Genomic DNA, 230,686 nt, shown 5'->3' on the forward strand with positions numbered 1-230,686 from the left:
AGCCAATGATAGTAAAGTAGGTTGCGAAATATCGACGCTGGCCGATTTGACACAACCGTTGTTGTCGGTCACCTGTATTGAGTAGGTTCCTGCTGATAGGCCAGAAATGGATGGTGTATTGGCACCATTGCTCCATTGGTAATTGTAGGAGGTTCCACCGCCTGACGCCGTTACAGAGGCTAACCCATCACGGTTGCTAAAGCAACGAGCTGGCGTATTCGCTGTAGTCAGCGTCAGTAACGTAGCAGGTTGATCAACTTGTATAGGGCTTGTTTGCTGGCATCCGTTGGCATCGGTGATGGTCAGTTGATACGTTCCTGTTATTAATCCTGTCAGATTAGGCGTGGTGGCACCTGTATTCCAGGTATAAGCGTAATTGCCAACACCACCGGATGCTGAGGAGGTTACCTGACCGTCGTTACCACTGAAGCATTTAACATTGCTTTTCTGTAGCGTTAGCACCAGACGAGTGGGTTGGGTAATATCAACAGACCGGGTTTGCTGACAGCCATTGGCATCGGTCACCTGCACCGAATAATTACCCGCCGTGAGGCTATTGATCGTGGACGTAGTAGCCCCCGTATTCCAAGCGTAGGTGTAGTTACCCACGCTACCACTAGCCGAAACGGTGGCACTTCCATCGTTACCACTAAAACACTTGACGGCTGTAGTAGAGGTAGCCAATGATAGTAAAGTAGGTTGCGAAATATCGACGCTGGCCGATTTGACACAACCGTTGTTGTCGGTCACCTGTACGGAATACGTCCCTGCGGCCAGTCCAGAAATGGATGGTGTATTGGCACCATTGCTCCATTGGTAATTATAGGAGGTTCCACCGCCTGACGCCGTTACAGAGGCAATCCCATCGCGGTTATTAAAACATTTTACTGCCGTAACAGACGTAGTAAGGGTTAGCAACGTAGCGGGCTGATTCACCTGTGCCGTAGCCGTTTGTCGACAACCATTGGCATCGGTAATGGTTACCTGATACGTTCCGGCCGTAATGCCAGTCAAGACAGACGATGTAGTTCCGGTATTCCAGCTAAAACTATAAGGGCCGGTACCGCCTGATACGTTAGTGGTTATCTGACCATCATTCCCGCCAAAACACTTAACCGCAGTAGGATTAGTGCTCACTATGAGTTGAGCAGGCTGATTGATTTGTACCGTTTGGGTCTGTTGACAACCATTGGCATCGGTAACGGTTACAGAATACGTTCCGGCAACAATCCCTGACAAGGTAGCCGTAGTAGCGCCGGTAGTCCAGCGATAGTTGTAAGGGCTCGTTCCTCCTGTAGCCGACGCTGTGGCACTGCCATCGTTACCACCAAAACATTTAACAGCCGTAGGCATAGCGGTTAATACCAGTTGCGTAGGCTGATTAACCGTTACGTTAGCACTGTTCGAACAGCCTGCTCCATCAGTAACCGTCACCGAATACGTCCCGGCAGAAATCCCTGATAAAGTAGACGTAGTGGCACCCGTATTCCAGCGATACGTATAATTGCCTGATCCACCACTAACCGTTACACCTGCTTGCCCATTGGCACCCTGAAAACAGGAAACCGGCGTTGTAGACATGGCTAATTGAAGCGGTGGAGAAACACTTAAAATAGATTTGTTACTAGCCTTAACACCACAGAAATTACTGACCAATATGTCATACTCGCCAGCGTCGTTACTCGTAGCATTGGCCAGCGCGAAGGAGGGATTGGTAGCGCCGGGTATTGCGGTACCATTTTTGCGCCACTGATAGCCCGTTACATCGCTTCCTGCCACGGCTACACCAAATGTAGCTGCTCCCCCTGTACAAGCTGTTTGTGACGAAGGCGTCGCAAGCACCGTGAGTCCTGACACAAACACCAACGTAGCGGGGTTACTGGTGATAGAGCCACAGGCAGTGTTCACGCGTACGTCATACTGCCCTCTGTCAGCTATGGAAGCGCTGGAAACTGTATATGTTGCATTGGTGGCCCCCGGAATATCGCTCCCGTCTTTGCGCCATTGATAGCCAATAACACTTCCTGAGACGGCTACTGAAAAAGTTGCCGAATTGCCCGCGCAAACAGTTTGCCCAGTAGGATGACTGGTAATTGTTGCCGACGACCGGACCGTTAATGTAGCTTTATTACTAGTTACAGAGCCACCAGCATTGGTTAACACGGCGTCATACTCACCCTCGTCAGCACTGCTGAGCGGGGCTATTGTATAGGCTGCTCCACTAGCCAGACCGGGTATTATCGTTCCATTTTTCCGCCACCGAATGCTCGTTATATTATTGCCTGTTGCCACAACCCTAAACGTAATCGAACCACCCGTACAGCCGGTTTGTGATGTAGGATGCTCCGTAATCGTGATCGGCGAAGATGGACCCGATCCGTTGACAACCAGATTGACTGGCATGGCAGTCTGAGCACCACAAGGAGCAAATACACGTATTGTGTAGGAACCTGCATCGCTAGTTGCGACGCTAGGAATCGTAAATATTGTAGTAGTAGCCCCCGGAATAGCCGTATCGTTTTTGAGCCATTGGTAGCCGGTAATATCGCCCGTCGCTACTGCCGAAAAAGTGACTGGACTGCCCACATTGGCCGTTTGCCCAACCGGTGGCGTTGGAATCAATGTATAGGGGCGAACAGTCAGAACAGCCGGATTACTGGTTGCCGGGCCGGTAGAACTACCTACTACTACGTCGTAACTGCCCGCATCTTCAGGCAATACGTTGGCAATAGTGTAGGTCGCAGCAGTGGCGCCAACGAGGTTCGTGTTGTTTTTACGCCATTGATACGTCAGGGCCGTACCTGTTGCCGTCACACTGAGCGTAGTGGGCTGGCCTGGGCAGACAGTTTTGCTGGTTGGATGGCCAGTAATAGTGGCTGCTGCTTTCTCAGGGGCTACTGGGCTACTAATGGATTTTTTGTCTGGTAACGTAACCCGGCCGTAACTCGCTGATGCGATTTGTAACAGGCCAACGATCAGTAGTAAGCAGCGAAAAAGAGAGTATATATTTTTCATTACAGTGATGAAATCAATCTATGGAATCAATCCCGGACGATTGCCTGAGATTTTACGCGTTTGCTCTCGCGGTTAGCCGCTTCGATGGACGTAACAGAGTATACATACTTGGTACCCCCCCGAACCTGGGTGTCCAAAAATTGGGTGTCCTTGTTACTGGCTTCGCCGATTTTGGTGAACGTAGCGGAGTTTGCTTCCCGGCGGTAAATACCGTACTTCTCGCGTTCACCATCGTCAACGCCGGGCCAGCTAACCTCGACGCCAGACGTAGTGTTGCGGACGTAGAATGTAAAGACTGGATCAGGTTCGGGTAAGGGAAGTGCTAGTTCGGTAGCCTCCGAAAAAACGGTAGTATCGCCAAAAGCGGTAACAGCCGCTACCCGGTACCATGCCGTCTGACCTTCGCGAAGCGTCGTATCAGTAAAAGAAGGCTGGTCTAGTACCGTCTGGGTTAATGGTCGGAACGTACCATTCGGTTCACTACGTCGCTGGATAATGAAGCCAGTAAGGATGTTGTCTTCCGTGCGAACGTCGTTCCAGCTAAGCCATGCTTCTTTGTCGATTAATGTGGCTTCGACGGTTTTGGGATACGTTGTTTCGATGGAACGTAGCGGGCGGATGGAAACGGCTGGAGCCATATCGCTGGTGTCCTGCGTCAGACTCATCGTCATCACGCTATAGAAATATTCCAACCGGCCACTTAATACGCTTGAGCTGTCAAGATAGGTCGTATTTTTTCCTAGCGTGCCGGTCACCCGCACTAGTTTATCCGGTGACGTCCCCCTGTATACGTAATAGCTGAACAGGCTTGGACTATCGACTCCTTCCCAAGTCAGGCGAATGTGCTTTCCCTCTCGCTGAGCCTGTAAATCGCTAACAGGTAGTGGACGCGTAAACTTTGTTGCCGTAGCGAAGGCTTCAGCCGCAACGGGTTGGGCTAATCCTTGTAACGGAATAAACAACGGACGGACCCGGTAGGTATAGGAAACGCCGGGACGGACATAGTAGTCGTAAAAAACACTGTCGGAGGGTGTAACCTGCGCGACAACAGTGAACGTACTGTCGGACCCATTATCGCGCGCTATCTCAATGCCCGTATAATATGGCTTAACTGGTAACTGGGCCCAGCTCACCCGAATGGCATCAGTGGTATCCTGTGCTTTGGCCCCGTAAATCAGACGTACTTTGTCATTGCCGATAGCTACTGTGGTAGCCGTATCAGAAGGAGTTCCCGTATTCTCCACTATATCCTGTGGTACTAGAAACACCCGAACCACTTCCTCCGGCACACATGGTTTTTGCCAGAAAAAGGTCAACGTATCGCCCGCTTCGTTTAGATTAGGAAGCAGCGTCTCTGCTTTTTTCCAGGTAGTTCCGTTGTAGAGCCAAACAGATGCTCGAACAGTTTGGGGATTCGTGAAATGAACCGTAATAGCTCGTCGGAAGGCCGGATCGTTAGGATCGAACGTATCAGGCATTGGTATCTCCGGGCGTGGCTCAAATTGCCGGATGGGCAGGGTCCACTTTACAGATACGAGACTGTCGAAACCGGTAACGCTGGCGGTCTTTATCCGAAGTTGCCGGAGTTCTTCATTTTCTGCCCCCGTCACCGTAATACCCTGTGCCCAAAGCGTCTTGTTGTTCATTTTATCGACCCGGATAGCACGGTACAAATACACCATTCCGGGTTTAGCTTCAGTATCGACGTAAACGTTGCCCAGTAGAGGCTGTAAATCGATCTCGCCACCCAATAGTCCATAGGCGCCGGGAGAAGAATGTGTTTTCAGATAGGCTACCAACTGCTCATCTGTCGATTGGTTTGTCGATCTTTTTAGTAGCTCAATAAACTCATTGCTTGCAACTCGATGTAGGTCAGTCGTACTGGTTGGTAGATGTAGCCGCCCAATCTCAGGTAGAGGCAATTCCGGGCCAGACCCCACCCGGTCAGATCGCTCTTTAATTCGTTGCATCGTTTTCTGAGTCAGCTCCACCCGCTCAATTTGGAAGTAAGCCGTATTCAGTTTCATCAACGAGTCGCTGGTAGTTGGATTCATTGAGCTAACAATCAGATAATTGCCTTTGGGGGAAGGGAGAACTACTAATGGGTTTGGTTCTAGCTCGTTCTGCGCCATTCCAATAGATAGGCCACCGGTCAGCCACACCAGTATGGATAATAGTAAATAAATCGATCTCACGGTATCGGTACGTTTAGTTATCGGGAAGTCAATTGGAAAGAGGTATCTACGTCCTTACAGATTTTAAAATTGAACCCATCGGGAAAGGGTACGCATAGCTCTTTTCGACACGATTTAAAAAGGCCACATGGATACTTGATCGTCGCACATTTGTCACGAAAGCGAACGCTGGCATCATTACAGTTCATGTTGGCATTTTGCAGATAGAAATTCAGCTTGGTTTGGCCACTTAGGTTCCATCCCTGATTATTGTTGTAGCCACCCTGAAGTTTCAGATACGCCGAAGCTCCACCGCTTAGGGAAAAGCTTACCACGCGAATGCTGGCGCCACCTTTAATGTCTAATTCGGCTCTGCCCATTACTTCGGTCTGCGTGAAACGAGTGTAGAACGTAAGCGCAGCTAAAGCACCATAGTGATAACTGAAGTCAAACGAAGCAGGCCCTATACCAAAACCGAAACTCCCTTTTTTCTCAAGTATGCCAACGCTTTGCTTCAGATTGATACCATTGAATCGTTGCCCGCCCTGATCGAGCGCTTCGGGTGAAATATTCTTCCAAATTTCTTCACCCTCTGGCATTTCCGACCGGTTCGCGTTAATGCCAACGGCAATCAGGGCATTGGCTCTCGCAAGTTTCAATACGCTGACTTCGGCATTGCAGCCGACGAATAGCATGTCAGGTTTTACATAAAGCAGGCCATTTAGTTTTATAGTCGCCAACCCTTTCAGCGGATCAATATTGGAATTGACCGCGACTATCAACCGATTTCGACAAAAGTCAACCGTAGCATCCACCCGACCCCAGTCTAATTTAAGTACGGTCAACCCCGCAGAACCTTTGATTACCGGCTTATAACCGCATTCTTCCGCATCGAACAGCACGCTCAGCGATACCGGTTTAAATACGATCAGATTCGACTCTTTGCTGTCAGTATCTTCGTCTTTCGAACCGCTGAGTTTATCCGTAGCCTTGTCCGAAAGTTTAGCCGCCTGATTTGATAGGGCGCCAACGCCAAGCTTATCGACCTGCTCCTTTGTAGAGGAAATAGCACCTGACGCTTTCTCTTTGGCCGCTGAAATTATAGATTCCTTTTTATCTTGAACAGTTTTTACAAAGTTTGTTTCGGTAACCTTAGCTTTCTGCGAATTCACAATATTATTTAAGCCCGAGTTGAGCCCAGTTGGCACTAATTCGCCTTCTAATGCAAGTAAATATTTTTCTTCTTTTAGGTTGAAGTCAACGGCTCCGCCTAACCGAATCCAGCTAACGGGGCCCATTGGAATCGGAACACCCAGAGGAACAACAAGTCTTAAGCCAAACTCAATATCCGTTTTGGCTGGGCCTGTCTTGAAGAATTTAAAATCGCATTCAATTTTTTTGGTAAGGACGGGGATTTTAATTACACCTGAAGCTCTGAATCCTTTCCGAATTTTGGAAAATTCGGCCTCGGCTAGCAGATCGGCAACAAAGCCTGGACCTTTGAGGTGGAAATAAAGCGAATCGACCTTAAACTGTAAACCTTTATCGTTAAGAACTACCAGTAAGGCCGCCCGAGTGGTTGCCTCGATTATCGGAATGTCTATTTCGGCTTTTCCCGCCAGCCCAATCCCCCAGGACATACTAGACTCCGTATAGGGAACTTCGTTTGGGTTTTCCTGATCGTCGCTCGTCACATCAGCCGCCGTTGGGGTAGCATACAGGGGATTAAACCCTTCGGTGGTGTTACTGGCCATATAGGTGCTCAAGGTTCCGAACTCAATGTTGAATCCCCGAAAGAATACCAATTTCTCAAGATTGACCGTTATTGGTCCAAGCTCTGCCTTGGCAGTTGGCTTCGTGGTGACAAACATGTCGTGGTTACTGCGATAAATGAACCGCTGTACTTCGATAGGGAAAAGACGTTCTAAGATTTCACTATCCGAACCCCCGCTATAAACCATCGACGCGTCTCCATCCATTTCATAGGCTCGCTTGTCGGCTACATAAGATAATTCAAAGCCATCAGGCTTTTTTATTCCGATCGATTTGAATTTATAGCCATCCTCCGGCAGCAGAATCTTGCCTGCAAGCCTGACGCCAGCGGTTTGCTTAACATACGCCAACTTGTCGATTGTAAAATCATTGTTGGCGTTATCGGTTGAGCTGATACGTCCGGCAAAGCCTACATTACTGAAATCACTGGAGATGATCAGATTGGTAAGTGATGCCCGCCAGCTACCCATTCGGGCTTTAAGTGGTGTCGTTTCGCTTATTTTAAAGGTCGATTGGGCCAGTTCCAGATTTCGGCCAATCATAAAATTATCAATCTCCACGTCGGCAGTGCTCAGGATGAACTTTGGCGCGTTTGGTAGATGAACTTTCCCGGCAAACTTGATTCCCTGCTCGTTGAGAACCGAGTTCGTCTTGTCGAATAAGAACGTAAGGAACGAAAGCTGAAAAGGAACGTAACGATCTTTTTGCTGATTGATACGGTTAATTTCAGTCGCAGTCAAATCTTTCAACGACGTAGTACTTTCACTAAATTCGAGTTGATACTGAGCTGTGGTTTGCGTAGCCGGATACAATTTCTGACTAGCGAAAGCCACTTTAAACGCATTTTTTGCACCCGATGGGTCGATGAAGCTAAGCGTAGTAAGTGGCAAAAGACTCAGGTTAAAATACCCTGTTTTCGGAGCGAGATCGGTGTTCAATCGGAGCTTTTCACCACCAATCAATCCGGTCGTCTTGTTTGCTACGTCCTTCTTTAAAACCAGCCCGGCCTGACTTTCGAGCATAACAGGAGCAAACTTGTATCCCTTTAAATCAAGTTCAACCTCTTTAAAAACAACGTCTTGTGCCGGAATACCATTACCGTCTTCGTCTACCTCCATCTCTACGTCGGTGAAATCTAGCGACTTAGTCGATGTAGCTTCGAAAACGCCATTGGTAGGCAATAACACTTTGCCCGATACCTTAACGGTTTTATCGCTGATCACGTCAACTTTGTCGGCGTCGATACTGTAACCCAATAGTGTTTTAAGTTCGGGTAAATCGGCCGGGAGTTCATTCAGCGAAAAATCTTCGGTGCGGCTATCACTAACTGTCATCGCGGCCGAAGCGGTACTGAATTTCCGGGCACTGGCCTTTACCTTAATCTCTTTACCGATAGGCACGTAAAGCGTATACTTTCCATTATCGTCGGTTTGTGTGGTATAAGGCAAATCCTGTACTCGGATGGTTGCCTGTTTGATGGTACCATTCGAACCTTTGTTTGATACCGTTCCTGTTAGGGCAATACCACGCTCCAGCGTTAACGATATTGATTTTTTCTCCCCTGCTTTCAGCGTTAGTTCACCCGAAACGGGCAGAAGCCCCGGCTCACCATCCACTGGTGTTGCTTTATATGTAACGACTTCGGCTGTACCTTTATAATTCCAGCCTGTTGCGCCTGTAGTTCCCGATTTACCGTTGCCCAGTTCAATTTTAACCGACACCGGGCTATTGTTGGCACTGGCAACAAACCGAATACTGCCTTCCTGATTTTGAATGACAATTGTACCGGCACTGGATACGCTGTTTAACTTTTCGCCGGGAAGAACGAGTTTAGTAAACGCCGTTATATTCGATTTGGCTAAGACCGACTGACCTAATCCTTTCAATAGGTCATACATACCTTTCGTGTTACTCAGGAAATTAGACCATTTACCTGCCTGATTACTAGCGGGATAAGTTGCCGACTTCTGTGCGAAGCCGGGGGCGGCATACTGAAGCGACACCGAATTCGATCCATACGCTTTGGCAACAAAAAAGCCGGATTCATTAGTACGTATCACCTGACCTGTTGATAGTACTTTCACCATACCACCGCTTACTGGCTTGCCAAACTGATCCTTTAGCACACCCGCTATCAACGAAATTGAGTTCTGGATGGTGAGATTTTTGGCAATTTGACTGTTGCCTGTATACGTTACTGTTTCAGTTAGCGGAACAGGTGATAATGTGTTGTCGACGGCTGTTAGTTTTAACGGCGCATTTTTCTTCAGCAGGGGAAGATCGGCTAGTGTATACTGTCCCGATTTGTCGGACGTAACGGTTTTGGTGAAATCGGCTCCGTTGGCAGGAGGGGAGGCCAGATCATTTTTGTCGATCTTGACCGTAACGCGGACACCTTCGCGGGGCGTAAAACCTGGACTACCTGTTCCAACCTTACCCGCCAGCGTTACGGTGTTTTTGTACGTAAAAAGGCCTTTAAAAACCTGTACGGCTTTTTGGCCCAACTGACCGGCTTTTTCCTTGATTTGATTCAGCGGATAATACGTTGGTGCTTTGCCCTTTGCTGCAACCTGTACCACCAGATGGTCGCCTGCTATAGTATTATAAAAGATCCGCTTGGCGGCCTGTGCTGATGTTAACGTAGCAATGCTGACATACGACTTCCCGTTGTACTTAATTTCTTCGCGGGCACCACTGCCTTCTTTGGTGAGATAGGGTAACCGTTTGACAATTTCCTTAAGCCGGAGAATCTTTAAGGTTAATTCTTCTTTCGGACTATTTGGAACTACAAGCTGCGATGAGAGCCGGAAGGTTTGCGCGACCAGCGTAGTTTGACCAAGATCATATTCTGATTGTCCGCGTTTAATGGGTACGGTATAGGTCAGTGTCGTAAAATCTTCGGTCGACTTAGCCTGTACCGTTAAAGCTGTTACACCCACCAGTACGTCAGGATTGAAGCCTTTTATCTCATACTTACCGTCTTTGTCCGTTTTGGCCGTACCAATAACCTTTCCGTTGGCCAGTATATTCACTTGTGCATTTTCGAGCGGATTGGCTACGTTACTTTTCTCGGCGGGTTCCGTTATCCGGCGGGTTTCTTCGGCCTTCGCTTGCTCTGGTGAGTTCACAACCCATGTTCCCTGATCCGTATCGGCTTCGAGTTCAGATTTCTTGAAAGACCAGATCACTTGCCCTTTCATCGTTTTAATGATGTTATCCGGTGGAGTAGGGGGAGCTAGTTTTTTCTGGAGACCCCGTACGAGTGCCAATGCATCCTGACTGGCGCCATACCCATACGAAAAGAAGCCAACTGGCGAATAGCCATCATTAGCAAATGACGTCCGACCTTCCTGCCCCGGTTTAGGGACTGCCTGTACGCGGTAACCATACAACCTGCCGGGCGTTAGCGGGGGCTGAGCAGGGCCATAAAGAAAGCTGCTTCCCGAAGTGCGGGTAACGAAGTAAGGTGGCTGCGAAAAAAACAGGTTTTGCGGATTTCCAGTAAACCCCTGTGGAACAATAATTTCGGTAAGCGTTATTTCGTATTCGACCGCACTCACCTGACTGTGGCGGGGTATCCACTGGAACACGATCTGCTGTGCTGACTGAACCGGAACGGGTTGTGTACTACTCGGCAGTACGACCAGCGGTGGGTCGCTACGTTGCAACCACGCATAGTTAGAACAGACTGTCGGCGATAACTGCTGATTGGTCTGATAATCAAAAACAGTAAAGCAGAACCGGTACATCCCCTCCGGTAGCGGGCGGGCGTACTGGGCGGGCGGAACCTGAAGATTTTCGGGACGGAAATATACCGCCAGATCGCTGCCCGTTAGCTGAATCATGGAGCCGGGCAACAAATTAACCGGTGGGGCCGGTACGTTATCCATGCCCATGATCCGTGTACCGGGGCCTTCTATGGATGTCTTTAAGCGAACCTGCCGGTTCGCTAGTTGCATATCCTTCAGCAACAACGTAACATAAAGCTGATCACTGGCTGGGCTGGATAAATCGGCCAGATACGTCGTGTACGGTGGTTTGGCAATTGCCTGTACCTGCACCGGGAAGTTCTGTCCCCAACCGGGCAGCCAGGAAACCAGAAACAGGGCAATAAATAGATACGGGGGTAGTATACGTCTCATAAAAAGTTAGGAGCGTGGAGTCACAGCCGGGCTAGCCGGTTGAATGAATGAAGCCGTTAAAAGCGGGTAGTATAGCCGAGTGTTGCCGTGGTGAAATTACCGGTAGAGGAAGACGAACCGAGATCTGGTGATGTACTGCCACCCGACTGTAACAGGTTGGCCAGCATCAACGTAAAATTGTGGCGTTCCTGAGCGATATAATTCACTGTCAGCCGGGTATTGGTTATATGATTTTTAGACAGTTCAGACGTAGCAAACAGGTATGAGGCCGTCAGAGCACCGGTTAGGGTATTTTTGAAGAATCCCTTGTTTATTCCCACCGTTGGCCCGATCGACTTGAATGTGTTGCGGCTGATGTAGCTATCCATTACGTTCAGGCCCGTTGACATGGTCAGAAATTGGCGAGGAAGACCGTAAGAATACGTAACCGTACCATTATATACTTGCGACAACTGCCCCCGACGTATCAGATCGCCCTGCTTGTTTACCGCCCCCATTACCGAACCGTTTACCATAATAGTCTGTATGACGGTTTCCGTATTTTTTAGTTGATAAATGGCATTGAGTGCTACGTTCTGCGTAATCTGGGTGAAATTCAACGTATCGAGCTGTTCGAGTGGCGACAGACGGGTTATATTCTGAATGGAGTTCCGAATAAAGGTATAGGCCTGAAAGCTGGAATAGTTGAAGCTCAGATTCAGACGTGGGGTAGGCGTAGCTATTACGTTTAGGTTGCCTACCAGTCGGCGTTGTGCGCTTGATTTTACGTTTTTCAGGTCGTCCCACTGAACACCAATCGACCCGCTTGTACTTATTTTTCCTGCCCAGAAAGGCTGGGTAAAATTCAGCGTTACGTTCTCAAAGTCATTGGTAAAGAAATAGCCGCCTAGTGTCAAATAGTTTGGATCAACCCGCTCGTAACCAACACCAATGATCGTATTCGTTCGTTTCAAATTCGCGTTGAGCGTACTTTTTATAGCATGATACGATTCGGCTGTAGCATTGGGCCGCCATAACAAAGCGGCTGGTGCATTCATTGTGCCTCGTTCGGAAATGGTTCTGTTACGTTCGAGAACACTATTCGTATACTCAACATCGAACTGAAGGAAGTTGAATAGAGTGGTTCCAAAATTGGCGCCGATAACCATGTTGGATAATGGAGTAGGCTGTTCGAAAGGCGCGGTTGAGTCGGGTCGAACAGGTATCGTAACGGAGTTTGGGTTATCGCTGGCGTAGAACGTAGTAACTCCAGCCCGAAATTTTTCATTCTGCCAGCTTGCCTGTAAACCCATTCCAGTACGTTGAAAGGCTGCGGGTGTTGCGTCAGTAGCTTCCTGCGCTTTGATGAGTCGCCCATACATCGTACTAATTTTCCATTTCCCCGGTACGAGATCGAAACCTATCCCACTAAACTGATGACCGTTCAGGGAATAGGGTGAAAACGTCATATTCGACATGCCCAGATGCGCGGTTGCCCATTTATACGTTGGATGTATACCAATCTGATTGTAGGAAAACGGCTGGCTGTAGGTAAATTTTCGGCTGGAATAGGAGAGGGTAACGGGGATAACAGTACCCAGAGCCTGAAGACTCAGATTGCCTGATACAAAATAACTCAGTGGAGCGGCACCTGTCGGATTGTAGGAGTTGTAAAGTGTATTTACTGAAAGCCCTCCCGAAAGTTTTACTTTCTTTAAATTAGTGAGGTCGACATCCTGACTCCAGGCCGACCCACTCAGCAACAGGCACAGCAGAAGCCGCACGTACCTCGACAAGTACATGTTCATCATATGGTTAAAAAAGAGTGCTAATCCGAATTGATAGAGCTACTAGTCCATACTACTTGACAGACGAACGATGGGCTCAGACAACGGACTATTCGGTGGATACTGTGTTAAAGGGATTGGTATGTGGGGCAATGTGTGGCTGAAAGTAATCCTGACCGAGGCTGAAAAGTTAGATTGCAAACGCGCCAGCATTCCATTATAGCCTTCTGCCAGTATAGACAGGTTGTTTATCCTGGCGTGCACCGGAGGAGTAGAGCGGGATGACGGGGTAATCGACCCTGACATAGCTGTCTATCGGAGATAATAGATCAGTAAATACAACTTGTTCTGGTAAAAAAGAGAGCATAAGTATTATAGGGAGTAACGATAATCAATAAGAACGTAAATCTCTACACCAGACATGCCATAACGTACTATTCTATGTCGAGTGGATAGCGGATTGTGCTCATTTTAGTAAGACAAATTTATGATTTGCCCTGTCGTCAGACTCTACCGAATCGGACAAAAACTCTACCCAAATGACCATTGTGCGCTTTTTTTGAAGTAAAAAGTATCTTCTATCGTTATTTAAGAGGCAAAAATTGAAAAGTATATACTTGACACCAGCGACGTGGTGACATAGCGAACATTGAGTGGAAAATAATAAGAGCCTATGTTTGTCTGATCAATGTTTCCGAAATTCGGACCAATTCTCTGATCCCTGACCAAGTTCTTAACCTCTTTTTTCGATGAAGTCACTAAACATCTTTGTAGTAAGCTGTTCATTTTTTATAAACCTACATTTGAGTATTGTTACCGCAAACGCCCAGCAATTTCCAGATGTGCCGGGTGTCGTGATTGACCATCTGGCGCAGTCGGCCAACAACTTTCTGGGGTCGCCGAGTATCGTGATCTTACGTAATGGAAAATACATTGCTTCCCATGATATATTTGGAAAAGGACTAACACCTCAGCATACGCATGTCTTCGAATCGGCCGATCGAGGCAAATCCTGGCAGAAAATTGCCGAACTCGACAGCCTGTGGTGGGCTACGTTGTTTGTCAACAAAGGCGAGTTGTATCTGCTAGGTACCACAAAGGAATATGGACGCATGTCGATTCGACGCTCTACCGATGGTGGTCATCAATGGAGTCAGGTTGAAGAGGGAATTTTAGGGGAGGGGCAGGGATATCACTGTGCGTCGGTACCCGTATTAATTGCGAAAGGACGTGTCTGGAAAGGGATGGAAGTGAACGTACCAACAACGAGCTGGGGCAATTTTCAGAGTTTCGTTGCGTCGGCACCGGTCGATGCGGATTTGCTGGATACAAAAAACTGGTCGTTTTCTCCCCGGCTGATATACAATCGCACCGATTGGAAACCGGGCAATGCCTGGCTGGAAGGCAACGTAGTACAAAACCCGAACGGAGAGATTTGGAACATCCTGCGCGTTAACAATACCGACGACGATCAGGCTGCTACGTATCGGGTGAGCAACGACGGCAGAACGGCTGACTCCACCACCGTCAAGTTTATCAAATTGCCAGGAGCCTGCAAAAAGTTTACGATTCGTTATGATTCTAAAACCAAACGGTACTTCACGCTGACCAACTACGCGCTTCCGAAACATCGGAGTTCTCGTCGTGAGCGGGTACGTAATGCTCAAGTGCTTATTTCTTCGCCCGATCTGGAAACATGGTCGATTCATGGAATCTTCTTGTATAACCCGGATGTAGATCATCATGGATTTCAGTATGTCGACTGGCAATTCGATGGTAACGATTTAGTAGTAGCAAGCCGAACGGCGTATGACGATGCAGATGGAGGAGCGAAAAATCAGCACGATTCCAATTTCCTGACCTTTCATCGACTATTCAATTTCCGCCAGTACCGAACCCCCGCCGAATGGCAGCCGCTGCTCGAAGGAATTACCGATTTTACCGTATTGAAGTGAGGTTTGTCATAAGATGCTACGTTCTAGCTAAACCGTAGTTTAAACGTTTGTTTTATTAACCTGCTGACTATCAATAATATCACGTATTAGTCTATCGAATATCTAAACTTCGATAGACTAATATTTTGATTTATTCGGATACATTATTTGATTTTTTTAATTTGTTGAGATATTTTCTATTTATTTTATAGATTAAGTTTGGAAATAAAAAAAAGAGAGGATTACCTTTACGACATCTTACAATTACTACCTGCAAAGTAGCTGTGGATTTATAGACGACGAGTAAAGGTCTGTTGCTTAAAACAGGCAAACGCTTGCTCGTTGGTGTAGGCATCGAAATGCCTGCTAAACTCAAAACTATAAATTTACAACCATGTCAATTCAGTTCTTCTCGTGCCCCGCTGATCAAGATCAGTTCTTACAAGCAACCATTCTGGCAAACTGTTGACTCCCGTATTGTTTAACAACGCGATTAACCTGAGCTAAATCGGTATCAGTGTGCATACGTTTAGCCATCGTTAATTGAATTGATTTAAACTATAAATTCAATAGGATAAGTATGTTTATGGCGAACGCTACGTACTCCAAAAAAGTAAACGGGATATGTACAGATACGTTGCTGTTCAAGCTCCTGACGTAGCACAACCACCCCTAGAAACATCAATCAATCACCACGTTTTATTTCCATCAATTAGCCAACAAAACCATGAAAAAGATCAGTCAACTTCTCTTCGGCCTAGCCGCTCTGTCGCTTGTTTCGTTCGCATCAACCGTAACGCCACCGACAAAAAAAGGTAAAGAAGCTGCTTATAAAGTCGATGCTCAGCAAAGTAAACTCAACTGGACAGCTAAAAAAGTAACGGGTGAACATGCCGGAACCGCGCCTATACGTAGTGGATCGTTAGTGCTGGAAAATGGTAAACTGAAAGGTGGTTCCTTTGACATTGACCTGAAAGCGCTGACAGTTACCGATATTACGGACGCGGGCAACAACGCCAAACTGGTTGGTCACCTAAAAAGTGAAGACTTCTTCTCGGTAGAGAAACACCCGACGGCCAGTTTTGTGATTTCGTCAGCCACCCCAACCGGTGACGGTAAATACGACGTAGCAGGCAAACTCACCATCAAGGGCATTACAAACGATATAAAATTCCCGACGCAACTAAAGTCCGAAAATGGTAAACTTACGGCAACGGCAAACGTAACCGTCGACCGGACCAAGTATGATATTAAATACCGTTCTAAAAACTATTTTGAAAACATAGGCGATAAAGCCATCTACGACGACTTCACGCTTGACGTTACGTTAGTTGCTACGCCCACAACCACCGTGGCCAGCCGGTAAACGACGACGACACTTCATCAACAAACATTTTTACAAAGCAAACAGACCACTTCGCTACGTTAACTGGTAGCGGTTGACCGCTTGCGTATATGCATACCGTTAGAAGCCTTCCTCTTTTTTTCTTACGTCTTTTGCCGATCCTTTTTCTGACGGTGCTACTGACTGGAGCCCGTCAGGTTCAGGACCCGGATGAACCAGTTGTGGCACAATGGAAATTTACTACGTTCCCGGCCAAGCTTAACGAGCGTATACTGGAACCCGGAGATCAGATTGATCTGGTTTTTACGGCTACGCTGGATAAAGACTGGCTCGTTTACTCATCTGATTTTAAGGCAGATATTGGGCCACAGCCTACTACGTTCGAGTTTATGCCCGATGATACGTTCGAGCTGGTTGGTTCGATTCAGCCGATTGCTCCGCAATGGAAAAATGATAAGACCTGGGACGTAAAAGTGTCTTATTTTACGCCCAAGGCCGAATTTCGTCAGCGAATCCGCGTACTTAAACCAGATTATGGCGTTCGGGGAATTATTCAGGGGCAGTATTGCAGCGAGAAGCAAGGGCTGTGTATACCCTTTCAGCAGCGGTTTGGGTTTAGTGTTCCCTGAGGTCAGTAACTAGCGTGTAGGGAAACCATTACGTCGTTGTCATTCATGAAAAGAAGTCTGTTACTGATAAGTAGCTTGAGTTTATTCGGGCTAAGCCTTGCTTTTCGTCCGGTAACGTTGGACAATGAGCCACAGACAAAGATACAGTTGGGCGAGAAGCTTTTCTTTGATCCCATCTTATCGTCTGATCGAACCATTAGCTGTGCGTCGTGTCATAAACCCGAACTGGCATTTGCCGATACCGCCCGCTTTAGCCTAGGCGTAGGCGGGAAACTAACCGACCGGAATACACCTTCGGCGATGAATCTGGCAGGTCGAATTCATTTATTTTGGGATGGGCGTGCGTCGTCCTTAGAAATGCAGGCTCTTCAGCCGATTGCCGCCCCCAATGAAATGAATCTGCCCATCGCCGAAGCTGTAGCCCGGTTAGAACAAAGTCCCGTTTACGCATCGGCTTTTCAACGGCTCTTCGGGCAAAAGCCAACGGAAAAGGCACTGGCGGAGGCATTAAGTGCCTATGAGCGAACGCTCGAAACCAGCGATACGCCCTATGATCGATTTGTCAACGGCGACGATGCCGCTTTATCAGCGTCGGCACAGCGCGGACGAATCCTGTTTATCGGCAAAGCGAATTGCGCCAATTGCCACGCCGGGGAGGATTTTACCGCCGATCGGTTCAAAAACATTGGCTTGTATGATGGGCAGAAATTACAGGATGCTGGACGGTATGTTATTACGAAAGACAGCACGCATATGGGTCATTTCAAGGTGCCCGGCTTGCGGAATGTAGCCCTGACGCCACCGTATATGCATAATGGTATGTTCAAAACCCTGCGGCAGGTACTCGATTATTATAACCAGCCCGATGCCGTTGTAAAAGGAAGCCATAACCGTGATTTATCGTTAAGCGCACCACTGAATCTGAACGAAGAAGAACTGACCGATCTGGAATCCTTTCTTCAGGCGTTAACCGATGATCGGTTTGTCAAAAATAACAAGCGATAAAAAACCTTACGTTTTGTCATGATAGGTTAGTAGTTCCCACTGCGTCAGCCGACTCTGCATCCGTAGAGTCGGTCTGCCGGAGTATGTTCCCGCATTTCCCTGAGTTTATTTTTTCGCCAAGTCCTACCACGCCAACCGGCCTACTGATCAGGGCCGGTTGGGTAGGCACAATCCTCTGAACAACCGAATGAAACACGCACTTATACTTTTATTTACTCTTCTCGTCTCGTCGGGTTACGCACAGCAACGTACAGTGTCGGGGCAGGTAACCGCTGCCAGCGATGGGGCTGTACTGCCCGGCGTATCGGTCACCGTAAAAGGAACCACGGTAGGCACATCGACCGATGCCGAAGGCCGATTTAGCATACGGCTGCCGGGCGAATCTGTTCTCGTATTTTCGTCCATCGGATTTGATACACAGGAAGTTTCGCTGGGGTCACAAATTGCCATCAATATTCAACTGATAGCCACTACCCGAACGTTGGGCGAGGTGCAGGTGGTTGGGTCACGTAATGCCAGTCGCACCCGGCTCGATTCGCCGGTACCGGTCGACGTGATTGATCTAAAACCGTTGCAGGAATCCGCTCCGCAGGTAAGCATTACCCAACTGCTTCAATACGTATCGCCTTCGTTTCACTCGGTCAATGGCAGTAACGCCGGTGACGCGGGTTCGGCCCTTAATCTGGCTCAACTGAGGGGATTAGGAGTGGATCAGGTGCTGGTGCTGGTCAACGGAAAACGTCGGCACAAAAGCAGCAACGTCAACTGGGGCGGACTGGGCAACGGCGCAACGGGCTATGACCTGAACGCTATTCCTACAGCCTCCATTGAGCGGGTCGAAATTCTGCGGGACGGTGCAGCCGCGCAGTACGGGTCTGATGCCATTGCTGGGGTAATTAACATCGTGCTTCGGAAAGACGTCGATCAGCTTACCCTTAGCGCAACAGCCAGTACACGCCGTCGGGGCGATGGAACCACCACCCGAACCAGTGCCAATTACGGGTTTGCATTAGGTAAAAACGGCGGCTATCTGAATGCTACGGCTGAATTTGCAACACAGGCGATTGCCTTACTGCCCGGCCGTGACGACGCTGGTTTATATCTGGGCCCTATTTACGGTGGAGGGGCCAATACCCGTGCCTATGACGCGATTTACACCAAAGAAATCGACGAAGCCATACTGGCCAGCCGGGGTATTGACCGCCATTTTTTCGACCGACGTGCCGGTGGTTCCAACAAAGCGAAAGACGCGCTACTGTTTTTCAATGCTGCGATTCCCCTGAAAGAGAACGCTGAGGTCTATGCCTTTGGAGGTATCAGCCACCGGAGTTCGCAGTTTACGGCGGTGTATCGACTGCCAGGCTGGACTGAACGTAATAACTCGTTTTTGTATCCTGATGGCTTTTTGCCGAACATGGAAAACACCATTACCGATAAATCGCTGGCGTTTGGCATCAAAGGGAAGATAAAAGGCTGGAACGTGGATTTATCGAATGTGTATGGCCGGAACGATTTTGGAAACGACATCACGAATTCGATCAACGCCAGTTTGGGCCTGAAAAGCCCGACCACCTTTGATGCAGGAAAATACAACGCTAGTCAGAACACGGGTAGCCTGGATTTCAGCCGCTACTTCGATAAGGCGTTGCAGGGCGTCAACGTAGCGTTTGGGGCACAGTATCGGGTTGAGACGTATCAGATTATTGCCGGAGAAGAAGCGTCTTATTCGAAAGGTGATTTGAAAACCATTTACAAAATCGACACCACTACAACCGGCGTTACGTACCTAAACAACATCGGTAGCATTGCCCTGAATGGCTTGTCGCCCGGTTCGCAGATTCATGCTGGTTTTCGGCCATCTAACGAAGTGAACGTAGCACGGTCTATTGTGGCTGGCTACGTTGATCTGGAAGCCAGTCTGACTAAAAACTGGTTGCTGTCGGGCGCTCTACGGATTGAGAATTTCTCCGACTTCGGCAACGTAACAACCTATAAATTAGCCACTCGCTACAGTATCACCGACCGGCTGGGTGTCCGCGGTTCGTATAACACCGGTTTCCGGGCTCCGGATCTGGCGCAGTTTTACTATACCGAAACCTCTACGTCGTTTCAGCAGGGGCGAGCTATCGATCAGGTGACGGCGGCCAACACCAGTGCAGCTACACGGGCATTGGGCTTTCCGAAATTAACCCCCGAACGATCAACGGGTTATGCGATTGGTGTTACGGCTCAGCCACTACGTAATCTGGAGCTGACTGTCGATGCGTATCAGGTCGACGTAGCGAACCGGGTGGGTAATACGGGCAATTTCTCAGCAACTGACCAGAATCTTCCGCTGGAAGTGCGTAATCTGTTTGTACAGACAGGCACTACGCAGGCAAAGTTCTTCTATAATTCCTTTAGCTCACGGACCAAAGGCATCGAGTTTACGGGTAGTTACCGGACGCCGTTTTATCGGGGAAATCTGTCGTTGCTGGTCGGCGGGAATTTTGTCAGGAACGAAGTAACTAGTGTAAACACGCCAAAAGGGCTGGAAGCTTACCAGTACATTATTTTCAACGAAGGCGAAAAAGCCCGCGTAACGACTCATATTCCCGGTCAGAAAATTACGATTCAGGGAATTTATACCGAAGGCAAGTTTACCTATCTGGCACGTGCGGTTTATTTTGGATCGGTGACCACGGCTTCGGCCCTGAACGCTACGTTCCCCCGACCTGATTATTTCTTCCAGACGCTACGTCCCATCTGGGTGGCCGACGTATCGGTTGGGTATAAATTCTCGTCATCCCTTCAGGCAACGGTTGGGGTAAACAACCTCCTGAACGAATTGGGCGATTATACCGACCCAAAACTCGACGCACTACGTAACCCAAGTATTATCGGAATTCAGAACGGGAGCGCTGGTATACAGCCGTTTGCTCGTTTGCTTGCCCGTTTTTAAGCCAACTTTCCACAGTCTGTTCTTATGAAACCAAAATCACATTCTTTTCTATCCCGACCCCTGTCAGCGCTTGGCGTGCTTTTGTCGGGAAGTAGTTTACTGCTATCACTAACTGGCTGCAACAAAGCGGATTATCTGGATATAAATGCCGCCGACCGTCCGCCATTAAACGCGCAGGTTCGTTTTGTCAATGCGCGTCCTGTTAACACGCCACTTCAATTCTGGACATTTACGACGCAGGTGACGACTTCGCCTGTGGCTGTCAATCAGGCATCACCGTATCTGGCTACGGTGTTTGGCAGCGTACAAATCAATTTTACGGAAGGCAGTTCAACCAGTTATAAAGCCTCGCAGCAGTTCGGCAATAGTGCTACGTTCACTGCTACCGGTCGACCCAATGGCCCAATTGCTACGTTCTATCACACGGTATTCGCGGCTCGAACTGCAAACGCAGCCAGTGATTCGCTGATTCTGTTTTACGATGATCTGAAAGCACCAGCGGCTCGTAAGGCTAAAGTACGCTTTGTCAATCTGTCGCCGGGTGTTGGCGCTTTAGATGTGCGAACATCGAGCGGTACAGCCTTATTCACCAGTGTCTCGTATGGGCGGGCGGCAAATTCAGCCTTGTCGGGCGAAACGCTCAACGCTTTTTCGCTAGGGCCGTTTGTGTCGGTAGATGCCGGAACGTTGACGCTAAATGCCAGCCGGGTTGGTGGACAGGCAGTTGGAGAGGCCAAATCCCTCACGTTTGAATCAGGAAAAATTTATACGGTCTTTACAAATGGTGTGCCGGGCAGCGCAGCATCTGTTGCGATTCAACGTATCGAACACCCGGTTCAACCGTAACTAAATCAGCGAAACTATCCCAACCATGACTCAACCTTTCCTTCACCTTTTTTGCCTTTGTTGTCGTTATGGAAATCTATTTTGATAATGCCGCAACCACAGCGCTTGACCCGCAGGTGCTGGAAGCCATGTTGCCTTATCTGTCCGGTCAGTATGGAAATCCATCTTCATTGCACCGACAGGGGCGGCAGGCTCGTCAGGCTGTGGAAGAAGCCCGGCGTACCGTTGCGGATTTACTAGGCGCTTATCCCGACGAAATCGTTTTTACGGCCTGTGCTACCGAAGCCGACAATATCGCGTTGGTGGGAAGTATTCATGCCTATAACCTTCGGCACGTTATTTCCAGTCCGGTTGAGCACAAGGCCGTTTTAAGTACGTTAAAAGAGCAGGAAAACCGGCGCAAGATTCAGGTACACTGGTTGCCTGTAGATGCTACGGGGCGGTTCGACTGGGACTATTTGGAAAGACTGTTGGAACGGTACCCCGGTGCCCTCGTCAGTTTAATGCACGGCAATAATGAACTGGGTAATCTGACGGATATTGACAGTGTGGGCTGGCTTTGTCGGGAACATAAAGCCCTCTTTCATTCCGATACGGTTCAAACAATGGGCCGATACCGATTTAATCTCAAACAGGCTCCTGTCGATTTTCTGGTTGGATCAGCGCATAAGTTTCATGGCCCCAAAGGAGTTGGGTTTTTGTATGCCCGACGAACGCATTCGTTGCCTCCGTTGTGGCAAGGGGGCGGGCAGGAGCGGGGCATCAGACCCGGAACGGAGAACGTAGCAGGCATCATTGGTTTAGCAAAAGCGCTGGAAATCAGTCTTCGTGATTTAGCGCAGAATCAGGCTCATTTATACGATTTAAAGCAGTCACTCATTCAACAACTGATTGCCTCAGATCTGGACGTTCAGTGCAACGGGCAGGGGAACTCACCCGCCGACGGCTTGCTGACGGTGTTGAGCCTTAGCTTCCCAGGTTTGCCGGATGGTGATTCGCTGGTAACCCGACTCGACAAAGCGGGAATTGCCGTTTCGGGAGGAAGCGCCTGCTCAAATCTGACCAGAGCAGGCTCGCACGTATTGTCGGCTATTGGCGCTCCAGCCGGGCGTGAACATGTCCGCATTTCGCTGAGTAAAAACAATACACTGGAAGAAATCAGTCGATTAACCGACGTAATACATCAGATTTACACAAACGTAGCCGTGCTGGCTTGAACTGTGTAAGTCGCTGATCAATAAGAAAGTTGAAGGGCCTGCGTACACTTTCACCTTTATTTTTTTACATCTATGAACGTTTCTCAAACAATTAAAGGAGTGGTTCTGGCGGGCGCTACGTTAGCCAGTGGCCTGTCGTATGGCTCAGATGGGCCGGGAGTTGGTTCCAAGGCTCCTAAACAAGGCGTCTGGCGGGGTGAATTCGTGATCAGTGAAACGAAAATCCCGTTCAACTTTGAATACAATGCGAAAGATAAAGATCATCCGGTTCTGACACTTCTGAACGGTACGCGTCGGGATGATTTTAAAGTGACCTCGCTTGGTGGAGATTCTATTTTCGTCAAAATGAACACCTACGATGCCGCACTGGTGGCGAAGGTTGAGTCGGACGGGCGGCTATCGGGTGAGTATCGCAGTCTGGTGCCCGGCTTTCGGGGAAATTCGCTGCCGTTCGTTGCGGAGCATGGCAAGGATTATCGGTTTGTCGAGAAAGGTAAAGAGCTGGCTACCAAACACAATCTGACCGGAAAATGGGATCTGAAGATTTACAGTAAAGCCAAGCTACCCGATAACGTAGCACTGCTGAAGCAGGAAGGAAATAAACTAACGGGCGTAGTGATGTCGACCGTGGGTGATAGCCGCGAACTGGAAGGAGTCGTACAGGGCGATGAGTTTGTGCTGTCGCATTTTTCGGGGCCAAACCCACGGGTGTATCGGGGGAAAATCAACGAAGACGGCTCTATTACGGGCGAAATAAGTTCGGGTATTTACAACAGCACCAAGTTCGACGGAGCAAAGAACAAAGAAGCTGAACTGCCTGATCCATACAAACTTACGTACCTGAAAGAAGGCTACAAAAAGCTGGATTTTACCCTGCCCGACCTAAACGGTAAGCCAGTTTCGCTATCGGACGATAAATATAAAGGCAAAGTTGTTATCGTTGAAATCATTGGTACCTGGTGCCCCAACTGTACCGACCAAACGGCTTTCCTCTCGCCCTGGTTCAAAGCGAACAAAAATCGGGGTGTAGAAGCCATTGCCATCGGTTTTGAGCAGAAAGACGATCTGGCCTATGCCAAATACACGCTGGGAACGCTGCAAAAGAAATACGGCATCGAGTATGACATTCTGTTTGGCGGTATTGCCGATAAAAAAGTGGCGTCTGACAAATTACCTGCCCTCAATCAGATGATGGCATTCCCCACAACAATTATAATCGATCGGAAAGGCGAAGTTCGTCAGATTCATACAGGCTATACCGGCGAAGTAACGGGCGATTATTTCAAGGACTACGTTTCCAAATGGAACAAAGATCTTGATGAACTGATTGCTGAACCCACACCTACTGCTTCGGCAACGGTAAAACCGAGCAAACAATCGGAATAAGATGTGATAACGTAGTGGTGTCGGGTTTGAGAACCCGACACCACTACGTTATCAATCATTCATTAATCTCTTTCTGCTAAACCTGCACGTATTAATACATGGTAACTGAAGCTCCTAAAATCAGGCGAACCTCCGGCTGGACAACAGCTGAAAAAATTACATTCTGGTCTTTTTTTGCGTATGCCATCCTGACGGCCATTCCGTTCAATCCCAGTTTTTATCAGCAGGATTTTGGTAAAGGTTTTTCAACAACCGATTATCCGTGGCGGTATCTGGACGTACTGAGTCAGAACAATCCGTGGTTTTTTTCAAATGCCGATGGTAAAAACTATATCGGCTGGCTGATTACGTTGGCTGGTTGTTTCGCGTTGGGCACGATTTGGACGATTCTGGATCGGAATCGGCGGGATTATCGCGTTGTAACGTATTGGTTCTATACGCTGGTACGTTACTCGCTGGCGCTACGTATGTCGTGGTTTGCCGTAGCGAAAGTGCTGCCCGTGCAGATGCCTTTCCCAACAATTAGCCAATTAAATACAAATCTGGGTAACTTCACGCCGGGGAAATTGTACTGGCTAACGACGGGTGTTTCGCCTGTTTTTGAGGTATTTGCGGGCATATTTGAACTGGTGGCTACGGTATTAGTTCTATTTCGGGCTACAACAACGCTGGGCGCGCTGATGATGGTAGCTATTCTGGTACCAATCTGGTTCGTTAATATTGGCTACGATGCCGGTGTCGAGCTTACGAGTCTGCATATTCTAATGCTGGCATTAATTCTTTTAGCGCGCGATCGGCACCGCTTCTATGATTTATTGATTCGCCATCGTCCGGCGCTCATCCCCGAAATTTCTCCTCCACATTTTCAGTATAACTGGCAACGTGTAGCACGAATTACGCTGAAAACAGGTTTTATTCTTGTGTTCCTGCTTTATCGGGGCTACGAGTATAGCCGGGTTTACGCAGCCGGAAAGACGTTTAAACTGCCGATGACTGAGGGTGTTGCTACGTTTGCGGGATATTACGACGTATCATCGTTTGCGATAAATCACCAGCAACGCCCATATTCTCCACTGGATTCGCTTCGCTGGCAGAACGTAGTGTTCGAGAAATTCAATACGATCAGTATCGAGCGGCTCCAGTCGAGGGCGCTTAATACGGAAAATAAGGCACGTACCACCGAGTATTATGGAAACGTAGGTCGCCTATATTATGGGTATGAAGCGGATACCGTTCATCAAATTCTTACCCTCAAAAACCGAGTCGATACGACCCAACGAATTACGTTATTGTATAAACAACCAACGCCCGCTACGTTTGAGCTGGCAGGTCTGAATGAATCGAACGACTCCCTGCATATTACCCTAACCAAACTCGAGAAGCACTATCCGTTGCTGGATAAAAAGGTGAGCTGGATTAAATAAACAGCGAATTTTTGATCTATGAAAAGGCATTTAACCAGTGCGATTTGTGTGTAATTTCTGGAAAAACTATTGGTTATATAGAGTAATCCCTGTTTTCGATAGATTAATAGGGTAAATGGTTGATAATCTTTTTTCTACGTTTTATTTGGATAACTTAAATTTGTCGGTAATCTTTGTACTCAATCTCTGTTCCGCAGGAAATGAAAATTAAAATAAGCCAATAAAAATGGCTTATTTATTTACTGAATAAATCTAGTTAATATATAGATTAAGGGATTTTTTCAACATACACGTTGCTTTTCTGATCAAACACAAGACTGATCGTATTATGACACTGGAAATGGTTAATGAATTAGGAGACATTCGCGGAGTGGTTGTTAAAGATCGGCAACCTGTTGAACGCGCTAATCCGTTGGTTACGGGCGAACTGGCACCTTTTTTCACGCTTATCAATACCCTCGACTCGTGGCAGGCAACCTTGTTTACGAACGATTTTTCGGACAAATCGCTTTATCTGCCCGATTTGCTGGAGGTTGGCCCAGTCGTCGTGAGTTTTTATTGCCCTTGCTGGGGAGCCTACGCACGCCCATTCTTAACGGCGTTGACCGAACTGGCTATTAAACTTCATGAAGAGGGCGGACAACTGGTTGTCTTCACAAACGAAAATCCCCGGCTTCTTGCTCGTCAAACCGATATATCAAACATGCTCATGGCACACGATGCCGGTAATGCAGTAGCTCGTCGGTTCGGGGTTTATTCGGAAACAGATCCCATCTGGGATAGAGTATCGGGCATTTCCGAAGATGTGTATATCCCGGCAATTTATGTAATTGACCGTTTTCGGAAGCTTCAATATCATTTTCTGGACGAAAATTTTGAAGGTTTTACCGATTCTGAAGAGCTGCTACGTGCACTTCCCCAATAAATTATGGGGAAGTTAAACGGGAAAGTCGCCTTTATTACCGGAGCAGCGCACGAGCCAGGTAGGTCAATAGCGACAGCATTGGGTCGCGAAGGTGCTGACATTGTAGCGTTTGACGTAGCGAAATCGTTACCCGATCTTACCTTGCTTCAGCAGGATATTGAAGCACTGGATCGCTGGTGTCTGACTGTAACGGGTGATATACGAACTGATTATGAGATTCAATATGCAGTCGAGCGAGCAATTGGTAACTTTGGTCGCATAGATATTTTAGTTAATAACGCGGATAGCTGTGTATATGCGGCTGCACACGAACTAGCTGAAAATGAGTGGGATGAAACCGTTGGCGTAAATCTGAAAGGAGGCTGGCTGGTGGCCCGGCACGTAATACCGGTTATGATTCGGCAGCACGCAGGAGTTATTATCAATAATTCGTCGGTTGGAGGCCTTCGCGGATTGAACCGATTGAGTCACTACGTAGCGTCAAAATGGGGGCTGGTTGGCCTCACCAAATCCTGGGCCATTGAGCTGGCTCCCCATAATATCCGGGTAAATTCTATTCACCCGACCTCCGAAAATATTTCTTCAAAAGAGGGATTGATTTCTGAATCTGAGCAAGTTGCCGTGTTCAACGGTTCTCCGAAAACCACGGTCAATCTTTCGGAGGTTTACTCGGTTGAGCCGGAAGACGTATCAGCAGTAGTACTTTACCTGGTTTCCGACGACGCACGCTACGTAACGGGGGGCCAATTTGTCATTGATGCGGGTTTGCTTACTCAATAACGAATAGTTGTTGGACAACTACCCATATTTTTGCTGCCATTCCTTTTTCAATTTCTGATACGTAGCATCTTCCCTCGCTTCCAGATATTTGCCGTAAAAAATTCGGGCAGACTCGGCTTTTACCGGATCTTCTTCACGCGGCAGTTGCTCCCGACCGTGCGCACCTGACTGCCCTTTTTTATCGTCGGGAACGGGACCATCGTATTTTTTGCCAGTACGGTGATTTGCATAACGTCGGGAGCGAGTATAGCCCATCTGAAGAAACTTGCGCGCCATGTCCATTCCAATAAAATCATCCTTTGCTTTGTAATCGAGAAAAAGCTGGTAGATTTTCTCGGATGATTCACGGGCAATTTCCGGCGTTTTAAATCGCCAGTAGGGGAGAATCTCATTTTTATAAGGTTGAACAAGCAGCACACCCATTTCACCTTTGCCAACCCGATAAAGCTCAGGCTGTTCGCGCAGGTTCAGGTGTCGATAGTCGAGGTCATAATTGAAAGCGCGATTGTCTGCCATACACGTATCAGTACTGTTTTATATTGACGTGTGAGTAGCAATTTTGTTTACGTAATGAAGTAGAAAAAGCCGGAAAATAGAGTTTCATTGCTTCAAACGAGAAAGGCGGTGACAGGTATTGAAAAAAAGAAAGATGCTGTTGTAAGTTTTTCGACCAGTTGGCGACTAATGGGGAAAGACAATCAGGAATGGAAACCGAATTTATCCAGCTTATCAATGCGTACCCCCGTATCCTGCACAAGGTTTGTCGATTGTATGGCAACGATGACGAAGACCGAAGAGATTTATATCAGGAAATCGTTCTGCAACTCTGGCGGGCCTTCCCAACCTTTCGGCAGGAAGCGCAACGTAGCACCTGGATGTATCGAATTGCTCTGAATACGGCCATTTCCTTGTATCGGCACAAAAACCGACGTATCGTACCAGCTTCGCTCGAAGATAATTTGCTGGCAATAGTTCCGATGCCCGACACGTCTGAAGAGGATGAACGTATCGAGCAGTTTTATGCCGCCATCGAGCATCTGACACAGATTGAAAAAGCCCTTGTTCTTCTTTACGTCGATGATCATTCTTACGACGAAATTGCCCGGATTATGGGTATTTCTGTATCGAATGTGGGGGTGAAGCTGAACCGAATTAAAGTAAAACTTAAACGTATGCTAACCATAACCAATTAACAAATACGCCAATGGAACTGGATCTGGAAAAATTTAAAGCAGTCTGGAAAACCTACGAATCAAAAATAGAATCGACGCAAGAGGCATCCCGGCATATACTGACCATCGTTCGGCGAAACCAGTCGCAGAGCACGCTCGATAAAATGATTCGGGAAATACGTTTGCCGGGAGCAATATTGTTCGGACTCGTCTGTTTTTTTACGGCTGTCGTAGCGGGTAATCCCTTCGATTATACGGAAACGATTCACTACGTTCCGGCCGGATGCTACGTGCTGATTGCGACAACTGGCTTTTATTTGCTGATGAGACACCTTGCTACGTTGCGTCGTACTACGTTGACTGCTAATAATTTGCGTAATTCGCTGGCAGAGTTAATTCGGTTACGCAGGCGGCACACCGCCCTGATGAAATGGGTTTGGTTGTTGGCTATGCTGGCAGGTTCCATGATTATGTTGCCGACAATTATTCGTCGGTTTGCCGGAAATGGCTGGTTATATACTGTGTTGATTGTTGGCATTCCACTTGCCATTACTGCCCTTTCTGTTGGGTTAGCATCGCTGGTCGGAATGTTTAAAGATCCCTATCTGGACGAGTTGCAATTGCAATTAAATGAGTTGGACGAATAACTGTAAAACCTGTAACAGGAACAGAGATTTATGGGTTTACTATATAGACCAATCGGCAATCAATTGACTTGCTTTTCTGACGTATGTGTTACCATAAATCTCTCAATGCGAAGGCTTCCGAACTTGAAGAACGTTATCAGGCTGAGCTGCCAGCGTCGGCCGATTTTCAGCCGGTTTATCATGCCAATGCGTACACGTTTCCGGTCTGGCCGATTGTAACCCGGCAGGAGCCCGAAAAACTGCAATTAATCCGCTGGGGGTTGATTCCGCACTGGACACGTAGTGACGATGCTGCCAATGAAATCCGAACGAAAACCATCAACGCCCGTGCCGAAACCATCTACGAAAAACCATCGTTTCGGGGTGCTGCTCAGTCTGGTAAACGCTGCCTTATTCCAGTAACCGGTTTTTATGAATGGCACACCGTCGGCAGTAAGAAATTCCCGTTCTACATCAGCGCAACGGATCAGAAAATTACGTCGATTGCGGGCCTGTGGGATGAATGGCCAGACCCCGAAACGGGCGAACTGGTTAAAACCTACACCTTGCTGACTACCGAAGCGAATTCACTGCTGGCAGCTATTCACAATACAAAAAAACGAATGCCCTGTTTGCTGTCGGCCAAAGCCGAAAATGCGTGGTTGCACGACGATCTGACCGAAGCGGATGCGTTGGCCATACTGAATCATCAATATCCGGTCAGTAAACTGCATAGCTACAGTATTAGCAAACGGGTCACATCGCGAACGGAACCGAGCGACGTAGCAGAAGTGCTGGAGCCGTCGACGTATTCAGAGCTATCAGGTAAGTCGCAATTGTTTGCTTAGTAAGTTGTCTCCCATCAGGCCGTGATGTAGTGGCAAGCCTTATCGTGAACGTATTGACGTAATGAGGACGTAACGAAACCACACTATTTACTGGATTCTAAAAAACGCCACTGGACTTTTAGAAAGGATGTAGTGTTCTGCAAAACGAGCGTTGATGGGACAGTTAGCCCTTGAGGTGGATTTTCGACCTGATGTTTATTCATGGTTTTGCTCATCTCAATAAAGCGATGTAGACAGTACAGTAATTTGGAGAAGTCTATCTCTGAACAAAGCATTCAGAAATAGACTTCTCCAACTAATTAATTACCGTTTAGTCGTAACCGGCTACCAGCGCTGAAGAGTAGACGGCCTGTGGCAGAGTAGCCGATGCGCAGGGCTTGCCCCTGATAACTGGGGGGCAAGCTGACGGCAGTATACAACGTCACTTGATCGGTGATTTGCGGCACTCGCCCACAAGACCATACGCTTCCATCGTTCCAATTGCCCACTTTCAGGCTGTACATACTCATACACACTCCTGGACTTTCGTAAGCTCCCATATCGATGGCCGTTTGCAGAAACCGGGGATTGCTTGCCAGATCAGTAGCGGGGCCACCTATATTCTGATAAGCCTGTGTATTCCCTGCATCAATGGCCGGTGAGCCAGCCCTTAATTGGGTATTAGTGGGTGAAGTAAAAGGAGAGGTGCTAACCGCAAGATTACCCGCCCCGTTAGTATAACCCGTAACCGAGGCATCAAAAAGGCTGTAACTGGCCGACAACGTAGCACCCGCGCTATTCGTGATGGAGTTGACTCCACCATTGCCAAATAGCGCACAGTTTACCATCGTTAGGCTAACAGTACCATTCTGCGCCTGAGAATTGTATATAGCGCCACCTTGAGAAGCGGTGTTACCCTGAAATGAGCAGTTCATCAGAATTGGATTGATTGTAGCAGCCTCTCCTGGAGACGTACTATTGTATATAGCTCCTCCCTGAGAAGCGGCATTGCTCTGAAACGAGCAGTTAATCAGGATTGGACTGCAATTACCGCCAATTGCATAGTTTACTATGGCTCCGCCGTTTGCAGCGGAGTTATTTTGAAACATGCAGTTGGTTATGGTCGGTCTACAGGTACTGGAACTCGCATAATTTAAGATAGCTCCGCCCAATCCACCTGAATTGTTATTGATAAAGAGCAGGTTGCGTAGCGTGGGACTACTGCCATTAGACGAAACATTCATCATACTACCGGCTACAAAACCTTCGTTGTTGGGGTCGGATTTGCTGCCACTGATGACAAAGCCATCCAGAACCGTCGTTGCCACCACATCTACACTCACAATGATCGTTTGAGTGTTATCCGACGCATCGCCCGGCTGACCGATATCACCACTTAGGGTGCTGCTGCTGGGCTGACCAGTTAGTGGGTTCATTGAGGGACGCTGAGAAAGGGTTGTTTCAGTGCCTATAAACCCCCCATAGATCGCCACACCCGGCATCATGACAAACGGTCGAGTGCGGTCGCCAGTCGTAGTGGGTTTATAGACTCCTCCGGCTACCCAAATTTCCTTAAGACCTTTCGGGCATTCATGGTCCAGACTGAGGGCGGATTGCAGATCGGTAAAGGCATTGGCCCAATCAAGACCCGTATTGGCTCCTGTAGCGTTGGCTTTGACGTATAAACGGGCTGGCAAACCGGGAAGAACCGATAGCGTAGCGGCTGTACTGGTCAAGCTTAACCCACCGCCGGTGATTACCACGAAATAATTGCCCACATCGGACTGACTGAACGAGGAAAGTGTGAGCGTCGCTGATGTCTGGCCCGGAATAACGGACGTATTCTTGTACCACTGATAGGCTGTGGGCCTGCCCAAAATGCCCACACTAAGAGTCATCTGACTTTCCAGACAGGCAGACTTGTTGCCAGGCTGGCTGGTTATTGCGAAAGGGGCTACGTTCATAATGTAAGGAATCCCCTGTCCTGTGCATCCATTGGCATCACGGGCCTGAATCACAGCGGTAAAACTACCCGCCTGTGTTGGCACTCCTTCCAGACGACCACGACCGGTTGGCGAAAACGTTATTAGACGCAAGCCGGCTGGTAGACTCCCGCTCACTACCGTAAAGTTGCTGTAAGGAATGACTCCATCACTGGCATTGAAAACCTCACTCACGCCCTGGTCTACCGCAAAGGACCCATTGGTCGGATTGGTAATCGTATTGCCAATCCAGTTAACGGTTGTAGTAGCCACGCTGGTGCAGCCATCCTGACTGAGTGCCACAACCGTATAGGTTCCCGGACTACTCACGAATTCGAACGTAACAGTAGAAAAACTCCGCTCTGGAATACCCGGACCGATAAATTTATAATACCGGCTATTCACGTCACCCAATGCGGTCAGCTTCGTATTGCTCTTACTACAGCTAAGTGGGCCGTCGTTGGTTAAGTAGACCACTGGCCGATGTTCAGGTGCCTGATTAACAATTGTTTCGGTCTCGTTGGTGCAACCATTAGCCCCTGTTACCAGGACTCTATACAGCCCCGGTATACTAACAATCCGGGTGCCACTGGATGGATCACCCGGTAAAACTGTGCTCCCAGTGGTGAAGGTATAGGATACAATCGGGTTCGCAGCATTCGGAAGGCCATAGGCCACCAACGTAACAGTAGGCTGATAACACGTAAGGGTGCCGCCGTTGGTTATCGACACCGATGGTGGGCTTGGTACCTGTTGCGTGACTGTTATGGTGGCTGAGTTGGTGCAGCTATTGGCACCACTCACCCGGACTACGTAGTTACCTGCACTATTCACAACCCGGATATTACTGGTGTTTGCGCCAGCCAGAATAGTACCTCCACTACTGAACGTATAGGACGTAGCATTACTCGTTGCGGTCAGTGTTACACTGGTCTGCGTACAGGTTAGGGGGCCGTTCTGGCTTAAACTCAACGTGGGTTGATTAGTTGTAAGAATAGTTCTACCCGTTAGATTGTTGCTATTGGCAATACCCCGTTGATCATGCAGTGACTGAATGGTGTAGGTCGTTGAACTGACTGGGCTTACTGGAATCGAAAAACTGGCCCCGCTGCCAGTGGCTATGGAGCCGTTGCTCAGGGTCAGTGTCCAGCTTCCCGTAGCGCTAATTGTGCCCTGCAACGTAACGGAGCTGCCTGAGCAAACAGTCTGATTGGCGGTGGTAATCGCTGCGCTAGCCGTGTTGTTGGGGAATGTAAGGGTCACCCGGCCGTTCTGATTCTGGCCAGAGCCACTGGTGCCGGGGCTTACCGTAGTGGAACTACCCGTTGGGCTTACATACGAATAGCCACCTTGGGCGGAGGTAACGCTCTGTGGTGAATTATAGGCACCTGCCCCGTTCCCACCGCCATAACCGCCCCCGCCACCACCGGCAGGCTGAGAAGGAGACGAGTCATAGCCGCCTACACCACCACCACCGCCAAAACCATTACCCCCATAGCCACTACTAACTCCAGCGCCTGCTCCTCCGGTGCTTACAGCACTTAAGCTGGCAGCCGCTCCACCGCCACCACCCGGATTAAATCCCGTAACGCCCATACCACCCGGTCCAGCCAATCCGCCACCACCACCACTACCACTGTAATTACCAGCGGATGGCCCGCCCGTACCGGCGGTAAATACCCCAAGGCCCCTACCGCCACCACCCGGATAGTTTGTTGTAGATTGAAATTGTGATTGAGAACCAACTCCGCCACCACCACCACCAGCTACTAACAGCGTACGGGTTCCGTTACGGGTCAATATTACTGCTGACCCTCCGCCACCGCCACCATTAAGCGTTGGGGTAACTTGGCCACCACTTTGTCCAACGATCACGGTTAATACGTCGCCACTCTGAACAGAGAAGGTTTCGCCAACACTGGCTCCACTGCCTCCGCCACCGTTGTTGGCACGAATACCGCCCCCGTCACCGCCCCGAGCGGTTAATCGGATTTGGTGAGGACCACCCGCTGGAATGGTGTAGGTGTACAGGCCAGGGGTGGAGTAATTGCCACCCGTTTGGGCCAGTAGAGGATAACTATGCAGCAAGAAGGTCAGCCCGACGAGCAGGAACGTGGCCGCATAAACGAGCCGCTGGATAAATGAGCGAATGATCAGGGAAAGTAGTTTCATACGACTAGTAAGGAGGACTTGATTGGGCCTAAGGCCAACCCGTTAACTCCACCGACGGCGTCGACATGAATGCATACTTCGGAAGCAAAGTCCCCTGGCTCTACCAGGTTCAAGGGCGCTGTCGTTGAAGTACGGTAAAAGAAGAAAAATCACTAGCAAATGCCTATTTTGGCATACGGACAAAAAGCGGACAAATTGTAAACGATTAATATATAGAATATTAGCTTTTAGGTGATTCCCCGTCCAGAAGATCGTTTAGGTATAATTTGCCACTAACTCCCAGTTTCTTGCGGAGTCGATACGTAGTTTTATAAATCGATTCGGGCGAAATGCCTAACATTCGGCTCATCTGAATACTGTCGATCTGGAGTTTCAAGAGGGCTAGTAGTCTAATTTCGGCTTTGGTCAAATCAGGATATCGGGTGAGAAGAGCTGAGAAAAAGCCCGGGTGAACATCTTCAAATAAATCCTTGAATTGTTGCCAGTCTTCCTCCGTTAGAATAACCCGTGCGATTAAGTTTTTGATGGGTGAACTGCTTGGCTCGTCTTGGTGAAGCTGGGCCGAAATAGTGTCAATAAGCTGATTCTTCTCCTGAATGTTAGCAATATACTGACTCAGCAGTTGTTCGGCCTGTTGCTTTTGAACGAGCAAAAGTGCTCGCTTTCGCTGGTTTTGCCGAAGTGCATAAGCCCCGGCCAGCGTCAGCAGCACCGCAGCGATAAGAATAATGTTACGGACCAGAACCGCGTTCTTGTGATCGTTTTCCAGAGTTCGAAGGTCATTCAGGTATCGCTCGGCGTTGACCTGACCTTGGCTGGCCGTGAGCAAACGGGTGTTGAACAGGGTCCGTTGAGACTCTTCTTCTCCCCGGAGCGAATCCTGATAAATCATTGCCCGACGAAATTCACCTGTTTTTTTGTAATAGGCCATCTGAGCCTGATAATATTGGAGATCGTAGGCCGACCAGGGCCGATTGGTAAAGAATTGAGTCGAGCGGTTTATGTGGGTTTTGGCTTTCAGAGTGCTATCTAAATCCAGAAGTGCCTGAGCCAGATATAAATCCGTCAGAGCGGCATTCTCTGGTACCCGATTCTCCGGAATGCGTTGCCAACTAAACTGATACCCTTTATATAGATAAGGCAACGCCAGACGGGGTTGACTACGTAGCATCAACAGGTGCCCCAGATTCGTGTTCGCAATGGCCACATAGGCCGAGTCGCTATGCTTCTCGGCCAACTTGAGAGTCTGCGTAAAGTAATTCTGCGCCTGAGCATATTGATGGAGATGTTGGTAGGCAAGGCCCACCGTATTATGTGCCGAAATCTCGGCCCGTTTTACCCAGGGTGGGTAGCGGAAGGAGGCCACTGTAAACCGAATACACGTAGCGTACTCCCCGAAAAAATAATAGCGCACACCCAAATCGCGGAGGTACTCGCTGACTTCAGGAATGTGATCGTAGCCAATTTGTTCGAAGGCTTGTTGGGCACGTAGCAGCCACCGAAATCCTTCGTCGAATTGTTTATTATCATATTCGTAGGAACCCCGGTGGTACCAGTACGAAGCCAGCACTACGGGTACCGGGCATTGATCCAGATAGGGTTGGGCCGCTGAAAGTACGGTCGAGATTTTGTTTGGGAATCTAGTTAGCGTGTGTCGGAACAGGATTTTATGCAGTTGTGCGGTCCAGAACAAACGTTCGTCGTCTTGTTCTGTGGCAAAAGCAGCCAGCCGATCTAGTTGGGCAAAAACGTGCGTGGAGTCGTTAGCAGTCAGATAGGGGGGATGATCAATGGCAAAGAAAGGAGCCTGTTGCCACAACCGGAGAATACGCTGGTCGGGACTGAGATGGAACAGGGTGTCGACTTGGGCATGAGCAGCCTGAGTCATCAGTAGCCAGCTACTAAGTACTAGGTAGATAAGCCTGAACAGGTTTAGAGAAAGCATCGTTCTGGTAACGCTGAGGATTGAAAAAGAGACGCTGAATTACTTTCCAGCAAGATTTATGGCGTCAGAATAATAAGTTCCAGTCTTAACAAACCTACTTCAGATTGGCTAAGCTGACTCAGGCAGGCTGGTTAATAGGCAAGTTTACTTTTGCAAAGTATAAACTCACAAATACTGCCCTTGAAATTGATTCATATAAATCGTACAATACCCAATTCTATATGAAAAATGTCTCCGTTTCAATAATTGACGGAACTAATGATACCAAGAATTAACCTAGCTTTAAACCAACTTGGGCAGCCAGATAACGGATTTTACGGTCGACCGAAACTGTCCGATTCAGTATAAATACTAAAGTCTGTTGTATGCCTAATTCTGTTTCGTTAGCCGAACTACTGACCATTGATTATCCTGTTATTCAGGCACCAATGTTGGGCGTTACTACGTCCGATATGGTTGCAGCCATTGCGAATGCGGGTGGACTGGGTTCTTTACCTGTAGGGGGCTTATCTCCTGAAAAAACAGCCGAATTAATCCGTGAGACAAAACGGAAAACCAGCAAGCCATTTGCCGTTAATCTTTTTGCCCATGAGATTATAGCGCAACCCGATAACGTAGTACTAGCAGAAATGCAGGATTTTCTGGCAACTGTTTATGCCGACTATCAGGTTCCTTTCGAACGTAAAGCTGAGGAGGAGTTTCGGTTTTACAGTTACCTCGATCAACTTGATGTGTTGATTGATGAGCAGATTCCAATTGTAAGCTTCACGTTTGGGATGCTCAACGCTGAAAGTGTTGACCGATTAAAAAGTTGTGGTGCTACGTTAATCGGGACGGCAACCAGTGTCCGGGAAGCGCAACTTCTAAGCGATTCTGGGGTAAATGCTATTGTGGCTCAGGGGTTTGAAGCGGGCGGTCATCGGGGCACTTTTTGCTGGGAAGGCGGACTGCCACAGGTTGGGCTGTTCTCTTTGTTGCCCCAGATGGCCGACGCTGTTTCGGTACCCGTAATTGCTGCTGGAGGTATTGTAGATGCACGAACCGTAAACGCTGCCTTTGTGCTGGGTGCAGCCGGGGTTCAATTGGGAACATTCTTCATTCCAACAGAAGAAAGCGCGGCCAGTGAGGCTTACAGGAAAGCTGTGTTGGAGGCTCGTGATACGTCGACTAAATTGACGAAAGCGTTCACCGGACGGTGGGCACGGGGTATTCGAAACGAGTTTATGGCGCGTGTCGAAACATCAGGTTTGGAGACACCATATTACACATATCAAAATAACCTGACAGCTCCGCTACGTGCCTTTGGCCAAAAAACGAACCAGTCTGATCTAGTTGCGCTATGGGCAGGTCAGTCGGCGGTAAGTGCGCAACAGGGCAAATCGAGGGATGTATTTCTGGCACTGATCGAAAAAATCAAACAGGTCGAAAATCCGCCTTTTTGACCTGATTCTATAGCTCTGCAATAAAAAATAAATCCCTGACCCTTCTCGGACGAGCTTGGGTCAGGGAGCTAAACATGGTGTGATAGAAAATTTACCGGCTTCCTAATTTTCAGTAATCCTCAATCGCCCAGTTGCACTAAATAGTAGCCGGCCGCCTGTGCCATAAAGCACCCGGAACGCTTGTCCGGTATAATTGGGAGGTATGGTTACGGCATGGTTCAGTGTGGCCAAATCCTGACTAAGTGGCACTCGTCCACACGACCAGACACTTGCATCATTCCAGTTTCCGGCTTTTACACTATGCATACTGGGGCAGGGAAGCGTGGAAGGAATAACACTCAACTGGAAAGTTGTTGAGACCGATAGTCCACCGGGGTCATACGCACGAACAGTTATCGTAAAAGGAGTGCCTGTTGTGGTCGAAAATGCGCCAGAAATTCTTGCTGGTGCTGTGAAACGAGTTCCGGTTGGTAGATTTGTTGCCAGCAGGCTCAGGCTGCTGGGTGTCTCGGCATCGGTAAACGTATTGGCGGGTAGGGTAAAACTGAAGGGCTGATTTACCGTTACGGATTGGGGTGAAATAGAGGTGACAACCGTTGGAGGTGTACTGCTACCCGAACAGGCCGCTACCCAATTGTAAGTAAATGAAGCTTCGCCAGGGTGGTCCTGTTGCATTGCTTTCAGGACTATTATTGGTGAATCGACATTTAATTCGAGCCGATACGGGCCGGAAGAATAAGTTGGAATGAATTCATTTTCAATGGAAAAACGTATCGGTTGGCCGTTTAGTCCAACATAGATCGGTGTAAGCTGAACAGCCCGGCGATTGGGAGCTACTACGGTACAACCACTTAACGTAACACCAATGATGGAAAAAGCCGGATACACAGTCAACGGGAACGTAGTACTAATGCTCAATCCACCTGTATCCGTAGCCGTAACAGTTACCGATGAGAGTAAGGGAGTCGTTAACGTAGTAGAAGGGGTTCCCGAAATTGTTGCTGGAGCCGTAAAGCTTAGCCCTGCCGGTAAACCGGATACAGACAAGGTAAGATTTCCGGGTGTTTCGCCATCCGTGAAAACATTGTCAGCAATTGTCAGGCTGAACGCCTGGCTAGCTGTGGCCGATTGCGGGGAAATCGGATTGAGCACAATTGGGTTGCAATTCTGATAGCTAACCATAACGGTAGCGGTTGACGAACAGCCACTTGCATTGGTGGCCGTAACGCTGTAGACACCTGCAGTGCTGGCCAGTGCCGTATTACCACCCGTGCCGCTCTGCTGCGTAGCCGCTGCTGAAAAAACATACTGGCTATAGCCCTCACTGGCCGTTAGGGTTACATTGCTGATCGAACAGCTTAACGGACCGCTGGCTGTCAGACTTAGCGGAGGTGCTGCGTTGCCCAGTACACTCACTGTAGCTGTTTGCGTACAACTACCACCCTGACCAACAATAACGGTAAACGTTTGCGAACCTGCCAGCGTTAAACTCGCCGATGCAGTACTGCTGTTAACGGCACTGGTAAGGGTGGCACCTGCGGGTGCTACCCAGGTAAAACTGGTACCGCCGGTTGTGCTGAGCTGAACCGTTTCGCCGGTGCAAACGGCTGAAAAGCTGGCAGTTGCCGTTGGCGAGAAAGCATCGCCACCCTGTCCGGTCGAGCAGAAACGGGTAAAGGCAACTGCACTACCACCACCTGGCAGTCCGGCATTACTGGTAAAATTCTTAGTCGATACGGCGCAAAGTGCGGTCAGGCTCGACGGATAACAACCGCTAAGGTTGTTCGTTCCCAGGTTCAGGTAGTTTAATTTGGTGAGTTTGCTTAGACCTGCCGGAATAGGGCCACTCAACTGGTTGTTGCTCAGATATAAGTAGGTCAGATTTGTAAGAGCACTCAGGCTGGCGGGTAGACTTCCGCCCAATGGGTTGAAAGCCAGATTGAGTACATCGAGACCAGTAAGGGTGCTTAAACTTTCGGGAATGCCGCCTGTCAACTGATTGAAACTTAAAACGAGTTCTTTTAAACCAGATAACCCACTGAAACTAGCGGGTATAGAACCACTTAGCTGATTGGCGCTCATGTTCATGCTTTGAAGGCTGCTCAGATTGCCCATGCTGGCCGGAATACTTCCCGTAAATTGGTTGGTGTTCAGGCGTAAATAGATCAGCCTCCAAAGATTCCCCAGCCCTGCCGGAATAGGGCCACTCAACTGGTTAAGACTTACATCCAGTGATGTCAGATCAGTAAGCGCACTAAAGCTGGAGGGTAGGCTGCCCGTAAGCTGGTTATTGGTTATACCAAAGGAGGTTAGTTTAATCAAGGCTCCCAGTTCTTCGGGTATACTACCGGCTAATCGGTTATAACCTAGAGAGAGCGTCGTCAGGTTGGTGAGCACACTCAGGCTGGCGGGTAGGCTGCCGGTCAGTTGATTCGAACTCAGGGAAAGTGTCGTTAGATTGGTGAGGGCGCTCAGGCTGGCGGGTAGACTACCGCTCAGATTATTGCTGTTTAAAAAGATCGACGTAACGCGGCCTCCTGAACAACCAATGCCCTGCCAGCCGCTACAAGGGTCGCAGTTAGTGAGCCATTTGGTTTTGTTGGTCCAGCCAGCACCGTTTGTACTGTTGTATAAATCGGTCAGTGCCATCAGATCCGGATGACTACCCACCGATACCGTAGCACTCGCCACCGAACTGCCACTGGCCGTACTTACCGTCAGGGAAAACGTCTGCACACCCGACCCCGCTGCCACTGCCGTCTGACTAAATGTACTACTGGTCGATGTTCCGGTTAAGGACGTAGCATTGGCGTTCGTTAGCGTAAAGCTGTAGCCTTCAGTTACGTTTGCTAAGGTAGCTGTAAACGTGGTAACACTACCGATACATGTAGTACCGGACGTAGGAGCAAATCCACTGATGACCGGGCCAGGTACCTGAAAATCGAGTTTGATACTGGGCGTGTTCTGGCTGTAGGCACTTTGCGACGAACTGAGTTTTACCCGGTAATACGTACTAGTGCTGACACTGGCTGTATACGTAGCAGCGGTAGCCGAGGCAACGTCTGTCCAGGTACTGTTGTCAGGCGATGACTGCCATTGATACAGCAGGTTGTTGCCCGAAATGTTTGTGCTTAGCAAACTCGTGTACGACGTAGTGCCCGTTATAACCGTTGCTTTGGTCAGTAAGCCTTTTACCGTACCGGTTAAGCTACTATTTGTGATTAACGTAGCATTCGGGTTCTGATCACTACGTAGATACAAAAGCTCGGCACCGACATTGACATTCCCCGCAACGAACGTAGCGGATTGAGACACAGTCACTACGTTATTAAATGCAGTTGTTCCCGTGACCTGATCAATGATGAGTTTATTCAGATTTGTTGCCCCCGTACCCGAAAAACTGGTTGCACCAGTGGCTTTCAACGTACCACCGGCATCGGTAAAGGTGCCATTATTAACAAACGAGCCACCACCTACTACTACGTTGGAGCTTCCCGACACCGATATGTTGGTACCGTTGCCAATCTGTAAGCTGACCTGAGCGCAGGCATGATACGGATAGCCTGCCAACAACAGTCCTATAAGAATGAGTTTGTAAAAATTAGGCATAAGTAGTAACTGAAGAATAGAATGGTCTTGAAAATGAGTCGGTTAGTTGCCATTGTGAACAAAAGCAGGCAAACCCTCGTAGTGGAATGGCTTACCTGACACGAACTATAGTCAGGTTCATAGAGCCATCGGTAGACGTATACGCCGAGACAGTAGTACTCCATGACTGGGCTCTGAGCCGGATCGTATCGCCAGCATTAAGGTAGATCAAGGCCCTGAGCGCGCTTATATTTCTTTGTTCATTAGAGGACGTGTTTGAATCCCAACTGCTAATCCACTGCGTACCTGAAAGGCTCGTACTGGTCATTGAACTATTCTTATCCAGATAACCAGTGATACCAACTGTTGAGATGCCCCCGGTGCTGCTAACCCCTTTCAGGTGTACGTCAATATCATACCAGCCAGCGCCCGAACTTCCCACCGTAAATACAGTTCCGCTCCAGGTATTCCCGCCGGTTAGCGTTGCATTGCTGTTGTTTGCCCCAGAAAATTGGAGTTCATTATTCGTGCTGGTTCCATTTAACGCCGTAATGTTTTGCGTCGCATTATTTAGTATCTGGAGTTCTACATTGGGATACGTAGCCGCTACGTTGGCCCAGCTGGCCGTGGTGCCATTGGTTTGCAGAAACTTACCGGCATTTCCGGTTTGCGAAGGCAAACTACTTCCGCCACCCAAGGCAGACCAGGTCGTTCCATTATAGAAATAAAAACCTGTCGTTGCATCAGTTTGGTAAACCAGCAGTCCTGTGGCCGGATTGCTGATCAGCCCCCGTTGCTGGGCCGTCATGCGGGGCACCAGCATTCCCTGATTGGTGCTTTTAACATCCAGCAACGCCGATGGGTCGGCCACACTACCGTCGGTATTGATACCCACCGCACCCGTTTGGGCGAACGAATCGGATAGGAAAACGCAAAAAACAAAGGCTGCAAGCCAACGCCAGGTCTGGTAGAATTTCGTCATGATACATTGTCAGTAAGGAGTATAGAAAAAAGTAGTTAGTTCAGTTTGACCACCGTAATGTTCGACGAGCCATCGCCATTTAGGAGAGCCCCAATCACTTGACTGCCACTACTCGCTCTGATCTGAAAAAACTCCCCGGCATTCAGGTACACCATTGCCGAAACAAATCCCCGGCCTTTGTAGGGGTTCTGAAAGGTTTGGGTATTTAGCAAGCCCATCCCGTAAAAACTAGTGCCGTTATTGCCGGTGCCATTCATATCAATCATGGGTGCTGCAAACGTATTTGATGAGGTGAGCTGAATCGTGATGGCATATAGGCCCGCTCCATTGGCTCCTACGGTAAATTTGTTGCCCGACCACGTATTACCCAGCGTGGGCGATGTTTTCAGGTTCGTGAAGTCGATAATATCGCCCAGCACCAAACTGCTACCAACCGGGGTCGTTATGGCCGTTGCAATGGAGGCTGCCAGTTGTAAACTCGCACCGGGAACCGTTACCCAGTTGGCGGTGCCAGCACCATTCGTGCCCAATACCTGATTGGCTGTTCCGGTAGAGGTCGGATACGTAGTGCCGCCTAACGTAGCGGCTCCTGTTGTGGTCAGGCTCGCTACGTTAGTGATTTTCTTATCATTCATGTTCAGGTCCTGCGTTGCCGTGTGGTTGCCTAGGTTGTCGCCACTACTGTTGCCATTTAGCGATGTCCACGATAGGCCGTCGTAATAATAAAAACCAGATATAGCGTCGTTCTGAAACACGAGCAAACCCTTGGCCGGATTGGCAATGTTGCTCCGTTGCTGGGCCGTCATGCGGGGCACCAGCATTCCCTGATTGGTGCTTTTAACATCCAGCAACGCCGATGGGTCGGCCACACTACCGTCGGTATTGATACCTACCGCGCCTGTTTGGGCATATAGGTTAGTTAGAAAAAGGCTGAAAATCAGGGCGATCAAAAACAGATGTATGGTTCGGTAGCTATTCTTCATGTGATGCATCCGTGAGAGCGAGTTAATTCATTTTCATCACTAGTATGTTACTTCCCGCATCGGCACTGATGGGCTGAGAAGCGGTGCTTGAGTTTGCACTGAGAGCTAAAATTTTAAAACTATCGCCTGCGCTAAAAGGAACAAATGCGACAATTTCGCCACGACCTTTTGTGCCAGTAGGTGTATAGACAGAAAGGGTTGGATAGGGGCCATATATGTTTCCTATATTGCCATAAACGGTGTTGTTTATTTGTATGACCAGGCTCACAGGTACTGTATTCGTAACCAGACTGGCATCAGGTGTATGAACACGTACCTGAATCATATAAACACCTGCTCCGTTTGGCCCCACTGTAAATGTGTTATTAGTTGTCCAGGTGTTTCCGTTACTGGGCAGCGTAAGCACATTGTTAAACGATATCGTGGGCGGTGTCGTAGTTGTGGCAACGGGTAAAATCTCACTAGAGCCTCCAACTTTGTTTGCGTTAAGTTGCAGGCTTGCTCCACCCCCATTTGCGGGAGTGATCCACTGCGTGTTGTAGTTTGTTGCGTCAACTTTAGCAAGTACCTGCCCCGTTGAGCCGCCTGCTGGGACGCCCTGCCCTGATACATTGAGCCAGGCCGTTCCATTATAAACATAAAAACCTGTCGTTGCATCGGTTTGGTAAACCAGTAGCCCTGTGGCTGGATTGCTGATCAACCCCCGTTGCTGGGCTGTCATGCGGGGCACCAGCATTCCCTGATTGGTGCTTTTAACATCCAGCAGCGCCGATGGGTCGGCCACACTACCGTCGGTATTGATACCCACCGCGCCTGTTTGAGCATAACTAACTTGCCAATGTAAGCCCAGAAAGACAAAAAAAAAGAGTAGGAAGCAACAGGAACGGGTAGAGGTGTTTTTCATAAAAATGTATTTTTGTGATTTACTGAATTGCTATTTTTTAAATAAATAATTATCATTTATGGGTTAGTTGGTATGTACAAAGCAACGTACGAATGAGACAGGCTACAACTTCACGCCGAACTTTGAGTGCGAAATGGGGGTACTTTGAGTGCGAAGCCTGGGTAGGGGCTCGAAAGACTTGTCTAGTTTTGCACTTTCGTTTTTTACTAAAAAGTTGAATGAGCTTCCCGGTACTTGTTTATCGTTGTTATGTACGCTGGTTGCTGTCTGCCGGGGTTATCCTCTGTGGGCTGACTGCCTGCAACGACAGTCAAGAGAAACGGGCCGCTGGAACTGTCAAAAAACAGGAAGACAGTCTACGTTTTTTTCGCTACCTCAACGCTGGCGATTCGGTGTATTCGACAAAAAAAGGATACACCTCGTTTGCCACCAGTTTAACGTATTACGATAGTGCACAGACCATTGCTGATCGTTCGGGCGATACGTTATTGCTGGCCGAAGCAATTTTTGCCAAAGGACGGGTTCATGATGCCTGGAATAAAGAACCTCAAAAAACAATTGCTTATTTTAAGCAGGCCACAGCGTTGTTTAAAAAGCTACCGACAGCCTATAAACGTTACCTATACGCCAAGCATCTAGTTGCCCACGCCTATGACAAAGTGCTGGATAGTACAAACGCATCACTGGTTTTAACGGAACTGTTCAACGAGTTAAAATCTAAAGACACTACGTTACTACGTTCGACTCCCTTAACGGCCGAAATGGCGCTAATTGCCACAGAAGTTCGTGCTTACCCGCTGGCTGATAGCATTTTGAACCAACTCAGTCGACGGCAATGGATACGTAACGATCCTGATACCTACGATTATCTGAATCACTATTACCTCACTCAAAGTCGACTCGATGTATTCTGGCGAAATCGTCGTCCTTCAGATTATGTTGATTCGTTACAGCAGGTTTTGCGCCAGAGTACGAACGTAATGGATAGTCTGTATTATAGCGAGAATCTGGCAAGGCTACTGGCCGTTGAAGGACGCTTTGAAGCTGCTTATCAATACAAACTACTTGAGGATGCGATCTCAAAGCGGCTAAATCAGCATGAGTCTATTGCCGATATGCAGCAGGCACTGCTACGTAGTGAATTACTGGCCGAAAAGCGTAAGCTCGAATATCGTGAAACAATTCGGGAGACTCGCCTTACTGCTCTCTGGATATTGGGCGCACTGCTGGCGGTGATAACCGGACTTAGCGTATATCTATACCGTCGGAATAAAACGTACCGGATTCAGTCGCTTCATTTATTGGCGCTGAATTCGAAACTCGATGAAAAAGTAGTGCAGGTTGAATTATTGAATAAAGAGATTCAGCACCGGATCAAAAATAACCTCCAGATTATTTACAGCCTGCTGCAAATGCAGGAACGTAAAAGTGAGCACGAAGAAACTATCGAAAATCTGCAAATGGCTCGTTTACGAGTAGAAAGCATTGCCGCCTTACATAATCAGCTTGCCAATAACGAACAGATACTGGATATTGCGGGGTATAGTAAAGCGTTAATTTCGGCGGTTGTTGCTTGTTTTTCTATTGATAAACAAGTTGTTACGCACATCGACTCCACATCGTTGAAGCTGCCCCAGAATCATTACCTACCGCTTTCGCTGATTCTGACCGAGTGGGTAATCAATTCGATAAAGCATGCTGCCACCAAAAATGGTATTTTGGAAATTAACGTAGCATTCAAACACCAGCAAGGTCAGTTTTGCCTTGATTATTCGGACAATGGACAGTGTACGAAAGAAATGCCGGTTTCATCCTGGGGGCTTGGTAACGAGATTGTTACGTTATTATGCCGGCAATTAAATGGCGTATTAACAGCCGCCGATGACAACCCTTATCACTATACCCTTTGTTTTGACAATGGCTGAAAAACTACAACTACTCATTGTTGAGGATGAAGCGTTGATAGCCGAAAATCTGAAGTTTACCCTCGAAGATTTAGGCTATACCGTATCGGGAATTGCCTACACATTTGCCCAGGCCCAACAACTTATTGCCACTACGTATTTTGATCTGATTCTGCTCGATATCAATCTCGGTAGCGCATCCCCAGCCGATACCGGGCTTGTACTGGCCGGACAGGTAAAAAAAATGGCCCGACCGTTTATCTTTCTTACCGCGTACAGCGACCGGGCTACAATCTTGGAAGCTACTCATTTGCAGCCTAATGGTTATTTAATTAAGCCCGTAAATCCGGCAGCTCTGTTTGCCGCTATTCAAACCGCCATTGAACATCACACCCAGGCGAAAGAAATCGTTCCGCCGTTTGCTACGCCCGAATCACCCGCTTTTTTCTTTGTGAAAGTTGGCAACCGAAACCTGAAACTTCACTGGAAAGATGTATACTGTCTGGAAGCCAGCAAGAATTATGTACAGATACGGGTCAATCATTCACCTGTAGAATACACCATTCGAGGAACCTTAAGCTTTGTGATGCAGCAGCTTATTCCAGCAGCACTTCAACAGAATTTCCGTCAGCTAAACCGCAGTACGTGCGTGAACCTGCACTACGTAACCGCCTTCGATGGCGAAGCTGTTTACTGCGGTACACAACGGATTGAAAATACCCGAATCCCTATGCGGGAATTACAGGCTCAGTTTACGTAGCATCTGCTACGTATCAGGCACCAAACCCATTTGCCTGGTTGAGAACGAATATCCGGAAGTCGCTTTAATGTGGTCATAAAGCAGTGTCTCGAATTTATAACATAGCCGCCCCAAAAATGCCCGCACTGTCGCCTAGTTTGGGTTTTAGAAATCGGGTATTCATTTCGCCACTATTAAAAACGTATTTACGCGCCCGTTCGGCCCCTTCCGTATACAGTAAATCGATGTTGCCCAGCCCGCCACCAATCACAATAGCGTCGGGATCGAAAATGTTGATAATCACAGAAATTCCTTTGCCGAACGATTCGAGCAGGCGATTCATGGTTTGGCTGGCTACCAGATCATTACCTTGCTGATATCGCTCTACGATCTCCTTCATCGGACGGGCTTCTCCGCTAAGTTGCTGGTAATAGCGCTGAAGCGACGGGCCCGAAATAACCTGCTCAACGCAGCCCTTTTTACCGCAGTAACAGATATGACCTTTCTCTTCCAGTACGTTATGTCCCCATTCGCCCCCTAATCCCTGTAAACCATTCAGCAGGAAAGGGCGCCGATTGGTTTCATCGTAATTGCTACGTACTACCATACCACCGCCCACACCCGTACCCATAATAACACCAAATACACTCTGATAATCAGGTACTACGTCGGGCACGATACCCATTGTCGCTTCAGCCAAAGCCAGGCAGTTGGCGTCGTTGGCAATTTCAACAGTTAGCCCCAGACGTTCGCTTAAATCCTGTTTCATGGGTTTGCCATTCAACACGGTCGTATTGCAGTTTTTCATGGCCTGCCGGTACGGATCGAACGTGCCGGGCGTACTAAAGCCAATACGTTCAGGCTGTTGGCCAGTTTCAGTTTTAAGCGTGTTGATCAGCCCTACAATCTGATTAAGAATATGCTCGTAGCCTTTGTTGGCTTCGGTGTCAATACGTTTACGTACGAGAACAGCATCGGGAGAGGGAGCCGACAGGACAATTCCCTCGATTTTAGTGCCGCCCAGATCAATACCCCAATAGGTCTTCATGGATAAAGTAGCGATAGATGACCGCGTAGCGGCCTCGTTAGATACGAATTGCGCAATTTTGCGAATATAACAACAACCTCGTTTACACTCCTCTGGTTATAGGGATTATCATTGGTTTTTAATTGTAAATCTACTTATTGAGCTCGTCTGCCGGAACGCCCAGTTTTTGCGCTGTTTCAAACGCAGTCCGTGACTTTTCTGGCTGATTTTGCTGTTGATAATACTGGCCAAGAGTGCGATGCGCCCAGCCATTCTGTTCGTCAAGCTGTAAGGATTCCTGAATAAGCGGAAAGGCTTCTGCTGCACGGTTCTGTTTTAGCAGAAGGTAAGCTTTGTTGTTGAGGTAATAAGGTTGGCGGGGTTGAATCTTTAATGCTTTATCAACGAACGTGAGGGCCTCTGCATAGTTTCCAGCCTGCGTTAACAATAAGCTTTGGTTATTCAAGGCAGCATCCTGTTTAGGATTAAGCTGAAGGGCACGGGTAATATCCTGCTGAGCCGGGCCATACGCCTTCTGTTGGAAATATAATGCGCCCCGGTTTGTGAGTGCATCGACATTGTTGGGTTGTAATCGAAGTGCCTGATCATAAGCGGTTTTAGCCTGCGGTAACTGACCGAGTTGTAAATAAGCATCACCCAACCGGGCCTGATAAAAGGTGGAGTCGCGATAGGTTCGGTCGATACGTTGTAAATCGGCTAAACTTCCGGCGGCATCGCCCAGTTCAAGTTGCACTTCAGCCCTATTCATATAGGCAGCGGCAAAATCAGGGTCGGCCTGAATGGCACGAGTATAGTCGGCTAGCGCACCTTCGCGGTCGTCGTTACGGAATCGGGCCAAACCCCGATTGCTGTAGGCATCGGCAAAATCTGGTTTTTTGGTAATGGCCTCGGTATAGAACCGAATCGCTTCTTTGTATTCCCGTTTCTGCAACTGCACATTTCCCCGTAGAAAAAACTGGGCTGCTTCTTCCGTATCGGATCTACAGGACGTAGTAAGGAATGAACAATGAACAATGAAAAATGAAAAATGGATAAGGAAAAATAGTTGCCGATGATGCGGATTTCGGGAGTTCGTTACCTTTGTTTCTCTGCTTTTTTTGTTCATTATCCATTTTTCATTCTTCATTACTACAATGCGTTTTGTTCAGGAGATTGCTCACCCTCAGTTTCGGATTGGTCTGTATGCATGGAATGGCAAATATATTGTCAAAATAGAAGCCGGGCCTTATGAACAGACTTATAAAGTAAATGAAATGGATTTATTAAAGCCCGATGCTGTACCATCATTGCTCGATGAGGCATTTCTAGAGCGGGTAACCCAGCGGTTTCGGGATATGGCTGCCGACTGGCAGTCGACAGGAGATCGGAACGATGTATTCTGATATGTTGCTTAACCAAACGGCACGTATGACTTAAAAGTCTACTAAGGATTGGTAACCGTCAGGCGACTGTTTTCAGTGAACGTAACGCTGGCATTCGTCTCAACAAATCACTGGAATGGTATACGTAGCACTGGCAGGGGCTGTTGCTGTGCTGGCTTTCATTTGTGACAAAAGTTGTTGAAAACCTATAAACTGGGTTCCACAAATGGTATCGGCTTTTTGTGAATAGGCTGTTCAATAGTATAACAGGCTACTAAAAAGGAGCAGATAGAGCCTTGCCATAATGTTGGATATTTTATGTGCAATTATACCATAGCAAAAAACGCTACGTCGGCCGACGTAGCGTTTTTTGTTCAGAGCGGATTCATTATTCTTAGCCGACCGTTTGTGGTGAACGTAACGCGACCGCCCGTTTGATAAACGACTCGCCGGGTTATGGCGGCATCGTCAGTAACCGAGATGTTGTGACCTGTAGCAACGGTCACTACGTCGGTTATTGTCGGTAGTCGGTTACAAGACCACACAGTCGGGTCGTTCCATTGACCTGATTTAACCGTAACCATCTGTGTACAAGGCGAAGAGATCATAATACCATAATCTTCAATTTCGCCGTAACCACTACTAGGATTTCCCGGCAGATTACAGGCCGTTGGGGGAGTCGATCCTTTATCAACAACAACACGCATCCGTAAATACGTATTCGTAACGGCCGTATTCGGAATGAGAATATTGCCCGATGATACGTCCGAAAAGGTTGATATACTGGAAACGAGTTCATTCGTTTCGTTGAAACTCCCGTCGTTATTATAATCGATGTATATCTTCCGATAGGGGCTATAAGCTGTTAGGCTAAACGGATAGCTTGTGTTGGGCAATACGGTGGTTTTACGAGCGCATGAAAAATCGCTGTAACCACCTGTAATAGCTGGGGTTGGATACTCTTCTGAGAAATTATTGATGGTATTGAACTGTATCTGGCTGATTCCATTGACGTTGTTGGTTGTTGGGGCACCAAATGTAATACTGCAACTGGCAGGCGTCACGATGTCGGCTGTTGTTGGTGTCGTGAGAAAGGAGGAGTTGGGTAACGTGGATAGCTGATCGGCCAGAAAATTACGCATCCTCGTAAGCTGTCCTTGGGTGAAGTTGCGAAAACAACTGTAATTCATCAGGTTATCGGCCAGCGTTTGGCCATACGTACTGTTCGTACAACTGTTCGGATCATTCGGGTCACAGCTGAAATGGCCATTTTTATGCGGATTGGTATCTGCTACTTGATCGCCATCTGTGGATGGATTTGCATTTGGTGGACACGAGTATTGCCCATTGACTAACGTAGACCCTTCGAAGGTATGAAAGAGGGATAAAACGTGCCCCATCTCGTGCGTTAGCAACCCATTGCCGGGATTCCCATTGGCTCCTCCACTGACCATAAAAATGTCACCCCCACCTAATCGGGCATAACCAGAAGCAAACGAGATGTCCCGAACAACCCGGATCGTGAGATAGTCGGCTGGATTGGGTTTCGTAAATGGCGGATAGGCTTTCGCCAGATTATCGCCATACGGATAGCTCGTTACTCCCTGACTGGCGTAGTTTGGATAGTTGCTGGCATCAACCCTGTAGATACCATTAAAAGCAGTGCAGTTTGGCATCCGTTTAGCTAGTTCGAACCGAATCTGGGCATCAGGACCGCTGCCCATGGTCGAGGTGCCGGCAAACTTCCGGTTCATTTCGTCCAGTGCGCCCTGAATATCGGAATCCGATACGTTTGAGCCGACGCCAACCGCTTCACCAATATGATAAACAACAACCACAACCGGTATGGTATACGTAGCACTGGCGGGGGCAGTTGCACCTTTTGCTTCTGGCAAAGTGGTGTTGGAATGTGCGTTCGGGTTAAGAAAATACCGTTGGGCTCCCATGAAATCGGTACCGCATGGGGGGGCTGTTTTTTGGGCAAAGCCCATGCTTAAATTAATCAGTAAGAAAAGAGAGAAAAATACAAGTCTTTGCATTAGAAGAAGGTTATTAACAGTTAGTGGCTTATAAATTGGAATAAGCTGGCTAATATATATATGATAATTAAGTCGTATAAGTATATATACTGAAAGGTCGTTTTACGAATTTGAGGTTAAACTGATAGGCAATACCTCTCTACTGCATAAGTGTCTGTAGATTGATCTTTATTGCTTTTGATAAGTGGAATAACAGATTAAGTTTGGCTTATCTGTATAAGCATTAGTTATCGACCATAATCAGAAGTTGGGCAATGGCTGAACTTAATCGACAGTGAATGGCTTTATATTTGTAAAAAAGTTAAGACGCCAGAACAAACTGGCGTTTACTTTTAAAATACTAGTTGATTAATCCTATAGACTATAAGAGTTATGTCTATCCAGTTGACCGACAACGTTAGCACAGCCGCCCGCCGTGATATTCTGGACTTACAACAGAAAATCAGTTCGTTCCAGCAAGGTAACATTGCCGATGAAGCATTTCGTAAATTCCGACTGACCCGTGGTGTGTATGGTCAGCGTCAGCCTGGGGTTCAGATGATTCGGATCAAACTACCCCACGGACGTATTACGGCCGATCAACTCATTCGCATTGCTGATTTGTCGGATAAATACGCAACGGGCAACCTACACGCCACCACCCGGCAGGATATTCAACTTCACTTTGTAAAGCTGGCCGATTCGCCACAACTCTGGGCCGATCTGGAAGACGCAGGTATTACGCTCAAAGAAGCCTGTGGCAACACGGTTCGGAACGTAACAGGTTCGGCCAGAGCCGGTGTTGACCCAGAAGAACCGTTTGATATTACCCCTTACGCCTATAGCATTTTCGACTATTTTCTGCGTAATCCGATTTGTCAGGATATGGGCCGGAAATTTAAAATCTCCGTTTCATCGAGTGAGAAGGATTCTGCGTATGGCTACATGCATGATGTGGGGTTAGTCGCTCGTATTCAGGACGGCAAGCGTGGGTTCAAAGTAATGCTGGGCGGAGGTCTGGGTGCTCAGCCTTTTTCCGCACAAACGGCCTTCGAATTTCTTGAAGAAGAACGGACGATTCCCTTTATCGAAGGCGTCATTCGGGTATTCGATCGTTATGGTGAACGCCAGAAACGTCACAAAGCCCGGATGAAATACCTGCTCAACGATATAGGGCTGGAAGAACTTCTCCGCCGGGTAGAAGCTGAAACGCCTGCGCTTCGGGTTAAGGAGTATGTTATTGATCGGAGAGAGGAAACGGTAATCAGACAGGCTGAACCAGAAACGGGAGCTTCAGAATCGTCTGCCCTTACTGATACTGTAGCTTACCAGACCTGGCGTAAAACCAACGTATTTGAGCAGAAACAAGCGGGTTGGTTTGCGGTTCAGTTGCGGGTATTGCTGGGCGATATGAGTTCAGACACAGCGCGTGAATTAGCTCAACTGGTTAAACAATACGCTGCGGATGATATTCGGGTCACGGTAAATCAGGGCTATCTGTTACGTTACGTTAAAGCAAGTGATTTGCCGGCTCTTTACGAAGGGCTCAACGCACTTGGTCTGGCCAATCCTGGATTTGATACAACCGCCGATATTACCACCTGTCCGGGTACCGATACGTGTAATCTGGCTATTTCGAGCAGTTATGGCATCACGCGGGCACTCGAACGGATGATGCACGACGAGTTTCCGGATCTGGTATTCAACGATGATATAAAAATCAAAATATCGGGCTGTATGAATGGCTGTGGCCAGCATTCAGTTGCGAATATTGGATATCATGGTTCGTCGCTGAAGAACGGAGCTTACGTTTTACCCGCGTTGCAGGTGCTGCTGGGTGGTGGTTTCAACGGAAAAGGCGAAGGGCTGATAGCTGATAAGGTGATTAAAATTCCGTCGAAACGCGGCCCTGATTCACTACGTTTCCTGCTACGTGATTTTGAAGCCAATGCCTTCGACGGAGAATATTATAGCGATTATTACGCCCGGCAGGGGAAAAACTATTTTTATCAACTGCTGAAGCCACTTGCCGATTTGAAAACTGTTGTTGACAGCGACTATATCGACTGGGATCACACCGAACAATACGTCACTGAAGTGGGTATTGGCGAATGCGCCAGCGTATTGATAGACCTCGTTGCTACTACGTTGACCGAAGCCGAGGAGAAGTTAACCTGGGCGCGCGAAGCGTTTGCCGAAAGCCGCTGGTCAGATGCACTCTATCATGCCTATAACGTATTTATTACAGGAGCTAAAGCTGCCCTGATGAGTCGCGACGTACCGACCAATACACAACATGGTATCGTGAGCGATTTTGATAAGCATTTTATGGGTGAATCTGGCTTTCATGAGGCTGAAGGCGACTTTAAAGCGTTGGTATTCAGTATCAATAAACAGGAGCCTTCGGAAGAATTCGCGTACCGGTTTATGGAGCAGGTCGAATCGTTTTTGCAACATGTACAGGCGTATCGTGATACTCAGATTGAAGCCGAAGGGGTCCCCGAACTTCAGGAGCTAGTACAGGCACAAGACAGTTAAATCAAAGAGTGAAAGAGCGAAGGAGTGAATTCAGAATTAATCGTTCGTCTGATAGACACACTCTTTCGCTCTTTCACTCTTTCACTCTTTGATTATGAAACTTACTCTCGTAGGGGCGGGGCCCGGAGATCCCGACCTGATAACGGTTAAAGGAATTCGTGCGTTGCAACAGGCCGATGTGGTTATGTATGATGCACTCGTACACCCTGATTTACTGGAATATTGTCGGCCTGATACGTTAAAAGTCTATGTGGGCAAACGTCGGGGAGCGTATTCCTGTATGCAGGAAGATATAAACCCCCTCATTGTTCATTATGCGCAACAATACGGACACGTAGTGCGACTGAAAGGGGGCGATTCGTTCGTATTTGGTCGGGGGTACGAAGAAATTGACTATGCTCGGCAACATGGCATCGAGACCAACGTAGTGCCCGGACTATCAAGTAGTTATGCTGTGCCAGCTTCAGCTAATATTCCGCTTACGACGCGGGGTATTTCAGAAAGTTTCTGGGTCGTAACCGGAACTACGAAAGCGGGACAGTTTTCAAATGATCTTCAATTGGCAGCTCAGTCGTCGGCTACAGTAGTGGTGTTGATGGGTATGCACAAGCTGTCCCAGATCATGGCTGTTTTTACCGATTCTGGGAAAAGCGAAACCCCGGTTGCTATTATTCAGAATGGTACGTTGCCTGAACAACGTATTATAGTAGGGCGCGTGAATTCTATTGTTGAACTGGCATCAGCACAGGGAATCGACAATCCCGCCATTATTGTCGTGGGCGACGTAGCGGCTCTGGCCGATCCGGAGCAACAAGCGGCTTTACTTGCGCTGGAAGCCAGAGCCTGATACGTAGAATAACTAAAGAGTTACATTGACGAAGGCCGGTATTTCATCGGCCTTTATTTTTTGCTGCTCACCTGTTACCATATTTTTTACCGACAGCAAACCAGTTTGCACTTCTTCGGAGCCGATCAACACCACGAACGGAATTGCCTTTGCATTGGCGTAGTCGAGCATTTTCTTGACTTTCGCCAGATCAGGGTACATTTCAGCCCTAATGGTAGCAGTCCGTAATTGACTTAACAAGGGCAACGCCACTGCGCGGGCCTCAGCGTCGAATGGGATAAGCAGTACCTGAGTTCCCTGACCAGCACCAGCCGGAAACAGATCTAACTCGTCCATGACGTCGTAAATCCGGTCGACTCCAAACGAAATACCAACGCCGGATAAACCAGGCATACCAAAGGCGCCTGTCAGGTTGTCATAGCGACCACCGCCACTGACACTGCCAATACTGACTCCATTAGCTTTCACTTCAAAAATGGCGCCGGTATAATAGGAGAGCCCCCTTGCCAGCGTTGGGTCGAATTGAACACGTGAATCAGTATCTGCGAGACCATATTGTCTAACTAATCGATACATTTCATTCAATTCTTCAATACCACGTTGGGCTGTATCTGATGAATTGAGCCACTCATTCAACTGAGCCCGACCAGTTTCTACGTCGAATAAAGGTTTTAATTTGGTAAGTGCATTTTCTGAGAAGCCACGTTCTCGTAATTCATCCAATACCTTATCTTTTCCAATCTTATCAACTTTATCAATTGCTACGCTCAGAGGTCCCTCTTGGCCTGGCATACCGATGACTTCGGCAATGCCTGCGAGAATTTTTCGATTATTGACCTTCAGCGTAAAATCCTGAATGCCCAGATTACGGAAAACTTCGTGAATCATCAACACAATTTCAGCTTCACACAATAATGAGTCGGTGCCTACTACGTCGGCATCGCACTGATAAAATTCCCGATAACGACCCTTCTGCGGTCGGTCAGCGCGCCAGACTGGTTGCATTTGGTAGCGTTTAAAAGGCATGATCAGCGCATTCCGGTTCATCACCACGTAACGGGCAAAAGGTACTGTGAGATCGTATCGGAGGCCTTTTTCAGAAATTTTAGGGGTTAGCTTTTTAGAGCCAGTAGCAAGGTCTAACTCTGTGAGGTTGGCAGCGTAATCGCCGGAGTTCAGAATTTTAAACAGAAGCTGATCGCCTTCGTCACCATACTTACCGGTTAGAGTGGTAAGGTTTTCCATCGACGGTGTTTCGAGGGGCTGGAAACCAAATCGCTGGAAGGTCTGGCGGATGGTATCGAAAATAAAGAGCCGTTTGCGCATTTGCTCTGGCCCGAAATCACGGGTGCCTTTCGGCAAACTTGGTTTTTGCATAACGCAAAATTACAAACCTGACAAGAAAAAGACGGTAATAACCTTTACTTTGTCGTAAAAAAACGATACTTTTGCGATCCAAATTCGAATCGATACGTTAAAAAGATATACTCATGGCAGTAACAGAATTAAAACGCAAAGCTCGTCGGAACCGGGCAATCGCTAACAACAAAACCGCTGCAATCAAGCAATTGCTTCGCAAACCAACCATCAAGAATGTTGATGTTGAAGCTATCAAGGCTTCGTTTTCTGAAAAGAAGGCGTAGTTGATCGCAACTTTTGAGCTATTATGTTGTTTAAGCCTCTCCTTTGGGTGAGGCTTTTCGTTTTTGGAGCATCCGCTGCCAGTTCCGCTCCCGTTTTTTTAACTCCCGACGTACAAATCGACGGTAATCCAACTGCACCCGATACCGAACTGCCTGACCAAACAACAATAAACCGCCATTTACCAGAATAAGGCTGTAAACTCCCCATAAAAACCATTGACGAAATGGAGCACCTGTATGTCGGATATAGACCGCTTCATTTAAAACCCACAAGCCCACGCTAAAAACAAGCAATCCCAATGGGGCAATAATTAACCCTTTGGTGCGGGTACTCATACGTTTTACTAATCGTTGACCGGGAGGTTTTGCAAGCTTGGCCATATGGTTTTTCGAAGGCAATGGGTTAATCTACAAACATAACGTAAACGCTGTTTATTTCGTTAACAATTCTGCCTTCCCAAGCTGCTTATGTGTAAACAGATGGTCAATAAAAATACGATATATAATGTAATTTGTTGATTATCTTATATTTGTTGTTTTTAAATTTCCATTGCCAAAAAATAAATATAGCGTAACGTTCACGATGGGTATTCGATGGATGCGCCTGTTTCCCGAAAATCTTTTGGCTCTCTAATTCGTTTCCATCCTTCCATTATAAACCCGACTCCATAGCCAGTCAATTGAACGAATGCGGCTATTACGCTTAGCAAGCCAACGTTCAGGCTTTTCTCCTTGCGGGTCGCATTGATCAGAATCAGGATTGAAAACAGAAGGAGTACCCCGATGGCTAATGCAAAAAGCATTGGATGAATCAGGGCTGCAATCGGTACGGAAAAAACGAAGAGGGTGAACAGAGCCGGGAACGTATGAACGAGTTTAAGTTCAGAAGGATAATACCGCGAAATGTTGATTCGTGCCCGGCCAAAAAAACGTAACTGCCTGAAAAACTGACCAAAATCGGTTCGGCGTTTGTGGTAAATGAAGGCGTCAGGAATAAGCCCGGTCCGGAAACCGCTTTCGATAATGCGGATGGCGAACTCAATGTCCTCACCCATGCGACTGAGTTTGTAACCGCGTGTGGCTTCCCATACCTGACGGGAAAGACCCATATTAAAACTGCGTGGATGGAACGTACCGCCCAGATTTTTTTTGCTGCCCCGAATTCCCCCCGTCGTAAATGGCGACGTCATGGAATAACTAATCGCTTTTTGTACGGGAGTAAAATCAGGATGGGCAGCATCGGGTCCACCATATGCATCTAACTTATCCACTTTCAGCCGTTCGTTAACGGCGGCAAAATAATGAGCGGGGATGAGTGCATCCGAATCGAAGATGACAAAGTAATCGCCTTTTGCTCGTTCAAAGCCGTAATTGCGGGTAAATCCCTGGCCGGAGTTTTCCTTATAAAAATACCGAATGTTCAGTTGGTTACCGAAGCTTTCCACTATGTGGTCGGATTTGTTCCGGGAGCCGTCTTCAATCACCAGCACTTCAAACTGTTTATACGTTTGATTCGTGAGGGTTTGCAGTAATTCCCGAAGTTCGTCCGGGCGATTGTAAACGGGGATTATGACCGAGAAGTACGTCATTTCAGGTGGTTGATTAACCAGTTTCGAAACGAATTTACGGATTCAAATAGCGCATCGGGTTTTAATTCGGCCAACACATCGGGTTCGGCGGTGCTGGCCCAGGCAGCGGCTGCAATGGGCACGCCGGCCTGTCGACAGGCTTTGATATCGCTAGGGGCATCGCCCACGTATAAAACTTCATCAGGACGTAATCCCCAGTCGGTCATGATTCGGTTAATGTTCCCCGTTTTGCTGTTGGTCGAAAAATCGCCATACCCGAATGCACTAAAGTAAGGAGCTAACTGGTAAAACGATAACGATAGGGTTGCACTTAGTTCACTTTTGCCGGTTACCAGTGCCAGACGAACCTTACGAGCCTGTAGTTCATCGAGTAACGAGAGAATGCCGGGGAATAAATCTGGGTACTCGCTATGATATTGCTCGTAATACGTCATATACGCGTTAACTCCCTCGTCGTAGGCATGGGGAATCAACGCTTTAATCGTACCCTGTTCGGCTGGGCCGAACGTAGCAATAATTTCCGCATCGCTAACTGAGCGACCTAAACGCGGTTCGATGGCTTCCCGAAAGGCACGGATACACAAAGGCAACGTATCGGCCAGGGTTCCATCGAAATCGAAAATGACCGCTTTTACCCTCATACTGTGGCCAGTGCTTCTACTATACTTTCTTCATTAGCCTGAATAACCTGCTCAACCAAGGAATCAGTCAGAGCGGTGGACAGGAACAGGCTTTCGAACTGAGACGGAGCCAGATAAACCCCACGTTTCAGCATAGCATGAAAATAACGCCCAAATAGCTGTAAATCACAGGTTTTTGCTTCCGAAAAATTGGTTACCGGCTGATCTGTCATGAACAGCGTATACATCGAGCCAATCTGATTGATGGTGTAAGTCAGACCAAGCTTGTCGAACGTAGCGCGGAAGCCTGCCGTCAATTTAGCTCCGGTTGTTTCTAACTGGGTATACACTTCTGGATGTGCATCCAGATAACGTAGCATAGCCATACCGGCCGACATGGCAATTGGATTTCCCGACAATGTACCGGCCTGATAAACAGGTCCTGCGGGCGATACCTGGTTCATGATATCGGCCCGACCACCGTAAGCACCAACAGGCATTCCTCCACCGATGATTTTACCCATAGTGGTCAAATCGGGCTGAATACCAAACAGTTCCTGCGCACCACCTTTTGCTAACCGGAAGCCTGTCATCACTTCGTCGAAGACCAGGACGGCACCGTTTTTATTACAGAGTGAACGGATACCCTCCAGAAAACCCGGCTCTGGTAAAACACAGCCCATGTTGCCAACCACAGGTTCGAGAATTACGGCGGCTACCTGATTGTGGTTATTATCGAACAGCAGTTCAACCGCAGCCAGGTCATTGAAGGGGGCTGTTAACGTGTCGGCAGCAGTAGCTTTGGTTACACCGGGGCTGTCGGGTACACCCATTGTAACAGCTCCACTACCGGCTGCAATTAAGAACGAATCGCCGTGGCCATGATAACAGCCCTCAAATTTGATGAGCTTGTCCCGACCTGTGAATCCACGGGCAACCCGAATCGCAGCCATTGTGGCTTCGGTACCGGAATTAACCATACGCACTTTCTCGACCGATGGCACCATCGACGTAATCAGTTCCGCCATTTCCACTTCCTTGCGGGTAGGTGCTCCAAATGAAAACGAATGTTGAATGGCATCTCGAACGGCTTTTTCAACCGGTTCGAATGCATGCCCCAGAATCATGGGCCCCCAAGAGTTAATCAGTTCGATATACTGGCGACCGTCTTCATCGTAGAGATAAGGCCCTTTTGCCGATTTAATAAAAAGGGGAGAACCTCCCACTGCCCGGAAAGCCCGCACCGGCGAATTAACGCCACCCGGAATCACGGTTTTGGCCTGTTCAAATAATTGTTCGCTCGTGGTCATGTTTTTGAAAGAGCGAAAGAATGCAAGAGCAGAAGAGTGAACCAGCTTATGCAAGCTTTTTAGTCAGTCACTCAATCACTCAATCACTCAATCACTCATTAATTTTCTCCAGCCGTCCTTCGTTGAATTTTACGATTGGGACAATCTGATTGTCGTTTGTTTGTGTATAATCGAAGCCTGAGAGCAGGTAATCGTCGGTTTCGGAACGTAGCGAACTACGATTACGTAACGAACTTCCGTTCTTGGTTAACTGACGACCGAAGAATAACATCATATCGTAACCCTGACTCGCAAAAACCGATGGGATTGTATTCCGTTTTGCTACGTATTGTTCCTGAAACGTAACGACAGGCTCTCGGGTAGTGTCGGTAAAATCAGGATAGAGTAAATAAAGGGGGCGCTTGGTGAACGTAGCACTAGTATTGCTATACAGATCAAAGGCCGTAGCTGTTGCCATAACAGGCGCATTGACTTTTCGGCGGGTGAGTGCGTCGAGTAGGCGTGGCCCATCTTCTTCATTGCTGCTGGCGAAGAAAATATGACCCAGTGAAACGGGAGCGATCTGCGAAACGCTGGCCGCTCGGGGAGTATTTCCCGTTACCAGCATCGCATCGGCCATTGTCTGAGCGGCCCCCTGGATTTTCCGGAAATCAACGACCTGATAATTCTGACGTACCAGTTCATGTTGATAAGCCAGTGCCAGAAGTGAATCTTTACGGGCTGTTCCGAAATAGACTGCTACTCGCTTCGCGATTGGGTCATTGGGCGATTTTCCTTCCGATCGCATTAGGTTTGTTACCTGTTCCACAGCTTTTAGTGCCTGTTGGTTTAGCGAGGGCTGGGCCAGAAACGCCATTGGCTGATTGACAACCAATTCGCTATTAGTCGCTATAGGATTCAGTAACAGGATGTTATTCTGATTGGCGTAAGCCGATGCAATTCGGTTCGGCTCAACGTAGAGGGGGCCAATCATCAGATCGGTCTGGGCAAAGGCTGGGCTATTGACTAGTTCCAGGGTTTTATTCGCATCATTCTCAATGTCGTAGGCGAACAGATTAATGGTAATTCCTTCTTCCTGTAACTTGGCTTTGGCCATTTTTATTCCATTGTACAGGTCGTATACGTATTGATTGGAACGATTTCGTTTGCTGGCACTAAACTCATCGAGCCGGAACGGAAGCAACAACGCTACGTTATAATAGCCTTTAGCTCGTGTAGGGCGACCCGAAGAAGGAGTAGTTGTTGCCGACGGAGTAGCTACTGCCGATGGATTGGGCCGGTTGACGGGAGGAACACCAAACCGATTGGTGAGTCGGTCGGAGAGTTCCAGATCGTCTTTATCCGTAGCGGTTTGCTGGATTACATCAATGAGTGTGAGCCCCACAGCCCGATCATCCGGATAGGATTTATTGAGTTGCTTGAGCCGTTTTAAATCGGCAATCCGAGGAATGAATGCCTGCTCAAGCCGAGTAGCTTCTATGCGAATTTTGGCGTCGGTGATGGGTTGAATGGCTGCGAGTGCATCTTCATACCGGCCTGTTTCCATATCGACTGCCGCGAGCAGGTATTGCGCATCGTCTGTTTTCGCCCAGTCGGGAAAGCGCGTCAGCAATTGTTTTAGTATTGCCTGTGCCTGCGGAAAGTTTTTCTGCCGATAAGCCGCTAGGGCGTAGTAGTAATGGGCGTATGGTACAAGAACTCCATCGCGCTGCATCAGCGTATTAAATTCGCTTTTGGCCCGGTCATAGTCTCCAGTACGTACTAATTGTACGGCGGCTTGATAGCGTTTTTGACTTTCGGGTGAAGGCTGGGCGTTGGTAATCTGTGCGCTTAATAAAGCAGGTAGAAAACCCAGAAATAGCCAACCTCGCTTACTACGGCTCATGGTTCGTTCAGTTTACTATTTTCCGTTTACAGCTTTTGCATCAGCTAACTGTAAACGGAAAACAGCAAACTGAACGTTTAACTTATTTCTTTTGCCGGGCGCGCTTCTGTGCTTCTTCAGCCTGTTTACGTGCTTCGTCGGCCGCTGCTAGTTGTTTTTGCAATAACGCCTGAAATCCGCCGGGCTTCTTGCCCTCTCCAGCGGCATTTTTGCGCCGATTTTCGTCCAGCAATGCTTTGATTTTTGTCTCGTCAACAAATCGACGGATAAGTTGCTGCTGAGCAATCGTTACTACGTTCGATACAAAATAGTAGAACGTCAGACCCGCCGGATACGAGTTTAATACAAACATAAACATCAACGGGAATACGTAGCTCAGGGCTTTCATATTCACCGGCCCCGGTTGGGTAGGGGTTGTCTGATTGTTGTAATACGCATACGCAATCGACGAGATTGTCATCAGCACCGTAAACAAGCTTAGGTGGCTACCAATAAACGGAAGCGCCGGGAACGTAATAAATGCATCGTAGGTCGAGAGGTCATTTGCCCACAGGAATGTTTTCTGCCGAAGCTCAATCAGGTTCGGAAACAACATGAAGAGGGCAAACAGAATTGGCATGGTTGCCAGTACTGGTACACAACCACTCAGCGGACTAACGCCCACTTCCTGATACAGTTTCATTTGCTCTGACTGCTGCTTGGTCATATCGTCGCCTACGCGTTCTTTGATGGCTTCTATTTCGGGAGCGAGCACCCGCATTTTCGCCATACTGATATAAGATTTGTAGGTTAACGGTGTTAACAAGAGTTTTACAAAGACAACCAGAGCAATGATGAGTAACCCGTAATTCGAAATGAATTTCTCCAGCAGACTGAAAACCGGCACAAAGAAATACTTGTTAATCGGCTTCAGAATTGAGTAACCGAGGTAAACGTTCCGATCGAATTCAGGTGCTACGTCGCCCAGCAGTTGGAAATCGTTCGGGCCATAGTAGAATTTGTATTGACCTTTTCCCGCTTTTACGTCAGCCATCGGTAGCGTTACGTCGGCCACTGCCGTTTTCACTACGTTGGTATCAGCCGGATTTACCAGCGTTTTAAAGCTTGCTTTGGTTAAAGCAGCGTTTTTCGCCACAAATCCAGACAGAAAGTATTTGTGCTTAATGGTGAACCATTGTACGGGCTCTTCTACGGTAGCTTCCTGATTGCTTTCGCCTTCGCTCAATCCTTCAAAGTTTTCGTCGGCGGTAAAGTAATTCATTGTAGCCGCCCGGCGGTTGTTGGCCAGATCATTTTCGTACTGACGCATCTGGTCTTCCCAGAAAAAACGAATATCGCCGTTGCCAACACTGGTGTTGAGGCCGTTCAGTTTCAGGTCATAATCGATTACATATCCTTCGGCAGGGAGAGTATAGGTTTGTTCGACAGACTGACCGGGAGCAATTTCGGCGCGGAATGTAATTTGTTTAGCCTGTCCGTTATCGGCTGAGCTTTGGGCGGTGGTTTGGTAATAGAGTTGGTGTAAATCAACTTTACCCCGATTGGTTGGTAATTCGAGGAGGGTTTTGCTACTCTGATTATCGATTAGTACCAGCGGTTTCTGGTTAAAGGTTTTGTATTTTTTCAATACAACCTCTGTCACGCGGCCACCCTGTGTGCTAAAGGTTACTTTCAGATCGTTGTTCTCCAGAACAATGTCGCGGGCTTCGCCTGTGGCAGCGGCTGCAAAATCGCCGAACTGGGCTTTGGCAGCGGCCGAATCGAGGGGTTGCCCGGCTTTCTGAATGGCGGCCGCAGCACCGGAGGCCGTAGTCGGTTTAGTCGTCTGTGTTTGTTGAGCCGGTTCCTTTTCGGGCGCGGGTTTCGGCACCAGTAACTGGTATCCGACCAGCATCGCCAGAATCAGGACAATGCCAATGAGTTGATTACGATCCATTTAGTTTTAAGTCGTCAGCCGTCAGTTGTCAGCCAATAGTCTCTGGTGTATCGACTAAATTCAATCGATGAAAGACTATTGACTGATTTCTGGTGACTTTTTTTGCAAAATTACGCCAATCTATTGGTTAATCAACCACGTCGGCGGTTTCTACACCGGCGGTTGTCAGATTGGATGGAGTAGCTTTTTTTTTCTGACTATAGGCAAGTGCAGCCCGAACAAAGTGAACAAAGAGCGGGTGTGGATTCATTACGGTGCTCTTTAACTCCGGGTGAAACTGCACACCGACAAACCACGGATGCTGACTCTGAGCCAGTTCGACAATTTCGACTAGTCCCGTTTCCGGGTTCGTACCAGTTGGTTTGAGTCCAGCTTTTTCAAAGGCCGACAGGTAATCGTTATTAAACTCATACCGATGCCGATGCCGTTCGCTGATCTGGGTTTTTCCATAAATCTGGTGCGCCAGCGAGTCCCGTTTCAGTTTACAGGTATACGCACCCAGTCGCATGGTTCCTCCTTTGTCGGTAATGGTTTTCTGCGCTTCCATCATGCTGATGACTGGCGTAGTGGTCTGGGGCTCCATTTCGGTAGAGTGTGCATCGGCAAGACCCACTACGTGCCGGGCGTATTCGATAACGGCCATTTGCATACCCAGACAGATGCCCAGGAATGGAATACCCTGTTCACGAGCGTAGCGTACCGCATTTATTTTCCCGTCGATACCCCGTTCGCCAAAACCGGGCGCTACCAGTACGCCATCCAACTGGCTGAGTACTTCAGCGCAGTGGTGTTCGTCGACCAGCGTTTCGGACTGAATCCACTCAAGCTGAACTTTACACTCATTCGTAGCGCCAGCATGGATAAACGATTCGGCAATAGATTTGTAGGCGTCGTGCAGCTCAACGTATTTGCCAACCAAGCCAATACGTACCGTGTCACCCGGATTTTTGAGTCGGGCCAGAAAGCTTTTCCACACATCAAGATCGGCATCCTTGTCATTGTATAAATCCATCATATACAATGCCCGCTGATCGAGTCGTTCTTTTTGCATTAGTAACGGTACGTCGTAAATAGTTTCGGCATCGATAGCCTCGATGACCGAGCTGACTTGTACGTTACAGAAGAGCGCAATTTTTCGCCGGATTTCCTGCGGTAATGGATGTTCGGTACGACAAACGATAATATCAGGCTGAACCCCATTCTCCAGCAGCATCCGAACCGAGTGCTGGGTTGGCTTGGTTTTCAGCTCCCCGGCTGACTGTAAGTAAGGCACCAGAGTGAGGTGAATAACCAACGTATCGTTTTCGCCCAGTTCAAACTTTAACTGCCGAACCGCTTCTACAAACGGCAGCGATTCGATGTCGCCCACGCAGCCACCAATCTCAGTAATTACAATATCGTATTCACCGGTTTCGCCAAGCAGACGGATATTCCGCTTGATTTCGTCGGTAATATGCGGAACTACCTGCACTGTTTTACCCAGAAAATCGCCCCGGCGTTCGCGGGTGATTACGTTATTATAAATACGTCCGGTGGTGATGTTGTTCGCCTGAGAAGTCGGGCGATTGAGGAATCGCTCGTAATGCCCGAGATCGAGATCGGTTTCGGCACCGTCGTCGGTAACGTAGCATTCGCCGTGTTCGTAAGGATTGAGCGTTCCAGGGTCGATATTAATATACGGATCGAATTTTTGAATCGTTACCGTGAGCCCTCTGGATTGGAGTAATTTGGCTAAAGAAGAAGCGATGATGCCCTTGCCAAGCGATGAAGTTACTCCGCCCGTAACAAAGATGTATTTTGCGGATTTTGGTCCCGTAGCCGCCATAGATGAAACCTGATTTGGTCGTTACGGGATGTAAAGTTACGGTATGAATTGCAGAAAAGTGTGTCCAGTTGCCGGAAAAAATTAGTAAAAAATGCTAAACACCTACTGATCAACCGTATACTGTGCGCTGAGCCAGTTGCCTATTTGCCCGGTTGCTTATTGACTTAATTTTGTTTATGCACTACGTACACAATGTTACGTAGTGCTGTTAATTTAATACCTGTTTTTTTACCATATTGGCTTTGGTAGAGTCCGGTTTTGCGGGCAACTTTGGCTGTTTAGAGCCATCGGGTGAAGCAGCCCGGTTAGGCTTAGGCTGGGGTGGTACGTACATGTAGGCACGTGAAACCCCTTCGTCGGCAATTGTCATGCTGGAGGCACTTGTTTCGGCTGGGCGGGAACCTTCGGTAAGGTAGCCCGTACCGGTCGAAGCAGTTGAGCCGCCACTACGTCCGCCAGTCGTAGACTGAGCGTTGGCAGACCTACCGACGAAAAGCAAAGCGCATATACTTGCTGTTGTGAAAATGATTTTCATGGGGATGTCCTGTAAAAGTAACTCGTGCCAGATACTGACACGAGTTGACTTAAGTATTACTTCATAGTTTTATCGATAGCCGTGATACGATCCATGTGCGTTTGCAGCGTTGGTAAGGTTTTGCTTGCAAAATCTTTAACGGCCGGATTCGTTTCGTTGTCTTCAACTGCTTTTTTGAACAAATCAATATCTTCTTTGTGGTCGTCGACCATCATTTTGACATATTTTTTATCAAACTCAGCACCTGATAATTTAGCCATTTCATTCACATGCTCCTGTTCATCCTGACCGAGAGAAGAAGGAAGAGTAATGTTATGTGTGGCTGCAATGGTTTTTAGCTCATCATTCGCTTTTGAGTGATCCTTCACCATCATAGCCCCGAAATCTTTAACAGCCTGGCTGGCCGCTTTTTCCTGCGCCAACCGACCCAATTCTACTTCAAGCATTCCGCCATTAGCCGCTTTCACCGCAAATTCGTTGGTATCGTCATCCTGACCCGTGCCGGCTTCTTCTTTTGCTTCGTTCGTAGCTTCGGCGTTTTCTACGCTATCGGTATTACTTTCTTCCTTTTTTGTGCTGCATGCCTGAAAACTTAGCGTACTGACAGCTAAAAGCAACATTAAACTTACCTTTTTCATAACGTTAGTAATTTGGTTAATTTGTCTATAGCAACAAAAAGAAGGCTCTTAGGTTTGAAGAAACGAGGGAATGGTGAACAATTGGACAAAATTCTCTGTTTGTTAGACAAAATTCCTATGTTTGCAATATGATACTCTCTAATCGAACGGCCTTGGTTTTCTCAGCTCTGAAAGGAATACCGGCCACGCGCTTTTTTGAGATTGCAGACCTTACTGGCTACAAGCGCGAACAACTTGCTGAAGTGTTTGATACGTCACTCAAGACGTTTCAGCGATATGAGCGGGAGAAGAAGAAACTGAACCCACAGGACAGTGAGAAAGTGCTTAAAATTATGGCCCTCTTTCAAGTAGGAGAGTCGGTTTTTGGTAGTGCCATGGCATTTCGTCGTTGGATGGATAAACCAGCTTATGGGCTTGGGAATCAAATTCCATTCGATCTACTGCACACATCGGGAGGGATTGACCTGGTTATTGACGAACTGATACGTATCGAATACGGTGATCTGGCTTAAAAAAGTTATACAGTGCTTTAGCATAATCAGCCACTCTCCAACCCCATATGTAACCTTAATAACCCTGAATGCTCGTTTACCGAATTACCAGAACGATATATGCTGACCGATTGGTGGCTTCTGGTGGCGCTGCCCGCTGGAATGAGCGTGGTCAGATGGTGATTTATACAGCGGCTACGCGGGCACTGGCGTGCCTGGAGAACGTAGTGCACCGAAGTGGAGAAGGCCTTTTAGCCGATTTTCGCGTAATGGTTATTGACGTACCTGATACGTTGGCTGTTGAGCAGGTTGACGTAGAAGGGATACGTCCCGACTGGTTTGATTTTCATCAGTATGATCTATGCCAGCGAATAGGAGGGGAGTGGTTGCGGATGAGCCGGACACCTGCATTAAAAGTGCCATCAGCTATAATTCCGAATGAATGGAATTACCTGCTCAACCCCGCACATCCTGATTTTCAGCAAATTCAGTTACTACGTACTGAGCCGTTTACGTTCGATCCGAGAATTAAAGAATAAGCCTGAATCTCCAGATTCAAAACTATTGAAAGTGGCAGATGATTCTGCAAAATTGCGTATACGTTTTAGTTGAAATAGAATTGTATTTCATTTAGATGATATAGCAACTAGCAAGACGCGATTTTGGCGACTGAGGGTGAAAAAATCGTCTGTATTTTAAGCCATTTTACAGCCGATTTGCGGGATTATTTCGGTATTCTCCTGAAAAATTTGTATATTTGTCTATAAAGCGTGCTACGAAGTCGATACGCGCTTTAAATAGTAATTTTTTGCGAAACTCCTTCTAACAAATGGCGGAAGAAAATCCCGACCTCGAATCTCCCAGTAACATCATTCCCATCAACATTGAGGACGAAATGCGTGGTGCCTATATCGATTATTCGATGTCGGTCATTATTTCGCGTGCGTTACCCGATGTTCGTGATGGACTGAAACCCGTTCATCGGCGGGTGTTATTCGGTATGGCCGAACTGGGCGTTAGTTACAATAAACCTCACAAGAAATCGGCCCGTATTGTGGGGGAAGTTCTGGGTAAATACCACCCGCACGGCGACTCATCGGTATACGACACCATGGTGCGTATGGCTCAGGATTGGTCGTTGCGTTACCCATTAGTTGATGGCCAGGGAAACTTTGGTTCTATTGACGGGGATTCTCCGGCTGCGATGCGGTATACCGAAGCTCGATTAAAGCGTATTGCGGAGGAATTACTGAACGATATTTATAAGGAGACGGTTGATTTTCAGCCTAACTTCGACGATTCACTCGAAGAGCCGACTGTAATGCCGGCTAAACTCCCGAACCTGTTACTGAACGGGTCATCGGGTATTGCTGTGGGAATGGCTACCAATATGGCTCCCCACAACCTGACCGAAGTGGTTAACGGAATCATCGCCTATCTCGACAACAACGATATCACGGTTGAGGAGTTGATGCAGTATGTTAAAGCGCCTGACTTCCCAACGGGTGCAACTATCTATGGGATGGAAGGGGTGAAGTCAGCTTTTGCTACTGGTCGTGGTCGTGTGGTAATGCGCGCTAACGCAACCATCGAAGAAAACCGGGGCAAAACGCAGATCATCGTGACCGACGTACCGTATATGGTTAACAAAGCGGTGATGTTGGAGAAAACTGCCGACCTGATCAATGAAAAGAAAATCGAAGGAATTACAGCTTTTCGGGATGAATCAGATCGGGATGGATTGCGCGTCGTATATGACCTCCGTAAGGATGCCATTGCGAACGTAGTACTCAACAACCTTTATAAGCACACCGCTCTGCAGTCGTCTTTTAGTATAAACAACGTAGCGCTGGTGAAAGGGCGTCCGATGTTGTTGAATCTGAAAGATATGATGAAGTACTACGTCGAACACCGTTTCGAAGTAGTTACCCGTCGGACGCAGTATGAGTTGCGGGAAGCGGAAAAACGGGCGCATATTCTGGAAGGTCTGCTGATTGCGCTCGACAATATCGACGCGGTGATTAACCTGATTCGTTCTTCTCGTGACCCTGAGGTGGCACGAACCGGCCTGATGGAGCAGTTTGCGCTGAGCGACCTGCAGGCAAAAGCGATTCTGGAAATGCGTCTGCAACGGCTGACGGGCCTGGAACGGGATAAACTTCAGGCTGAATATGACGAACTGATGCAGGAAATTGCTGGTTTGAAAGAGATTCTGGCAAGCGAAGAACGGAAGCGGCAGGTCATTAAAGAAGAGCTTATCGATGTCCGCGCCCGCTATGGTGATGAGCGTCGGACAGCAATCAATGCCGTAGGTGATGGTAATATCAGTGATCTGTCATTGATTGCTGATGAAGATATGGTGATTACCATTTCGCATGAAGGATACATTAAACGTACGCCAACCACGGAGTATCGTTCGCAGGGACGGGGAGGAGTAGGGGCGAAAGCTGCTGGCAGCAAAGAAGAAGATTTTACAGAACATCTCTTCACGGCTACCATGCACAATACGTTACTGGCCTTTACTCAAAAAGGACGCCTGTATTGGTTACCTGTTTATGAATTACCCGAAGGGTCGCGGACTGCGAAAGGGCGACCATTAGCAAACTTTATCAATATTGAGTCCGATGATAAAGTGCGGGCGGTTATCAATGTAAAAGATCTGAAGAATGAGGACTACATCAAGAACAATTACATTGTGATGTGTACGCGGCAGGGAACGATCAAAAAGACCATGCTGGAAGCATTCTCCCGTCCGCGTCAGAATGGTATTATTGCCATTACGATCGATGAGGGTGATCAGTTGATCGGTGTCTGTATGACCAACGGTAATAATGAAATTGTGATTGCATCAAGTGCTGGTAAGGCTGTTCGCTTCAACGAAAGTCGTGTACGACCGATGGGACGTACGGCGGCTGGTGTTCGGGGAATTTCGCTGGATGAAGAAGATACAACCGACCACGTAGTAGGCATGGTTTGCATCGATTCTTCTGAAGCCCAATTATTAGTAGTTTCTGAAAAGGGGTATGGCAAACGTACCGAAATAGAAGGTTATCGGATAACGAACCGTGGCGCGAAGGGTGTTGGTACGTTGAAAGTGACCGATAAGGTAGGACGACTGGTTGCTATTCTCGACGTAGCGGATAACGATGATCTGATGATTATCAATAAATCAGGGATTGCGATCCGGACGCCGGTTAGTGAAATCAGCGTTATTGGACGTAACACACAGGGCGTTCGGCTGATAACGCTGCGCGATGGCGATGCGATATCGTCAGTGACTAAAATCCGCCAGGAAGAAGAAACCGAAACTGAGAGCCCGGCTGAACCAGAAGTTTCTATAGAGGAATAACAAAAACGTAATTCATTCTAACTAAGCTAATTGAGCCACTTGACCTGGATGGAAATTCGGGCGAGTGGCTCAAACAATTTACGGGTTATCATGCTTATACAGACAGAATCCGTAATTTCGTTTCTGATAAAGGAAAACACAACCCCATTTTACACATGAAACCAGTTTTTTTGATTCTCGTCGCATCCTGCCTGTCAGCAGGAGTGTACGCGCAACAAGGTGGTGCCACAGGAGCTGTAGATCAGGCTGCTATGGATGCCGTAAAGAAGGAAAAAGAAAAGAGTGATAAGGATATTACTGATGCAAAGGCAGGAGCCAAAGCCAGTACCTGGATGGCTCGCGCTAAAACGTATGAAAATATTGCCTCAGGTGGAAATATCAAACTAGACTCGGCGGCTGCTACTACGGCTTATGAAGCTTATAAAAAAGTAGTGGAGCTTGACAAAGATAAAAAAGGTGGCCCTGGTAAATTGGCAAAAGAAGCCGAAGAGGCATTGAAAAGTCCAACGCTTTACAATGCATTTATGCAGCAGGGGGTAGCCAAATTTCAGAATAAGAACTATGGAGATGCCTTGAAATCGCTATCGATGGCAGGCGACATTAATCCGAAAGATACACTGGCTCCGCTTTATAGTGCCATTGCTGCTCAGCAGGTAAAAGACAATGTGACTGCAAAAGCGCAATTGGAGAAATACGTAGCAGGGGGTGGTAAAGATGCAACGATTTATGGTTCTCTAGCAACGCTATACCGTGCAGACAATGAAGTGGATAAAGCATTGGCGATGCTTGATAAAGGTATTGCACTGGCACCAGGTAATAAAGATCTGTCGAACGAGAAGATCAACATCTGGCTGGCATCGAATCGGATGGATGATGCTATTGCTGGCATGAAGCAGATGGTTGAGAAAGACCCGAATAACGTACAGAATCTGGTTAACCTCTCGATCATTTATAATAACATGGCGCAGAAGTCATCGGAAGAACTTCGTAAGCTGGAAGGTGAGACGAAAAAGGGGCCTTCAGCTGATAAACAGCTTGCTGATGCGAAAGCATTACTGGAAACGTATAATGGTGAGGTAACTCGTTTGTCGGCTGCTATTAAGAAACAACCGAAGAATGTGGACTTGAAGCGTCAGCTGGCTGATGTTCAGAAAAAAGGAACAGAGCAGAAAGCAGCGATCACGAAGTTAGAAGCGGATGCAAAAGCGGCCGCTGCGAATGCATCTGCTTCTACCGATGCAACTCAAAAAGTGGCTAGTCTGAAGCAAAAAGTTGCTGAAGACAAAAAACAGGAAAAAGTCTATCTGGACAAAGCAATTGCTGTGGATGCCAATAACTATGATGCTAATTACCAGTTGGGCGTGTTTTACTATAATGAAGGCGCTGAGTTGAACAAAGAATTAGCAAGTATGGATATGAAAGAATATCAGGCAAAGGGTAAGGATGTTGAAGGTAAAGTTTGTGGTAAGTTCAAGCAAGCGTTGCCTTATTTCACAAAAGCCAAGTCGATCAAAGAAGAGGCTGAAGTGACCGAGAACCTGACAAACCTTCAAAATATTCTCAAACAGTACGAAGAGAAGAAAGTTGTTTGTGTAGAATAATATCGATAGGGTTGGCGAGAGCTAACCCTATTATTTGATTATCTTACTTAACATAATATAAATTATACAACAAATTTGAAGCTTTAAATCCGGTATAGATTTAGCGTAAAGAACAGTTATCAACATGGTTATACACACCTTATCCACGTGGAACAGTAAAGTGTTGCTTTACAGGAAGTTAGGTAGTTTTTAAGAGAAAATGGCCTTTATTTAGCCAGAAAGGCCGTTTTGTTGATTATTAAAAGTAATCCTTTAAGGAGTATATTTTGATTGTAATCTATTTGAGAGAATTTTAAAAATAGGAAAAAGTCTGAATCGATATAGTTCTTTTTATTATTGCCAACAGATAGAAACTCAGTTTTATAAGGCTCGTCAGAAATGATTAATTGTATACTTTACCTACCTGCTTCTACTGCCATTTAATTGAGAGGGTAAATTCTTGATAAGAAAGTTGAAGTCAAAAAGAACAATCATGAAAATGCCTTAAAGAAGTTAATTTTAAGGCATTTTTACAGAACAATCCTCTTAGTACGTTAAACATCATGCAGGTGAAATATTCAGAAATTACGTAGTTGGTGTATACTCGCGGAAAGAGCCATCCGTATAGAATATCAAAATACGTTCCACTCGCTTTTCTGACGTACTAAAATCCATTGAATTATTTGAAGGAACTGATTCGATTAATTGATTAGCAGGAAGCTGAGTTGGTGTTGTTGCAGGAATTTCATTACGTTGATTACGTGCTCCTGTTGATTGACTAGGAAATGAAAATGGAAATTGATTGGTAGTTCCGAATTGGTCTCTACGTTCACTTTGAGAACGATTCGGCGTTCGATTTGTGGAATAACCTTGCGTATTTTCTTCCTCCATAATCCACTCATATCCTAATTCCGGAAATCGGCGGATTATTTTCTGAATAATGTCAAAGCTGGGACGATTACGGCCCGAAAGAATATGAGAAATACTTGATCGCTGCACACCAATCTCATCTGCGAAGTAAGATGGGGTTAAATTCTTATCGATCAATATTTGTTTAATTTTGTCATTTATAGTCATGGCTACAACGATAAAATAGTAGTCACAAATATAATTATAAATCAATAAACAATATGCAATTTGTAAGTATATAATTGATGTGCAATTGATAAATGACTTCAATTACAAAATAATAAGGAAATGTTAATTTAACATTTCCTTATTATTTTGTAATTGAAGGTGCAATTTACATACTACTAATGTGTGTGGTAGAAATTAAATTGTATACATTTATACAGAAACATTATTTTCGCGTAGTGCATCATTTAGGGAAGTCTTTAGATCGGTCGAGGCTTTCCGTTGGCCAATAATAACTGCGCACGGAACATGAAATTCTCCGGCAGGAAATTGTTTAGCATAACTACCAGGAATAACAACAGAGTTAGCAGGAACGTATCCTTTATATTCTACAGGTTTAGCACCCGTTACGTCAATAATCTTAGACGAGCCGGTGATGGTCACTCCTGCTCCCAATACAGCTCGTTTCCCAATGTGAGCACCTTCTACTACAATACAGCGGGAACCAATAAAGGCTCCATCTTCAATAATTACGGGAGCGGCTTGAGGTGGTTCTAGAACTCCACCGATACCTACTCCCCCGCTAAGATGAACATCTTTGCCAATTTGTGCACAACTACCGACGGTTGCCCAAGTATCGACCATTGTTCGTTCATCAACATAGGCACCAATATTTACATAAGAAGGCATCAAGATAACACCGGGTGCTTGATACGATCCGTAGCGGGCTACTGCTGGTGGAACAGCCCGAACCTTAGCTTCTGCAAAATTCGTTTTTAATGGAATTTTGTCATTAAAAGTAAAAATCCCGACTTCATCTGTTCGCATTTGCTGGCTAACAAAATAAAGAAGGATGGCTTTTTTTACCCATTCATTTACTGTCCAAGGTTGGTCATCTTCAGTAGGTGGTGTGGCAACGCGTAACTCTCCCCTATCTAATTTTTTTATTACGTCCTGAACAAGTTGAAGTGATTCAGGCTGGGTCAACAAGTCTCTGTTAGACCATAAATGTTCGATCTCTTGGGTCATTTAGTTAAAGTAATTGTTTATATATTTTGACATAACTAACTGATATATCTATATTTATAAATTTCATCCAAATAATATTTTGGTATATATTAATATTATAGTGTGTAATAATTTTGCATACCCAAAGATAATACTTAGGCCTGTATAGTTGAAATATAAAGGTTGGAAATTAATTTTTTTCCTGAAACAACTTCTGTTGATATGGAATACTGGAAGCAACTAGGTTATACAGTGCAAAAAATATGCCGTAGCGGATAGGTGTAGCTTGCCTACGATTGGATTGAGGGAAAATATGAAAAGCTATCAATAGTGCTGGTTTGAAATTAGACTTAGAGAATTTTAAGCTGCCAGACCAAAATAAAGATATATTATGAATGGGGTCACTTACAGTTACTATGGAAAAAGCAAATTTAGATTAACTGTCGACGGATTATATTCTCTTGTTTAGAAGAGTTTGTTTAGCTGTATAACTGAAAGTATAGGACACAGTATGAAAGAGCTGGTTATAGAAATGAACGATGAATAGTGAAGGTAATGAAGTGGGATTAATAAGATTGATATAAGATTTCTTGTTTTTAAATTACTTCATTGCAGAAAAGCTTTTTCAATTTATCTAAACGAAATTGATTGAGAAAGAAGCGCTAGAGAATGATTTGCTATGGTATGAAACACACAAGGATTGATACTAAAAAGTAACGCCTACCCTTCTATGTAAATAATTGACTATAGAATCAAGTAGAGTATTTTTAGTAAACTAAAATAAAGTATATTAGTATTTAGCAATATCATTAGATTTTTACATAATATTTTAGTAACATCATAGCAAAACACTAATAAATTGGTATTTATAACGAATATCTACTAAAATTAATAGTAAAATGACAATAATATACTAAAATATTCTTCTAATTGCTAAATTAGCTACTTAATCATTTCATTTTACTAAAAAATTCGATACTATTACTGTTCTCCCTATTCCCTATATTAATCTGTATATTTGCATCGAAAACAAACCATTTTCTCTGTTCATGAAAAAAACACGCGTTGCCATTAACGGCTTCGGCCGTATCGGACGCCTGTCGTTCCGCCGACTACTAGAAAAAGAAAACGTAGAAGTAGTTGCAATTAATGATCTTACAGACAATGCAACTCTTGCACACTTACTAAAGTATGATTCAGTTCATGGAAAGTTCTCAGGACAAATATCATCTGATAACGAAAGTTTAACAGTAAACGGAAATCGCATTCACGCTTATGCAGAACGCGATCCTAAAAATCTTCCTTGGAAAGAATTGGAAATCGACGTAGTACTTGAATCAACTGGTCGCTTCGTTGATGAAGCTGGTGCAGGTATGCATTTACTAGCAGGTGCCAAAAAAGTCGTGATTTCTGCTCCTGCTAAAGGAAATATTCCCACAGTTGTATTGGGTGTTAATGAAGATACGCTAACTGGAGACGAAACAATAATCTCCAACGCTTCATGTACAACCAATTGCTTAGCTCCCATGGCTAAAGTTTTAGATGACGTATTCGGTATTGAAAAAGGTTACATGACAACCATTCACGCCTATACTGCTGACCAAAACTTACAAGATGCTCCACACTCCGACTTACGTCGCGCACGTGCTGCAGCTCTATCAATTGTTCCAACCTCAACCGGCGCTGCAAAAGCCGTTGGTCTTGTTCTTCCTCAACTAAAAGGAAAACTGGATGGTAATGCGCTACGTGTTCCTACCCCAGATGGATCACTTACCGATCTAACGGTTATCCTAAAAAAAGAAGCGTCAATTGACGAAATTAACAACGCTCTCAAAGAAGCATCAGAAACATCGTTGAAGGGAATTCTGGAATACAACACGGATGAAATTGTTTCAATTGATATCGTTGGCAATCCTCATTCTTGCATCTTCGATTCGAAGCTCACTACGGTAAATGGTAACCTGGCTAAAGTAGTTGGCTGGTATGATAACGAGTATGGCTACTCTAGCCGTGCTGCCGATTTAATTGCAAAACTGTTCTAGCATACAGTAACGAAATTGAGATTACTTTCCGTTTAAGCTTTTAGAATCTCAGTTTACAATATTAAATATAAAGTTAAATACTGGATAGGCGCGACATTGTTAAATCGCGCCTATTTTACATTGTAAATAGTTAATTGTAAATCCTTTATCAAAAAACAATTGTTCGTATTTAGTCTTTATACCGATGTGAATTGCATTCAAATGTGAATTATAAAGATCAGTTGTAAATTGTAAATCGACAAACTGTCCATCATTTATCTGTTGTAAACTATAGTTAAATAGCTCTGGACTGTCTGTTTTCAAATGTAACGTACCATTCGCCTTTATCACTTTTTTATACAGCTCCAGAAACCGTGGATGTGTGAGACGGTGCTTCTCCTGTTTGGGACGTGGCATTGGATCTGGAAATGTAATCCATATTTCGTCGACCTCCTGTTGCGCAAAAAACTCCTCAAGAAAATTAATATCCGTACGAAGAAACGCTACGTTCGATAAACCAAGCCGCTGAGCAATCTGTGAACCTCTGGCAATTCGATCCCCTTTGATATCGACACCAATAAAATTGGTTTGAGGAAATGCCTGCCCCAACCCTATTGTATACTCTCCTTTCCCACAGGCTAATTCAAGAACAATCGGATTATCATTTTTGAAATAATCGGCCCGCCAACAGCCACGAATTGTCTTATAAAGAGGTTTACCAACTTCAATAACATTAGAACTCTCTGCATTCTGCAAAAAACGATGGGTTTTTCTTCTTGTCACAGCTGTAAATTAATTGCGGTAACCCTAAGGATTACCGCAACGGTTAAAATGTATAATGTAAACAATTAATTCGTTGATAATCAAAATACTGCGCTAATATTTACCTTTCTTAATCAAGGTAATTTCGCTTCCGGATAAACCTTTTTGTGTTGAGTTACCAACAGGTTATATTGCTCTGGGGTAAGTATTGGTTTGTACCCACGTAATTTATCCGTTTCCACAGCAATTGCCAATGTTCGTAACTTTTGTTGGTTCATTCCCGTCTTTTTCAGGGCTTTTACCCCATCATTGTATTGCACAACTGCCTGACTAATAACGGTTCTGGCTTTAGGAACCTGTTGTTCAGTTAACTTAAGCCGTTTTGTATCAGCTTTTAGAACCGATTTAATAATCATGCCAACGGTGGTTCCGTTGTTAAGAAACACAAATTTTTCCTGTTCAATTTTATCCTGCGATGGAGCCGGCGTTTGCCCCCATACAGCCATAGTTAGAAACATAAACACCACACAGGTAATGAATCGTTGTATCATGGGCAAACATATTTAAGTGTGTAGTTGGGTTAATTCCGCAATTGTGTAATTACTGCCTGTGATCAAAATTAAATCTGAAGCAGAAGCCTCTTCAATCGCTTTTGCCACTGCCAGATTCACATCAGCAAAAGCGTCGCCCAACCGCCCCAGCCGGGCTGCTTCTTCTTTCAGGTCATTTACGGGCAGTGCTCTGGGCGTTTGTGCCTGACAGAAATAGTAAACCGCCGTTGCCGGTAAAACCGATAAAACCTTTGTCCGATCTTTATCCGCAACCAGACCCAGCACAATCCGTAACGTAGCAAACGACAACGTAGCAATCGTTTCAAATAATGCCTCCAGACCGGGCTGGTTATGGGCCGTATCTGCAATTATTCGGGGTTGCTCCGCCAGCAGTTGAAACCGTCCTTTTAACCCAGTCAGTTTAGTAACGGCAGAAAGGCCCAGACCTTCATCGGTGACAGAAACAGGTAGTTGATTCTGTAATACGGTAACGGTTGCCAGAGCAGTCGGAAGATTATGAAGTTGATAGCTGCCGAGAAGATCTAAACAAATTTCCTTCGAAACTCCTCCCTCCTTTTGGGAAATTGCTACATGTCGTACTCCATTTCTGACGCCCTTATCCGTAACCTGATACGTTTGATCGGCAAACGTAATCGGCGACTTTAGCAACGTAGCGGTTTTGCTAAAAACACCAACCGTTTCGGGATGGGTTTCGCCAATGACAACCGGAATCCCCGGTTTTATGATTCCCGCTTTTTCGGTAGCAATTAACGGCAACGTATCACCTAATATATCCGTATGGTCGTAGCCAATGTTGGTAATAACCGACGCTAACGGGGTAATGACATTCGTCGAATCCAGGCGTCCTCCCAAACCTACTTCAATAATGGCAACGTCGACCTGTTGACGGGCAAAATAATCGAACGCCATGGCAACTGTCACCTCAAAAAATGACGGCTCAATCCGTTCGATCAATGTCCGATAGGTTCTTACAAATTGAGCTACGTCTTCCTCTGCAATGGGCTCTCCATTGATACGAATACGTTCCGTAAAGGAGTACAGATGGGGAGACGTGTATAAACCGGTTCGATAGCCTGCCGATTGATAAATAGCCGCCAGCATGTGCGACGTACTGCCTTTGCCGTTAGTACCACCAACGTGAATACTCCGAAACTGATGCTGTGGATTACCCAGAGCTTCGCACAGAGCGAGGGTATTACCTAAACCCGGTTTGATGGCTTTAGCCCCAATCCGGTGAAAAACAGGGAGCCGACTGTATAAATAGTCGAGCGCTTCTGTATACTCCATTAATCTTTAGCCTTAATAATAAATGTAATGGTTCCTGTAGCAGTGGGGGGCGTAGCTCCGCCCTTCGGACGTAGTCGAAGCCGCTGAACAGCCTTCCGGTAAACTTCGCTCACCGATGGGCTTACTGTACTCTGCATCTGGCGAACATTGATGATTTCACCACTACCGTCTACTTTTATCTGGAATACAATTTTACCGGTTTCATCCGAATCGTCATTGACACTCGGCCGACTGGCCAGCGACCAGCCCGATACGTCGAAAGCAACCCCGGACGAAGCCCCACCGGGGGTTCCGTAAAATTCTTTCGCGTCAATTTTTCCTTTCGGGTTCCCTTTATCTCCAACGCCGTCGGCGTCATCGCCGTTGTTATTGCCCCCCGTTCCCGATGCTTTACCAACGGTTCCATTGGAACCACCTCCACCCGACGATTTTTTGAAAAGCGCGTCACTATTTACCGTTTCCACTTTTTTCGGTGGCGCGGGAGGAGCAGGTCGCTCGGCCGGAGCCGTATTTTTCGGTGCTTCAACCCGTTTTGGTTCCGGACGCTCGGGAGCCGTTACGGGGCTTTCGGTCTTACTGGCTATAATTGGTTTTTCAGTAGCTGTTTTGGCGGGCTTGGCTTCTTCCACCTTCGGACTGGGAGTAACCCGCGTTTTTTCGAGCCGGGGTGTGGTATTCACCTTCGGATTCGGGCGTTTCTCGGCCGCTTTCACATCTTCCGGATTTGGCGAATCCGACGCTTTATTATAGGTCTGAATACGCCCACTCCCTCGATCATCCGTACCGAAGTTAACCTCAACAAACTGAATCGGAGGTGGATCCGGAATCGTCTGTGACCAGTGGACGAGCAATAATAAAGCCACAAGCAGACAATTGATAATCAGGGCTCCTGCAAGTGACTTTACCCGAATTTCGCTTTCGTTCTCAAATGTAATCCGATTCATAAGGCTATGGTTTTCAAAGACTATAACGTTTCCATGACTAACTTCGTTTACCCCAAAAGTTGAGCCCGTTACGTCCCTTTAACAAAATAACGTAAAATTAGCTAACAGGTTGAGGCAAACGTATCGTTTTCTCATACCTCCGAAACAACCTTTTTTGTCAGGGATGACAAATCGCTACGTTCCGGTTATGTTTGCACACTTAATTCCTGTTGCTTACTACGTATACGATGCCGGTTCTTCAGCCCATAGTCGACCTTGCCGAATTACTTTATCAGAAAGGTATTTCTGACGTTATTATCTCTCCCGGTTCTCGCTCGGCTCCATTAACATTGGCGGTAGCCCGACATCCGAAATTACGGGTACGTGCTATTGCCGATGAGCGTTCCGCCGGTTTTATCGCCCTCGGTATCGCCCAGCAATCGAAGAAAACTGTTGCGCTTATCTGCACATCAGGCAGTGCGGTCTATAATCTGGCGCCAGCCGTTTCTGAGGCTTTTTTTCAACATGTTCCGCTTATTCTGCTCACCGCCGACCGACCACACGAATGGCTCCACCAGCAGGATGGGCAAACCATCGACCAGCCGAATATTTACGGCTCACACGTAAAACGGAGTTATGACTTACCCGCCGATTATAGCCATCCCGATGCCCATTGGTTTATCGAGCGTTCGGTCAACGAAGCGGTTTCGCTGAGCCAGCTTTATCCGGCAGGACCAGTACATATGAACGTACCGTTACGGGAACCATTTTACCCATCTTCCGACGATACGTTTCACTATGGGCGAGTTCGGACAATTGAGGTGTGCCCAACACAGCCAAGCCTGTTGCCCGAAACCTGGCATCGCCTGCTTAATGAATGGGACCGTAGCACACGGATTACGATTGCCGTTGGGCAATTTCCGTATCATGATAGACTACGTAGCGTATTAACCAAACTCAGCCATGAATTTGGTATTCCGGTTATCGGCGAAATTACGAGTAATGTTCCCCAAACAGATTCCATCATAAGCCATACCGATACAATTCTGGCGGGTCTGGATGCAAATACTGCCAATGTGCTACGTCCCGATTTGCTCATTACCCTCGGCAATTCATTTCTTACGCGAAACCTGAAAACGTTTTTCCGTCAGTATCCAGCTCACAGGCACTGGCACATCCAACCCTCTGCCGATCGGATTACCGATTCATTCCAGAGTCTGACTACTCTGATTCCTGCCGAACCGGTTGTTTTTCTGGAGAAGCTATTCGCCGATATCGACTATCAACGTTTCTTACAAGGGGCAGATGATGACGCGGATCCGGAAACGGAAGCTTTTCTAAAAGGCTGGCAAACTGCCGATCGTCAGGCAGCCCGGCTGATTGACAAAACACTGGCCGAACCAAGTCAGCCTTTCACCGACTGGTCGGCAGTTCAACTCATGCTTGATCAGTTACCAGCCAATACGCTTCTCCATCTGGCCAACAGTATGCCGGTTCGCTACGCCAATCTGGTCGGTCTACGTCCGCAAACCAACATTGCAGTGTCGGCAAACCGGGGCGTTAGTGGCATCGATGGCTGTCTGAGTACGGCTGTTGGCGCAGCGTTGGCTACCGATCAGCTCGTTACGTTGCTAATTGGCGATGTTGCTTTTTTTTATGACCGGAATGCACTCTGGTCGGCACAGGTCCCTCCTAACCTACGGATTGTGTTACTCAATAATGATGGTGGGCATATTTTTCGAATGATCGATGGGCCGAGTCGGCAGCCCGAGCTTGAACCCTTTTTCGAAACTCCTCACGGCTATACTGCCCGACGCACGGCCGAAGACGCTAATCTTATCTATGCGGTTTGTGATTCACTGGAAACGCTACGTTCACTCCTGCCCGACTTCTTTAAACCCGATCATCAGGCAAAACTGCTGGAAATTACGACCGATAAAAAAGCGAATCAACACCAGTTTCAACAGTATAAGTTAGCTATCAGCAACAAACTAAAACTATAGTTATAGTTATAACTTATTGAATAGACCGCTTGAGTAAGTGTCGCAAATCACCTCTTAGATTGCCGCAAATGCCCATGGATTAGAGAAACTACTCCCTTTATCTTTGTTCAACACAACTTTACTAACGAACAATCATGAGCCGTATCAAGAAGGATGTGCTATTTATTCAGGGAGGAGGAAGTGACGAAGACTATGAGGCCGATAAAAGCCTCGTTGATTCCTTGCAGCAATGTTTAGGAGAAAAGTATGCTGTACATTATCCCCGCTTACCAAATGAATCCGTTCCGGATTTAGGACGATTGAATCAGATCGGTAACCAGATTTCCAGCATTGAGGGCGAACTGATTGTGATTGGGCACTCTCTTGGGGCTTCAATGCTGTTGAAATACATTTCTCAAACCGAAGTCAATGTAAAGATTTCAGCCATTTTTCTCCTCTCTACTCCGTTTTGGAGCGGAGAGGAAGACTGGAAAGAAGGGTTTAAGCTGCCAGAGCATTTTGCGGACACAATAGATAGAACAACTCCCATTTTTCTTTACCACAGTCAGGATGATAAAGAGGTGCCATTCTCCCATCTGGCCCTCTATCGACAAAAACTTCCGTGGGCAACTATCCGCGAACTACCCAGCGGAGGCCATCAACTGAATAATGATCTCACGATTGTCGCCAACGATATCAAATCCTTATAAAATGCGAACGGTAACCTTCGGAATGAACATCAGCCTCGATGGCTATTGTGATCACACTACTTTCAATCCCAGTGAAGATGTACACGATTATTTCACCACCCTGATGAACGATGTCGACCTGATCGTTTACGGGCGCATCATGTATCAGCTCATGTTTCCCTATTGGTCCGATGTGGCAAAAAATCAATCCGGCTCAGCCGATGAAATCCGATTTGCCGAGCGACTGACGGCTATTGATAAAGTGGTTATTTCCCGAACAATAGACGACGTAGAAGAGCATACCCGAATTATACGTAACAATCCGGTAGAAGAACTCCTGAAATTGAAGCAGCAACCCGGCAAAAAAATTTCGGTAGACAGTGTCAGTCTGCTCCCGGAATTGATTAAGGCAGGTATTATCGATGAATTTAATCTGGTTGTCCATCCGGTGCTGGTGGGAACAGGCAGACAATTACTCGCTGGAGGCAGCCTTCAGGAAAACCTCGAGTTGAAACTGGTGGATACGAAAGTTTTCAAATCCGGCTGTGTGGCACTCCACTACGTGAAACAATAACTCCTGCCCTTTTCGGTAAACCAATCAAAGCCGGGAACGTAGTATCGTACGATACTACGTTCCCGGCTTTGATTGTCTGGAATTTACTGGCTGATTGTAAACGAATACTCTCCCGAGCCAAGCGGTAAAAGAACCTGCCCATCCTTTTGCGTCAGCCCTTTCCACTGAGTAACTGATTTACCGTTTTCACGAATCTGATCGATCCTTTTGGCGGGCAAATACAACGTAGCGCTGGTATTGGCGGGTACACTCGTTTTATACCGCAATGTAGTGCCCTCCCATTTCCACTCGCTACGTATGCGTCCATATACCGAATCATAATAGCCTTTGGCATACGTCATTTTTTTCGTAGCGTCAGGGGTTGGCATTAATACAAACTCTTTAAATCCGGGTGTTTGTGGATGCCTTTGAATGCCAAGCGAGAACATGTTCATCCAGGCGGCTACTGCACCAAACGAATAGTGATTAAACGAGTTCATGCTGTTATTACCACCGAAACCATTTTCTACCGTGTAGGAATTCAGCCGTTCCCAGATCGACGTAGCGCCGTTGACTACCGAATACAGCCAGGACGGATACTCTTTCTGTTGCAACAACCGGTACGCAATCTCCGAATGGCCATTTTCCGATAACGCTTCGGCAATCGAAGCCGTACCGATAAATCCGGTCATAAGCGAATAATCCGGCCGTAAAACTCCGCCATCATCTTTGTTTTTCCGCTGACTCGACGCCACCAGGTGCTCCACCACAAACGGCTTATGCTCCTCGGCTACAATGCCGGTTGCCAGCGGAATCGCATAGGAAGCCTGTGTATCGATAACCTGCCCTTTGTCTGAAACCGGGTTGCCCTGTTGCTGGCTGGGCGGTCCCATAAAGGCGGTTTTTAAACCCGATTTGATGGTTTTGTGGGTGGTTTTATCCAGATAAATGGCATTCCAGGCCGTTTTGATATCATTCTGGCGTTTCTGGAATTGTGCGGCCTCGTCGGGTTTGCCCAATAACGTAGCAATCTTTTCCATCAGCCCAAGGTCGTAGGCAAAGTACGCCATCCAAAACAACGTATTGTCGTTTTTATTCCCTTCCGGGCTTAACCAATCGCCCAGCGGTCCTTCGTTCAGAATTCCGGTGGTCTTGTCTAGTTTGGTTTCCAGAAACTGAACGTAGCGTTTCATGGATTCATAATGCTCACGTAACAGTTGTACATCACCATACTGACGGTACGTTTCCCAGGCGACTACGATCCCTGCGCTGCCCCACAGCGTACCACCAAAGCCGCCCCCCATTGGTGCTACGTCGGTAAACCGGCCATTGTCGGCCTGCACATCGCGCATGGCCAGCAAATGCCTGCGTAGGAATAAATCCGCATTAGTCAGGTACGTAGCACTTTTCGAGAATACCGAAATATCCCCACTCCACCCCATACGTTCGTTACGAGCGGGGGTATCAGTCGGAATCGACAGGAAGTTACTACGTAGTGACCAGGTTATATTCTGCCAGAGTTTGTTCACCAGTGGATTCGACGATTCATAAGCCGACGCTAACGTTGATACGGAACTGAGAACATTCCCGGTTACAGCCGCCAGCGGAAGCGCTTCCGAAACGCCGGTCAGTTCAAGATATCGATACCCATGAAAGGTGAACCGGGGTTGAATCACTTCCTCCCCTCCTTTCAGAATAAACTGATCCTGCGCCAAAGCCGCCCGGATGTTCTCAATCATAATCATTCCGGTATTCTCTTTATGTTCGCTCAGATTCGGATATTTTACCTCGGCGTAACGCAGGGTAACGAGTTGTCCTTTCTTACCATTTTTTATCCGTATCGTCGGAAAACCAACCATGTTCTGCCCCATATCATAAATAAATACATGAGGTCTAACTTCCGTAACGGTTTGAGCAGGCAGTGTTTTAACGATTCGAACATTATCGCCCATCTGACCAACCAATTTCATATCGGCATAGTCGATGGTGGTTCGGGCACCCATAAACCCAACCTCTGTTCCCTGAAACGCGGTGCCGTCTAATGGTACGTTCACGGCCTGTTTCCAGTTGGAGTCATCGTAGTTAACCGAAGACCAGTTTTTCACTAATGTTTCCTTTCGGGCATCATATACTTCGCCCTGAAAAAACGAACCGTAACGAACCGGCCCATCGGTAAACAGCTTCCACTCGCTGGGCGTCGACGTAATCACCTGCTGCGTGCCATCCGTATACGTAATCACCAGCTTACTCAACAGCGATTGGCGGTCCCCGAAATAATTCCAGTTTTCACCGCTATAGGTGATGTTACCGCTCCACCAGCCTTCACTGAGCCACGCCCCCAGTACGTTCGATTTACCGGATTGCAGGGCGCGCGTTACGTCGTAGGTCTGGTACATCTGATGTTTGTTGTATTGGGTCAGGCCGGGATTGAAATAGTCATTGCTGATCCGGTTACTATTCAGATACAATTCGTAAATACCCCGCGCCGTTACGTACACTCTGGCTTTGGCAATGGTTTTGGGCTGGGTCGTAAACGTCCGCCGAAGCATGGGAGCCGCGTTTCGGCTGGGGTCGGCCAGTACCAGCGTTTCTCCATCTAGCCTGTATCGCCCTTGCTCAACGGTTAAGCCCGGTGCCCGAAAAATGCCTTTATACGGCTGGCTGGTCAGTTTTTCGGTAAACAGTACGTTACCCGGCGACCGGAAATTCCGGATTTCAACATCCGAGAAATAGGCTTTCTGATTTTTCCCGACTTTAAACCCAATATCAGCTACCATGGGGAAACTGATGAAATTATTCCCACTACCGATTGGGTTGAGATTGATGCCCCGTGGCCCGAAACGCGATGGCGCTTCTGTCGTTTTTTCCACGATTTTATTAGCGTCCTGTCGGGTATTCAACCAAAACTCGAACAGACCGAAATTGCATTCCATCAGAAGGGTGTGCCTGTTGTATTTATTGGCTTCATTGAGCACAGACCGGGGAATCGGAATTCGTTTAAACGGCGTATCGGACTTATCGGTCTGACTGTAGCCAACCCGGTAAATAGTAAGTGTAGCGGTACTCTCCGCGGCATCACCAAGGGTCGAAATATCCAGCTCGAAAGCCATGTACGCCGTGTTACGTGCCTGCTGAACCCCCATCAGGTTCAAATCCTTATTCATCAACCGTTTATCGTTACCCCCCAGCACAAACGCAGCTTTGGTCGACTGGCTTTCTTTGTCGAGCTGAAGGGTAAACTGTGCCTTGAACACCGACAGATAATGCGAGTACAACACCAGATCGTCATTCCCTCCGCCAATCCACGTAGCACCGGACCAGGCCGACAGGCTCGGATTCATCAATCCGGTTTCAAACCAGGAACGCTGGGTCGTTACGTTGCCCCGATTATCCCAGACCGTAACCGCCCAGACGTAGCGGGTTGTAGGCGCCAAAGCCCGACCCTTATATTCGACACCATGCGCAAGACCCGATTGAATTTTCTGCGAATCCCAGACGGGTTGATTACGTTCGTCGGTAACAACAATCCGGTAAGCCTGCTGCATGTACCCCCGCTGGGCATCCGAAGCTTTCATCTGCCAGGAAAAATGGGGATTCGGCTGATCGATCCCCAGGGGCGTAGGTTGATAATCGACGGCCATATTGACCAGTGAAATATGGGCCAGAACCCGCTGGAAAAGCAATAACAACAGCATGGCTGTTGTAAACGTAAACGATTTCATGAATTACGGCGTAAACAATACAACGAAACAAACTAACGTAACGCACTAAAAACCAATTGAATGCAACGATTTTCGTCGATCAGTTCCAGTACGTTACGTCAATAAGTACGAATCACGTGTCGTTTACCCAATCCTCCAGACACAACAGACTAAACTCCTATTAATCAGGCATCGACGAGTTGCGTTTTCACCGTGGCGCCATCAGCAATATCCTCACTGGCAGTTTTTAGAATAACATCACCCGGTTTTAATTCGCCGAATACCTGCGTTTGCCCAATGGCATCATCTCCCTTCTGCACCGGAACCCGTACCACTTTCCCCTGAACCACTTTCACTACGTATGTCCGATCCATTCCGCTCACGATCGCCGATTTAGGTACGTAGATACTGCCTTCGCCGGTTGAACTGACAGGTAATCGGGCCGACGCGAACATGCCCGGTTTCAGTTTTCCGCCTTTATTCTGAAAATCAATCTCCACCAGTTCGGAACGAGTCTCGGGCCGAACGCTGTTCGAAATCCGGTTGATACGTCCGGTAAAGATTTGATTCGGAAAACTACGCACCGAGAACTTGACCGGGTTTCCCTGCTCAATATCACCCAGATACGCTTCGGGAACGGCGATACGTAAGCGAAGCCGGTCGAGTTGTTTGATTTTTAGCAGGGGAACGCCATTCTGACCGCCGGGCCCCACAAACGCCCCCGGCGAAAGTCGACGGTCGGTGATTACTCCGGCAAAAGGGGCCGTAATTTTCAGGTAACTAACCAACTGTTCCACCGATTTATAATGCGCGTTGGCCGCAACCACACCGAGACTGTCGGAAATCGCTTTCGTCCGCGACGCTTCCAGATCGACCGGCGAAATGGCTCCCAATGTGCGGCTGGTACGTAACACCCGCTGAAAAGTGCCTTTGCTGGCGTTGAAAACTGCTTCGGCCGCTTTTACCTTTGAAAACGCTTCGGTCAGGTTTGCCGTCAATTCGGGAGCTTCCAGCTCGGCCAGCACCTGCCCCTTCCCTACCCGATCACCAATATCGGCGTGCAATGCCTTTACGTAGCTGCTGACACGCGGGTACAGATCAGTTTCGTAATAGCTTTCCAGCTCTCCGGGCAAATTCAGTTCACGAGCCGGACGCGATGCCGATACCCGAATGGCTTCGTATCGTATTTCTTCCTCCATTGCTGCCGCATTCATCTCATTTTTTGCCGAGGATGAATCACTGCATCGGCTCATCAGAAAACCTATACCTATGAGCAACAGGAAACGGAGTTTAGGCTGTATTTTATGCTTCGTAGTCGTCATAATGAAAACGGGTTCAGTGGGTTAAAGTAGGCTGAAGAGAATCGGTGGATACCTTTGTTCCACCATCATAGACAGTACTTTCAGGATCATCGGGATCGAGCGATGGCGAATCGAATGTCGTTTTTCGCTGAATGGCCGAAAATACAACCGGAAGAATAAGAAGGGCCGCTGCCGTTGAAAACACAAGCCCACCGATAACCGCCCGTCCTAACGGTGCCGTTTGTTCGCCCGATTCACCCAACCCGCTGGCCATCGGAATCATCCCGGCCACCATAGCCAGGGCCGTCATCAGAATCGGGCGCAACCGGGCAGCACCAGCTACCCGGGCAGCCGCTTTGGCATCACGATACCGGAGTCGTAACGATTCAGCATTGGTAACTAGCAACAGCGCATTGGCAACCGACACCCCCACCGACATGATAATCCCCATGTACGATTGCAGGTTCAGGGTTTGCCCGCTCACCAGCAACAGCGTCAGGGAACCCGCCAGCACTGCCGGCACACTTACCAGCACCACCCCGGCTACTTTAAACGACTGATAATTAGCCGCCAGTAATAGAAAGATAACCACTATAGCCAACCCAAGACCAACTTGAAGACTACTCAGGGTTTCCTGTAAAAGCTGCGCCATTCCGCGCAGTTCAACTACCGATCCTTTGGGCGGATCGCCAGCGGCTGCAATGGCTGTCTGTACGTCACGCGTGGCCGTTCCCAGATCCTGATTGTTAATATTGGCCGATACCGTAATGATACGTCGGGGACCAATCCGGTCGTATTGCCCCGGTACGTTAACCGGTCGAATGGTCGCTACGTCGCCCAATGTTGGCCGTAGCTGGCCTTTCATGAGCGGAATACTCTGAATATCGGCCACTGACTTCATGTGTTCCTGCTCCAGTTCAATCTGTACCTGATACGCAAACCCTTTCGACTGATCGAGCCAGAGATTTTTGGCCGTAAACCGACTGGACGACGTAGCAGCCACCAGTGACTTCGCAATTTCGTCGGTGCTCAGCCCCAGTTGGGCTGCCCGTTCGCGGTCTACCTCAATCTTTATAGTCGGATAACTCAGTGGCTGGTTGATACGTAGGTCTCGCAGGTAGGGAATTTCCCGAAGCCGCGTCAACAGCCGATTGGCGTAATGTTGTCCTTCGCTCAGGTCTTTTCCGCCCACCAGAATTTCAATCGGTGTTTGGGCACCCTGACTCATGATTTTATCGGTCAGATCAATGGGTTCGAACGACAGCCGAACGTTTGGCAGTTTTTGCCGGACCCGTTTTCGAATCTGTTCTTTTAATGCATCCAGAGAACGCACCTCATAGTCATCGGACAGGTTAACCTGTAATACCGCTTCGTGCGGCCCGGCGTTAAATACGTAGAGGGCGCTGGTACCATAGCTGGAGGGGGTCATGCCGACAAACGCGGATGAAATCGCTACGTGGCTGGCCCCGACAATAGCACCGATTTGCCGGATTACCTCTTTGGTGAGTTCTTCAGTACGTTCGATACGTAGTCCCTGCGGCCCCACAATTCGTACCTGAAACTGACGGGCATGATTTTGCCGGGGCATCATATCCTGACCAATCTGGGTAAAACCAATCCCAATCAGCAGGGCGCAAATCAACCCATACCCCACCATGACGAGTCCCCGATGTTTCATCAATTTGTCAAGCAACCGCAAATAGCCTAACTTAAACCGTTCGAAACCAGTCACTTTTTGCGGATTCTGCTTTTCATACGCTTCCTGGTTCGTTTCCGCTGTCTGCTCAAGATCAGGCAAAATACTCAGTTCGTGCGGTGCAGGATGGTTATGATTTTTCAGCCACCAGTTCGATACAACCGGTACGAAGGTTTGTGATAGTATGTACGACACCACAATCGAAAACCCAACCGATAGCGACAGGGGCAAAAACATACCGCGCGGAACCCCATTCATCAGAAACGCTGGCGCGAATACGGCCAGAATACACAACGTAATGAGCAGCAATGGAAACGCAACTTCCTGACAGGCATCCAGTATGGCTCGGGCTTTGGGTTTGCCCATTTCCAGATGCTGGTGAATATTTTCAATAACCACCGTTGCCTGATCGACCAGAATACCGATGGCCAGTGCCAGTCCGGAGAGCGTCATGATATTGATGGTTTGGCCCGCCAGATTGAGCAGCAGAATGGCCGCCAGGATCGAAACCGGAATCGTGAGAATCACAATCAGCGAACTGCGCCAGTCGCCCAGAAAAAGCAACACCATCAACCCCGTCAGCACGGCACCAAGCCCTCCTTCGACGCCCAGACTGTGCACGGCCTGCGTTACGTATTTCGACTGGTCGAATTCGTAGGTAAGCTGCACATCATCAGGCAAGAGAGCCTTCATTTCGGGCAATCGTTCTTTTAGCGCATTCACGACGCTCATCGTCGATGCATCGGCGGTTTTCGTTACGGGAATATATACCGACCGTTTGCCGTTGACCAGTGCGTAACCAACCGGCACATCGGTCGCGTCCTCAACCTTTGCCACATCCCGCAGAAAAACCGTTGGTCCCACGCCTTTCCGCAGGGGAATATTCATAAACTCATCGACCTTATCCAGTACGGTATTGCTGGGGGTCATCACCGTGTAGTCGCCGATACGTACGCTCCCCGCGGGGGAAATCTGGTTGTTTCGCACGACAGCCGATACAATTTCATCGGGCGTCAGTTCATAACTCCGCATCCGTTCGGGTGATACCCGTACGACCACCGTTCGTTCATTTCCGCCAAACGGTGGTGGAGCCGATGCGCCGGGAATCTGCGAAAACAACGGTCGAATTCGGGTAGACGCCAGATCCTGCATGTCGCCCAGCGAAGCCCGGCGGCTGCTAAACACGAGCTGACCAACTGGCAAACTGGACGCATCGAACCGAACGACGGTTGGTGGTACTGTACCGGGCGGCATATAACTCATGACCCGACTCACCTGATTGGCCACTTCGCCGGATACCTGCGCCATGTTCACGTCTTCGTAGAACGTGCATTTGACCAGACAAAGCCCCTGAATATTTTTTACTTCTACGTTTTTAATCCCCGATACGTAGAGCATCTGGTTCTGATACCGGGTGGCGATAAAGCCTTCCATCTGGGCGGGAGTCATACCGCCGTAGGGCTGGGCAATGTAGATGGTGGGCAAATTCAGCCGGGGAAAAATATCGACCGGGATTTTTAAAAGTGCCAGCACCGCGAACACCACTACGCCCAGCAAGGCGACAATGATGGTGATTGGTTTGGCTAAAGCAGCTTTAATCATATCGGTTGGCGTTAGCGGGTTAGTCGTTGTAAGAAAGAATCCAGATCGCCAGCGGTGGCCGCGCGTAACAGCAACGCCCGCCAGAGGCCATTGGTCGTCAGTGCCTGATCCACTTCAGCCCGATTGAGCAGTGCCGTTGTCTGGGTCAGTGTCAGGCTATTGTCCAGTCCGGATTCGTAGCGGGCCTGCGCCTGTGTGTAAGCCTGTCGGGCGGCATCCAGTTGTAACGGAGCCTGTTCTGCCCGCGATTGAGCCAGTTGCAATTGCAAGTGTGCATTCTGGTCGGCCGTACGTAACGCCAGTGTCTGCTGATCGTAATTCTGCTGAATGGCATTGATTCGTTCGTGCTGAGCGGCCAGTACATATTTTGTCCGAAAAAATTCGGTCGGTCGCCAGATAGCCGTTACCCCTACAATATAGTTGAACGCGCGCGGGGGAAGCCCGGCACCCAGCGACGGATCGATACGAAACGTACCATCGGCATTGGGTGCTTCGCTGATCCCCGACCCGCGACCCTGCAAGGAGCCAAGCAGGGACACCGATGGTAGCGCGGCCGATTTCAGCAGGGTTTCGTTGGCTCGTCCCAACTCTACTCCTTTCTGAAAAACCCGCAATTGCGGATGCAGGCCAACAGAAGCCGGAGCCATCGACAAAAGCGGTCGTTCATCGTAAAACACCATCGAATCTAACTGAGCGGTCGGGTTGGGTTCGCCCGTCAATTCAGTTAGTCGCAATACCTGCTGCTGGGCAATCTGCTGGCTTTCCAGCACCTGCAATCGAGCCCGAGCCACTTCGGTATTTGCAACGGAACTATCGATACCCGGACGTAGCCCGCCTTCGGTACTGGCGCGGATAATGATTTGCAGCCCCTGAGCCCGCTGGAGATTATTTTGTTGGAGTGCAACGGATTTCTGCGCGTTAAGTGCCAGTAAGTAGGCATCACATACCCGTACCTGATGGGTAAACAATTCAGCTTCGTAATCAGCCTGCGCCTGTTCGGTGGTCAGCCGGGCCAGATCACGACGAGCCTGACGGCGACCAAACGTAACGGCTTCCCAATCGACCACCAGTGAGCCAAAACTGGAAAATGAAGGCTGACTATTAAACCCATCCGTTCGAACTCCGGCAATGGGCAGCGCCAGCCCGCCATTGGAAACGTAAGCGCCCCGTACCTGATTAGACGTAGCATTCAGCACTTGCGCCTGTAGACCCGCCTGCGGCAACAAAGCCAGCCGCAACACCTGTGCATCGGCTTCGGTAGCCCGAATCGTAGCCAGTTTATTCCGTATACTGGGGTAATTGCTGCGAGCCAGTTCCAGCGCCTTTACCAGCGTCAGCTTATTTGTGAGATTCGACTGGGCATTGATCGTACCCGACCAGCAACCGATCAGGGCCGCCAGCACCCCAACGTATCGTTTTTTATTTCGGATAGGCATGTCGATTTGGAAATGTTCCCAAACCTACCGGCACCAGATTAGAGCCAAATTAGAGGCATATTAGAAGAGATTAGAGAAGGTTGTGATCCAGCCCCTATAACACCAACTTTCTGTTCAGGCTGATTGTACCAGAAAAATAATTTCAGCCGTGGTACCGCCACCGGGTCTTGGAAGCAACCGAAGCTGTCCCTGGTGAAGGGCAATAATGCGTTGAGCCAGCGTCAGGCCGATTCCGAAACCATCTACCGTCTGCACGTTGCCACCCCGAACCAACGGCATGAACACCTGTTCTTCTTCGCCAGATGGTACACCAATTCCCTGATCATCAATACGTATCCGCACCCGTTCGTCGGTATCCATATCGACTGATAACGTAATGGGTTGCCCGTTTGAGTACTTTACGGCATTATCCAGCAAATTCAGCAGTGCCGTTTTGAGTAGATACGCATTTCCGACAATGGTAATCGAGGTCGGCTGTTCGAGAACTCCATCACTGACGGTTACGCTCAGCGACTGCCCCAACCGTTGTTGGCCAAGTGTATCGGCCGCGTCAAGCACTACGTCCAGCAATTCGAGCGGTTGTCGGTCAATACGGGCTTCATCGCTGTCGATACGTGCCAGTTGAAGCAATCCGTTGGCCAGCGCCGTTAATTTATCGAGTTCAGTAACGGCCTGCGTCATTCCTTTCTTAAGACTTGCTACGTCCGAATCATAGGTCATGGAGGTTTCCAGCCATCCTTTAATCGTGGTCAGTGGTGTTCGTAATTCGTGCGACGCCTGCGCAATAAACGACCGCTGATTGTCGACCAGCCGCTCCTGTCGTGTCAACAAATCGTTGAATGCCTGCGCCAATACGCCTATTTCGTCCTGTGGATTATCGGGCTTTAGTCGAAACGAGGCTACGCTGGCGTCTGGCGAATTGATCTGCCCGATTAATTGAACCAGTGGGTGAAGTGCCTGTCGGGAAAACAAATACCCGGCCAGAATCACCAGCCCAATGGCTACTACGTTGCCCAGTAAAAATAAATCCCGCAATTCCTGTTGTCGCTGGTAGCCATCCTGATCGTAGGCCGTAACAACCGCTACGTATTCGCGCCCGTCGGGCGAAGGGGTTTGTCCGGCATAGGTAAGCGCCACCCCGTTTTTGAGCTGAACATGACCGGGGCTCTGGTATGAAAAACGAACCAGTCGCTGTTGCCGAACCTGATTCCGAAACGCTTTATCCGGCATGAAATCGTTGGTATCCCGACTGGCATAAATCAGGCTGTCGGTGGGCGAATAAACAAACTCGACCTGTTCGGGCATCGACGTAATAACACTGCCCGCTACGGTCCCCCGCAAGGTCAGCAGTTGTTCGGTGACGCGGGCTTTCCGTTCCAGCCGGTCTTCAATCGAGCGCAGCCGGAACGTAGCGTAGGTACTATAGACGTACACCGAAAAAACCAGCAGAATCAGGGCTACCAGCGACGAGAACCAAAGAATCAGTTTATGCTTAATCTGCATGACTAGTACCGCAATACGTAACCCATTCCAACTACAGTATGCAGGAGTTTAGGCTCGAATCCTTTGTCGATTTTTTTACGCAGGTAATTGATATAGACGTCAATAACGTTGGTGTTGGTATCGAAATGCAAATCCCAGACTTTCTCGGCAATATCGACCCGACTGACTATTTTTCGCTGATTGATCATCAGGTATTCGAGTAGCGCATATTCGCGGGCTGTCAGTTCAATCGATTGACCAGCGCGGGTAACGGCATGGGCTTCGGTATCCAGTTCGAGGTCGGCGATACGTAGCACCGTTTTCATCCCTGCAAACGCACTGCTTCGACGGGCCAGCGCATTGATACGTAGCACCAGTTCCCGAAACACAAACGGCTTTACCAGATAATCATCGGCTCCAGCCCCGAAACCACTTTCTTTATCAGGCAGCCCATCCAAAGCCGTCAGTAACAACACCGCCTGCTGGGGCGAATGCTGTTTGATATGCCGACAAAGATCGAACCCGTTGATATGGGGTAGATTCACATCCAGAACAATCACATCATATATATTCCGTTCGGCAAGCCGCTGACCCATTAGCCCATCGTAAGCTACTTCGATTTCATATCCCTCACTTTCAATTCCTTTACGTATAAACGACGCTACACTCAGCTCATCCTCAACCAATAATAATTTCATGCCTACTTTTTAATCAAACACTAAAGTAATCAGGCTTTGGCAATCGACATTGCCAAAAGCAATAATACTGTTTTTAAAATTCCTGCTTTCCAGAACCGTCTATTAAAGCCAACCCATCCTGTATACATTTGTTTGTAAATATTATTTAAAAGAAATTAATTATCGTTTTACAATAATTAAATATACCTTTACAGAAATTACCAACTACATGAAAAAGGTACGTATCATTGCTACCGGCCTGCTGTATCTGTCGAGGGCTGCGGCCATTCCTTATCTGGCTACCGCCTTATATTGCATTGTCTGTTTTATGTTTCAGAAATCGCTTGTCCATCCGTTCGATGGGGGTCAACGGTTTGTTATCAATTACCCGTTTACGCAGAAGCGGTTTCTAATTGGCGATGAATACAGCTTTCCCTATATCTTTGAAATGATTGCCTTTATTGGGTTGTACGGGCTGTTTTTCTGGTTGCTGGGCAATATTTTTAAGACCTTCCGGGAAAAACGGCTATTCACCGAAAAAGGCGTATCGCGCTTAACCATTTTCTACCTGCTCAACTTTCTGGTTCCCCTGCCCTTTCTGATTCTTCATATTGCCTATGCCTATGAAGTAGAAACGCTGGTCATCCTGACCATGCTTCACACCGTATTAGGGGTATTTGCGTATTTTATGGCGGTCATTTTCAGCCGTGGTCTGCATCTTCAGCAGGAACAGGATTTAATTTTTTAACTATGCCAATCGTCGTCAACCTTGATGTTATGCTTGCTAAACGAAAGATGCAGTCGAAAGAATTGGCTGAAATTCTGGATGTTACCCCAGCTAATCTGTCCATTCTGAAAACAGGGAAAGCCAAAGGCATCCGGTTCGATTCGCTCGAAGCCATCTGCAAGGCACTGAACTGTCAGCCGGGGGATATTCTGGAATACGTAGCCGACTAAATTCTCCATTTTATCGACGAAAAAAATGGCGACAAACCTGTCGCCTGGTATTGTATTGCCTTCACTTGAACATAAACAATGAACACACTTACCATTGAAAATCTAAACAAAACCTATCCGAACGGCGTAACAGCGATCAATAACGTATCGCTGACCTTGTCGAACGGCATGTTTGGGCTGCTGGGACCAAATGGAGCGGGTAAATCGTCGCTCATGCGCACCATCGTCGGACTACAACGACCTGATTCTGGGCGTATTACATGGAATGGGGTCGACGTAGTGGCCGATCCGGTGCATCTCAAAAAACAACTGGGGTATCTGCCGCAGGATTTTGGCGTCTATCCGAAACTATCGGCTTATACCTTGCTGGAGCATCTGGCGGTATTAAAAGGGGTTGGAAATGCCACCGAACGGAAGGACCAGATTCTGGCACTACTCGCAAAAACTAACCTGTATCCGCATCGGCATAAGGCTGTTAGTACGTTTTCCGGCGGTATGCGGCAACGGTTTGGGGTAGCGCAGGCGCTGCTGGGCAATCCACAACTGATCATTGTGGATGAACCCACCGCCGGACTGGACCCCGAAGAACGCAACCGATTCAATCAACTTCTGCTCGAAATCGGTCAGCAGGTTATCATCATTTTATCAACGCATCTGGTCGAGGATGTGCGAAACCTCTGCACCCAGATGGCCATCATCCAATCCGGTACGTTGATTGCCCATGGACGGCCCGACGATTTTGTCGCCAGTTTTTCCGGCAAACTCTGGTCAAAACCGATTTCGACCAGCGAACTTCCTCATTATCAACAATCGTATCAGGTTATCTCGTCGCATTTTCAGACCGGGCAACTCCATATCACTACGTATGCTTCGCAACATCCCGGCAATGGTTTTACAGCGAAAGTACCAGATCTGGCTGATGTTTATTTCGCAAAGGTATCAACTCGTTAACCTATGTTTATTCAGTTACTGGCCTTTGAATGGCGATTTATCTATCGAAAACTGGCCTTCTACGTTCTGTTAACAGGATTTCTGGTATTGGGCGGATTGATGGGCACAGCAGCCCGGTTTCCGTTTCCGAATACGTATCAGAATGGTACGTATGTTCTCAATTACGTAATTGGCCTCACCTCGCTGCTGGCGATTTTCTCCACTACGTTACTGGCGGCACAAACCCTATTCCGGGAAAAAGACGCTCAGTTCGACGCCATTCTTTACGCTACCCCTTTACGTAAAATGCCTTACGTACTTAGCCGGTTTGCGATCATTTTTGCCGTTAGTACGATCGGATATTTCCTCTTCAGTAGCGGGTTACTGGCGGGGCATTTGCTCAAAGCAACGCATAGTGAGGAATTTGGGGCCTTTAACCTGATAAATTACCTCAACCCCTTCTTTCTATTACTCCTGCCGAATATTTTGCTCTGCACGGCGGTAGCCTGCTGTATCGGACTGGTTGCCAACAATAAACTACTGGTCTACGTAGCAGGGGTATTTCTGTACTTTTTATACTGGGGCGTTTCGTTTTTTACCAACTCTCCCCTCATCGCCAACAGCACCCCCGTTTCGGTCGATTCCATGCGCTGGGCCGCCCTGCTCGATCCGTTTGGGCTGGCCGCTTTTTTCGAACAAACGTATTACTGGACTACTATCCAGCGAAATAATCAGCTTTTGCAACCGGGTGGCTCGCTACTACTCAATCGGTTGCTCTATGGCGTACTTTCGATCAGTCTATTAGCCATCGCCTACCGGAAATTTTCATTTAGCACGAACGAATCAGGTCGAAAACGAGCTACCCAGCAAATCGACAAGCCGGACATTGACGAACGAGTTTACCAACCTGTTCAACCCTATTTTACGCGTTTGGGTTATCCGCTACGTTGTTTATGGAATCTGGTATCAATTGATTTTCGGCTGGTTATCACCGGGATTCCGCTTTGGATAGTTTGTCTGGGCTGGGTCGGTTTTTTAAGTATCGAAACCCTAAGCGACATCGGCGGCAACACCCGTCTTCCCGAACAATTCGCCACCACCGGAATCATGATTGACGGAATTCTGACAGGGTTGCCGCTAATTGTGTTGATGGTACTGGTGTTTTTCGGCAACGAACTTTACTGGAACAGCCGAACGTATCAGGTCGATGGGCTGGAAAAAACCACAGCAGTTGATTCGGGTATCTGGCTCGTAGCCAAATGGTTATCGTTACTCCCAATTATTCTGATACTGATCGTAAGCAGTATCGTTATGTGTGTGGGTATTCAGTTTCTAAAAGGATATGTATGGATCGACTGGCAGCTCTACGCCCAGCTCTTCTACCTGATTGGCTTTCCCCTCGCACTCAATGCCGGACTGATCATCTGTCTACAGGCACTGGTCCAAAACCGCTACGTTGGTATAGCACTGGCGGGCATTGTTGTCCTGGCGACCAATACGTCGGCGGGGGGACTGCTGAGGCTCCGGCATCCACTGGTCAAGTTTGCCAATACGTTTCAGGGCGATTATAGCGAAATGGCTGGCTTTGGCCGAACGTTGGTCGGCTTTGACTATCAAATGGTTTACTGGTTTTGTGTTACGGTTATTCTGTTCCTGTTGGCCGTTTGGTTCAGTAATCGTGCTACGTCCCCCCGTTTTTCGCTACGTTCGGGACGTACGGTCGTGCTGGTCGTAGCCTTATTGGGCGCAAGTTGTACGGGATATACGATTTTCAGCGAGACCGATACCCGCAGCCGGGAAGACATCGCCGACTGGCAGCAACAGTACGAAACAACGTATGCTTTCCTGAAAAACAAACCTCAACCGACCATAACGGCTGTTGAGACTACAATTGATTTATTCCCCTCCGAAGTGCGGTATCAGGTTAATGGACAATACACCTTAGTGAATAGGTCGGCAGCGGCTATCGATACACTCTATATATATGGAGATAATGAAATGAATTGGGGGAACTGGACTTTACCCAACGGTAAACTGGTGCATACCGACAATTCGATTGGCTACTACGTATTCAGGCTTAACCATCCGTTACAGATGGGAGATTCGACTCGTATTAGTTTTCAATTTGGGTATTCAGGTTCGCCATTTCGAAAGGCCGCTTCGTTTAACACCATCCTTAAAAACGGGACTTTTATACGTATCAGCAAGTATTTTCCCCGACTGGGCTACGTAGTCGACAACGAGATCGAAAATGAGCGGGAACGAAAAAAACGGAAATTACCCCCCGCTAACAATCTGCTGGCCCTACAGGCACCGAGACGTAACACAGTTGATTTTATCCGGTTCGACGCCATTGTATCAACCGATACGAATCAGACAGCGATCAGCATCGGTGAATTAAAAAAACAGTGGACAAAATTCAATCGGGCTTATTATCACTACGTTAACCCTTCGCCCATGCCGTTTCGGTTTGCAGTGGCCTCCGCCCGATACGCCGTCAAAACGATAAAACATGGTCCTATTACCGTAGAGGCTTATTTTCATCCACAGCATGGACAGAATATCGAACGACTCATCAAAACCGCTACGTCAACGCTGGACTATTGCCAATCGCAGTTCGGGAAGTACCCCTACCAAACGGTTCGATTTGCCGAAATCTCAGCCTTTACCAAAGGTTTTGCCGGAACGGCTTATCCGGGCAGTCTATTTATCAACGAATCATTTGGGTATCAGCGGAAACTGGATAATCAGCCCGAGCGGGATATTCTGACCGAAATGGTTAGCCATGAACTATCCCATAACTGGTGGGGAAATAGTAAGATTGCTCCCGACTATCGGGAAGGCAGTCTTCTCCTGACCGAAACGCTGGCTATGTATACCGAATTAATGATCCACAAAAAAACGTATGGCGAAAAATACCTGCCCGACCGGGTCAATGTGCATAAAGAGATTTACCTGAGTAACCGCAGCTCAGCCGATGAAGAACCACTCTATCGGTTAAATCCAGCAAAAGCGTATCTGGCGTATGATAAAGGGATGGTTGTGATGTACCAGATTTACAAATTATTGGGCGAAGAAAAAATTAATCGGGCCTTGCAGCGATTTTACGTAAAATTCGCCTATCCCGGTCCGCCCCCCATTTCCTGCGATTTACTGGCGGAACTACATGCTGTAGCTTCTCCCTCTGAATCAGTCAAAATTGACGAGTTGTTTACCCAAATCACTACGTATGCCATTCGGATAGATAAAACCAACGTAGTGAAACGGGTTGATGGTACGTATGCCTTAGATTTACAGGCAACTATCGACAAATATATTGAAGACGGGAAAGGGAATTTCAACTTAAAGCCTGTTGATGAGCTGGTTGACGTAGCAATAAAGTTCAGTGACAATTCGGCTCAACGCGTTCGGATTAGACTTGAGGGGAATAATATTCATGAGATTTTAACCTATCCTCTAAAACCAGTCACTATCACAATTGATCCAGATGGCAAATTGCTCACAAGAACAGACGAATCGAAAGAACGCCGAATTTCGGAGTAAATTCTATTGAAAATCAATGAGCCTCTGGATAAGTATTGCAACAGTACGCGTCAGTCTTCGAACTGCTTTTGCAGTGATAAGTTATTATTTGGGAATAGTAGTGTTATTTTTACGCGTATATTCAGTATTGTCTGACCTAGCAGTTATCCACTCGATCGGTTATACCCATTTTGGGCTTGACGTCGGACATATTGAACAACTAATTCGTCATAATGGAAAAAAGCAACAATTGCTTAATCTGTAACGCTCCAGCAGAACCCTATTGTAAAGCGCTTGTTTTAGGGACTTACGATGTACAATATTTTCGATGCACGCAATGCGGGTTTATTCAAACCGAAACACCCTATTGGTTAGATCATGCATATGACTCAGCCATTACAAAATTAGACATTGGTCTTGTGTTGCGGAATGAATTGACGGCCCCTGTCGTGCAGGCTGTCATTAACCGATGGTTTAACCAAAAAGGAAAATTTATTGATTACGGTGGTGGCTATGGAATGCTGGTTCGGATGTTGCGCGATCGGGGATTCGATTATTATCGGCAGGACATTCATTGCGAAAATCTGTTTGCCAAATCATTCGATATTACAGACACGCAACCCTTCAAAGCCGAGTTATTAACTGCATTTGAAGTGTTTGAACATCTGACCGACCCGGTTGCCGAACTAACTAAAATGCTTACGCTAAGCGATAGTATTCTTTTTTCAACTAATGTGCAGCCCCACAGCAATGTAAAACCAGAAAACTGGTGGTATTTCACCCCAGAGACTGGCCAGCACATTGCTTTATATAGTCGGGAGTCATTGCAAAAGCTAGCCGATAAATTTCAGTTACATTACAACTGGAACAATCATGATATTCACCTGTTTAGCCGGAAGAAAATTTCCAACTGGGAATTTAGATTAATCGCTGATTTCCGTTTAAGCAAATGGTATAATAAGCTGGCACACAAAAATCAACCACTGCTCCAAAGCGATTTTAGTGTGATCCGCCAGAAGCTAAATGAAACATTAGCCAATAACAAAGAAAGCTAGCCGCTACCCAAAACAAGGGATGACCAATTGATCATCCCTTGTAAACACTAGTAAACAAAACAAATGCGTTCAATTTTCTCGATCTACTCCATTACCATTTCGGTATGAGCAGGAGCGGCTATTTTCTTACCAATAAATAATAGTAGCAGTGGGACGCAGACCAGAAAAAACGCGCCGATAATCAGAAACGTATCGGCATAGGTCATTACCAGCGCCTGCTTCATCACAGCCCCCTGCATCACGCCGTACGCTTTGCCCGTTGCCGTAACCAGTGCATCCCCTTTCGACAAAAACAGATTGGTGTATTGTCGGAGACGTTCGGCTGAAAGCGGGTTATACAACGATACGTTGTCGGCCAGCCGCGACGAATGAAATACCGTTCGGGTAGAAATATAGGTCGTCATAATTGCCGTCCCGAACGTACCGCCCAACTGGCGAATCATACCTGTCAACGCCGAGCCCTGTGGAATTTCAATGTTTTTCAGATCGGCCAACGTAATGGTTGTCAGCGGAATAAAGATCATTCCCATACCAACACCACGAATAATCAGCGGCCAGAAAAAGTAATCAGGGCCCGCAGCAAGGCTGATGGCCGACAAATCGAAGCAAAAGCCAAAAAAGAGCAGGAATCCGATGGCTGCATACCAGACGGGCGATATGTAATTTTTCCCCATCAGCCCGCCTACGACCGGCATCATTAATCCGGTCATTATCGAACCGGGCATGAGCAACAATCCAGTCTGGCTGGCGGTGAAACCAAGAATGGTCTGACAGAAAACGGGAATGATAAACACCGATGCAAACAGCCCGAAACCCAGAATAAAGTTAAACAACGTACCAACCGCAAACCGCCGTTCACGTAGCAGGCTCAAATCCAGAATGGGTTGTTTTGCCGTCAGTTGCCGCCAGATAAACCCAATCAGTCCTACCCCGGCCAGAATCGACATGATGACAATAAATTCGGAGGTAAACCAGTCTTCTTCGTGGCCCTTTTCCAGAACAATCTGTAGGCCACCGATGCCCATCGTCAGCATGATAAGGGCAAGCCAGTCCATTTTACCGGCCTCCACTTTTTCGGCGGGTTCCCTGATAAACATATAGGTCAACGCCGTGGCCGCAATCCCAAACGGAATGTTGATATAAAATACCCAGTTCCACGAAAGATTATCGGTGATATAGCCGCCAAGGGTTGGGCCTATAGATGGACCAATGATAACTCCCATCCCGAAAATAGCGTTGGCGATACCGAGTTGCTCTTTTGGAAATGTCTGAATCAGAATAGATTGTGCCGTGGTGAGCAGTCCTCCCCCGCCAATTCCCTGCACAACCCGGAAGAAAACCAACTCCCAGACGTTGGTAGACGTACCGCAGAAAATGGATGCAATCGTAAACAGGATAATCGATGCGGCAAAGTAATTCCGGCGGCCCAGTTTCGAGGTCAGCCAGCCCGACATAGTAATCATGATGGCACTGGCCGCTGCATATCCCGTAACCACCCAGCTAATATCGCCAAGCGAAGCCCCGAGATTACCCATCATCTGGTTGAGCGTTACGTTCACAATCGACGAATCGATGGTTTGTAACAACGCGGCTGTCGTCACCGTCAGAACGACAACCCACTTATCGAAGCCTAATTTCATAATCGTTTCAATTAATGGATAATGAAAAATGCAGAATGAATAATTTCAAATAACTAATTCATAATCAATAATTTATAATAGCACTATTCTCTATTCTCCATTTTTCAATATCCATTGTACATTATTCATTACGTTATTTGCCTTGTAAATCCACGGCTACGGTAGCACTCATGCCGGGGCGCAGTTTGGCGTAGAGCGGACTGTTTTTATCCAGCTCGATACGTACCGGAATCCGTTGTACGACTTTTACGTAGTTACCCGTAGCATTGTCGGGAGGCAAAAGCGAGAATTTAGCACCGGTTGCCCCTGCAAACGAACCAACGTGCCCAACCAGTTTTTCGTCGCCAAACGCATCTACGTCAATCGCCACTGTCTGGCCTTGCTGCATCTGTTTCAACTGGGTTTCTTTAAAGTTGGCGGTAACCCAGAGATTCGAATTACCTACGACCGAGCAAACCGCCTGACCAGCCTGCACCAGTTGGCCAAGTTGCACCGCCCGTTTCGAAACAACGCCAGAAATCGGAGCCCGCACCACGGTGTACGAAAGCTGTAGTTTCGCCATGTCTAAATCGGCCTGCCGTTGTTTGATAGTCGCCTGTGCCACAGTGATCTGACCTTCGGTAGCGCGACGTTGAGAATTCGTTACGCCGGTTTGCGTTCCCGCAGCGCTAACCTGCGATTGAGCCGTTTGTAGCTGAGCCTGAGCAGCCTGCAGTTGTGCCTGAGCAGCATCACGCTCGGCCTGTATGGCATCAAATTGCTGTTGCGGAACAGTTTTCTCAGCCAGTAAACGACCGTATCGCTCAAAATCCTGATTGGCTTTACGCGCCCGAGCCTGAGCCGCTGCTACGTTGGCCTGAGCCGTTGCGACCTGATTCCGTGCCGTTTGCACACTCGCCTGTGAACTTTGAATAGTTGCCGACGCTACGTTCACCTGCGAACGGGATACGCCTACAGCCGCCATCGCCGATTGCAATGCGGCTTCGGCCTGCTCTACCCGTATCCGATAATCGGCATCATCGAGTACAATCAACGTATCGCCTTCTTTCACGTATTGATTATCGTTAAACCGAATAGCTTTGACATACCCGCCCGCTTTCGGAATAACCGGGTTTACGTCGCCGTCAATCTGGGCATCGTCGGTAGTTTCGTGACGTTGTAGGTAGCGAAATTCGCTGTACCCAAAAAAGAGGGCTATGGCTAGTATAATGACGCCCCCGACCCGAAAAAGTGTTTTCTTATCCATGATTTAAAAAGAAATGAATAATGTAAAATGGGTAATGAGTAATGAACAATTGAAATTGAGTGCTTCAGGAATTATTCATTCTTCATTGTTCATTATGCATTGACTAAAGATTATGTCCCGTAGCTTTCAATAGACGCTGGTAGGCCAGTTGCGCATCTACAGTTGCATTTATTATATTAAGTTGTGCCTGTAGCAGAAAACTATTCGCTTCCAGCAGATCGGTTGAGCCAACCAGCCCATTGCGGAAACGGGATTCGGTGAGCCGATAATTTTCCTGCGCCTGCCCTACAGCCGTACCAATAACCTTCTGTTGCTCCAGCGCCAACTGGTAGTTGTTATAAGCCGTCACCACTTCCGAGCGAATTTGATCGGTTTGTTGCCGACCTTGCAGATTCGCCTGATCGATAGCCGTTTGCGCGCTGTGCAGTTTGCCTTTCATGTTATAGAGCGAACCAATGTTGTAGGAAAGCCCCGCCCCTACGTTCCAGGCACTGATAAAGGAACTGGCTTCTGGAATCAGATGTGCCGTTGGATTTATGTAATTATAGCCCAACGATACGCCCAGATGCGGATACAGACTACTCTTTGTGTTACGTAGCAGGGCCGTTGCCGACTGTACCCGTAGGGCATTCGCCTGCACCTCCGGCCGAGTTTGCACTGCCTGCGCCAGAAAATCAGACAATGGCTCGGCAACCGTTGCCGGATTCGCTAACGTAGTATCAACCACAATAGTCTGGTTGTCGGGCAATCCTAAGAGCAGGCTAAAATTGTACAAGGCTGTCTGGCGGGCTTTTTCCACCTGCAGGCGACTTAGTTGCAGGTTGTTTTTCTGTAATTGAATTTTGAGCACTTCATTGGCGGTTACGACGCCTTCTTTCAACAGGTTCTGCGCTTCCCGTTCTTTTTCGTCAAACTGTTTGATATTCTGCTCGATAACACTGACAGAACGTAGCAGCTTGACGATATTGTAATAGGCGTCGGTGACGGTATAAACCAGCTCTGAACGATTATGCTGGGCATCCAGATGACTTGCCTTCGCCAGTAAATCGACCGACAGCTCAGCAGAACGTTCGGCAAAACCACCGAACACTTCTTTACTGATGGTCACTCCGCCCATCGTTGCATTAAAAGCCCCCGCCGGAATACTCAATGCCGATTTGCCATCGCCCCCAGCCCCCAGCGAGAATGGCCCCGTCAGGCTATAGCGCGAATAGGCCAGCGATGCGTTTGCTGTGGGCAAACTCCGGTCTTTTGTTTCCTGCCGGCGAGCCTCCGCTGCCTGCGTACGCGAATCGGCCAGCTTAATACCTGTATTGTTTTGCAATGCCTGCTGAACAGCTTGATTCAGCGACATGGGTGTTGATGTCGACTGAGCGATTGACTGGCTCAAGCCCGCCATCACAAACCCAACACCGAGTATGTACGTTTTCATATTAGTGATTTCTGATTTTTTCCAGAAGTTTATTCATTACGCTTACTTCCTCGTCGGTGAGATGACTGACGATGGATTCGAAATTCTTGAACTCGGTGGCCACTTTCTGCACATATTGATTGGCTTCGCTGGTCAGTCGCAGATTGACCCGACGGCGATTCTGTGCATCAACTTCACGTACGACCAGATTTTTGGCCACCAATCGATCAATCAGCCGGGTCATATCCGAGTTCATATCGGTCATCTGCTCTTTCAGTTCTCCCGCTGTCAGATTTTCTGGAAAAGCGTCGGAAAGTAACCGCAATGCTTTGTATTGCTGTACGGATAAATCGAACGGAGCCAGTTGTTGCTGGAAGTGGTTAAAAATATATCCGTCCGTTTTGTGGAGGTTGATGATTAACCGATGGTATTCGTTTCGGAATTGATTCCCCATGTTTCCTAAGTGGCTGACAAATGTATAACCAATATTTGTTTGAACAAATTTCGTTTAAACATCAATAAATTAATACGATTGTGGAATTAGAAAAGTGCTACGTTAACTATCTTTGATTAATACAATAAGTTCGTCTTATTAAAATAATACAATCATAAAATTGGCACTAACGCTACGTTCGAACTTCACCAAAGCTCAGGTTGCCCTAAAAACTTTAAGTATATTTTAATGCGCTACAATCTGCTCCCCTCTACGCATCAATGCCCGTTACGTTCAGGACGTAGCGGGCATTGATGACTCTGTAGCCTAAACAGCTTGGCTTAGTCTCACTCCTATACTATATTTTATCCATTCACTGAACTTGTGGAGCGGGTGCGTTATAGTCCTGCATAAATTTGAATATCTGCAACGCTACGTCACGCACCTCAGCCGCTACTTCAGTTTTTAAGTACTCTTCCGAATTTAAGGTCAAGGCTTTAATCGCTTCATAAAAAGGCCGAAAGATTCGGTCGTGCCCCGTTTCCCGGAATACGGTTTGTAATTGTTCACCGTAGCCTAACCGGACGGTGACAGCAGCGGAGCGGTGCCAATCCATTTTCTCTTTTTCAATAATAATATCTTTAGATCTAGTTAATAAGATACTCCAATCTTGCATTGCCTTAGCCCAATCTTGATCGTATGCAGCGAAACTTGCTCTATGTAAAAACGATACATTGTCACCAGAAAATTTTTCAATCATTATTTCAAATTCTTTTTGAGCTTTTATCCTATCATTTAATGTGTCTCTATATAGGTATATATTATTTGATAAATTTTCCATAATAATACCTTCTAATTCATTCACTCTTCCATAAGCATCTATAGCTTTTGAATAGTTACGCAAAAAGTAATGATTTAGCTCACCTAAACGTCTCCAATATAATGCATTTTGGTCATCAAGTTTTACTGCTTTACTAAGCATCGGTTCAGCTTCGCTATATCGGCTCATTTTCAATAAATGATTTCCTAATACAAAAAAGGCAAGTGAGCTCTCTTTTTTTAAACTAATTGCTTTATAGAGGACAGATTCAGCCTCAGTATATCTTTCTCTAAAAATTAAGAAAAAAGCATATTTCACTCTAGGAAATGGCAATCGAACATTTGCTTTAATAGCTTCTAAATAATACTTCTCTGCCTCATCATATTGCTGTAATCCGTAATGGAATACATCAGCTAAACTAGTAAGATCACTAGGGTTTTTTGGATATAATCCTAATGATCTTCTATAGGCTAATACTGAATTATGATAATCGCCTTTTGTATCATATAGGAAGTCTCCATATGATGACCATATCCACCAATATAATTTAGTGTTTAAATTATCATTAATTACTTCAAAATAAATATTTTCTGCTTCATTTATTCTATCCTTTTGTGAACTTATGAATCTAGCCAAATCTATTCTATTATGTATATTACTAGGGTCAATTTCTACTGCCTTCCTATAAGCGAATTCAGCCTTATCTAAATTACCCTTCTTTTGATAAATTGAACCTAAGTCTCCCCAAGCACTATCGTTATTTACATTTAATTCAATAGCTTGTCTTAATAACATTTCTGTTTCTTCTAAACTAACTTTATCATCTTTAAGCCAAGCATCTAAGTAAATTTGATAACTCTTATCAGCATTATATTTCTGTATTATCTCTTCACTCACTTCTTCCATATTTACTCCTACTAACTCCTCTAACTTAGCCACATCACCATCAACCAATTGTAATAAACGTTGATAGATTCTTTCTTTCAACTTTTCCCCAGTTTGGTTTGGTAATGCTCGTGCCAAGGCTAGACCGTAAGCTAGCTCATACACTTTCTCTCGCTCGTGAACATTCCGCATAAATGCTTTTGCCTGTTGAACCAATTCTGGTCGGGTAAACCAGGCTTGCAGGAATCGGGTAAGCCAGAGTAAATCACGCCGTTGCCGACGGGTGGCTCGGCGCATTAGGTACCACACATTGAAAAAACGTTCGCTGATTTCGTAGTTTGCAGCTTTACGTCTACCTAACTTACTGATCCATCCAGCTTTAGCCAGTCTATCAAGTTGTGCTGATAACTGGCTGTTTTCCAGAGAAGTCCGCTCACGTAGCGTTTCCAATTTACAGGGGTCCCAGTTTAGCGCGACCGCATCGACCACAACCTGCGCCTGAGGAGCAAGTTCTTCAAAACGCGATTTGTATAAAGGCGTCATTTGGTCAATTAAGGCTTCTAAATCTTGAAATACGTCGGCAGAAAAACCTTGTGCCACCAGAGAAAACAAAATCACTACGGTACGCACGTTACCTCCTGTGAGTGCGTGTAGCGTTTCGAGCCGGGGCAGGTTGTCGGCTGTTAGTTGTGATAAAAGCGTAGTCTGATTCGTAATTTCGGCAAGATGTCGGAGCATCGTGAGTGTCTGCCGAAAGTCTAGCTTATACAGGAAATGAACAGCAAATGCATCATAAAAAGGAGCATCATACTGAAGATCTTCGTCGAATGCTTCGGGGCTGGCACCGACAAAGATGGGGGCTCCCGGCTCCGTAATCAGTTTGCGTAATTTCGATTGTTCAACTTCGCCTAATCGGTCGAAAATCAGATTCAGATTGTCTAATAAAAAAACCGGCCTGCGACTCAGCGTTTTCGTAATGCTACGTAGCGATTCATACGCTTTTTGGCTCAATTCCTGTTCGTTACGTATCGCACTCAACGTAGCGATCTGCTCGTCAAGTTGAAAAGCCATTTTTTCATCCCCTTCCGTTTGTAACGTATCAGCTAACGCATCTAGACTATTCAACCAGAATTTCGACAATCGGTCAATATTATATTGCTCTTCTGGAAATGTAAACGGAATGAACTTTTTACTGAGCGCGGAATTGCGTAATTCCACATCCAATCGCTTCAGTAACGTAGTTTTTCCCATTCCCCGTTGCCCAATAATCAGGTGATGCTGGGGAATACTTGTCGCTTTTTCGGATTTGATTGAATCCAGCAATGTATGAAACACATCCTGACGCATGATGAACAATCGCTCGATTTCATCATCGCGCAGCCGTTGTGGCATAAATACGCTGATACGTTGCAACTGAAGCGGTTCCTGTTTTTTCATTGGATGCGGGCATTAAACCAATACGTACGTAAAAGCGGAGAACGGAAGGCATAAATACCGCTTTCGGATAGTAGGTAACCATCCCGTTCCAGCATTTTCAGGAGTTGAGTCGCTTTATCCTTGATCGTTTCCGGTGCTACGTGTAATGTCCCTAAATGCTGCTCTAATAAAGTACGTTTGCGCCCTTTCTCCTGCCGGGAAAGTAAGTCCAGAATCCCTTTGGCTAATCGAGCATCATCGGTAGTGAGCTGCTCATCAAGCCGTTCCATCCAGGTTCCTAAATTTGACTGTACAGCAGCCTGCGAAAAAGCGGGCGCTACGTCTTCAACTTCAACTATACCAGAAGCACCTTTAAGTCGGTTTGCCGCTTTTAGTTTTGAGAACAACAGTTGAAGGTAATACGGCAATGGCCAGCCGGTTAGTTTGATAATTTCCTGACGGACAGCCGTAGATAAACGTAAATTGTTATCATGTCCTAAGCGTTCTAAGAATCGATCAGCTACTTCGGGGGTGAACGCGCCTAGGGAAAACCCATATAAATCATTGATAGTCTTGACAACACCCATCCGTTCAGTAAACGAATCCAAACCAATTGATCCACAAAACACCCATCTAATATGTATACCGGGCAATTGACGAAACGAGCGCAACCAGTGTAAAAACGATTCAGCCCGCTGTTTACCATTTTCAGATTTAGCGATACGGTTCAACAGGATTGGCAATTCATCGATCACAATCAGGCCATCATCCATCGTACGTAGCAGCTCAACAAGTTGCGTTTTTAAATCAGCGGTCTTTGCCTGATTCCACTTCACCGTCATACTTCCTATGTCATCAGCTTTCACCTCAAGTTCAAGCGATTGTAATAAATCGCCCAGCTTTTTGAACGTAGCATCTTTGGCTTTCTTAAACCAATCAGCCTGTTCTTTTAATGCCTCAACAAACAATCGGACAAAACCAATCTCATTCTCTTCTCCCTCTACATTGACAAACAAGGCTTTCCAACCTGATCCATGTGCATCTTTCACCAATCGCCTAACCAGAGATGTTTTTCCAACACGACGCGGTGCAGATATTAGTAAATGGTTACCGCTCTCAAGTAAATCCCAAGCCTCAGCCAATTCTATTGTTCTGTCAAAGAAATCATCATCTTCCACAGGTGAGCCTACTTTATTCGTCATTGCTTTATCAAAAGGTTACGGCACAAACCTAAATACAATTTTGTATATATACAAAATTGTATAAAAAAGAAGGTCGCATAAATAAGCGACCTTCTTAATAGAGATATTATTAGCTAATCTATTTAAGCTCCCCTACCATATCTTCGGGTTTCACCCACTCGGCAAATTCCTCTTCGGTCAGGTAGCCTAGTTTAAGTGCCGTTTCTTTTAAGGTAGAACCGGTTTTATGCGCGGTTTGAGCAATTTCGGCAGCTTTATAGTAGCCAATTTTTGTGTTGAGTGCTGTTACCAGCATCAGCGACGAATCGACGTGTTTTTTGATATTCGCTTCGATTGGTTCGATACCTTCAGCACATTTGTCGTTGAACGATACGCAAACATCCCCAATCAGGCGGGCCGAGTGCAGGAAGTTGTAAATCATGACAGGCTTGAATACGTTCAGTTCGAAATGGCCCAATGCACCACCGAAGTTGATTGCTACGTCGTTGCCCATCACCTGAGCCGCTACCATCGTCATAGCTTCACACTGCGTCGGGTTCACTTTACCCGGCATAATCGACGAACCCGGCTCATTATCAGGAATATGCAATTCCCCGATTCCCGCCCGTGGTCCCGACGACAGCATCCGAATATCGTTACCAATTTTCATAAGGCTGGCGGCAACGGTTTTCAGTGCACCGTGGGCTTCTACAATAGCATCGTGTGCAGCCAGGGCTTCAAACTTATTTTCGGCCGTAACAAATGGCAATCCGGTCAACGTAGCGATATGCTTTGCTACGTTCTCCGAATAATTGGGGGGCGTATTGATACCCGTTCCAACAGCCGTACCACCCAACGCCAGTTCACTCAAATGCGCCAGTGTGTTATTGATAGCCCGTAGTCCGTGGTCAAGCTGCGATACGTATCCAGAGAACTCCTGCCCTACCGTCAACGGCGTAGCATCCATAAAGTGCGTCCGACCGATTTTTACAACGTGCATGAACTGCTTCGCTTTGGCTGCCAGCGTATCACGTAGCTTGGTAATACCCGGAATCGTTACGTCGAGCAGGATTTTATAGGCGGCAATGTGCATAGCCGTTGGGAACGTATCGTTCGACGATTGCGACTTATTTACATCATCGTTGGGGTGCAGAAATTTCTTTTCGTCAGTTAGTTGACCACCGTGCAATACGTGTCCGCGATAGGCAACCACCTCGTTGACATTCATATTCGACTGTGTACCCGAACCGGTTTGCCAGACCACCAGCGGAAACTGATCATCCAGTTTTCCGTCCAGAATTTCGTCGCAAGCCTGGCCGATCAGATCGCTTTTTTCCTGTGACAATACACCTGCATCCAGATTGGTAAGTGCGGCTGCTTTTTTCAGATAGGCAAAAGCACGGATAATTTCACGCGGCATCTTGTTGATATCCTGCGCAATTTTAAAATTTTCAATTGAGCGCTGGGTTTGTGCGCCCCAATACACGTTGGCCGGTACCTGCACCTGTCCCATCGTGTCTTTTTCAATACGAAATTCCATTGGGTAAAGAGCGAAAGAGTGATTGAGCGAAAGAGCGAATGGCTTCAGTGTCGTTCTCACTCTTTCGCTCATTCACTCTTTTACTCTTTTATTTTCGTTGCAAAGGTATACTTCGATGCCAATGACGTGAAATGAATTTTGGTAAATCTGAAAAAAGAGGTGTGGTCGGACGTCGATCAGCGAAAACGAACGCAGCAAATACAGTTTCTTTTTGTCCGACTATAAAGAATTCTTGTCTACAAGTAGGCATTAATCATTAGCTCTGGCTGTCGAAATAGTAATTTATTCGCATCCGACGGCCATGATCTGTCTTAGCTTTAATTCGCGATCTACGTCAGATCGCGAAAGCGTAATGTACAAAAGAAGCGATAAAGAATAACGTAGCACCACTACGTTCGCTCACTGCTACGTAGCACGAAAAAGCCAGCCCGTTGCTGAGCTGGCTTTCGCTTAATTTATTTTCAGAACGGCCATAAACGCTTCCTGTGGTATCTCTACGTTTCCCACCTGACGCATCCGTTTCTTTCCTTTTTTCTGTTTTTCAAGCAGTTTACGCTTCCGCGAAATATCACCCCCATAACACTTGGCTAATACGTCTTTACGTAAAGCACTTAGGGTTTCGCGCGCAATAATTTTCTGGCCAATAGCTGCCTGAATTGCAATTTCAAATTGCTGCCGGGGAATTAACTCACGGAGTTTTTCACACAGTTTTTTGCCCCATTCATAGGACTTCGAGCGGTGAACGATAGCCGAGAGTGCATCGACCTTATCGCCGTTGAGCATTATGTCAAGCTTCACCATGTCCGACTCGCGGTTGTCCATAAACTCATAGTCGAGGGAGGCATAACCGCGTGAGATCGTCTTGAGTTTATCGAAAAAGTCGAATACAACTTCGGCCAACGGCATTTCGAACTGAAGTTCAACACGATCGGCGGTCAGGTATACCTGATTTTTAAGTATGCTCCGCTTATCCATGCAGAGCCCCATAATACCACCCACATACTCAGCCTTTGAGATAATCTGTGCCCGGATAAAGGGTTCCTCAATATAGTCGATCAGGTTTGGTTCGGGCATTTCAGCAGGAGCCGATACCTGAAGTTCTTCGCCTTTGGTAGTCATCACCTCAAAACGCACCGATGGCACCGTAGTGATCACAGTCATGTCGAATTCGCGTTCCAGGCGTTCCTGTACAATTTCCATATGAAGCATGCCGAGGAAGCCGCATCGGAAACCAAAGCCCAAAGCCGCTGATGTTTCAGGCTCCCACACAAGGGCCGCATCATTGAGCTGAAGCTTTTCCATGGCATCGCGAAGGTCTTCGAATTCGCTGGTTTCTACTGGGTAAATACCCGCAAATACCATCGGCTTTACTTCCGAAAAACCCTGAATAGCTTCCAGAGAAGGATTATCGAACGTAGTAATTGTATCTCCTACTTTTACCTCTTTGGCCACCTTTATTCCCGAAATGAGATAACCCACGTCACCACATTCAATGACATTTTTTGGCACCTGTTCCAGTCCTAAAGTGCCCACCTCATCGGCAAAATACTCTTTACCGGTATTCATGAATTTAACCTTATCGCCTTTGCGAATACGGCCATTCTTAACCCGGAAAATAACCTCGATACCCCGGTAAGAGTTAAAGTGCGAATCGAAAATCAGTGCTTGTAACGCGCCAGCAGGATCACCCTGGGGAGCCGGAATCCGTTCAACAATTGCCGCCAGAATTTCAGGTACACCAATACCTTCTTTACCACTGGCCGGAATAATATCATCACGGTCACAGCCGAGCAGGTCTACCATTTCATCCTTCACTTCCTCAGGCATGGCGCCCGGCAGGTCGATTTTATTCAACACGGGAATAATAACCAGGTCATTATTCAACGCCAGATACAGGTTTGAAATGGTTTGCGCTTCAGTACCCTGCGCGGCATCGACCAGCAACAACGCCCCTTCACAGGCAGCAATGGAGCGGGATACTTCGTACGAAAAATCAACGTGGCCCGGAGTATCAATCAGGTTAAGGGTGTAGGTCTCGCCTTTATGTGTATAATTCATCTGGATGGCGTGGCTCTTGATGGTAATGCCACGTTCCCGCTCCAGATCCATATCGTCGAGAAGCTGGGCCTGCATGTCGCGGGCGCCTACTGTTTGGGTAAATTCTAATAACCGATCGGCCAAAGTACTTTTGCCGTGGTCAATATGAGCAATGATGCAAAAATTACGAATATGTTTCACGCAGGTGACAAACGATTTACGACGTACGGATTTAATTTAAGATCCAGCAGAAAGTTAGTTGGGGCAATACGTATTGAATCATCTTTCCCCTTTTCACTGCCCTTCCACTAAAGAGCGATAGCGTATTAAAAGGCAAAAATACGCATAAAAAACAAACGCCGGACTCATCGGGGAGCCGGCGTGTTTAATTACACTTCATCAACAAACTAAAAAGTTAAGTCGAATAATACGACTAAGCTGTAGGAGGGGGACTCGAACCGCCCACGGTGCAGTTAGCCACAGTACAACTCTGGTGGTCAACCCCAGTCGCCTTGAAGGCGGCATTATGCTGTGTTTATCCTTTATCACCACCCCCGAGACAGGAGGGCACGTCTGCCAATTTCGACATCCTACAGTGTTAGGAAAAAACGTCAAGAAGACCGCCGTGTGACCCCGAACGATCAACTTGACAATGCAAATATACAGCCCGCTTCACATTCTTTGCAAATTTTACATAGAAAAATCTAAAAATTTACAATACACTCAAAAAAAATGTATTTTTGTTAGCACTTATCAAAAATCAACAAGCGATGACCGAGAAAAATTTAGAAATTGACAATACCGATCTAAAAATTCTCAATTTATTAATGCAGGATGCCAATATGGCTTATACCGAAATTGGTAAACGCATCTTCGTTTCGGGCGGAACCGTTCACGTTCGGATGAACAAACTCAAACAGATGGGTATTGTGCGTGGTTCTCAACTGGTCATCGATCATGCCAAACTTGGCTGGGACATCAGCGCCTTTCTGGGCATTTATCTCGACAAAAGTTCACTCTATGAAGAAGTATCCAAACAACTGGAGAAAATTCCTGAGGTTGTCAATGTTCATTATACAACAGGGATATACAGCATTTTTGCCAAAATTGTTTGTCGGGATACCCAGCATCTACGCGAAGTACTGCACGATAAGATCCAGAAAGTATCTGGCATTCAACGTACTGAAACGTTTATATCCCTTGAAGAAAGCGTAAACCGCCCAATTCCGTTTGCTGAAGAGTAGGATGATTTAAATCTATGGTTGGCTATATACAAACCAGCTAAAGGAACGTAGCTATTCCTTGCATACCCTACAACTCCCTCCATGCCTCGCCCTGTTAATAATTGAACCCAAAACCGCTTCGGTTACGTTATACCCACCAACAAATTCTATTTCATGCAACCCAAGATTCACGCAACCACAGTGGTAGGTATTCGGCACAATGGTCAGGTAGCCCTCGGTGCCGATGGCCAAGCCACCATGGGCAACACCGTTGCCAAGAGTAATGTCCGTAAAGTACGTGTCCTGATGGGCGGAAAAGTGCTGGCTGGTTTTGCCGGTTCAACCGCCGATGCCTTTACATTAATTGAGCGATTCGAAGAAAAACTGAATGCCTATGGGGGCAATCTTAAACGGGCTGCTATTGAACTGGCAAAAGACTGGCGAACTGACCGTTATTTACGCAAACTCGAAGCCATGCTTATTGTTGCATCGAAAGAAGATCTGCTTCTGGTTTCAGGAACTGGCGATGTGATTGAGCCCGACAATGAAATTGCAGCAATTGGTTCAGGCGGAGTATATGCCCAATCGGCAGCGATTGCCCTAAAAAAACACGCCAGCAGCTTATCGGCAGAAGAAATGGTACGTGAGAGTCTGCATATCGCAGCCGACGTTTGTATCTACACGAACCATAATCTGGTCGTCGAAACGTTATAGTTAAAGAATTACGTTGAGCAGCTTTCTGATGAATCCTGAAAATAACGTATTGTAAATTAAAACGTATCATAATAACGCTCTTTTACAGGATTCGTTTAGGTAGGTCATTAATTTATGGTGCAATTAACTTTATTAATAGGATGTAAGTTCGGCTTCTACTGTAATTCCGCCCGATTACCCGCTAGTGCAGCAAAAACTGTTGAGGTACTTTCTCTATATTTGCCCAGCAAGCCCGACGCTATGAAAAACGTAAACCAGATTGGCTCCAGACTCATGAACCGACGTATTGCTATGGGGTTCATTGTAGCAATGGTGCTCATCGCATCTGGCTTTGCTTTATCGTTTTATAGCTATAATCAATACGGCGAGGACACCAAACGGGTACGACATACCTACGAGGTCATCAGTGCGCTGGAAAATATCCTGTCATTAACGAAAGATGTAGAAGTTGGAGCCCGGGGCTACATCATCATGCATGATTCGGTTTATCTAGAGCCTTATTTAAGTGCAGCCCGTCAGTTACCCCAACAACTTATTCTGCTACGTGAATTAACCAACGACAATAAAGTACAGATTCACCGGCGGCAGGTTCTTGAAGGATTAATTCAGGAGAAACTTACAATTACCGGCGCGCGATTAAGTGCTCCACTTTCGGCTAGCAACGTATTGGAAACGAGCAGGCTGGGCAAAAAACAATTAGATGTTATCCGGCGGCACGTAACGCTGATGATCGATACCGAAAAGACCTTGATGGGTGCCCGAAACCGGCAAGCGGAACGATCATTCCGGAATACGCTTGTCATTATATTCGTTCTTTCATTACTTACGTTTATTGCACTGGCACTTTCGTACTGGCTTCTGGAGCAGGAGCTCGCACGTCGACAAACCACTGAGGATCAGCTTCGCGATTACGAAGCCCAGCTCAAAAGTCAGATTCGCCAGTTGGAAACATCCAACGAAGAACTGGAACGATTTGCGTTCGTAGCCAGTCACGATTTGCAGGAGCCACTACGTAAGATACAGTCGTTTGCTAACCTGATTACCGACCGTTACGCCAATCTGTTCGATGCCGACAGTTCGATGTTTATGGGCAAAATTTCGCATTCGGCAGAGCGCATGTCGAAGTTGATTAAAGACTTGCTCAATTTTTCACGGATTTCCAGTCATCAGGAAGAATTTAAACCCGTTGATCTGAACAACATCGTTCAGCGCATTCTTGATGATCAGGAGTTACGTATCAAAGGGCTCGATGTGCAGGTCGAAGTAAGTAATCTACCAACAATACAGGCGGTGGCCAGTCAAATGGACCATCTGTTTAACAACCTGATTTCGAATGCACTGAAGTTTACCCGCGAGGGCGTTCGCCCACGACTGCGCATTTACGCACGACTGGTCAACGGTGAAACGTTTACCGGATTAACCGCCGGACAATCGTACGCCGAAATTACAGTTGAAGACAATGGTATTGGCTTTGACGAAAAATATTTGGAACACATTTTCAAGGTTTTCCAACGATTGCACGGAAAAAGCTCATTTGAAGGTACAGGTATTGGGCTAGCAATCTGTAAACGAGTGGTGATGTATCATCACGGATACATCACTGCTTACAGCCAGCCTGACCACGGTGCCGCGTTTGTTGTTGTGCTTCCGGAAAACCAATCATTACATTATTATGACAGATCAACCTCAGTCGAGACCCATACACATCCTCTTAGTTGATGACGACGAAGACGACCGCTACCTTACCCGTGAGGCTTTTCAGCAACACTATCCGGCAAGCCGTATCTCCATTGCTGAAGATGGTGAGGATCTGATGGATTTTCTAACGTATCGGGGACGATACATTGACGCTACGCATACCCTACCCGAATTAATTCTGCTAGATTTGAATATGCCTCGCAAAGATGGTCGGGAAGCCCTTCGCGAAATTAAAGCGACATCCGAATTTCGCCATATTCCGATTGTGGTGCTGACGACCTCCGACGCCAGAGACGATGTGGAAACTTCTTATTTTAATGGTGCCAACAGCTTCATTACCAAGCCTCCAACGTTCCAGCGGCTTAGTGAAGTTACCCGTTCTATTGTACAGTATTGGTTTAATGTGGTTACGGTCTGCGAAAACCCTGACGAAGAGGATACTAACGCCCAATAACCCTTCTTTATCATTTGCCGCTTAGCTCAACCAGGCTAACAAAAATTTTAGCTAATGCTGCCGTTACGTCCCGGTTCTGGCCGGGCGTAAACTTATTTACTAATACACAAAAGCTCATCCGTTCGCCATCTTTTGCCGTAAAATACCCGGCATACGCACGGACACCCTCAATCGAGCCGCTTTTTGCCCGAATATTCCCCGCTGCAACCGTACCACGAGCAAGAGTTCTCACCGTACCAGTCTGTCCAACCACGGGAATACTCTCGTAAAAGATCGGGAAGTTTTTATCCTTTCCCACCTCGCTCAGTATCGAGGTCATATTATCGGCTGTGAGTGCGCCCAAGGTCGATAAACCACTGCCATCCCGAATTCGAAATCCATTCATAGTCAGGCCTTTATTTTTCCAGTACGTTGTCAACGCGTCAACGCTGGCCTCAGTCGAACGCACCGTTTTATTGAGTGACAAGGCCGTAGTACGTAGCAAGGCTTCGGCATACAGGTTGATACTCTGAAAGTTAGTTTGCTGAATCAATTCGGACAACGTAGGTGATTTATGCTGGTTGAGAACAGTACGTTTCCCTGTTTGGTTGACCGTATTCATAAGTCCCCCACCTATTGAAATTGGTGCCCCACTTACAGTTATATTATCCTGTGTCAACTGATTCTGAAGAGCATGAGCCGCAAAATAGGCCGGGTCGGGCAAGGCACCTTTCACACTAAATTCATTCGCGGGCTCCCCCATCGGCACTTTTCCCGTGAGCCATTGCTGATTCATCAGGGGTGCTCCATAAATATTAACCTGATCGCCAGTATTGGCCGCATCGGTAGTTACCGTATTCCGAAAATTCACAAACGGAACCGCAGGATCAGTACGTAGCACGGAAGCCGATGCACCTACACTTTTACCCGGTCGAAAGAATACGCGATACAGATTTTCATTGATATTCAGCGCTCCCAGACTAGCCCCATAGTAATTGCCTAGATCCCCATAAGGCCACGTATCAGGGGTTGTTAGGTCATTATAAAGACTTCCATCCCCAACAATTGCGCCTTTGATACGTCGGATACCCGCTGTCCGAACAGCCGTTGACCAGCTATCGAGCAACGCTGCAAGGTCGTAATAACCCGTAAACCGCCAGCTTCCCAGCGAAGGATCGCCCGTTCCCCGGATATACAGGTTACCGGTCAACGTACTATCCTGAATCGTTCCGTCGTATTCAAGCGTGGTGGTGTAGGTGTAATTTGGCCCAAGTACCTGTAGCGCTGTGGCTGTTGTAATGAGCTTTAATGTCGAAGCCGAGGGCAGACTTTGATGTGCGTGATAACCAATGAGTTCCGCTCCATCCCGTATGCGTTTGACCGACAGCGCCACCGAGCCAAATCGAACCGCTGAACTGCTCTGTAACGCATCAACCTGCTGTAATAAATGCTGCGTAGCTAACGTATCGGCAGACTGTATAGCTTGAGCAGATACCGTTGAGTGTGTTGCGAAAAATCCGGCAAAAAAGATAAAAAATAAGCGTAGACAGGGCGCAAAACCAGTAAAAAAGCGCATTGGGAAAGGGTTAGGCGATTCGGGTCGTATTTTGTACTTTTGCAAACTTACGCAATAAACGCCACCCAACTTGTACCACAACCAGGTTACGAACCAACAAACAAACGACACTGATTAGTTAACGCTGTACGCATGAAATTATCATTTCTGGGGGCGGCACGGCAGGTGACAGGTAGCATGTATCTGCTGGAACTTGAGGATGACTATCGCATCCTGATAGACTGTGGGTCCGATCTGGAACGTTCTGCTTCCAATGGGCAAACAGCCCCCGTTAGTACTCATCCGGGCTTTTTCCCGTTTGAGGCTTCGAGTATCAATCTGGTTTTACTGACACACGCGCATGTAGACCATTCGGGAAATCTGCCAAATCTGTTCCGTGAAGGATACGAAGGGCAGATTTTATGCACAGAACCGACCTTTGCCCTGACCAACGTATTGTTGAAGGATGCTGCATCCCTCAATCAGAAACGGATCAATGAGCTGAATGTCAGCAAGAAAAAACGGGTGAAGGATCGCCAGGTGCAACTCCAGAAAGATCTGTTTCTGGATCGACAGGTGCGGGAATCGATGGAGAACGTAGTACCCATTGCGTTTAACCGTAAATTTCGGGTTGCTGAGGGTGTCGACGTAACGTTTATTCCGGCCGGGCATCTGCTGGGGGCGGCCCATATCGTTATTAATGTCGTAGAAAACGGCGAGCGGAAAAGCATCTGTTTTTCAGGCGATATCGGGCGTAAAAATTACCCGCTTCTGGTCGATCCCGCTCCGGTTCCAGCCGTCGATTATCTGGTATGCGAAAGTACCTATGGCAACCGATTGCACGAAAACCGGCGTTCGCCCGAAGACGTATTGGCCGAAGTTATTCAGCGAACCTGCATCGACACACCCGGTCGGCTCATTATTCCGTCGTTTAGCGTTGGCCGAACACAAGCCTTATTGTATACACTAAATCGGCTTTATACCGAACGGAACTTCCCTCCTATTCGTGTTTTCTCAGATAGCCCGATGGCCTTCGAAAGCTCGAAGATTTATCTTCAGTACGTTCGAATGCTCAATAAGGAAGCCAAGGAATTTTATGAGGATAACGAAGCTTTGTTCGACTTTGAGAATTTCCAGTTCCTTGAATCGTCTAAAGCCAGTAAAGCCGTTTCGGATTACAATGAACCCTGTATTATCATTTCATCATCGGGAATGGTGCAGGGTGGTCGGGTAGAATATCACATTGCAGAAAATATTAGTAACCCCTACGCCACCATTCTGATTATTGGTTACTGCGCCGAAGGCACATTGGGCTGGCGGTTACTCAATGGGCAACCAACACTTACCATTAAAGGGAAAGAACATCAGGTAAACGCTACCGTCGAGAAAGTTGATGTGTTTAGTGGACACGGCGACCGTAACGACCTGATCGAATTTGTCAGTATGCAATCGCCCGAAACCCTGAAATCTATTTTTCTGGTACACGGTGAATATGGAAGTATGGAATCGTTCCGCGATACGTTAGCCGAAACCGGTTATCCGCAGGTTATTATTCCAAAAAAAGGAGAACGATTTGAGTTGTAAAATTTAGTGTTATAAAGTTATATGGTTGTAAAGTTATAGAGTGGAAAAATCCGTTTTGCTCAACTATAAATTTATAACCTCACAACGCTGCAACCCTATAACGCTTCAACTTTACAACCTTATAACTTAGCCAAATGAGGACCTATCTCGATTTTGAACGCCCCATTGCCGACCTTGAAGCGCGGCTGGAAGAAACCAAAAAACTGGCCCAGACCAGCAATGTCGACGTTAAAGAAGCGGTTAGTATACTGGAACTAAGTATCGACAAATTGCGTCGGGAGATTTTCCAGAATCTTACCCGCTGGCAACGGGTTCAATTGTCGCGTCACCCCGACCGGCCTTACACGCTTGATTACATTTCGCTGATGTGCGATCAGTTTATCGAACTTCACGGCGACCGTACAGTGCGCGACGATCCGGCGATGGTCGGTGGCTTTTGCGAACTGGGTGGACAAACTGTTATGATTATCGGGCAACAGAAAGGACGTAACACCAAGCAACGCCAGTACCGGAACTTCGGTATGCCGAACCCAGAGGGGTATCGGAAAGCGCTACGTCTGATGAAATTGGCCGAAAAATTCAATAAGCCGATCATCACCATGATCGATACACCGGGTGCTTTTCCGGGGCTGGAAGCTGAAGAACGTGGTCAGGGTGAAGCCATTGCCCGAAATTTGAAAGAAATGTTCATGCTTACCGTACCAGTTATCTGCATCGTTATCGGTGAAGGGGCATCGGGCGGTGCCTTGGGCATTGCCATCGGCGACCGTGTACTGATGCTTGAAAATACCTGGTATTCAGTCATTTCGCCCGAAAACTGCTCTACAATTCTCTGGCGTAGTTGGGACTTTAAAGAACAGGCTGCCGAAGCAATGAAGCTGACCGCCCGCGACATGAAGTCGAACAAGCTGGTCGATGAAATTGTGGAAGAACCTACTGGCGGTGCACATAACGACCATCAGGCAATGGCGAATCATCTGAAAGAGGTGATTCTCAAAGCACTGGACGAATTAAATGCGCTTTCTTCCGAAGAACGTATCAATCAACGTATCGAAAAATTCTGCGACATGGGCGTCGTGGTAGAATAGATAGGCTATGTTGGCTCAGATTACAGGTTCGTTTCGAAGAATCGAATCTGTAATCTGAAGCGGCAAGTCTGAAACCTGCAACCAATGAAAAACCTGATTTTCGACCTTGGGGATGTTATCATCCCAATTGACCTAACGGCTCCCATCCGAAATTTTGCTACGTTGGCAAACCTGCCCGAGGATGAAGTTCGCGCCCTCTGGAAAAAACATCATTTCCTGAATGAATACGAAACAGGACTAATTGATGATCAGGCTTTTCGAGCACACGTTCGGCAGTTGTTAAAAAACGACGAATGGGCCGATGAGGTCATTGACACTGCCTGGAACAGCGTTCTGCTTGATATGCCTGTCGAACGTATCGAACGTATTAAGTCGTTAAAGTCGAAATACCGGCTCTTTTTATTGAGCAATACCAGTCCGATTCACATCCGGCGCGTCAATCATGTACTGACAAATTTGCAACAGCCAACGCTGGAGGAACTCTTCGAGCGGGTTTTTTATTCATACGATGTGCAACTGATGAAACCATCAGCGGCTATTTATCAACACGTACTGACCGAGGCAGGTCTAGAAGCTTCAGAAACGGCCTTCTTCGACGACAACGTAGCGAATATTCAGACCGCTGCGGAGTTAGGTATTCAGGCTGTACATGTGCAACCGCCCAAAACAATTCTGGATTATTTAGCGAATTTTTAATGAGAATGAGTAATGGATAATGTACAATGGACAGACCATAGACCATACTGCTACTAGTTTTCATTATTCATTGTACATTATCCATTATTCATTATACACATCTCAATGAATCAACGGCTTAAAACGTACCTCCTTCATGGAGGTCTTTTTGTTATTACGCTAATTACGACCACGATGGCGGGTGCCGAATGGATGTATGGACGCTTATTTATTCCGATCGGTAAGGAAAAAACCTTAGGCTGGGATGAGTTTCTGGCAGGGTTTCAGTTTTCAATTCCGTTTCTAGCTATACTCACCGTACACGAGTTCGGACATTATTTCACCGCAAAAGCGAATCGGGTGCGGGTGTCACTCCCCTACTATATTCCGGTGTGGCTGGGCATTGGGCAAAGTATCGGTACGTTAGGAGCCTTCATTCGTATCCGCGACTACATCGACAGCCGCCGGAAATACTTCGATATTGGCATTGCTGGCCCACTCGCTGGTTTTGTGCTGGCGTTGGTTGTGCTCTGGTATGGCTTTAGTCATTTACCTCCTCCAGAGTTTATCTTCACCATCCATCCTGAATATCAAAAATGGGGTTTGGATTATGGAAAGTATGCCTTTCAGAATATCCCGCCGGGTGGAGCGGTGGGTCTAGGCGATAATCTGCTCTTTTCGTTTTTTAAAACCTTTGTTGCCGACCCTGCCCGATTGCCCCACCCCTATGAAATGATTCATTATCCGTATATCATGGCGGGCTATCTGGCTTTATTTTTTACGTCGCTCAACCTGATTCCGATTGGGCAGTTGGATGGCGGACATATTTTATATGCGCTGATTGGCCGTCGCCGGTTTCAGTGGGTCGCCCCTACGTTGTTCATAATTTTTGCTTTCTATGCCGGGCTCGGCTTGTTTACCCCCGTAGATTTTGCCATTCCATCAGACGACGCGTTTCTGTCGGAGCTTGGTTATTTCCTGCTTTACGTTGGGTTTCTGTTTCTGGCATTTTCACGCATCAGCGAAAACCGGACTACTTCACTCATCATTACGTTGAGCGTAGTGGCTGGTCAGTTAATCCTGTCCTGGATACGCCCCGACTGGCAGGGCTACCAAAGTTTTCTGGTATTTGTGTTTGTACTGGGCCGTTTTCTGGGAATTTACCATCCAGAAACCCATCACGACGAACCACTCGACGGGAAACGTAGAGTTCTGGGCTGGTTGGCACTGCTTATTTTTGTGCTGTGTTTTAGCCCTCGTCCTTTCCTGCTTCCCTGATACGTAGCAAAATCGGGAAATGTTTAAGCAAGTCGCATGTTGTCGCTCAGCTTAAATACTTCCCGAAGGCATTGCGCTGTTAGCACGGCATCTTCCAGCGCATTGTGAAAGCCATCTTCCCGAGCAAATCCGAAATAACTGGCAATAGCAGTCAGGCTTAACCGGTCGGGGGTTTTACGTCCGTTGGCACGTAGTACGCGGAACGTAAAATAAGCCAGTGTGTGCAAGTCTAGCAATACCCGCGAATACGGCCATTTCATTTTCTCATACCGATACGCTTCTTTCAGAAAATTAATGTCGTTGATCACACTCTGTCCGCAAATCACGACATCGCGCAGATAAGGCGTTCGATCCGATTGCCCCTGCGGTACCCGGATACCTAACTGCTTACAAATCCATTCTTCCAGTTCAGGCAACACATCATACATCATTGGCGCATCATCCAGATCAGCCAGCGACAGATTATGAATTTTCTCTGATGACGAAGAAAATGCTTCGTGATTTTCAGGATATACATTGGTTAGATAACGGCCTTTTTCAATCCACTGGTCATCGAACAGAACAGCGCCAATCTGTATAATTTCATTATAATCGGGTTCAGGGCCCGTCATCTCAAGATCTAATACTAAATAATGCATTTTAGAGGTAGTAACCGAAAAAATGAGTAAGTAACAAATGGTACTTTTTGCGCATTTTGTGAAAAATTATTAAACCAATTTTCATCCACTAGCGGCAAGTGTTACTACGTTACTTTATCTGATAACGTATCGTACACTCTATCCTGATTGTTGGTATTTTTTCGAGATCTAACCCGTTCAACCAGCTTACTGATATCGCTACTCACTTGCTGAATAAACTGTAAGTGTTCGTTCAGGAACGTATCGTCGGGTGATTGTTGACTAGGAGCCGATTCGACTACGTCGGCGGTCGATGCAGTCGGTTGTCGGCCTAACCGATTCAGGCTTTCGTTTAGCGCAAACAGTGCCCGCTTGATTGGTCGTAACCGGGCGGTTGCCACTGAATGATCATCGCCTGCAAGCCGTGCCGACATAATAGTTGCTACGTTGGCCGATAGAATATGATTCAGAACCACAAATTCATACACGATTTTCTCATTTCGTTGTTTGTGTTTGGGTTCAGATACCATCCGTTCGAATGCCGCAGACAGGTTTGCCGACGTAACGTACACCTCTTTACGCACGAGTTTATACTCAACTAGCTCTACATTTCGCCCGGAGAGACTATCCAGCAGGAGCTGAACGTAGCGAATATTTGCTTTCAATACGTCCTGCATGGGTTTGATAAGCTGCTCCGACTCCCACTGCGGGAAGAGCAGATAACCCGCAATCAGGGCAATACCCCCACCCATAAGTGTATCCAGAAATCGTTCTTCAGCTACACCTAAGTAGTTCACCCCCAGAAAACTAAATAGAATGAGTACAAAAGGAGTTACGCAGATAACCATCACAATATAATTGATTCGCTGGGAGCTATACGTACCAAGCATAAACGCAACCAGAAACCCGAAGTGCACCATCTTATTCGGAATAAAAGCCAGAATCAGCACACCCATTATCCCACCAGCCAGCGTACCAATAATCCGTTCGAGGTTGCGCTGACGAGTCAGGCTAAACGCAGGCTTGAGAATCACGGAAATGGTGAGCAATACCCAGTAACTATAATGCCCATACGGCAATAATTTGGTCAGAATAAACCCTAGCAGCATGGCTAAAGCGACACGAGCCGAATGGCGAAACGCCGAAGATTCGGTTGCGAGGTTGTTCCGAAATGATTTCAGGTCGATAATAACGTGTGATACAAACCGGCCATATTCCCGGTCAGGCCGGTCAATCGGCCCATTGTTAGGCTGGATGATGTTTTTCTGGATGGTATTGAGCCGCTGGCTAACCGTTCGCAGGCTTACCAGTACTTTCCGCAGCACTAACGTACTTCCCTCCTGCTCGCCCAATGCATCGATACGTCGCTTTAGCACTTCCAGCGATGTATTGACATCCACGGGTTTATGAAAAGGCACAGGTGCTTGTACTGCCAAACCAATATGGTCAAGTTCTGCCGATAGTCGTCGAATCAGCCGAGAAATTCGGTCAAGTACACCTGTTTTGCCAAATCGCTCGCGAATGGCCGCATAATCATAATACATGGCGATAATCTGCTCGTACAGATCAACCATATCGATAAATGTAAGCAATAAAACCCGGCCGGGTCGGGTCGATTCGGCAACGATACGTCGGCTTTTGAACAAAACCTCCCGAACCGCATCCTGCTTTTCACTCACCACAACCTGCTGGGCAATCAAGCGACGATACGCATCGTCCAATGGCGACGACACCTGGTAAAAATCGGCTTTGATGGCCATCAGTTTAGCAATTTCATGGATACATTGCCCCAGTGCCTGTTGCGCCAGTCGGTAAGGTTGAAGTTGTGATGCCAACAAGCTGATTCCCGTATACCAAAGCCCACCAGCCGTAACCAGTCCGGCTTCAATCAAAACTTCCGTACCACTAAGGGGTCGATCCAGCATCAAAATCATGATGAGCAAAGCCGCCGATCCTACCGACGTAGCGCGGTTTCCATACATCGAAAGCATGGAGAAAAAGAAACTAAAAACCAGAATTTCGAGACCCATAACGTATGGATTCAGGCGAGCGTAACCCGTGGCGAGCGTAACCAGAAATCCAAAAAAGACCGTAGCCAACATACCGTTACGTCGGTGCATGACCGGACCAGGCGCATCACTGATACTGACGTTCAGCGCACCGAGCGACAATGCCATACCAGTTTGAAGCTGCCCGAGTTGCATGAAAAATAGCGAAGGCAGCAGAATAGACAACGTAGTACGTACCCCATCCGAAAAATATTGGCTGGATAAAAAATAACCAATTTGCCGGGCACGTCTGTTCATTAGCGAAAGCTTCGGTTAAGCGATTGTCGTAATTTCTGTTTTCCGTTCTCCAATCTGCTGCCGCCACATGGCGTAATAAAGCCCTTTCTGGGCAAGCAACACCTCGTGAGTACCCGTCTCCACAATTTTGCCTTTTTCAAGCACAAAAATCGTGGTTGCGTGCATAATGGTCGAAAGACGGTGAGCGATTAAAATGGTAATCTGCGAGTTTAGCGCCGATACGCTACGTACCGTATCCGTAATTTCTTCTTCTGTCAGCGAGTCCAGTGCCGATGTAGCTTCGTCAAAAATCAGCAGGCGTGGTTGGCGAACCAACGCTCTGGCAATCGACAACCGTTGTTTTTCGCCCCCCGACATTTTCAACCCACCCTCACCGATCTGCGTATCGAGTCCGTTTTCAGACCGAGCCAGCAAATAATCGCAGGCAGCCTGATCGAGCGCTTTGAGCATGTCGGCTTCGGTAGCGTCGGGTTTTACAAAAAGCAGGTTCTCCCGAATGGTGCCCGAAAACAGGTGCGTGTCCTGCGTAACAAACCCGATCTGCCGACGCATGGGATTGAACCGCAGGTCTTTAGTTGAAATATCGTTGTAATAAATCTCGCCCGCTACAGGTCGGTATAAGCCAACCAGCAATTTCACCATTGTCGATTTACCCGATCCTGACGGGCCTACAAACGCAATGGTATCACCCAGCGACGCTTCGAATGAAACCCCATCAATGGCATTTTGGCTGGCTCCTTTATGCCGAAACACTACGTCGGTAAATCGCAGGTGTTCAATTGGTCCTACTTCGACCGGCGATTCGGGATTTCGTTCGATTGGTTTCGCCATTAACGTACCGAAACTGTTCAGACCGGCTTCCGCTTCCCGATACGCCAGAATGATATTTCCCAGATCCTGCAAGGGATTGAAGATCGATACCGAAATAAACTGCATCGAAATCAATTCTCCGGGACTTAGTACGTTCCGAAAAATGAGCCACAGCAATGTAAACAGAACGGATTGTTTCAATAGGTTCAGGGTAGTACTTTGCCAGAACGTGAGCAAACGTACCCGACGAACTTTCAGCATTTCCAGCTCAAAAATCCGTCCGGTCAACTCTTTCATCCGACGGATCTCTGGAAACGTAAGTCCCAGACTTTTAATCAGTTCGATATTACGTAGTGATTCAGTAATCACGCCCGACAACAACGCCGTTTCGCGATTGATCGACCGTTGGGTTGTTTTGATTTCACGGCTAAGTAATCCAGTCAGGCCTCCAAGCACTAATACGCCAATCAGAAATACCGGAATCAACGCCCAATGTTTAGTGATGGCGTACCAGATCAGAAACCCCATACCCACCAGCGACGAAAACAGTACGTTGACAAAGGAATTGATAAACTTCTCCGTATCGGTACGTACTTTCTGCAATATCGACAACGTAGCACCGCTGCTCTGGTCGCCAAATTCCTGATACGACAATCGTAGGGTTTGTTTTAGCCCATCGTTAAAAATGTCGGTCCCAAACCGTTGCACAACCCGTCGGGTGATATATTCCTGAAACGCTTTTATCAGGTTTGAAAGAATAGCTACGCTCACTGCAATTGCCAGCAATTTCAGCACGCCCGATACGCGCTCATCTTCCGTTTTCGTACCGGGATTGGTGGCGTATTCGTCGATGATTTTACCGAAAATAATTGGATCGATCAGCGCAAGTACCTGAGCCATACCAGCCAGCACCAAAGCCAGTAAGGCAAGCCAGCGATAAGGCTTCAGGTATTGCCAGAGAATGTGCATAAAAAGTGATGAGCGATGATCGATGAGTGATAAACGATTAAAAATGAATAGTGCGCCAGCCTACTGCACTGGAGAACTGTTTATCGCTTATCACTCATCACTTTTAATACGTATCCAGTTGCTTAATACGGGTCAGATGGCGGCCACCTTCAAACGGTGTTTCGAGCCAGATCTGAACCAGTTTCAACGCCGTTTCTTCCGACATCATCCGCTCACCCAGCGAAATTACGTTAGCGTCGTTATGCGACCGACAGAGACGGGCCGATTCTTCGTTCCAGCACAAGCCGCACCGAACGCCCCGAACCCGGTTGGCAGCAATGGCTTCACCATTGCCCGAACCACCCAACACAATTCCCCGTTCAACGTCGCCTGCGGCAACAGCCTCTGCCACCGGACGGATATAAACTGGATAATCGACAGACGGCGTAGCGGCATAGGTACCTTTATCAATTACCTCATGACCGAGGTCGATAAGCATTTTCTTAATGGCTTCTTTGTACTGGAAACCGGCATGATCGGAGCCAATGGCAATTTTCATAGTAGCAGAAATCAAATAAAATAACGCTCAAAAGTACTAGAATCGAGGCTTAACCGGAAACTTAACAGCCTAAACTTGTTCAGGAAATCATCGGTCGGTAATTTGCAGCCGTCAATACAACAACTCATGATTCCAGCTACCAATCAGCGTCCGTCGGCTACCATTCTATTTATATTTGGTGGTAGTGGCGATCTGAATCTTCGCAAGCTCACGCCCGCGTTGTATAACCTGTTCCTCGATAACTACCTGCCCGAACGCTTAGCGGTTGTTGGGTTAGGACGTAGTAATTATACGGATGAGTCGTTTCGGGAGCGGTTATCCGAAGGAATTCAATCGTTTTCACGACGTAAAAACGACCTTAACAACTCCTGGGAAGCCTTTGCACCTTCGATTACGTATTTATCGATGGATGCCGGTGATGAATCGGCCTATTCGAAGCTTTCCGACTTTGTTGGCGAAAAACATAAGGAATGGGGAGAACAGCCATCGGTAATTTTTTATCTGGCAGTGGCTCCGCAGCTCGTCCCTGATATTGCCACAAATCTGGGCAAATTACCGCTCTGTGGCGACAAATCCCGCGTTCGGATTGTGGTTGAAAAACCATTCGGGCATGATCTTAAAACGGCACAGGAGTTAAATCTGCTGTTGGGAGGCTTGTTTGCCGAAGAGCAGATTTACCGAATTGACCATTATCTGGGTAAGGAAACCGTTCAGAATATTCTCGCACTACGTTTCGCCAACTCTCTTTTTGAACCCATCTGGAACCGACGCTACGTTGAATACGTGCAGATTACGGCGGCTGAAACGGTAGGTCTCGAAGGACGTGGTGGGTATTACGAAGGCTCAGGCGCCCTTCGTGACATGATCCAGAATCACCTGCTTCAGGTGTTGTGCATGGTGGCTACTGAAGCGCCTATTTCATTTGATGCCAACGAGGTACGTAACAAAAAAGTAGACGTACTGCACGCCATCCGCCGAATCAAACCCGAACAGGTAAAAGACGTAGCGGTTCGTGGGCAATACGGCCCCGGCAAAACCAAAGGAAAACAGGTCGGCGGTGAAGATATCCCTGGTTATCGGGAAGAAGAAGGCGTTAAACCGGATTCAGCTACCGAAACGTTTGCAGCAGTCAAATTATATGTCGATAACTGGCGCTGGGAGAACGTACCGTTTTACCTACGTACTGGAAAATCATTACCGGAGAAAGCAACGGTCATTACGGTTCAGTTCAAGCCAGCCCCCGACTACGCTTTCCCTGACGAAGCCACACAAAACTGGCATTCGAACCGACTGACTATTGGTATTCAGCCAGCAATGGATATTCGCGTGAGTTTTCAGGCCAAACGACCGGGACAAACGCTGGCGATAGATCCCGTCGATATGGTGTTTAGCTATAAAGATACGTATGCAGGTCAGGAACCGGAAGCCTACGAAACGCTGCTGCTCGACGTAATGACGGGCGATGCTACGTTGTTTATGCGTGCCGATCAGGTTGAAGCCGCCTGGAAAGTTGTAACACCTATTCTAGATGCCTGGGAGGCCGAAACACCTGATTTCCCAAACTATACACCCGGCACCTGGGGCCCCGAAGCCGCCGATCAACTGGTTCAGAAAGATGGTTTTCAATGGATGATGAAATAATATGCCTACTCAATTTCAAACCCTTTTTGTTGACGATCCAGCGTTACCCTGGGAATCGGTAGCGGAAGGAGTAAAACGAAAAATTATGACGTATGACGCCAACCTGATGATGGTCAAGGTAGCGTTTGAAGCGGGAGGTGTTGGTACGCCCCACAGTCATTATCACACCCAGATGAGCTACATTGCCAGTGGTGCGTTTGATATCACGATTGGCGAAGAAACCCGCCGGGTGCGTGAAGGAGATGCTTATTACATTCCGCCTAATGTTCGGCATGGGGCGGTTTGTATAGAAGCAGGTGTTCTGGTCGATTTATTTACACCCATGCGGGAAGACTTCATTCAATAAGTTTTCTGAGTTAAAAAACTTTATTACCCTGTGGAACTCATCGTTACCAAAAACCCGAACGATCTGGCAAAAACGGCAGCCAATCTCATTGCCAAACGCATCAAGGACGTATTAAAAACGAAGGATCGGTTTACTATTGCGTTGTCGGGAGGCAGTACGCCCAAGGCATTGCATGAGCTGCTGGCCAAATCGCCCTATGCTGAGCAGATTCCCTGGGTTGATCTTCATTTTTTCTGGGGCGATGAACGTTACGTACCCATCGATGACCCACAGAATAATGCGGGAATGGCTTACGATACGTTATTAGGGCATGTTTACACGCCGGAAGATCAAATTCACGTCTGGCGAACCGATCTCGAGCCTGAAGCAGCAGCCGCTGATTACGACCAGATTCTACATTCGTATTTTGGCAACAGTGGTCCTACGTTCGATTTGGTTCTGCTGGGTATGGGCGATGATGGGCATACCCTCTCTCTTTTTCCGGGAACGGAAGTTGTTCATGAAGATACAGCCTGGACCAAAGCCTTTTATCTGGAACAGCAAAGTATGTTTCGACTAACCCTTACGGCCCCGCTAGTCAATCGGTCTAATTGCATTGTTTTTCTGGTAGCAGGGCCTAAAAAAGCGGCACCACTTAAAGCAATACTTGAAGGTCCCTATATGCCAAACCAATACCCGGCCCAGGTAATCAAACCGGTAGATGGTGATCTGATTTGGCTAATCGATGAAAAAGCGGCAAGTGACTTGACGGCCCGCTAACCTATTAATTTCCTATACAATAGACTTTCACTAACGAGAACGGCCCGCTATTTGGCGGGCCGTTCTCGTTAATACGCAGAAAAATCGACTATTTGATCGAATCTTTCTTGGTTGTATCAGTCGACATGGTCGAAGCCGAATCACTAGTTGTAGTAGAATCTGTGCTCATGGTTGCAGTCGAATCCGTTACCGTAGTAGTTGTTTCGGTTGTTTCAGTTTTAGTGCTCGAGCAAGCTGTTGCTAAAGCCATCATTGCGAGAAGGAAGAACGCAGATTTTGCCATTATTATAAAAATTTAGTTAGATGGATGTTTTAGAGCCACACATTAATTCTACATATCAAAAAAAGTAACCCATGTTTATTTATAAATTTTCCGATTTATTCATTTTTAGGCTCTTTTGCACCAACAAGCCCATACTCAAAATATGGGCTTGTTGGTAGTATATTATTTTTCTGTCTTATAGGTGCACAAATTGCCCAACCATTTGATTGTTTAATGCAAATATTGGTACTGTTGCGTATAGACTGTCTGCACTTTCTGCCGAGCCCGTTTAAGCCTCATCTTTATTGCACTTTCAGACACTTCGTATTTCAAGGCTAATTCTTCAATACTTACCCCTTCCTCATATTTTAAACGTAGCAAAGCCTGTTCACGATCCGACAATGACAGCATAAGCCGGTTTACCAACTGAATTGACTCTTCATGAACTTGCGATTCGTCTGTTTCGGTCGAAGCGTAGGGTAAATTCTCATCCATTGTACTCAGTTGAAAACGCTTAGCCTGACGTAATTGATCAGAACAATAGTTGTAAGCTATTGAATAAAGCCAGGTGGAAAACGCTGAACGTTCCTGAAACCGATCCAATTTATCAAACACTTTCAGGAAGATGTCATGTGTGAAATCCTGCGCTTTAGCCGAATCTTTGGTCATTGAGAGGCAACGCCGATATACTTTTTTTACATACCGATTGTAAATTACTTTAAAGCACTCATCGGGTTGACTCGATAAATATTGACGAATCATCTGTTCGTCTGTTAATGAAGTAAGCATAACCATAGTCTTATTCACTACAACTAGGTAAGTTGGTAGCAACAAATTCGTCTTTGCGTACAACGACGTAGCTGATTCAGATTAACGATATTAATTAACTAATTAATTATCAATGTATACTGAATACACTTCTTCGCTTACGCAACTTTCCGCATCTGTGTTGTTTACTACCATCAAAATACTAATTGTATTAAAATCATTAATAATTTAAATATTCTCCGCAAATGTATCCAATGTGTTTATTAACTTGTACCATAAATCGCTAAATGATTACAACAAATAGTTAATTTTACCCACCCTGCTGAAATTTTCAGCTTAATTTATCCACTTTCAGTAGCATAAAAGTTACTTTATACATTAAAAATGCATGTGCAATAGATTTTCGATTCATATGCCAACGGTTACTAGCTGGTTTCTGATGTTTTGCTTACTGGCAATTCCTAAGTCACTAATGGCGCAGATTGAAACCGGTTTCGACCACATTTCAGGCTCACAGGGATTGTCGCAAAATGGTATTCTAGATATATGTCAGGACAGAAGAGGGTATCTATGGTTCGCTACATACGATGGCCTGAATCGCTATAATGGCTATTCGTTTGAAGTATTTCGGCCGAAAAAAAATGATAATCAAACTATTACTGGCACAACAATACGCTCAATTAGCGAAGCTCCCGACGGATCGCTCTGGATTGGTACTAGTGATGGGCTAAGTCGATTTAACCAATCGACCAAAACCTTTACGAATTATCGACATGTTCCTACAGATGCATCCAGTCTCGCCAATGATTTTATTCTGTCGGTTCTAGCCGATCGTGAAGGGCGTATTTGGGTAGTTAGCGAAGCCGGTCTGGATGTAATTACGCTCAATCTAAATAACAATCAGCCCAAAATTCGTCACGTTATAGCTCTGCCACAGAAGCGCGGTGGCAAATGGGCTGACCGCATCCATGCATTGTGGGAAGATACAGATGGAAGTATACTAATTGGTAAAGGCAACCATGGTTTATATAAGATTCAGGAAAACCAACGTAACGCTACGTTCGCACTTCACTATATTGGACTGAATGGCTTTCTGGTAAAAACACTAGCCCGCGACAAATCCAATAACTTGCTGGCTGGTACAGACAAAGGACTGTTTACCAGTTATATATCAACTTCCAGTACGCAAAAAGACATACCATTTACCCGTGTGCTAAATGAAAACGTTACGACAATTTGTGTTGCACCTTCTGGAGATGTCTGGGCAGGCCACACCAACGGCCTCTCGGTTCTTAAACAGACAACAGGTCAGCTTACGCTTCAGCAAACCGAATTATACACATCGAACGTACTTGACCCCAATAGCCTTCGGACTAACATGATTAATTCACTACTGATCGACAAAACGAATGTGCTGTGGGTGGGCACTTTGGGCTGTGGAATCAGTAAAATAGACCTTAATCGCAAAAAATTTTATCACATAAGACGTAATGCTCAGCAGGGAAGCTTAAGCCATAATAACGTCCGGGTTATTTTTGAAGATAGTAACGGAACAACCTGGATGGGTACCTACGGCGGTGGGCTCAATTATCTCTCTAAAGAAACAAATACCGGTACGTATGCTTCATTTCGACATATTCCTCAAATCGAAACACCTGTTTCGATAGCCGAAGTACATATCCATGGGCGCAAATACATTCATGTTGGTATGTCGCACAAGGAAGGCATTTATGAAATCGACATAACCCAAAAACAGACAACGTATCAGGCTCATTACAACAAGAAACTACCCAGCGTTATCTATGCTATCATGCAGGATAGTCAGGGGCAAATCTGGTACGGTGCCCACTCCGAAGGTGTTTATAAACGAATAACTACTGGACAAGACACTGTATTCCACTACACAGCGAATAGCTCAAGCCATTTACCGATTAACACCATTCGAAAAGTTTTTCAGGATCGTCGGGGAAATTTGTGGATCGGTACAACAAATGGGCTATGTTATTTGCCTTTTGCACAATTGGGCAATCCTTCTCCCCAATTCATCACGTATCAAAGTGAACCAAATAATCTGACAAGCCTACCACATGATCACATTCTGCCAATTTTCGAAGATTCGAAAGGTAGATTGTGGATCGGTACCTATGGAGGTGGCCTTTGTCAATATCTGGGTAATGGGCAATTTAAGTCTTATACAACCGAAAATGGCTTACCTAATAACGTAATAAAAGCAATTCTGGAAGACAAGACTGGTAATTTATGGATTTCGACTAATGGGGGGCTGGCTAGTTTTAAACCAGAACATGGATTGTTTAAAACCTATAATGCCTATGACGGACTTCAGGCAAATGAATTTCAGGACTTAGCCTATCTCCAACGTAGCGATGGCTATATGTTATTTGGCGGCATAAACGGTGTCAGTCTATTTCATCCAAGCCAAATTCAGGAGAATCGCATTTTGCCACGTGTTGTATTAAGCAAATTCTGGGTTTGGAATAAAATCGTTAACCCAGGAGACGTATTTTATGGTCGTGTTATCCTCCCAAAAGACGTTTCTGTAACCGATGATATTCAACTAAAACACTGGGAAAATAGCTTTTCGTTTGAATTCGACGCTCTCCACTTTAATGCTCCGCAAAAAAACCAATTTTCGTATCGTCTGTTGGGGTACGATAAGCGTTGGATTTACACTACCGCCGACAAACGCTATGCTGATTTTACCAATCTTTCTCCTGGCAAGTACGTATTTGAAGTCAGAGCGGCCAATAATGATGGATATTGGTCTGCCAACCCTACACGTATTAAAATTACGGTTGCTCCTCCTTTCTGGAAAACATGGTATGCCTATATTTTCTACATGCTACTCGTTGGTAGCCTGATCTATGCCTATCTGAAATTTAGCCTCGTCCGGGCTAATGAAAAACATCGGTTAGCGGTCGAAAATCTGGAGAAGAAAAAAACGGAAGAAGTGTATCAGATGAAAATGCAATTCTTCACCAACATTTCGCATGAATTTCGAACTCCACTTAGCTTAATTACAGGGCCGCTGCATTATTTAGCGCAACATGATACAAAACTTCGTTCTGACGAACGACAGGAACAGTATACGCTCATGGAAAAAAGTTCAGGTTTTCTAATGCGGTTAGTAACTCAATTACTGGATTTTAGAAGTCTTGAGCAGGGGAAAGCCGTATTAGAGGTCTTAGAAAGCGATCTGGTAACATTCGTTCGAGAAGCAGCTAATCCATTTCAATTTCTGGCACAAAAACGGCATATTAATCTCTCAATCGAGGCCTATCCAGAAACCATTCAGACTATTTTTAGCCCAGATGCCATTGAAAAGATTATTAATAACTTACTGTCAAATGCCCTGAAGTTTACACCCGAACATGGGCAGATACATATTCAGTTGAGCTTAGAAAACGATCCGGCAGGGCTCAAAAACCAACAGCATAATACTGCCCCGCTCGTTCGTATGAAGGTAACCGACAATGGACCCGGTATACCAGACGAAAAAATTCAACAGATTTTCGAAGAATTCTTTAAAGGCCAGTCAGGAAATGTCCGAAATCAACAAGGGGCAGGTATTGGGTTAGCTTTAAGCAGGAGTTTAGCAGAACTTCACCACGGGCATTTATACGTCGACCAATCGAACTCCGTGGGTGCTACGTTCATCGTTGATATTCCCACCGACCGTGCTACGTATGCAAACGATCATTGGCTTCCTGCAACTGCATTGGCTGACGAGCCAGAGTCTTTGCCGATGACCTGGTCGGCGAGCCAAACCGAAGAATTCGAAGAGCAGAAAGAACCTTTCGACGTAACGCCGATACTTCCAAATCTAAATAAACCGCTTTTATTACTGGTAGAAGACAATGCCGACATGCGCATATTTATCCGTCAAGGGCTTAGTCATGAATTTACCATCATCGAAGCAATCAACGGAAAAGATGCGCTCGACAAGCTGGAAGAGCAAATGCCCGTAGTTATTGTGAGCGATATTATGATGCCCGTAATGGACGGCTTTGAGTTTACCCAGCGGCTTAAATCGAGCAAGGCATTCAATCACATACCTATCGTTTTTCTGACAGCAAAAGCCGATGAAACCAGTCGGATAAAGGCTCTGAAAACTGGGGCCGATGCCTATATTACAAAACCGTTTACGATCGAACTGCTAGCCGCGAAACTAACTAATATTCTGACGTATCGGCGCAGGCTTCAGCAGCATTTCCGGAAAGAATTAACGATTGAGCCCAAAGATGTGGAAGTTACTTCGGCCGATGAAACATTTCTCAACGAAGCAATGACAGTTATTGAAGCCCACATCATGGACACGGAGTTCAATATCGACGTAATGGTGAAGGAATTGGGAATGAGCCGTAGTAACCTCTACCTTAAATTTAAAGATCTGACGGGCCTATCGACTAATGAATTTATTCGGAGCATTAGGCTGAAACGAGCGCATAAATTACTGGAAACCACCGACCTTAGTGTAAAAGAAATTATGTTTATTGCTGGTTTCAATACAGCTTCGTATTTCTCGAAATGTTTCAAAAACCAATATGGAATTCTTCCCAGCGACTATAGGCAAGCCGCTGGTTATACTAGAAAGCCAATTCTCACTGACAACTAAATTTAGGGGGTATCTCTCCCCCTTTTTTTAATATTCGAGCATCCGTGGCAAGTTCTTGGCCTGCTCAATAAAATCGCCAATCTGCTCCACAGAAGGTGGCCGTTGTGTAAACTGCCGAACACTATTTATTTCGATCAGTTTCGCGTGCAGATTCGCAGCTACTCGTTGTGCCAGTTCTTTAACCGTATCGACACCTGCTTCTTCCATCAGATCACTATATACCCTACCAATTCCTTTTATACGGGCAAGGTCGGCCCGGTTAGCCAAATCCAGAATAACTTTACTATCAACACCACTCATCGATGAAAGTGATTTACGATCAGATGGTGTTTTAGTGGCTTCCAGTAGCATGTCGGCATCACTAATACCTTGCGCTTTCAGGGCATTTAGCACAGAGTCGTTCATGCCACGTAATTCCCCCAATGTGAGACCCATTTATAATAGTATCTTTTTAATTTTTTTTTGGACCCGATCTGGCCTTCAGACCGTTTAATATATTTTTCAACGGACAAGATACTTCCTTCGGGTATCATTCAAAAGAAATTTCTTCTGAACGGTGAAGCTTTCGGGATGCATCTGCTCAAATTCACGTTGCCACTCCATATATCGGTCTGGTTCTTCATTTCGAAACCGTACCGCATCAATTTTTTTCTGTATCAGATACTCTTCGAACATCATGCGTTAAACTGCCATTTTAACCGAAATTAAATTCTTCCGTCTTTTTGTAACGTAATGCGAAAGTACATAACGGTTTAAAAATGACAAAATGGCGTAAAACGTAAACATAAAAGTACCTAACACTGGCTGGAACGAATCATGTGGTAACTCATTTTCACAAAAATTGTTCACAAATACTATGTATACGCAATTCACCACCTTTTCGGATTTCTCAGAACAGTCAGAAAATTCAAATTTTTCGGATGCTACGTTGCTTGATGCATATTCAAACACCGTAGTCAACGTTGCCAAACGGGTTAGTTCGTCAGTTGTGCGAATTAAAACGAGTGGTCGTGTACCCCAGTCAAGTCAAAATATACCCCCTCGTCAACTTCCTGGAAAGGGTGAATCTGCTGGAGGTACTGGCTCCGGGTTTATTATATCGACCGACGGCTACATTATTACCAATAACCACGTAGTGGCTGGCGCGTCAAAAATCCTCGTTTCGTTACCCGATTCGCGAGAATTTGACGCTACATTGATCGGCCGTGATCCCGCTACTGATATTGCAGTTCTCAAAATATATGCCGATGGTCTGAAAGCCATTCGCTTTGCCGATTCGAAACAGCTTCAGGTTGGGCAGATAGCTATTGCTATTGGCAATCCCTACGGTTTTCAATATTCGCTAACTGCTGGCGTCGTGAGTGCACTTGGCCGGACACTACGTTCTGAATCCGGTCGACTGATCGATGATGTTATTCAAACCGATGCTTCATTAAATCCGGGCAATTCGGGAGGGCCACTGGTCAATTCCAATGGCGATGTTATTGGGGTTAATACAGCCGTTATTTTACCCGCACAGGGTATCTGTTTCGCTGTTTCGTCAAATCTTACGGCTTTGGTTGCTGGTAAATTAATTATACACGGGCGAGTGCGTCGTGGCTATTTGGGCATTGCTGGTCAGTTAATTAACCTGACCGAACGTATTAAACAGTATAATCATCTTTCGGTAAATACAGGTGTCATGGTGGCCAGTGTGGAACCTGATGGTGTAGCGGATAACAGCGAACTCCAGCAAGGGGATATCATTGTCGGTTTTAACGATCACCCGGTTGCTACCGTAGACGACTTGCACCGACTTCTTACCGACGATACGATTGGTCGGTCAGTTCAACTTACTGTACTACGTGACAATCGGCAAAAAGGAATTATGGTCATTCCTGGCGAAATCAAATAACTATTATCAAACTAAAAAGGCCATTAAATCGCAATAAAGGATACAAATTGATTGACCTAGGAAAATAGCGTACGTTTGTGCCTGATTCACGGTGAATCTTTTTTCTATTATCATTTTTATGAAAAACTTACTCCTGCCATTATTAATACTGGTGGCATTATCAGCATCAGCTCAGGAATTTAAGCCGTTTAAAGTCAACGTATCGCTTGGCATAGCAAAACCGCTTGCATCGGGCGTATCAGGTGGTGTCTTATTTGCTGTCGAACCTAAATACGGTGTCTCCGACAATCTTGATTTAGGTCTGCGGTTAGAGTGGGCAGTTGTGGCCCGTGCTATTGTTAGCAGTGGCAATACTGCCCGTGGTGAAGTAGGCGCCTTTGGTTCGTATTTAGTAACGGGCAATTACCTGTTTGGCTCCGGCAACGCACGTCCATTTATAGGATTGGGAGCTGGATTATTCAGTGTGGCTTCCGGTGGGGTTATCACCGTTGTGGATGGACAAGGCCCACAAGACGTTACGTTGGTCGGCGAAAATAAATTTGGCGGAATGGTTCGGGCAGGTCTGAAAGCAGGGCACTTCGTTATTGCGGCTGAATATAATGCTGTACCAACGAGTACAAGCAAAATTTCGAATACGACTATCGAAAGTAAAAATGCTTACCTAGGTATTAAACTTGGCTTCGATATTGGTGGAGGACGTCTGTAATACAGAAGTTTAGGAAACCATAAAAACCGAACGTAGTAATTTAAGCTACGTTCGGTTTTTATTCTTTGGGAAGTATAAGTGGGTGAAATCGTAACCCATTTACGGGGTTAAGCTCCAGCGAAGGAGCTGGTATTTTAAAAAACTGAACCGTACCAATAAACCGCTGTAATGATGGAGAGAACGTATTGATACGTGATAAATCGGCATCGGGCGACAGAAAAAACTGACGGTATCGTCTAAACGTTACGTCTTTCCCATCCTTATCTTGCACACGCGGATTTTCATGCCCGCCAATCATACCCGATCCGCTGTAGCCTATATCCAGATTGAGCCAGTGCGGAAACGACGGCCCAACCGGCAACACTGACGCCAGATTGACCGATAGCCAATACTGTTGCCCATTATAATCTTTAAGCATCTGCTGGCCTGTGGTTTTCCCCAAAAGATTTGGACGATAGGGCGGGAAAATCGTTTTTCGAAATCCATACTTCAGATTGACAACCTGCTGCCCAGCGCCATATTGCTGCCCAACAAAAAGTGCCGTCCCTGCTACGTTAGCCAGCATATCACCTTTCGAAAATCCCCATCCTTCCGCATGTCCGTCATAAACTTCCAGTGTTGTTTGAAACAATAATGCCAGAAGTCCACCTGTCAGAATACTGGCCCGCTCATTCACCCCACTCCAGCGCATCAGCTCATAACCACCACGACTCATGCAATAAGCTGTTGCCGCATGGCCTACTTTGTCCATTTGTAGCCATTCGCCATTGTCGTTAAAACTGTGGAAAGGTACTCGTTTCTTATACCACTGCTTCTTGAGCATCAGCAACGTAACAATATAAAATGCGGCTGTTCCGGCCACTACGCCAATAAATCGCCCCTCCCGAATACCGGCTGGTTCCGACATTGGAGACGTAGCAGGTAAAGGCTGCGCCCAAACCGACTGGCCGAAAATCAATAAGCATAACCCCAACCAAACAACACGTAGCAGTAAGCTTTTCATGCGCCAAAAGTACCCAGAAAAATAGTTTTAGGTTAACTGTTTCCAATACAGATTCGCTTATTCAAAACGCAAAGCCCAAAATTCGACACAACCATCCCGGCAATCCTCCTCCCTTTATGCCCTTTGCCACACACCACGTACCTTTGCAGCAACCTACATTATTTTAGAATTTATGCATCTTGATCCATCTCCTCCACTTACCCGTGCTCAGGAGTCACGCGTGGCAATTGAACGTCTTTATATTACGATGCGGCATCTGTTCAATCGGGGATTTTATAAGCCGTCGGGTGTATCAGGCGAAGAAATTCGTCGGGCACTATTAACACTCCAACCCGAAATTTACGGGCTCGTTGGCGACCCGCAACGGGTTGAGCTTGATGGACTTGTCTACGTAATGGATCGACTGCCTAAAGGAATCGAGTCCAGCCGGATTATTTCGCTGGCTTCCCGCGAAGGTTTCGAGCATTCGCATTTTCCGGTATTGGTGCCCGCCAAACGTCGCCGAAATTGTTACCGCATCGACGCTGAACAGATGGTGATTGAGGTGACCAACGGACGTAGCGAAATCTACGATATTTTGACGCACCTGACCTTTATGTTTATGGAAGCCGACAAGATTCGGCGAAACGCGTTTCAGGAACGGGGCAGCCGAAGCCGTGAATGGGAAAAGCTGGAAGCCATTGTACAATCAGGCGGGAATGTATCGGAAGATGAGCGCGAATTAGCTCTTACGTATCTGAGTTCTATTCTGGGCCGTACGTTTGAAGAAACCCAGCAAGCTTACCACCGATTCGAAGAGACAGCCGGAACCAACAGTGGCTTATTTCAGATTGTATATGGTCTGGGCAGCGTGTCGATCAGTGAGTTACGCGAAGCAAAGACCGACCGCGAAATCAATTTTACGCCCATGCTACGTGAACGTATCGGTCAGCATTTGTATGGCGAACGCTGGGCCACACGTATCAAAAAATACATTCGCGAACAGAATCTTCATCAGCGGCCCATCCACATCATCAGCGCCAATCCGCACAGTGTAATGAACTGCCTTTACGCACCAGCGGCACTGGCCGAAACAACCAGTTGGGATAGTTTGTACGATCTGGCGTTGAAATTAAGTCAGCCGTCGCAAGGAGAGTTACGCAGGCAAGTTACCAGCTATGCAAAAGAACACGGCATGCACGTACTGGAAGACATTGCCGGAACCAGTTTACTCGTTCAACTATTTGATACTGCGCGTATTGACACTACGTTGTTGTCGTCTGAAATTAAACACGATGCTGACGCCATTCAGGCAACCCAACCATTGTTGCTGGTGATGGATTATGCGTTTGGCGAACAGGCATTCGAAACGATGGACGAGTTGCTGAAACCTTACGAAAACGGCACAGATACGTTTACACTGAACGTAGCATCGATTTCGGTTATCGGCAAAGCGGGTATTTTGACGGGTGACAAAGGCGATCTGATGATTCCGACTTCCCATATTTTCGAAGGTACTGCCGACAACTACCCACTCGACAATGATTTCAGCAAGGAAGATTTTGAAGGTCACGGACTTGGTGTATATGAAGGCGCCATGATAACTGTTCTTGGTACGTCGTTACAGAACAAAGACGTACTCAGCTACTTCCGTAATTCGTCGTGGGATGCCATCGGGCTGGAAATGGAAGGTACTCATTATCAGAAAGCGATTCAGGCACAGGCTAAAATTCGCGGCAGTATTTCGGCCGATGTGAAGGTACGTTACGCTTACTACGCATCTGACAACCCGTTATTAACCGGCGCTACATTGGCATCGGGCAGTCTCGGTACGTTAGGCGTTAAACCAACCTATCTGATAACAGTTAAGTGTCTGGAAAAGATACTCGGCCAACGGAAGAAGACTGGTTCCAGCAAAAAGTAAGCTGGGCAACGTAGTAACCAACTTCGGTATAACATCCAGTTAACGGATGGAACCAATCAATCTAGTACTTTTGTAGCTTAATCGAATACATACCTGCCAATCAATAATCATGGCGAAACGCAAAAAAGCTACCCAGAAAGGACCCGATGTTGTTCTGATTGGGGCTGGAATTATGAGTGCTACGTTGGGCGTGCTGCTGAAAGAACTGCAACCTGACATTACGATTGATATTTATGAACGGCTCGACAGCGCAGCCGCCGAAAGTTCGGATGCCTGGAATAACGCCGGAACGGGCCACTCGGCATTCTGCGAATTAAACTACACGCCCGAAAAAGAGGATGGTTCCATCGACGTAACGAAAGCCATCAAAATTGCCGAATCGTTTGAGCAATCGAAGCAGTTCTGGGCCTATCTGATCGAGAAGGATTTTCTGCATGATGCACCGAATTTTATCCGGTCGATTCCGCACATGAGTTTTGTCTGGGGTACCGAAAATGTGGCTTATCTGCACAAACGCTACGATACGCTTCAGCAGAATTACCTGTTTCATGGCATGCAGTATTCCGAAGATCCGGCGCAACTGACCGACTGGATGCCGCTGGTTATGGAAGACCGCGACCCGGCTCAACCCGTTGCTGCCACCCGCATGGACATTGGTACCGATGTTAATTTCGGTGCGCTGACGCGAGCCATGTTCCGTCGGTTGAGCGATATGCCGGGGGTTCGGCTGTTTTTTGCGCATGAAGTGCGGGATTTGTGGCGGTCGAAATCGCTGGGTGGCTGGAAAATCCGGCTGGAGAACGTAACGACCAATCAGGAGAAAGAAGTCCAGACCGATTTTCTGTTTATAGGCGCGGGTGGTGGTTCGCTACGTCTGCTCGAAAAGTCGGACATTCCCGAAAGCCGTGGCTTCGGAGGTTTCCCAGTGAGTGGCCAATGGCTCAAGTGTGTCAACCGGGAGGTAATTGAAAAACATCACGCTAAAGTCTACGGAAAAGCGTCGGTAGGTGCACCACCAATGTCGGTTCCTCACCTCGACACGCGCGTTATCGACGGAAAGCAGGAACTGCTCTTCGGACCGTATGCTGGTTTTTCGACTAAATTTCTCAAAAGCGGTTCGTACATGGATTTACCTAAATCCATTCAGTTGAGCAATATGGCGCCTATGCTGATGGCTGGTTTGCACAACATTCCGCTCACGCGCTATTTGATTCAGCAGGTGATGCAATCGCCCGAAGATCGGCTCAATGCGCTGCGGGAATATTATCCTGACGCCAAAATGGAGGATTGGGAACTCGAAATAGCTGGTCAGCGCGTACAGGTTATCAAGAAAGACGAGGAAGAAGGTGGCGTTCTAGAGTTTGGCACTGAGGTAGTTAGTGCGGCCGATGGTAGTATCGCAGCCTTGTTGGGTGCTTCGCCGGGAGCCTCAACCGCCGTTTCAATCATGTTCGACCTGTTAAAACGTTGTTTTCCAGAGCAATCTGCGTCAGAAGCCTGGCAACAGAAATTAAAAGAAATGATTCCAAGCTATGGACAGATTCTGGCCCTAAATCCAGAATTAGGTCAGCAGTTGCGTCGACATACCAGCGAAGTTTTGGGCTTAACAACGGTTGAGCCAACGCCTGAAGTAACGCGCTAGAACCACTGTCTTTTCTGCCATACTAGTAGTCTGTATCCGCATCCCGAAAGTTCAGAACTTTCGGGATGTTTTTGTTTTATCCTTTCGTGATGTCGGTCAATAGGAAAGCGTGATACTCAATTCACCTCTCCAGCCAACAACTCCACTACGTAGCGTTTATAGACTCGACCAATGCGTAGCTCTTTCGCCCCAATCCAAAAGGCCTCGGATTCGCGTTTGTCTACCCATGTCAAATGCACCATACACGACCGGCTAATACGAATAAACTGACGCTTTGGTAACCGTTCTTCGGTTTCTTTCATCGTCAGTCGGGTCACATATACTTTTCGCTTCGTAATGATTTTCAGGTAGTTTTCCAAGCTTTCGATATACTGAATATCGTGATAAGGAATTTCTTCACGAAACCCGTCAACCATACAAGTAAAGGCTCCAAATTCATCAGTTTGCGAGGGTATAGTTGCCAGCGGCTGCTTACTAGTTTCTGGGCCGGAATGTGGTCGTAAATACTGATAGGTGATGTACACGCCAAGCCCCGTAACGGTATAGACCCAAAAATTGACCAGATAGGGCAATGAATGGTCGATGTTAAACTCGGTATGCAACACAAAATTCATGTTGAACGAACCGAGCGTCATCAGCACAAACAGGCATCCAACATAAAGCGCTTTTTTATCCCGTTGAAATAGCCGCTCAAATAAGAACCGGTTATGAAAAACGATCCAGCCATATAGTAACAGCAAATAGAAATAAGGCGATAGTTTGGAAAATCCGGGACGTTGACCAATCGCGTATACGTCGGCGAGGTAATGTGCGATTAACAGAGCGCCTAAGCCCAATAGATTACGAATGATGATAGTATCCAGAAGTCGTGGACGTTTCATTGAGCAATTTACCTATTGAAACTGGTTCAACCATCGATTCCGTGACAAACGGCTTTCGTCACTGGTAGAATCATCTGGTCACTGTTACATATCCTGATCAATTTTTCACAATCAATTTTGAACCGGCTTCGGCAACGTACAAATCCCAAAGCCGGTTCTCATGCAAACACTTCATACGTTTAATATTGTCACGCATATAGCCTTTGGTACTATTGCGTTGTTCATTGGGTTAATTGCCCTTTTTTACCAGAATAGTTCTCAGCGCCATGTTCGCTTCGGGCGTTACTTTCTGTATTGTCTGAGCATCGTGGTCGGAACGGCACTCATTGGGATTCTTTTCTTTCGTTCAAGTCCTTTTTTATTGATGCTAACCCTGTTAGGTGGCTACGTTGGTTATTCCGGCTACCGCACTGTTCGACTCCGGGAACGCAAAAGCTCAGCACTAGATGCCTTGATTACAATAACCGTATTAATTGCTGGATGTATGTATGTCTATTCGATGCAACTGGCAGGTGGCAACTGGTCGCCATCGGTTATATATTCAACTTTATCGGCGCTAACACTTGTTGGCTGCTATGATTTACTCAAGTATTTCTGGTTATATAACCGACTCAAAAGCTGGTGGCTTTACGAACATATTTACAAAATGCTGTCGGCCTATAGTGCTATTCTTTCTGCATTTGCAGGTACAGTATTGCCTGATTATAAACCGTACAGCCAGATATTACCTTCGGTACTTTGTATCTGCGCCATTGTCTATTTTATCTGGCAACAAGCACGTAATCGACGAAAATTACCAGACAGTCTTTCTCTTTAACAGGATTGACAGGAGAAAACATATTGGTTATCTTGTGCCACAGCCTACTACGTTGTGGCATTCTACTTTTAAGCGTGATACAACCTTGCTATGATAAAAATCCTACTCTCTTCCTATTTCCTTCTCACCCTACTTGTTCCAACTTTCGGACAGGATCGAATCATTGGTAAAGCGTTCGCAACTCGTTCCGTCGTGATGGCGCAACGTGGTATGGCCTGCACCTCACATCCGTTATCGACACAGGCCGCTATCGACGTACTACGTTCGGGTGGGAATGCCATCGACGCAGCCATTGCCGCCAATGCGATGGAGGGCGTAGTGGAACCACACGTAAACGGCATCGGTGGCGATTTATTCGCGATTGTGTGGGATGCCAAAACCAAAAAACTGTATGGCTTGAACGCTTCAGGTCGGTCGCCGTATTCGTTAACGCTGGCCGAGTTCAAAAAACGTGGCTTAACCCATATACCTTCCGATGGACCGCTACCTGTTTCGACTCCGGGCTGTGTGGATGGCTGGTTTGAATTGCACAAGCGGTTTGGCAAAATCCCGATGCCCAAAATTCTCTCGCACGCCATTCATTATGCACGTAACGGCTATCCCGTTCACGATGAAGCGTCTGCTTATTGGGCTACAATGGTAAGCCGATTTAGTAAATATCCGAACGTAAAAGAAACGTATGCACCTACTGGCGCAGCACCTAAACGGGGCGAACTTTTCAAAAACCCAAATCTGGCTACTACGTTGGAGAAAATTGCCAAAGGTGGTCGCGACGTATTTTACAAAGGAGAAATTGCTCAGGCCATCGATACGTTTATGAAAAAAGTGGGCGGCTATCTGAGTGCCAAAGATTTAGCCGATCATACATCAGAGTGGGTTGAGCCTGTTTCGACCAACTATCGGGGTTACGACGTTTGGGAATTGCCGCCAAACAGTCAGGGTATTGCTACGTTGCAGATGCTGAACATTCTGGAAGGTTACGATTTCTCGAAAACACCCTGGGGAAGCCCCGAACACATCCATCTATTTGTAGAAGCCAAGAAACTGGCTTTCGAAGACCGGGCTAAGTACTATGCCGACCCGGCTTTTGCCAAGATTCCGGTTAACGAACTTATCAGCAAGGAATATGCGGCTGAACGACGGAAACTTATCGACCCAAATCGAGCTGCCAGTCGCGTTGACGCTGGTAATCCGGCCCTCAAACAAGGTGATACCATTTACCTGACTGTGGCCGATGAAGAAGGAAATATGGTATCGCTGATTCAGAGTAACTACCGGGGTTTTGGCTCGGGGATGGTGGCCGATGGGCTGGGTTTTATGTTTCAGGATCGGGGCGAACTCTATAGTCTGTACGAAGGCCAAAACAATACATATGCTCCCCATAAACGCCCTTTCCAGACTATCATTCCCGCTTTCGTAACCAAAGATGGACAGCCTTTTATGAGTTTTGGCGTGATGGGCGGTAGTTTTCAGCCGTTGGGTCATGTCGAAATCCTGATGAATATGATCGATTACGGTATGAATCCACAGGAAGCGGGCGACGCTCCACGTATCGATCATCTTGGCTCTTCAGAACCTACCGGCGAAAAAATGGTCGATTCAGGCCAGATAACGTTGGAATCCGGCTATCCTTACGAAACCATCCGCGATTTGATGCGCAAAGGGCATAAAGTTGGCTATGGACTCGGCGGATACGGTGGTTATCAAGCGATTATGTACGACGCGAAGAATAAAATCTATCACGGTGCCACCGAATCCCGAAAAGACGGACAAGCGGCTGGTTTTTAATGAATTCTATAAAATGGATACTGAACAATATGGATTCGCTCAGCTAGTCCCTTGTACATCGTCCATTTTTCAGTCTTCATTTTACATTGTCCATTATTCATTCCCCTCCTATGCCGCTCATTACGAACGACGCGATTATTCTGGGTATTTTTTTAGTATTGTTAACCTTTATTTTTCAGACCTCTCAATCGCAACACCCTGTCTGGCAGCGGATTTATACCTACGTACCGTCACTTCTGCTTTGTTATATTGTTCCGGCGAGCTTGAATAGTTTTGGCATCATTTCCGGCGAAGAGTCGAGTCTATATAAAGTATCGACGAACTATCTCTTACCGGCCGCATTGGTATTACTCACGTCTACCGCTGATTTACGGGCTATTTTGCGGCTTGGCAGTAAAGCCCTTATTACGTTTCTGTCGGGCACAGCCGGAATTATCATTGGCGCTCCGATTGCGTTCGGATTGGTGATGTGGTTGCTGCCGGATTTCCGGGAACAAGCTATCAAGCAGGAATACTGGAAAGGATTGGTTACGATTTCGGGAAGCTGGATCGGCGGCAGCAGTAGTCAGCTCGCGCTGAAAGAAATATACGGCTGCTCCGAAGAACTCTTTGCCATTATTTTGGTGGTCGACGCTGTTGTGTCGACAAGCTGGACAGCTTGCCTGATTTACGGAGCGGCTTATCGTGAGAAAATTGACGGTTGGCTGCGTGCCGATACAAGTTCTGTTGAGGAAGTTAAACAACGTATTCTAGCTTATAAAGAAGAACCCGACCGGCCTGCCAATTTACTGGATATGAGCACTATATTGGCGCTGGGTTTTGGAGGAGGAGCTTTAGCCCACGCCTTAGCCTACGTACTGTCGACAAATCTTCAACCCTACAAAGAATCACTTGCTACGTATGGTTTAGATCCATTTACGTCCAATTTTCTGTGGGTCGTTATTCTTTCTACTACGTTAGGTATCATCCTGTCGTTCAGCCGATTGCGGAAACTCGAAAAACTCGGCACCACCGATTTAGCGACCCTTTTTGTCTACTTCCTGATTATGACTATCGGCATGCGGCTGAATCTGTCAAACCTTGGTGGCAATCTGGGCTTGTTTCTGGTAGCCGTTATCTGGATGCTGATTCACATCCTGTTCATGCTCGTTACCGCCCGAATTATCCGTGCCCCTTACTTTTTTGTCGCCGTTGGTAGTCAGGCTAATATTGGCGGTGTATCGACGGCTCCGGCTGTAGCGTCTATTTTTCATCCAGCTCTTGCTCCCGTCGGTGTCTTACTAGCCGTTTTGAGCCATGTGTTAGGTACATACGGAGGTTTACTCACGGCCTGGTTAATGCGTTTAACGACAAACCTGTAATAGATCAGGCAACTTTTTCCCAGCCCAAAATAATAGTTTTGGGCTGGGGGTATTAAATCGTTTATTGCTGAAGAATTTCAGCTATTGTCTTATCTAAAATCTCATTAAACTCGTCTGGTTTTTCAATCATCGGGAAATGACTGGTACCGGATATGTGATGTACTTCGTAGCCATTCTTCGCGAGTTGTTGCAGTGGTTTTTCGTCAGTTGGCATGTAATCGACGTTAATGAGATGCAGTTTGCAGGGAAGCAAAGGCAATCTGTCGCGCTCAACGGTATAGCCGTTGGTAAACACCTCTTTCAGCATTTCATTTGCCATCGGTTGATACGCTCCCCGATAATCAGTAACAACCCGATTCGCTACGTTATCGGGTGTTTGTGGGGTGAGCAGCACCATCCGCGCATAGTCTTCATTGGTTTTGGCAAAGTCTGTTTGCAGATTTTTCAGAATTTCTGCGCTCTGCTGCTGGTATTCGTCGGGTAGAGGCTGACCGGCACTTTTAAAATTATCGACCACAATAAAACCAATAACAGGCTCCGGGTACGTAGTGGCAGCTACCAGATTTACATCGCTTCCCATTGAATGACCAATCAGAATCACCTGCTTTAGTTGCCTACTTTTGATAAACGTAGCAACGTCTTCACCCATGCCCGTCATGGACCAATGTTCCCGATTTTGGGTCGACTTCCCATGCCCCGGCAAATCAATCGCAACAACCCGAAACCGATCTTTGAAGTAGGAAATCTGGGCATCCCAGTACATTAAGTCGATATTAGAGCCGTGTACGAATAAAAGCGTAGGCTCCTGATTCCCTGTGCTGACGTAGTGAATACCCGTTTCATCATGCTTGCCTGTTTCCATACATTCAGGTTTTATTCTCATTAACCATTCCTGTCCCAAGCTGTTTGGCTTACTCCGTTTTTGGCGAAAGGCAGGCACCCAAAACTAACAGTAATGCAACGATATTCGCTACGGTCCGCACCGTATTCCAGTTGTTCCAGGGCTTCTCAAACGTAGCACGTTGCGCGCTGATTTCTTCGGCCGATGCTGTCTGAATGTTAAATGCATCCAGCGCTTCATTCATCGGTACGTTACACGCTGCCGTTACGCCAAATACACCAATCACATACACAAACGAAGCAATCAGCAATAACCAGAAACGAAGCGTCAGTGGCTGGCTAAATTGAAGCCAGGTGCTCAGTGGCAGCAACACTGGTGCACCAAGAAAACAGAGAAAGAAAACCGGATTTAGAATCGCCCGATTGATCGATTGCATAGCACTCAGATAAGCCTCATCCGAAAGGCGGTTCAGGCCGGGATTGACGGAGCAGGCATACGCGTAAAAAAGTCCAGCCATGAGCGCCGTTGTCGTGGCAGCCGCATATAACGTAATAGTCGATAAGGTTGGCATGATGCTACGTGTTAGTACGATAAACCGGGAGATTTGTGCAGATACGTATTGGAAGTCAACTGCTTGAGCATAAAGTCGGCTACATCGGCACTAGAAATTTTAAGCGTCAATCCTTTGGCCGCAGCAGAAAATCCGTGCTGGTAATTTCCAGTACGTGGGCCATCTATAAACGCAGCCGGACGTATCAGAATCCAGTCAAGCGCACTTTGCTGAACGTAGCGTTCCTGCTTTTCGTGGTCGGCGTACGCACTACGTAGCAGAAAGCCGAACATGATGTATTTCCAGAAAAAATTCAGATTCCCTTTGCTATCACCTGCGCCGAGAGTAGTTTGGCAAATTAACCGTTTTACACCATTGGCTCTCATGGCGTCGATGATGTTTCGGGTTCCTTCTGCACGAACACCGCCTTTTCGCCCACCGCCTACTGCACACAGCACTACGTCCTGACCGCACACGGCTTTTTTTACGGAAGCTAAGTCCAGTACATCACCTTGAATAGCCTGAAAATTAGCCTGTTGAATAGTATTAAGTTTAGCCGGATTACGTACTAGTGCGGTTACAGTATGGCCTTGTTCGAGAGCTTGCTCTACCAGCAAACGTCCTACGCTGCCGGTTGCCCCAATGATGAGTAGTTTCATGTCGTTCGTTTTTTTGAACAAAACTAGACGTGCCACTACCCGAAAAATAGAACAAAACCGACACGGATCTCAACGCCACTCGGCCAGATTCTCGACTACTTCGTTGGATTGGTTCCGGTATCGAAAAGGAGAGAAACCCGCAAATTCTTTAAATGTGCGGATAAAATGCGACTGGTCGGCATAGCCATTGTCAAAGGCAATGTCCGATAGCTTGTCGAAACGACTATTTTTTAACTGATGCAGTGAAGCCTGAAACCGGCAAATACGGGCGAATAAATTGGGCGAAATTCCTACCGTTTGCCGGAACCGACGCTCCAGTTGTCGCTCTGATACGTTCAATTCGGTCTGCAACGCTTTCATTGATACGTTACCAGCCGACCGAATCAATTGGTGTAATGCATAATCGGTTAACGTATCGACCGCGCTGGCGTTACGTTCAATCTGTTGAATTAGGTAGTTCGATACCAGATCAATACGTTGTTCCGTTGAGGTTGCCAGCCAGAATTGTTCTGGTAAAAACGAAGTCTGCTTTGTCAGTAAATCATTCAGATCAGTACAAGTATCGGTTAGTTCGTTGGCATCGAATCCGAAAACTGCTTTCAAGGCACCCGGCGAAAAGCAGATACCCATCACGTTGAACGGATTACTCGTCTGAATTTCGCGGTGGCGAATGGTTTGTCCGTACAGGCAGAATAACGGCAGCTCTTTCTTATCCTGATCGAACACGGTGGTGTTTTCGTTCAGTTGGAGCATCAAACCCGGACAACCGTCGGTAATTGGTCGAAACGTTCGAAGTGCATTTTCCGTGGAGTGCTGCTCCAGAACCCAGAAGTATTGTACATACTTTTGGAGGGAAGCGGGTGGCGCCAGTTTCACATACTTCATACACTCGTTCGTTTATATAGTTAACCTAAAACGCCGATAATCAGCCAACTGTTCGACACTATGGCCGCGAGATAAAGATAGTCATCATCCAATAATTGAACAAAACAAACGAATTTGGTCTACGGATTTCGCAGAATGATGACAAATAGATAACAATTTCATAACCCCCGTCACGAGTAGTTATCGTCTCTTTGCAGTCGCAAAAAACAGTCTCCATCTGCATGAGAAACATCCTACTATTTACAATCATTTTCTTTTTAGCCAACTACCTAACGATCAATACGTTAGTAGCCCAAACGACTCAGGCATCCATTGCCGGGGTCATTTCAGACAATCAAAAAAATCCGCTTCCAGGCGCTACCGTTCAGGTACGTAACGAATCGACGGGTTTTAACACTGGAACCGTTACAAACGCTCAGGGTGAATACTCATTTAAAGAGCTTCCGCTGGGAGGTCCCTACACGGTTCGTGTTACGTTCATTGGCTATGGTGAGCAAAAACGCACGGGTTACGCGCTCAATCAGGGCGATGCGATTCGGGTCAATCTGACGATGCAGGAAACCGATCAGACGCTGGAAGTGGTGCAGGTTGTGGCTTCGGGCTTGAAAAACAAAATTGAAAATCTGGGCGCGGCAACGGCCATTTCTGCGAAATCGATTCAGGCACTGCCTGTTAACGGTCGGAATTTCACGTCGTTAATGGATCTTTCGCCGTTGAGCCGGGGCGGCAATCTCTCTGGTCAGCTAGGTTCGTCGACCAACTACACCATCGACGGTATGAATGCTAAAAACCCGACCTCAGCCGGTTCAACGACCAGCCGAAGTGGTGCCCCCTACTCTATTTCTATAGAGGCCGTTCGGGAATTTAAAGTGATTACGAACCAGTATGACGTTATTTACGGACGTAGTGGCGGTGGTATTGTGAGTGCGGTGACCAAAGCGGGAACGAACAAATTGAGCGGAAGCGCTTTCAACTACACCCGCGCCGATTGGTTAGCTAGTCCGTATGACATTCGGGGAAATGTTCGGAATAACAAGTTTGCCACGAATCAGTTTGGATTTTCGCTCGGCGGCCCAATCATCAAAGACAAATTGCACTTCTTTGTTGTCTGGGATCACCAGCAGGATTCGCGCCCGTTGATTATTGCCGATGTTCAGTCGCCTGCCGATGAGAACCGTTTCAACGTAACCCGTGCTACGTTGGATCAGTTTGTTGGAATTGCCCGTAGTAAATATGGCGTTGCGAATACACCCCAGTTTGGTACGTTCGACAAAACCCGGGGTTCCGATGCTGCCTTTGCTCGTATCGACTGGCAGATAAACGACAAAAACCTGCTCACGATACGTAACAACTTCACCAGCGACCGTAATAAGCTTGGTTTGCAGGATAATACGTCGCTCAATAGTTACGAATCATATGGAAACGACTACAACTGGGATAATAGTTTTCTGGCTACGTTACGTACGTCGATCAACCCGAAGGTTACCAACGAGCTGAAACTCCAGCACCTGTTTACGTATCAGAAAAGTTCTCCCGGCGATCAGCTTCCATCGGCAAATATTCCGCGTGCCATCGTCGAAAACGTTACGTCGACGGTAGAAGGCGGTACTCGTTCAACTAACATCCAGATGGGTGGTCATCGGTTTGCGCAGGAAGGCTTCGACAACAACGTACTGCAACTGGTTAATAACCTGTATTACAATACGGACAAAATTCAGTACACCTTCGGTCTTGATCTGATGTATACGCGGGCGCACTCGCTTTATGGTAGTGAAGTAAATGGCCGTTTCCACTACACAGTCGATGCGGCAGCCAATATGACAGCACTGGATAAATTCAATGCGCTGCAACCGTACCGATATTACCGCGAAGTTCCGCTGGTCGCTGATCCAAGCGTAGTTGGTAATACGTGGAATGCAGGTGTTTACGGGCAAATGAGCACCAAACTAGCGCGGGGACTGGAAATGACGGCTGGTCTGCGTTTCGACTATGCGCATTATCCATCGGCCCCACTCAATCAGGTGGTTCTGGACGATCTGAAGCTCCGTACCGACAACAAACTAAAATCGTTCATTGCCCAGCCCCGTTTGCAACTGACCTGGGACGTGAATGAGCGGCATACCGATTACATCCGTTTTGGTGCGGGCGTTTTTGCTTCGGATATTAACAACTACGTGATCATCAACAATTTGACGTTTGACGGTAAACACCTCGCTACGGTAGATGTTCGTGCCCCGAACATTCCAACACCTGATTTTGCCGCCTATCGTACCAACTATTCCAGCATTCCGTCGTTGGCCGCATTTCAATTACCAACAATTAACATGACCGGTGCCGACGCCCGTGTGCCGGTTCTGTATAAGGCGAACCTGTCGTATAGCCGTTATTTGACCGATAAATTGAAAGTGGGTATCGCCGGTTATGCTTCGCTTGGACGTAACAACTACATGTACGTTGACCGGAATATGGCAACAGAACCGTATTTCCGTCTGGCTAACGAAGATAATCGGGGCGTTTATGTACCGCTGAGCACAATGCCCGCTAACGGTGCCGGTGACTGGTTACAGGGACGTATCAGTCAGCGACTTGGCCGTGTACTGGAGTTGAATAGTGAAGGTAAAGTGAATCAGTTTGCGCTGGTTGCCGATGCTACGTATCAATACTACAAAGACGGCGAATTTTCGGTTAGCTACACCTGGAACGACACCCGCGACAATACGTCGTTTAATGGGAACGTAGCGAACACTGCTACGTTATCACTGCCCGTAAAAGATGACCCACGTAACCTGAGCCGGATGACAGCCTCAGACAATCAGTTCCGGCATAAAGTGGTCTTCTACGGTACGTTACCAACTTTTTATGGCATAACTGTAGGTGTTCGGTACTCAGGAATTGGCGGTACACGCTACACGCTTTTGTCGGGCGCAAACAGCAATGCTGACTTCGTAGCTGGCCAGAATGACCTTGCCTTCATTTTCGACCGTAACAACGAAAATACGCCAACCAACGTACGTACGGGTTTACAGGCTATTCTCGACAACCCCAATGCCAGCCAGAGCATCAAAGATTACATCAATACGTATTCGGGCAAAATGGCGGAACGTAACGGCGGTATCAACGGATTCTACGGTGTTTTTGATGTTCGGGCCAGCAAACGCTTCAAATTATATAAAAACCACAGTATCGAAGTATCGGCAGACGTATTCAACTTCGCCAACCTACTAAACAAAAGCTGGGGCACCAACCAGTCGCTGGGTTCGCAGGCACTATATGCACTGGGCATACCAGCATCAGGCTCTACGCCAGCCGTAGCTGGTTTTGACAGAACAAATCAACGGTTCGTGTATCGGGTCAACACGGCGGGTGTGGTCACTCCTTCCGGCGATCCTTACCAGCTTCAGTTAGGAGCACGGTACAGCTTTTAATCTTATTGCCTAGTTTTTCTATCCACTTTCAACTCTTCAGAAGCTCAATCGGGATACTCCGGTTGAGCTTCTTTCTTTTGTTAGAAAAATAGGCTGAACAACCGTAAAATTTATAACTTACCAAATACCCAGCACGGTAATTGGTAAGTATAAACTGCTCTGTTATTTTAACGTGAATTTCATGAAAAGTAACCGTATATCTAAAACACAAAACTTTATTAATTCCACTACATGAACTACACTATCCATGGCCTGACTTTGTTTGTGCTACTTCTTTTACAGACCAGATCGGCATCCGCTACGATATTCCGGGTAAATAACACGTTACCGGAGAACATTCCCGGAAAGTTATTTTCCAATCTTCAGACAGCTCACAATCATAGCAGTGTTCTGAATGGTGATACGTTGATGGTTGAAGGATCGCCAACAATTTATGGTGCTTTGACTTGTACCAAACGACTTGTGATCATAGGGCCGGGCTACTTTCTGGGCGAAAACCCCAATTCGAACAGCATTGTAACCAGCGCTCGGATAGGTGGATTCTGCACCTTCAACAGTGGATCGGCGAATTCGTATATCATTGGCATGGAGGTTATTAGTGGCTACGGGTTTCGGCTATATACCAGCAATATTTACGTAATTCGCTGTAAAGGGGAGGTTTCTTTCAACGGTAGTCCGGGTAATACTATTTCGAACTGTAAAGTTGTTGGTTCTTATTGCTCCGAAATCACCTGTTTTAGCAGTCAATACAACGCAAATGCCTCTGTCACGAACTGTATTATTCTGCGTGATGCCTCCGGAATCAACTACTTAAATTATGAGCATAATGTACTGGTGGGTAGTTCGGCCTGGAACATTTCGGCGGGCACTTTCCGCAGTAATATACTAGTCGATGCCACCGTTTCGGCTAACATAACGTCTTCAACAATTCAGAATAATCTGGCGCAAAATGGCCAGTTTGGCACAACAAACGGCAATATCAACTACAATCCGGCGAATCTGTTTGTGGGAGGAGCCAGTTCTGATGGCCGGTATCAAATTAAGTCGGCCTCGCCTTATCTGAATGCGGGCCACAACGGTACTCAACCCGGCATATTTGGTGGAACAGACTCCTATCGACTGTCGGGTACACCCACAGTTCCGGTTATTTATGAACTGACTGTTCCGGGAACAGGCTCTACGTCACAAGGTTTGTCGATTAGTGTAAAGATACGTAACGCCAATTAGCATGAAAGCCCTCATTTTCAGCCTATTTTTCATTGGTGCTACGTTAACCACACTAGCCCAATCCTCGACCATACGCCAGATTGAATATGGATGGGATACTGACAACGGAACCGGCCAGAACACGTTGGTGCAGGTCAATCAAACCAGCGATAACTTCAATTTGAACGTTGCTACGCAAGGTTTAACAAACGGCTATCACCTGCTTTTTTTACGAGGGCAGGATAATGTGGGACGCTGGAGCCAAACACAAACAAAACTCGTTTACATTCAGACAGGCGCCAATCCAGCCCGAATTGTACGTATTGAGTATGCCTATTCGCAGGGCGCTACGTTGATTGGCCACTATACCTATACCCTTCCCTCACCCGCTACGTCGGTTGACCTCCAACTACGTGGAGCAACATTACCACTTTCTGATGGTCAGACATATTTACTATCCATCTGGGCTACTGACGAAAAAGGCGTTCGAAGTCAGGTTTATACCAAAAGCTTTGTCCGGTCGGCTGCTATGTGCGAAACAGCCCGAATTGGCAACTGGAGTGATATTGGTATGTGGATTTGTGGACACGTGCCCTTAGCAACTGACGATATTTTTATCAACCCGAGCCATACAGCAACTGTAGTTAACGGTACGTTCCCGGCCAAAAATATTACGTTTCGGGGTGGCAAGATATTGTTTAGTCAAGGAGGGCGTTTACAACTCAGCGGTAACTAAAGGCTTCAGGTTCTGATACAGAATTAGGCTTATTCACTTTTCGAGAGGTAGCATGCTCCAGTTTATTGATGGTTTGGGACAGACCAAATCGCTACGTTGGTTCGTACTGCGTGCCATACGCCAATAGAAAATCCAAACCTAATTACCAGTTAGAGAGTTCTTCCAAAGGAAACTTTATCCTAATAAAGGCAATACATATGGAAAAGAAAATGACCACTACGCTTGGTATAGCGCTAGGTGCCACTCTTTTGGCAGGAGCAGGATTTGGCCTATATAAATGGTTAAGCAACAAGAAAAAATCAACTGGTGTGCTGCAAAGTGCTGGTAAGCTGGCGACTGAGTTTACGCATCATTTTATCGGTAATAGCCTGATAAAAAGCAATAGTCTCTTCCCTACACAAAACGATAATGGATTAATTGGAGGAGGTTTGGTAAAATCGAACGCTAGCAACATTCTTACCGAATTAAGTTAACAGCTAGCTAAACCTATTGATATTATATAAAAAACACGTGTGAAATGGGCAAAAAATGTAACCCTTGGCATTTTTAACCGTCTAATTAACAAAGCTAACCCATAAATGACGGAATGGCCTGGCCAGGTTTTTTACATTCATTTCGTTCACTCATAGCTTTATTTCATACCCACTTTATTTGCAATACCAGTCCTGACTAACAATCGGGGCTGGTATTTTTTTTCGTATTCGGAATATCTCTTAACTTCTTCAACGGGCAATCAACTCTTTCTATAATCGTTCCTTTTTGCCTAAGAACTGATAATGAAAGCCTTCCTCATCAACAAAGGAGGTAATTATGAGTTCTTTAAAAAATTGAGTTAAAGTTGATGGCGTTACAAATCCACAGGTAGGGTCTATCCGTATATCAGGTATCGTATTCCGAAAACTGTATGGGTTTCTGGGGATAGTGAGGTTAAAACGACAGTTTTGAATAAAATCGCTGACCTCATCTTGTGCCAGCGATTCCACTTTAAACTAACCTGTAGGCTGCACTAATAGCCTACACTATAGAGAATAATAGCAATTTTCGTGCCTAAGGCATTCAACTACACGAAAAGTCCTTTCTTTAGATGGACTTTTTCTGTTTCTGGGACAATCAATAAAACCTTACAGCTTAAACACAAAAAAGCAGATAGGCAAACGCATTCGTTTATCCTACCTGCCTTATTGAGTAGCGGTTAAAACTACAAAACTGCTTAGATAAAGTATTGTTTATTAGTGTCGTTTTGACCTTGGTATTATCCTAAAAAATACCGCAAAGAACTTGAAATATAGCAAATCTACTAAATCACCGTTAGCTTTTCCTGAAGCATCTGGTTTTCTGAAGTCAGATCGGCAAACTGCTTTATCTGCTATTTCGCTCTTCTAATTGTCGCAACCGAATCCAATTGTAGAAAGTAGATTACTAATACCATCTTACACCATAGTTCGGCAAAAACTGTTTCTGAGCCAATCTGGCGGCTACTACGCAGTCTTCTACATGTTGTTGACATTTAAATATATAAGCAGAATTTTATACTATAAAATGCAATTCACTATTTACACAATTAAAAGACAATAAAATAGTTTATTCCAAGCTTTCAATGCTGCTTTCATAGAACACGAATGATTATAGCTGTACCTAATTAATAAAAAAAGGCTCAATTTTGCTATTCAACTGAAAACATATCTAATTGTATAGATTTAACAATTGCTCTATATGCCTATCTTCGAGACTTAAAGGGGGTAAATCCCATATAATACTATACCTTTCTCTAAATCAACTATATTTTTTAGCTAAAGTCTCTAAAGGCCAATTAATTATTAACTATTTAATCGACCTTGTGCTGGTTTAATTTGGTATTGATAAGTTGAGCACTCTCACGTAGTGACTCTACTAATTTAAGCTTATCCATAGCCATGTATCGGTACTCTGGCAGATAGATACTCAGACTAGCTACTACCAGATTATTTTTATATATGGGAACGGCAAGGCCAGTAACTTGACGATTTGGTATCGACTGCAAGGCAAGCTTATCCCGGTTAATAAGACCTAAAGCATCATAAAGCTCTGTTTCAGATTGTATTTCAGGCCATGAGCTTGACGTAGGTAAACCATATTTGCGCAGTATACGTTGAATTTTTTCTTTAGGAAGCATAGCCAGCAATAACCGCCCTGATGCAGAATCATAAGCTGGTTTTATATCAGCCGTCCGTACCTGCAAATCCTGTTCAGCAAAGGTACGATGAATTGTAACCCGTTGATTCTCTTTAAGTATGGCTAGAAGACAGTTCTCATTTACTGTTTTGGTAAGTCGGTCCATTTCATCCTTGGCCGCTTCGAGCAAATCTTTTTGATAAGCCTCGTTGCCTGTTAACGTATACGATTTAGCACCTAGAATGTAGCCCTTCTTTGCACCCACCTGCTCAACATACCCACGAGTAACTAATGTTTTCAGAATATTGGCACATGTACCATGATTTAGCAAGGCCCCATCAGCTAAATCACTTAAGGATTTAGGCATTTCCGGGTCTACTGCAATCTGTTCTAACAGGTCTAATGCTCGATTAACTACTTGAATCATCTTATTATATTTTATAATGCAAAATATAATTTATTACTTATAATAAAAAATCGGAGCCAGAATTGGCTCCGATTCATCGAGAAAATAAGTACTAAAATCCTGTCAACCTTTTCAAGATTACGTAGTGTTGTTTCTATAACCAATCTTCCTAACTCTTATCCATGAAAAAAGTCTTTCATTTTATCAAAAAAACCTTTTTCGTTTTTGTTTGGCTTGGGTTGGAAATTGGGAGAATTGCGCAATTTCTCCAACAAAGCACGTTCCTCTGATGAGAGCGATTTCGGCGTCCATACATTCACATGCACTAATTCATCGCCACGACCGTACCCATTCAATTCCTTAATACCTTTGCCCTTCAACCGTAAAATTCGGCCACTTTGCGTACCTGGCTCAAGCGTAATCCGTGCTTTACCATCAATGGTTGGCACTTCAACACTGGTACCAATGGCAGCATCGACAAAGTTGATGTATAAATCGAACACTACGTTATTACCATCGCGCTTGAGTTCAGCATCTTCTTCCTCCTCAATGACAATCAGTAAATCGCCGGCAACACCACCCCGTGGTGGCACATTTCCTTTACCCCCAACCGACAGTTGAATTCCTTCAGCCACTCCAGCCGGAATTTTGATTGGAATAACGTCTTCCTGTAAAACACGTCCTTCGCCAAAACAAGCATCACAACGATCGGTAACCAGTTTACCCTCACCATTACAGGTCGGACACGTGCTGGTCGATACCATCTGACCAAGCATGGTATTTACCACTTTTCGCGTTTGGCCGGTTCCGTTACAGGTCGAGCAGGTTTGTACGGCGGTACCATTTTTAGAGCCGTTGCCTCCGCAGGTATTACAAGTTACATGACGTTTAACCTTAATTTTTTTCTCTACACCATTGGCAACTTCCTGAAGGTTGAGTTTCAGCTTGATCCGCAGATCAGACCCGCGCCGAACCCGCTGACGTCCGCCACCACCGTTTGCTCCCCGAAAGAAACTCCCAAATGGCGAATCATCACCAAATACGTCGCCAAACTGACTAAAAATATCCTCCATTGATGGCCCACCGGCACCATAACCACCTGCAGCGCCACTCATCCCTGCGTGGCCAAACTGATCGTAGCGAGCTCTCTTTTGGGAGTCATTCAATACGTCATAAGCTTCGGCGGCTTCCTTAAATTTCTCTTCAGCGGTAGGGTCGTTTGGGTTTTTATCGGGGTGATACTTGATCGCCATTTTCCGATATGCCTTCTTCAGATCCTCTGCCGATACATTTTTATCAACGCCTAAAATTTCGTAGTAATCGCGCTTCGTTGCCATATCTTTGAATGATTGAATGACAGAATGATTGAATTGTTGACTGGTTGCCAGAACTCAACAATTCAATCATTCTGTCATTCAATCATTATTTTAACTTCCTACTATCACTTTTGCGAACCGAATGACTTTATCATTCAGATAATATCCTTTTTCGACTTCGTCGATCACTTTGCCTTTCAAATCGTCGCTGGGTGCCGGAAACTGTGTAACCGACTCATGCAGATCAGCATTGAACACATCGCCTTTCGAGACCATTGGCTTTAGACCTTTACTTTCAAGGGTCTTAAATAATTTGTTGTAAATCAACGAGATCCCTTCTTTAACGGCCGTTATATCGTCTGTTTTTTCAATCGACTGCATGGCCCGCTCAAAATCGTCGACAACTGGAATAAGTGTCTGTAACAACCCTTCATTGGCGTTACTAATCAAGTCCAGTTTTTCTTTGGCCGTACGGCGACGGAAGTTTTCAAAATCAGCGTATAAACGGAGATACTTATCTTTCAGTTCAGCTAATTCACTGCCAACACGGTCGCGGTCTGAGGTTTCGGCGACAAAATCTTCGGCTGTTTCTGCATCCGAAGCAGGTTGTGCATCCGTTGAAGCCGTAGCCTCCTCGTTTGTCAGGTTGTCAGGTTGTTGTGTATCGGTTGACGCTTGTTCGTCTAAAATGTCTTTATTTTCCATTGATGAGCTTCTATTACGCTTCCAGAAATTCATGCGTAAAGATGGGCAAAAGCTCGGCCAAAACCGCATTTCCTGACAAGTTGACACATTTTTCTATTTATATTTTCGATTAGAATGTCAGCTATTAACCACGATTTTCTGGATTTCATCACGTTGCTGGATTTAAAAAGTTCGAATCATGGTTCTTCTATTTTGACACACAAACTGCTCCTACTCACGCTGCCCATCTCTGTTAACAGGTCATGCATTCGCCCGCTTATCACTATACGCAACGTATCAAAACAAAGGCTATCGAACTTGGCTTTGACTTTTGTGGCATAGCAAAAGCGGATTTTCTGGAAGAAGAAGCCCCTCAACTGGAGAACTGGCTAAAAAATGGTATGCACGGCCAGATGAATTATATGGCCAATCACTTCGATAAGCGACTTGATCCACGTTTATTGGTTGATGATGCTAAATCGGTACTTACGGTACTGCTGAATTACTACCCTGAACAACTGATTGATTCTGACGACAATAATTTAAAGCTATCGAAATACGCTTACGGCACAGATTATCACTTTGTCATTAAAGACAAGCTTAAGGATTTACTCGCTTTTATTCATACCGAAATTGGCGAAGTAGGTGGTCGTGCTTTTGTCGATTCAGCACCGGTAATGGATAAAGCCTGGGCTAAACGGGCAGGGCTAGGTTGGGTTGGCAAGCATACTAATTTGATAAATCGGGAGATTGGCTCCTTCTTTTTCATCGGCGAGCTGATTCTCGACCTCGAACTGGAGCCTGATGGACCGATCACCGATTATTGCGGTACATGTACCCGGTGTATTGACGCCTGCCCTACCGACGCCATCGTGGCGCCCTATGTAGTAGATGGAAGTAAATGTATTTCGTACTTTACAATAGAGCTAAAAGAATCAATTCCGGAAGATGTTCGCGGTAAGTTCGATAACTGGATTTTCGGCTGTGATATCTGTCAGGATGTATGCCCCTGGAACCGCTTTTCACGACCTCATAAGACGCCAGCATTCGACCCACACCCTGATCTGGCTCAATTAACCAAAAGTGACTGGCTGGAAATTACCGAAGACGTATTTCGAGAAATTTTCCGCAGGTCGGCAGTAAAACGTACCAAGCTCGACGGTTTGAAACGGAACATCGACTTTGTTACCAACGCTACGTCTGATAATGCCTAGAAAACGACTGTCACTACGTTGTTTGTGTGCGACTCGCAAAAAAAGCTTGACAAATCTGTCCCAGTTGCCAAACCTCTTCGAACGTATTATAAAGCGGAGTTGGTGCCAGTCGAATACAATCCGGTTCGCGCCAGTCGCCTACTATACCCTGTTCGGTAAGGTACTGGAATAGTGCTTTTCCATTCTGCTGAACCAGTAACGACAATTGGCATCCACGCTGATTTGGATCACTAGGCGTTACTATTCGGATGGCTGAAAACGGAGTCAATATATATTCCAGAAATCCGGTTAGCAGTTCACTTTTCTGGCGAAGATTGGTAATACCCGCTTCAGACGTAATGGAAATAGCTGCCCGATGTAAAGCAAGAGCCAGAATATTGGGGGTACTAACCTGCCAGCCATCGGCACCGGGAGCTGGCACAAATCCGGGCGTCATGGCAAAACGCTCTTCCTCGCGATACCCCCACCACCCTGCCAATCGTGGCAAATTCTGGTCATGGTGCTTTTCATGTACGAAAACGCCTGATACCGCTCCGGGACCACCATTCAGGTATTTATACGAACACCACGTAGCAAAATCAACTCCCCAATCATGCAGACGTACTGGTACGTTACCAATGGCATGTGCCAGATCAAATCCAACTGGAATACAATGATATCGAGCCGTTTCGGCAATAGCAGCCATGTTATAAACCTGACCAGTATAGTAATTCACCCCACTCAGCCAGATGAGTGCCAACGAGTCGGCGTGCTCAGCTATAGCGTGCTGAATGTCGGTTACGTGAATCAGGCCCATTTCCGGTTCATCAGAACGCGGCTCTACTTCGATCAACACGTCAGCCGGATTCAAACCATGATGCCTGATGTGCGTTTCCAGCGCATACTGGTCGGAAGGAAAATCGCCCTTGATTGTTAATATCTTGTATTTTTTAGCCGTAGGACGATAAAAAGACGCTAACAGCAAATGAAGGTTGACGGTTAGCGCATTCATGGGACAAACTTCCGAAGGTTTCGCACCAACAATTTCCGACAAGGCATCTTTGCAGGTTGCGTGGTATCGCAGCCATGGTTGATCGTCGTTTTCAGACTTTTCAAACCAGCCTTCAACACCTAGCTGTTGCCACGTAGCAAACTCCTTCTCAAGAGCAGTACGGGCCGCTTTTGGCTGAAGTCCCAATGAGTTCCCGCAAAAATAAATGAGTGGTTTATCGGTACGTTGGGGAATATAAAAACGGTCGCGAAAGTGACGTAGTGGGTCCGTCAGATCGAGATGTTGAGCAAAAGCAAGTGAGTTTTCGTAAGTCATGGCCGAAAATTAGATAATCGCTACGTTATCGATGTTGTTTCAACAACCAATCATAAATACGTTTATCCTCATAGATATACTGGATTGCATGCCCGCCCTGTTCTAACCGAGTAAACATCACCTCATTCCCACATTCGGTAAGCCGCCGAACCAGTTTTTCGGTTTCTGAGATAGGAATAACAGGATCATCAACACCGTGGAATGTCCAGACGGGCATTTTCCTAAGCTGGCAAATCTTTGTCGAATCGTCGCAGCCGCCACAAAGCGGAACGATGGCCGCAAATTTATCGGGATAAGCCACCGCCGTTTGCCACGTACCGTATCCACCCATACTAATTCCGGTCAAATAGACCCGTTTGGGATCAATTCGATATTTACTTTTCAGTTCATCGAACAAAGGCTCAAACCAGTTATCCGTAGACCAGTATTTACCTTCCGGACATTGTGGCGACGCAATAATAAAATCGAACTCAAATCCTTTTTCAACCAGTTGCGGCAAACCGTATCCTTTTAATTTATTCAGATCCTGACCTTTATGCGAACTGCCATGCAGGTAAATCACCAATGGGTAACTGGTTTGCTGCTTTGCATATTCACGGGGAAGATAGAGTAAATAATTGTACTTTTCTTTGGATTTGGAAGCCGTTTGTCCAAAACTGGCTGACGAAATAATAAGGAGTAAAGTCAGACTTATGGCTGAAGAAAACCAGCAAAAGCCGCGAAAAGAACGTTTCATGAACAAAGAAACGGATTTCCAACCAATAAGTCGATTGTAGAATCTAGTATTCAGAAACACAGTTCTTTAGACTATCTCAAAATGAAGCACCTGTATTTTTGCCGGGTCAGAATGCAACGGAAAATCATTTTCCAGATTCGCTGTTTGTTAACGATACTCTTTGCCATTACTACGTCGCTGGGAGCTTTCAGTCAATCGCCAAAAATAGCAGCCCCTTTCCCAACGTATCACCAGCTCAAATCTGCCCATCAAGATTATGACTATATATCACCACGGGGCGAGTCGGCTGTAGAGAGAAGGATAAACCTAAACCTGTTCAATTATCCAGCAAACAGCGTAACGTATATACTAAACAGTCAACCCACAACGGATAAGAACTATGTTCGTGAACTACTGAAACGAAAAGATATTGAACTCGACCATATTTTGGTGGAACAGCCAGATAGTTGCGGCAAAAGACGTATCAAAATTACGTATTCGTTACATTAGATAGCTTATTAATCAGCAGCATCGCGGCACCTAATGCCAGTAATTTCGCTTATTGAATTGCTTTTTTGGCTTAAGAAGAGGCATATATAGTAACTTAGGGGCCTCTTTTCGATGAAACTATGGCATCTGTAAACGATTACGAAAAAAAACGAGATAATTTTAAACAAACTAAACTAGTTATTATAGAAGACAACTCCGATCACGTAGTGTTTATTCAACGAGCACTAAAACAGTGTCTTCCTGAAATTACACCCGTTTTTATTACGCAGGCCGATGAAGCGATTCAGCGATTCAGTGAATGGAGTCAGCAGGAATGGGAATTACCGAAGCTGATCATTCAGGACCTTTATATGCCAACGCGGGAAGATGGCTGGCAATTACTACGGCAAATTAAACAGTTGAGCGATACCTGTAGCCGTATTCCAGTGATTATGCTAAGCTGGTCAAATCAACCAAATGACATAGAGGAGGCTTATCAATATGGCGTTTCATCTTATCTGGTAAAACCTACAGATTTTACGGGCTGGCTTCACTATTTCAGCGCATTACGTAGTTATTGGTGGGAAACTGTTACGCTCCCCCCCATGCATTTTTCGGTTTAAGCTTTGCCGAAAATTTCATTTTAGTCAATCTGGCTCATGGCCGGTAACGCAACCACCCGGAGCCAGAATTGGCATATACTAGCCAGTATACCTTCTAGTTGCGGCAAACCCATCGGTATCGAAATTACCGAATTGGCCCGCTGGCTATACCCTTCAATGACCATCAAATCAGCAGGTGGTACTAGTAAGATAACTGGGATTCGATTAAAAAATGGGTCATTTTTCAGTTGGCGAAGGGTTTGCAATCGTTCGGTAGTGGCGGAGGTTGCATCTAAAAGTAACAACGTTGGATAGTCAGCTTTGGGAAGTTGCCGAATCAAATCGACTAGAAAATCACCACGTTGGGCTGTATGAACGTAATAGCCTGGCCAGCTCTTCTCGATCAGCCGTTGCATGACCGTTACCTTATCGGCATCGTCGGTAATGAGCCAGATTGAAGCCAACGTAGTAGGTTGCGTCATTTCAGGTGAAATGGGTACAACCTGAACAGCAGATTTTGATCGCCCTATTGATAGATCATCCTGACGTTGCAGCAATAATTCGACAACCTGATTCCATCGCCGTCGGCTAACGGGGAAAATTTCTCCGGTATCCAGACATACTTTTCCGGTCATTTTTCGACGTGGCGGCTGCTGTAACTCTTTGATATAAGCAGGATTAAGCAAGATGGTTTTGTGCACACGAATAAAATCGGGCAACTGAGTTTCCAGCGAGCTAATTGGCTTGGCAAGAAGTTTTTTTTCGCCGTTACGGAAGTGAAGCCAACAATAATTGTTGGCTCCCGAAAAATAGGCTATTTTTTCGGGATGCTGAATAGCAGGTTTTATTACACTCATTCGAACTGTTAATCACGTATCGACTACACTAATCGTTGATTGTATCAAAACCAGTTAGTTAGCCACTCGGTTATAGATACCCCTGTCATGACATCCGCATTGCTACATACCGTTACCATTTGTGAGGTAATGGTCCGCTATGTATTAACTTATGGTGATTATTCGGGGAAGAGAAACACTCCTTCTGGTGCGTAGTTAGCTTACTATTAGATACAGTCTAATAAAACCATTATTATTCGTACTCTGTCCGTAATAAACTCGCCCAGTCCAGCCCGAACGTGAAGTCGAAAATTTTGATTGTAGAAGATAATACAAACGAATGGTATTTGTTTCGCCAGATTCTGTCCGATCAATACCCTGAGGTTGAGCCTGTCTGGAAAACCAATCCGACCGATACGATTAGCTATCTGGAGTCCTGCCTGGGAAGTAGCCAGATTGCTCCTCAATTAATTCTGATGAATCTCTATTTGCCTGATCGTGTAGAGGGGTACCGTTTGTTAGAGACGATTAAAAGTCACCGTCGATTTCGGCTAATACCTGTAATCGTATTGAGTGTTTCACGTAACGCCGACGATGTTCGGCAGGCTTATCTGCTACGTACCAATTCCTATATCGTCAAACCTGATAACCACAACGATTGGCTCCAGTACTTTCATTTATTTCAGCAGTACTGGAACCATACCGTTACGTTACCGAAGCTTTCCTGAACGTATCGTATCAAATCAACTCAACCCCGTAATCAACCGGAAAGCGAATACGGAATATGGTTCCCGCTGGTCCGCCACCATTACTGCTACGTGTATCGACATCCATACTGGCATTGAGCAGTTCGCAAAGTTTTTTAACAACAAACAAGCCCACACTTTCGCCCGTCGATGCTAACGGTACTGGTCCAGGTTCGATTGGGGCGGGTTCCCGATCTGATCCGTACAAAACTCCTGTTGTTTCGTGAGCTGGTTTCAACGCTTCTGACAGCCAGACGGCTGCTCCGGGTGGTAAACCGCTGCTGCTATCCTGCACACTCAGCAGCCAACGGGTCTGATTGTCATGTAACCAGGTCACCGATATTGGTCCCGATCTTGTATTACGGAATGCATTACCTATTAGGTTCTGTACAATACGTTGCAACTTAACGGCATCTCCCTGTATCATAAGCGATTCCGGGCCATCAGCCTGTAGAATAATGTTACGTCCAGCAATAAGTGGCTGCGAGTTATGAACTACATTCCGAATCAGCTCTGAGGCATCGAATCGGGTTATATCGAGCATTTCTTCCCCCGCTTCCAGCCGGGCGAGATCCATTAATTCAGTGAGCAAACCAGTAGCCTGCACCGCATTCCGCTGCAACATTTCCAGCATCTGTTCGCGGTCGGAATCATCTGCGTTTTCCTGTTCCATCAGGCTAACAGCTCCTGTAATGATTCCCATATTTCCTCGTAAGTCGTGAGCCGCCCCGCGCAGGTACTCGCCCCTTTGCCGGCTCAGTTCATTTAATTCGTCGATTACCCGTTGCAGATTCGCGCTACGTTCAACAGCAGCTACCTGCTGTAATTTGTTGAACTGCAAAATACTTCCCCGTATAATATTTTGAATTAGTGAGGCAACGGTCCGATGTGCTTCGTGTATAACCCCAACCAGAGTCTGTTCCTGAAAAGAGGCAAATTTGCCGATTTCGTCATTTATGGCATTGTGTAGGTGAGCCAGTTCTGTCAGCACATCTACTAACGCATAGCCTTTGTGCCATCGATGCAACCCATGTTCTCCTGCCTTTTTAGACGCATCAGCTTCTTCGGCAACCTGCCTCATACGCTGATCCAGAATGTTCAATAGTATCGGAATCCGGTCATTAAACTCTTCACGGGTCATATTGTCGAGTACCGACAATGTTGGATCTTCGCTACAGCGGGCTCGCCAGTTGTTCAGCAATGGCTCTCGCCGATTAAATAAATATTCGGCTATTTTTTCCAGCATTCCGGCTGGTAGTGATTGATGGAACTCCATAAAAGTTTTCGGTGGTTTTTTCAACGTAGTGACTCAGAAGCTAATACTATTTTCGCCCTAATTTGTTATCTGCGCTCTTTTGGGAACCTCTTCAACTTTATCGAATGGCATCAATCCATTACGCATAGTTTAAACAAAAACGGCCCGACATCTGCAGATACCGGGCCGTTTTTGTTTAAACTATTTTGTTTATTGATGGTCCATTGAACCGCCTTTTTTGCAGCAGCTTGGCAGTTTGTTATACCCCACTTCATCAGCAACAACTTCGTCGGCATCGTATCCTGTTTTGCTGATATTTGCTTTCAATTTTGTTACGTCGGTTTTAGCTGGGTTATATTTAATTGTGACAACTTTCGATTTCACGTCTAACGTAGCTTCTTTCACTCCTTTTTCAAAGCCAAGATTCCGCTCGATACGGGCTTTGCACATACCACAGATGGCCGATGTTTTAATTTTTACTTCCTTGTCTTTATCATCGCCGGTGAGTGTACTGGCAAACGTAGTGCCCAGCAACAGCAAGGATGTCAGAACGGTTAAGAATAGGTTACGTAGCATAACGATAACTGGTTAATTGTGAATTGATAACGTAAATTAAAAAGAAATGGTGCCTGCTCGAAATTACATCCTATGCTTCCGGCCATGACCTGAACGATGCATCGATTGCATGGTCATCAGACTTGGCATCAGTCGTAGATAAATCTCACCCGATATCGGCATGGTTCCGTAAAACGATTGTAAAAAAGAATCTGGTATAGTACTGGTAATCTGTGCTCCAATGGCCAAATCTGTATTGTATGCCTGCGCAATTCGATAATTCATACCCAACGTAAGCGAATTGATCGTATAGGCCCGATGCAAAGCGGCTTCCGACATCGGAAAAGATAACGCCAGCCTTAACTCTTCCGGCGATTTACTTATGTTTTCATAGCGACCATACGCAGCCACTTTATTCCATTGCAAACTGCTTTCGGCCAGAAACGAGTTTTCGCCCTGCCCGTCATGGCTGTTACGTCCCCACACAAACGCGGATGTAACGTAGCGCTTTGGCCCTACGGCTTTACTATGCAAAATAGATGCCGTAGTCCGCGTTACGTTCTCTCCGGGGTGTAAATCTTCGGGGCTTTTTATAAATCCCTGCGAAAACTGCAATGCCAACGAAGGTGACGGATTAACGGACAACCGATATGAATAACTATCGAACCGGGGCTTATCTAAATTATATCGGTTCTCGTCGGGTTCCCGGCCAGTAAACGTCGATGCTTCCAACTTTGCCCATTTATAGCGAAGACCTGCGGTTGCTACTCCAAACAAAATATGCGTTGCATCCTGCCAATGGTGCCCTAATGGGGCATCAGGAATATTGACTGACGAAATTCGGTGCATGAAGGCGGGCGGGCCGAGGGCAGGCTCACCGGGGTAACCTACGTAACCAAACAGGTCTATGTCCTTGCTGATGGCATGGCTATAGCTCACAGACAGCTCTGAAAGCAAATCGTGCGGATGCTGTTTATCGATCAGCGGCTGTCCTTTATAACTTTCGCCCGTCTGGAATAATAATGGATAACCTCCCCTCCCTACTGTTAATGGATCGAGCGAAAGCATGGCCCGAATCTGCAAAAGACCTCGTTCCCCTACCTGCTTTTGCGCCATACCCATCACCCAGTTGGGAACTCCAAGTTGTTGACCGTATCCCCGTTTGTCGGGATTGTTGCCATTCTGGCGAGTATAACGCAGAAACAGAGCATAGTGCAGCATGTAGCTCCATCCTTTCTGATTCGGATGGCTCATGTAGGCATACATAGGCGTGTTGTCAGGATGCCACGACGTACCCGAACCGTTCCGATTCATCGGCAAATTCCGCGACAGACTGTGTGTCATACCCATGCTGGTATCCATCGTCAGACCATAGTTCAGCATAGCTCCGCTCCCATCACCACCCATCATATTGCCCATTTCATGATGCATCGAATGAGTTGATGCCTTGGTTGTATCTTTCTTCGGTTTAGGCGCTGGTGGTTTCTGGGTAGGTGTCGTAGATTCATGATGATGTTCATGCTGTGCCCAGGAAATACTGCTGAAGCCAAGCAGGAACATAAGTACGAATTTGTTCATTAGTTTGTTGTTTGATGCAGCAGGTGGCTTTCTTACTGAATAAAAAAACACCTGCAACGAATTTAGGCGCTTGCCGACATGGAGCGGCATTCTTCGGCGCAGCGACGGCAGGCTTCAGCACAGGCTTTGCAATGAGCATGATGGTCGGCGTGTTTTTCGCACTCCTTGGCACAAGCTTCACACACTTCCGCACAAAATACCATAAAGTCACGTGAGAAATCGGAGCCTCTAGCATCAAGTCGACCACAAAGTGTACAGATATCAGCACAATCGCGACAGAGTTTGATACAGGCTGTCATGTCGTGCCCTTTGCCATCTTTATCGCCCATTTCCAGGCAAGCCGTCAAACAGCGTTCGCAGGCTTCGGCGCAATTGAAACAGGTATCTACGTGATTATGAGCGTGGTCTATCGTTTCCATAAGTATGTTGAGTTATTCGTTGTTGACCACCGTTGGTCTTACAAAATAACTACCGATAGCCGATAGAGTTTTTACATAATTCCGGACCCGACTTACAAAAAACTAATCGATACTCGATATCTGCAAAAAGGTTTGGTCTAACACTTTTTCCAGATCGGCAATCGATACAAAAATATCTTCCTCTACATCATGCCGAACCTGACGCATCTGAATCACATGGTGATAGGCTGAGTAGTTAAGCCCCATTAACTGAGACAGATACAGAAAATGGTCGACAATGTAATTGGCAGAGAAAAGTTCAAAAAGATGTGTACCTGGTTCGCACCATATAATGTTGGTGAATGATGCCCCATGTGGACCAAGAATGAATGAGGCATTTTTATAGATGGCAACCTGCTCGGCTAGCGACCGGGGTTTGTCGTCAATAATCTGAAAATCATATTTATTCAGCAACTCAATCAGAGTTTCTTCATTAGCAATCTGCCGACGGCCAGACCGACGCACATAAATACGATTCCGCTCTGTCTGTTGAATGCCCAATTTACCTTCCACCTGTCGTTTCAAGGCCATAATATCGTCGGGGTGCGGGTAAAACCAATGGCCACTATTACCCATCAAACACTGCTCAAACTGAATTTCGGTCAGGCGGCTGTCGAAAACATGATCTGCTTTAAAACCGATTAATGACAGAAATTCGTTTTCATACGCCGTTTTAAAAAGTGGGTAAGCTACTACCGCTTTCGCAAAATCGGCGGATGTCATTGCATCTTTAATCCGGCATAGCTTGGCCGCAACCAGAATCACAAAATCATAATAGCCGCCGAAAATAACGCCATCTAAATGGTGTGTAAACGGCACAATCAGAATCGGACGTATCACTACGTTACGTTTGGGTGGCCTCAGGAAGTTTTTTACCAGATGATAATTATCGAAATCAGTGCAAAGTACATGTCCGTTAATCAATACACCTCCCTGCGATAACTGCCTCATACGTAACGATTTCCCTTCACAATTCCAGACATAGGCCGGAAACGATGCCGCCTTCTTCTGCTGAAACATATGCGTAGGCGTAACAGCCTGATTGAATACGTCAGGAAGAAAAACCTCAACGGATGGACTCACGCTGATTTGATACGTACTGAGAAAGGAATCGGTCTGCTCCTTGTTCAGCAACGTAATACGGAAAATCCGCATTAATCGGTAGAAGATTTTTCTTAACGACATATAAACTACCTGAATGACAGTACGTTTCTACTACGTTACTTCCCTTTTATTTCATCCAGACTCACCCGCTGCACCTTCGCCAGTTTCCGAAACTGCCCCGGTGTATGGCCGGTTACCTGCCGGAACTGATTGGATAGATGCTGTACGCTGCTATAACTCAACCGCCACGCGATTTCGCTTAACGTCAGTTCATCATAACGTAGCCACTCTTTTACCTTTTCAATTTTGAGGGCAATGATGTATTTCTCCAGCGTATGCCCCTCGCTGGCCGAAAACAACCCACTCAGATACGAATACTCATATCCCAGCTTCCGCTCCAGAAAAGTCGAATAATTCTCGGTTGACAAACGATCTCCTTTGAGATGCTGTATTTCGTTGATGAGCAGGATTTTAATATGCTCCACCAATGATTGCTTTTTATCGTCTACCAAATCGAAACCATTCGCCTGAAGCGTTTGCCTAACATCTTCTGTTGACTTATTTTCTGGCCAAACGGTCACGTCTACCTCGCCTAAATCCACTCTCTTCAAGGTAAGTCCCAATTTTTCAAGCTCTTCGCGCACAACCCGACGGCACCGGTCGCACACCATATTGCGAATAATAAGTGTTGTCATGGCGATTAATTTTGTGGTTTAAACCGAAAACCGGCGTAGATCATCTGTCCTGTAATAGGTCCCCATACCTGCGCTCCCGCATCGAATCGGGCACTAAATGGGTCGTTAGCTGCAATGATCGGATTTTGCTGACGGAATCCGGTCAGATTTTCGCCACCCAGATATACTTCCCAGCCGCTTCGAAATGCCCGGCTCACCTGCGCATTGAGGGTATAAAAACTCGGTGAAAGTTCGGTTGGCATGGCCTGATACGTTGTATGAACGTATCCTTCCCGCAAATACGGAATCCGACGAGGGCCATTCCACTGCAACGTAGCATCCACTTTCCATTTATCGTAGGGCAACGCGTAGGCAGCATTCAGCAATACCCGCTCGCGGCTGATCATCATGCGGGGAAGCAACCGTTCTTCGCCGAACGGCCCACCCATCGTCTGACGCACATCGAAAAGTCGATAAGCCGCTTTAACTTCCACCCGCTTAGCAGGTTGCACATTCAGTTCGGCCTGAAAACTATTAGCAAACGAACGAGCTCCTTTACCGGCATCGCTCAGATTATAAAAATAGAGTTCACCCGGATGTTCGATATCGACAATAAGCTGATTCTGGAAATCAGTCCGGAAATAATCGACCACAAACGAAGCCTTTTTACCCAGCAAATTGAAGTCATTGGAAAAGCTAAGTCCATAATTCCATGACGACTCGAACTGCAACACTTTACTAAAAAATACTGACCGCGCACTAACCAGATAGCCAAAATTCTCCGCAAATGGGTTGGCGCTCCGGAAACCCCGTCCGGCCGATGCCCGCAACGTAATGTTCTGGTTCAGGTTATATTTAAGATGCGCTCGTGGCGTTAGCTGCGTACCAAACAGATTATGAAAATCGATACGTCCACCCAGCACCAGCGTTAATTTTTCGGGATAGGTATAGGTATATTCCAGAAAAGCGCCCGGCACCGACTCAGTCCGGAACGTATTGAGCGAACGATAAAGCTCCTTATAGTCGTCGAGGATGTAGCTTAAACCGGCCTTGAAACTATTGTTTGTGGTGCCGATAATACTCTGATAAATCAGGTTAGCGTACAGCGTCTGCTGGCGACCCGCATACGGCACGTAGCCAAAATTTGCCGTTTGATCATGATGCACACCGTTCAGAATAAAGCCCAGACCTTTGTAGGGTTTATCAGGATACAGCTTCGCCGTTTTCGAGAAAAACTCCACCCGTTTCGTTACGTTCCCAAACTGATACCGCGAGTTTCCGAACCGGCTGAGTTGTCCGCCGTCACGATCTTCATACAACGCCTTAACGCCTACCTGTGCCATGAAGCGATCACTGCTGTATTTGTATCGGTTAACAGCGTTAACCTGCGTATATAGTGGTAAATCGCGGAATCCGTCATTGTTCTGATCCAGTTCAGTACGTAGTGTACTGGCATGGCCAAGTACCCCTACGCTCCATTTTTTGGAGATCGGTTTCGACCAGTTAACGTTCCCTTCTACCCGTCCAAAACTGTTGACATATCCGTTTAGAAATAACTTGTCTGTTGCGTCTGATTTCTGAAGTTCTACATTCATCTGACCACTCATCGACTCGTATCCGTTCACCACCGAGCCAGCTCCTTTACCTATGTCGATGCTGGTAATCCAGGTACCAGGAATATAATTCAATCCGAACGTAGTGGCCAGCCCCCGAATGGTCGGAATATTCTCTACGTTGGTTTGAACGTACTGGCCACCCAATCCTAGAAACTGAATTTGTTTGGCTCCCGTAACGGCATCACTGAACGATACGCTCACTGATGCATTGGTTTCGAAACTTTCAGATAGATTGCAACAGGCGGCTTTAGCCAGTGTTCGCTGGGAGATAAATTCGGTATGAATGGGATTGATCTGATCGATCTGTCCGGGGGCTCCGGTTACGGTCACTTCCTTCAACGTTCGTTCGCTACGTAGCGTTACAGTTACTACGTCGGCAGGATTGTTGATCGTTAACGTATCGGGTTGATAACCAACGTAGCTAATAACCAATTGCCGAACTGTTTTATGAAGCGGTACCTGAAATGCGCCATTGGCTCCTGTTAGCGTACCCGACGTAGTGCCTTTCCAAAGTACTGTAGCGCCCACCAACGGCACCCGGTTGTTATTCGCGATTTCGCTCACATTTCCCCGAATAATACGTGGACTCTGAAGTGAATCGTTGGCTTGGTTTATAGACTGATTTAAATCGGACTGCGCAAGAGCGGGTATAGATACCGCCACAGCAATCCAGAGGATAAAATAATGCATGAGTACATTGATTTAATAAAAGATAGCATAAGCCCATGAATAAATCACAAGCAAGTCTCTCAAAATCAACGTATCAAATTAGAAGGTTTTGCCCAAGCGTCAGAATCTGACGGCCAGAAAGTGAGGGAGGTGGAGGATAAACAGACGCAGAAACCGATGTTTCGTCAAAAACCCATTCGGTAACCCAGGCCAGAAAAGACACCATGCCCACAGCAACCAATTCAGTAACTGACTTAAGGCATTTTGCTACCAGTTGGCTCAGCGACGACGAAACATCGACGTTTTCATAAAACTGGCTATCCTGACAGCACTGATCCTGCTCTACCGATGTTTGTGAAGAAGGGATTGTTTTTTTATGCGTAGCACATTGTTTGGGCGGCTTCACGGTCGAAAAGACGCCCACCATTGTTTTTTTCTTTCCCCGCATCTGACATGAGTGCTCAAGAAGCCCAAAGCCCGTGCTGCTGAGCAGTACGATGCAGGCCATCAGAATATTGAACACTTGGAACAGACTACGTTTCATAATGGGACAAATATCTGTACGTAAGCTAATTCGAAGCAAGCGAATCAACCTCAAACCCCGAATTATGTAAAAATGATTAATGGATAATGCAAAAATGAGTTACGCCACAGCGTCATTTTACATTATCCATTAATCATTTTTCACTAAATCGTTTCTGGTTCGGGGCTAACCAATTCGCTCAGTGGGCGTAGGTTACGCGACGCTTCTTCTGAGTATGGGAAAATATCGAGAATCTTCGTGATGTTCACATCAGTAATTTCAAACGGGTCGAGTGCGGTTCGTAAGCTTTGTTCCACACGTTCGTAAGCCTGTAAGGGATTTTCGGCATTCACCAGCATTACACTCGGCGTTTTCTTTTGCTTGCCACTCCGTTCGTCTTCTGTAATAAACATGGCCTTCACCTTGAACCAGGTTTCGCCACCATCTTCATTGTGAAAAACATCCGCCAGTTTCATCCGATTGATGTTCGTAATTTCGAAATCAGGCGTATTGGCCGCAATTTCCTGATACAACCGGCTTTCGGCATCGGTATAACTAACGGCATCGACCAGATAGGCTTCCGTTACAGCTTTTTGCTTGATAAATTCTTCATTTCGGCTACCCACGTTCGAGTCGTCGATAGGCTGCTGATAGCGGATTTTTCCGAGAAACCAGTTTGGCATTTTTATGGATTTTGATACAACTAAAGAACAAAAATATAGTGGCAAAGGTGCCGAAAAGTGGCGTCAAAAACCAGTATATTATCGGTGTATCTATCGAAGGGACTCACTAAATTTTCGAATGTCTGTCTTGCTTGCGTTGCTCTCCCAGACCACTTATAATTCGACTCATTCATCCCGATTTAGACAATCAAAGGCTAGTAACCTCTCCAAACTTATTGTATTATTGTAAATTACCCCACATTGGTTTATCTCCCGGGTCAGCTTATCAATTCTTCATGAAAAAAGTTTCTCTTTTTCTTCTCACACTTCTAACAACCTTGTCAATTCAGGCACAGGACGTAACGGGACAGTGGTTTGGCACTTTACGTATTCCAGGCAATCAGCAGTTACGGCTTGTATTCAACGTAGCAAAAACCGACAATGGGTATTCAGCCACGATGGATAGTCCCGATCAGGGAGCCAAAGGTTTACCCGCTACGTCGGCTACGTTCGAAAATGCTACGCTTACTGTTTCGTTAAAAAATTTCGCAATCAATTATACTGGCGAACTCAAAGGCGATAGCATTGTAGGTACCTTTAAACAAGGGGCTCTCTCGCTCCCCATGACACTTTCGAAGAAAGAAATCGAGAAGAAAGTTGTCGTCAGGCCACAGGAACCTGTAAAACCTTATCCCTATTACTCAGAAGACCTTAGTTTTACCAATACAAGTGCCAATATCACATTGGCCGGTACGTTGACTCTACCAAAAAAGGACGGCGTTTTCCCGGCTGTTGTACTGATCTCAGGCAGTGGCCCTCAGAATCGTGATTCGGAATTAGTGGGGCATAAACCGTTTCTGGTGCTGGCCGATTATTTAACCCGTAATGGTATTGCCGTGCTACGGTACGATGACCGGGGAACGGCTCAATCGAAAGGCGATTTCAGAACCGCTACGTCGGCCGATTTTGCTACTGATGTAGAGGCAGCCATTACGTACCTGAAAACCCGAAAAGAAATCAACCCCAAACAGATTGGGTTAGTGGGTCATAGCGAAGGAGGAATGATTGCACCAATGGTTGCTCAACAAAATAAGGATGTTGGTTTTATTGTTTTGCTGGCTGGCCCCGGAACTCCCATCGACCAGTTGATGCTGACCCAACAGAAATTGATTGGCAAAACATCAGGCATGAGTGATAGTATGCTTCAGAAGGCTCAGGAAATCAATAAAGAAGCTTTTGCCCTCGTCAAAAAAATAACTAATACCGATTCGCTAAAACGCGATTTAATGCTGTATTTCAATACGTTGGAATCTGACACATCGTCAACGGGTAAGCAACGTACCAAAGCGCAGGTCAATCAGCTTAGCAGCCCGTGGATGACGTATTTTCTACGGTACAATCCAGCCGTGGCATTGGAGAACGTAAAATGCCCGGTTCTGGCACTAAACGGGGAAAAAGATTTGCAGGTTGAACCGAACGACAATCTTGCCGCGATACGTAACGCACTGACTAAAGCCCGTAACAAGAACGTAACAATCAAGGTATTCCCAGGCCTGAATCACTTGTTTCAGGAATCTAAAACAGGATTGCCCGCAGAATATGCTACGTTAGAGCAGACATTCTCTCCAATTGCTATGACTGAAATAACCAACTGGATTCGGCAGCAGACGAACAAGTAGCAAGTTGAACGTACTAGAATGTAAGTAAAGCATTGAAAATACAGTAGGTTATTTTTTGTCATGCTTCCGCTCCGGCGGTCGGCTGCGTCGGCATGACAAAAGTGCCACTATAGAATACTCTAAACTATTTGTGCTTGAGCACTTAACATGATCATTTTAGGCAATCCGCTTTCGGTAAGTATTACTTAGCGCATAACCTCCTATCAGATTCTGCAACCTTCATGAAACGTGACAATTTGCCAAAACTTCGGTCTAACGCAAATTAATACGAATACGTATTTTCTAAGTAGAAATACGTTGCATTTAACTCCCAATTTCATGAAGAAAGTTGTAGTATTTTTGAGTTACGTTTTATTCACATTTTCTGTAAACACGTATGGCCAATCGCCTTACAAAACAAGCTGGAAGAAAGATGGACTATTGATGGTAGGTATTGCAGGTGCCTCATTTATAGCTTCAGATATGAGCGATAAAGTTACCCCACTCAACGAAGAAGAGATCAAATCCCTGTCCCGTTCGTCGGTAAATAGTTTCGACCGGGGAGCCACCTACAATTTTTCACCTTCTATTGACAAGTCTAGCAATACAGTGGTGTTTTCAGTAATGGCAGCTCCTATCGTTCTCTCGCTGGTTGATTCAAAAGTCAGGCGAGATATTGGAAAGGTTTCGCTAATGTATCTTGAAACAACTCTGTTATCAACTTTTCTGCCTTCTTTTGGGAAAGGTGGTATGCCCCGAACGCGTCCATTTCTATACAATACGGACGTTGCCATGGCCGAAAAAATTCACCCAGATTCCCGGCGGTCTTTTTTCTCTGGACATACTACCTGGGCTTTTGCATCAGCCGTTTTTCTTTCAAAAGTATTCAGCGACTACCACCCAGAATCCCGGTTAAAACCTGTTATATGGATTGGCTCTTTGGGGGCCGCCAGTGCTGTAGGCTATATGCGCTATGCATCAGGAGCACATTTCCCGACCGACATTCTGGCCGGAGCAGCCGTTGGTACACTTATTGGCTTTGGCATTCCAGCCATCCACAAAATCAAAAGCGACCGACTTAGCATCACTCCGGGCGGGTCGTTCGAAACTCCTGTAGCTCTTCAGATACGTTACAAACTATGATTGTAATTCTCTAAAACAAAGAAGCCCTTTCGATTCGAAAGGGCTTCTTTGTTTTAGAGAATCAGACCGCTACGTCGTAGCATTGCTTTTGGCGATGGTTCGCGCCCCCGGAATTTCTTGTACAGTTCCATGGGCTTTTCGCTGCCCCCTTTTTCGAGTACATTCTTGCGGAAGCTATCGGCAGCTGCTTTGTTGTCCAGACCACCTTTTTCTTTGAAGAATTCAAAGGCATCAGCATCAAGCACTTCGCTCCATTTGTAGCTGTAATAACCAGCCGAGTAACCACCCGCAAAGATGTGCGAGAACCCCGGACTAATGGCTGTGCCCTGTACTGGCGGGAACAAGTTTGCTACGGAATCGACTTTGTTTTCAACTTCAGTTACGCTTTCGCCAGATGGTTTATTACCATGATAATACATATCAATCATCCCTAAACGTAGTTGACGCATATTTGCCAAGCCTGCCAGAAAGTTCTGACTCGCCCGGATTTTTTCAACCAGCTCGTTTGGAATCACTTCGCCGGTCTGATAGTGTTTAGCAAATAGTTTCAGTGCTTCGGGATCATAGCACCAGTTTTCCATCACCTGCGAAGGCAATTCCACAAAATCACGCGGAACGCTGGTACCACTCAGGCTTTCGTATTTACCATTGGCAAGCATGCCGTGTAAACCATGCCCAAACTCGTGGAACAACGTAGTGACTTCATAAAATGTCAGCAGCGATGGTTTCGTCTCGGTTGGACGGGTGAAGTTGCAGACATTGACAATGTGCGGACGAATGTTCTCGCCATTCTCGATTTTCTGTCCCTGCACATCGTTCATCCAGGCCCCGCTACGTTTTCCCTGACGTGGGAAATAATCGCCGTAGAACACCGCCAGAAACTTACCGTTTTTATCGAATACGTCGAACGTTTTTACTTCCGGGTTGTAAATTGGAATGTCTTTGCGCTCTTTGAACGTAATACCATATAGCTTATTAGCTACCGTAAATACACCATCCAGTACGTTCTCGAGCTTGAAGTAAGGCTTCAGCGTTTCATCGTCGAGGTCGTATTTTTCCTTTTTCAGTTTTTCGGAATAATAGCTATTGTCCCACACCTGTAGTTTATCATCCGTAAAGCCATGCGCTTTGGCATAGGTCGTTAGCTCACCAAGCTGGCGTTCAGCAGCCGGGCGTGCATACGTAACAAGTTCGTTCAGAAAGGTTTGCACTTTATCTTTCGAACCGGCCATACTTTCTTCGAGTACAAAATCGGCATGAGTTTTATAACCTAACAGATTAGCCCGTTCGTAACGTAGCGCAACGGTTTTCTGAATGATAGCCGAGTTATCGTTTTTATCGCCGTGGAAGCTCCGACTGTTGGAAGCCAGAAATAATTTCTTCCGCAGTTCCCGATTGTCGGCATACTGCATGAATGGGCCATAGCTTGGAGCCTGCAACGTAAAGGCCCAACCTTCTTTGCCTTTCTGCTTTGCTGTGGCTTTAGCCGCTTCACGGGCAAAATCGGGTAAACCAGCCAGTTCTTTTTCGTCGGTGATCACCATCAGGTAATCATTTGTTTCATTCAGTACGTTCTCGCCAAACTGCAACGAAAGTTGCGACATTTCTTTGTCAATGGCACGAAGCCGTTCTTTACCTTTCGCATCCAGGTTAGCCCCATTTCGCGAAAAACGTTTATAGGCTTTTTCAAGCAGCATGGCGCTTTCGGGGTCAAGTTTCAGGCTGGCACGCTGTTCGTAGACCGCTTTGATACGGGCAAACAGTTTTTCATTCAACGTAATATCGTTGCCATATTCGCTGAGCAAAGGCGACGCTTCTTTTACAATTTTCTGAAGCTCAGGGGTTGTTTCAGCACTGTTCAGGTTAAACAACACAGACGCAACTTTTCCGAGCAAATCACCCGACCGTTCGAGCGCAACAATCGTATTGTCGAAGGTTGGTTTGGCCGGATTATTAACAATGGCATCAACGTCTTTACGTCCCTGCGCCAGCCCTTCTGTAAGAGCAGGCATATAATCGGCATTCTTAATTTTGTCGAAAGGAGCCGTTTGGTGGGGGGTCGTGTAGGGTACTAGAAATGGATTTTGCGACATTTTAGGCTGCGAAGGCGAGGGCTGCGCAAACGCCGTTGTGGCAATTGCGGCCAGCAAAACGCCGATTTGCTTGATTCGTTGATGACTGAACATACAGTTTTGTGAAATGAGTTTCCCCGAAACATACAAAATAAAGGCATTTTATACAACCCTTTGTTGCACAGACGGTTATATAAAATGACAAATGGTATTTTGGGTAAAAAAGCGATTTATTGCCGAGAAATCAGAACGTAACGTATCAGGTTTTGCTGGTAATGAAGCAGTTAGACATAAAAAAACAGCCAGCCAACTGGCTAGCTGTTTTCACCACTCCCTTCTCTTGCTCAATAGCCATATGGGTTTCGATCATAACCACGTCCATTGTCATAACCGCGTCCATTTCCTCGTCCACGACCGGCCATACGTTCGTAGGGGCGCATCCGGTCAATAACCCGGTCGCGCTGGTCGGGACGTAGCACCGCCATCATATCGAAAAATTCCCGTTGACGAGCTTGCCGTAGAAAATCACGCTGGCGTGGGTCGCGTGGATTTACGCTCTGGGTTTGCTGGTTGAACCGATCACGCACGCGCCGGATTTCCCGTTCCTGTTTTCTCGACAGATTCAACTCGCGATCCCACCAATCGAGGTGACGATCAAATTGATAATCATCGTAATCGTAATTGTAATTCGGCTGATTATATCCCGGTTGCTGTGGGTAGTTGTTGGGATTGGGATAACCGTAGCGTTGGGCCGAAGCACCGGTCGAGAGGAGAACAACCAGCAGTGCGGTTGTCATCAGGAGTCTTTTCATGGTTGTATACTGTTTCAGGTTGTATTTGTCTCTTTGAACAGATCGCCACGAAAAGGTTTAACTTTTTATTCAAATATTTCCATAAAAATAAAATTTCCGACCTCCAGCTTTGCATAAGCTCTTCTGAAGGCCGGAATAGTTGATATATAAATCCTCGGTTTAGTACTTATAATCAGCCAGTTCGTTCTTATCCTGCTTACGTACCACCTGATTGTAACGCTCTCGGTCAAACTCGTTTTCGTTGTTGGCGATAAAAATGGTAGCTACAGTATTACCGATAATGTTGGTAATAGATCGCGCTTCGGACATGAACCGATCTACACCAAGTAATAAGGCAAGCCCTTCAACCGGAATAACTTTGATAGCCGTTAAGGTACTGGCCAGTACGATAAATCCACTTCCTGTTACGCCAGCCGCCCCTTTCGACGTAACCATCAGGATACCGATAATAGTCAGTTCCTGACCCAGCGTGAGATCGACGCCAAATACCTGCGCCAGAAAAACCGTAGCCATCACCAGATAAATGGTCGTGCCATCGAGATTGAACGAATAACCCGCTGGTACAACCAACCCAACCACCGAGCGCGAACAGCCCAAAGCCTCCAGCTTGTCCATAATTTGCGGCAGGGCCGACTCCGACGATGACGTACCAAGCACAATCAGTAATTCTTCTTTGATAAACTTCAATACAGCCCACAGACTAATTTTATAGTAACGTAGCAGCAGGCCAAGCACCACAAAAATGAATAGAATCATTGTCGCATAGACCGTGCCCATGAGTTTAGCCAGCGGCAGCAACGTACTAAGGCCATATTTGCCAATCGTGAACGCCATCCCACCAAACGCACCGAGCGGAGCCAGTATCATTACTACGTTCAGAATGTTAAAGAATACCTTTGACAATCGCTCAAAGGTCTGAATTAGCGGCCTTCCCTTCTCGCCCATACGCGTCAGGCCCACACCGAAGAGAATCGAGAAGACAAGCACCTGCAAAATATCTCCCTCGGCAAACGCTTTTACGGCATTACTGGGAACGATATGCAGAAAAAATTCTGTCCAGTCCATACCCGCGCCCTGTTCGGTAAACTTACTGATATCCCCCCCTTTTACAGCACTAGTTTGAACGCCATCGCCGGGGCGAATCAGATTTGCCAATAACAGCCCGATTGCTAAGGCGCCCGTTGTTACAATTTCGAAATACAGAAGCGCCTTCCCCCCTACGCGACCAACCTTTTTCAGATCGCCCATATTACTGATTCCCAACACAATAGTCAGGAAAATAATGGGCGCGATGACCATTTTTATCAAGTTAATAAAGAGATCGCCGAGAGGCTTTAGTTTAGCGGCAGTCTCCGGGAAGAGGTAACCCGTTAGGATACCTAACGTAATGGCAATCAGTACACGTACGGTCAGATTCTGGAAGATTTTCATGAAAGGAGTTAAGAGTGAACGAATAACGTAGCACCTAAACTTCATTATTCGTGATGTAATCGCAATTGTATATTATCCTGATTACCGGCTCGCTAATACCTGGTGTTTGATGTCGCGGATGCGGTCGTTGAAGTTGAGGTTTAGGAAATCAACATTTGGAACAAGGGTTGTCTGGAGTAGTTCGGTAACTTTTTCGTCGTGCGGAATTCGTTTGCCCGATAGTACACTGACGTATTTCGACGTTACCCAAAGCACATTTTTGAGGTGCGTTTTACCATCATCCGTCATGATATATTCCGTAACGGTGGTGTCTTCGTTGAAGTAAATAAGCCTCGAAATGATACGTACCCATTCGCTTACCAATGCCGGACGGATATAGGCAATCTGGTGCTGGTAAACCACCCAGCTTGTTTTTAACTCCCGAAACAATTGCCCCGGATTGAAGTCATATAACTTAGCTACCTGATCTTCGCGGGCATTAAAATAATAGTCGAAGTATTTTGCGTTATTAAGGTGTTGCAACGGGTCGCAGTCCTGAAAACGGATAATTACTCTTGATTCGGTTTCGGTGGGGTAGCTGCGGTTAGGGTCGCGATGAAACATAATTCAGAATCTGGATTGAGCAGATTTTCGGATGAACTTGATTTTTGTTGATATGCGCACAGGCACAGTAATGCTAGATACACAAAATCTGTGAAATCCGATGAATCTGATAAATCCCGGTTAAGAATTTTTCCGCTTTCTTTACGTTAGTACAACAAATTTGTTGAATTCTCCAAATCCTTAAACAACCATGAAAACACTTCGCTATTTTCTGCCCATTCTTACCCTTTTTGTTTCCCTCACCTCTTTTGCTCCCAAAGATGACGCAGAGGCCGTTGTTGGAACCTGGTTAAATGGTACCAAGAGAGGACACGTCCAGATTTATAAACAGGGGGGCACCTATTTCGGTAAGCTCATCTGGTTGAGTGAACCGAACGATCCAGCTACTGGCAAACCAAAGACTGACAGCAAAAATACCGATGTGTCCAAACGTTCGCGGCCGCTTCAGAATTTACAGTTGATGTACAATTTCAAATACGACGGTGGGAATGTCTGGAGCGACGGCAAAATCTATAACCCAGAAGATGGAAAAGAGTACAATTGTAAAATGACACTCGAAAACCCAAACACGCTTCTTGTCCGTGGCTACGTTGGTATTTCACTTCTAGGCAAAACCCAGACCTGGACTCGAATTAAATGAGTTGAAAAGTTATAATGTTGTAGGGTTATAAAGTTGTAGAGTCATTATTGATTGACTGCGAAAACAGCGGCCTTTCATGCAACTTTACAACCCTATAACCCACAATTCTATAATCCTATAACTTTACAACCATACAACTCCATGACGTTAATCATTGGGGCTGGCCCAGCCGGATTAGCTATCGCAGGGCATCTAGCGCATCGGGGCCTTCCATTTACAATACTGGAAGCCAGTGATTACGTTGGCTTTTCGTGGCGAAATCATTACGACCGGTTGCATTTACACACTGTTAAAGAGCACTCAGCACTGCCACACATGCCCTTTCCGGCTAACTATCCGCAATACGTATCACGGTTAGAATTTGTTGAATACCTCGAACGCTACGTTGAGCATTTCAATATAAAACCACTTTTCAACCAGAAAGTAACTAGGATTCAGCGTACTACGTCAACGAATCAGTGGCAGGTAGAGACCGAAACCGATACGTTGACAACCGATCAGGTTGTGATATCTACGGGTTATAATCGGGTGCCGAACGTAGCAGATTTACCGGGTCAACGTAATTTTCGGGGAATAATCTGGCATAGTCATGAGTACCGCAACGGTGCTCCTTTTCGCGATGAGAACGTACTGGTGGTTGGCATGGGCAATACCGGTGCCGAACTGGCGCTTGACCTTCTGGAAAATGGAGCCAATCCGTTTATCTCGGTTCGCCGAGCCATCAACTTTGTTCGGCGCGAAGCGTTTGGGCGACCTGTTCAGAAAACGGCTATTCTGTTAGGCAAACTTCCAAACTGGTTATGTGATTTATTGGCTGGTATTTCGCAGAAATTAACCGTGGGCGACGTATCGGCTTACGGGCTTGGCAAGCCGGCTCATGCACCTTCGTACTACAGCCGTCGGGGCCAAACACCCGTTATCGACATCGGCACGCTCGATCAAATTAAAGCGGGAAAAATTACCGTTCTTCCCGGCGTTGCCCAGATAAATGCAAAAACCGTTACGTTCTCCGATGGGCGGGAGCTTCCGTTCGATGCGATTGTGCTGGCAACAGGTTATCGTCCGGGATTAACTGCTTTTTTTGATGATACGTTATCGGCAAAAATTCTGAATGAGCGAGGTTTCCCTAAAAACCTGTGGTTCAACGACTTTTCGCTACATGGATTGTATTTTCTAGGCTATACAGTGCCAGTTACCGGCGTACTTTATCAGCTAAATATTGACTCAAAACGTATCATTCAACACATGGTTGAAAACAATTTCGTCCCGGCATAGTTCTATATGTGTAATCAGGATGATTACTTATTTTCTCAACGTTTTAAACACTACAGTCATGAACGAGACTACAATCAAAGGAGGCTGGAACGAACTGAAAGGTAAAATCAAACAAGCCTATGGCGACCTCACCGACGATGATCTGACTTATGCCGAAGGCAAGGAAGACGAAATGTGGGGCAAACTCCAGCAGAAAACAGGAAAAACCAAAGACGAAATAAATAAAGCAGTTGCTGACCTATAGTTCTGGTTAAAAACTGTTTATAGATTGAAAGCCGGTACTACATGTATCGGCTTTCTGTATTTATCACGAAACTGCTTCTATTGAAGCTAACGTATCAATACAACCTGCCCCGCTTTTCTATACAGTTGCATATCCTGCGTATTTCCCTGCATCGGCGTTCTAATTTCCCAAGTGTATACCCCCGTCTGGCAGGGTTCACCCCGATAATTTCCGTCCCAAAACGATTTATCAGACGCGTAAATTAATTCGCCCCATCGGTTATAAATTGACAGTGTAAAACCGGGTGTCAGCCTCCCTTTCACTTCAAATACGTCATTTACAGCATCGCCATTCGGCGTAAATGCATCGGGCACAAACACAAGCGGCTGGCACATTTCCTCCACAACTATTGTATCTCGGGTTTCGCATTGTTGGTCATTAGTCAGACGTAGTACGTATGTGCCCGGCTGTTGAATACGTACTTGTTGAGACGTTCCGACTACCGTACCATTCGCCATAGCCCATCGATACGTAACGTTTGCGCTCACTCCTGCATCAAGAACGATTGTATCGGCAGGTAAATCAGAAAAACAGCCGGTATATCGTTTCGCTGAAAGATTTGTCCTGACTATGGGGGACACAATAATTCGAACAGTATCTTTTTTTGAGCAGGCACCCAGCGTGGCCGTCACTACGTAAGAAATGCTATTAGCTGGCGTTAACTGAGGTTCCTTACTGATTGAGTTATCGAGTCCGGCTGCTGGAAACCACGAAAAATTGGTAGCATTACTGATTGTAATCAGTTTCACCGATTGCCCCTCACATACTACAGTATCGCGCAGGGTTTGCAGATTGATATCATTCGTAAATTCAACCGTAATCGATTTACTCGCTACGCAGTTAGCCGAATCTTTAACGAACACAGTATACGTTCGTGGCGTAACAGTAAAGCGAGTTGCAGATTGATACGTAACAGAATCGATTGAATACCGATACGGAGCAGTACCATTGGTGGCACTTACCGAAATAATGCCCTCACCAGTTCCTGAACACGTCCCTTTTTGCGCAGAAGCGTTCAGTAACAAACCGCCAATGGTTACAGCTTTCGTTTTGACGAATGGTGTCCCACAGGCATTATTCTTAATGGTGAGCGTTACGTTCTTAGTGCCGCTAGTGGGCCAGTTCACTACGTAGGGGCCAATTCCAGTCCCCGATACCACACGACCACCATCCCAGTTCCAGTTGATAGTATAGTCGGTTTCAGGAACTAATTTATCACCGGTATACGTAACAGTCAGATTTTGAGCGGGACTGCAACTGGGATTTGGTGTTATGGAGAAGTCGGCGGTAGTGGGTGCATTGGCAATCGTGCAAATGTCATTGTAAACAGTACTTACATTTGCCTGCGACGAATATTGATTGGTAAACGAAACGTAGGCAAAATTAGCTTCGCCCGATTCGCAGGCAACAGACCGATCATCCCGAAACAGATAAATAGGCGTTCCAGACGTACCAACGTAGCGTCGGGCATTGTCGTTATACGATACAAACAGCCTGTCGTTTACATACACATCGATTTTCCCGGTCCGACCATCACGGGTAAAGGTTAGCAAATAGTACGTCGACGTATTGAAATAAGGACATTGACCGATGATACCATTTGGATAAAAATCGATGCAACGATCCGTTGAACCAGACGTATTCTTAAAATAAATACCGCTGTCGGTGAGACCGTTAGAAAAGTCGATAATTCTGGCCCAGGTTGGTCCCCAATTTGTTGTTTTCACATACAAGTGAATGGTATACGTATCGGTAATGGTACCCGACGTATTCGGATAGCGTAATCCCCAATGCAGATTATTGTGATAAACCGTTCGTTTAACCCCACAAAACGGTAGCGAATCCGTCCGAAAATCACCCGCAGATGCCGAAGACGAACAATTGCCCAAGGCTTTTTCCTGCGTTAATTCAGGCCCGCATTCGGACGTAGCAACGGATAAATTCCCGTAAAATCGGTACGAATGCTTAACAACTTGCCCCACGGAATTAGTGACCAGACATACTAGTAGCAGAACGTAGAGCGGTAGAGCTTTCATGACCGTGATTCAACAGTAGGGGAATTTTCCGAGGCTTCAACTAATCAAATTAGCTGTTTTTAATCCGGATTATGGCCCTGTGTTTTAGTATACGGCTTAATTCCTTTCGGCAATACCAAGGTAACGGTAAAAACAAAAAGCCGAAGCAAGGCGCTCCGGCTTTTCCTAATTCACTACGTATTAACGCTTGCGTTTTACATCGGTGGCTCCCATCCTTTTTCGTATTGACGGCTCCAGAACTTCATGGCTTCGGCGTCTTTAATATGGCCATTCTTCGTATCGACAGCGAATGATTTTTTGGTACGGAACGCAATGTTGGCCAGGTGACACAGCAACGTACTTTTAGCGCCTTCGGCAATGGGCGACGCCTGTTTTTCCTTGCCCCGGATAGCTTCAAAGAAATTCACTACGTGCCGGGTGGTCATATCGCCACCACCGCCGAGCGCAGTTCCTGCCTCACTGCCTTTCGACTTGCTGTCTTTGACAACTTTTCCCTCACGCGAGTAAAGCGTATAGCCGTCACGGTCGACGTAAACGGTGCCGTTGGTTCCGTAAATGTAGGTTCCCCGGTCGCTGCCGAACGTTTTCTGTCCATTGCGGCTGTTGCCATCCCATTTGATGATTTTATCGCCGGGGAAACGGAACGTAGCGTCCATGGTATCATACATTTCCCAGCCATCTTCCACAAAATACCGTTTGGCAGCCTCTACCGATACGTACTCAGGAAACTCGACCTGCAATGCCCAGCGTGCTACGTCCAATTCGTGCGTGGCGTTGTTTCCGGCTTCGGCTGTGCCATAATTCCAGCCATACCAGTGCCAGTTATAATCCCAGGTTTCGGATGTGTATTCCCGACGGGGAGCTGGCCCCTGAAATAAATCCCAGTCTAATCCATCGGGAACGGGGGCTTTTTTCTGATGCGGCACTTCGCCACGGGCACTCGCGTAGAAAGCAACCGCCTTAAATGGTTTACCAATGACACCGTTGTGAATCTGCCCAATAATATCAATCGACTCCGCCGACGAACGCTGCTGGTTCCCCATCTGGATCACTTTTCCCGACTTCTTCTGAAGTTCGGTCAAAATTTCGCCCTCGCGTGGATTGTGGCTACAGGGTTTTTCGACGTAAACGTGTTTACCGCCCTGAACTGCCAGCCACGTACCGGGCGCGTGCCAGTGATCGGGCGTAGCGTTGAACAGTACGTCGACATTTTTATCGGCAATGACCTTACGGATATCGTTTTCCAGCTTGGGCGTATACGTAATGTGCTTCGAGAATTTCTGCACCGCAGACTCCCGCTGTTTCTTCATTACGTCGCACAGATATACCAGTTCTACGTTGCTTTCTTTCCGGCCAATGGGCTCATAATAAGCGCCTAAACGTCGACCTAAACCCGCAATGGCTACGTTCAACCGTTCGTTGGCGCCAATGATTTTAGCATAACTTTTCGCCGACATACCAAAGCCGCCGATAGTAATACCAGCCGTGCCTAAAGCGGCTTTTTTCATAAACTCTCTCCGCGAGTTTTCCATGACTTTTATAAATGATAAATATGAAAAACGATGAGTGATGAACGATAAGTGATGAACGGTCCGCCGTAGCGGTTTGCTGACTCATCACTTATCGTTCATCACTCATCACTACAATTATGCTTTCCGTTTGCCCGACCGTGTAGCGTCACAAACGCCTTTAAAATACCCAACCGATTCGGCAATGCCCGCCAGCGGATCTTTCATGTCTTTTTCGTATTCCAAACTACAACTTCCGTCGTATTTTATCTTACGTAGCATCGCTACAAATGCCGGAATATCAATCACTCCCCGGCTCAGTTCGCAGGTTTTCCCTTCTTTAGTACCTGCCGTTACGTTCTTCAGGTGAATATCAAAAATGCGTTTGGCGTATTTCTCCAGATCGGCAATCGGGTCGTCGCCAAAGCGTTTGTCGTGGCCCATATCGAAGCAAAGACCGATACGTGGGTCCAGATTTTTTACCGCATTTATCACCGACGACGCATTCGGCCACAGTTTAATATCCGGGCCGTGAATATGAATAGCATAACGCATATCATACTCCTTTACTTTTTTGTCGATCAGTGGTAACAGGTCTTCGTTTGGTACGCCGACAATTAGCTTCACGCCAACCCGCTTCGCATACTCGAACCCGTTATTGATTTCCTGTTCGGTTTTCATGTAGATCGGCCCAACTGCATAACCCGTTACGTTCGACTGCTTGAGCTTCTCGTGGAAGGCTTTTATCTGCTCATCGGTGCTGTTGAACGGCAAATGAAAATCCTTGATACACAGGTAATGTACGTCGACTTTACGCATCATTTCCAGCGATTGATCGAGATTGAAATGCACAAAGCTATAACCCGCTATACCGAGCTTAAACAAATCTTCGCCGGGTGCCGCCGATACGTTGGTTGCCGCCACCGAAGCTATTGCCGGTGACATACTGGCTAGGGCAACTGAGCCTCCAGCGTTTTTAAGAAAGGATCTTCTTGTCGTCATGAATCGAAAAGGGTACTCAATAAGGTTGTTTCTTTTAAAAAACGTAGATACCTGTTTTTTCTACTGACCATTTATATGAGCAAGCTACAGCGTTTTCTGTTTCTGAACACAGGCTGATTTACCTAAACATCGCAATCTATCAATTACGTCAACGAAACACGAAGGTCTTCATCGCTAAAATCGGCAGTTTAATAGTTGTTTTTTTCTGCTTCGTAAAAAACGGAATCATCTCATTCCTGAAAACCTGTTTCCTTTGACTTACCAATTCGCCCTGATTATGAATCGGTTTATCTTCATAGGCTTACTTTTTTGCTCATTTACGGTCGATGCACAATCCGTAGTGGCAACCGTTCAGGAAGCAATTTCGCTGGCCCGACGTAATAATCCCGACGTAGTGAACGCTCGTCAGAATCGGGATGTGCAGGCCCAGCAACAAACCGCTGTCCGCGCTACGTTACGTCCACAAGCCCGTTTTTTCACAAATTTCGATTACAATTTTGCGCTCCCAGTTCAGTTGGTCCCAGCCGAATTTCTGCCGGGTGGCAAACCGGGCGAGTTTCGAACACTTCAGTTTGGTCTTCCTTACGTACTGGCAGCAGGGGCAGAAGTGACTGTGCCAATTGTAAATCGACCGGCCCGCGCTGACATTGGTATCACCGACCAGAATCTAAAAATTACGGATAGCCAAAATCTGGTTTTGCGGGATGAGGTTTCGACCCAGACGGCTCGGATTTATCACGCTACGTTGCTGACACAGGCCGCCATCACGCTTACTCAACGTAATTTATCGGCTGCCGATACACTTACACAAATTGCACGTAGCAGACTTGATAAAGGGCAAATTGAACCGCTGGAATACAACCGCATCCGCTCAGTTCAATTGACAACTTCCGACGTATTGTATCAAAATCAACTGGCATACATGCGTAATCTGAATCAACTTAAACTGATTATCGGTCTGGCCCCTACCGATAGTTTAGTACTTTCTGAAAATCTCGCCACGCGGCCTATTGACACATCGGTTGCGGTTCGTGAACTCGCGCCTGTTGAACGTCCGCAGATTACACTTCAACAGGCGCGAATTGAACTAGCTCAATTGCAGGTAAATCGCGAGCGTTTACAACGGTGGCCCAATTTATCAGCTTATGGCCGGTATACAGAACAAGCCCAACGGAATCAGATTAACTTCCTGAATACGAGTCAACCTTGGTATCAGATTGGCGTAGCAGGTTTACAATTTAACTGGCCACTTTACACCGGTGGACTACGTACCAGTAATTTAAACCGTGCCCGTTTGCAGCTAAAAGCGGCCGAAACGGCGCTCGTTTACGAACGTAACAAACAACAAATCGATACTGAAGACATTCGTAATACCTATAATCAGGCGGTACGTTCGCTTGATTTGAATCGGCAGAACTACGAACTCAGCACCCAAAATGTGCAAATTGCTTTAGTTAAATATCGGTCGGGGTTATTCGCTTATGACCAGTATCTGAATGTATTTAACGAAGCGTTGACAGCGCAGAATCGGTATCTTAACAATCTGTCGACTGTATTTATCAATCAGGCAATTTTACAAATTCGGAACGGCCAATAAACTCGTTTACAGCTCATTACTTACGGGTTTTTGTGAATAGGGAATCTGTAAATCGTAAACAGACAACTTCACCAATTGATGAGAACTACACTTTACATAATAGCGTCGTTTATGTTATTCATTTCCTGTAAACGGACCAACGAAGGCACGACGCCCACCTATCGGGAGCTGACGGAGGCTGTTTATGCTTCGGGAAACGTGTATCCCCGTAACGAATACACGGTCACTGCCGACGCGGCTGGCGTACTGGAGAAACGGCTGGTGAATGAAGGCGACTCCATTCACCAGAATCAATTGCTATTTGTTCTCGAAAGCGCGTCGGAAGATGCGCGTCAGCAGGCGGCCGCTAATGCCTATCGTCAGGCGCGAGCCAACCTGGGGGCAAATTCGCCAGTACTGGCTGAACTCGAAGCGCAGGTACGTAACGCCCGCACCCGACTTGCCAACGATTCGATCAATTATAATCGGTTTCGTGAGTTATACGCCCAAAACGCTACGTCGAAAGCAGAACTGGAGCGGGCCGAATTGAACTTTACACTTTCCCGCAACAACCTCCGCGCCCAGCAAAACACCTTCCAACGTAGCCGCGATCAGATTCAACTCGACGTAGCGAATAATCGGAGTCAACTGGTTAGTTCGGAAGTTGCCGGACGTAACACCCGCATTCGGAGTTTTGTAACGGGCAAGGTTTATGAGGTATTTAAAGATCCGGGCGAAGTAGTACGTATCGGCGATCAACTGGCGTTGGTTGGCAGCGGGAATCAGTTGTATGCGCAATTGGCCGTTGATGAAAGTGATTTCGGGCGGTTGCGTCACGGTCAGGAAGTCGTGCTAAAAGCCGACGTTTACCCTGACAAAGTTTTTAAAGCACGGGTGAGCAAAATTTATCCAAAACTCAATCGGACTGACCAGTCGTTTCGGGTCGATGCCGAATTTGTTGGCGAACGCCCCGATTCCTACTACGGTCTAACGGTTGAGGCCAATATCATTATCAGCCAGAACAAACACGTACTGACGATTCCAAAATCGTACGTCGTCGGAACTGATAGCGTTGTGGTGGAGCAGGACGGCAAACCACATAAAGTTAAATTCCAGAAAGGTGCCGAAAACTTTGATTTCGTCGAAGTAAAATCCGGCCTGACGGAGAAGACAAAACTTATTATTAATGAGTGAAAGAGCGAAAGAGTGAACTAGCTAAGTATACTCTTTCACCATTCACTCTTTCACTCTTTCGCTCTTTATTCATGAACCTTCGTATCGCATCACAAATTGCCAAAACGCATCTGTTGGCCAAAAAGCGACAGACGCTCGTTGCGATGCTCGGCGTTACGTTCGGCATTGCCATGTTCATTACTATGATCTCATTTATGCAGGGCGTCAACCAGTTTCTGGAAGATTCGGCGCTGGATGCGAGTCCGCATATTCGGATGTATAACGAAGTAAACACGCAGCGACCGGGCCTGATCGAGCAGTTGAATCCAGGTCAGTTCAACGTGATTTACCACCAGAAACCCAAAGACGAACAGGCACGTATCAAAAACGGAATGACCATTGCCGAACGTATCGAAAAGGAATCGGGGGTGCTGGGCGTATCGCCACAGGTAGCTACCCAGGCATTTTATAACAATGGTCCTATCCAGCTTTCAGGCACCATTTCAGGTGTAGACATAGATCGGGAGAATCGGCTTTATAATTTAAAATCGAGGTTAAAATCTGGTGCTATTAACACGTTGAAAACCAACCCCGATGGATTAATTATGGGTAGCGTTTTGGCCCGTAAACTCAACGTTCGGGTGGGCGATAAAGTGAGTGTAACAACCGGTCCGACGTCTCGGCCGGCTGGCGGAACGCGAATTCTGCGCGTGGTCGGTACGTTTGGGTTTGGCGTCGGTACGGTCGACAATACGAAGAGTTACGCCAACCTATCGACGGTGCAGGAAATGCTCCAGAAAGACCCGAGTTACATTACCGACATTCATATTAAAATGGTCGACCCGTTGCAAGCCCTTCCCTTTGGCAAGAAATTACGCGCTTCATACGGCTATTATACGGAAGACTGGGCCACGGCAAACACAGCGATTCTGGCTGGGGAAAAGATACGTAACGTAATGACGTTTGTGGTTTCGATGACCCTACTGGTGGTAGCCGGTTTTGGTATTTACAACATCATGAACATGACCGTCATTAACAAAATCAAGGACATCGCTATTCTGAAAGCTACCGGTTTCGACGGGCGCGACATCGTAGCGATTTTTCTGTTTCAGGCGGTATTTATCGGTTTGTCGGGCGGTCTGCTTGGCTTGGCGATTGGATTCGGATTGAGTTATATTTTATCGATAACGCCGTTCGATGCCGGTGATTTCCTGAGTATCAAAACATTTCCGGTTATTTTCGATGTAAAATACTACGTAATGGGCATTTTGTTCGGCGTTATCACAACCGTACTGGCAGGCTTTTTCCCCTCCCGAAAAGCCGCACAGGTCGACCCGGTTTCGATATTGCGAGGATAAGTTTAGATGTATGATGTAGAATGTATTTTCCACTTCTTCCAATTTGTATTTCATACACCATATATCATACATCATACATCATACATCACATATGAATACTGTTCTTTCAGCGAATCATGTAAATAAATACTTCTACGATCCTGATAAATTTCAGGTGTTGAAGGACGTAACGTTTACGGTTCAAAAAGGTGAATTTCTGTCGATTGTTGGTAAATCGGGTTGTGGTAAATCAACGCTATTGTATTTACTGTCAACCATGGATACCGAATATGAGGGGCAGATTGAGATGGCCGGTACAAAACTCACCGGACGCAGTCAGGATTTTCTGGCACATTTCCGCAACGAGCATCTTGGCTTTGTGTTTCAATTTCACTTTCTGCTTCCTGAATTTTCGGCTTTGCAGAACGTAATGCTACCGGGCCTAAAACTTGGAAAATACCCCGAAAAAGAAGTAGAAGAACGGGCTATGGAAAAGCTACGTATCATTGGCATGGCCGATTTTGCTCGTAAACCAGCCAGCAAACTCTCTGGCGGTCAGCAACAACGCGTTGCTATTGCCCGCGCGCTAATCAACGATCCGACCATTATTATGGGCGATGAACCAACCGGCAACCTCGACAAAGCCAATACCGCCAACGTATTCGAGATTTTCCGCGATTTGGCGCAGAAAGGGCAAACCATTATTGCCGTTACGCACGACCCCGATTTTGCCGAAGGAACCGACCGCGTCATCGAAATGTCGGACGGAATGATTATCGCCAGCCATGAAAATAAAGTTCAATAAATACGTCGAAGTCGTTCTTTTGTGGCTTTCGCTGGCGGGCGTAGTAGGTCGACAATGGGTAGTTCCCAGCATCTCCTGGCAACTTCAGGTGATTCTATTTTTCGTCTCATTCATTGTCTTTAACCTAATCTGGATTTTCCATTACCGATTTAATGAATGGTTGAATCGAAAGCTTCCTTTTGAAAAAAATGTTCAATGGCGTGTCATTGTCCAATTGTTTGGTGGATGGACAATTGCCAAGACGCTTCTGTTTACAATTGGCTATATTGTTCTTACGCACGTATTTCCAGACGTATTGACGCAATTTAACCGCTCTATTCTGGTCATCATTGGCCTGCTGGTGTTTACTGTAAACACTGTTACAGGATTAGGGTTTATTGCCAGTCACTTACTTAAACAGTGGCAAAAAAATGCGTTGCGTGCAGCTCAGCTTGAGAAAGAAAAGGTTCAGGTTCAGCTCGATAGCCTGAAAAATCAGATTAGCCCGCATTTCCTGTTTAACAGTTTGTCATCGCTCGACAGTCTGATTGACGATAATCCCGCACTGGCACGCCAATTTCTGCAACAGTTGTCAAAAGTATTTCGCTACGTATTGCAACACAAAGAGAAAGCACTTGTATCGGTCGATACGGAGTTAACATTTATAAAGAACTACGTATCACTCCTGAAAACCCGCTTCGACGGTGCGTTTATTGTTAACTGTAACGTTGACGATGATGCCTTGGATAAGCAAATTGTTCCCGTTACGCTTCAGATACTTATTGAAAATGCCATCAAGCACAATACCATCAGCGAAGCACGTCCACTTACCGTTACAATCAGTGCGCATGATGGCTATTTGTCAATCACCAACCCTGTTCAACGTAAACGACAGGTGGAAACTTCGAACAAGCAGGGGTTAGAAAATATAAAGCTGTTATATAGCTATTTAAGCACGCAATCAGTTGACGTTGTTGAGGATGAAACAGAGTTTTGTGTGCGACTTCCTTTGCTTAATTAAGTATTCTGTAGAATTTCACTACGTTAAATATTTAGTATACAGAAAGTTAACCAACTAATGTTTATTAACAAATGGAAATACTAGTTGTAGTAGCACTCATTGGGTATATAATTTACTTACGCTACTATGCGGATTTACGTACTACGTCGGAACAGGATTTCGATAAACTACAGGTCGGTATTAAACTGTATACAAAAGAGCAATTCGAGGATGCATTGGCTTTTTTCAATCAATATCTGGCGAAAGATCCAAAATCAACTGTCGCGTATCTGTATCAGGCTCGGTGTTACAGAGCATTGGGCAACGTAGCATCTGCCATAACTGCCTTAAAAACAGGTGAAAGTTACGATGATACAGTGGCAGAACTTCATTTGGAAATAGGACAGATTCTCTATGAACAGGCCGATTATAACGGAGCCTTTCTTGAGTTCGACAAAGCCGTGTTTCATTCGAAAGGCGTTCAGGCCGATACGTATCAATGGCGCGGTATGGCCCGCCAGCAACGTCAGCAAATTACCGAAGCTGAGCAGGATTTCGAACGTGCAGAATCACTACGTATTGCCGGAAAAATATCGAATTCTACAAGCTACCAACGCAATTTTTTCGACCGTCAGTTTTTAATTCATACTCTTCTGATTCTGATTAATAGTCTCATTTTATTGCTTGCTATAAAAAACGCTACGGTGATTCATCTGCCTTACCTTTTAGCGGCTGTAGCAGCCGCCAGTATTGGTTTTCTTGAACCTCAAAAAGGCTGGTTACTAGCTATTTTGCAGGTTTTCATCCTCTGGCTCAGCTATACGTTTTTTACAACTATTCCACAAACCAGCGGTACCCGTGAACTGGAAGCGTTTGGATTATATGGCTCAATTATTTTAACCTTCGTCGGAAGTTTTATCGGTGGTTTGCTAAAACGTCAGCTTACTCGGTAAATCATATAGTGTTACGTCTGATAACTAATTTGCCTACTGATTGACAAACGCTACGTGCTTATGACCATCCTGCTTATTGAAGATGAACCGCTAATTGCCCGTCAGCTTCAAAAGCTGGTGCAGCAACTGGAACCCAGCGCTCAGATTGACGGGCCGCTGGGCAGCGTACAGGCAATTTGTGATTATTTCAACGCGCACCAGCAGTCGAATCAGCCCCTCCCCGACCTTGTCATTACCGATATTCAGCTTTCTGATGGGGTAAGTTTTGAAGCTTTTCAGCAAGTGAGCCTAAACGTACCGGTCATTTTCACAACGGCTTACGACGAGTACGCGATTCGGGCTTTTAAACTCAATAGTCTCGACTACCTCCTCAAACCAATTGATCCTGAAGAGCTTAAAGCGGCACTAACTAAATACCATCGGTGGGCGCAGAATGGTACGTCCGATTTTGGCGAGCAGCTTCGGCATTTTCTGCACCAGATAACCGAACAATCGCCCACACCCTTGTACAAACGTCGGTTTACGGGTCATCATCTTCGGCAAATTATCTCGATACCACAGGAACAGGTTGCCTGTTTTCTACGGAACGAGCTGATTTATCTCTATACTACCGACGGCACGAAATTAGTAACCGATTACAAAACACTCGACGAGCTGGAAGATTTGGTTGACCCAGCTTGCTTTTTCCGCGCCAATCGACAATTTCTCATTCAACTCAATGCTGTTTCGGGATATCGGCATTACGACAGTAGTAAATTACTCGCTTTTCTAAAAAGTCCGAATAATAATTTGGAAGTGTTGATTAGTAAAGAAAAATCCAGCGCATTTAAACATTGGCTCGAAAGTTAACCTACCGCTCATCAGCGTTTTCGTTAAAAATGTATAAAATCAATTGACAAAGGCTTGATTTATCCTTTTATTCGTAACTATACGACTAGTTTAACATACTCATCCTAACTATTTTTTTATGCAATCACCTTTTCATCGGCCTGGCGCAATTCATACTGGATTGAAACGCACAGGACTGATAGCTGCTACGTTGTTGGTAGGGAATCTTTCCCTCGTTACAGCGCAAAACAAGCCGGCTGCTGTTACGTTACCAGCAGGCGTCACCAAAGGCGCATCGGTAGAAGGTATTACTGAATACAATCTCAAAAACGGACTTAAAGTCCTGCTTTTCCCCGATCCATCAAAACCTACCATTACTGTTAATATTACGTATCTGGTTGGTTCGCGGCACGAAGGTCTGGGCGAAGCGGGCATGGCTCACCTGCTCGAACACATGGTGTTTAAAGGTTCGCCAAAACACCCCAACGTAGCGAAGGAACTATCTGACCATGGTGCTGATTTCAATGGAACCACTTGGCTCGACCGAACCAACTATTACGAAACGCTGGCCGCCAACGACGAAAACCTGAAATGGGCGATCGACATGGAAGCCGACCGGATGATTAACTCATTCATCAAGAAGGAAGACCTTGCCTCTGAATTTTCGGTAGTACGTAATGAGTTTGAACGGGGCGAAAACTCACCGGAACGCATTCTGAGAGAGCGCGTTATTTCGTCGGCTTACCTGTGGCACAACTATGGTAAAGCGACTATTGGTAACCGTTCCGATATTGAGAAGGTACCGATTGAGAATTTGCAGGCTTTCTACAAAAAATTCTATCAGCCTGATAATGCAGTTCTGGTGGTTGCCGGGAAGATTGACGAAGCCAAAACGCTGGCGTTGATCAGTCAGTCTTTCGGTGCTATTCAACGGCCAACGCGTGAATTAGTAACCTCGCACACCATCGAGCCTGTGCAGGACGGCGAACGTAACGTAACGCTCCAGCGCGTAGGCGATACGAAAGTAGTAGCGGCAGCCTATCATATTATGCCCGGATCGCACGCCGATTACCCAACGATGGACGTTCTGGTTGAATTGTTGACTAGCAAACCAGCTGGCCGTCTCTACAAAAAAGTGGTGGAAACCCAAAAAGCGTCGAGTCAGTATGGTTATACGTTCGCGTTGAAAGAGCCAGGTATCGTTTATTTTGCGGCTGAGTTGCTGAAAGAAAAATCGCTGGATGTGGCGAAGGCTGCACTGCTTAATACGTTGGATTCTGTCGCCATCGATGCACCAACGTCGACTGAAGTGGATCGGGCAAAGGCGAAACTGTTGAAGGATGTTGAACTCGAATTCCGCAATACAGAAAACGTTGGCGTTGCACTTAGCGAACACATTGCTTCTGGTGACTGGCGTCTTGGCTTTCTATACCGCGACCGGCTCGAAAAAGTAACTCCTGCCGACGTAGCACGTATCGCCAAATATTATTTCAAACCGTCGAACCGCACAGTTGGTCTTTTCGTTCCTGATGCTACACCCGACCGCACAGAAGTTCCTGACTCTCCCGACGTAGCGGCAATGGTTGAGGGCTACAAAGGCCGGGCTGTAGTAGCTCAGGGCGAAGCCTTTGATGCTTCTCCTGCCAATATCGACGGTCGCACCAAACGTATCGAATTGCCGAATACCATCGAACTGGCCATGTTGCCTAAATTAACCAAAGGCAACGAAGTAAATGCCCGACTGACGCTACGTTATGGCGACGAGAAAAGCCTGATGAATAAAGGGTTGATCAGTACCATGACGGCCGCTATGCTTGATAAAGGTACTTCTAATCGTACGCGCCAGCAGATTCGCGACGAACTGGATAAGCTAAAAGCGCAGGTAGGCGTATCGGGTGGTGGTAATCAGATGAACGTATCAATTAAAACCGATAAAGCAAACCTCCCCGCGGTGATACGGTTAGTTGGCGATATCCTGAAAAACCCAGTTTTCGACGCTGGCGAATTTGAAAAACTTCGTCAGGAACGAATTGCTCAGATTGAATCGCAGCGTTCGGAACCATCGGCTCAGGCAAGCAACCTGTACACCCGCACGGTTAATCCATACGCCAAAGAAGATGTACGGTACGTTCAGACTTTTGACGAGCAAATTGCGACCCTAAAAGGAATGACCATCGATCAATTAAAGGAATTCCATCGCGATTTTTACGGTACCCAGAACGCAACAATGGCCATTATAGGTGATTTTGATGAAACCCCAGTTCGCAAAACCATTATGGACGAAATTGGGGTGTGGCAGGCAAAAAAACCGTTTACCCGCATCGCCAGCGTAGTGAAACCTGTCAAGTCGGAAACCCAAGCACTGGAAACCCCGGATAAAGCGAATGCTATTTTAATATCGGGTTTCAACATGGCAATCCGCGATGATGACCCCGATTATCCAGCACTTATGATCGGCAACTACATGCTCGGCGGTGGCGCCCTTAGCTCCCGCCTGATGGCCCGTATTCGGCAGAAAGAAGGACTTAGTTACGGCGTAGGCTCACAGGTAAATGCTAGTTCGCTGGATAAATTTGGCACCTTCATGACCTATGCTATGTACAATCCTGAGAATGCCGAAAAGCTCGAAAAGGCATTCCGCGAAGAACTCGACAAGATGCGGACACAGGGTTTTAGCGCTGATGAGGTGAAAGAAGCAAAAAAAGGGTTTTTACAGGAACGTCAGGTCACTTTGGCTCAAGACCCGGCTCTGGCTTTCATGCTGAACAATAACCTGTATATAAATCGTAGTATGGCATTTGAGGCTGACCTCGATAAAAAGATCGCAGCCCTTACACCAGAGCAGATTAACGCAGCCGTGAAAAAGCACATCGATCCAGCTAAACTGGTAACTATCAAAGCTGGTGACTTCGCTAAAGCTGCGAAGAAAATGGCCGAGAAAAACGAGAAACAACCGCAGCCAGCTTCAGCAGGTGGTGGCAACAAAAACTAAAAAAAGTTGAACCGGGATTAACCGGATTTATGGAATTCGAAGTTTTTTTTCATCTCGTTTAGTAACGGGGTAAAATCTGCTTAATCCCTAAATCCGGTGAATTCCGGTTCTTTTTTATATTTTAAAACTATAAATATCGTTATTTACCTAAAAATTACGTTTCTATGAAAAGGCCCTTATTTTTTCTGGTATTTACGCTCTTTTCGCTTACGGTACAAGCTCAGGTGAACGTAGTGCTTCTGCGCGATACGGCTGCCTATCAGGTAAGTCTATCAGCACTGGACAAAAAGCACACCCCGTTGACCGAACTTCTCAAAAAGCAGCCCAAGGGAGCCTTTGATGCCATGCGCGAACGCCATAAACAATTGGAGGCTTTTATGAAAAAACGTACTGACGTACCGCAAAAAGGCTTTAGCGTAATGGTATATGAATATTATGGACCCGATGGAGTCATAAACTGGGCTTTTTTAAGTACAGATCGGCCGCTTCCGGATTCCATACTCTCACCCATGAAAACGTGTTTTCATGAATTCTATGCAACTACACCCTACCCAGCTACCGGATCTGTTGCTTTCCGGGTTATGACCATGATGCAGTACGGTAAAACGTATGCTGCTCCCCGCACCGTTCGTAAAGGAAAAGGCATCATCAGTACGATCAAAGCCGCTGAGAGCACAACCCGCCCCGACACGGTAAAGATGCTCGCCTTTAACCAATTGGATTTAACGGCTGTTCCCGAAATTGTTTATCGTTTCCCAAATCTGGAGGAACTAGATTTATCTAAAAATGCGCTCCACGAACTTCCAGCCCGTCTTACCTCCGACATTCCCACTCTGAAACGCCTAAGCGTACTGTACAACGTAATACCCAACGACAGTGTATTTATTACTCGAAATAAACACCTTCAATCGCTCAATTTGCAGGGTAACAAACTGACCAAAATCCCGGAATCTGTTCGTCAGAATCGTCGGCTAGAAAGTCTTTGGATGGGCAATAATAAACTGAAAGAGCTTGATGTCAGAACGTTACGTCGGATGAGAAGCCTAAATGATTTGAACTTATACAATGCAGAATTAACGACCATTCCTAAAACTATCAAACGGCTCAAACACGTTAAAGTCCTTGACTTATACTACAACAAATTGACTGTGCTTCCTCCTCAACTTGGGCGGATGAAACGGCTGGAACAATTGGCGGTTGCCCATAACGATCTGAAAGAATTACCCACGTCTTTATCGAAACTCCGCCGACTTCAGGTGTTATACGCTCATCATAACCGTTTAAGCCAATTACCAACCTCTTTTCAACGGCTTCAACAGTTGCGTGTTCTTGATCTGGGTTACAACTGGTATACTGTTGTACCGAACGTACTTAGCTCTCTACCATCGCTTGACGAATTATCGCTGAATAATAACAACTTACAGGAATTCCCATCGGTTGTGTTGTCGATAAAAAATCTCCGGAAACTATATATCGGTAGCAACCCGCTTTTTGGCCGTGAAGCGATGAATAGTCCTTATGCATCACAGATCAAACAACTTGAAGCCAATCAGACACAGGTAACGTATTAAACACTACGTAGTATTGAGTGGACAAGTGCTGAACGGCATAACTGCGTTAATCTTTTGTAATGCGTTGAGCCTAGTATCCACCGTAGAACTTCCGAAGACCCCACTCGACGGCGGCCAATGTGAGCACCAGAAAAAATAGCCAGCGCCAGTTAATCAGTTCATTCATTTCCTCTGTACTTGTCAGCCGTGCCGGAATTGAACGGGTGCCCAGATTACGTACTAAATCATTGATACGATTAGCCGTATAAAACTGTCCACCAGACTGTTGCGCTAGTTGACGTAGCATTCCATGATCGGCGGTAGTATTGATGGCTTCAAGTTGAAGATCACGAACCACAAACTGCCCCGACGATTGTTCGGAACGGTTATTTATGCTGGCCGTAGCTTTGAACCGATACGCTCCTTCGGGCAAACGACTGATTTCGAAACGGCGATTGGTGGCGGTTGGCGTGTAATTATACGAACGGGTAATACCTTTTTCATCAGCGATTTCCAACCGAACAGGTTTATCGAACACCTCTTCGTAAATGTCGTTATACATCTCCGTTTCAAAAATCACTTTCTCGCCTGCTACAAACTCATTCCGAATCGGATACACACGCAGCTTGCGTCGATCTTCCTTCACCGAAATCAATTGAATAACCTTCTGAAAGAGTTCGTCTACTACGTCCTGCTTATCGGTCAACGCAAACTCTTCCAGTCGCCAGCCCCAGAGTCCTTCACCTGCCAGTACCGCCGTTTTGCGCGGGCTTGTTACGTTCAGTGCCAATAGTGGCTTGGTTGTACGGACACTTCCAACCTGTTGCCAAAGCACTACCTCGCTGCCCGGCTGTAATTTGAATTCGCCATAAGGAGCCAGTAAAGGCGGAAATTTCGAGAGAATAGCTAATTTATCGGCATCCAGATTCAGTTGTTTAAATTCCGGATTAAATGCCCCTGTCACTTTATCGCTCTGATTGGCCTGAACGGCAATCTGCATCACCGAATTCGACGTATTGAATGGCCCAACTGCCGATTGGTTACCCAAAATGAACAACGTAGGTGTATTTCGAGCTAAATATTTCTGAACCAACGTATTGCCTACACTACCATTATCTGGAATCTGGTGCAGAATCAGCAGATCGTATACTTTGTCAGGTACTGGCGGAGCATCGGCAGGGGTGCCGGTCAGCATGCGAATATCAAGCTCGTAGTTCTGGTTTCGTTCCAGAATAGTTCGGATCGCTTTAATGTCTGGATGCGGAGCGAGTGCCAATAAGAGCACCTTTTCTTTTCCATCGATTACGTCCAGATACACATCCTGCTTGTTGTTACGGGTGCTGAATTCGCCGGTTTGTGGCAACACTTCTACTACGTAGTGCTGAACACCTTTTTGCGTAGCTGTCGTGTTAAACGTTACCTGATTGAACGTATCATTCTTACCAAAAGAAATCGATTGGCGGCCCAACTCTTTACCGTTTTGGCGAAGCACGACCACCGCACTACGTCCCTGAAAACCATTACTGACTATTTCGGCCTGCACCGGAAACTGATTTCCCAGATATGCAATTCGGTTAACTACTACACCCCGAAGCTGAACATCACGTTTAGCAACAGTATCGCCCAAACCAACCGCTTGTACAGCAAATGGATATTGGCCAAACGTGGGCGAAAGCCCTTTGTTGAAAATACCATCCGACACCAACACTACGTCGGTCAGATTACGGCCTTCATAATCGGAACGAATTCCAGAAAGCAATCCCGACAGGTCGGTTGTTCGTTCGGTAAATGGAATCTGAGTCAGGTCATTACTGCCCTCGGCAACGGTATCGCCAAAGGTACGTATCGCTACGTCGAGCCCTTTGTCGGTCAATTGCTGACGTAGCGTCTGCAAACCAGCCAATGCCTGATTGAGCGTCGGGCGGCCTGCAGCCGCTACCGATTCGGAGTTATCAACGGCCAGCACAACTTTCGGTTTTTCAGTGATTGTGCGTGTATTCCGAATCAGCGGATTCAGCAGTAGAAAGCACAAAAAACTGACGATTATAAACCGTAAAGCCGCCAAACCATACGTAGTGCGTTTATCAAAACCACCCACGGAGGTGCTTCCTCCGCCAGCCATCAGGCGCGGCAGAGGCTGATACATAGCAAAGGCATACGCTGCTCCTACGAGCAGGCATACAAGAATCCACCAGGGTGAGGATTGAAAAATAAAATCCATTTTTTTTAAGGAGCGAGGAGCAAGGAGTGAGAATGGCTGGCGCAAAATGTATTGCAACCGGATGGATTCTCGCTCCTCACTTCTAATACTAAGTTAACATTCCGCCATCCACTTGCAGCACCTGTCCGGTGATATAGCGGGAGAGGTCGGAAGCCAGAAAAACGGCACAATCGGCAACTTCTTCGGGTTGGCCACCACGTTTCATCGGAATCTGTTGTTTCCAGTCTTCGAGGGCTTTTTCGTTGATTTCGCCAGTCATTTCTGTTTCAATAAAACCGGGAGCAATGGCATTGGAGCGAATATTTCTCGACCCCAGCTCCAGTGCAACCGACTTGGTAAAGCCAATAATACCGGCTTTTGAAGCGGCATAATTGGCCTGACCAGCGTTGCCCCGAATACCAACCACAGATGTCAGATTGATGATCGACCCAGTTTTTGCTTTCATCATTGGTTTGATGGCGGCTTTGGTCAGGTTAAACACCGACTTTAAATTAACGGTAATAACGCTGTCCCATTGTTCTTCCGACATCCGCATTAGCAAACCATCTTTCGTGATACCAGCGTTGTTGATGAGCACATCGAGCTTCCCGAAATCGGTAATCACCTGACTAATAAGTGCTTCGGCTGCCTGAAAGTCCGACGCATCGGAACGATAACCTTTTGCCTGGCCACCAAATGCCCGAAGTTCTTCTTCCAGCGCCTGCCCTTTTTCAACGCTCGATAAATACGTGAAAGCAACCGTGGCCCCTTCCTTAGCAAATTTCAGAGCCATAGCCCGGCCAATACCACGCGATGCTCCCGTAATTAACGCAACTTTTCCCTGTAGTAAACCCATTGTAAATAGATAGTGTCATTAATCTCTATATAATGACGAAACATGACCAAAATACTTGTCGAGTATTCGTAAATATATAGTTTACTATTGCCAAAAATAGCGTATTAGGCCCAAATGGCAAGCAAAAGGAAATCTATTGGAATACGTAACGAATGGCAATGTTTCCGCTAATACCGCCTTTGACACCGGCTCCCCAATTGCTACGTTGGAGTTCTGAGCTGGTTAATTTATCCCATGCATAGGTTACGTTTGCGCTTGCGAGGGAGGTTTCGATATTAAACCGTTGCCCCGCCATATAAGCCAGACCAACATCTATGCCAGCATTAATACTACTGCCACGGCTAGCTATATTGTTCGAATAAACATAGCCGGTACTTATTCGTGTGTAAGGAGTTAATCGAGCCGCTGCCCAATAATGCTGAAAATAGGGGGTGATACCAATCTGCCACCACTCGTCGCTACGTGCCTGTTGATTTTTCGAATTATAATTGGTTGTTGAATAGGTAAATGGCAACGCAACACCTATCAAATTCCTGTTTTTAAGAAAAAAACCAATTGATGGACTAATCATATACCGCTGAGAGTTGCTTGAATAATCATACGTCCCTGCTGACGAAGTTCGGCTTTCCCGCCCGTTTCCCATTCCAAAGCTACCTTCCAAAACCCACTTTCCTGCTTGCAATTGGTTACTATTGCTCTCGTCTGATGCACGATTATTTGGGACACTTCCTGTTGAGTAAATAAGCCCGGCGCTTACACCTGCAGCATTGATAGGTAATGCATCTGCGCTGGCCACTAACTGTATTCCTAGCCGATTGGCCAAAAAATACGTTAGCCCAACTTCCAGACGCGGATTAACCGAAAATCCCGAATTCGATTGATCATCCACTGTAATCGTTCCTAAATTTCTAACAAATCCGTTAGCGGTTGCCCTATAACTGTTTAATGATAAGCCAGCTCCAGCAAAAAGGTAAACCGATTGTACAGCCCAATAGCGACGTACAAATGGAGTAACAGTAAACGCAGATTGAGACGATTTATTAGTTGATTCAAAACTACTTGACTCCTGACTCTGGTGATACGTTGAAGAAGATCCCGACAAGCTCAGCCCCATTAGCCAGTTATCTTTCCAGAAACGCCCTGCTGTAGCGCTAACTATTGGATTCCATTTTATTATTACGTTGTCGGGAATTGCATGTTTATCAAAAAGCGGCTCTTTTTGCCGATTGTAATTAAGCGAAAGTGAGCCACTAATGAGCCTATTTCCTTTTTGCGTTTGTGCACTACAATGATTTGCTAGAAAAATGACTGCAAGTATCAGTTTACAATATTCCATACAGTTAACAATAAAAATCCCCCACAAGTATATTTAAAATAAAAAATTGGCACATATTGAATTGATAACTTTTCAGTTAAAAATTTGTAAAATAATAATATATAATTTCTAAACAGTTGACCAGCAAGCCATTTGACATTATAAATTCTGCCGTTTAATTTACCGACTAAATTTGCGGAAACATCTAATCCGCTACAGACAACAGACCAAAAATCACCCTATTTTTGATCTTTCGTTTTTATTCTGATTTTAACGATATCAGGTTGCTTTAAAATAACTCGACAACAAGTACTTCTGATCCTAAAACCAATTCCATTATGCTACGTATTCCCTTTATTATACACTTACTATTCCTTGCTATAGTTTCCCAAAGCACTTTCGCTCAGAAAATCCATTCGCACAACGATTACGAAAAACCGCGTCCGTTTATCGATGCCTACGAGCAACGCGCCGATTTTATTGAGGCCGATGTCTGGCTTCAAAATGGTACGTTAGTTGTTTCACATGACCAGCCAAAACCCAATGCGCCAACGCTGGATTCCCTCTACCTGAAACCGATTGCGGCTCTATTTACCCAACATAAAGGCAAGCCCAGTGCCGACCGGGATTATACGTTCTCGCTGGTGGTCGATATTAAAGACAATCCAGCCGATGTGCTGCCCAAACTGGTGGAACTGCTTCAGCAAAATCTGCCTTCATTTAACCGAGCGGCCAATGCAAAAGCTGTTCAGGTAGTTATCAGTGGTAATCGGCCTAAAATTCCTGTTTTCTTCGATTACCCAATACTCCAGTTTGATGGGCGACCCAGCGAAGTCTATGACGAGGAAACGCTCCAGCATATAGCACTTATCAGCGATAATTTTCGGTTATATTCTCAGTGGAATGGCGAGGGCGAACTGTCAGATGTTGACCGCGAAAAGCTTAAGCGTGTGATTAAACGGGCACACGGCGATAAAAAACCGATACGTTTCTGGGCAATTCCCGATAATCCGAATGCCTGGAAACAACTGAAAAAAGTAGGCGTCGATGTTATTAATACAGATAAAGTAGCTGAGTGTGTGCAGGCCATGCGCTAATCAATTACTTTGTCGAGTACATCCGCAAACGTAACAATACAAGAAATGTCTGTTAAGAATTTTTATCAAACACTTTATCAACCCGATCAGCTTTTCCGGGTATCTGGCGAATCGTGGGGAGACGACGTAGCAGAAGTCGACGTTACGTCAATCGTTACGGATACTGACCTGCCTACTGCGCTAGAAACAATTGCATTGAACGTAACAGTCTCAGAAACAGAACTGATTGAACGTAAAATAGCCGTATCAATTCCGTCAATAGTTATTGCGCAAGCCAGCGTACCAGAACCATTGCCAGAGCCTGCACCTCGCCCTGTTGTTCCGTCTGTTCTACCTCCAATTCAGCCCAAACCGCGTATGCCGCAATTGAATCATAAGGTACTACTGCTGGCCGATGAAGAACTGGACCCAAGCAATCTGCTCTTTCTGGAAAAAATACTAAAAGCTGTAAACCTCAATGTTGATGGTGTAGATTTACTTAATCTACACGGTGTAAAGGACATAAATTTTGCGGAGTTGCTACGTGGCAAACACATCCATCATTTCATTACATTCGGCGTACCATTCGAACGGCTCAATCTGGATATTATGATGGATCGGTACTCGCCCGTTCGGTTCGAGGGTATTACGTTCCTGATGGCCGACTCCCTCCCCACTATCGAAGCCGATCAGAATCTCAAAAAGCGGCTCTGGGGCGCCTTACAGCGCGTTTTTTTACGATAAGAAGCTATTATTCCCCACAAAAAAATCAAAACCAGACGCACTTTAATCAACTTCTGATAGCTACTGGTACCTGTTACAGTTCGACATTTTTTTATCGGAACCAGAATACATAACTATCTACCAGCCTGACACATCTGGTTAACCAACTATTATTAGCAAATAAAATTTTGCTAATAATTTTCATAACCTATCTCATCCAGAACAAAAAAATGAGTGACAATAGGAGAAAAATACAATAATTTTGCGTTAGCAACAGCAATAGTTGTCAGTTGTATGCAAGCCGTTAGTTCTCCTCTCGTTCCAACGCCCAATCGTATCACACTTTGGGCAAATTTAGTTTCGGTCTATATCCTTTGGGGTTCCACTTACCTCTTTATTCATTTCATGACCGAGCGAATGCCGCCCTTATATATGGTTGGGGCTCGGTATATAGTGGCAGGTATCTTACTGTATAGCTATGCCCGCCTAACAGGTACGTCGCGCCCTACCTGGCAGGAGTGGCGTTCTGCGGGTACACTGGGAATTATACTGCTTACTATTTCCAATGGCTGCCTTTCGATAGGGATGCAATATGTACCCAGCGGAATGGCGGCTTTATTAGGGGGGTTATTACCTGTTTATCTGTTAACGCTCAACTGGTTCTCATTTGGCAAAAAACGCCCAAGCAATCTGGCACTGGCAGGATTGGCCGTTGGACTGATCGGTATTTTTCTGCTCGTCAAACCAGATAAATTGCAAGCTGCGGGGGGAATGGATGCAAAACTAATCGGGTCTGGCCTGATTGCTCTGGGTAATTTTGCCTGGGCTATCGGTACGTTGATGACGCCCCGACTTACGTTACCGTCAGCAACCGTTTCGAGTGGTATTCAAATGCTTGTGGGTGGATTTGCTACATTGCTGCTCAGTCTGGCGGTTGAACCCGTCACTCCTCTTAGTATATTGGATGCCCCAGCCAAAGCCATCGGCTCCATGATTTACCTCGTCATTTTTGGCAGCATCATTGGTTTTTCGTCGTATTCATGGCTTGCCCGAAACGCACCTCCTCAATTGGTTGCTACGTATGCCTTTGTCAATCCGGTTGTAGCCATGCTGCTAGGTTCCCTATTCGCTGGTGAAATCTTTTCTCAACAATCTTTTCTCGGTGCCCTAGTCTCACTCGGTGGCGTAATTCTTATTACGTTGGGGAGAAAATGATTGAATTTGTTGACTGATTGAATAAGCTTTTCGTCAATTTACATAGTCAATCACTCAACAATTCAATCAGTCAACGTTATTTCGGCGGGATACCTACACTTGTCCAACCGCCATCAACAACCAGACTTTGACCAGTAATGTGCCGAGATGCCGGGGCTATAAGAAATAATGCAGCATTGGTAATATCATCGACAGTAGCTGGGCGGCCCATAGGTGTAATGCGCGACCAGATGGGTATATACGTTGGGTCATCTAAGGTTCGCTCGGTGAGGGTTGCCCCCGGTGCGATGGAGTTGACATTGATGCCCAGTGGCGAAAAATCAATAACCAATTGTTTCGCCAGCATTTCCAATCCGGCTTTTGTCATGCTATAGACCGGCAAACCGGGGTGCGCCTGATGCCCCACCACCGACGACATAAACAGGACACTTCCCCCTCGCCCTTGCTCCCGCATCTGCTTACCGGCTATCTGAGCCAGAAAAAAACTGCCCCGCAGATTTAAATCAACAATTTTCTGGAAAGCCTCAGGGGTTGTGGTAAAAATATCGCCGAAAATGGTAATTCCGGCATTGGCAATAGCCAGATTGACCTCGCCAAATTGCTCAACAGCATAATCGACCAGTTGTTGAATAAACACTACGTCAGAAGCATCGCCGGGGAAAGCTTCACAACGCCCTGCCTGCTTAGCGGTGGTTTCCTGTTGAATGGTGCTAACTGCCTGTTTTGCTAACGTAGCATCGAAATCATTTACTACTACGTTAGCACCTTGCTCAACGAGTGCACGGGCAATTGCAAATCCTATACCCTGTCCGGCTCCGGTAATAATTGCCGTTAGTGAAGAAAAACCTGTCATGCAAAAACACTACAATACGTAGCAACTTATACGTAGCGGCAAGTTATTCAAAATATGGTTTTCCAGAACCGACGTAACAAGAAAAGCCCGGTTTTGGCCGAGCTTTTCCCAAAATACGCATTTATGAATTTGTTCTATCGTCTGGTTACGAACGTCGCAGTACGTCGCACTGGGCGAGCAATTACCGTTTCCATACCCAGCAGGCGGGCCCGCTCGCTACGGAGAACTGTTCGGATGTGTCTGGTTGTTTTCATATTCTTTGTTGTTCAGATTGTTTGTAATCGTTAAAATTTTGCGGTCAGCCCCAATTTTAGAGCCGATACACCATAGCCCACTTCGGCAAAGGCGCCAATTTTATCGCTAAACATAAACCGGGAACCCAGATGTACACCAAGATATAGACCACTATTGTAGCTACTGCCATAGGAATAATCATAACCATACGAATCGCTATAACCAGCGTAGCGGAACCCCAAGGTTGCCCCGATATACGGATCAAATTTATCGTTTTGTGTATTCAACGCTTCTCCGAGGTGATACGAAGCGCGAGCGCCAGCGTAAATGAAATTGTAATGGCTCGAATAATATCCGTAATTATACCGGAAGTAATCGAGAGAAGCGCCTACGGAGAAGTTCTTGTTACTTTTCAGACTGGCTTCATACGACAGCCCTATGGGTACTCCGCCCCCATAATACGTAGCCAGACCAATGCCTAAATTCAAGTACTTGGCACGCGCCCCAACAGACCGATTCGAAACGCTACGGGCAGGCTGTGCTGATGATTGACGGCGAACTGCTGCCTGTGAAGCTGACGTAGTCACGGGCTCCGTTTTTGTCTGACTTACAGCAGGCTGGACAGAAGCAGACTGTTCTGGAGCAGGTTTAGCCGGAGCAGTACTTACTGATTTAGCTGGAGTTAATGGGGCCTGACGTACTGAAGGCCGGGTTTGTGTAGTTTGTTTAGTCTGGCTGGATGGTGTTGTCCGACGGGCAGAAGATTGAGCTGAGACCAGTGTAGTAGTGCCTATTATCGCCATCATTACGTTGGCCAGGCAAAAAGTAGTTAATCGTGTCATTTGTTTTTGTTGTTTAGAAAAAGAGGAAGATTTAGCTCTCTGCAACTGTTTGTCTCGAAAGCCTATGCAAACTTATAGTTCGCTTTTACCTGTACCGACTCAGTATTGGTTCAATTGACACAAGTGATTGTTCAATCGGATAATTGGCCGTATGAAACGGTTGTTGGGAAAAGATGTATCTTCATAAGATAGTTCGTCAGGAACTCTCAACTGCGAAAAATGCAACTATCTGAATCCGATATTCTAACCCATTTAGCGCAAGATCCGGTCATGGCCCGCATCATTGCGGAAACAGCCGTGCCTAAAATTTTCACAAACTATGCCGACGATGTTTATCTCGCTCTACTCGAAAGCATTGTCTCACAACAGATTTCGGTGAAGGCGGCTGATGCCATTTTTGCCCGTTTCCGTGCCCTTTTCCCGGATAATTACCCCCATGCAGAAGCATTACTTCTGAAAACGACAGAAGAACTACGTAGCGCCGGTCTGTCTTCTCAGAAGATTAACTACCTGCAGAGTGTTGCTACGTTCTCTTTAGAAAACGCTATAGATCGGTTGTATCTGGACGGAATGACCGATGAAGAAATTGTCCAATATCTAACTCCGATAAAGGGCGTTGGTCGATGGACAGTTGAGATGTTATTGATGTTCGTACTTGGGCGGCCGGATGTATTTCCTATCGACGATTTAGTGATTCGTCAGCGTGTTATTCGGGCTTATGAAGACCAGACCCAAAATCTAACCGGTCGGGCACTTTATAAAGTTGTCAATCAGATTGCCGATAACTGGCGACCTTATCGAACTACGGCCTGTCAGTATCTTTGGCGTTGGAATCCAGCAACGTAGTACTTAAACGTAGTAACTTTCAGCGTGCTACGTTACTTCGCTACGTAGCACAGAAGCTATCTAGCTGAAATTGAATCAGTTGCACCCAAATAAAACGAATAGTCAATTTACAATTTCTTTACCTTCACCGCTATTTTCGACCGTACTTTAATCAGCAACTGAACACCGTCGGGACGTACTACAATACGCTGAGGTACAAGCCGAAACGTATCAATATCGAGGGCGGTCTTTTTGCCCGCTTTGGCATTCGAAAATGCCGTTTCTATTTTCTCCGGAATACTGGTAATCTGTTGACGTAGTGGCACTACCATAGCCGCCTGAATTGTATCACGCAAATTATCATGAAGCAACCAGTCGGCTGTTTGAAACAAACGTTCCTTCGTCTCTACGTCGAAATCAACATCTTTGATACGTAGCGTATTTGTCAGCGTATCGTAAGCTGGCATTCCGTGAAAATAAAGCGTACCATTTACGGCACCAGCCACGTCTGTTTTCAAAATTAATTTCTTGCCACTCCCGTAAATGGTTGCACTTTTAATTTTCAGATTTCCGCCTATTAGGTTCAATTTCTCCTTTTCCAGTGTGCGCGACAATACGTTATTCACATCGGTATACGGGATAAACGCCAGAACCTCCAGCCGTGCCGCTTTGGGCAGCGCATTACGATGCAATAATTTAGGAAGTCGCTCCAACGTATCGACTTTGGGTTCTGGGCCAATGCGCGTATCGACTCGAAACGCAATCTGAATCGGCACCGAAATTCGTTGTTTATTCCCATAAACTGGAGCGGCAGCAATACTGAATGGCTTTGGCAGCAACCAGATGTTTTCAGGTACCCGGCTGATACGTAGTGGCTTCTGCATATCGCGCCAGATTTTACCTACTTCCTTATCGAGCCGGAGCCCCTTATACACCGCCTTATCGATAGCATCCTCAATATCGGCCCGTCGTTTGTCCAGTATTTTTTCGGCAATTTTCTGAACGCTGATTTTAATACCCAATAGTTTAACCGACGGTTTTTCAATCCACTGATATTCTTCAAATTTCGATTGTGTCAATAATCGCCAATTGGGCCCTACTCCAACCGGACTAGTAAAATTTACAGCCAAAGCACATAGTGGGCGGCTTTTTCGCTTCTCGCTTTTTCGTAGACCAATTGGATTGGTGTACCAAACCTGAAGAGGAGCCGACATGAATACCCGTCGGTTTTCGTAACGAATTGTGATTGGGCCGGTACGTTCGACACGCAACCGCCACGACTCTCCTTTCTTACCTTCAAAGGTTTCTTCGGTAACCAACGTAGTGGGAAGTCCATTATTAATTTTCCGCTCCAGGTCGCGAATATTAAACGAAATATTTCCCGCCATGTACGACACGGGACTTAAAACAGGCGGCTCAAATGCTTCAGCGGCTGGCGCTTCTGGTCGCACACGTTTGCAGCCATCAAGTAAAGACGTGATGGTGAGGAGAATAAAAAAACCGATGATTCGTTGAGCATTCATTGCATCAACAAAACCATCGGCTTAACAAAATGTTACGTAACGTCTACGCAGTTATTCTTCGTTTAGTCGAACGAGACGCGTTAGCGTCTGTAGCACAACCACATCCTTTTCCACAACCCGCCTGTTTCTTCGAAAAATTCCGATAAATACGGTATCCCAGATAGGCTGAAGCAGCCGCAAAAACCAGTAAAATGATGAGTTCCTGCATGTCTTTTTACTGAATAATGGAAATTGAATAATGCACAATGGCAGACAACTTACCAGCCTCATTATTACTTATTATACATTTTTTCACCTCCAACCGTTCCGTTCGGCCAGGCGATAGGCGTGCTGGTAATGGTGTTCGCCGTGCCAGACATACAGTGCCACAACTTCACGTAGTGTAAATGAACGTTGACTGCCGGGGTGGAAATAAGTTTTTTCGAAGTCTCTCTCGCTCAACGATCTAAAGATAGCAACCCAGCGCACATGCATAGTTCGGAGAATGACCAGCGATGGAGTTATATCGAGCAGGCTATCAGCCAGTTTTGCCCATTCGCCTTCTTCGTAAGGCTTGATCGTGGGATTGTCTTCTGTAAGAGTCAACTTCGTGCGAACATAGGCATTCATATGACTATCGGCCACGTGATGTATGAGTTGACGTACTGTCCAGCCACCGGGGCGGTATGGCGTATCGAGTCGATCATCGCCCCATTCTCCAACCAATTCGGTCAGTTTAATGGGTAGCTCATCCAGAGCTGTAAAATGTTGTTGGGTATCCTCAGCGGAATAAGTTTTCCCATAAACAAAATCGCCGATGGGATAACGAAGCGATTCAAGATCCTGCATAATAAGTGGGATTATGTTTCAGATATCAATCAGGTATGCTGCAAATATTACGCTACGTCATCATCTATTCATCATCCGATTTTCGAAATCTGGCTAGTCCGGTTTAGCCAAAACGCTACGTAGGCCAGTACTCCTGAATCGCACGAATCAGCTCGGGATGGACGCCACAACTCGCCACTACGTCGCCCCGGAATAAAAACTCATTTCCACCCGTGAAATCGGTCACAGTACCACCCGCTTCCCGAACGAGTAACACACCGGCGGCCATATCCCAAGACTGTAAGTTGTATTCATAAAAAGCTTCGAACCGACCACACGCTACGTATGACAGATCGATAGCCGCAGACCCCATCCGGCGAAGTCCGTGCGTTTTTTGCATCAACGATTCCAGAATTTGCAGGTAATTCTGCATCTGATCGAATCGGTAATAAGGGAAACCTGTTGCAATCAGGCTTTCTCCCAACGTAGTAGCTGGCGATACTGAAATTTTAGAACCATTGCAATACGCTCCCCCACCCGACCAGGCCGAAAAACACTCGTTACGATTGGGATCATACACCACGCCAGCAATAGGCGTATTGCCTTCGGCCAGTCCTATACTAACCGAGAATACGGGAAGGCCATGAATAAAATTAGCCGTACCATCGAGCGGATCGATTATCCAGTTCAGCGCCTGTTGATCGGCTTCTTGCCCCGTTGTGCCTTCTTCGGTGATAAAGCCAGCTTCGGGCAATAATTTATTCAGTTGATCGACCAGCCGTTTTTCGGTCTCCTTATCCACATAAGAAACCAGATTATTCAAGCCTTTATATTCGATGGCATCGCGCTGAAATGAACTCCGTTCCTGAAGCAGAAATGCACCGGCATCGGTAGCTATCTGGCAGATTTCGCGCGTGATAGAAGCTAAATCCTGAGACATAATTCGTGATTTTCAACTACAATTGAAAACAAAAAAGACGCAGACTGTTGGCACGGCGCCATACATTCTACGTCTTTTTTTGGGTTTATATTATTTCATAATTTCGCCTAATGCATTGTCGTATAACGCTTTTGCTTCGGCATTGGAGAGAATCAAAGTATCGTCCACCTGCAGGCCGTCGGCTGTTACGTGTCCTAGCAGACGGAATGGCAAAATGGTATCGTTCAGATAACCCTGTACATGCTGTTGCTGTTCTGGTGAAATCGAAATAACAACCCGACTCTGGCTTTCGCCAAACAGAAACGAATCCGTGCGATGACGTGTGTCAATAGCAATCTGAAACCCTTTTCCACCGGCCATTGCCGACTCAGCCAACGTAACAAATAACCCACCGTCTGATACATCGTGTGCCGACTGCAACCAGCCATGACGAATCATCGTCTTGATACCTTCCTGCACATGCCATTCGGTGTCGAAATCAAACTCAGGTGCAGGCGATGCTTTGATACCCAGATACGAGTATAAGTATTCCGACGAAGCGATATCGTTGGTCGATGGGCCAACGAGGTAGATTAAATCGCCTTCATTTTTAAAATTCAGCGTTGTCTGATGCTCCGGATTTTCCATTAAACCAAGCATACCAATGGTTGGTGTCGGGAAAACCGGGCCATGATCGGAGCTTTGGTTGTAGAAACTCACATTACCGCCCGTAACTGGGGTGCTAAACCGACGGCAAGCCTCGCCCATACCCTGAACGGCTTCAACAAAATGCCAGTAAACTTCTGGTACGTAGGGATTTCCGAAATTCAGGTTATTTGTAACAGCCAACGGCTCACCACCCGTACAAACGATGTTCCGGCAGGCTTCGGCCACCGCAATCATAGCACCTTTACGAGGATCAGCATTCACGTATCGGCTGTTACAATCAACGGTAATGACGATTGATTTGTCAGTAGCTGGTATACCCGGACCTTTTACCCGAACAACCGCAGCATCCGAAGGAGCATTAGTGCTACGGTTTGCCGTTCCTACCATTGAATCATATTGTTCATACACCCATTTACGCGAACAGATATTCGGATGCGCAAGCAAGTGTTCAGCAATTTTCTTTACGTCGGAGAGTTCAATATCCTCGACGTCATCAGCATCGAATTTGGCAAATTCCTTGATATAAGCAGGCTCTGTGTACTCCCGATGATACTGTGGCGCCCCACCACCTAATACCAAATCGTATGCCGGTACGTCGGCCACAAGTTCGCCATAACGGTAAAAATGCAGTCGTTGTGTATCCGTTACTTCACCAATTTGCGCGCAATTCAAATCCCATTTATCGAAAATGGCCTGAATAACGTCCTCCTTTCCTTTCTCGATCACAACCAGCATCCGCTCCTGCGATTCCGACAACAAAATTTCGAACGGAGCCATATTTAACTGACGAGTCGGCACTTTGTCGAGGTCGATGATCATGCCATGTTCACCTTTAGCACTCATTTCAGACGTAGAGCAGATAATTCCAGCCGCGCCCATGTCCTGAATACCAATTACATGCCCCGTTGCAATGATTTCGAGTGTGGCTTCCAACAGCAGTTTTTCCATGAAAGGATCACCCACCTGCACAGCGGGTAATTTTTCGGTCGAAGCTGCCGTAATATCTTCCGAAGCAAACGTAGCGCCGTGAATACCATCTTTCCCAGTTGCCGATCCAACGATAAACACAGGGTTTCCTACTCCATAGCTGGTTGCTTTTGCTACGTTACCAACTTCGACAATACCCGCCGAAAAGGCATTGACCAATGGGTTGGTATTATAACACTCGTCAAAGTAAATCTCTCCTCCTACTGTTGGAATGCCAAATGCATTACCATAATCACCGATTCCTTTTACAACGCCACGTAGCAGACGCTTTGTTTTATTTAAACTCAGGTCGCCAAAACGTAATGAATTCAATTGCGCAATTGGACGTGCGCCCATCGTAAAAATATCCCGATTGATACCACCAACTCCCGTTGCCGCTCCCTGATACGGCTCAAGTGCCGAGGGGTGATTATGTGATTCAATCTTAAACGAACAAGCCAGTCCGTCGCCAATATCCACCAATCCAGCATTTTCCTCCCCAGCCTTAGCCAGCATCCGGTCAGAATCTCGTGGTAGCGTTTTGAGCCAGATGATTGAGTTTTTGTAGGAGCAATGTTCAGACCACATCACTGAGAAAATACTTAGCTCAGTAAAATTTGGCTGACGGCCCAGAATTTGCTGAATTTTATCAAATTCTTCGGGTAATAAGCCCAGCTTGCGGGCGGTCTCAACGGTTGGGATTGATTCAGTAGCGTCCATGTTATCTAATTGGGAATGAGCATCTGAGCAACTGAGCGTCTACTGAAATCATACAAGACTCACTCAATTGAGCGCATACTCATTCGCTCTTTGAATACGACAAAACTACAGTTTTTGGCCCAAATTGCCCTGTTGTATGTTGACAAATGTGAAAATGCTTGTATATTTGCACCCAGAAAGAGAGATGGCAGAGTGGTCGATTGCGTCGGTCTTGAAAACCGAAGACTGTAACAGGTCCGGGGGTTCGAATCCCTCTCTCTCTGCAAGAAGTAATTAAAGCACTCATAATCAACGATTTGAGTGCTTTTTTCTGTTATTGCCGATTATAGTTAGTCTTCTGGCGTTAAGCTATCTAGGGCTAAGTTAACGGCTTGCCCGGACACATTCTCAACATATTCCACAAAGTCATATACCCTTTTGTTTGAGTTGATTCCGGCTCATTATCTAACTCTAATTGAAATCTAATAAACATTTTTCCCCGTTATTAGTATTTTGAGAAAACGTGTCTAGATGTCAATTACTTCCCATCCAAGAAAAGCCAGATTCACCATCTTATTGCTAGAAGATGAATTGAACATCTTTGATGTGCTTCAACGAACCGCAACAACCAGTTTTCCAGAAGCAGAGTTTATTCCTGTAACAAGTTTTGATGATGCACAAACTTATCTGTTTAATCTGGCTGGGAATGGACCACGATTAGTTCTCGTCGATATATCGCTGGGCGGTTCACGGACGGGGCTGGATTTTCTGAAGGTTCTAAAAGAGCATCCTTTAGGAAGACTGGTTCCGGTTGTCGTCCTCTCGTCTATGACGGATAAGAAACATATAATACAAGCCTATACGCTCGGTGCTTCTTCCTACTTTGTTAAACCATTTTCGCTACAGGAATGGAAAAACCTACTAAGCAATCTTCGTCAGTACTGGTACGATACGTGTACACTCCCCCAAACTTATTTCGAGCGGCTCGAAGAAATCAAGAAAAAACCTTGACCAGTAGGCTATATAGTCCACCTAATCAAATAATTTGAACAAGCTAAAGATTTTGTCGATTACATCCCCCAGGGTAAAAAACGCATCCCAGAACCCACCTTTTTCCTCTTTCTTTTCTGGCTGTTTCTCTTCCATAATCAGTTAGTTGAATAGTAGTCATTTTTAGCGTAATTAATATTTCCCTTCTGGTTCAACAACCATTTTTTAAGGTTCCGGATTTCCGCAACACAACTTATAGTGACATTTAAAAACAGCCGATAACTAACTGTTTATCAACTCAATAACAGCTTTTTCTTTCATCTTACACTCAAAAACAATATCTACTTCTTTGTCATACGTATTAACTGGAGAGTATAGCCAATCGGCATGGGCTTCGCGACGAGCTTTAGGATCTTCGTACTGTTGCCGGGAATCGGAATAGTGAAAAACGGGTCGTACATCCCACGTATTATAAGCCGTCATAAAGGCTTCTTCTTCTGTCTGAATACCCGGATTTAACGAATGATGAAAATAATCGAATACAATAGGCGTACCGATTGATTCATAAAGCATCACCAGATCTTCTACTGTATACAAACTCATCCTATCGTCATTTTCGACCGTGAGCCGAGCCCGTAGATTTTCCGATAGAAGACCAAAATTTTGAGCAAACCGTTTCAACGTAGCAACTTTATCGCCATACGTACCACCAGCATGAATATTGATTTTGTTCCAGTGCGAAGGTTTGAGTCCCATTAAATCAAACAGCTCTGATTGATATTCAAGATCAACGATTGTGTTGTCGAGCACTTTCCCTTGCCCCGCCAGATGATTAAATGGTCCCGGATGGGTTGTGAGCCGGATTGGCCGGGTTCCAATTTCTTCAAGCGTAGCCCTAATATCAGGATAATCAGGCAAATCAGCGATCCGATATTCCGACGCCCAAGGAAACAGATCGGACGAAATCCGAAAGAGACGAAATCCATTTTCGAGATTCCAGTCTACTATTTTCAGTAAATCCTGTACATTTTTCAAAGCTAGTTCCGACGAATAAGCGATCCCTTTTTCAGTAAACGTCTTACGGATCATTCCTCGATTTGTTGTGATTTTGCTAGCCTGAAGACTGAGGTTTATACAGGCATATCCGACGCTGTGAGGTGTTAGAATCATAATCTATTTAACCAGATTTGCCAACTTGTAGTTTTCAAATTATAACCGTTCCATCAAAAGTAGATCGACTATTGCATTTTTGTGACGTAACTTAACCTCGGCAGTCAAAGGCATTTCAGGAACAGAGCGGCTCTGACTCTCAATGGATGTATGGAAGATTTTACACTTGAGCAAATCAACAGCATTAGCAACGGCTACCGAAATTTAGCTCGCGCGCTCAACGAATTTCAGGGGCAGCACTGGCTGGACTTGGCCGATGAGCAACACCTTGATTTGAACGCTTATCAGAACAGCTTGCTCAATAGGGCACATGACCTGCAAGCACGTATCGTGCGGCCTGCTTTTACAAATACATCCGACGTAGCAGAGCAAGTTCGTCGGGCCACCAATGAGGCTCGAACCAGTCTTCACTACGTTAACAATCTGCCTCTTGCCCTGAACATAGGGGCTATTATGGTTGCTCTGGCATCTTACGTAGCTCGTCCAAACATGCGGGGAGTTCAGACTGCACTGCGCGAACTTGATGAATTGCTTAAGCTGAAAGTAGAATAAAAAGGGGAGCAGTAAACCAATATCTTCATAGCGAAAATATTGGTTTACTGCTCCCCTTTTTTCGTTCCCAAAACGCTACTGCGCCTTGTTTAATTCGGCTTTACACCTACCAGTTCAATCTCAAACGTTAAATCCTGACCGGCCAACGGATGGTTCGCATCGAGCGTAACGCTGGTATCGGTCAGCTCCCTCACAATAACCGGAATTGGACGAGGATTCCCATCTTCGTGCATATTGAGCGTTGAGCCTATCTCAAGCGGAATATCTTCGGGAATATCCGAGCGATTCAACGTAAAAATCATTTCTTCATTTGCAGGACCATACGCATCTTCAACGGGTATATTTATTGTCTTTTTTTCGCCCTGATTCATACCTGCCACACCTTCATCAAATCCTTTGATGACCTGTCCGCTACCAACCGTGAACTCCAGTGGGGTACGGCCTTCTGATGAGTCAAAAATTGTTCCGTCGTTTAACGTCCCTGTATAATGAACCTGAACGGTATCGCCAGATTTTGCCTGTGTCATAATGCTTTCTGTTTTTATTAGATATGCAGCCGTAAAGGTACCGGAAGTTCTGGTACAGTTTAAGCTGTACGATAACTTTTACCAACTCTTAACAAGGGCCAAAAGTTCACGCTGAATAGACTGAGTCCGGTCGTCGTTATACCACCGTTGTGCTCGTTCTATGGCTTCCGTGAATGGAAGATTTTCCGTTTTCCACTCATTCATACGTAGTTGTAAATCGTCAGGGCGAGGGCCCCATGTACCAAGTTCACGTCTGACTGGATTATTCAGATCGGATTCACGGAAGCAAATCAACTTCGGAATCGACTTGCCCCCGTTGGTCAGATAAGCGTTCATTACGTCGGGGTTTTTATCACGTAGTAAAAACCGAATTTTCACTTTAGATGATAACCTTGCTACGTGATTTAGAACTGGCACCGACTGGGCAGCATCGCCACACCAGGATTCGGTCAGTACTACCCATATTAATGACTCAGTTAACTCATTCACAGCCTCTTTCAACTCATCGTTTATCACCGTCAATTTATCCAAACGGCTCATTCGGTGCAGATTCAAACGGGCATAGCCCACTATTTCGGGCGTATTATATGCAGGCGCATCAGACGTAGTATGTCCCTGAGCCAACAATTCTGCGGAAAGTGCTACGTACTGTTCATAGGTAAGCGCCGACTCAATCAAATCGGTTGTAATTACAGGTTGTTGAGCAATCATTACGTTATTAGAGTGTTGGTTTATTTCAGCAACAGGTCTTCCAGCGTGTTTCGTTCATAAATTTTACTACTAGGAAAATGTAAAAAACATATACTTTTCAGTATATATTAGAAAATTATATATCTTCACAGTAAACTCTTCAACAAATACGTCTTTATATAGTATGGAAACATCGGGTAGTGAATTTCTTCGGGGTACGCTAAAAACCATCGTATTGAAGCTACTGGCCGAAAAGAAGCCGCCCAATCGCGGACGGATGTATGGCTATGAAATTACGCAGGCCGTTAAAGAGCGTACAAATGGCGAAATCGTACTTACGTTCGGGGCTTTATATCCCGTTCTGCATAAACTGGAACAGGAAGGCTTATTGATTACAGAAACAGAAGAAGCTGAAGGGCGCTTACGAAAATATTACTCACTAACTCCCCAAGGAAACGTAACGGCTACACAAAAAATATCTGATTTTGAGCGTTTTATGGAGAATATGCGCTTACTAATGCAATTTCCAGTTAGTCTGACCACTGGCCATTAACTATCACTCACAGGTATCTATAAACGTCTGAAAGCGTCATGGAAAAACTCAGTCCGCAACAAGTTGCCATTCTGCACAACCACCTTATCCAGAATGGCTCAACCGATGTATTGGTCGATGAGCTCGTTGATCATCTTGCCTGTGAAGTAGAGTATTATATGTGGGTCGGTTTACCATTTGAGTCGGCCCTCAACACTGTACTTGATCAGGCTAACGTAACGGCTGTTCGACACCTGCGTGATACGTATCAGGTTGAACTTGCTATGACCCCTGAGCAACTGGGTGAAGCAAGTCTCGATGATATTGTTTTCGAGTTCCGAAATAAAGCCTACGGTGCTTATGACTTACGCCAGGCATATCGGCTGGCACTACGTAATGCGTTTATTATGGCCGTTGGGTTGTGTATGATGCTTATGGCTATGATGGATTTACTGAGCCGAAAAACCTGGTCTTATTTCAGTACGTGGGGCGCTATCTGGCTCATTGGTTTATGTGGCGTTACGTTTGCCGTTTCGAGCTGGTATATGGAACGAACACGTCAGCAGGAGTTGGCCGTGCGCTAGCTGAGAAAATAATTAGCGAGGTGTTTATTATCAGAACGTAACTATCCTGACAATAAACACCCCGCTAATTAACTTTTATAAACCTTTTCGCTAATAAGCCCGGGCAAATACTACCCTACCTTTAGAAGGATTACCCGAGAATACACAAATGCCTTCTTCTGGTTCCTGATCGAAGGGAATGCATCGAATAGTCGCTTTAGTGGCATCTTTTATTGCATCTTCTGTTTCCGACGTACCATCCCAGTGTGCCAACAGGAAACCACCTTTCTCGATTTGTTCTTTAAACTGCTCGAACGTATCGACACGGTATGTATTCTCTTGCCGAAACGCCTTTGCCTTCTCGTAAATCGTTTGCTGAATATCGTCTAGCAACGCCTGAATTCGTTCGGTAAGTCCATCGAACGGAACGGTTTCTTTGGTTTTCAAATCGCGCCGGGCAATCTCAACGGTTCCATTTTCCAGATCTCGGGCACCAATGGCTAGCCGAACCGGTACGCCACGTAACTCATATTCAGCAAACTTCCAGCCGGGCTTGTTGGCGTCTGAGTCGTCGAATTTCACCGAAATACCTACTTTTTTCAGCGATTGAACCAACGGTTTTACTTTAGCTGAAATCAGATCCAGTTGTTCTTCATTCCGATAAATCGGCACAATAACCACCTGAATTGGGGCCAGTTTTGGCGGCAAAACTAGTCCATCATCATCGGAGTGTGCCATGATAAGCGCCCCCATCAATCGGGTCGATACGCCCCACGAAGTTCCCCAAACGTAATCAAGCTGATTCTGTTTATTGAGGAACTGTACATCAAACGCTTTGGCGAAATTCTGACCGAGAAAATGCGACGTACCGGCCTGTAATGCTTTTCCATCCTGCATCATGGCTTCGATACAAAGCGTATCTTCAGCACCTGCAAATCGCTCATTTGCCGTTTTTGCGCCTTTAACAACCGGCACCGCCATCCATTCTTCGGCAAACTGTGCATACACATCAAGCATCTGCCGGGTTTCAGCAATTGCTTCTTCCGACGTAGCATGTGCGGTATGTCCTTCCTGCCAAAGGAATTCGGCGGTACGTAGGAAAATTCGCGTCCGCATTTCCCATCGTACTACGTTAGCCCATTGATTGATCAACAGTGGCAAATCGCGATACGACTGAATCCAGTTTTTATACGTGCTCCAGATTACAGTTTCGGATGTTGGCCGAACAATCAGTTCTTCCTCAAGCTTTGCCTCCGGGTCAACAATAACGCCCGAACCATCTTCAGCATTTTTGAGCCGATAATGCGTTACCACCGCACATTCTTTGGCGAACCCTTCAACGTGAGAGGCTTCTTTACTCAAATACGATTTCGGAATAAAGAGCGGGAAATAGGCGTTCGAATGTCCTGTTTCCTTAAACATATCATCCAGCGCACGCTGCATTTTTTCCCAGATCGAAAACCCATAGGGCTTAATGACCATACAACCGCGCACGGCTGAATTTTCGGCCAGATCGGCCTTCTTGATTAACTCGTTATACCACTCCGAATAATTTTCGCTGCGGGAAGGAATTGCTTTAGCCATACGAATTTTGGGTTGTATGGTTATAGGGTTGAAAAGTAGTAAGGTTGTGGAGTTATAGGTTTATAGAGTTATATAGTTTTTCAACCCTATAACCATACAACTTTATAACTCTGTAACCTTACTACTTTTCAACCCTATAACTTTTTAACCACAACAAAATTTAACTTTTTTTAAAACTCAATTAAACCTTACAGAACAAATGCGAATCTAATAGGTTGAGAACTTGCAAAGATAGGTTTTTACTCTATTTTTGTAATGAAACAAGGTAATCCTGTGTTATATAATAAATCGATACTCATTGATGAGTTTTCACTACGTTAATTCCCTTGCCAAATGAAAACGCAACCCTTATATCGCTATTTGACACTGGCTGCTCTGATTAGTATCTGGAGTTGTTCCTCCAGTCGTCAAACAGCCCAAAATACGTCAGAATCTGATGATCTGTATGGTATTGCCAATAACTCGGAGATATATGCAAGCAATCAGGATTCTTACAGTGATTCGCAACTGAGCCGCCGTCAACAACGGTACGAACGTCAGCAACAACGTTCACGCAACGACAATCCGGATTATAACGACGAACAGAACTATAGTGCAAATACCGATGAGTATTACACCGAACTGAGCGCTCGTAAACTTAATCGTGGCATTTCTCCTGATCCAGGTTGGGGCGACGACAATAGTTACAACTCGGGTTTCGTGAACGGATATAATGCCGCTACAGCATCGGCTTATAGCTGGAATCGCTGGGGCTTCAACAATACGGGCTTTTATAATGGACTGGGCCTTGGTTTAGGCATGAGTGCATTTAGCCCGGGCTTTGGTATTGGATTCGGTAGTCCATTTTATTCGCCTTACGGATACGGTAACGCTTTTGCGTACAACTCGTTCTACTCACCTTACGGATATGGCGGTTTCGGTGGCTGGGGCTATAATGATTTCTACAGCCCATTCTATTCACCTTATTCTTATTATGGATATGGTGGCTGGGGTGGCTGGGGCGGTCGTCCAGTATATGTTAACAATGTTTACGTAGCAGGTGCCGATCCTTATCGGAATCGCTCTTACGTACGTAGCAACGACCGTTCTGCAGGCCGTTATGCAAATGGCTTCGACAACTCGCCCCGTACGTATAATCCGAATGGAGGCCGTCGGAGTGCCGATTACAATGGCTCAACCAGTCCTGCCACAAGCGGCAGCGATGGTTACTACGCTCGTCCAAGTACCAGCAGCCGTGGTTCGAGCCGTGGCTCGTCGTACTATTACGACAACGGTAGTGGAGCTACCAGCAGCGGTGGCCGCGCAGGCAATGCCGTTTCGGCTCCTTCTTACAATAGCAATTCGGGCTCAGGCGACTATTACGCTCGCCCTCGCCAAAGCAGCCGGGGTAGCTTCTCTCCTTCCGAAAGCGGACGGAGCAGCATTACTCCCCAACGCTATCAGCAATCGCAGCCTAGCTTCCAGCAGCCATCACAAAGCAGCCGTAGTTTCCAGCAGCCTAGCTACAGTGCGCCAAGTCAGCCTAGCTTCAGTGCGCCCAGCAGTGGAGGTGGCGGCCGCTCCTTCGGTGGCGGAGGAGGTGGTGGCGGACGTGGTCCAAGATAAGCCATTAAATTATTAGTAAAAAATCCCCGTTAATTAGGACAATTAGCGGGGATTTTCGTTTTGTTTACATTGTGAGTCTGCTACGTATTTTTTCACCTTCATTAAACGTTTGATCGAGTAATCATTCTAAGGTGCATAAGACGTGACAACCTCCACCAATCGCTTTATAAATATGAAAAAACAGTTCTTTCTTTCGGCGGTCACCGCGTTAGCAGCACAACTGTCCTATGGTCAGGGGCCAACCGCTGATTATGCGGATGACGCCTTTCGGTTTTCTGATTTTAGTCAGAATGGTACGGCTCGATTTCGGGGCATAGGTGGCAATCATGCTGCTTTGGGGGGTGATGCCAGTAATATTTTTGGAAACCCAGCCGGGTTAGGGTTTTACAACCGTTCGGAGCTGAGTATCAGCCCAGCTTTTACGTCGTCAAACAATCAAACGACTTTTCTGGGTCAGCAGCTAAATGGTAGCAATGGCAAAGTGAGTGTGGGCGAACTGGGGCTTGTCATTGCCGGTAGCACAAACGGAAGCCGTCGTTGGAAACGTTCAGCGTTTGGCGTTACGTATTCACAGTCAACGAATTTCTACGACTACTCCGATGCTCGTGGGCAAAACAACAACGCAAACTCATCGTTGCTCCAAACGTATATTAATGGTGCTAACAGTGCCCGATACAGCGAAGCCGAGCTGAGCGATGGATTCAGACCCGGTGAACGGCAGGCTGATTTTACCGAAGCTGCAGCCTATGGCCTTTACCTCATTAACCCCACCGATTTAGGTCAAAATGGTTCAGGCCCTCCGTACACCCGTTACGATGCGAACACCCGTAAAGACCAACGAGCTACCCGTACGCAATCAGGCACACACTCACAGTGGACATTGGCCTATGCAGGTAACCTCGATAACAAATTCTACATAGGTGGTTCACTTGCTTTAACTCGTCTACGTTACGCTTATGAATCGGTATTTATAGAAACCCCGATCAATGGTGCGTATTTTAACAACTATGGTCAAACAACCCGTGTTGACGTAACCGGCAATGGCATCAATCTAACGCTGGGTATGATTTACAAACTGATGCCCGAATTGCAGGTGGGCGCAACCATCGTGTCACCAACATGGAGCAGTGCCAACGAAGTATTCGGCCGTACGTTAAATGCATCTGTTCGTACGCCCAATCCCGATGGAATTGTTTTGCAGACGAACTACGTAGACGTAGTAACGCCTTACGATAATTTTGAATATTCGCTGCAAACACCGTTACGTGCATCGGCAGGCGCTACGTTCTTTATGGGTAAATTCGGTTTTCTAACCGCCACAGCCGAATATGTGGGCTATCAAACCATGCGTGTTCGTACCTCTACGTTCTCGAATCAACAGGATAATACGGATTTCAAAAATGACGTAAAATCGATCATTCAGGATAGCTACGACAATGTTATTAATCTGCGTGGTGGTGCCGAAATTCGGGCCGGATTATTCCGCATTCGGGCGGGCGTAGGGTATCTGCCAAGTGCCTACAAACTTAATCTCGACCGGGTCGCTCGTGCAGATCGGACTAAACTGCTCTTTTCGGGTGGTATCGGAGTCCGGAACGACCGATTCTTTGCCGATCTATCAGGCACCTACCTGACCTACAAATCAGGCTTTTCGCCCTTTCAATTGCCTAGTGATGCCGATACCCCCACTGTTGCTGTCAGCAACCGAAATACCAATGTCATGCTATCTTTAGGCGTGTTTTTTTAAAAATATTAGGAGCGAGTGATAAGGAGGAAAAAATACCCTCATCACTCGCTCCTCACTCCTGATACTAGATTCACTCACAACCATTTCCCTAATTCTAGTAGAATTTCTTCTTCGTTTATCTCTCCCGAAAGGATTATGTTAGCCTGTCTATAAATTGGCAATCGGTTAACGTAGCGTTGCTCTAGTACTGCCTGTAAATTGGGATCGCTGGGATTATTAAGCGGACGATCTTCCTGAGCATGTGCCAGAATACGACGTAGTAACACGTCAATAGGAACATCTAGAAAAACGGATATACCCGTAGTATTTATATAGGTCATATTGTCGTGAAAACACGGCATCCCCCCTCCGGTCGACACAACAGTATTGCCCCCCGGCCGAATCGTACGTAGTATCCGACGTTCAGCTTCCCGAAAATAATCTTCGCCCGATTGCGCAAAAATATCGGCTATCGAACGCCCTTCATCCCGAACAATCAATTTATCGGTATCAACGAAACGGTAGTGCAGTGTGTCGGCAATACGTTTCCCCAACGTACTCTTACCCGACGAAGGCATTCCAATAAGGAAAATATTTTTCATCTATAGAAAGAGTAAAAGAGCGAAAGAGTGAAAGAGTGAAAACCATTGGGGCAATTCGCTCTTTCACTCTTTCACTCTTTTACTCATGTTACTCGTTCACAACTTTCTTTACCTGTTCCGCATCGGGCGTACTATTATAATGCCACTTACCACGTACTACGCCGTTATTAAGCAGCCATGTACCCGGATTTGACCGCATTATTGTTTTTAGAACCGTAGCGTCGGCTTTGTAATAAGGCACACTTTCCAGTTGAAACTCCTTCCGGAACGCCTTAATTTCGTCGTCGCTGGTTGAGGTAAGAATAAATGGCTTAATGTCGGAGCCTTCTAGCCCCTCAACCAAAGAACGTATCGCTGGCAGGCTCCCAGCATCGATATCGGCTGTATTCTTGAT

Annotated in this window: 181 protein-coding genes and 1 tRNA gene (1 of these 182 cut by a window edge); 86 read left to right on the plus strand and 96 right to left on the minus strand. The window is 46.4% G+C overall.

The genetic code is table 11. The features are described from left to right. The 4 genes from ACYVD4_RS07520 to ACYVD4_RS07535 all read right to left on the minus strand — a co-directional run. A partial coding sequence (locus ACYVD4_RS07520) for a beta strand repeat-containing protein (protein WP_460944016.1) occupies positions 1-3,015 on the minus strand: 3,015 nt, incomplete at its 3' end. A gap of 26 nt (positions 3,016-3,041) precedes the next feature. Beyond that, positions 3,042-5,210, minus strand: coding sequence for a fibronectin type III domain-containing protein (locus ACYVD4_RS07525; RefSeq protein ID WP_460944018.1), 2,169 nt, complete (start codon positions 5,208-5,210; stop codon positions 3,042-3,044). A gap of 17 nt (positions 5,211-5,227) precedes the next feature. Next, entirely contained in the window at positions 5,228-11,104 is a 5,877-nt protein-coding gene (locus tag ACYVD4_RS07530; RefSeq protein ID WP_460944020.1) for an MSCRAMM family protein, read from the minus strand. Between the two features lie 56 nt (positions 11,105-11,160). Next, positions 11,161-12,885: a hypothetical protein gene (locus tag ACYVD4_RS07535; RefSeq protein WP_460944022.1), complete on the minus strand. Its 1,725-nt coding sequence runs from the start codon at positions 12,883-12,885 to the stop codon at positions 11,161-11,163. 788 nt (positions 12,886-13,673) lie between these two features. Between ACYVD4_RS07535 and ACYVD4_RS07540 the strand changes: the two genes are divergently transcribed. The 11 genes from ACYVD4_RS07540 to ACYVD4_RS07590 all read left to right on the plus strand — a co-directional run bounded on the left by ACYVD4_RS07540 (position 13,674) and on the right by ACYVD4_RS07590 (position 27,302). Then, complete coding sequence (locus ACYVD4_RS07540; protein WP_460944024.1) at positions 13,674-14,825, plus strand: sialidase family protein; 1,152 nt, start codon at positions 13,674-13,676, stop codon at positions 14,823-14,825. 706 nt (positions 14,826-15,531) lie between these two features. Further along, the gene (locus ACYVD4_RS07545; RefSeq protein ID WP_460944026.1) at positions 15,532-16,170 is read left to right on the plus strand and encodes a YceI family protein; all 639 of its coding nucleotides are present in this window, start codon (positions 15,532-15,534) and stop codon (positions 16,168-16,170) included. An 89-nt stretch (positions 16,171-16,259) separates the two neighbouring features. Further along, on the plus strand, positions 16,260-16,778 hold the full coding sequence (locus tag ACYVD4_RS07550; RefSeq protein WP_460944028.1) for a protein-disulfide reductase DsbD domain-containing protein: 519 nt from the start codon (positions 16,260-16,262) through the stop codon (positions 16,776-16,778). Positions 16,779-16,823: 45 nt separating this feature from the next. Next, positions 16,824-17,783: a cytochrome-c peroxidase gene (locus ACYVD4_RS07555; RefSeq protein WP_460944030.1), complete on the plus strand. Its 960-nt coding sequence runs from the start codon at positions 16,824-16,826 to the stop codon at positions 17,781-17,783. A 187-nt stretch (positions 17,784-17,970) separates the two neighbouring features. Next, the gene (locus ACYVD4_RS07560; protein WP_460944032.1) at positions 17,971-20,724 is read left to right on the plus strand and encodes a TonB-dependent receptor; all 2,754 of its coding nucleotides are present in this window, start codon (positions 17,971-17,973) and stop codon (positions 20,722-20,724) included. A 24-nt stretch (positions 20,725-20,748) separates the two neighbouring features. Beyond that, positions 20,749-21,570 (plus strand): DUF4397 domain-containing protein, encoded by an 822-nt coding sequence (locus ACYVD4_RS07565; protein ID WP_460944034.1) that lies wholly within the window; start codon positions 20,749-20,751, stop codon positions 21,568-21,570. Positions 21,571-21,638: 68 nt separating this feature from the next. After that, a complete protein-coding gene (locus ACYVD4_RS07570; RefSeq protein ID WP_460944036.1) occupies positions 21,639-22,787 on the plus strand; it encodes a cysteine desulfurase family protein in 1,149 nt (382 codons plus the stop codon). 72 nt (positions 22,788-22,859) lie between these two features. Continuing rightward, positions 22,860-24,173 (plus strand): peroxiredoxin family protein, encoded by a 1,314-nt coding sequence (locus ACYVD4_RS07575; protein ID WP_460944038.1) that lies wholly within the window; start codon positions 22,860-22,862, stop codon positions 24,171-24,173. Between the two features lie 98 nt (positions 24,174-24,271). Continuing rightward, positions 24,272-25,597, plus strand: a complete 1,326-nt coding sequence (locus ACYVD4_RS07580; RefSeq protein WP_460944040.1) for a hypothetical protein — start codon at positions 24,272-24,274, stop codon at positions 25,595-25,597. Positions 25,598-25,925: 328 nt separating this feature from the next. Continuing rightward, the gene (locus ACYVD4_RS07585) at positions 25,926-26,522 is read left to right on the plus strand and encodes a redoxin domain-containing protein (RefSeq protein ID WP_460944042.1); all 597 of its coding nucleotides are present in this window, start codon (positions 25,926-25,928) and stop codon (positions 26,520-26,522) included. A 3-nt stretch (positions 26,523-26,525) separates the two neighbouring features. Then, positions 26,526-27,302, plus strand: a complete 777-nt coding sequence (locus ACYVD4_RS07590; RefSeq protein ID WP_460944044.1) for an SDR family oxidoreductase — start codon at positions 26,526-26,528, stop codon at positions 27,300-27,302. An 18-nt stretch (positions 27,303-27,320) separates the two neighbouring features. Here ACYVD4_RS07590 and ACYVD4_RS07595 read toward each other — a convergent pair whose 3' ends face one another. Next, on the minus strand, positions 27,321-27,818 hold the full coding sequence (locus tag ACYVD4_RS07595; RefSeq protein ID WP_460944046.1) for a DUF4385 domain-containing protein: 498 nt from the start codon (positions 27,816-27,818) through the stop codon (positions 27,321-27,323). 188 nt (positions 27,819-28,006) lie between these two features. Here ACYVD4_RS07595 and ACYVD4_RS07600 point away from each other — a divergent pair, with 188 nt between their 5' ends. The 3 genes from ACYVD4_RS07600 to ACYVD4_RS07610 all read left to right on the plus strand — a co-directional run bounded on the left by ACYVD4_RS07600 (position 28,007) and on the right by ACYVD4_RS07610 (position 29,948). Next, a complete protein-coding gene (locus tag ACYVD4_RS07600) occupies positions 28,007-28,495 on the plus strand; it encodes an RNA polymerase sigma factor (protein WP_460944048.1) in 489 nt (162 codons plus the stop codon). Between the two features lie 11 nt (positions 28,496-28,506). Continuing rightward, positions 28,507-29,121 carry a hypothetical protein gene (locus ACYVD4_RS07605; RefSeq protein WP_460944050.1) on the plus strand — a complete coding sequence of 205 codons (615 nt, stop codon included), beginning with the start codon at positions 28,507-28,509 and terminating at the stop codon, positions 29,119-29,121. An 83-nt stretch (positions 29,122-29,204) separates the two neighbouring features. Then, positions 29,205-29,948 carry an SOS response-associated peptidase gene (locus ACYVD4_RS07610; RefSeq protein WP_460944052.1) on the plus strand — a complete coding sequence of 248 codons (744 nt, stop codon included), beginning with the start codon at positions 29,205-29,207 and terminating at the stop codon, positions 29,946-29,948. 299 nt (positions 29,949-30,247) lie between these two features. Here the strand turns inward: ACYVD4_RS07610 and ACYVD4_RS07615 are convergent, their stop codons facing one another. Both ACYVD4_RS07615 and ACYVD4_RS07620 read right to left on the minus strand, forming a co-directional pair. Further along, on the minus strand, positions 30,248-34,081 hold the full coding sequence (locus tag ACYVD4_RS07615) for a beta strand repeat-containing protein (protein ID WP_460944054.1): 3,834 nt from the start codon (positions 34,079-34,081) through the stop codon (positions 30,248-30,250). Between the two features lie 220 nt (positions 34,082-34,301). Then, complete coding sequence (locus ACYVD4_RS07620) at positions 34,302-35,969, minus strand: hypothetical protein (protein WP_460944056.1); 1,668 nt, start codon at positions 35,967-35,969, stop codon at positions 34,302-34,304. A 422-nt stretch (positions 35,970-36,391) separates the two neighbouring features. Between ACYVD4_RS07620 and ACYVD4_RS07625 the strand changes: the two genes are divergently transcribed. After that, the gene (locus ACYVD4_RS07625) at positions 36,392-37,468 is read left to right on the plus strand and encodes an NAD(P)H-dependent flavin oxidoreductase (RefSeq protein WP_460944058.1); all 1,077 of its coding nucleotides are present in this window, start codon (positions 36,392-36,394) and stop codon (positions 37,466-37,468) included. A gap of 102 nt (positions 37,469-37,570) precedes the next feature. Here the strand turns inward: ACYVD4_RS07625 and ACYVD4_RS07630 are convergent, their stop codons facing one another. The 4 genes from ACYVD4_RS07630 to ACYVD4_RS07645 all read right to left on the minus strand — a co-directional run bounded on the left by ACYVD4_RS07630 (position 37,571) and on the right by ACYVD4_RS07645 (position 43,925). Continuing rightward, on the minus strand, positions 37,571-41,077 hold the full coding sequence (locus tag ACYVD4_RS07630) for a leucine-rich repeat domain-containing protein (protein WP_460944060.1): 3,507 nt from the start codon (positions 41,075-41,077) through the stop codon (positions 37,571-37,573). A gap of 91 nt (positions 41,078-41,168) precedes the next feature. Then, complete coding sequence (locus ACYVD4_RS07635) at positions 41,169-42,038, minus strand: hypothetical protein (RefSeq protein WP_460944062.1); 870 nt, start codon at positions 42,036-42,038, stop codon at positions 41,169-41,171. Positions 42,039-42,073: 35 nt separating this feature from the next. Continuing rightward, positions 42,074-43,021 carry a hypothetical protein gene (locus ACYVD4_RS07640; RefSeq protein ID WP_460944064.1) on the minus strand — a complete coding sequence of 316 codons (948 nt, stop codon included), beginning with the start codon at positions 43,019-43,021 and terminating at the stop codon, positions 42,074-42,076. A 22-nt stretch (positions 43,022-43,043) separates the two neighbouring features. Continuing rightward, positions 43,044-43,925, minus strand: a complete 882-nt coding sequence (locus ACYVD4_RS07645) for a hypothetical protein (RefSeq protein WP_460944066.1) — start codon at positions 43,923-43,925, stop codon at positions 43,044-43,046. Between the two features lie 218 nt (positions 43,926-44,143). Here ACYVD4_RS07645 and ACYVD4_RS07650 point away from each other — a divergent pair, with 218 nt between their 5' ends. Both ACYVD4_RS07650 and ACYVD4_RS07655 read left to right on the plus strand, forming a co-directional pair. After that, on the plus strand, positions 44,144-45,850 hold the full coding sequence (locus ACYVD4_RS07650) for a sensor histidine kinase (RefSeq protein WP_460944068.1): 1,707 nt from the start codon (positions 44,144-44,146) through the stop codon (positions 45,848-45,850). After that, positions 45,843-46,589, plus strand: coding sequence for a LytR/AlgR family response regulator transcription factor (locus ACYVD4_RS07655; RefSeq protein WP_460944070.1), 747 nt, complete (start codon positions 45,843-45,845; stop codon positions 46,587-46,589). The genes ACYVD4_RS07650 and ACYVD4_RS07655 overlap by 8 nt, the downstream gene beginning before the upstream one ends. Positions 46,590-46,683: 94 nt before the next feature. Here the strand turns inward: ACYVD4_RS07655 and ACYVD4_RS07660 are convergent, their stop codons facing one another. Both ACYVD4_RS07660 and ACYVD4_RS07665 read right to left on the minus strand, forming a co-directional pair. Next, positions 46,684-47,616: an ROK family protein gene (locus ACYVD4_RS07660; protein WP_460944072.1), complete on the minus strand. Its 933-nt coding sequence runs from the start codon at positions 47,614-47,616 to the stop codon at positions 46,684-46,686. A gap of 130 nt (positions 47,617-47,746) precedes the next feature. Beyond that, positions 47,747-48,742 (minus strand): tetratricopeptide repeat protein, encoded by a 996-nt coding sequence (locus tag ACYVD4_RS07665; protein WP_460944074.1) that lies wholly within the window; start codon positions 48,740-48,742, stop codon positions 47,747-47,749. 7 nt (positions 48,743-48,749) lie between these two features. Between ACYVD4_RS07665 and ACYVD4_RS07670 the strand changes: the two genes are divergently transcribed. Then, on the plus strand, positions 48,750-48,998 hold the full coding sequence (locus ACYVD4_RS07670) for a hypothetical protein (RefSeq protein ID WP_460944076.1): 249 nt from the start codon (positions 48,750-48,752) through the stop codon (positions 48,996-48,998). Positions 48,999-49,351: 353 nt separating this feature from the next. On the opposite strand, the gene ACYVD4_RS07675 is transcribed toward ACYVD4_RS07670, so the two are convergent. Then, complete coding sequence (locus tag ACYVD4_RS07675) at positions 49,352-51,016, minus strand: GEVED domain-containing protein (RefSeq protein ID WP_460944078.1); 1,665 nt, start codon at positions 51,014-51,016, stop codon at positions 49,352-49,354. Between the two features lie 372 nt (positions 51,017-51,388). Between ACYVD4_RS07675 and ACYVD4_RS07680 the strand changes: the two genes are divergently transcribed. Continuing rightward, the gene (locus ACYVD4_RS07680; RefSeq protein WP_460944080.1) at positions 51,389-53,533 is read left to right on the plus strand and encodes a nitrite reductase; all 2,145 of its coding nucleotides are present in this window, start codon (positions 51,389-51,391) and stop codon (positions 53,531-53,533) included. Between the two features lie 94 nt (positions 53,534-53,627). After that, positions 53,628-54,380 (plus strand): uroporphyrinogen-III C-methyltransferase, encoded by a 753-nt coding sequence (cobA, locus tag ACYVD4_RS07685; RefSeq protein ID WP_460944082.1) that lies wholly within the window; start codon positions 53,628-53,630, stop codon positions 54,378-54,380. 12 nt (positions 54,381-54,392) lie between these two features. On the opposite strand, the gene hisS is transcribed toward cobA, so the two are convergent. Continuing rightward, on the minus strand, positions 54,393-55,757 hold the full coding sequence (gene hisS, locus ACYVD4_RS07690) for a histidine--tRNA ligase (protein WP_460944084.1): 1,365 nt from the start codon (positions 55,755-55,757) through the stop codon (positions 54,393-54,395). A 113-nt stretch (positions 55,758-55,870) separates the two neighbouring features. On the opposite strand from hisS, the gene ACYVD4_RS07695 reads away from it, so the two are divergent. Continuing rightward, positions 55,871-56,023, plus strand: a complete 153-nt coding sequence (locus tag ACYVD4_RS07695; protein ID WP_460944086.1) for a hypothetical protein — start codon at positions 55,871-55,873, stop codon at positions 56,021-56,023. A gap of 30 nt (positions 56,024-56,053) precedes the next feature. On the opposite strand, the gene ACYVD4_RS07700 is transcribed toward ACYVD4_RS07695, so the two are convergent. The 9 genes from ACYVD4_RS07700 to ACYVD4_RS07740 all read right to left on the minus strand — a co-directional run bounded on the left by ACYVD4_RS07700 (position 56,054) and on the right by ACYVD4_RS07740 (position 66,361). Continuing rightward, positions 56,054-56,404: a hypothetical protein gene (locus ACYVD4_RS07700; protein ID WP_460944088.1), complete on the minus strand. Its 351-nt coding sequence runs from the start codon at positions 56,402-56,404 to the stop codon at positions 56,054-56,056. 197 nt (positions 56,405-56,601) lie between these two features. Next, on the minus strand, positions 56,602-57,612 hold the full coding sequence (locus ACYVD4_RS07705) for a glycosyltransferase family 2 protein (RefSeq protein ID WP_460944090.1): 1,011 nt from the start codon (positions 57,610-57,612) through the stop codon (positions 56,602-56,604). After that, the gene (locus ACYVD4_RS07710; protein WP_460944092.1) at positions 57,609-58,253 is read right to left on the minus strand and encodes an HAD family hydrolase; all 645 of its coding nucleotides are present in this window, start codon (positions 58,251-58,253) and stop codon (positions 57,609-57,611) included. The genes ACYVD4_RS07705 and ACYVD4_RS07710 overlap by 4 nt, the downstream gene beginning before the upstream one ends. Then, on the minus strand, positions 58,250-59,542 hold the full coding sequence (gene hemL, locus ACYVD4_RS07715) for a glutamate-1-semialdehyde 2,1-aminomutase (RefSeq protein WP_460944094.1): 1,293 nt from the start codon (positions 59,540-59,542) through the stop codon (positions 58,250-58,252). The genes ACYVD4_RS07710 and hemL overlap by 4 nt, the downstream gene beginning before the upstream one ends. A 91-nt stretch (positions 59,543-59,633) precedes the next feature. Further along, positions 59,634-61,427, minus strand: coding sequence for a tetratricopeptide repeat protein (locus ACYVD4_RS07720; RefSeq protein WP_460944096.1), 1,794 nt, complete (start codon positions 61,425-61,427; stop codon positions 59,634-59,636). 82 nt (positions 61,428-61,509) lie between these two features. Continuing rightward, positions 61,510-63,363, minus strand: coding sequence for a membrane protein insertase YidC (yidC, locus tag ACYVD4_RS07725; RefSeq protein ID WP_460944098.1), 1,854 nt, complete (start codon positions 63,361-63,363; stop codon positions 61,510-61,512). A gap of 127 nt (positions 63,364-63,490) precedes the next feature. Continuing rightward, positions 63,491-65,188: a CTP synthase gene (locus ACYVD4_RS07730; protein ID WP_460944100.1), complete on the minus strand. Its 1,698-nt coding sequence runs from the start codon at positions 65,186-65,188 to the stop codon at positions 63,491-63,493. 208 nt (positions 65,189-65,396) lie between these two features. Then, the gene (locus ACYVD4_RS07735) at positions 65,397-65,723 is read right to left on the minus strand and encodes a hypothetical protein (protein ID WP_460944102.1); all 327 of its coding nucleotides are present in this window, start codon (positions 65,721-65,723) and stop codon (positions 65,397-65,399) included. A 56-nt stretch (positions 65,724-65,779) separates the two neighbouring features. Continuing rightward, positions 65,780-66,361: a DUF4142 domain-containing protein gene (locus ACYVD4_RS07740; RefSeq protein ID WP_460944104.1), complete on the minus strand. Its 582-nt coding sequence runs from the start codon at positions 66,359-66,361 to the stop codon at positions 65,780-65,782. A 128-nt stretch (positions 66,362-66,489) separates the two neighbouring features. On the opposite strand from ACYVD4_RS07740, the gene parS reads away from it, so the two are divergent. The 4 genes from parS (at position 66,490) to ACYVD4_RS07760 (ending at position 71,802) form a co-directional block, all read left to right on the plus strand. Then, positions 66,490-66,873, plus strand: a complete 384-nt coding sequence (gene parS, locus ACYVD4_RS07745) for a type II RES/Xre toxin-antitoxin system antitoxin (protein WP_460944106.1) — start codon at positions 66,490-66,492, stop codon at positions 66,871-66,873. A 68-nt stretch (positions 66,874-66,941) separates the two neighbouring features. Further along, entirely contained in the window at positions 66,942-67,391 is a 450-nt protein-coding gene (locus ACYVD4_RS07750; protein ID WP_460944108.1) for an RES family NAD+ phosphorylase, read from the plus strand. A 290-nt stretch (positions 67,392-67,681) separates the two neighbouring features. Then, positions 67,682-70,201, plus strand: a complete 2,520-nt coding sequence (gene gyrA / locus ACYVD4_RS07755; RefSeq protein ID WP_460944110.1) for a DNA gyrase subunit A — start codon at positions 67,682-67,684, stop codon at positions 70,199-70,201. A gap of 155 nt (positions 70,202-70,356) precedes the next feature. Beyond that, positions 70,357-71,802 (plus strand): tetratricopeptide repeat protein, encoded by a 1,446-nt coding sequence (locus ACYVD4_RS07760; RefSeq protein WP_460944112.1) that lies wholly within the window; start codon positions 70,357-70,359, stop codon positions 71,800-71,802. Between the two features lie 564 nt (positions 71,803-72,366). Here the strand turns inward: ACYVD4_RS07760 and ACYVD4_RS07765 are convergent. Then, positions 72,367-72,858 (minus strand): helix-turn-helix transcriptional regulator, encoded by a 492-nt coding sequence (locus ACYVD4_RS07765; RefSeq protein ID WP_460944114.1) that lies wholly within the window; start codon positions 72,856-72,858, stop codon positions 72,367-72,369. 210 nt (positions 72,859-73,068) lie between these two features. Then, on the minus strand, positions 73,069-73,884 hold the full coding sequence (locus tag ACYVD4_RS07770; protein ID WP_460944116.1) for a 2,3,4,5-tetrahydropyridine-2,6-dicarboxylate N-succinyltransferase: 816 nt from the start codon (positions 73,882-73,884) through the stop codon (positions 73,069-73,071). A gap of 1,028 nt (positions 73,885-74,912) precedes the next feature. Here ACYVD4_RS07770 and gap point away from each other — a divergent pair. Then, positions 74,913-75,905, plus strand: coding sequence for a type I glyceraldehyde-3-phosphate dehydrogenase (gene gap / locus ACYVD4_RS07775; protein ID WP_460944118.1), 993 nt, complete (start codon positions 74,913-74,915; stop codon positions 75,903-75,905). 99 nt (positions 75,906-76,004) lie between these two features. Here the strand turns inward: gap and trmB are convergent, their stop codons facing one another. From trmB to ACYVD4_RS07795, 4 genes are all read right to left on the minus strand, one after another. Next, positions 76,005-76,667 (minus strand): tRNA (guanosine(46)-N7)-methyltransferase TrmB, encoded by a 663-nt coding sequence (trmB, locus tag ACYVD4_RS07780; protein WP_460944120.1) that lies wholly within the window; start codon positions 76,665-76,667, stop codon positions 76,005-76,007. 113 nt (positions 76,668-76,780) lie between these two features. Next, a complete protein-coding gene (locus tag ACYVD4_RS07785) occupies positions 76,781-77,197 on the minus strand; it encodes a hypothetical protein (RefSeq protein ID WP_460944122.1) in 417 nt (138 codons plus the stop codon). Between the two features lie 12 nt (positions 77,198-77,209). Beyond that, positions 77,210-78,505: a bifunctional folylpolyglutamate synthase/dihydrofolate synthase gene (locus tag ACYVD4_RS07790; protein WP_460944124.1), complete on the minus strand. Its 1,296-nt coding sequence runs from the start codon at positions 78,503-78,505 to the stop codon at positions 77,210-77,212. Further along, a complete protein-coding gene (locus ACYVD4_RS07795; protein WP_460944126.1) occupies positions 78,505-79,449 on the minus strand; it encodes a hypothetical protein in 945 nt (314 codons plus the stop codon). Before ACYVD4_RS07795 ends, ACYVD4_RS07790 begins: the two co-directional genes overlap by 1 nt. Before the next feature lie 227 nt (positions 79,450-79,676). Between ACYVD4_RS07795 and menD the strand changes: the two genes are divergently transcribed. The 3 genes from menD to ACYVD4_RS07810 all read left to right on the plus strand — a co-directional run bounded on the left by menD (position 79,677) and on the right by ACYVD4_RS07810 (position 82,673). Next, positions 79,677-81,431: a 2-succinyl-5-enolpyruvyl-6-hydroxy-3-cyclohexene-1-carboxylic-acid synthase gene (gene menD, locus ACYVD4_RS07800; protein ID WP_460944128.1), complete on the plus strand. Its 1,755-nt coding sequence runs from the start codon at positions 79,677-79,679 to the stop codon at positions 81,429-81,431. A gap of 134 nt (positions 81,432-81,565) precedes the next feature. Continuing rightward, positions 81,566-82,120 carry an alpha/beta hydrolase gene (locus tag ACYVD4_RS07805; RefSeq protein ID WP_460944130.1) on the plus strand — a complete coding sequence of 185 codons (555 nt, stop codon included), beginning with the start codon at positions 81,566-81,568 and terminating at the stop codon, positions 82,118-82,120. 1 nt (position 82,121) lies between these two features. Continuing rightward, positions 82,122-82,673, plus strand: a complete 552-nt coding sequence (locus ACYVD4_RS07810) for a dihydrofolate reductase family protein (protein ID WP_460944132.1) — start codon at positions 82,122-82,124, stop codon at positions 82,671-82,673. 83 nt (positions 82,674-82,756) lie between these two features. Here ACYVD4_RS07810 and ACYVD4_RS07815 read toward each other — a convergent pair whose 3' ends face one another. The 6 genes from ACYVD4_RS07815 to ACYVD4_RS07840 form a co-directional block, all read right to left on the minus strand. Then, positions 82,757-86,374, minus strand: coding sequence for a family 78 glycoside hydrolase catalytic domain (locus tag ACYVD4_RS07815; protein WP_460944134.1), 3,618 nt, complete (start codon positions 86,372-86,374; stop codon positions 82,757-82,759). 164 nt (positions 86,375-86,538) lie between these two features. After that, positions 86,539-87,675: an efflux RND transporter periplasmic adaptor subunit gene (locus ACYVD4_RS07820; protein ID WP_460944136.1), complete on the minus strand. Its 1,137-nt coding sequence runs from the start codon at positions 87,673-87,675 to the stop codon at positions 86,539-86,541. A gap of 13 nt (positions 87,676-87,688) precedes the next feature. Then, a complete protein-coding gene (locus ACYVD4_RS07825) occupies positions 87,689-90,952 on the minus strand; it encodes an efflux RND transporter permease subunit (RefSeq protein ID WP_460944138.1) in 3,264 nt (1,087 codons plus the stop codon). Between the two features lie 11 nt (positions 90,953-90,963). Then, complete coding sequence (locus tag ACYVD4_RS07830; RefSeq protein WP_460944140.1) at positions 90,964-92,388, minus strand: TolC family protein; 1,425 nt, start codon at positions 92,386-92,388, stop codon at positions 90,964-90,966. Positions 92,389-92,502: 114 nt separating this feature from the next. Continuing rightward, positions 92,503-93,891 (minus strand): sensor histidine kinase, encoded by a 1,389-nt coding sequence (locus tag ACYVD4_RS07835; protein WP_460944142.1) that lies wholly within the window; start codon positions 93,889-93,891, stop codon positions 92,503-92,505. A 2-nt stretch (positions 93,892-93,893) separates the two neighbouring features. Continuing rightward, positions 93,894-94,568 (minus strand): response regulator transcription factor, encoded by a 675-nt coding sequence (locus ACYVD4_RS07840; protein ID WP_460944144.1) that lies wholly within the window; start codon positions 94,566-94,568, stop codon positions 93,894-93,896. A 208-nt stretch (positions 94,569-94,776) separates the two neighbouring features. On the opposite strand from ACYVD4_RS07840, the gene ACYVD4_RS07845 reads away from it, so the two are divergent. The 5 genes from ACYVD4_RS07845 to ACYVD4_RS07865 all read left to right on the plus strand — a co-directional run bounded on the left by ACYVD4_RS07845 (position 94,777) and on the right by ACYVD4_RS07865 (position 101,011). Beyond that, complete coding sequence (locus ACYVD4_RS07845; protein ID WP_460944146.1) at positions 94,777-95,295, plus strand: DUF2975 domain-containing protein; 519 nt, start codon at positions 94,777-94,779, stop codon at positions 95,293-95,295. A 2-nt stretch (positions 95,296-95,297) separates the two neighbouring features. Further along, positions 95,298-95,504 carry a helix-turn-helix domain-containing protein gene (locus ACYVD4_RS07850; RefSeq protein WP_460944148.1) on the plus strand — a complete coding sequence of 69 codons (207 nt, stop codon included), beginning with the start codon at positions 95,298-95,300 and terminating at the stop codon, positions 95,502-95,504. A 78-nt stretch (positions 95,505-95,582) separates the two neighbouring features. Further along, the gene (locus ACYVD4_RS07855) at positions 95,583-96,455 is read left to right on the plus strand and encodes an ABC transporter ATP-binding protein (RefSeq protein ID WP_460944150.1); all 873 of its coding nucleotides are present in this window, start codon (positions 95,583-95,585) and stop codon (positions 96,453-96,455) included. A 3-nt stretch (positions 96,456-96,458) separates the two neighbouring features. After that, positions 96,459-99,977 carry a M1 family aminopeptidase gene (locus ACYVD4_RS07860; protein ID WP_460944152.1) on the plus strand — a complete coding sequence of 1,173 codons (3,519 nt, stop codon included), beginning with the start codon at positions 96,459-96,461 and terminating at the stop codon, positions 99,975-99,977. 212 nt (positions 99,978-100,189) lie between these two features. Continuing rightward, positions 100,190-101,011 carry a class I SAM-dependent methyltransferase gene (locus ACYVD4_RS07865; protein ID WP_460944154.1) on the plus strand — a complete coding sequence of 274 codons (822 nt, stop codon included), beginning with the start codon at positions 100,190-100,192 and terminating at the stop codon, positions 101,009-101,011. Between the two features lie 83 nt (positions 101,012-101,094). On the opposite strand, the gene ACYVD4_RS07870 is transcribed toward ACYVD4_RS07865, so the two are convergent. The 8 genes from ACYVD4_RS07870 to lepA all read right to left on the minus strand — a co-directional run bounded on the left by ACYVD4_RS07870 (position 101,095) and on the right by lepA (position 113,821). After that, on the minus strand, positions 101,095-102,651 hold the full coding sequence (locus tag ACYVD4_RS07870; protein ID WP_460944156.1) for a DHA2 family efflux MFS transporter permease subunit: 1,557 nt from the start codon (positions 102,649-102,651) through the stop codon (positions 101,095-101,097). 133 nt (positions 102,652-102,784) lie between these two features. Beyond that, positions 102,785-103,897 (minus strand): HlyD family secretion protein, encoded by a 1,113-nt coding sequence (locus ACYVD4_RS07875; protein ID WP_460944158.1) that lies wholly within the window; start codon positions 103,895-103,897, stop codon positions 102,785-102,787. A gap of 103 nt (positions 103,898-104,000) precedes the next feature. Continuing rightward, positions 104,001-105,329: a TolC family protein gene (locus ACYVD4_RS07880; protein WP_460944160.1), complete on the minus strand. Its 1,329-nt coding sequence runs from the start codon at positions 105,327-105,329 to the stop codon at positions 104,001-104,003. 1 nt (position 105,330) lies between these two features. After that, the gene (locus ACYVD4_RS07885) at positions 105,331-105,762 is read right to left on the minus strand and encodes a MarR family winged helix-turn-helix transcriptional regulator (RefSeq protein ID WP_460944162.1); all 432 of its coding nucleotides are present in this window, start codon (positions 105,760-105,762) and stop codon (positions 105,331-105,333) included. 352 nt (positions 105,763-106,114) lie between these two features. Beyond that, positions 106,115-108,883, minus strand: coding sequence for a tetratricopeptide repeat protein (locus tag ACYVD4_RS07890; protein WP_460944164.1), 2,769 nt, complete (start codon positions 108,881-108,883; stop codon positions 106,115-106,117). Further along, entirely contained in the window at positions 108,880-110,064 is a 1,185-nt protein-coding gene (locus tag ACYVD4_RS07895) for an AAA family ATPase (RefSeq protein ID WP_460944166.1), read from the minus strand. Before ACYVD4_RS07895 ends, ACYVD4_RS07890 begins: the two co-directional genes overlap by 4 nt. Before the next feature lie 118 nt (positions 110,065-110,182). Next, on the minus strand, positions 110,183-111,583 hold the full coding sequence (fumC, locus tag ACYVD4_RS07900; RefSeq protein WP_460944168.1) for a class II fumarate hydratase: 1,401 nt from the start codon (positions 111,581-111,583) through the stop codon (positions 110,183-110,185). A gap of 450 nt (positions 111,584-112,033) precedes the next feature. Then, entirely contained in the window at positions 112,034-113,821 is a 1,788-nt protein-coding gene (lepA, locus tag ACYVD4_RS07905) for a translation elongation factor 4 (RefSeq protein WP_460944170.1), read from the minus strand. Positions 113,822-114,390: 569 nt separating this feature from the next. Here lepA and ACYVD4_RS07910 point away from each other — a divergent pair. The 4 genes from ACYVD4_RS07910 to ACYVD4_RS07925 all read left to right on the plus strand — a co-directional run bounded on the left by ACYVD4_RS07910 (position 114,391) and on the right by ACYVD4_RS07925 (position 117,709). Continuing rightward, entirely contained in the window at positions 114,391-114,864 is a 474-nt protein-coding gene (locus tag ACYVD4_RS07910) for an Lrp/AsnC ligand binding domain-containing protein (protein ID WP_460944172.1), read from the plus strand. A 153-nt stretch (positions 114,865-115,017) separates the two neighbouring features. Beyond that, positions 115,018-115,557: an ATP-dependent protease subunit HslV gene (gene hslV / locus ACYVD4_RS07915; protein ID WP_460944174.1), complete on the plus strand. Its 540-nt coding sequence runs from the start codon at positions 115,018-115,020 to the stop codon at positions 115,555-115,557. Positions 115,558-115,797: 240 nt separating this feature from the next. Then, positions 115,798-117,276: a sensor histidine kinase gene (locus ACYVD4_RS07920; RefSeq protein WP_460944176.1), complete on the plus strand. Its 1,479-nt coding sequence runs from the start codon at positions 115,798-115,800 to the stop codon at positions 117,274-117,276. Further along, positions 117,230-117,709 (plus strand): response regulator, encoded by a 480-nt coding sequence (locus ACYVD4_RS07925; RefSeq protein WP_460944178.1) that lies wholly within the window; start codon positions 117,230-117,232, stop codon positions 117,707-117,709. Before ACYVD4_RS07920 ends, ACYVD4_RS07925 begins: the two co-directional genes overlap by 47 nt. Positions 117,710-117,719: 10 nt before the next feature. On the opposite strand, the gene dacB is transcribed toward ACYVD4_RS07925, so the two are convergent. Further along, a complete protein-coding gene (dacB, locus tag ACYVD4_RS07930) occupies positions 117,720-119,264 on the minus strand; it encodes a D-alanyl-D-alanine carboxypeptidase/D-alanyl-D-alanine endopeptidase (protein WP_460944180.1) in 1,545 nt (514 codons plus the stop codon). Positions 119,265-119,396: 132 nt separating this feature from the next. Between dacB and ACYVD4_RS07935 the strand changes: the two genes are divergently transcribed. The 4 genes from ACYVD4_RS07935 to ACYVD4_RS07950 all read left to right on the plus strand — a co-directional run bounded on the left by ACYVD4_RS07935 (position 119,397) and on the right by ACYVD4_RS07950 (position 123,868). After that, on the plus strand, positions 119,397-120,827 hold the full coding sequence (locus tag ACYVD4_RS07935) for an MBL fold metallo-hydrolase RNA specificity domain-containing protein (protein ID WP_460944182.1): 1,431 nt from the start codon (positions 119,397-119,399) through the stop codon (positions 120,825-120,827). A gap of 134 nt (positions 120,828-120,961) precedes the next feature. After that, the gene (locus ACYVD4_RS07940; protein ID WP_460944184.1) at positions 120,962-121,915 is read left to right on the plus strand and encodes an acetyl-CoA carboxylase carboxyltransferase subunit alpha; all 954 of its coding nucleotides are present in this window, start codon (positions 120,962-120,964) and stop codon (positions 121,913-121,915) included. Between the two features lie 84 nt (positions 121,916-121,999). Next, positions 122,000-122,611 carry an HAD family hydrolase gene (locus ACYVD4_RS07945; RefSeq protein ID WP_460944186.1) on the plus strand — a complete coding sequence of 204 codons (612 nt, stop codon included), beginning with the start codon at positions 122,000-122,002 and terminating at the stop codon, positions 122,609-122,611. Positions 122,612-122,716: 105 nt separating this feature from the next. After that, the gene (locus ACYVD4_RS07950) at positions 122,717-123,868 is read left to right on the plus strand and encodes a site-2 protease family protein (RefSeq protein ID WP_460944189.1); all 1,152 of its coding nucleotides are present in this window, start codon (positions 122,717-122,719) and stop codon (positions 123,866-123,868) included. 23 nt (positions 123,869-123,891) lie between these two features. Here ACYVD4_RS07950 and ACYVD4_RS07955 read toward each other — a convergent pair whose 3' ends face one another. The 4 genes from ACYVD4_RS07955 to rpiB all read right to left on the minus strand — a co-directional run bounded on the left by ACYVD4_RS07955 (position 123,892) and on the right by rpiB (position 129,108). Beyond that, complete coding sequence (locus ACYVD4_RS07955) at positions 123,892-124,506, minus strand: 3'-5' exonuclease (protein WP_460944191.1); 615 nt, start codon at positions 124,504-124,506, stop codon at positions 123,892-123,894. 104 nt (positions 124,507-124,610) lie between these two features. After that, positions 124,611-126,791, minus strand: a complete 2,181-nt coding sequence (locus ACYVD4_RS07960) for an FUSC family protein (RefSeq protein ID WP_460944193.1) — start codon at positions 126,789-126,791, stop codon at positions 124,611-124,613. Positions 126,792-126,806: 15 nt separating this feature from the next. After that, on the minus strand, positions 126,807-128,570 hold the full coding sequence (locus tag ACYVD4_RS07965; RefSeq protein ID WP_460944195.1) for an ABC transporter ATP-binding protein: 1,764 nt from the start codon (positions 128,568-128,570) through the stop codon (positions 126,807-126,809). 103 nt (positions 128,571-128,673) lie between these two features. Beyond that, positions 128,674-129,108, minus strand: coding sequence for a ribose 5-phosphate isomerase B (gene rpiB, locus ACYVD4_RS07970; protein WP_460944197.1), 435 nt, complete (start codon positions 129,106-129,108; stop codon positions 128,674-128,676). A 126-nt stretch (positions 129,109-129,234) separates the two neighbouring features. On the opposite strand from rpiB, the gene zwf reads away from it, so the two are divergent. Genes zwf through pgl form a run of 3 tightly spaced genes read left to right on the plus strand, consistent with a single transcriptional unit; the run spans position 129,235 to position 131,854 of the window. Continuing rightward, positions 129,235-130,749, plus strand: coding sequence for a glucose-6-phosphate dehydrogenase (gene zwf, locus ACYVD4_RS07975; RefSeq protein WP_460944199.1), 1,515 nt, complete (start codon positions 129,235-129,237; stop codon positions 130,747-130,749). Position 130,750: 1 nt separating this feature from the next. Then, the gene (locus ACYVD4_RS07980; RefSeq protein WP_460944201.1) at positions 130,751-131,095 is read left to right on the plus strand and encodes a cupin domain-containing protein; all 345 of its coding nucleotides are present in this window, start codon (positions 130,751-130,753) and stop codon (positions 131,093-131,095) included. A gap of 30 nt (positions 131,096-131,125) precedes the next feature. Beyond that, positions 131,126-131,854 (plus strand): 6-phosphogluconolactonase, encoded by a 729-nt coding sequence (gene pgl, locus ACYVD4_RS07985; RefSeq protein WP_460944203.1) that lies wholly within the window; start codon positions 131,126-131,128, stop codon positions 131,852-131,854. 88 nt (positions 131,855-131,942) lie between these two features. Here pgl and ACYVD4_RS07990 read toward each other — a convergent pair whose 3' ends face one another. Further along, positions 131,943-132,137 carry a hypothetical protein gene (locus ACYVD4_RS07990; RefSeq protein WP_460944205.1) on the minus strand — a complete coding sequence of 65 codons (195 nt, stop codon included), beginning with the start codon at positions 132,135-132,137 and terminating at the stop codon, positions 131,943-131,945. A gap of 210 nt (positions 132,138-132,347) precedes the next feature. Continuing rightward, positions 132,348-132,905 carry an RNA polymerase sigma factor gene (locus tag ACYVD4_RS07995; protein WP_460944207.1) on the minus strand — a complete coding sequence of 186 codons (558 nt, stop codon included), beginning with the start codon at positions 132,903-132,905 and terminating at the stop codon, positions 132,348-132,350. A 391-nt stretch (positions 132,906-133,296) separates the two neighbouring features. Between ACYVD4_RS07995 and ACYVD4_RS08000 the strand changes: the two genes are divergently transcribed. Next, the gene (locus ACYVD4_RS08000) at positions 133,297-137,517 is read left to right on the plus strand and encodes a hybrid sensor histidine kinase/response regulator (RefSeq protein WP_460944210.1); all 4,221 of its coding nucleotides are present in this window, start codon (positions 133,297-133,299) and stop codon (positions 137,515-137,517) included. Between the two features lie 27 nt (positions 137,518-137,544). Here the strand turns inward: ACYVD4_RS08000 and ACYVD4_RS08005 are convergent, their stop codons facing one another. Beyond that, positions 137,545-137,952, minus strand: a complete 408-nt coding sequence (locus ACYVD4_RS08005; protein WP_460944212.1) for a DUF4332 domain-containing protein — start codon at positions 137,950-137,952, stop codon at positions 137,545-137,547. 421 nt (positions 137,953-138,373) lie between these two features. On the opposite strand from ACYVD4_RS08005, the gene ACYVD4_RS08010 reads away from it, so the two are divergent. After that, positions 138,374-139,411 carry a S1C family serine protease gene (locus tag ACYVD4_RS08010; protein ID WP_460944214.1) on the plus strand — a complete coding sequence of 346 codons (1,038 nt, stop codon included), beginning with the start codon at positions 138,374-138,376 and terminating at the stop codon, positions 139,409-139,411. Between the two features lie 118 nt (positions 139,412-139,529). Next, positions 139,530-140,117, plus strand: coding sequence for a hypothetical protein (locus ACYVD4_RS08015; RefSeq protein WP_460944216.1), 588 nt, complete (start codon positions 139,530-139,532; stop codon positions 140,115-140,117). A 58-nt stretch (positions 140,118-140,175) separates the two neighbouring features. Here ACYVD4_RS08015 and ACYVD4_RS08020 read toward each other — a convergent pair whose 3' ends face one another. Continuing rightward, the gene (locus ACYVD4_RS08020; protein ID WP_460944218.1) at positions 140,176-141,120 is read right to left on the minus strand and encodes a DUF2279 domain-containing protein; all 945 of its coding nucleotides are present in this window, start codon (positions 141,118-141,120) and stop codon (positions 140,176-140,178) included. Positions 141,121-141,292: 172 nt separating this feature from the next. Between ACYVD4_RS08020 and ACYVD4_RS08025 the strand changes: the two genes are divergently transcribed. Both ACYVD4_RS08025 and ACYVD4_RS08030 read left to right on the plus strand, forming a co-directional pair. After that, a complete protein-coding gene (locus ACYVD4_RS08025; RefSeq protein WP_460944220.1) occupies positions 141,293-143,023 on the plus strand; it encodes a DUF6909 family protein in 1,731 nt (576 codons plus the stop codon). A 109-nt stretch (positions 143,024-143,132) separates the two neighbouring features. Beyond that, positions 143,133-144,665, plus strand: coding sequence for a malate:quinone oxidoreductase (locus ACYVD4_RS08030; RefSeq protein WP_460944222.1), 1,533 nt, complete (start codon positions 143,133-143,135; stop codon positions 144,663-144,665). 116 nt (positions 144,666-144,781) lie between these two features. Here ACYVD4_RS08030 and ACYVD4_RS08035 read toward each other — a convergent pair whose 3' ends face one another. Beyond that, positions 144,782-145,546 (minus strand): LytR/AlgR family response regulator transcription factor, encoded by a 765-nt coding sequence (locus ACYVD4_RS08035; protein ID WP_460944224.1) that lies wholly within the window; start codon positions 145,544-145,546, stop codon positions 144,782-144,784. Positions 145,547-145,706: 160 nt separating this feature from the next. On the opposite strand from ACYVD4_RS08035, the gene ACYVD4_RS08040 reads away from it, so the two are divergent. From ACYVD4_RS08040 to ACYVD4_RS08050, 3 genes are all read left to right on the plus strand, one after another. Next, positions 145,707-146,363, plus strand: coding sequence for a hypothetical protein (locus tag ACYVD4_RS08040; RefSeq protein WP_460944226.1), 657 nt, complete (start codon positions 145,707-145,709; stop codon positions 146,361-146,363). Between the two features lie 90 nt (positions 146,364-146,453). Continuing rightward, positions 146,454-148,151, plus strand: a complete 1,698-nt coding sequence (gene ggt / locus ACYVD4_RS08045; RefSeq protein WP_460944228.1) for a gamma-glutamyltransferase — start codon at positions 146,454-146,456, stop codon at positions 148,149-148,151. A 110-nt stretch (positions 148,152-148,261) separates the two neighbouring features. Then, entirely contained in the window at positions 148,262-149,512 is a 1,251-nt protein-coding gene (locus ACYVD4_RS08050) for a DUF819 family protein (RefSeq protein WP_460944231.1), read from the plus strand. A gap of 61 nt (positions 149,513-149,573) precedes the next feature. Here ACYVD4_RS08050 and ACYVD4_RS08055 read toward each other — a convergent pair whose 3' ends face one another. The 4 genes from ACYVD4_RS08055 to ACYVD4_RS08070 all read right to left on the minus strand — a co-directional run bounded on the left by ACYVD4_RS08055 (position 149,574) and on the right by ACYVD4_RS08070 (position 152,447). Then, on the minus strand, positions 149,574-150,374 hold the full coding sequence (locus ACYVD4_RS08055) for an alpha/beta fold hydrolase (protein ID WP_460944233.1): 801 nt from the start codon (positions 150,372-150,374) through the stop codon (positions 149,574-149,576). 49 nt (positions 150,375-150,423) lie between these two features. After that, entirely contained in the window at positions 150,424-150,924 is a 501-nt protein-coding gene (locus tag ACYVD4_RS08060; RefSeq protein ID WP_460944235.1) for an anthrone oxygenase family protein, read from the minus strand. An 11-nt stretch (positions 150,925-150,935) separates the two neighbouring features. Then, positions 150,936-151,562, minus strand: a complete 627-nt coding sequence (locus ACYVD4_RS08065; RefSeq protein ID WP_460944237.1) for an NAD(P)-dependent oxidoreductase — start codon at positions 151,560-151,562, stop codon at positions 150,936-150,938. Positions 151,563-151,631: 69 nt separating this feature from the next. After that, positions 151,632-152,447: a DUF6597 domain-containing transcriptional factor gene (locus ACYVD4_RS08070; RefSeq protein ID WP_460944239.1), complete on the minus strand. Its 816-nt coding sequence runs from the start codon at positions 152,445-152,447 to the stop codon at positions 151,632-151,634. Positions 152,448-152,668: 221 nt separating this feature from the next. Here ACYVD4_RS08070 and ACYVD4_RS08075 point away from each other — a divergent pair, with 221 nt between their 5' ends. The 4 genes from ACYVD4_RS08075 to ACYVD4_RS08090 all read left to right on the plus strand — a co-directional run bounded on the left by ACYVD4_RS08075 (position 152,669) and on the right by ACYVD4_RS08090 (position 158,287). Continuing rightward, the gene (locus tag ACYVD4_RS08075; protein ID WP_460944241.1) at positions 152,669-155,872 is read left to right on the plus strand and encodes a TonB-dependent receptor; all 3,204 of its coding nucleotides are present in this window, start codon (positions 152,669-152,671) and stop codon (positions 155,870-155,872) included. A 231-nt stretch (positions 155,873-156,103) separates the two neighbouring features. After that, a complete protein-coding gene (locus tag ACYVD4_RS08080; protein WP_460944243.1) occupies positions 156,104-157,099 on the plus strand; it encodes a hypothetical protein in 996 nt (331 codons plus the stop codon). Position 157,100: 1 nt separating this feature from the next. After that, positions 157,101-157,814, plus strand: coding sequence for a hypothetical protein (locus ACYVD4_RS08085; RefSeq protein WP_460944245.1), 714 nt, complete (start codon positions 157,101-157,103; stop codon positions 157,812-157,814). 197 nt (positions 157,815-158,011) lie between these two features. After that, positions 158,012-158,287 carry a hypothetical protein gene (locus ACYVD4_RS08090; RefSeq protein WP_460944247.1) on the plus strand — a complete coding sequence of 92 codons (276 nt, stop codon included), beginning with the start codon at positions 158,012-158,014 and terminating at the stop codon, positions 158,285-158,287. A 1,352-nt stretch (positions 158,288-159,639) separates the two neighbouring features. Here the strand turns inward: ACYVD4_RS08090 and ACYVD4_RS08095 are convergent. The 3 genes from ACYVD4_RS08095 to ACYVD4_RS08105 form a co-directional block, all read right to left on the minus strand. Next, a complete protein-coding gene (locus tag ACYVD4_RS08095) occupies positions 159,640-160,392 on the minus strand; it encodes an IclR family transcriptional regulator (RefSeq protein ID WP_460944249.1) in 753 nt (250 codons plus the stop codon). A gap of 155 nt (positions 160,393-160,547) precedes the next feature. Further along, positions 160,548-161,708, minus strand: coding sequence for a molecular chaperone DnaJ (gene dnaJ, locus ACYVD4_RS08100; protein ID WP_460944252.1), 1,161 nt, complete (start codon positions 161,706-161,708; stop codon positions 160,548-160,550). 90 nt (positions 161,709-161,798) lie between these two features. Then, complete coding sequence (locus tag ACYVD4_RS08105) at positions 161,799-162,392, minus strand: nucleotide exchange factor GrpE (RefSeq protein ID WP_460944254.1); 594 nt, start codon at positions 162,390-162,392, stop codon at positions 161,799-161,801. A gap of 242 nt (positions 162,393-162,634) precedes the next feature. Here ACYVD4_RS08105 and queG point away from each other — a divergent pair, with 242 nt between their 5' ends. Next, the gene (gene queG, locus ACYVD4_RS08110; RefSeq protein WP_460944256.1) at positions 162,635-163,585 is read left to right on the plus strand and encodes a tRNA epoxyqueuosine(34) reductase QueG; all 951 of its coding nucleotides are present in this window, start codon (positions 162,635-162,637) and stop codon (positions 163,583-163,585) included. A 13-nt stretch (positions 163,586-163,598) separates the two neighbouring features. Here queG and kynU read toward each other — a convergent pair whose 3' ends face one another. Together kynU and ACYVD4_RS08120 are read right to left on the minus strand one after the other, a co-directional pair. Beyond that, complete coding sequence (gene kynU, locus ACYVD4_RS08115) at positions 163,599-164,891, minus strand: kynureninase (protein WP_460944258.1); 1,293 nt, start codon at positions 164,889-164,891, stop codon at positions 163,599-163,601. Positions 164,892-164,916: 25 nt separating this feature from the next. Continuing rightward, the gene (locus ACYVD4_RS08120) at positions 164,917-165,627 is read right to left on the minus strand and encodes a carboxylesterase family protein (protein ID WP_460944260.1); all 711 of its coding nucleotides are present in this window, start codon (positions 165,625-165,627) and stop codon (positions 164,917-164,919) included. An 81-nt stretch (positions 165,628-165,708) separates the two neighbouring features. Between ACYVD4_RS08120 and ACYVD4_RS08125 the strand changes: the two genes are divergently transcribed. Both ACYVD4_RS08125 and ACYVD4_RS08130 read left to right on the plus strand, forming a co-directional pair. Next, positions 165,709-166,116 carry a hypothetical protein gene (locus ACYVD4_RS08125; RefSeq protein WP_460944262.1) on the plus strand — a complete coding sequence of 136 codons (408 nt, stop codon included), beginning with the start codon at positions 165,709-165,711 and terminating at the stop codon, positions 166,114-166,116. Between the two features lie 119 nt (positions 166,117-166,235). Then, on the plus strand, positions 166,236-166,718 hold the full coding sequence (locus tag ACYVD4_RS08130; protein ID WP_460944264.1) for a response regulator: 483 nt from the start codon (positions 166,236-166,238) through the stop codon (positions 166,716-166,718). A gap of 20 nt (positions 166,719-166,738) precedes the next feature. On the opposite strand, the gene ACYVD4_RS08135 is transcribed toward ACYVD4_RS08130, so the two are convergent. Then, on the minus strand, positions 166,739-167,554 hold the full coding sequence (locus ACYVD4_RS08135; RefSeq protein ID WP_460944266.1) for a LytTR family transcriptional regulator DNA-binding domain-containing protein: 816 nt from the start codon (positions 167,552-167,554) through the stop codon (positions 166,739-166,741). Positions 167,555-167,832: 278 nt separating this feature from the next. Between ACYVD4_RS08135 and ACYVD4_RS08140 the strand changes: the two genes are divergently transcribed. Then, entirely contained in the window at positions 167,833-168,261 is a 429-nt protein-coding gene (locus ACYVD4_RS08140; RefSeq protein ID WP_460944268.1) for a response regulator, read from the plus strand. 10 nt (positions 168,262-168,271) lie between these two features. Here the strand turns inward: ACYVD4_RS08140 and ACYVD4_RS08145 are convergent, their stop codons facing one another. From ACYVD4_RS08145 to ACYVD4_RS08185, 9 genes are all read right to left on the minus strand, one after another. After that, complete coding sequence (locus tag ACYVD4_RS08145; protein ID WP_460944270.1) at positions 168,272-169,555, minus strand: sensor histidine kinase; 1,284 nt, start codon at positions 169,553-169,555, stop codon at positions 168,272-168,274. 189 nt (positions 169,556-169,744) lie between these two features. Further along, entirely contained in the window at positions 169,745-170,110 is a 366-nt protein-coding gene (locus tag ACYVD4_RS08150; RefSeq protein WP_460944272.1) for a heavy-metal-associated domain-containing protein, read from the minus strand. 63 nt (positions 170,111-170,173) lie between these two features. Beyond that, positions 170,174-171,667 carry a hypothetical protein gene (locus tag ACYVD4_RS08155; protein WP_460944274.1) on the minus strand — a complete coding sequence of 498 codons (1,494 nt, stop codon included), beginning with the start codon at positions 171,665-171,667 and terminating at the stop codon, positions 170,174-170,176. A 62-nt stretch (positions 171,668-171,729) separates the two neighbouring features. Beyond that, entirely contained in the window at positions 171,730-172,086 is a 357-nt protein-coding gene (locus ACYVD4_RS08160; RefSeq protein ID WP_460944276.1) for a four-helix bundle copper-binding protein, read from the minus strand. 102 nt (positions 172,087-172,188) lie between these two features. Continuing rightward, the gene (locus ACYVD4_RS08165; protein WP_460944278.1) at positions 172,189-173,310 is read right to left on the minus strand and encodes a glycosyltransferase family 61 protein; all 1,122 of its coding nucleotides are present in this window, start codon (positions 173,308-173,310) and stop codon (positions 172,189-172,191) included. A 35-nt stretch (positions 173,311-173,345) separates the two neighbouring features. Continuing rightward, the gene (locus ACYVD4_RS08170) at positions 173,346-173,924 is read right to left on the minus strand and encodes a helix-turn-helix domain-containing protein (protein ID WP_460944280.1); all 579 of its coding nucleotides are present in this window, start codon (positions 173,922-173,924) and stop codon (positions 173,346-173,348) included. 5 nt (positions 173,925-173,929) lie between these two features. Further along, the gene (locus ACYVD4_RS08175) at positions 173,930-176,209 is read right to left on the minus strand and encodes a TonB-dependent receptor (protein ID WP_460944282.1); all 2,280 of its coding nucleotides are present in this window, start codon (positions 176,207-176,209) and stop codon (positions 173,930-173,932) included. Positions 176,210-176,282: 73 nt separating this feature from the next. Continuing rightward, positions 176,283-176,732: an HYC_CC_PP family protein gene (locus ACYVD4_RS08180; protein ID WP_460944283.1), complete on the minus strand. Its 450-nt coding sequence runs from the start codon at positions 176,730-176,732 to the stop codon at positions 176,283-176,285. Between the two features lie 143 nt (positions 176,733-176,875). Further along, positions 176,876-177,394, minus strand: a complete 519-nt coding sequence (locus tag ACYVD4_RS08185; protein WP_460944285.1) for a DUF4494 domain-containing protein — start codon at positions 177,392-177,394, stop codon at positions 176,876-176,878. 275 nt (positions 177,395-177,669) lie between these two features. Here ACYVD4_RS08185 and ACYVD4_RS08190 point away from each other — a divergent pair, with 275 nt between their 5' ends. Further along, the gene (locus tag ACYVD4_RS08190) at positions 177,670-179,052 is read left to right on the plus strand and encodes an alpha/beta hydrolase family protein (protein ID WP_460944287.1); all 1,383 of its coding nucleotides are present in this window, start codon (positions 177,670-177,672) and stop codon (positions 179,050-179,052) included. A 318-nt stretch (positions 179,053-179,370) separates the two neighbouring features. After that, the gene (locus ACYVD4_RS08195; RefSeq protein ID WP_460944289.1) at positions 179,371-180,174 is read left to right on the plus strand and encodes a phosphatase PAP2 family protein; all 804 of its coding nucleotides are present in this window, start codon (positions 179,371-179,373) and stop codon (positions 180,172-180,174) included. Between the two features lie 53 nt (positions 180,175-180,227). On the opposite strand, the gene ACYVD4_RS08200 is transcribed toward ACYVD4_RS08195, so the two are convergent. The 4 genes from ACYVD4_RS08200 to ACYVD4_RS08215 all read right to left on the minus strand — a co-directional run bounded on the left by ACYVD4_RS08200 (position 180,228) and on the right by ACYVD4_RS08215 (position 185,092). Further along, the gene (locus ACYVD4_RS08200; RefSeq protein ID WP_460944765.1) at positions 180,228-182,267 is read right to left on the minus strand and encodes a M3 family metallopeptidase; all 2,040 of its coding nucleotides are present in this window, start codon (positions 182,265-182,267) and stop codon (positions 180,228-180,230) included. Positions 182,268-182,590: 323 nt separating this feature from the next. Beyond that, on the minus strand, positions 182,591-183,058 hold the full coding sequence (locus tag ACYVD4_RS08205) for a hypothetical protein (protein WP_460944291.1): 468 nt from the start codon (positions 183,056-183,058) through the stop codon (positions 182,591-182,593). A gap of 159 nt (positions 183,059-183,217) precedes the next feature. Then, positions 183,218-184,489: a dicarboxylate/amino acid:cation symporter gene (locus ACYVD4_RS08210; RefSeq protein WP_460944293.1), complete on the minus strand. Its 1,272-nt coding sequence runs from the start codon at positions 184,487-184,489 to the stop codon at positions 183,218-183,220. An 81-nt stretch (positions 184,490-184,570) separates the two neighbouring features. Then, positions 184,571-185,092: an acyl-CoA thioesterase gene (locus ACYVD4_RS08215; RefSeq protein ID WP_460944295.1), complete on the minus strand. Its 522-nt coding sequence runs from the start codon at positions 185,090-185,092 to the stop codon at positions 184,571-184,573. Positions 185,093-185,282: 190 nt separating this feature from the next. Here ACYVD4_RS08215 and ACYVD4_RS08220 point away from each other — a divergent pair, with 190 nt between their 5' ends. The 3 genes from ACYVD4_RS08220 (at position 185,283) to ACYVD4_RS08230 (ending at position 187,251) form a co-directional block, all read left to right on the plus strand. Beyond that, positions 185,283-185,732, plus strand: a complete 450-nt coding sequence (locus ACYVD4_RS08220) for a DUF2147 domain-containing protein (RefSeq protein WP_460944297.1) — start codon at positions 185,283-185,285, stop codon at positions 185,730-185,732. A 141-nt stretch (positions 185,733-185,873) separates the two neighbouring features. Beyond that, positions 185,874-187,007: a flavin-containing monooxygenase gene (locus tag ACYVD4_RS08225; protein WP_460944299.1), complete on the plus strand. Its 1,134-nt coding sequence runs from the start codon at positions 185,874-185,876 to the stop codon at positions 187,005-187,007. A gap of 58 nt (positions 187,008-187,065) precedes the next feature. Further along, complete coding sequence (locus ACYVD4_RS08230; RefSeq protein ID WP_460944301.1) at positions 187,066-187,251, plus strand: CsbD family protein; 186 nt, start codon at positions 187,066-187,068, stop codon at positions 187,249-187,251. An 86-nt stretch (positions 187,252-187,337) separates the two neighbouring features. Here ACYVD4_RS08230 and ACYVD4_RS08235 read toward each other — a convergent pair whose 3' ends face one another. From ACYVD4_RS08235 to ACYVD4_RS08245, 3 genes are all read right to left on the minus strand, one after another. Next, complete coding sequence (locus ACYVD4_RS08235) at positions 187,338-189,326, minus strand: T9SS type B sorting domain-containing protein (RefSeq protein WP_460944303.1); 1,989 nt, start codon at positions 189,324-189,326, stop codon at positions 187,338-187,340. Between the two features lie 194 nt (positions 189,327-189,520). Further along, complete coding sequence (locus ACYVD4_RS08240; protein ID WP_460944305.1) at positions 189,521-190,858, minus strand: Gfo/Idh/MocA family protein; 1,338 nt, start codon at positions 190,856-190,858, stop codon at positions 189,521-189,523. Between the two features lie 114 nt (positions 190,859-190,972). Next, positions 190,973-191,836, minus strand: coding sequence for a sugar phosphate isomerase/epimerase family protein (locus ACYVD4_RS08245; protein WP_460944307.1), 864 nt, complete (start codon positions 191,834-191,836; stop codon positions 190,973-190,975). 277 nt (positions 191,837-192,113) lie between these two features. On the opposite strand from ACYVD4_RS08245, the gene ACYVD4_RS08250 reads away from it, so the two are divergent. From ACYVD4_RS08250 to ACYVD4_RS08290, 9 genes are all read left to right on the plus strand, one after another. Further along, a complete protein-coding gene (locus ACYVD4_RS08250) occupies positions 192,114-193,433 on the plus strand; it encodes a TolC family protein (RefSeq protein ID WP_460944767.1) in 1,320 nt (439 codons plus the stop codon). A 78-nt stretch (positions 193,434-193,511) separates the two neighbouring features. Beyond that, positions 193,512-194,606 carry an efflux RND transporter periplasmic adaptor subunit gene (locus tag ACYVD4_RS08255; RefSeq protein WP_460944309.1) on the plus strand — a complete coding sequence of 365 codons (1,095 nt, stop codon included), beginning with the start codon at positions 193,512-193,514 and terminating at the stop codon, positions 194,604-194,606. A 71-nt stretch (positions 194,607-194,677) separates the two neighbouring features. Next, positions 194,678-195,943: an ABC transporter permease gene (locus tag ACYVD4_RS08260; protein WP_460944311.1), complete on the plus strand. Its 1,266-nt coding sequence runs from the start codon at positions 194,678-194,680 to the stop codon at positions 195,941-195,943. A 91-nt stretch (positions 195,944-196,034) separates the two neighbouring features. Then, a complete protein-coding gene (locus ACYVD4_RS08265; protein ID WP_460944313.1) occupies positions 196,035-196,727 on the plus strand; it encodes an ABC transporter ATP-binding protein in 693 nt (230 codons plus the stop codon). Beyond that, the gene (locus ACYVD4_RS08270) at positions 196,708-197,727 is read left to right on the plus strand and encodes a sensor histidine kinase (RefSeq protein ID WP_460944315.1); all 1,020 of its coding nucleotides are present in this window, start codon (positions 196,708-196,710) and stop codon (positions 197,725-197,727) included. Before ACYVD4_RS08265 ends, ACYVD4_RS08270 begins: the two co-directional genes overlap by 20 nt. Positions 197,728-197,798: 71 nt before the next feature. Next, positions 197,799-198,659, plus strand: a complete 861-nt coding sequence (locus ACYVD4_RS08275; protein WP_460944317.1) for a tetratricopeptide repeat protein — start codon at positions 197,799-197,801, stop codon at positions 198,657-198,659. A 60-nt stretch (positions 198,660-198,719) separates the two neighbouring features. Beyond that, positions 198,720-199,508 (plus strand): LytR/AlgR family response regulator transcription factor, encoded by a 789-nt coding sequence (locus tag ACYVD4_RS08280; protein ID WP_460944319.1) that lies wholly within the window; start codon positions 198,720-198,722, stop codon positions 199,506-199,508. Positions 199,509-199,626: 118 nt separating this feature from the next. After that, on the plus strand, positions 199,627-202,479 hold the full coding sequence (locus ACYVD4_RS08285) for a M16 family metallopeptidase (RefSeq protein ID WP_460944321.1): 2,853 nt from the start codon (positions 199,627-199,629) through the stop codon (positions 202,477-202,479). Positions 202,480-202,643: 164 nt separating this feature from the next. Next, positions 202,644-204,050 carry a leucine-rich repeat domain-containing protein gene (locus ACYVD4_RS08290; RefSeq protein WP_460944323.1) on the plus strand — a complete coding sequence of 469 codons (1,407 nt, stop codon included), beginning with the start codon at positions 202,644-202,646 and terminating at the stop codon, positions 204,048-204,050. Between the two features lie 70 nt (positions 204,051-204,120). Here the strand turns inward: ACYVD4_RS08290 and ACYVD4_RS08295 are convergent, their stop codons facing one another. The 3 genes from ACYVD4_RS08295 to ACYVD4_RS08305 all read right to left on the minus strand — a co-directional run bounded on the left by ACYVD4_RS08295 (position 204,121) and on the right by ACYVD4_RS08305 (position 208,421). Continuing rightward, complete coding sequence (locus tag ACYVD4_RS08295; protein WP_460944325.1) at positions 204,121-206,250, minus strand: VWA domain-containing protein; 2,130 nt, start codon at positions 206,248-206,250, stop codon at positions 204,121-204,123. 88 nt (positions 206,251-206,338) lie between these two features. Next, complete coding sequence (gene fabG / locus ACYVD4_RS08300) at positions 206,339-207,085, minus strand: 3-oxoacyl-[acyl-carrier-protein] reductase (RefSeq protein WP_460944327.1); 747 nt, start codon at positions 207,083-207,085, stop codon at positions 206,339-206,341. A 133-nt stretch (positions 207,086-207,218) separates the two neighbouring features. After that, positions 207,219-208,421 (minus strand): hypothetical protein, encoded by a 1,203-nt coding sequence (locus ACYVD4_RS08305; protein WP_460944329.1) that lies wholly within the window; start codon positions 208,419-208,421, stop codon positions 207,219-207,221. 317 nt (positions 208,422-208,738) lie between these two features. On the opposite strand from ACYVD4_RS08305, the gene ACYVD4_RS08310 reads away from it, so the two are divergent. The 3 genes from ACYVD4_RS08310 (at position 208,739) to ACYVD4_RS08320 (ending at position 211,414) form a co-directional block, all read left to right on the plus strand. Next, positions 208,739-209,497: a phosphatidylinositol-specific phospholipase C/glycerophosphodiester phosphodiesterase family protein gene (locus ACYVD4_RS08310; protein ID WP_460944331.1), complete on the plus strand. Its 759-nt coding sequence runs from the start codon at positions 208,739-208,741 to the stop codon at positions 209,495-209,497. Between the two features lie 45 nt (positions 209,498-209,542). Beyond that, complete coding sequence (locus ACYVD4_RS08315; RefSeq protein WP_460944333.1) at positions 209,543-210,220, plus strand: hypothetical protein; 678 nt, start codon at positions 209,543-209,545, stop codon at positions 210,218-210,220. A 273-nt stretch (positions 210,221-210,493) separates the two neighbouring features. Further along, positions 210,494-211,414 carry an EamA family transporter gene (locus ACYVD4_RS08320; protein ID WP_460944335.1) on the plus strand — a complete coding sequence of 307 codons (921 nt, stop codon included), beginning with the start codon at positions 210,494-210,496 and terminating at the stop codon, positions 211,412-211,414. Between the two features lie 76 nt (positions 211,415-211,490). Here ACYVD4_RS08320 and ACYVD4_RS08325 read toward each other — a convergent pair whose 3' ends face one another. Further along, a complete protein-coding gene (locus ACYVD4_RS08325) occupies positions 211,491-212,267 on the minus strand; it encodes an SDR family NAD(P)-dependent oxidoreductase (protein WP_460944337.1) in 777 nt (258 codons plus the stop codon). 284 nt (positions 212,268-212,551) lie between these two features. Then, entirely contained in the window at positions 212,552-213,343 is a 792-nt protein-coding gene (locus tag ACYVD4_RS08330) for a hypothetical protein (protein WP_460944339.1), read from the minus strand. Between the two features lie 219 nt (positions 213,344-213,562). Here ACYVD4_RS08330 and ACYVD4_RS08335 point away from each other — a divergent pair, with 219 nt between their 5' ends. Beyond that, positions 213,563-214,189 carry a DNA-3-methyladenine glycosylase family protein gene (locus ACYVD4_RS08335; protein WP_460944341.1) on the plus strand — a complete coding sequence of 209 codons (627 nt, stop codon included), beginning with the start codon at positions 213,563-213,565 and terminating at the stop codon, positions 214,187-214,189. Between the two features lie 107 nt (positions 214,190-214,296). On the opposite strand, the gene ACYVD4_RS08340 is transcribed toward ACYVD4_RS08335, so the two are convergent. The 5 genes from ACYVD4_RS08340 to purL all read right to left on the minus strand — a co-directional run bounded on the left by ACYVD4_RS08340 (position 214,297) and on the right by purL (position 219,772). Continuing rightward, on the minus strand, positions 214,297-215,691 hold the full coding sequence (locus tag ACYVD4_RS08340; RefSeq protein ID WP_460944343.1) for a DUF4403 family protein: 1,395 nt from the start codon (positions 215,689-215,691) through the stop codon (positions 214,297-214,299). 43 nt (positions 215,692-215,734) lie between these two features. Next, positions 215,735-215,899: a FeoB-associated Cys-rich membrane protein gene (locus ACYVD4_RS08345; RefSeq protein WP_460944345.1), complete on the minus strand. Its 165-nt coding sequence runs from the start codon at positions 215,897-215,899 to the stop codon at positions 215,735-215,737. Positions 215,900-215,982: 83 nt separating this feature from the next. After that, on the minus strand, positions 215,983-216,519 hold the full coding sequence (locus ACYVD4_RS08350; RefSeq protein ID WP_460944347.1) for a YfiT family bacillithiol transferase: 537 nt from the start codon (positions 216,517-216,519) through the stop codon (positions 215,983-215,985). A 115-nt stretch (positions 216,520-216,634) separates the two neighbouring features. After that, positions 216,635-217,438: an inositol monophosphatase family protein gene (locus ACYVD4_RS08355; RefSeq protein WP_460944349.1), complete on the minus strand. Its 804-nt coding sequence runs from the start codon at positions 217,436-217,438 to the stop codon at positions 216,635-216,637. A gap of 90 nt (positions 217,439-217,528) precedes the next feature. Then, positions 217,529-219,772, minus strand: a complete 2,244-nt coding sequence (purL, locus tag ACYVD4_RS08360) for a phosphoribosylformylglycinamidine synthase subunit PurL (protein WP_460944351.1) — start codon at positions 219,770-219,772, stop codon at positions 217,529-217,531. Between the two features lie 178 nt (positions 219,773-219,950). On the opposite strand from purL, the gene ACYVD4_RS08365 reads away from it, so the two are divergent. Both ACYVD4_RS08365 and ACYVD4_RS08370 read left to right on the plus strand, forming a co-directional pair. Next, positions 219,951-220,035, plus strand: a tRNA-Ser gene (locus tag ACYVD4_RS08365). A gap of 247 nt (positions 220,036-220,282) precedes the next feature. Next, positions 220,283-220,762: a response regulator gene (locus tag ACYVD4_RS08370; protein WP_460944353.1), complete on the plus strand. Its 480-nt coding sequence runs from the start codon at positions 220,283-220,285 to the stop codon at positions 220,760-220,762. A 261-nt stretch (positions 220,763-221,023) separates the two neighbouring features. Here the strand turns inward: ACYVD4_RS08370 and uvsE are convergent, their stop codons facing one another. Beyond that, on the minus strand, positions 221,024-221,911 hold the full coding sequence (gene uvsE, locus ACYVD4_RS08375; RefSeq protein ID WP_460944355.1) for a UV DNA damage repair endonuclease UvsE: 888 nt from the start codon (positions 221,909-221,911) through the stop codon (positions 221,024-221,026). 150 nt (positions 221,912-222,061) lie between these two features. On the opposite strand from uvsE, the gene ACYVD4_RS08380 reads away from it, so the two are divergent. Beyond that, on the plus strand, positions 222,062-222,463 hold the full coding sequence (locus ACYVD4_RS08380) for a hypothetical protein (protein ID WP_460944357.1): 402 nt from the start codon (positions 222,062-222,064) through the stop codon (positions 222,461-222,463). Between the two features lie 89 nt (positions 222,464-222,552). On the opposite strand, the gene ACYVD4_RS08385 is transcribed toward ACYVD4_RS08380, so the two are convergent. Both ACYVD4_RS08385 and ACYVD4_RS08390 read right to left on the minus strand, forming a co-directional pair. Then, the gene (locus ACYVD4_RS08385) at positions 222,553-222,990 is read right to left on the minus strand and encodes an FKBP-type peptidyl-prolyl cis-trans isomerase (protein WP_460944359.1); all 438 of its coding nucleotides are present in this window, start codon (positions 222,988-222,990) and stop codon (positions 222,553-222,555) included. A 78-nt stretch (positions 222,991-223,068) separates the two neighbouring features. Further along, entirely contained in the window at positions 223,069-223,701 is a 633-nt protein-coding gene (locus ACYVD4_RS08390; RefSeq protein ID WP_460944361.1) for a thioredoxin family protein, read from the minus strand. Between the two features lie 163 nt (positions 223,702-223,864). On the opposite strand from ACYVD4_RS08390, the gene ACYVD4_RS08395 reads away from it, so the two are divergent. After that, positions 223,865-224,233, plus strand: coding sequence for a PadR family transcriptional regulator (locus ACYVD4_RS08395; protein ID WP_460944363.1), 369 nt, complete (start codon positions 223,865-223,867; stop codon positions 224,231-224,233). Between the two features lie 38 nt (positions 224,234-224,271). Further along, entirely contained in the window at positions 224,272-224,796 is a 525-nt protein-coding gene (locus ACYVD4_RS08400; RefSeq protein ID WP_460944365.1) for a hypothetical protein, read from the plus strand. A gap of 90 nt (positions 224,797-224,886) precedes the next feature. Here ACYVD4_RS08400 and proS read toward each other — a convergent pair whose 3' ends face one another. After that, entirely contained in the window at positions 224,887-226,359 is a 1,473-nt protein-coding gene (proS, locus tag ACYVD4_RS08405; protein WP_460944367.1) for a proline--tRNA ligase, read from the minus strand. A gap of 333 nt (positions 226,360-226,692) precedes the next feature. On the opposite strand from proS, the gene ACYVD4_RS08410 reads away from it, so the two are divergent. Continuing rightward, positions 226,693-227,964: a hypothetical protein gene (locus ACYVD4_RS08410; RefSeq protein ID WP_460944369.1), complete on the plus strand. Its 1,272-nt coding sequence runs from the start codon at positions 226,693-226,695 to the stop codon at positions 227,962-227,964. Between the two features lie 172 nt (positions 227,965-228,136). Further along, complete coding sequence (locus ACYVD4_RS08415) at positions 228,137-229,711, plus strand: hypothetical protein (protein WP_460944371.1); 1,575 nt, start codon at positions 228,137-228,139, stop codon at positions 229,709-229,711. A gap of 74 nt (positions 229,712-229,785) precedes the next feature. Here the strand turns inward: ACYVD4_RS08415 and ACYVD4_RS08420 are convergent, their stop codons facing one another. Together ACYVD4_RS08420 and ACYVD4_RS08425 are read right to left on the minus strand one after the other, a co-directional pair. Further along, on the minus strand, positions 229,786-230,292 hold the full coding sequence (locus ACYVD4_RS08420) for a shikimate kinase (protein ID WP_460944373.1): 507 nt from the start codon (positions 230,290-230,292) through the stop codon (positions 229,786-229,788). A gap of 88 nt (positions 230,293-230,380) precedes the next feature. After that, positions 230,381-230,686 carry the 3' end of a BT_3928 family protein gene (locus tag ACYVD4_RS08425; protein ID WP_460944375.1) on the minus strand. 840 nt of this gene lie beyond the right edge of the window, so 306 of the gene's 1,146 nt are visible here — the last part of the coding sequence; its start codon lies beyond the right edge, outside the window; its stop codon occupies positions 230,381-230,383.

This window comes from Spirosoma daeguense (genome assembly GCF_054776875.1).

Excerpts from the sequence above, each read along its gene's own strand:
- ACYVD4_RS07530 (WP_460944020.1), bottom strand. The coding sequence starts at position 11,104 with ATGAGACGTATACTACCCCCGTATCTATTTATTGCCCTGTTTCTGGTT.
- ACYVD4_RS07535 (WP_460944022.1), bottom strand. The coding sequence starts at position 12,885 with ATGTACTTGTCGAGGTACGTGCGGCTTCTGCTGTGCCTGTTGCTGAGT.
- ACYVD4_RS07545 (WP_460944026.1), top strand. The coding sequence starts at position 15,532 with ATGAAAAAGATCAGTCAACTTCTCTTCGGCCTAGCCGCTCTGTCGCTT.
- ACYVD4_RS07550 (WP_460944028.1), top strand. The coding sequence starts at position 16,260 with ATGCATACCGTTAGAAGCCTTCCTCTTTTTTTCTTACGTCTTTTGCCG.
- ACYVD4_RS07555 (WP_460944030.1), top strand. The coding sequence starts at position 16,824 with ATGAAAAGAAGTCTGTTACTGATAAGTAGCTTGAGTTTATTCGGGCTA.
- ACYVD4_RS07560 (WP_460944032.1), top strand. The coding sequence starts at position 17,971 with ATGAAACACGCACTTATACTTTTATTTACTCTTCTCGTCTCGTCGGGT.
- ACYVD4_RS07565 (WP_460944034.1), top strand. The coding sequence starts at position 20,749 with ATGAAACCAAAATCACATTCTTTTCTATCCCGACCCCTGTCAGCGCTT.
- ACYVD4_RS07570 (WP_460944036.1), top strand. The coding sequence starts at position 21,639 with ATGGAAATCTATTTTGATAATGCCGCAACCACAGCGCTTGACCCGCAG.
- ACYVD4_RS07575 (WP_460944038.1), top strand. The coding sequence starts at position 22,860 with ATGAACGTTTCTCAAACAATTAAAGGAGTGGTTCTGGCGGGCGCTACG.
- ACYVD4_RS07580 (WP_460944040.1), top strand. The coding sequence starts at position 24,272 with ATGGTAACTGAAGCTCCTAAAATCAGGCGAACCTCCGGCTGGACAACA.
- ACYVD4_RS07585 (WP_460944042.1), top strand. The coding sequence starts at position 25,926 with ATGACACTGGAAATGGTTAATGAATTAGGAGACATTCGCGGAGTGGTT.
- ACYVD4_RS07590 (WP_460944044.1), top strand. The coding sequence starts at position 26,526 with ATGGGGAAGTTAAACGGGAAAGTCGCCTTTATTACCGGAGCAGCGCAC.
- ACYVD4_RS07595 (WP_460944046.1), bottom strand. The coding sequence starts at position 27,818 with ATGGCAGACAATCGCGCTTTCAATTATGACCTCGACTATCGACACCTG.
- ACYVD4_RS07600 (WP_460944048.1), top strand. The coding sequence starts at position 28,007 with ATGGAAACCGAATTTATCCAGCTTATCAATGCGTACCCCCGTATCCTG.
- ACYVD4_RS07605 (WP_460944050.1), top strand. The coding sequence starts at position 28,507 with ATGGAACTGGATCTGGAAAAATTTAAAGCAGTCTGGAAAACCTACGAA.
- ACYVD4_RS07610 (WP_460944052.1), top strand. The coding sequence starts at position 29,205 with ATGTGTTACCATAAATCTCTCAATGCGAAGGCTTCCGAACTTGAAGAA.
- ACYVD4_RS07615 (WP_460944054.1), bottom strand. The coding sequence starts at position 34,081 with ATGAAACTACTTTCCCTGATCATTCGCTCATTTATCCAGCGGCTCGTT.
- ACYVD4_RS07620 (WP_460944056.1), bottom strand. The coding sequence starts at position 35,969 with ATGACTCAGGCTGCTCATGCCCAAGTCGACACCCTGTTCCATCTCAGT.
- ACYVD4_RS07625 (WP_460944058.1), top strand. The coding sequence starts at position 36,392 with ATGCCTAATTCTGTTTCGTTAGCCGAACTACTGACCATTGATTATCCT.
- ACYVD4_RS07630 (WP_460944060.1), bottom strand. The coding sequence starts at position 41,077 with ATGCCTAATTTTTACAAACTCATTCTTATAGGACTGTTGTTGGCAGGC.
- ACYVD4_RS07635 (WP_460944062.1), bottom strand. The coding sequence starts at position 42,038 with ATGACGAAATTCTACCAGACCTGGCGTTGGCTTGCAGCCTTTGTTTTT.
- ACYVD4_RS07640 (WP_460944064.1), bottom strand. The coding sequence starts at position 43,021 with ATGAAGAATAGCTACCGAACCATACATCTGTTTTTGATCGCCCTGATT.
- ACYVD4_RS07645 (WP_460944066.1), bottom strand. The coding sequence starts at position 43,925 with ATGAAAAACACCTCTACCCGTTCCTGTTGCTTCCTACTCTTTTTTTTT.
- ACYVD4_RS07650 (WP_460944068.1), top strand. The coding sequence starts at position 44,144 with ATGAGCTTCCCGGTACTTGTTTATCGTTGTTATGTACGCTGGTTGCTG.
- ACYVD4_RS07655 (WP_460944070.1), top strand. The coding sequence starts at position 45,843 with ATGGCTGAAAAACTACAACTACTCATTGTTGAGGATGAAGCGTTGATA.
- ACYVD4_RS07660 (WP_460944072.1), bottom strand. The coding sequence starts at position 47,616 with ATGAAGACCTATTGGGGTATTGATCTGGGCGGCACTAAAATCGAGGGA.
- ACYVD4_RS07665 (WP_460944074.1), bottom strand. The coding sequence starts at position 48,742 with ATGAAGAATGAAAAATGGATAATGAACAAAAAAAGCAGAGAAACAAAG.
- ACYVD4_RS07670 (WP_460944076.1), top strand. The coding sequence starts at position 48,750 with ATGCGTTTTGTTCAGGAGATTGCTCACCCTCAGTTTCGGATTGGTCTG.
- ACYVD4_RS07675 (WP_460944078.1), bottom strand. The coding sequence starts at position 51,016 with ATGCAAAGACTTGTATTTTTCTCTCTTTTCTTACTGATTAATTTAAGC.
- ACYVD4_RS07680 (WP_460944080.1), top strand. The coding sequence starts at position 51,389 with ATGTCTATCCAGTTGACCGACAACGTTAGCACAGCCGCCCGCCGTGAT.
- cobA (WP_460944082.1), top strand. The coding sequence starts at position 53,628 with ATGAAACTTACTCTCGTAGGGGCGGGGCCCGGAGATCCCGACCTGATA.
- hisS (WP_460944084.1), bottom strand. The coding sequence starts at position 55,757 with ATGCAAAAACCAAGTTTGCCGAAAGGCACCCGTGATTTCGGGCCAGAG.
- ACYVD4_RS07695 (WP_460944086.1), top strand. The coding sequence starts at position 55,871 with ATGGCAGTAACAGAATTAAAACGCAAAGCTCGTCGGAACCGGGCAATC.
- ACYVD4_RS07700 (WP_460944088.1), bottom strand. The coding sequence starts at position 56,404 with ATGGCCAAGCTTGCAAAACCTCCCGGTCAACGATTAGTAAAACGTATG.
- ACYVD4_RS07705 (WP_460944090.1), bottom strand. The coding sequence starts at position 57,612 with ATGACGTACTTCTCGGTCATAATCCCCGTTTACAATCGCCCGGACGAA.
- ACYVD4_RS07710 (WP_460944092.1), bottom strand. The coding sequence starts at position 58,253 with ATGAGGGTAAAAGCGGTCATTTTCGATTTCGATGGAACCCTGGCCGAT.
- hemL (WP_460944094.1), bottom strand. The coding sequence starts at position 59,542 with ATGACCACGAGCGAACAATTATTTGAACAGGCCAAAACCGTGATTCCG.
- ACYVD4_RS07720 (WP_460944096.1), bottom strand. The coding sequence starts at position 61,427 with ATGAGCCGTAGTAAGCGAGGTTGGCTATTTCTGGGTTTTCTACCTGCT.
- yidC (WP_460944098.1), bottom strand. The coding sequence starts at position 63,363 with ATGGATCGTAATCAACTCATTGGCATTGTCCTGATTCTGGCGATGCTG.
- ACYVD4_RS07730 (WP_460944100.1), bottom strand. The coding sequence starts at position 65,188 with ATGGCGGCTACGGGACCAAAATCCGCAAAATACATCTTTGTTACGGGC.
- ACYVD4_RS07735 (WP_460944102.1), bottom strand. The coding sequence starts at position 65,723 with ATGAAAATCATTTTCACAACAGCAAGTATATGCGCTTTGCTTTTCGTC.
- ACYVD4_RS07740 (WP_460944104.1), bottom strand. The coding sequence starts at position 66,361 with ATGAAAAAGGTAAGTTTAATGTTGCTTTTAGCTGTCAGTACGCTAAGT.
- parS (WP_460944106.1), top strand. The coding sequence starts at position 66,490 with ATGATACTCTCTAATCGAACGGCCTTGGTTTTCTCAGCTCTGAAAGGA.
- ACYVD4_RS07750 (WP_460944108.1), top strand. The coding sequence starts at position 66,942 with ATGCTCGTTTACCGAATTACCAGAACGATATATGCTGACCGATTGGTG.
- gyrA (WP_460944110.1), top strand. The coding sequence starts at position 67,682 with ATGGCGGAAGAAAATCCCGACCTCGAATCTCCCAGTAACATCATTCCC.
- ACYVD4_RS07760 (WP_460944112.1), top strand. The coding sequence starts at position 70,357 with ATGAAACCAGTTTTTTTGATTCTCGTCGCATCCTGCCTGTCAGCAGGA.
- ACYVD4_RS07765 (WP_460944114.1), bottom strand. The coding sequence starts at position 72,858 with ATGACTATAAATGACAAAATTAAACAAATATTGATCGATAAGAATTTA.
- ACYVD4_RS07770 (WP_460944116.1), bottom strand. The coding sequence starts at position 73,884 with ATGACCCAAGAGATCGAACATTTATGGTCTAACAGAGACTTGTTGACC.
- gap (WP_460944118.1), top strand. The coding sequence starts at position 74,913 with ATGAAAAAAACACGCGTTGCCATTAACGGCTTCGGCCGTATCGGACGC.
- ACYVD4_RS07785 (WP_460944122.1), bottom strand. The coding sequence starts at position 77,197 with ATGATACAACGATTCATTACCTGTGTGGTGTTTATGTTTCTAACTATG.
- ACYVD4_RS07790 (WP_460944124.1), bottom strand. The coding sequence starts at position 78,505 with ATGGAGTATACAGAAGCGCTCGACTATTTATACAGTCGGCTCCCTGTT.
- ACYVD4_RS07795 (WP_460944126.1), bottom strand. The coding sequence starts at position 79,449 with ATGAATCGGATTACATTTGAGAACGAAAGCGAAATTCGGGTAAAGTCA.
- menD (WP_460944128.1), top strand. The coding sequence starts at position 79,677 with ATGCCGGTTCTTCAGCCCATAGTCGACCTTGCCGAATTACTTTATCAG.
- ACYVD4_RS07805 (WP_460944130.1), top strand. The coding sequence starts at position 81,566 with ATGAGCCGTATCAAGAAGGATGTGCTATTTATTCAGGGAGGAGGAAGT.
- ACYVD4_RS07810 (WP_460944132.1), top strand. The coding sequence starts at position 82,122 with ATGCGAACGGTAACCTTCGGAATGAACATCAGCCTCGATGGCTATTGT.
- ACYVD4_RS07815 (WP_460944134.1), bottom strand. The coding sequence starts at position 86,374 with ATGAAATCGTTTACGTTTACAACAGCCATGCTGTTGTTATTGCTTTTC.
- ACYVD4_RS07820 (WP_460944136.1), bottom strand. The coding sequence starts at position 87,675 with ATGACGACTACGAAGCATAAAATACAGCCTAAACTCCGTTTCCTGTTG.
- ACYVD4_RS07825 (WP_460944138.1), bottom strand. The coding sequence starts at position 90,952 with ATGATTAAAGCTGCTTTAGCCAAACCAATCACCATCATTGTCGCCTTG.
- ACYVD4_RS07830 (WP_460944140.1), bottom strand. The coding sequence starts at position 92,388 with ATGCCTATCCGAAATAAAAAACGATACGTTGGGGTGCTGGCGGCCCTG.
- ACYVD4_RS07835 (WP_460944142.1), bottom strand. The coding sequence starts at position 93,891 with ATGCAGATTAAGCATAAACTGATTCTTTGGTTCTCGTCGCTGGTAGCC.
- ACYVD4_RS07840 (WP_460944144.1), bottom strand. The coding sequence starts at position 94,568 with ATGAAATTATTATTGGTTGAGGATGAGCTGAGTGTAGCGTCGTTTATA.
- ACYVD4_RS07845 (WP_460944146.1), top strand. The coding sequence starts at position 94,777 with ATGAAAAAGGTACGTATCATTGCTACCGGCCTGCTGTATCTGTCGAGG.
- ACYVD4_RS07850 (WP_460944148.1), top strand. The coding sequence starts at position 95,298 with ATGCCAATCGTCGTCAACCTTGATGTTATGCTTGCTAAACGAAAGATG.
- ACYVD4_RS07855 (WP_460944150.1), top strand. The coding sequence starts at position 95,583 with ATGAACACACTTACCATTGAAAATCTAAACAAAACCTATCCGAACGGC.
- ACYVD4_RS07860 (WP_460944152.1), top strand. The coding sequence starts at position 96,459 with ATGTTTATTCAGTTACTGGCCTTTGAATGGCGATTTATCTATCGAAAA.
- ACYVD4_RS07865 (WP_460944154.1), top strand. The coding sequence starts at position 100,190 with ATGGAAAAAAGCAACAATTGCTTAATCTGTAACGCTCCAGCAGAACCC.
- ACYVD4_RS07870 (WP_460944156.1), bottom strand. The coding sequence starts at position 102,651 with ATGAAATTAGGCTTCGATAAGTGGGTTGTCGTTCTGACGGTGACGACA.
- ACYVD4_RS07875 (WP_460944158.1), bottom strand. The coding sequence starts at position 103,897 with ATGGATAAGAAAACACTTTTTCGGGTCGGGGGCGTCATTATACTAGCC.
- ACYVD4_RS07880 (WP_460944160.1), bottom strand. The coding sequence starts at position 105,329 with ATGAAAACGTACATACTCGGTGTTGGGTTTGTGATGGCGGGCTTGAGC.
- ACYVD4_RS07885 (WP_460944162.1), bottom strand. The coding sequence starts at position 105,762 with ATGGGGAATCAATTCCGAAACGAATACCATCGGTTAATCATCAACCTC.
- ACYVD4_RS07890 (WP_460944164.1), bottom strand. The coding sequence starts at position 108,883 with ATGAAAAAACAGGAACCGCTTCAGTTGCAACGTATCAGCGTATTTATG.
- ACYVD4_RS07895 (WP_460944166.1), bottom strand. The coding sequence starts at position 110,064 with ATGACGAATAAAGTAGGCTCACCTGTGGAAGATGATGATTTCTTTGAC.
- fumC (WP_460944168.1), bottom strand. The coding sequence starts at position 111,583 with ATGGAATTTCGTATTGAAAAAGACACGATGGGACAGGTGCAGGTACCG.
- ACYVD4_RS07910 (WP_460944172.1), top strand. The coding sequence starts at position 114,391 with ATGACCGAGAAAAATTTAGAAATTGACAATACCGATCTAAAAATTCTC.
- hslV (WP_460944174.1), top strand. The coding sequence starts at position 115,018 with ATGCAACCCAAGATTCACGCAACCACAGTGGTAGGTATTCGGCACAAT.
- ACYVD4_RS07920 (WP_460944176.1), top strand. The coding sequence starts at position 115,798 with ATGAAAAACGTAAACCAGATTGGCTCCAGACTCATGAACCGACGTATT.
- ACYVD4_RS07925 (WP_460944178.1), top strand. The coding sequence starts at position 117,230 with ATGACAGATCAACCTCAGTCGAGACCCATACACATCCTCTTAGTTGAT.
- dacB (WP_460944180.1), bottom strand. The coding sequence starts at position 119,264 with ATGCGCTTTTTTACTGGTTTTGCGCCCTGTCTACGCTTATTTTTTATC.
- ACYVD4_RS07935 (WP_460944182.1), top strand. The coding sequence starts at position 119,397 with ATGAAATTATCATTTCTGGGGGCGGCACGGCAGGTGACAGGTAGCATG.
- ACYVD4_RS07940 (WP_460944184.1), top strand. The coding sequence starts at position 120,962 with ATGAGGACCTATCTCGATTTTGAACGCCCCATTGCCGACCTTGAAGCG.
- ACYVD4_RS07945 (WP_460944186.1), top strand. The coding sequence starts at position 122,000 with ATGAAAAACCTGATTTTCGACCTTGGGGATGTTATCATCCCAATTGAC.
- ACYVD4_RS07950 (WP_460944189.1), top strand. The coding sequence starts at position 122,717 with ATGAATCAACGGCTTAAAACGTACCTCCTTCATGGAGGTCTTTTTGTT.
- ACYVD4_RS07955 (WP_460944191.1), bottom strand. The coding sequence starts at position 124,506 with ATGCATTATTTAGTATTAGATCTTGAGATGACGGGCCCTGAACCCGAT.
- ACYVD4_RS07960 (WP_460944193.1), bottom strand. The coding sequence starts at position 126,791 with ATGAACAGACGTGCCCGGCAAATTGGTTATTTTTTATCCAGCCAATAT.
- ACYVD4_RS07965 (WP_460944195.1), bottom strand. The coding sequence starts at position 128,570 with ATGCACATTCTCTGGCAATACCTGAAGCCTTATCGCTGGCTTGCCTTA.
- rpiB (WP_460944197.1), bottom strand. The coding sequence starts at position 129,108 with ATGAAAATTGCCATTGGCTCCGATCATGCCGGTTTCCAGTACAAAGAA.
- zwf (WP_460944199.1), top strand. The coding sequence starts at position 129,235 with ATGATTCCAGCTACCAATCAGCGTCCGTCGGCTACCATTCTATTTATA.
- ACYVD4_RS07980 (WP_460944201.1), top strand. The coding sequence starts at position 130,751 with ATGCCTACTCAATTTCAAACCCTTTTTGTTGACGATCCAGCGTTACCC.
- ACYVD4_RS07990 (WP_460944205.1), bottom strand. The coding sequence starts at position 132,137 with ATGGCAAAATCTGCGTTCTTCCTTCTCGCAATGATGGCTTTAGCAACA.
- ACYVD4_RS07995 (WP_460944207.1), bottom strand. The coding sequence starts at position 132,905 with ATGCTTACTTCATTAACAGACGAACAGATGATTCGTCAATATTTATCG.
- ACYVD4_RS08000 (WP_460944210.1), top strand. The coding sequence starts at position 133,297 with ATGCCAACGGTTACTAGCTGGTTTCTGATGTTTTGCTTACTGGCAATT.
- ACYVD4_RS08005 (WP_460944212.1), bottom strand. The coding sequence starts at position 137,952 with ATGGGTCTCACATTGGGGGAATTACGTGGCATGAACGACTCTGTGCTA.
- ACYVD4_RS08010 (WP_460944214.1), top strand. The coding sequence starts at position 138,374 with ATGTATACGCAATTCACCACCTTTTCGGATTTCTCAGAACAGTCAGAA.
- ACYVD4_RS08015 (WP_460944216.1), top strand. The coding sequence starts at position 139,530 with ATGAAAAACTTACTCCTGCCATTATTAATACTGGTGGCATTATCAGCA.
- ACYVD4_RS08020 (WP_460944218.1), bottom strand. The coding sequence starts at position 141,120 with ATGAAAAGCTTACTGCTACGTGTTGTTTGGTTGGGGTTATGCTTATTG.
- ACYVD4_RS08025 (WP_460944220.1), top strand. The coding sequence starts at position 141,293 with ATGCATCTTGATCCATCTCCTCCACTTACCCGTGCTCAGGAGTCACGC.
- ACYVD4_RS08030 (WP_460944222.1), top strand. The coding sequence starts at position 143,133 with ATGGCGAAACGCAAAAAAGCTACCCAGAAAGGACCCGATGTTGTTCTG.
- ACYVD4_RS08035 (WP_460944224.1), bottom strand. The coding sequence starts at position 145,546 with ATGAAACGTCCACGACTTCTGGATACTATCATCATTCGTAATCTATTG.
- ACYVD4_RS08040 (WP_460944226.1), top strand. The coding sequence starts at position 145,707 with ATGCAAACACTTCATACGTTTAATATTGTCACGCATATAGCCTTTGGT.
- ggt (WP_460944228.1), top strand. The coding sequence starts at position 146,454 with ATGATAAAAATCCTACTCTCTTCCTATTTCCTTCTCACCCTACTTGTT.
- ACYVD4_RS08050 (WP_460944231.1), top strand. The coding sequence starts at position 148,262 with ATGCCGCTCATTACGAACGACGCGATTATTCTGGGTATTTTTTTAGTA.
- ACYVD4_RS08055 (WP_460944233.1), bottom strand. The coding sequence starts at position 150,374 with ATGGAAACAGGCAAGCATGATGAAACGGGTATTCACTACGTCAGCACA.
- ACYVD4_RS08060 (WP_460944235.1), bottom strand. The coding sequence starts at position 150,924 with ATGCCAACCTTATCGACTATTACGTTATATGCGGCTGCCACGACAACG.
- ACYVD4_RS08065 (WP_460944237.1), bottom strand. The coding sequence starts at position 151,562 with ATGAAACTACTCATCATTGGGGCAACCGGCAGCGTAGGACGTTTGCTG.
- ACYVD4_RS08070 (WP_460944239.1), bottom strand. The coding sequence starts at position 152,447 with ATGAAGTATGTGAAACTGGCGCCACCCGCTTCCCTCCAAAAGTATGTA.
- ACYVD4_RS08075 (WP_460944241.1), top strand. The coding sequence starts at position 152,669 with ATGAGAAACATCCTACTATTTACAATCATTTTCTTTTTAGCCAACTAC.
- ACYVD4_RS08080 (WP_460944243.1), top strand. The coding sequence starts at position 156,104 with ATGAACTACACTATCCATGGCCTGACTTTGTTTGTGCTACTTCTTTTA.
- ACYVD4_RS08085 (WP_460944245.1), top strand. The coding sequence starts at position 157,101 with ATGAAAGCCCTCATTTTCAGCCTATTTTTCATTGGTGCTACGTTAACC.
- ACYVD4_RS08090 (WP_460944247.1), top strand. The coding sequence starts at position 158,012 with ATGGAAAAGAAAATGACCACTACGCTTGGTATAGCGCTAGGTGCCACT.
- ACYVD4_RS08095 (WP_460944249.1), bottom strand. The coding sequence starts at position 160,392 with ATGATTCAAGTAGTTAATCGAGCATTAGACCTGTTAGAACAGATTGCA.
- dnaJ (WP_460944252.1), bottom strand. The coding sequence starts at position 161,708 with ATGGCAACGAAGCGCGATTACTACGAAATTTTAGGCGTTGATAAAAAT.
- ACYVD4_RS08105 (WP_460944254.1), bottom strand. The coding sequence starts at position 162,392 with ATGGAAAATAAAGACATTTTAGACGAACAAGCGTCAACCGATACACAA.
- queG (WP_460944256.1), top strand. The coding sequence starts at position 162,635 with ATGCATTCGCCCGCTTATCACTATACGCAACGTATCAAAACAAAGGCT.
- kynU (WP_460944258.1), bottom strand. The coding sequence starts at position 164,891 with ATGACTTACGAAAACTCACTTGCTTTTGCTCAACATCTCGATCTGACG.
- ACYVD4_RS08120 (WP_460944260.1), bottom strand. The coding sequence starts at position 165,627 with ATGAAACGTTCTTTTCGCGGCTTTTGCTGGTTTTCTTCAGCCATAAGT.
- ACYVD4_RS08125 (WP_460944262.1), top strand. The coding sequence starts at position 165,709 with ATGAAGCACCTGTATTTTTGCCGGGTCAGAATGCAACGGAAAATCATT.
- ACYVD4_RS08130 (WP_460944264.1), top strand. The coding sequence starts at position 166,236 with ATGGCATCTGTAAACGATTACGAAAAAAAACGAGATAATTTTAAACAA.
- ACYVD4_RS08135 (WP_460944266.1), bottom strand. The coding sequence starts at position 167,554 with ATGAGTGTAATAAAACCTGCTATTCAGCATCCCGAAAAAATAGCCTAT.
- ACYVD4_RS08145 (WP_460944270.1), bottom strand. The coding sequence starts at position 169,555 with ATGGAGTTCCATCAATCACTACCAGCCGGAATGCTGGAAAAAATAGCC.
- ACYVD4_RS08150 (WP_460944272.1), bottom strand. The coding sequence starts at position 170,110 with ATGCTACGTAACCTATTCTTAACCGTTCTGACATCCTTGCTGTTGCTG.
- ACYVD4_RS08155 (WP_460944274.1), bottom strand. The coding sequence starts at position 171,667 with ATGAACAAATTCGTACTTATGTTCCTGCTTGGCTTCAGCAGTATTTCC.
- ACYVD4_RS08160 (WP_460944276.1), bottom strand. The coding sequence starts at position 172,086 with ATGGAAACGATAGACCACGCTCATAATCACGTAGATACCTGTTTCAAT.
- ACYVD4_RS08165 (WP_460944278.1), bottom strand. The coding sequence starts at position 173,310 with ATGTCGTTAAGAAAAATCTTCTACCGATTAATGCGGATTTTCCGTATT.
- ACYVD4_RS08170 (WP_460944280.1), bottom strand. The coding sequence starts at position 173,924 with ATGACAACACTTATTATTCGCAATATGGTGTGCGACCGGTGCCGTCGG.
- ACYVD4_RS08175 (WP_460944282.1), bottom strand. The coding sequence starts at position 176,209 with ATGCATTATTTTATCCTCTGGATTGCTGTGGCGGTATCTATACCCGCT.
- ACYVD4_RS08180 (WP_460944283.1), bottom strand. The coding sequence starts at position 176,732 with ATGAAACGTAGTCTGTTCCAAGTGTTCAATATTCTGATGGCCTGCATC.
- ACYVD4_RS08185 (WP_460944285.1), bottom strand. The coding sequence starts at position 177,394 with ATGCCAAACTGGTTTCTCGGAAAAATCCGCTATCAGCAGCCTATCGAC.
- ACYVD4_RS08190 (WP_460944287.1), top strand. The coding sequence starts at position 177,670 with ATGAAAAAAGTTTCTCTTTTTCTTCTCACACTTCTAACAACCTTGTCA.
- ACYVD4_RS08195 (WP_460944289.1), top strand. The coding sequence starts at position 179,371 with ATGAAGAAAGTTGTAGTATTTTTGAGTTACGTTTTATTCACATTTTCT.
- ACYVD4_RS08200 (WP_460944765.1), bottom strand. The coding sequence starts at position 182,267 with ATGTCGCAAAATCCATTTCTAGTACCCTACACGACCCCCCACCAAACG.
- ACYVD4_RS08205 (WP_460944291.1), bottom strand. The coding sequence starts at position 183,058 with ATGAAAAGACTCCTGATGACAACCGCACTGCTGGTTGTTCTCCTCTCG.
- ACYVD4_RS08210 (WP_460944293.1), bottom strand. The coding sequence starts at position 184,489 with ATGAAAATCTTCCAGAATCTGACCGTACGTGTACTGATTGCCATTACG.
- ACYVD4_RS08215 (WP_460944295.1), bottom strand. The coding sequence starts at position 185,092 with ATGTTTCATCGCGACCCTAACCGCAGCTACCCCACCGAAACCGAATCA.
- ACYVD4_RS08220 (WP_460944297.1), top strand. The coding sequence starts at position 185,283 with ATGAAAACACTTCGCTATTTTCTGCCCATTCTTACCCTTTTTGTTTCC.
- ACYVD4_RS08225 (WP_460944299.1), top strand. The coding sequence starts at position 185,874 with ATGACGTTAATCATTGGGGCTGGCCCAGCCGGATTAGCTATCGCAGGG.
- ACYVD4_RS08230 (WP_460944301.1), top strand. The coding sequence starts at position 187,066 with ATGAACGAGACTACAATCAAAGGAGGCTGGAACGAACTGAAAGGTAAA.
- ACYVD4_RS08235 (WP_460944303.1), bottom strand. The coding sequence starts at position 189,326 with ATGAAAGCTCTACCGCTCTACGTTCTGCTACTAGTATGTCTGGTCACT.
- ACYVD4_RS08240 (WP_460944305.1), bottom strand. The coding sequence starts at position 190,858 with ATGGAAAACTCGCGGAGAGAGTTTATGAAAAAAGCCGCTTTAGGCACG.
- ACYVD4_RS08245 (WP_460944307.1), bottom strand. The coding sequence starts at position 191,836 with ATGACGACAAGAAGATCCTTTCTTAAAAACGCTGGAGGCTCAGTTGCC.
- ACYVD4_RS08250 (WP_460944767.1), top strand. The coding sequence starts at position 192,114 with ATGAATCGGTTTATCTTCATAGGCTTACTTTTTTGCTCATTTACGGTC.
- ACYVD4_RS08255 (WP_460944309.1), top strand. The coding sequence starts at position 193,512 with ATGAGAACTACACTTTACATAATAGCGTCGTTTATGTTATTCATTTCC.
- ACYVD4_RS08260 (WP_460944311.1), top strand. The coding sequence starts at position 194,678 with ATGAACCTTCGTATCGCATCACAAATTGCCAAAACGCATCTGTTGGCC.
- ACYVD4_RS08265 (WP_460944313.1), top strand. The coding sequence starts at position 196,035 with ATGAATACTGTTCTTTCAGCGAATCATGTAAATAAATACTTCTACGAT.
- ACYVD4_RS08270 (WP_460944315.1), top strand. The coding sequence starts at position 196,708 with ATGAAAATAAAGTTCAATAAATACGTCGAAGTCGTTCTTTTGTGGCTT.
- ACYVD4_RS08275 (WP_460944317.1), top strand. The coding sequence starts at position 197,799 with ATGGAAATACTAGTTGTAGTAGCACTCATTGGGTATATAATTTACTTA.
- ACYVD4_RS08280 (WP_460944319.1), top strand. The coding sequence starts at position 198,720 with ATGACCATCCTGCTTATTGAAGATGAACCGCTAATTGCCCGTCAGCTT.
- ACYVD4_RS08285 (WP_460944321.1), top strand. The coding sequence starts at position 199,627 with ATGCAATCACCTTTTCATCGGCCTGGCGCAATTCATACTGGATTGAAA.
- ACYVD4_RS08290 (WP_460944323.1), top strand. The coding sequence starts at position 202,644 with ATGAAAAGGCCCTTATTTTTTCTGGTATTTACGCTCTTTTCGCTTACG.
- ACYVD4_RS08295 (WP_460944325.1), bottom strand. The coding sequence starts at position 206,250 with ATGGATTTTATTTTTCAATCCTCACCCTGGTGGATTCTTGTATGCCTG.
- fabG (WP_460944327.1), bottom strand. The coding sequence starts at position 207,085 with ATGGGTTTACTACAGGGAAAAGTTGCGTTAATTACGGGAGCATCGCGT.
- ACYVD4_RS08305 (WP_460944329.1), bottom strand. The coding sequence starts at position 208,421 with ATGGAATATTGTAAACTGATACTTGCAGTCATTTTTCTAGCAAATCAT.
- ACYVD4_RS08310 (WP_460944331.1), top strand. The coding sequence starts at position 208,739 with ATGCTACGTATTCCCTTTATTATACACTTACTATTCCTTGCTATAGTT.
- ACYVD4_RS08315 (WP_460944333.1), top strand. The coding sequence starts at position 209,543 with ATGTCTGTTAAGAATTTTTATCAAACACTTTATCAACCCGATCAGCTT.
- ACYVD4_RS08320 (WP_460944335.1), top strand. The coding sequence starts at position 210,494 with ATGCAAGCCGTTAGTTCTCCTCTCGTTCCAACGCCCAATCGTATCACA.
- ACYVD4_RS08325 (WP_460944337.1), bottom strand. The coding sequence starts at position 212,267 with ATGACAGGTTTTTCTTCACTAACGGCAATTATTACCGGAGCCGGACAG.
- ACYVD4_RS08330 (WP_460944339.1), bottom strand. The coding sequence starts at position 213,343 with ATGACACGATTAACTACTTTTTGCCTGGCCAACGTAATGATGGCGATA.
- ACYVD4_RS08335 (WP_460944341.1), top strand. The coding sequence starts at position 213,563 with ATGCAACTATCTGAATCCGATATTCTAACCCATTTAGCGCAAGATCCG.
- ACYVD4_RS08340 (WP_460944343.1), bottom strand. The coding sequence starts at position 215,691 with ATGAATGCTCAACGAATCATCGGTTTTTTTATTCTCCTCACCATCACG.
- ACYVD4_RS08345 (WP_460944345.1), bottom strand. The coding sequence starts at position 215,899 with ATGCAGGAACTCATCATTTTACTGGTTTTTGCGGCTGCTTCAGCCTAT.
- ACYVD4_RS08350 (WP_460944347.1), bottom strand. The coding sequence starts at position 216,519 with ATGCAGGATCTTGAATCGCTTCGTTATCCCATCGGCGATTTTGTTTAT.
- ACYVD4_RS08355 (WP_460944349.1), bottom strand. The coding sequence starts at position 217,438 with ATGTCTCAGGATTTAGCTTCTATCACGCGCGAAATCTGCCAGATAGCT.
- purL (WP_460944351.1), bottom strand. The coding sequence starts at position 219,772 with ATGGACGCTACTGAATCAATCCCAACCGTTGAGACCGCCCGCAAGCTG.
- ACYVD4_RS08370 (WP_460944353.1), top strand. The coding sequence starts at position 220,283 with ATGTCAATTACTTCCCATCCAAGAAAAGCCAGATTCACCATCTTATTG.
- uvsE (WP_460944355.1), bottom strand. The coding sequence starts at position 221,911 with ATGATTCTAACACCTCACAGCGTCGGATATGCCTGTATAAACCTCAGT.
- ACYVD4_RS08380 (WP_460944357.1), top strand. The coding sequence starts at position 222,062 with ATGGAAGATTTTACACTTGAGCAAATCAACAGCATTAGCAACGGCTAC.
- ACYVD4_RS08385 (WP_460944359.1), bottom strand. The coding sequence starts at position 222,990 with ATGACACAGGCAAAATCTGGCGATACCGTTCAGGTTCATTATACAGGG.
- ACYVD4_RS08390 (WP_460944361.1), bottom strand. The coding sequence starts at position 223,701 with ATGATTGCTCAACAACCTGTAATTACAACCGATTTGATTGAGTCGGCG.
- ACYVD4_RS08395 (WP_460944363.1), top strand. The coding sequence starts at position 223,865 with ATGGAAACATCGGGTAGTGAATTTCTTCGGGGTACGCTAAAAACCATC.
- ACYVD4_RS08400 (WP_460944365.1), top strand. The coding sequence starts at position 224,272 with ATGGAAAAACTCAGTCCGCAACAAGTTGCCATTCTGCACAACCACCTT.
- proS (WP_460944367.1), bottom strand. The coding sequence starts at position 226,359 with ATGGCTAAAGCAATTCCTTCCCGCAGCGAAAATTATTCGGAGTGGTAT.
- ACYVD4_RS08410 (WP_460944369.1), top strand. The coding sequence starts at position 226,693 with ATGAAAACGCAACCCTTATATCGCTATTTGACACTGGCTGCTCTGATT.
- ACYVD4_RS08415 (WP_460944371.1), top strand. The coding sequence starts at position 228,137 with ATGAAAAAACAGTTCTTTCTTTCGGCGGTCACCGCGTTAGCAGCACAA.
- ACYVD4_RS08420 (WP_460944373.1), bottom strand. The coding sequence starts at position 230,292 with ATGAAAAATATTTTCCTTATTGGAATGCCTTCGTCGGGTAAGAGTACG.